Source organism: Bacillus sp. SIMBA_026 (assembly GCF_046535335.1).
GTDB lineage: Bacteria > Bacillota > Bacilli > Bacillales > Bacillaceae > Bacillus > Bacillus velezensis.
This window is the reverse complement of sequence record NZ_JAWRWX010000002.1, coordinates 802,761-1,033,446: the sequence shown is the minus strand read 5'-3', so window position 1 is coordinate 1,033,446 and position 230,686 is coordinate 802,761. Positions and strand designations below refer to the sequence as shown.

Here is a 230,686-nt window from a genome sequence, read left to right as displayed (position 1 = left end):
GTTTTACTAAGGCATCAGAAAATCTGCATTTGTCACAGCCTGCCTTAAGTAAGATGGTTAAAAGTTTGGAAGAGGAATTAAAGGTTGAGCTCATTGATCGATCCGCTAGACAGATCGCATTGACAGATGCGGGCGAAATTGTATTTGAGCAAGGCCAAATGATTATGAAGTCAATAGATGACTTGTCGACGAACTTATACGATCTTTTACATTTAAAAAAAGGAAAAGTGAAAATTGGAATACCGCCGCTTATCGGTGTCTTGTTTTTCCCTAAAATCATTAAAGGATTTAAACAATTGTATCCTGATGTGAACATCAAGCTGATAGAACATGGGGGAAACAAGGTGAAACAGGAGGTTGAAGATGGAGTACTGGATCTTGGAGTGGTTATTGAACCAGTGGACGAAGAGCAGTTTGATATCATTCCATTGCTTAATGAAGAACTGATGCTCTTCGTTCATTCCGCTCACCCGCTTGTTCATAAAGAGATTGTGGAAATGCAAGACTTGAAAAATGAACCTTTCATCCTGTTTAGTGAAGACTTTTCTCTTCACGATCGGATTATTCAAGAGTGTATTAGAGCCGGTTTTCGTCCAAATATTGTTTATGAAAGTTCTCAATGGGATTTTATCAGCGAAATGATTGGAGAAGAACTAGGTATCTCCATTTTCCCTCAGTCTATAGTGAAAAAGACTGATCAAAGTTTAGTTAAGGCAATCTCCATTGTTAATCCATCAATTCCTTGGAAAGTGGCGATTATTTTAAAAAAAGGTAAATACGTTTCACACGCAGTACGCGAATTTATCCGGTATATTTCATTTTTTTGTAAGAGTAATTACGTAAATCAAGATCACTCATGAAAAAAATGAATGGTTTTTATAGTTTTTATGTATTTTACGGTTAGAGAGGGCTGCGATATATTATCTTATGTCAGAAAATAAGTACCTTTCAGGAGGAAATTCAAATGGATCAAAGCCGTTACCAGCAAGGTTTAGACAAATTAATGGAGTACACTTTAACAAGCGATGATAAAATCTCTACGCATTTAAAGATTTCTGAAGACTTGAAAGATATCGCTCCAGATGTAAGTAAGTACATTATAGAATTTGCTTACGGAGATATATATTCACGGCCGGGATTAACCAATCAACAGCGTGCGCTTGTTACCATTTCATCCCTTGTAACGCAAGGAACCGAGCCTCAGCTTGAACTTCATATCAATACAGGGCTTACATCCGGATTAACACCGACTGAGATTGTAGAGAGTATCACCCAATTGGTTCCTTATACAGGCTTCCCGCGTGTACTTAATGCTCTTTCAGTGGCTAAGAAGGTGTTTGCACAACGACATGTAGAAAGCCATTGAGAAATAAAGAGCTTGTATGGAATGCGGGATGAAGTAGTATAAACTCATCAATAGAATATACGCAAAACGACAGCCTATAAGGCTGTTTTTTAACATTAAAATGTCTGACCTCTTTTTTGTTTTTCGGTTGATCATATGTAAAAGCGATTATATTAATCGCTTTTTGATACTTAGAAACATGCTAAGCTTTGACCTCTTTATCAGTAAGCACTTTTAAAGCATCTCTCACTTTTAAGGCGAAGTTGACAGGTTTATCAATCGCTTCGAAATGAATATACATCAGTCTCGGTTTATCAAACAGCCAGTGATTGTGAAGTGACGTTACAATCAGATCATGTTTCCGAAGGACGCTGATAAATGGATTGATTTCTTTTTGCAGAATTACAGTTTCTCCGCTGCAAAGAGCACGGCCGTCTTTTGTCATTGATTCAAATGAAAACATTTGCGGAATGAGCAAAAATGATCTTCCGGGCCGTCCCAGTACAACCGGTTTTATATTTGTTCGTGATCTCATTACTGTACAAATTCCATTTTCAAACGTATGCATGGTTCCGCCTAGAATATCGTTGAATTCGTCACAAAGACCATGCCGTTCAATCATTTCCCCGTCAGTTTTTGGTACCGCACGCACAGTTTTAGTAGTCAGAACCCTCAGGGCCTCTCTCACTTTTCTTGCAAAATTGAGAGGTTTATCAATTGATTCAAAATGCATAAACATCAGACGCGGTTTATCAAACAGCCAATGGTTATGAACGGCCGTTACGATGATACCGAATTTGCGCAGCTCACTCATTAACGGATTCACTTCTTCTTGCAGTAAAACAGTCTCACCTAAACATAAAGCTCTGCCTTCCCGGTCCATGCTTTCAAATGAAAAGGCCTGAGGAATAAAAGGAAATGCCTCAGCTCTTCTTCCGAGTACCACCGGATGAATGTTGCTTCGAAATCTTGTCGCCGTACATACGCCATTTACGACACTGGGCGTTGAATTGAGAATTCTAGCAAATTCTTTGCAGAGCCGTGATGGCTCCATACTCGTTTCTTCCACTTCATATCTCCTCCTGGAATCTATTTATAACGTACTTAGTAGTAAAGATATGTGAAGATAGAAAAAATGTAACGCGTCAGCAGTCCATATTAGAGAGAATCAGCCTTTCTTGCATAATTTGGGGTTTTCTTCCTTTTTTATAATCTCTTTAACTGTTAATTTTTAATAGATTAAAAGCTTTTGATCGGACTATTTAAGAAATGAAAACATTATAAATTGGTGGTTTTATTCCAGCTTTGATTTTTTTGTGGCGGCCATTTGTGACAAGCACCGGCTGCGCACACATACCTTATAGTTGTGACTGAGTTTCAGAATATGAAAAAAAGCCTTTATACAAGGCTTTCGGTAAATAATTCATACAGCCGTTTGGCTGCTCATTAGTGACAGCTCACAGCTCTTTTGTCATTAAGACATGCGGGATGCCGTCTTCCATAAATTCCGGTGAATCTGTCTGATAGCCCAGTTTGTGATAAAAGCCTTCCGCATGTGTTTGTCCATGCAGTTTACATTGGGTGATGCCTTTTTCTTTTACCATGTTTTCTAATTCGCTTATGATTACTTTGCCCAACCCGTATTTGCGGTAAGGCTTCAGGATGCAGATTCGTTCGAGCTTGCCTGTATGGTTTACAATGCGGACGCGTCCTGTGCCGGCAGGCTGACTTTCATGATAAACCAAGACATGCCCGCACTGTTCCCCAAGCGTATCGAACTGATCAAATTCATCGGATTCAGGTACTTGCTGTTCCTCAATGAATACTGCTTTTCTAATCTCAAGCGCTGCTTGCAAATCAATTTCCGTTGTTATTCTTTTTATCCTCATGATCAATCAATCCTTTTCACATATTAGTCTGGACTGCACGGCTTGCTTGTGGTCTTATAGAAGTAACGATAAAACAATTATATTGCATATGCGACAAAAACATGAAGGGTTTGAAAAGATATGACTGATATTTTGCGGGAAATCGGCATGATCGCACGGGCACTGGATTCCATCAGCAATATTGAATTTAAGGAATTAGACTTAACAAAAGGGCAGTATCTCTACCTTGTGCGTATATGTGAAAACCCGGGAGTGATACAGGAAAAAGTGGCGGAAATGATTAAAGTCGACCGAACAACAGCGGCGAGGGCAATCAAAAAACTGGAAATACAAGGGTTTATTGAAAAGCGTCCTGATGATCAAAATAAAAAAATAAAAAAGCTGTTTCCGACTGAAAAAGGGAGAAAGGTTTATCCATTATTGCAAAGAGAAGGAGAGCATTCTGCGGAGGTAGCCCTGTCTGGTTTTACATCTGAGGAAAAAGAAACCATTTTCAGCCTTCTTCAGCGGGTGAGAAAAAATATAGAACATGATTGGGAATATGTGAAGAAGGGGAATAAAAGAGATTATTAATGGTTATTAGTTCCTTTTAGTGAATGATTACGTTGTGAATGATTAAAGTCATAAATGGATACGTTATCTGTGAAATCTCCTTCCTCGGTTCCTGCTTCAACTAGCCGATAGGCTTATTTTTAACGAAAAGTATCAATTATGGTATATTTAAATAAGAAAAAATAATTGAAGCGGGGAATGATATGAGTACAATCGAAAAACAAAGACGTAAGAAAATCAGAGCGAAATCAATCGTACGGGCCATCATGGTCATCATCGGCGGAATTATTGCCGCGTATGGACTGGAAACCGTATTGATTCCGAATAGTGTATCTGACGGCGGTGTAACCGGACTCAGCATTGTCTGTTCACAGCTGTTTCATTTGCCTCTTGGGATCTTAATTGCGGTGATCAATATACCGTTTGTCTGGTTGGGATATAAGCAAATCGGGAAAGGTTTTGCGTTTCTATCCATTATCGGCATTATCTCACTTGCCGCAGGCACGAGTTTTTTCCATCACACTCCTGCTATCATCGAGGGAGACACCCTGCTAATCACCGTTGTCGGGGGGATTATTATCGGCTTTGGAATGGGATTGGCATTGCGCAACGGCGGCGCATTAGATGGAATTGATATGCTGGCTGTGCTTCTGTCACGGAAATTGCCGTTTGGCACGAGCGACCTCATTTTATTTTTAAACATGTTTGTGTTTATTTTTGTTTCTTTTGTATTTGGGCTGCAAGGCGCATTGCTTTCCGTCATTGCTTACTACATTGCATCTAAGGTGATTCATGTGGTTGAGGAAGGCTTAAGCGGTTCTAAAACATTTCAGATTATCACCAATGAGCCTGCATTAATGGTAGAGACCATTCGTGAAGAATTGGGCCGGAGTGCTACTTATAAAGAAGCATACGGCGGTTTTTCTCATGAAAAATTCCAAGAAATCACATGTGTCATCAACCGTTTGGAAGAAACCAAACTGAAAGAAATTATTAATGACATTGATAAACAAGCCTTTGTGACGGTATATGATGTCGCAGAAGTAAAAGGCAGTAATTTCAGAAAAGTCCATAATCATTAAGAAGCGAGCTGCCGTTAATCGGCAGCTTTTTTTAAACAAGGAGAAAATACTTGCAAAATTAGAATGAAGGCTGTATATTGTTGATATATCAAACATTGACTAGTCAATTAATTGCGCAAAAGAAAGTGGGGATGGGTTTTGACAGCATGTTGTTCAGAGGAAGGCGAGATTTTATATCAGCTCCAATCACTGCATAAAGTGATCGGCACGAAGTTTGAAGCGTGCACCGGAATCAGCCAATCCCGCCTTGAGCTTCTCGCCGTGCTTTTTTACGTCGATGAGATCAGCCAAAGCGATCTTCAGAAAAAGGTGAATATTGATGGCGCAGCCGTGACAAGACACTTGAAACAGCTTGAAGCCAAAGAAATGGTCACAAGAAGGCGGAAGCCCGAGGACAACCGAATTATACTTGTCCGGCTTACTGAACAGGGGCGGGAGAGAATTGAGGCTTCCAAAAAGGAGAAGGAGCGTTTCATAAAGGAAATGCTTGCCGGTGTCAGCGAGGAAGAACGCAGTATGTTAAAAAACGTATTGTCACAGATGCAGAATAATATAGAAAATATGAAAGCATAGGAGTGTTTTACACATGAAAACAGAACTGAAAACAAACGACTTTATGGACATTATGAAAGGCCGCCGTTCCATTCGGAATTACGATCCGGCTGTTAAAATCAGCAAAGAAGAAATGACTCAAATCCTGAAAGAAGCAACGACAGCGCCGTCTTCAGTCAACGCGCAGCCGTGGCGTTTTCTCGTCATTGACAGCCCTGAAGGAAAAGAAAAACTCGCGCCGCTTGCCAGCTTTAACCAAACACAAGTCAGCACATCATCTGCGGTGATCGCGGTTTTCGCAGATATGAACAGTGATGACTATTTAGAAGAAATTTATTCAAAAGCGGTCGAACTGGGCTACATGCCGCAGGAAGTAAAAGACAGACAAATCGCTGCGTTGACAGCACACTTTGAAAAACTTCCGGAGCAAGTGAACCGTGAAACGATTCTGATTGACGGAGGACTCGTTTCCATGCAGCTGATGCTTACGGCACGCGCACACGGCTATGACACAAACCCGATCGGCGGCTACGATAAAGAAAAGATTGCCGAAGTTTTCGGAATGGATAAAGAGCGTTATGTACCGGTCATGCTGTTATCAATCGGAAAAGCGGCAGACGAAGGATATGCTTCCTACCGTCTTCCTATCGAAACAATCGCACAATGGAAATAAGGTTGAAGTGAAGCTGAGAGGAGAGGGACAGTGGACATGATTGCGGCTGTTTTCGTTGGAATTGTAGCTTTAGAACATATATTTATCATGATACTTGAAATGTTTTTTATCAATTCGAAGGCAGCCAAGCGGTCCTTCAATTTGCCGAAGCATTTAGAAGGTGATCGGAATGTAGCGGTCATGTTTGCAAATCAAGGTCTGTATAATGGATTTCTGGCTGCCGGCCTCATTTGGGGGCTGATCCTCGGAGCTGATCCGATTGGCCATATGATTCAAATGTTTTTCGTCATCTGCGTGGTCATCGCGGCCATTTTCGGAGGCTTTACTTCAAACAAATCAATTATCGTAAAACAAGGACTTCCGGCTGTTTTAGCGCTTATTTTTCTTTTACTGGCGTAGCAGACGGAGTTTAGGGCTTCCGGAATGGGAGCCCTCTTTTTTTATTCTGTGTTGAAAATTATTCCTGATATGCATCACTATAGATCGGGTGACGTATGGATTGGCATCAGATTCATTATTTTCAGACAGTGGCGCAATATTGCAGTCGCTTGGAATGAGTATGATTCCGGATGTAATCAGCTCGTTTCAACACATATATCTTCATGTCAATTTTCAGTTGACCCAAGCGTCAAATCAGCTGCCGCTCCGACTCCATGTCAATCTGTTTTTTAAAAAAAGCTGATCGGCAAATATGGTATGATTTACATAATCAGGGAGTGAGGTTGCAGAGGATGAATATGAAGAGGGCGTATTATGCTATTTTATACAGCCAGACCGCTATCAACTTGGGGTTCTCACTTTATACGATGGCTGTCATCTTGTTTTTGTTTACAAAAACCGATTCGACGGCGATGGCCTCTCTTATGACGTTCGTCAGCATTGTATGTCGCGTATTGGGCAGCGCCGTTTTGCCGCTGGTCACCGGCCGGTTCACGCTTCGTTCTTTGTTAATCGGTTCTCAATTGATACAGATCACACTGTTAGTCTGTTTGTTTTTTGTCATCCAAACCGGTTCATCCGCATTCTTTTTTCTGCTGTTTTGTCTGATCGGAGGCATTTCTTTTTGCAACGGATGGTTTGCTCCGATAAAAAGCGCGCTGATTGGGGAAATCATTCCTCCTGATCGAAGGGCGAAAGCGAACGGTTTATTATCTGCGGCGGATCAGACCGTTCAGTTTGCGGGGTGGTCTCTCGGCGGCGTCATCATAGCGTTCTTGGGAGAAAGCGATACAATGATCATCACTGTCATGTTATTGGTTTCTTCGGTTTTGGGCATCATTCTGTTTCTTCAAGTACGGATGTGTGCGCCGGCAACAGTCAAGGAACGTTCCCTTTTTGCAGATGCGGCAAGCGGCTGGGTGTATTTATTTCAGCAAAAACAGCTCAGGGTTCTCATTGTGATGGATGTGATCGAATCGTGGGCAGGCATGATATGGATCGGGTCTGTGTCCTTGACTTATGTGCATGACGTCCTTCATAAAGGAGAGGCTTGGTGGGGGTATGTCAACGGAGTCTATTATGCAGGGACGATGATCGGCGGACTGATCATCTATAAGTTATCCGGTAAGTTTCAGCATCATCTCATTCCGCTTATGCTGACGGGAGCCTTGGCATATGGAATGTTCACGTTTATTTATGGGTTGATCACAAGCGCCGTTACGGCCCTTTTTCTGGTGCTGTGTATGGGGCCGGCTTGTGTATTACGAGATCTCACGCAGGAAACATTACTTCAAAACATCACGACCGAAAAGACACGGGTCAATATATTAGCAGCGAGATCAGCTTTAGTTCAGTTCATTTTTATGTTTTCCATTATTGGAACGGGGGTCATCTCGGATGTATTCGGCGTGCGGTTTATTTATATTGGCGCAGGCCTTCTCTTATTAATTTCGGCTTTTTTTGGATTTTCTCAGCTGCGAATGAAGAAGATGGTACAAAGCCGCATGTAGTGTAGTATAATTAGGAACGTACGTTCTATATCGAGAGAGGAGAGGGTAATGTGGGACATCTGGCACTGCAATTGTATGATTATCATCTTTGGGCAAATCAGCAAATATTCACCCGGCTTAAAGAGCTTCCGGAGGATGTGTATCGTAAGGAGATTCAAAGTGTCTTTCCGTCGATAGCCGGTGTATTGACTCATGTGTATCTGTCGGATAAGGGGTGGTTTGATGTGTTCTCCGGAGAGCGTCTGGAGGATACGCTGAAATCAGCTGAACAGCAAAAAGAGGACATCTTGTCTAAAGAGATAGAAGAGCTGGAAGATATGTTCTCGGAATTATCAGACCGGTATCAATTATTTTTGCAAAAGGAAGAAAATATCAGTCTCCCCCTTGAAATAGAGCATCCGTCAGGTGACATCATGAAAACCGCAGCGGCCGATATGATCCTCCATGTTGTGAACCACGGAACGTATCATCGCGGGAATATAACAGCCATGCTCAGACAGATGGGGTATGCTTCTGTGCCGACGGATTACGGTATGTATTTATATATAAACAAAAAGTAAACAAGACAGCCAATGCGGCTGTCTTGTGATATCAGTAAAAAAGCCAAATCATATGAGTGATTTGGCTTTTTCGTTTGCTTATGCCATGTTCTGCAGCCGTTCTAAACTGTTTTTCCAATTTGCTTCAAGCGCTGTAAAAGCAGCGGCGGCATCTTGCTGTTCTAATGCGTGAATGATATCAGAGTGTTCATTATATGATCTGTTTAAAGCGCCGTTTTCACTGAAATAGCGGATTTCCATTCTCTGAATTTTGACTTTCAGGCTTACAAGCAATTTGTGAAGTTCGGCGTTGTCCGCAAGCAGAATGATGCGCTGGTGAAATGCATTGTCCGCTTCCAGGATGGCCGGTTTATCGCCGTCTTTCATTGTTTGAAGAAGATTTTCATTCAGCTGTTTCAATTCCTGAATCACGGCATCGTCCACATGCGGGAGAGCTTGCTGCAATGCGAGTTTTTCAAGCGTCCAGACGATGGAATACAAGTTTTCCGCTTCTTTTAACTCAATCGGAGCGACAAGCGTCCATCTGTTCGCTTTTGTTATCACCAAGCCGTCATCTTCCAGCCGCAATAAGGCTTCCCGTATCGGGGTGCGGCTGATTCCCAATGTTTCCGACAAATCCTTGTCCTTTAACTTTGTTTCCGGTTTGAGCTTGCCCGTTATGATCCAGTTTCTGAGTGTGCGATACACTTCGTCCCGCATGATGGTTCTTTTCAGCACAGGTTCTTTGTTTTGATTATCCAATGGAACACCTCATGAATCGTAGTATACATATTTGCATTTTACCACAGTCCGGGCGCTGGTTAGAAATGAAGAGGGACGTCTAAGAATGAATCGAACCGAGATGCTTCAACTCAATATGCTGAAAGTCAGCGGAGCCGCCTTCAGAAAAGAGCGTGATTCCCTGATCTTCGTGTTTTGGGAACACTTCATTTGTCAGAACGGTTTTTCCGTCGTCTGCAAATACTTCAATACTTGTTTTGTCCACGAGAATTTTCAGGTGGACGCGCCCTTTGTTTCCGTCAAATGGGGCTTTGCTTTCGGCGTATGCGCCGGTTTTATCAGGCTGGTCTGTAAACGATCTGTTCACATAGGCATAGCCGTCTTCTGCTGAAATACCGACATCAATATGCCGGCTTTGGTCTGCGGATTCTCTGAGTCTGACGCCTGCATTTTTGATATCTGACCAAGCGATGTCCATATCAAGCTGATATATATCACCTTTGATCGCCAATGTCTCTGAACCGTTCACCTGTTTGTGTTCTATGCTGTCAGTTGAAGATGTTAATTTGTTCAACGCTTCAACCGGCTCTGACACAAGGCTGTATGTGCCGCCGTCCTGCTGCTGAAGGCGGATTTCACGGACGATAGAATCCGTGCCGTTAAAGCCGTTTTTTAGTGTCGGTGTTTCATTCGGATAATCCCAATTGTTCATCCATGCCAGCGCATAGCGTTTTGTCAGCGGATCTTCGCTATTACCGTCTTCAAATGTGACGCCGCCGTACCAGTCAAAGCCGTAATCGAGCCATTGCGGTTCTTCTTGATCGGCGGTAAATTCCTTCCCGTCAAAGTTTCCGGTCCAATACGCGTACGTATTCGGTTTGCCTGCGGGTTTGCCGTTTGCGCTTACGCCCAGAACCCACTTGGCTGTTCCGTCATCTGCACGCATCATATAAAGGTCGGGGCATTCGACGAGGCCGATCTGCTGAGTGATAAAACCGCCCGTGTATGTCCAATTTTTTAAATCGGGTGATTCATAAAAACCGATTTTTTCGCCTTCGGCCATGGCCATCACCCATTTGTCATCCTGTTCATCCCAGATCACTTTCGGGTCCCGGAAATCCTTAGTTCCCGGATTTTTCATCACGGGCTGATCACTATAGGAAGTAAACGTTTTTCCTTTATCCGTGCTGTACCATAAATATTGTTCCTGGGCTTTTGTTTTGGCTGTCGGCTGCGTTGTGACGGCGACCAGCGCGTTTTTGCCGAAGCCCGCGGTGTTGTGTTTATCAATGACGACAGAACCGGACCAGATATCGCCGTTTTCGTTGGTGTATTTCGGAATAGCCGTGCCTTCGTCCGTCCAGTGCACCAAGTCCTCTGATACGGCGTGCCGCCATTCTGTGCCGTTGCCGTTCGGGTAATCCCGATTATAAAGATAGTAGTAATGATATTTCCCCTCGAAAAAAATGGGCTTTTGAGGGTCGTTTTTCCATTTGTCCGGGGTCGTAAAATGATACGCCGCCCGGTAATCTTTCTTATGCTCCGTGTTTGTGTCAGAGGAATTGTGGCTTTTGTGCGGCAGTAAGCCGACAAACAGGAACGCACCCAAAAAGATCAATATTACAATGGGCCATTTTCGTGCCATGATTGAATTCACCATCTTGTTTAGAAATAAAAGAAAATGCCAATGAAGTATCGGCATTTTCTTTTTGTTGTTATTAGTTGTTAACCGTAAGCTGTCCTTGTTCAAGGATGCTGTTTTTAACAACGGATGTTTTCTTGTTTTTGATGTTCAATAAGAAGCTTGGCGCAAATGTTGCCTTTTTATCCTCAAAGAAGCCTCTGTTTGTCATGTAGCTTGTGATCACGACATTGTTGCCTTTGGCTTGCGGCACTGCGAAGTGAGAGTAAGTGAACGTCACATCGTTAGGATCAAGACCCATTTGCAGTACAAGACCAGTTTTGTTCAGCGGCTTGTAAGGACCTGTTAAAGAGTTTGATACATAACCAAGCATGTAAATATCATTTGAGTTAATACCGTCGATCGTCATTTTTGAACCGCGTGAATCAGTGAACAGGTACCATTTACCGTTCATTTTGAAAACATTCGCGCGCTCGATTTCATCAGTTACCGTGTTTGAAGTGATCAGCGGCTTCATGACTTTTTTCAATGTGTAGTCATTGTTTAATTCTACGATACCGAGGGCGCCGTTCGCTAATTCAGCATCGCGTTTTTTAGCGCTCTGCTGAAGCTTCTGACTTTCTTTACGGAAGAAGTTTGTGCTGCCGCCGTAGTACGCTTTGTTAAATAAAGATTCTTCGCCTTGGTATCCGTTATCTGTTCCCGTGTTGGCTTCGAATACAAGGTATTTATGGCCTTTGTCTTCAACGTAGTGAGGGTCTCTCAGCGTATGGTTGTCGCCGGATGTATAGTTCCCTTCATCGATAAACTGCTGAACGTTTTGGTATGTTTTTCCGTCACCGTCAAAAATCGTTTTATGATCTTCCACTCCGTTGATCTTGAGCGTGTCATCAGATTTTGACACATTTACCTGCGCCGTTGTCAGGCTTTGTTTGCCGTAATGTGTACCGGAAAAGTCAGTGTAGAATAAACGGATTTTTCCATCAGATGTAAAGGTTGCAGAACCGGACCATTCTTGTGTCTGTTCTTTCAGGATTTCATCGTTGGCGTCGAACTTATCGCTGTCTTTAAAGACACGGCCCGCGTTTTTCCAGCTGTCGATCGAGTTGTCGCCGACTTTTTGATAAAACATGTAGATGGATGTGTCATCAGCGTCTTTCGGGCTTCCGGCAAGAGCAAACACGACGTGATAGCCGTTGTATTCAGCTACTGTTCCGTCAGCGTTTTGGAGCGGCCAGCTGTCCCACACATCCAGTCCTTTTGCGGACTCGATATTTTTAATTGTTGATTGGTCGAATTGAGGCACTTGGTATTTTTCACTTTGCTGCTGTTTAGGGATCTGCAGCATATCATGGCGTGTGATGTGAGAGACGCCGTACGTTTCTTTGTAAGGTTTTTGGGTATTTTCTTTCGCGAAGGCTTGAGTCGCTCCTCCTGCCAGAAGTGCAGTCGTAAAAGTTAGAACTGTGGCTCGTTTTGCAAATTTTTTGATGTTCATGTTCATTTCTCCTTTTGTATGTACCTTTTTTTGCGATCTGCCGATTCGATCCTCCTGCATTCATGGATGGCAGGTTTGTTACAGAAAAAAAAGACCTAAAATATGTAAGGGGTGACGCCAAAGAATACACTTTGCCCTTAACACATTTTAGGTCTTGCCTGCTTTATCAGTAACAATCCTGCATGATTTACTTGTCGACATCATTCTATTAGACTCTGATTCTATTGACAACTGGTCTATTTTCCTCTTTTGGATGATAGTAAAATGAAAAAAGGCCTTTTAATATATGGGTAATTGAGACTAAGGGGTGCTCTGGGCCTAGGAAAAAACCTCTCTAAAAATGAGAGGTTATTTTTTCTTGATAGATAATAAAGCGATGGTGGCTAAAATCAGCAAAGTACCCAGCCATTCTGATATTCCGAAGGGAACATGCAGCCAGATAACAGCTAAAAAAGCTGCCGACAGCGGCTCTGCACAGGCGAGCAGGCTGGTTTCAGAGGCACTCAGATATTTCAGGCTTTCCAAGTAGCAATAAAAAGCGATGAGCGTTCCGAAAATGATGATAAACACAATCGCGGCGTATGCCGGCAAGGACCACTCGCCTTCAAATTTCCAGGGCGGGCGGATCAAGCTGAGGGCGGCCCCGCCGATCAGCATGCCCCATCCGACAATAATGGCCGATCCCCATTTCTTCAGCAGACGATGCGGCTGAAGGGTGTAAAACGCCAGTGCAAACGCCGAACTGATGCCCCAAAAGACGGCCAAACCGGATATGGACAGGCTTCCGACATTCCCGTGCGTGACCAAAATGAATGTGCCGGCAACCGCCAATAAGACGGCCAGAAGCTCTTTTGCTGAAGGAATTCTCTTTGCGCGAATCGCTAAAAAGCATGTAATGATCGCTGGCCCTAAATACTGAAGAACGGTAGCAGCGGCCGCGTTGCCGTACTCAATTGCCGCGAAGTAGGTGTATTGAACGCCTAACATTCCGAAAATCCCGAATAAAAGAAGGGGAATTCTGTCCCGTCTGTCTTTCCAAACAGCCCATATCCGTCCTTTTTCTTTGCGGTACGCGATGCCGAGCAGAAGCGCCCCTGATACCAGAAGGCGCACCGAAGTCAGCCATTCTGTATTAAAATGGCGGTGCTGGAACAGATACTGGGCAACCGTTCCCGAGACCCCCCATAAGATAGCTCCTGTCAGCACAAGCCAAATGCCTGTTGTTCGTGAATAAGAAAGAGCAGCGTTTTTTTCCAGGATAGACACCCCCGATTCTGATGTTGCGACATTAACTTACAATAATTAGAAAATGAACGTCTTATATGTGATATATTATATATTGTATATTGAATTCCGTCAAAATGATTTTTGGAGAAAGCGCTTACGAAACGGCCGTCTGATGAATGAGCAATAAAAAAACACCCCGGCGGGTTTCCGGGGTGTGTTGGTTATTCTGCAATCGCGTCTGTTAAAACAGGAACGACTTGTTTCTTTCTGGATACGACGCCTTTTAAAAGAGCCGTGTTGTTTTCTAAAGTCACGTTGAATGCTTTTTCCACTTTTGACGCTTGATCACCGATGGCAAGCGCAAGGGAATCGTTTTCCAGAATATCCGTAATCACGAGAAGGAACAGGTCAAGGTTCTTCTCGGCAATTACTTTTGAAAGAGCCGCTTCTAATTCCGGCTGCCGCTTTTTAACATCTTCAATATCAACTGTGTTGACTTGGGCGATTTCGACTTTTTTGCTGCCGAGCGTGAACTCTTTCGCATCAAGAGAAATCAGTTCGTCCACAGTTTTTTTGCTTAAGTCGGCGCCCGCTTTCAGCATGTTTAAGCCGTACTCTTCCGCATCTACGCCGGCAATTTCAGCAAGCTCTTTTGCCGCTGCGATATCTTGCTCCGTGCAAGTCGGAGATTTAAATAACAGTGAGTCGGAAATGATTGCTGACAGCATGAGGCCTGCAATTTCTTTCTCGATTTTCACGTTATTTTCTTTGTACATTTTGTTTAAGATCGTAGCCGTACAGCCGACCGGCTCAGCACGGTAGTAAAGAGGTTCCGCTGTTTCGAAGTTGGCGATACGGTGGTGGTCGATAACTTCAAGAACCTGAACGTCTTCGATATCCTTGATGCTTTGCTGGCGTTCATTGTGGTCAACAAGGATGACGCCGTTTACTTCGTTTGCGGCTGTTTCCACCAAACGCGGGCTTTCCTGTTTGAAATAATCAAGCGCGTATTGTGTTTCGCCGTTGACTTGTCCAAGGCGGACGGGCTCAGCATTGAAGCCGAGTTTATTTTTTAGATCAGCGTAGGCAATGGCAGAGCAAATGGTATCTGTGTCTGGGTTTTGATGTCCGAAAATAAGAATTTTTTCCATAATAACTCCTTGTCCTTTTTTGTAGTGTAAACAATCTTTTTATAGTTTAACACGTCTTGAGGAGGGTGTAATCTTCAAAACCTTAAAAATTGATGTGAAAAAGAAGCATTTTTGTTGAGAGGTGGGGAGGGTTGCGAGTAAAATACTGGGTAAGTCAGATGCTAATCAGCATATAGTATCAAAAAAGGTACTATGGAGGATGAAAAATGAACATATATCCGAATAAAGAAGGTTGTCCGGTTGAACTGACGCTTTCCGTTATCGGCGGAAAGTGGAAGGGTATTTTGTTTTATCATATGATCGGCGGAAAAAAGCGGTTTAATGAGTTTCGGCGCATTTGCCCCAGCATTACGCAGCGTATGCTGACGCTTCAGCTTCGCGAGCTTGAGGCGGACGGCATCGTGCATCGCGAGGTATATCAGCAGGTGCCTCCAAAGGTGGAGTATTCTCTTACCGAATTCGGCAGGTCGCTGGAACCGATCGTTTTGCAAATGAAGAAATGGGGAGATGCCAACCGGGAGTTTCTCGAGGCATACCGGGAAAAAACGTCTCCTCAAGATCAGTCCGCTCAAAAATAAGAAGCAGCAAAGGATTAAATTCCTTGCTGCTTTTTTTTATTTCATCGCGATGGCCTTTCTGGCGTTGCGCACATCATTCTTCAGCAATTCGCTCAGGTTGTAAGCCGGATATTGACCGCGTTCTTCCATATACTCAAAGACCATTTGATGCCACTTGATGGCCGTGTTTAAGTGCTTGACGAAAACGTGTCTTAATTGAGGTGTGGCCGTCTCTGTAATGGCTCCGGCGTAATTGCGCACAGATGTTTTGGCCAGGATGAGCAGGCCGCCGCTGTAAAAGGAGGAATCAGCGCGCTCTTCTGTTTCATCTTCACGAAAAGCGGGAGCTTCAGGGAAGAAAGGAAGCAGTTCACGCAGATTTTGTTCCAGCGAATGGATGGAAAATCTGTAAAGCTGTTTTAATGTGGCATCGCTTACGTCCCGCTCTGTTCTTTTTAATTTCACAAGTCCGTTTGCCTGGAAAGCCACTAACTCATGCAGTTCTAACGTTTCATGCCATGCTAATGTTCTCCGCTCAGTCATGGTGTAAGAATCTCCTTTATCCTTCATTTTCACTTTCAGCATATGCCCCGGTTCCGATGTTGTTCCTGATGTTTTGAAGTTTCCAGAAAGGGAAACTCAATGTAAAGGAAATACGAAATAGAGGTGAAACTATATGTGGGACATGATAAAGAACTTCTTCCTTTTCAGCAGCGGGGTTTTGCAGGCGACCACTCTCTTACTTATCGTTATCGTCTTGTTATATGTACGAAAAACCAAAAAGAAAAACAGAGATACTTCTGGTTTCATGGATGATCAGGATCACTGATACAACGGGCATTCTTTCACTGGGATGTCCGTTTGTCTGTTTTCATGTTTCACATGGAACATTGCGGATGTCCGCGCTCATTTTACTTGCGATTTCGACTTATGTTAAAATATATACGTGTATTTTGGAGAGTTTATGGAAAATTCAGGTCTTGAAAGAGACATTGCGGCGTCAAAAGAGCAGTCGTCTAAGCTGCTCTTTTCTATTCGTATGTTCGAATGATACAAGGTTTGAGGTGAGTAAGTGAAAAATACAAGGGCTCTAATAGAAGGCGCCATTTTGATCAGTATTTTTGCAATCATTTCCCTTTTGGTCGTGTACCTCCCTTTACTGGGGGCAATTCTTCTCTTTGCTTTGCCGCTGCCGATCATTCTTTACACCATTCGGCACGGTCTGAAGCCCGGGGTATGGATGGGGCTTGCCAGCCTTCCTGTCAGCTTTATTGTAAGTTCGTTTACCGGGCTTACAGGCGCTTTTACGGCGGCCTGTACGGGAATCGTCATGGGATATTATTTTAAAAAGAAACAGCCCGGCTATGCGGTTGCTGCCGGCGCTATTGCGTGTATGCTGTGCGGTGTCGTTATTTTTGTGTTCAGTATCGTGTTTCTTAATATGAATGTGGTTGATACCACCATGTTCCAGCTTCGAGAGTCGCTGTCTTTAGCAGAAACCATGTCAAAACAGCTCGGTTACGGAGATCAGTTCGGGAAGCAGATCAAGCTGATGGAAAGACAGCTGAGCACGCTTCAATATCTTTTTCCGACTGCGCTTATATTGACCAGCATTGTTTCTGCTTTCCTCAGTTATGCTATGGCAAGGCCGTTTTTAAGGCGTTTTTTCCCTGATCTTCCGAAGATGAAGCCTTTTAGAGAGCTCAAACTCCCACAAGTCGTTGTTATTTTGTACTTTGTTGTGACGATATTAGGGTTTCTGCATTTAGAAAAAGGGCATATGATGTATTCGGTTTCATTGAATGGGGGACATATTCTCAGCTTGCTGATTTGTATTCAAGGGTTAGCGTTTATTTTTTTCTATTGCCATGAGATGGAGATGCCGAAAGCCGTGCCTGTATTAGCGATTGTGCTGGGGGTGCTTTTCCCGCTCATCTTGTCCGTGTATCTCCTCTTAGGCATCATTGACATAGGCTTTAACATAAGAAATAAGGTGACGCGAAATTGAGTGTGACTTACAGGTGGGGAGTTGATAGAAATGCCTAGTTTTTATGAAAAACCGTTGTTTCGGTATCCCATCTATGCATTGATTGCATTGTCAATCATCATAATCCTCATCAGCATTTACTTTAACTGGCTGATAGGAGCCATCGGCGTTGTGCTGCTCGCCGTGATCTTGTTTTTCATTAAGCGTGCGGATTCTCTAATCAGAAAAGAAATTGACGATTATATCTCCACGTTATCGTATAGATTGAAAAAAGTAGGCGAAGAGGCATTAATGGAAATGCCTATCGGGATTATGCTGTTTAATGATCAATATTACATTGAGTGGGCGAATCCGTTTTTGTCTTCCTGTTTTAATGAAAGCACGCTTGTCGGACGCTCGCTATATGACACATGCGAGGCCGTCGTGCCGCTGATCAAGCAGGAGGTCGATTCGGAAACGATCACCTTAAATGAGCGGAAGTTTAAAGTAGTGATTAAAAGAGATGAGCGCCTGCTTTATTTCTTTGATGTGACAGAACAGATTCAGATTGAAAAGCAGTACGAAAATGAGAGAACCGTGCTGGCATATATCTTCTTAGATAACTATGATGACGTCACACAGGGGCTGGACGACCAAACGAGAAGCACGATGAACAGCCAGGTCACCTCATTATTAAATGCGTGGGCGCAGGAGTACGGCATTTTTCTGAAACGGACGTCCTCGGAGCGGTTTATCGCGGTGTTAAATGAACACATTTTAACGGAGCTTGAAAACGCGAAATTTTCGATTTTGGATGAAATCCGAGAAAAAACATCCGTTCACACTGTATCTTTGACCCTCAGCATCGGGATCGGCGCATCGGTTTCTTCCTTGAAGGAGCTTGGAGATCTGGCGCAGTCCAGCCTCGATTTGGCTCTCGGCCGCGGAGGCGACCAAGTGGCGATCAAAATGCCGAACGGCAAGGTGAAATTTTACGGCGGCAAAACGAATCCGATGGAGAAGCGCACAAGGGTGCGCGCCCGGGTGATTTCTCACGCGCTCAAGGAAATTGTCTCAGAAAGCAGCAATGTCATTATCATGGGGCACAAATTTCCTGATATGGACGCGGTCGGAGCCGCAATCGGAATATTGAAGGTGGCGCAGGCCAACGGCAAAGAAGGCTACATCGTCATTGATCCGAACCAGATAGGATCAAGCGTTCAGCGCCTGATTGAAGAAATTAAGAAATATGAAGAGCTGTGGTCGCGGTTCATCACGCCGGAAGAGGCGATGGAAATTTCAAATGATGACACGCTGCTTGTCGTCGTTGATACACATAAACCATCCCTTGTGATGGAAGAGCGTCTCGTGAACAAAATCGAGCACATCGTTGTGATTGACCACCACCGCAGAGGCGAGGAATTTATTAAAGACCCGCTGCTCGTTTATATGGAGCCATACGCTTCATCCACCGCAGAACTCGTGACGGAGCTGCTTGAATACCAGCCGAAGCGGCTCAAAATCAATATGATTGAAGCGACGGCCCTGTTAGCTGGTATAATAGTGGATACGAAGAGCTTTTCCCTTCGCACGGGCTCGCGGACGTTCGACGCCGCTTCTTATTTGAGAGCGAAAGGCGCAGATACGGTTCTGGTGCAGAAAGTTCTCAAAGAATCCGTCGGTTCTTATATCAAGCGGGCGAAACTGATCCAGCATACGTCTCTTTATAAAGAACATATCGCGATTGCTTCTCTTCCTGAGAACGAAGAGGAGTACTTTGACCAAGTGCTGATTGCGCAGGCGGCTGATTCCCTCTTATCGATGAGTGAAGTGGAAGCTTCATTTGCGGTAGCCAGACGGGATGAGCATACGGTGTGCATCAGTGCGAGATCGCTGGGCGAGGTCAATGTGCAGATTATTATGGAGGCGCTGGATGGCGGAGGGCATTTAACCAATGCGGCAACCCAGTTATCGGGCATTTCTGTCTCAGAAGCGCTCGTCCGGCTGAAGGAAGCTATTGATGAATATTTTGAGGGAGGCGTTCAGAGATGAAGGTTATTTTCTTACAAGATGTAAAAGGTAAAGGAAAAAAAGGCGAAATGAAAAACGTAGCAGACGGTTATGCACATAACTTTCTCATTAAAAAAGGCCTCGCTGTCGAAGCAAATGCGACAAACATCAGCGCATTGAAAGGACAGAAAGAAAAAGAGAAAAAAGAAGCGATTGCCGAGCTTGAAAGAGCGAAAGATTTGAAAGAAACGCTTGAACAGCTGACTGTTGAGCTGAGTGCCAAATCCGGTGAAGGCGGCCGTCTATTCGGATCTGTCACAAGCAAACAAATTGCAGAAGCGCTGCAAAAAACGCATAAGATTAAAGTGGATAAACGGAAATTGGAGCTCCAAGACGGTATCCGCACACTGGGATATACAAACGTCCCTGTAAAGCTGCACCCTGAAGTTCAGGCTGTGCTGAAGGTTCACGTAAAAGAAGAAGCGTAATACACAATGAAAAACCCGCCGATCCGGCGGGTTTTTTTCATGTCAGCAGACGGTGCAGCGCAAGAAAATGATGAGATTGTTTCATTTCCGATCATCACCAGAGTGCATATTATATTACATCATAACGAAGGATGTGTCGGTATGAAACGATTTTTTTCTGAAACATATTTTAATAATCCGGAGAATAAAAAGGCGCTGGAGCATTATCCGCTGATCGGAGACGGAAAAGACGGGGAAGTCTACCGCTTAACACACGACAAATGCGTAAAATACTTCTTTGAAAAAGGGACATGCAAGAAGGAATTGGCGGCTTTAAAGACCGGACAAGGTTCCCCGGTGATTCCAAGACTGTATGAATACGGAGATCGTTATATTGTGATGGAATATGTCCAAGGCACCTCTCTTGCCCGCCATATCAGAAAAGAAAAATCCCTGTCCGTCAAACTGACTGCTGATATTTTAAATATGCTGGATGAATTAAAAAGAATCGGTTTTACCAGATGGGATGCCGAAATCAGGCACATTCTGATTAACGAACACGGAAATCTTAAAGTCATCGACCATAAAAGAGCTTTTTCCGCCATTACCCGGTTTCCCGTAAAACTATTAAAAGGACTGGACAAATACGGCTTGGCGGATGAGTTTTTGAACACTATAAAAAAATTAAATCCGTCACGTTACCTGGAATGGCAGCCGCACATGTAAGTTTCTGAAAATCCGCATATGTAAGTTTCCTTTTTTTAGGGTCGTCATATGATATTTGTAACATTTGTTTGGTGGAGTGTGGAAAAAATGGCAGAATACATTATGGTTATCGGCGCTCATCCCGATGATGAACTATTGGGAGCAGCGGGCACCATAAAACGGCTGATCAATGAAGGATATAAAGTGATTTCCATTATTACGGCATTAGGAAGAAAAGAAGAAGCTCATCATATTAAACAATTAGGCGAACGCGCGAATCAAGAGCTTGGAATTGAGAAAGTCATCTTTTTGGAGCATACGAATTTAGAGCTGGAATGTATCCCGCTTCATAAGCTTGTCAAAGAATTAGAGCAGCTCATTCGCGTCTATCAGCCTGATAAAATCTTTACACATCATTACGGCGATATCAATATGGACCACCAGAGAACATTCCAAGCAGTTTTAACAGCCGCCAGACCGCTTCCGAATCAAAAGCCTATCGAACTGCTTACGTTTGAAACGCTATCTTCAAGCGAGTGGGAGAGAAATACGGCTGATAAACTCTTCAAGCCCAATTACTTCGTCAATATCACAGACACAATGGATGCCAAACTCGCGGCGCTTCACCACTATGACGTAGAAATGAGGGATTACCCTCATCCCCGTTCATATGAAGGCGTAAAACATTTAGGAAAAGTCAGAGGGATGACGGCGGGTGTGGAATACGCTGAAGCTTTTGAAGTCGTGCGGAGGATCTGGAAATGATCAAGACATTTTCCGTCCCGTATCCGTATATGGTTCAGACGCTTGACCGCTACTACGGGGTCAAAACGCGCCCTCAAAAAAAGGCGGCAGTAAAGACACAGTTGAAACATGAACATCATATTCCGCGGTTATACAGGAAAAAAAAGAAGTTATCCATTTTGATTGCCACGTTTTGGGACTACCCGCACACGGGCGGTTTATCTAACTATATTAAAACGCTTAGTGAAGGCCTGAAAAAGAGAGGTCATAAGGTGGATGTCATATCCCCTAATCTGTTTCCGTCCGCACAGGTAAAAGAACTGCGGGCGGCTGTTGTTCCGAAATTAAAAGATTTCTTTAAAGACAGATATGGGGATTATAACGATCATATTTTGAAAAATAATCGGCTGATGTTTATATACGAGCAAATGCTTCAAAAGATTCATTTGGAAAAATATGATGTGTTTCATGCTCAAGATTTATTTACAGCCAACATATTAGGCAGGTTCAATCAAATCTATAAGAAACCTTTATTTTTCACACCGCATGGCATGTTTACTTTCAACAGACTTAAATTTCACATCTTTAAAAAAGGATCGGTAGAAGAGTTTTATTATAAAAAACTAGAGATGAAAGCCATTGAATACGCAGATCGCCTGATTATTATCAGCGATACGTTCCGCAGCCCGCTCATGAAGCTCGGAGCCGAACAGGAAGACATGGCAACGGTGATCACAGGAATCGATTACGATGCAAAAACAGGCGGGAAAAGAAAAACCCCGATACCGAAAAATAAGATCATCATCGCGTGTATTGCAAGATTAGGCCCGAGAAAAGGTCACAAATATTTACTGGACGCACTTTCGAGAATTCCGTCTGATGTACTCGAACATGTTGAAGTGCTGATCGCTGGCGACGGAGAGATGAGGAGCGCCTTAGAGGAACAGGCTCGAAAGCTGAATCTATCTATGGTTTCCTTTTTAGGAAAAAGAGATGATGTTCCCGCTATTTTGAATATGACGGACATATTCGTACTGCCGACCATTAATGATAGTCTGCCTATTTCGATTATTGAAGCGATGTTCAGCGGCTCGGCTATCATCGCGACCGATTGCGGGGGTATTCCGGATCTGATCCGCCATAACAAAACGGGGCTTATTGTCGAGCCGGGAAATGCAAAGGTTCTTGCCCGGGCTTTAGCGTTTTTTATCACTAACAAATCTGCGCGGAAGATAGCTGCTTCAAACGCAAGGGCCTACGCGGAGAAATATTTAAGCAGTGAGACGATGATAAAAAATATCGAATCGATTTATCAAAATACCATCAAGCTCGGAGGGAGATCATGAAACATGAACATGCAGCCGTTGTACTTGATTTCAGTGCAAACGGGATTGGGATCATTCGCAGCCTGGCCCGAAGAGGAATCGATGTTTACGCGTTTGACACGGAGGGACCTTATCGTATCGGAAAATCAAGATTGGCAGATTGCGGGATATGTCCCAGCCCTTTAACACAAGAGGAAGAACTGCTGACATTTCTGACTGATTTCGGGAAGCGATTCCAAGCAAAGCCGGTTCTGTACGCAGGATCTGATGATTATGCGGGATTTATATCTAAATTCCGCGAGACATTAGCCGGTTTTTTTTTATTTTTGCTCCCGAGCCACTCTCTGTTAGAAACGGTTTTAGATAAAAGCAAAGCATATGAATTAGCGGTCAAGCATAACATCCCCTGCCCGAAAACCTTTTTTCCGAACAACCAGGATGAGCTGGAAGAGGCCATCGCCAATATTGACTTCCCGTGTATTTTAAAACCGGTGGCCGGCCATGAATACAGAAAAAAAGTAAACAAAAAAGCAATTGTAATGAAGGATGCCGCACAATTGCGCAAGGAGTTCAGCTCCTACAGAGAAAATGGAGAACTGCTCGTGCAGGAGATCATCCCTGGAGACAACCAGTGTTTTTATAAAGTCGCCACTTTTTATGATGACCAAATGAAATTAATGGGCTTATTCTCTCTGCAAAAGAACCATCAATTCCCTGCAGATTTTGGCGCGGGGGCCCACGTCGTCAGCAAACGGCTTCCTGATTTGATCGAGAAGACCCTGCCGTTTTTTGAAGCGATTCAGCTGAAGGGAGTAGGCATGGCGGAATTTAAAAAGGATCCCCGGGACAATGTTTACAAGTTTATCGAAATTAATCCGCGCTTTTGGCTCAGCCATAGCCTGACAGAACCGGCAGGCGTTCATTTCGTTTACATGTACTATCTGTATTTGACCGGACAACATGTGAAGCCCCAGCTCGAACAAAAAGACGGAATCAACTGGATTTATGAGGTGCGTTACTTCTTAACGTTTTTGAAGAAACGAAAAAGAGGAGAAATGACGTTCCGGGATTTTTGGAAAGGGTGTAAAGGAAAAAAAGAGTACGCTCTTTTTGCTTGGAATGACCCGATGCCATTTATCAGAAACACTTGGTCTCATCTCAAAAACAGCTGGAAACGGAAGCGGAAGGAAGATCGGCATGTATGAAAAGGATCTTATGTATGGCGCATTTCAAAAACTGAGAATTGACGAAAAACTGTCGTATTCGTTCGGTGAAAGGGCCGCGGTGAATCCGGATGACATCACGTGCCTGAAATCGACGGACAGAAGCGCCATTTATAAACTGTCTGTAAAGAAAAAATCGGGAACTGTTCCGCTGATATTGAAGGTATATAAATCTTCCCGTGAAAAAAACAAGGTCGAGATTAATATATACGGGAAAGCCCGTTCTGTTTTAGGGGATTTGCTGCCGGACATCTATCATATAGAAGAAAGTGACCATGAAACGTGGATATTTATGGAGTTTGTCAGCCAGATCAGGGGACAGCTTACATTTCACCCGAAGCATTTCAAGTATATTATTCCGTCTGTCGCAGAACTGCACAGCCGCACCTTTGAAAACAAGAATATTTCTGACGGTAAATGGCGGTCGTGGCTGCCGGTATACGAATCGGAAACCATGAGAAAAGGGCGTAAAAAGCAGATCAAAAAGACAGCGGAATTATTGGATAGAGCTCTTAAAGATGAGCGCACAAAAGATATCGTGAAGCCTCATTATCGGCAAATCACAAACTTGCTTAAGCAGGAGGAGCCGGATTTTTTCCCTGAATTGATACAAAACGGCTCAGCCATCACACACGGTGATCTTCATATGCAGAATATCTGCACCCACGATGCGTCCGGAGATGAACCGTGGGATATTCAATTCATCGATTGGGAATCCGCAAAATACGCACCGGTTTGGTTTGATATGACGGTGCTGGTCGAAATTCTGCTTGGCTTCAGAAAAGATTGGAGCCGGCACGCAGAAGATATTCGGACGTATTGCGTAAAAGTGTATACGAAAGAAATGAAAAAGCGGGGCATTCATTTTCAGACCCCTCCTATGACGCTTTATAAAATGGCTTATTTGCAGAGAACACTTGAGAAAGGGCTTCATACCCAATTGCGGAGAATCTTCGACAATCGGGGAGGGGAACTGCTGCCGTATCATGTTGACAAAGTGTCAAAATGGGGACGGGAATTAGGATTATAAGTTTGAGAGAGGGGGAGCGGATGTGAAAGAAGAGATCGGCAAGCCGAACGGTCTGGTGCCTCTAGCCTTATTGCGCGTCATGGATCAATTTTACGGGATCGAACATCAAAGTGAGCCAGAGATGCTGTATTCGTTCTGTGCGGAAGGAAAAAGCTCCCCCAAACGAAAAAAGCCATTGCGTATTCTGTACGCAACCTTTCTCCGTTACCCGAATGTCGGAGGGTTGGCGAGTTATATCACGTCAATTAAAACGGGTTTTGAGCGCATCGGTCATCAGGCGGATGTCATCTCGCCGCTCCAAATGCCGCCATCTTTTTTTCAGGAAGATATCCCGCGGGCCGCTGACGAGATCAGAGCGTTTCTTGTTGGCAGATACGGCGCCGCAAACGAAAAGTTTGTGAAGAATCTCAGCTATTTACATGTCTTTCAAAGATTTTTGAAGGAGAAAGACTTAGAACAATATGACCTGTTTCACGCGCAGGATTTATTTGCGGTATTTTTGCTGGGATACCTTAATCAAACGTATCAGCGTCCTCTTTTTTTCACGCCGCACGGACATTTTACGAAAAGCCGGATGAAGTTTCATAAAATCCAAAAGGGTTCAATAGAAGAGGCATATTTCAGTGAAATAGAAAGGCAGGGTATTCGGGCTTCGGATAAAATCATTACAATCAGCGACTCCTTTCACGAGCCCTTGCTGGAGTACGGAGCGAAGGAGACTCAGCTGACGACTGTTCATACCGGTATTCACATTCAGGATGCCCCTGAGCCAAAACGTGCTGAAAAGCTCGTGATTGCGTGCGTTTCCCGTCTGACCGAGCGAAAAGGACATGATGTGCTTCTGGACGCTCTCGCACACATCCGGCACCATTTATCCGGAGTCGATATATGGATCATCGGAGACGGCAACATGAGAGGGTTTCTGGAAGAAAAGAAACGGAAACTGGGCCTCTCGAATGTGTTTTTCCTCGGAAAACGACGTGATGTGCCGGCGCTTTTGGCTGAATCATCTATATTTGTCCTGCCGACATTGAATGATAATTTCCCTATAGCGATCATTGAAGCGATGTTCTCAGGTCAAGCCATTGTCGCAACTGACTGCGGAGGAATCCCTGAGATGATCCGGCATGAGGACACAGGGCTTATTTGTCAGCCCGGCAACAGCCGCGAACTTGCTGATGCTCTCGTAATGCTGATTACGGATCAGTCTCTCAGGGAACGGCTTGGAAAAGAAGCGCGCTCCTATGCGGGCCGGCATCTGCGTCAGGAACTGATGGTTTCAAAAATAGAAAGTATTTATCAATCATTTTTCTGAATGATACCGGCGCCGCATGACAGGTGCTTCAAGAGCAAAATAAAGAGGCCGGTGTTTAACTATCCAGCCCCTTTCCGAGCTATTTTTTCATCTGATACAGAGTCTGCTGACTTTGTCCGCCCGGGCCGCCTGTCATTCCTTGCCGGGCTGAGCTTGTTTTTTCGGTGCTGTATGGGTCAGCTGAGATTTTTGTGCCGTTCTTTTTAATCCATGAGACAAGCTTTGTGTTGCCTGAACTGTTTCCGGATAATAAGAAATATTTCACTTTTCCTTCGTCAACAAGTTTTTTCAGCTGCGAGACGGTTAAAATCGGATCGGTTCCGTTAAAGCCTCCGAGTGCCATAACTGATTCATTCGTATGGATGATATAAGGCGCAGCAGTCACCGTGGTGAGCGTTGCAAACAGATATTCCTCACCTGTCTGATGCTTTTTCAAATAAGACAGCAGGCCTGTATCCACTTCAGAGGTGAACATATTGCCGCCGTTTGAGCTTTTCAGCTGCGGGCCGGATTCGGGTATGACGCTGTTTCCGCCGTAAAGGATCGGCGTGGCTGACCAGTACAGCGGCGTGAGCATCAACACACACATGGTGATCACGGTCAGTTGTCTGCCGAACGGCTTGTGTTTCATCACAATGAGGGCAATGACAGTGCCGAGCCCCAACAGTCCGAGGATGTACATCCAAGCGCTGCCGATCTGGTTTGTATACCCGCTTACGATGAAGACCTGAAAACCGGCGGTGAGAAAGACACCCGCAGGCAGCAGCCAGCCCGTCCAGCCTTTATCATGCTTGTATAAATCATATAAGGCCCGCCAGCCGATTCCGGAAAGGGCTGCGATCGGAGGCGCCAGCATGATTAAGTAGTACGGATGGAAAAAGCTTGCGATGCTGAAGAAACCGGCGGCCGGCACAAGCCATGCTGTCCAAAACATCGTTTCTTTCATTTCCTCCGCTTTTTCCCGGCGGTTTCTGTACCAGCTGATGACGGCGCCGAACAAACCGGTGAGCGCAAAAGGCAGCATCCAGCTGATTTGCCCTGACAATTCAGATTGGAAAAGCCTGAGCGCACCCGGGGTTCCGTTGCCGTACATGTTCATACTCATGCTTTTTCCGCCGCCGGGGCCTTGTGAGCCGCCGTTTTGTGCCGGAGGAGTTCCGCTTCCTTGCGGTAAGGCCGCGTTCTGTCCGGATGGCTGCCGGGGCATTTGAACCTGCCCGTTTTTTCCCTGAGGAGCGCTGCCGCCCATTGCCGGGCTGTTCGTTCCCGGAGGCTGCATGCCCATCCCTTCCTGCATCACGCTTTTTCCGCCGGTCATGCTGCCGTGAGAAAGGCCCGTCGTCTGCCCGAGCAGCCGTTCCGTCCCGTTATATCCGAATGCCAGCTCCAGCACGGAGTTTGTCTGGCTGCTGCCGATATAGGGGCGGCTTGATGCGGAAATGGAATCAACGGCTGCCGCCCATGAGACGGAGAGCGCCAGTAGAACGGCTGAAGAAGCGAGAAGTGAGATCAGTTTTTTCTTAATGGATGTGTGTGATGCAATGAGATAAAAAAGCAGAAAAGCCGGAAGCACGATGTAGGCCTGCATCATTTTCATATTAAAGGCAAGACCGACAAGTGCGAATGCGGATAAGAGCCAAATGATTTTGCCGCGTTTCACCGCGCGCATCAAACACCAGGAACCGAGAAGCAGTGTAAAGACGAGCATGCTGTCGAGATTATTCGTCCGGCTGACGGCCGCCGCAATCGGCGTCAGCGCCATGACAAGAGCGGCGATTCTGGCCGCGCCCGTGCCGAACGAAGGCTTTATCATGAAATACAGCAGCAGAACGGAACCGAGCCCCGCCAAAGCCTGAGGAAGAATCACGCTCCATGTATGTACGCCGAAGACCAAAGCGAAAATCGTTTGAATCCATAAAGCGACAGGCGGTTTGTCTACCGTGACAAAGCCGGACGGGTCAAAGGATGCGTAGAAGAAGTTGTGAAAGCTTTGCGTCATGCTTTTGACGGCAGCCAAATAATACTGGTTGGCGGCATCATCCTGCCAAATGCCGTACATATTCAAAGCCGCCGCTGCTGATAAAATACCGATAAGAACGATGTCCAGTCGTTTTGTTTTCAATGGTTTCACCTCTTTTGTGACCCCATTGTAAAAAATAAATATGAAAAAGTTATGAATAAACGATAACGATTCAAAGAATGTTTTACCAAAATTTTCTCCACGAAAAAAGAGTCGGAAAGCCATCGCTTCCGCCTCCCGCACATATATATGAGAGAGCAGCCTTTATTTGTGATCGTTCTCTTTTTGGACTTCAGCTAATTTGGCAAGCAGAATGTGCTGAGGCATGTGCATGATTCTCTCAAGCGGCACATTCAGTGATTCTGCGAGCTTTTGCGCCGTTTCGGCGGAAATTTGCAGCGGTTTCATGTGATCACTCCTTCCGTTTCTTTATTGTACTAAAATCAGAAATCGATCGTAAGAGGATATGACAAAGGAATGGAGGTTTGAAAAGCGGAGCTTTATAACAGAATGGGGGAGGTTTTTTATGCAATCGCCATTGATGTTATTACAGCTGAAGCTGGCTGATTATCAGAAAAAAGCCGCAGAACTGCGGACAATTGACGAATTTATCATACTGAAACAGACATTGCAGGACATGATGAAAGTATTCGCCGCCTGTGAAGAATGGGAGCTGTATCAAAAAACGGCCGATCTCATGGCGCAGACGGTGCTGCACATCCGTTTCATCGAATAAGAAAAGCCCTCGCTCGGGCGAAGGCTTTTCTTAAAAGGACCGTTCTTCTTCAATGTTTTTATGCTGATCATAAATGACAAGCTTAGACGGGCTGTTCTCTTTAGCCGTCTGCTCCGCTTTCTCGATCGCCGCGTCCTTTGATGTATAAAGAGCCGTCGGCGCCACATTTTCCACCTTCACAAACCATCCGTCCGCATCAACACTGGGTGTTACTGCATATGTTTTCATCCTTCTTACCTCCTGGTTTCGATTTATTTATCAGTTTCCCGGCATTCGGAATGGTGAAACACGCAGCCGCTGTTTGACAAATATAGGGAAAGTGATATTTTTCTATTCTTTTTCATGAGAAATGGTAAAATGGAGTTTGGATATTTTTTAAGGAGAGGACGGTGCTTAGCATGACAGACCTTCTGAATGATCGGCTGCCGCCGCAAAACATAGAAGCTGAGCAGGCCGTGTTAGGTGCTGTTTTTTTACAGCCGTCTGCGTTGACACTGGCTTCTGAAGTGTTGATTCCGGATGATTTCTACAGAATGTCACATCAAAAAATTTACAATGCCATGCTCGTGCTCGGAGACCGCGGTGAACCGGTTGATTTGGTCACGGTAACGTCAGAGCTTGCGAATACCGATTTGTTAGAAGAGGTGGGAGGCGTCTCTTACCTGACGGACATCGCGAATTCCGTTCCGACAGCGGCTAATATAGAATATTACGCGAAAATCGTTGAGGAAAAATCTATTCTCCGCCGTTTAATCAGAACGGCGACCTCGATTGCTCAAGACGGGTATACGCGCGAGGATGAAGTTGAAGATTTATTAAGCGATGCGGAAAAAACGATTATGGAGGTCGCGCAGCGAAAAAATTCGGGCGCCTTCCAAAATATTAAAGACGTGCTTGTGCAAACATACGACAACATTGAGCAGCTTCACAACCGGAAAGGCGATATTACCGGGATTCCGACTGGTTTTATCGAGCTTGACCGGATGACGGCGGGGTTTCAGCGGAATGATTTGATCATTGTCGCGGCCCGTCCGTCTGTGGGGAAAACGGCGTTCGCCTTAAATATTGCGCAAAACGTCGCCACCAAAACGGATGAGAGCGTCGCGATATTCAGTCTTGAGATGGGTGCCGAGCAGCTTGTCATGCGTATGCTCTGCGCCGAAGGGAATATTAACGCCCAAAATCTCAGAACGGGAAATCTGACGGAAGAAGATTGGGGCAAGCTGACGATGGCGATGGGAAGCCTGTCAAACAGCGGTATCTTTATAGATGACACCCCCGGCATCCGCGTCAGCGAAATTCGTTCAAAATGCCGCCGGCTGAAGCAGGAAAACGGATTGGGCATGATTTTAATTGACTACTTGCAGCTCATTCAGGGAAGCGGCCGTTCAAGCGACAACCGCCAGCAAGAGGTATCGGAAATTTCACGGGCGCTAAAAGCGCTGGCGCGGGAGCTTGAAGTCCCGGTCATCGCTCTGTCTCAGCTCTCCCGGGGTGTTGAGCAGCGGCAGGATAAACGTCCGATGATGTCAGATATCCGTGAGTCGGGAAGTATTGAGCAGGATGCCGACATCGTCGCCTTCCTGTATCGTGATGATTACTATGATAAAGAATCCGAAAACAAAAACATCATCGAGATCATTATCGCCAAACAGCGTAACGGCCCGGTGGGCACCGTCTCACTGGCTTTTGTGAAAGAATACAATAAGTTCGTAAACCTGGAAAGGCGCTTTGATGACGGCGGTGTTCCGGCAGGTGCGTAAAGCCTCAAGCAATGTCTTGAGGCTTTTTTTCATCCGAAAGAATGAGAGAATGCCGTCCGTTCGGCAGACGAAAAAAAGAAAGCGCTTTTATATAATGGCATTAAGGGAGGGATGATGATGACAATTGAATTTCCGCAATTTCAAGCGGCGCAAATCCGGATTGCCCGGCCGACCGGACAGCTTAAGGAAATCATCAGATTTTATGAAGAGGGCCTCGGGCTGAAAAGGGTCGGCAGCTTTTCCGGACATGAGGGCTACAGCGGCGTCATGTTCGGCCTGCCCCATACGCAATATCACTTGGAATTCACCGAAGAAACCGGCTCGTCTCAGCCGGCGCCCGTTCCGCACGGCGACAGCCTGCTTGTCTTTTACATCCAGGATCAGCAGGAGGTCATTCGCATCAGCACGAAATTAAAGCAGATGGGATATGAGGAAAAAGCACCCGAAAACCCGTACTGGAAAGAAAAAGGCGTGACCATCGAAGATCCTGACGGCTGGCGGGTCGTCCTGATGAATACAAGCGGCATATAAATGACTGTCTGAAGAACCCTGATTACGGGTTCTTTTTCTTGTTAAAGCATGAAAGTTTCGGGAGTAATAGATAGCAAATGAAAGAGAAAACGCTTTTAATCATGTTTAAGGCGAACAAATATAGATTAATAAGATTTAAACGTTCGGATTTACGATTGACTTTCTGTTTCGGCACTGATACACTTAATTTGTTTGAATGAGATATCGTTTTGAAAGGTTAACGGAGGTGCACGGATATATGTCTTCAGTAGTCGTAGTAGGTACGCAGTGGGGCGATGAAGGAAAAGGTAAAATTACAGATTTCCTATCAGAAAATGCAGAAGTGATCGCACGTTATCAAGGCGGAAACAATGCAGGACATACCATCAAGTTTGATGGCGTCACGTACAAGCTTCATTTAATCCCATCAGGAATTTTTTATAAAGAAAAAGCGTGTGTCATCGGGAACGGAATGGTTGTTGATCCGAAAGCGCTCATAACGGAGCTTGCGTATCTTCATGAACGCAATGTGAGCACGGATAACTTGAGAATCAGCAACAGAGCCCACGTCATTCTTCCATACCATCTGAAACTGGATGAAGTAGAGGAAGAACGCAAAGGGGCCAACAAGATCGGCACAACGAAAAAAGGCATCGGACCTGCTTATATGGACAAAGCGGCGCGGATCGGCATCCGGATCGCAGACCTGCTAGATCGTGACGTGTTTGCAGAAAAGCTTGAACGGAACCTTGAAGAGAAAAACCGTCTGCTTGAAAAAATGTATGAAACGGAAGGCTTCAAAATTGAAGATATTCTGGATGAGTATTATGAATACGGCCAGCAGATTAAAAAGTATGTATGCGATACATCCGTCGTCTTAAATGACGCGCTGGATGAAGGCCGCCGCGTTTTATTTGAAGGCGCTCAAGGGGTTATGCTTGATATTGACCAAGGGACATACCCGTTTGTCACTTCATCCAACCCGGTCGCCGGAGGGGTGACGATCGGTTCAGGCGTAGGCCCGACAAAAATCCAGCACGTCGTCGGTGTATCTAAAGCGTACACAACCCGTGTCGGTGACGGTCCTTTCCCGACTGAGCTGAAAGATGAAATCGGGGATCAAATCCGTGAAGTCGGACGCGAATACGGCACAACGACAGGCCGTCCGCGCCGTGTCGGCTGGTTTGACAGCGTTGTTGTCCGCCACGCCCGCCGCGTCAGCGGAATCACAGATCTTTCTCTGAATTCAATCGATGTGCTGACTGGCATTGAAACATTGAAAATCTGTGTCGCTTACCGCTACAAAGGTGAAGTGATTGAAGAATTCCCGGCAAGTCTGAAAGCTCTCGCAGAGTGTGAACCGGTATATGAAGAAATGCCTGGCTGGACGGAAGATATCACAGGCGCAAAAACATTAAGCGATCTTCCTGAAAATGCGCGCCATTATCTGGAACGCGTGTCTCAGCTGACAGGTATTCCGCTTTCTATTTTCTCTGTCGGTCCCGATCGTTCACAAACGAACGTCATCCGCAGTGTATACCGCGCTAACTAAGAATTTGCAGCAAACAAGCCTCCGGTCACGGAGGCTTGTTTTTTTATGTAGGAAAAAAATAATAGATTTTTTTCAAAAAAGTAGTTGCCACTTTCGAATGTTCTATGATATTATAAATCTCGTTGTTACGGAACAGCTTCAATAGAGTACTGCAAGAAAGCTTTTGTCTGAATGCTCTATGATACATAATCCGACACATCAAGAGCCATTAGCTCAGTTGGTAGAGCATCTGACTTTTAATCAGAGGGTCGAAGGTTCGAGTCCTTCATGGCTCACCACTTTTTATGGCCCGTTGGTCAAGCGGTTAAGACACCGCCCTTTCACGGCGGTAACACGGGTTCGAATCCCGTACGGGTCATTGATTTACTTTAGCGTTATTGCTAACTCCTTATTTGTCCTCGGAGGGCCGCCACGATACGGCTCTCCGGACAAATTACTGTAAGGTCCGGTAGTTCAGTTGGTTAGAATGCCTGCCTGTCACGCAGGAGGTCGCGGGTTCGAGTCCCGTCCGGACCGCCATTTTACTTTACTTTATAGTATAGAAAAGAAACATCTGGCTCGGTAGCTCAGTTGGTAGAGCAACGGACTGAAAATCCGTGTGTCGGCGGTTCGATTCCGTCCCGAGCCACTTACCCAAACGCATCTGCAATAGTAGGTGCGTTTTTTCTTTTGTTATAAAAAAAGGGAGAGCCGGCTTTTCAGCCGGCTCAGAAGAAGACGTCAAACACTAGACGGCGTTTTTTTTCGTGAGGTTTCAAAAAAATATTATTTTTTAAAAGAAAATAAAAAACATGACAAAAGGATGGCAGTTCAATACGTTTTTGCGCTGTTCTCTTTAATTTTTTTATCTTTTGACCTGAAACCGTTATAATAGACGGGGAACGTTTTTCACGATCCGAATTGTGATCATCATGAAACATCAATAGATGAAATGAAGTCATTCTGGCAGGAGGAAAATCAAGATGATGGATAAGAAAATCCTTGTAGTCGATGATGAAAAACCGATTGCAGATATATTAGAGTTTAATTTAAGAAAAGAAGGCTATGACGTGCATTGTGCGTACGACGGAAACGAAGCCGTGGAAATGGTGGAGGAGCTTCAGCCTGATTTAATTCTTTTAGATATTATGCTTCCGAATAAAGACGGAGTTGAAGTGTGCCGGGAAGTCCGGAAAAAATATGATATGCCGATTATTATGCTGACGGCAAAAGACTCGGAGATTGACAAGGTCATCGGGCTTGAAATCGGAGCGGATGACTATGTCACGAAGCCTTTCAGCACTCGTGAGCTTCTGGCCCGCGTCAAAGCGAACCTGCGCCGCCAGCTTACGGTTGCGCCGGCTGAGGAAGAATCAGCATCTAATGACATTCATATCGGTTCTCTCGTCATCTTCCCTGACGCTTATGTCGTATCAAAAAGAGAAGAAACGATCGAGCTGACTCATCGTGAGTTTGAATTGCTTCATTACTTAGCCAAACATATCGGACAGGTCATGACCCGTGAGCATCTGCTGCAGACTGTGTGGGGCTATGACTATTTCGGTGATGTGAGAACGGTGGATGTAACAGTGCGCCGCCTTCGCGAGAAAATCGAGGATAATCCGAGCCATCCGAACTGGATCGTCACAAGACGGGGTGTCGGTTATTACTTGAGAAACCCTGAACAGGACTAACCGGCGATGAATAAGGTTGGTTTTTTTCGGTCGATTCAGTTTAAGATCACGCTGATCTATGTGCTTCTCATTATCATCGCCATGCAGATTATCGGCGTGTACTTTGTGAAACAGGTGGAGAATTCTCTTCTCAAGTCCTATGAATTATCGTTAAATCAGCGGATTGACAATCTATCCTATTATATTGAGCAGGAATATAAAGGAGATAATGACAGCACCGTCATTAAAGATGACGTCAAACGGATTTTGAATGATTTTACGAAAAACAATGAAATACGGGAGATTACATTTGTTGATAAAAGCTATGAGGTCGTCGGTTCTTCGAGGCCTTATGGCGAGGAAATAGCGGGGAAACAGACGACTGACCCGATTTTTAAACGGATTTTCTCAACAAAACAGGCCTATTCAAAAAAATATTATGATCCTAAAAGCAAAAACAGAGTGCTGATTTCAGCGAAACCTGTCGTCACAGAGAATCAGGAAGTTGTCGGCGCGATATATGTCGTGGCCAGTATGGAAGATACCTTTAACCAGATGAAAACCGTCAACTCGATTCTTGCTTCAGGAACAGGCTTAGCCCTTGTTCTGACGGCTCTTCTCGGTATATTTCTCGCCCGAACCATTACCCATCCGCTGTCGGATATGCGTAAGCAGGCGATGGAACTGGCAAAAGGGAATTTCTCCAGAAAAGTGCGGAAATACGGGCATGATGAAATCGGTCAGCTCGCAACGACGTTCAACCATCTGACGAGAGAGCTTGAAGATGCCCAAGCCATGACGGAAGGGGAGAGAAGAAAGCTTTCTTCCGTTATCGCGTATATGACGGACGGTGTCATCGCTACGAATCGCAACGGGGCTATTATTCTTTTAAACAGCCCTGCGCTTGAGCTTCTGAATGTTTCACGTGAAACGGCTTTAGAGATGCCGATCACGTCTTTATTGGGCATAAAAGAGAACTTTACATTTGAGGATTTAGTAGAACAGCAGGATTCAATGCTGCTGGAGATCGAACGTGACGATGAGACGACTGTACTGCGGGTGAATTTTTCCGTTATTCAGAGAGAGCACGGAAAAATCGACGGTTTAATCGCGGTTCTTTATGATGTCACCGAACAGGAAAAACTCGATCGGGAGCGCAGAGAGTTCGTTGCCAATGTGTCTCATGAGCTGCGGACACCGCTGACGACCATGCGAAGCTATTTAGAGGCGCTTGCGGAAGGCGCGTGGGAAAACAAAGATATCGCTCCGCGTTTCTTAATGGTGACCCAAAATGAGACTGAGCGCATGATCAGATTGGTGAACGACCTGCTCCAGCTTTCTAAATTCGACAGCAAAGATTATCAGTTTAATCGGGAGTGGATTCATATGATCCGCTTTATGTCACTGATTATCGATCGTTTTGAAATGACGAAAGAACAGCATGTCGAATTTATCCGCGAGCTGCCGGACAGAAATCTGTACGTGGAGATTGATCAGGATAAAGTGACGCAGGTTCTCGATAATATCATTTCTAACGCACTGAAATACTCACCGGAGGGCGGACATGTCACTTTCTCAGTCGATGTGAATGAGAAAGAAGAGCTGCTTTATATCAGCGTAAAAGATGAAGGTATCGGCATTCCGAAAAAAGATGTGGAAAAAGTCTTTGACCGTTTCTACAGAGTGGATAAAGCGCGCACGAGAAAACTCGGCGGCACCGGGCTCGGCCTTGCGATTGCAAAAGAGATGGTTCAGGCGCACGGCGGAGACATTTGGGCCGACAGTGTAGAAGGCAAAGGAACGAAGATTACATTTACTCTTCCATATAAAGAAGAGCAAGAGGATGATTGGGATGAGGCGTGAAAATATAAAAACAGTCATACTGTCAGTGCTGGTCGTCATTAGTCTTGTTTTAACATGGGGAATTTGGACATTCCAGCCCAATTTTTCAGAAGGCACGGCCTCAACCAAATCGACTGTCCGGGAAAAGCATAAAATTGATAAAACGAGCCAAAAAGTGTCGCAAACGGTAAAACCCCGGGATATGTTTATTCATACAAACGGCTCTCATTACAAAGTGAATGATGAGACGCTCTTTAATGACCTGTGGGCGGATTTGCCGCAATGGGAAGTAAAAGGGATGAAGGATATTTCCGATCAATACGACAAGCTCGGTTTTAAAAATTGGCTTTACGGCAGAAACGGCAACTCGGCAAAGCTCGATCTGCAATTCAATGACACCATTCCGATTGATTTCTTCCAAACGATGTTTAAATGGTCGAATCCGTCAATGGAATACAGTTCCTTTGACCATATTGTCATTCCGTTTAATGAGAATAAGACAAATAAGAAGATTTACATGGTCTCATACAGCAAGCAGCTGATTTTGGAAGTGACTGTGGAATCGGCGAATTACCGCAATCTGATGAATGAGCTGTACAGCAAAAAGTCGAGTATGCCGTTATACCACCTCTATTCGGTCGGAAAAAGCAAAGAATTTCTCATGCCGAATGCGCGGTTTAATATGAAGGAAAAAGAATTTATCACTGAAACCATTAAGACGAACCTGTTTAAGCAGACGCTTTTTAATGATCCGAGCACGGTCAGAGAAGACCCGAATTACAATCGGAATGTGCTGACTGACGGAATCAGCCGTCTGGAAATCAATTCGACACAGCGGCAGATTCAATTCCAGCATCGGAACCTGGCACAAAGCGCTTCTTATCAAACAGGGGAGCTGATTAAGAAAAGCTATAAATATTTAGAGGATACGGGAAGCTGGACGGATCATTATCAATTTTTCAATGTGAGTGATAACCAGCAGCTGAGTTTCTACATGTTTAAAGACCAAATGCCTGTGATCAACAGCACGTCTAAGCCTTTCGGATCCGGACCTGTTTTGACCCTGCAATGGGCCAATGACGAGGTTCTCAGCTACAAGCGGCCGAACTATGTTCTCGGACCGAATCCGATTAAAACAAAAGACGTAAAAATGATGAACGGCAATGAGGTTGTGTCTCTGCTGGAGCAGCAGGATAAATACGACGTGAACAAAATCGACCAGATCTTCCTGTCCTATCAAATGGTCTCTTCATCAACGAATGATCTCGTTGAACTGGAACCCGTCTGGAGTATGAAAATCAACGGGAAGATCGTCCCGATTACGAAAGATCTGCTGGGGAAGGAGGAGGACGATAATGGAGTGGAATAAGACAAAAACGATCTTCATCATTGCCTTCCTCATCCTCGATATTTTTCTCGGCTATCAGTTTTTTGAAAAACGCTCGAGCAGTGAATACGAAGTGATTAAAAATTCAAATGTGGAAAAAGACATGGAGATGGATCATATCACTTTCGGCAACCTGTCTTCTGATTCCGCGACGGGCTACCGGCTGACGGCGGGCCAAAAGGTATTTACCGCTGAAGATATTGATGCTTTGAAAGATCAAAAGCCTTTAATGGAGATGCCGGCGGATGATCACAAGGTTACGACGCTGAAAATGAAATTTACCGATCCGGTCGGTTTATCGAAGCAAAAACCGCAGGAGGATGCGGAATCGCTCGTCAGCTCTAAAATAACCGGCGGTGAAAAATATAAACTGTGGAAAGTCGACAAGGATAAAAAACAGATCACTTTTTACCAGATGTATGACGGCCAGTTTATTTATCAGGATTTTGACTCGTCCACGGATGCGATCGGACAGGTGATTCTGCATCTGAACGATAAAAACGAGGTCGTATCTTACGAGCAGACCATGCTGGAGTCATTCAAGCGAATCCAGACGGAGAGCCTGATTCCTGAGCTGGATGCGGTCGAATTATTGTATTCTCAAAATTACTTAAAAGCGAATTGCGCCGTTAAAAGCGTTAAGTTCGGCTATATTGCCCAATATCCGCTGACAAGTACGCAGGTGCTGGCGCCGGTATGGAGAATTACAATTGAAGATAAGTCAAAAGGGACGAAGAAAAAGACACTGCAAACGTACACTGTGAACGCATTGGAAAGTACAGTCATTGATAACAATCAAAATAAATAATGGAGTGAGACACAATGGGCTTGCAATTTAGCGTGCTTGCGAGCGGGAGTACCGGAAACGCGTTTTATCTGGAGACAGATGAGCACTCTTTTCTGGTGGATGCCGGCCTGAGCGGTAAAGCGATGGACGGGCTGATGGAGAGAATCGGCCGCAAGATAGACGACGTCGACGGCATTTTTGTCACTCACGAGCACAGCGACCATATTAAAGGGCTCGGCGTCATTGCGAGAAAGTACGGACTTCCCGTCTACGCCAATGAAAAGACGTGGAAAGCGATGGAGAATCAGATCGGCAAGCTGGATACCGGACAAAAGTTTTTGTTCCCGATGGAAAGCGTGAAATCCTTCGGCGGGCTTGATGTTGAGTCATTCGGCGTCTCTCATGACGCGGCCGAGCCGATGTTTTATGTTTTCCACTACCAAGGCAGAAAGCTCGCACTGATGACGGACACCGGGTATGTGAGCGACAGAATGAAAGGCATTATCCGTTCGGCCAATGTGTTTGTGTTTGAAAGCAACCATGATGTCGGCATGCTGCAAATGGGCAGATACCCATGGAGCATTAAGCGGCGGATTTTAAGCGATGTCGGCCACGTCTCGAATGAAGACGCGGCGCTCGCCATGACTGATGTCATCGGCGACGGCACATCGCGCATCTATTTGGCGCATCTGAGCCAAGACAACAATATGAAGGAACTGGCGAGAATGTCCGTGCAGCAGACATTGGCTGCGAAAGGATTTGTCGCCGGGGAAACGTTTCAGTTATTTGATACCGATCCGAAAATCCCGACGCCGCTGTGCGCCGTGTAATTTTTCCAAATGAATCATGATTATTAATCCGCGATCTGACCCACACTATAAGCAAATCGAGTACTCTTGAAAGGATTTGAGATAGGGTGGATTATAATCGCGATGATGAACAGTACGCCTCCGAACAGCCCCGCCGCAGCAAGAGAGGGTACTTTCTATCAAGTCTGATCGGCGTCATCGTCGGGGCCGCGCTCATGGCTTTCCTGCTGCCGTACTGGACAGGCGGAGACCATGGGGAAAGCAGCAAAAGCACCAGCCAGCGTCTCGGCAGCGAGCAGGTGAAAACAGTCAACGTAAATGTCAATGACGCTGTCACGAATATGGTCAGCCGTGTATCAGATTCGGTAGTCGGCGTTCTCAATATCCAAAAGACCGATATTTGGGGAGAGGGCGGCGAAGCGGGAAGCGGGTCCGGCGTCATTTACAAAAAGAACGGAAACACTTCTTATATCGTAACCAATCACCATGTCATTGAAGGTGCGACTGAGATTGAGATTAGCCTGAAGGATGGCTCACGCGTGCCTGCTGAGCTGATCGGGAGCGACCGTCTGATGGATCTCGCCGTACTGAAGGTGAAGTCTGATAAGATCAAATCGGCCGCCCAGTTCGGCAATTCCGATCAGGTCAAAGTCGGAGAACCGGTCATTGCGATCGGAAATCCGCTCGGGCTTGAATTTGCGGGATCAGTGACACAGGGGATCATTTCAGGCACGGAAAGGGCGGTGCCCGTTGACTCAAACGGCGACGGACAGCCGGATTGGAATGCGGAAGTGCTGCAGACCGATGCCGCGATTAACCCCGGCAACAGCGGCGGCGCTTTGATGGATATATCGGGCAAGGTGGTCGGCATCAACTCAATGAAGATCGCTGAATCCGCCGTTGAAGGAATCGGCCTGTCCATCCCGTCAAAGCTTGTCATTCCCGTTATTCAGGATTTAGAAAAATACGGAGAAGTCAGACGGCCTTTCCTCGGTATTGAGATGAAATCCTTAACGGATATTGCGAGCTACCATTGGAGCCAGACGCTGAAACTTCCGAAAGGCGTTAAAACCGGGGCAGTCATTATGGGTGTCGATGCGTTTTCACCGGCCGGAAAAGCGGGTTTGAAAAAGCTCGACGTGATTACCGGGTTCGACGGACATAAGGTCAATGACGTTGTGGATCTCCGTGAGCGCCTGTATCGCAAAAAGATCGGCGACCGTGTGAACATCACGTTCTACCGTTCGGGAAAGAAAAAAACAGCGGAAGTCAAACTGACAGAAGCGGATCGATTACAGAAATAAAAAAACAGCCCGGATATCCGGGCTGTTTTTTATTGATTTATTTGTTAATATTATACTATTGTGAGTACGGGAGGTGAAACACATGAAAACGGCTGATGTGATCATCGTATTGAATGAAATTGAAGGTGAATGTGAAGGAAGAATTATTTTAGAATGCAGAATTTAGAACATGAAACATGTCATATCAAACGTCCTTTTTCAGGGCGCTTTTTTTATGCCTTTTTTCAGAAGCCATAAAAAAGAACTGAACGTGGGTCACAACACGTTCAGTTAAAAATGGGTATATTTAGAAAAAGGCAGACATGAACTTAGAACTTTGTGATTGAAACAGACTGGTGCTGCTGAATTGAAGCGGCAGATGAAACTGCCGGCAGCTTATTTTTTGTTATTTACAGATGGCTCCGTTTTGAGCGTTTACTTTCACCGTTTGTTCCGTATGGTTTTGGGCAGTGATTTTCACGATGTACTTGTAGACGCCGTTTTCTTTCTTCATTTCAGACGATTTCACAGCGCCTTTGCAATGGCTGAGCGCGATGGAATGCGCTTTTTTAGAAGCGATCATCACTTGTTTTTTCTGCACTTCTTCTTTCAGGATTTTTCCGCTTTTGCCGTCCATGTGGAGCGTATGAAGCTTGCCGTCCTGGCCGAATATGCTGACAACATAGACTGATACGCCGTTTTCTTTTTTCATTTGAGCGGATTTCACAGCGCCTTTGCAATGGCTGAGTGCGAACGATTCCGCTTTTGCACGGGTCATGTGTTGCTGGTTATTCTTTATATCATGTTTGACGATTTTGCTGTTTTTACAATTGATATGGAATGTGTGAAGCTTCCCGTCTTGTCCTGACACCTGAACCACGTAAACCATAGCGTTATGTTCGGTCTTCAGCTCAGAAGACTTCACTGTTCCTTTGCAATTCTTCACGGCGATTTTTTCAGCGCCGGATTTTGAGATGAATTGCTGTTTCTTTTCAATTTGGTGTTTCACGACTTTTCCGCTGGAGCTGTTGACATTGACGGTGTGCTGCTTTCCTTTTACGTCAAGGACGTTGACAACATATACGTAAGCGCCGTTGACTTTTTTCATTTGCGCTGATTGAACGGCGCCTTTGCAGCTGCAGTTTTTCAATGCGGTCTCTTTCGCTTTAGAGATAGAAACGGAAGCCTGCTGTTTCGTTTCCACTTTCGTCTGCGCTGCGTCATCCTTATGAATGACAGCCGCATGCGCTGAAGTTAAAGAACTGATTGAAAGTATGGTCCCCAGTGCAGCTCCTGATAAAACTTTTGTAATTCCCATCATATATTCCTCCTTAAACATTTCATTGTTGGCTTCCCAACTAAGGCTTATTGTAAAGACCCAAACTGAAAACAACATGAATCTAAGCTGAAAACTTCCTGAATTCAGCGGATTTTCAGCTTAGATTCAGTTTTGTTTCAGATAAAAGCGAATAATAGAAGGGGAAGCGAAAAAAATAAACACAGGCTGATACATCTAAGGAGAGACTGCATCATGGATAAGTTGAAAGGCATCAAGGTGCTGATTGTAGACGACGAGCCCGCCATCATTGATTTTTTAACGATGGGGCTTGTCAATGAAGGGTTTGAAGTGATGTCCGCGGCAGACGGGATGTCGGCGATGAATCTTGTGAAAACATTTCAGCCTCATATTGCCGTTTTGGACGTGATGATGCCGGGAATGGATGGGCTTGAGCTGTCAAGGATGCTTAAGAAAACAAGCAATACCGCCATCATCATGCTGACCGCGAAGGATGAAGTAGAGTTTCGCGTAAAGGCGCTGATTGAAGGCGCTGATGATTACATGATCAAACCGTTCAGCTTTGAGGAGCTGCTTGCCAGAATTTACGCAAGAATCCGCAACCAGTTTCCGCATCTTTTCGATGAGGTGGTGCTCGGCCCCTTCCGAATCGATGACCGGAGCAGAGAGATTTTTTACAATGAACAGCCTTTGAAGCTGTCCGCCACCGAGTATGAACTGCTGAAATGTTTAGTGCTCCACCACGGAACGGTTCTCAGCAAAACGAGGATTCTCGATCAGGTATGGGGCTATGATTTTTACGGGGAAGACAATATCGTCGAGGTGTACATCCGTTCTTTGCGCGAAAAGCTGAAGGACAAAGAACACAAGGTGATTCGCACGGTTCGGGGCGCCGGGTACAGGGTGGATCTGGCATGAAACGGCTGTACAGAACCCTGCGATTCCAGCTCCTGTTCAGGTCACTGGCGATTTTGGCCTTGCTGTTATGTTTCATCGGCGGCACTCAGTACATGTTTATGACACGGACGATGTATGAAAATCAGGCGATCAGCATTCAGAGTTATATCAATTCAATGGATCAAAGCGTATGGAGGTCAATCAAAACCCTTGCCCGTTCCGAAACACCGGCTCATCCGAATTTGATTTACCCCGGGGTGACGGTTGCTTTTATCAATCCATCATACAAGATGTCTGTTTTATCAGAAGACCCGCACGCGGGGGCCCCTCCTTCTTTTCCGAAAAAAGTGTATCAGGATGCGCTGACAGATACAATGGCGCTTCACTATCAGGTGGCTCACAATAAGGCGGGTGAGGAAATCATCGTCGTGTTTCAGGCGATTTCCGTTGACGGAAGGCAGGCGGGAGTTGTGCAGATGAGCACGCTGACCCAGCCTCTGAATGATTCGCTTTTCCGCCAGATCAGCATTTTCGCGGTGCTTTCCTTTGCGGCTTTGGTCATCGGACTGTTTGTTTTCTTGCCGGTGATCCGGCTCACACTCAAGCCGCTGTCCCGCATTGTGCGTATGATGGGTGACATTCATGCCGGAAGTCTCGATAAACGGCTGCCGATCGATAGGAAGCAGGCCGAAATTGAGTCATTGGGCATCTCCATCAATCAGATGCTGGAACGGATTGAAACCTCTTTTCAGGCGGAAAAAGAAGCGAAGGAACGAATCCGGCAGTTTGTATCAGACGCATCACATGAGCTGAGAACGCCGCTTACCTCCATTCACGGCTTTATCGAAATTTTAATCCGCGGAGCGGCGGAGAAGCCGGAGCAGAAAGAAAAAGCGCTTCAAAGCATGTACGCGGAATCCGCCAGGGCGAATAAGCTGATAGAGGATCTTCTGTTTCTCGCGAAGATTGACCGGGTGCCGAGCTTTGAAATGAAAAAAGGCGCATTGGGAGACGTCATTTTGGAAATGGAGGCTCAGCTGAAGCTGCTCGCGAGAAACCGGAAGCTCGAGTTCTTTGTCGATCAAAAGATAGAAGCCGTTTTTGACAAAGACAAAATGAAGCAGGTCATTCTCAATCTATTTTACAATGCGGTGCAGCATACGGATGAAGACACGGGTGTCATCACCGTCTCCCTGCAGAAAGACGGAGGAATCATGCTTATGATTGCGGATAACGGAACGGGAATCGCTCCGGAGCATGTGCCTCATTTGTTTGACCGGTTTTACAGGGCGGAAACCTCCCGATCCCGTCAATCCGGCGGCGCGGGGCTGGGTCTTGCCATTACAAAAACCATTATCGACAGCCATAACGGAACAATTGAAGTGAAAAGTGAGCAGGGAAAAGGCTCCGTGTTCATCATCCGGCTGCCGGGATAAACCGGGAAGCAGGAAGAAATATCACAATTTATATATAAATTCTAAATTTTCAAAAAATAACTTGTCCTTTTCCAATATCGGTGATAATATCTAGTTATTGGTAAAGGGGGTGTGTACTGATGAAGATTGAAGAACTTGATCTTGATACAGAAACAGCAAGCTTGGTGCATCGCTGCTAGTAAAGCCGTGACTCCCCTCATTGGGGAGTTATTATCTTTCAGGGGGTATGTCATGATGTCAACTGACTGTAAGCGCTGGAAGTTTAAAGACAGCGTGCAGGTGCTGACCTACACGGCGCATATTATCATTCAATATCGAAAGGCGATTAAGCTTGCGCATACGAGTGAGATCAAAGAGGCGGTTGAACGGCTGATCACCGGCTGTGAAAAACAAGAGCTTTCTGATCTTCTGGGAGAGGAAGCGGGAAACCAGTTTTTCGATGCGTTAATGAAATTGGATGCTTTAATAGAGCCATGGCAAAACGGCCGTGAAGGCCGCATCACTGAAAAGCAGCTGTACCATTTTGAGAAATACAACCAAAACCCCAATCTGATCCAAAAGAGATTAGACGGCAGCAGGGCAGCGATCGTGGGTCTGGGGGGCGTCGGAACGATCATTCTTCAAAACCTTTTGGCGGCGGGCATGCAGCATTTTATTCTCATTGATTTCGATGCCGTATCAGTACATAACCTGAACAGACAATTCGTCTATAATAAATCTTCTGTAGGCAAATTAAAGATCTCAGAATGCAGAGATTATATTGCGGGTATCAATCCCCATGCGGACGCAGCACTTTACCATAAGGAAATTACACAGCCGCAGGACCTGCGTGTGTTAGATCCGTATGAAATTGATATCGTCATAAATGCCGCTGACAAACCCCATAACATTTCTGAATGGGTTTACCGGTATTGCAAGGAGCGGAATATCGCGTTTATGACCGGGGGTGTCGGCAGCTTCAGCGGCCAATGGGGGCCTCTGCTCACGCCTGAATCCTATCAATCCGGCATCACCTATGAAAAAAACATGCCGGCCGGACTTCTGAACTGTTACCCCGATGAACCGATCAAAGGTTCCTTAGGAGCGACAAACGGTATTATATCCTCGTTTATGTCTCATGACATTATCACATACCTTGCAGGCGGAAGCCCGAAATCCCTGAATACCCGCATCGGCCTGGACTTTGACGGACTTCATATTACAGAAACGAAGCTTTCTCAAAAGGAAAGCGCTTTATGAAGACGATGCATCGTACGGCGAGAAAACCGGGCGACCCTCTGAAAATAGAAATCGACACAAGCCCGATACGCTTGAACCCATTAGATACGCAGGATTACACAAGCAAGATGATTTGCAGCATTATGTATGAAAGCCTGCAGGACGGCTATAACTGCCGGATCATCCGCAAAGATCCCCGCACCTGTCAGGTGGACATTCACCCGGACTATTTAGGTGACGCCGAGGGTGTGGTTCAAACGATCATCTATCATCTGACGAAAGAAAATCAAAGCCCCCATCTCGGCAGTTTCCTGAACATAAAACAGGCCGTTCCGTATGTAAAAGGCCTTGTCTCATCCGATCAGCTCGGGGTGAACGTAACAGGCGATAAACGCTTTGAAGTCACCTTGGACGAGCCGTCTGATGAGATAGAAGCCGTTTTGCAGAGCAGCTTTCTGATTCCGGGGACCGCCGGGGGCGATGTGCCGGAAAACGGCCCGTACCGATTCAAGCGTACGTTTGAGAAGGGGCTGGAATTTGAGCGGAATCCGCAATATAAAATGACGCCCGCGGATCACCGCACGGTTCAGACCATTCAATTTATTTTGAATGATGATCTGGAAAAAAGCATCGGGCTGTACGAAGCGAATCAAACGGACGTGACCTGCCACACCCAGTTTCATCATTCAAACATGAGGTATCGGCAGTATGCTGATTTTAAAGAAAATCATTTGCCGATGTTATTTACCTTCAAGGTAAAGGACGGCATGCTGAGAACTTTCATTCAGCATTATTTTGATAGACAAAAGCTGGCCGGGGATTTGGGGCATATCATCACACCGACTGATTCACTGATCGGTATATGGGAAAGCGGGAGGACACCGCAGAAAGATCCGCCCCTTTTGACAAGAGAAGAGCCGATCCGAATCGTTTATGCCGATTATTATCCCAACGGAGAGATCATTGAAAGGCTGGCTGATCTGTTTCGGCGGGCCGGAGCGGACGTATCCGTCTCACGCGTCAGTCATTTCAATGATTATTATCATATGGATAAAAGCGGGTTTGATATTGAACTCCATTTGTTCCTGCCGGCTTACATGCATGAGCTGAGCTATATCAAATATTTCATCCGCGACATCAGCGATCCGGAGAAGAAAAAAACGATCATTGATGCCATAGGATCTGAAAAAAAGAAGGAACTTTTTGGGTTATTCGAGAATACAACTCATTATTGCCCAATTTGTTTTGGGAAAAGTCTGTATCTGCAAGATCCATGTATAGAGGGTTTTAGTGTAAAGACTGACGGGCTCCTTTCTGTTCATGATGTTAAATGCAGATAGCTGGAAAGGGGTATTCATTTGCGGAATCGAAATTTGCTTTACTTCTCCGGTTTTTTCGGAAACTTCTTTTTCGAACGGGGAATTTGGATTTTATATTTAACAAGCATGAATTATTCATTGTTTCTTGTGGGCATCCTGCAATCGGTCCTGAATTTGGCGATGTTTCTGGCGGAAGTGCCGAGCGGCGTCATCTCGGACAGAATCGGGAGAAAAAAATCGCTCTTGCTCGGCCATTTTATGGTCATTATCTATTTGGTGATGTTCCTGAGCTTCCATAACTTCATCGCCCTCTTCATCGCCCATATTATATACGGTATCGGGCTGACGTTTATATCAGGAACGGATCACGCCTTTTTGTTTGATTCACTGAAAGAACAAGGGAAAGAAAAGTGGTACGGCAAATCCATCGGAAATTATAACGGACTTGTCATCCTCGGTCTTGCGATTGCCATGGGCATCGGCGGCTACTTGCAGGAAATATCATGGTCATATGTGTTTATCGCCGGGATTGTCACTCAGCTGATTGCAATGGCGGTCATTACACAGCTGACGGAAATCAAATTTGAAAACAGTGAACACGAAACGCAGACGGTCGGTGACATCTTAAAAGAAGTCAAAGATTTCTTCAGACTGAACAAAGCCTTTAAATATCTGGTGCTGTCACTCTCCGTTTTCTTTGCGATTACATCGGTTTTTTATATGTACGGACAAGATTTGTTAAGTCAGGAAGGGCTGTCCGTGCGCAATATATCCATTATTTTTGCGGGACTGTCCATCTTGCAGGCGCTGTGCTCCATCTTTTCTTCCAAGCCGGCGGAAAAATTCACGCCGAGGCGCGTGCTTCTGCTGACATTCTGCATCATCGGGGCGGCCTATCTGTTTATACCTTCGGGCAGTCTGTACGTGACGATTGCAGCTTTTGTCGTCATTAACGCGCTCTATGATGTGATAGAACCCGTATCCAGTCAGGTGGTGAATAATGAGATTCCGTCCAGAACGAGAGCCACGCTGCTGTCCATTATCAGTTTGATGACCTCGCTCTTCATGTTCATTGCCTTTCCGTTTATCGGATTCTTAACGGACTATTTTGATTCAGCTTTGCTGCTGACCGCAATCGGGGTATTATCCATCTTATTGTCGCTGTTTATGATGCTCAGCTTTTACAAACTGAAAGCGAGCGTCGCCATCCAGAATAAAGTCGAGCTTTGAACCAGAATGACAAAGGGATGATGTGAGTTGCTGAATATTCATAATCTTACGGTAAATTTAGCGGGAGATACGATTTTCAAACAAGTTTCTTTTTTCATCAATGAAGGCGAGAAAGTGCTTGTGGCCGGGCCGAACGGTTCCGGCAAAAGCACGCTGTTCAGGGTGCTTTCCGGAGAGCTTGAGGCAGATGAAGGAACGATTGCGATCAACAAAGGGGCGAAGGTCGGTTTGCTGAAGCAGATCGCTGATCCCCATGAGGATCTGACGTTGTATCAATATCTGGAAAAATCGTTTGAAGCTCTCGCGGCGATCCAGAAGGAAATGAAGGCCATTGAGCTGAAGCTTTCGGAACCGATGAGTGATGACGAGCTGACTGCTTTATTGGAAAAATACAGTCAATACACGGAAACATTTGAGCGGAACAACGGCTACCAGATGCATGCGATGATTGACGAGGTGTGCAACGGGCTCAGCCTCAGCGAATTAAAGGACCAGCCGTTCTCAAAGCTGAGCGGCGGCGAAAAAACAAAAGCCGGCCTTGCCGAAATTTTAATCCGCAACGACGACGTTATATTGCTGGACGAGCCGACCAACCATTTGGACGTCCATGCGATTGAGTGGCTTGAAGGGTTTATTAAAAAATCGAACAAAACCATTCTGTTTACGACCCACGATAAAACGTTTGCCGACCAAACGGCGATGAAGGTGCTCGAGATTGACGATACCGAGGTGAAGATTTGGCCTTACGGTTTCAGCGAATACTTGAAAAAGCGGGAAGAATTCATCATCGCCCAGTTTGAGAAATATGAAGAACAGCAGAGAAAAATACAGAAGATGAAGGAATCCATCGCCCAGCTGAGAGATTGGGCCAACCGTTCAAATCCGCCGTCTGTCGGCCTGCACAGACGCGCGAATAATATGGAAAAGGCGCTGAAAAGGATTGAGCTGATTAATAAGCCGGTCCGGACGGAGCAAAAATTAAAAAACGCATTTCAGGAAGCGGGCGCCGGTTCAAAAGATATTGTGTTCATTGAAAACGGAAAGGTGACCAACGGATCTTCCCTTTTATATCAAAATGTGAACCTGCGCATAAAGCATAAAGACAGAATCGGCATCGTCGGCAGAAACGGCGTCGGCAAAACAACGCTGATCCGCTGCATCATCGGGGAAAGAGAACTGTCGGACGGCACCATTAAAGTGGGAGAAAATCTTAAAATAGGCTACATTGATCAAAAGAGCCATGTCGGAGATTCGAGTCAGACGATTCTGCAATTCTTTAAAGAAAATCTGCTGACTGAAGAGGGCGTGGCCCGGAATATGCTGGCCAAGTACGGATTTTACGGGTCGTCGGTCTTTAAAAAACTTTCCGTCCTGTCAGGCGGTGAGAGAATCAGGCTGAAGCTGTCCATCTTAATGGAAAAAAAGCTGAATGTCCTGATCCTGGATGAGCCGACCAACCACTTGGATATTGAATCTCAGGAAATTCTCGAAAACAGCCTGATGCAGTTTCAAGGCACCATCATCTGCGTTTCTCACGACAGAAACCTGCTGGAGAAGTTCAACAAGATTTTCTGGCTTGAGAATCAAAACGTCACCATCTTTTCAGGTCCATACAGTTACGCCAAACAAAAAAAACGGCAGATTGCCGAATAAAAGGGGAATGGATATGACCATTGACAGACTGACAATCAATGAGTTATCGTACGATCTTTTTGTAAGCGAGTATGCTGATAAAAAACCTTTTATTTTGACGGGGGCAATGGATCACTGGGAATGCAGGCCGTGGACGCTTGAATACATTGACGAGCACTATGGAGACAGAATGGTCACCATCCGGAAATCAGATATCGAAGGGGTCAAAACGTTTAAACAAGTAAAGCTTTCCAACTATATCGAGTACATTGATCAGAATGATGACAAATGGTACTGTGACTGGAATTTTACGCAGCTGAACCAAAATGACTTAGACCTTGTCTATTCGGCACCCGAGTATTTTACAAAAGACACATTGAGAGCGGATGAAGAAACGGGACGGGACTGGAAATGGTTCTTTCTCGGTTCTAAGCAGACAGGTACACCGCTGCATCAGGATTTTAACAACACGCACGCGTGGAACGGCGTCATTTTCGGGGAGAAGGAATGGATCTTCTATCATCCGGACGACTCTCCGTATTTGTACGAAGGAAATATCAATGTCTTTGATGAAAAAGACATTGAGCAAAAACCGCTGGTGCAAAAGGCGTCTCCGATCCGCTTCAGACAAAAGGCGGGAGAAATCATTTACGCGCCGCGCCATTGGTGGCATCAAGTCGAGAATACGGAACATACATTGGCAGTGAGTGAGAACTTTTGGTTTACCGGAGAGCGGCTTGCCAATCAGATATAAACGAAAGGCTGAGGAGCATCTCAGCCTTTTTTTGTATGGATTCATTTCATCCGGTCCAGACCGAATTTTTTCAGGCGGTATTGCAGGCTCTGTCTGCTGATTCCGAGCTCGTTTGCCGTTTTGGATATGTTATTGCCGTGTTTTCTCAGGGTTTTTTCGATCATGTATTTTTCGAAGTTTTCCATTTTGTCTTTTAAATCGGTGCCGGGCTGGGTGCTTGCGGCGGCTTTGCTTTCCGTGTCAGCGGGTTTGATTTTCATCCGGTATTGGTAAGGCAGGTGGGCCGCCGTAATCGTCGTTTCATCCGTCATAAAGTTCATGGCGCCTTCAATCATATGTTCAAGCTCGCGAATGTTGCCCGGCCAGTCATATTCCAGGAAAAATCGCTGCACATCGTCACTGATCGAATCGACATGCATTTGGAACAGGTGATTGTTTTTCTGGATAAAGACTTCGGCCAGAGGCAGAATATCCTCCTTGCGCTCCCGGAGCGGGGGAATGATCAGCGTGACAACGCTTAAGCGGTAGTATAAATCTTTGCGCAGCCGCTCTTCTGAAATGGCGGTGATCGGGTCTTCATTCATCGTGGCGATGATGCGGACGTCAATCGGTTTGTCCTGAGCTGATCCGATGCGCCTGATTTTCTTTTCCTGAAGGGCGCGGAGCAGTTTTGCCTGCAGGCTGAGATTGAGCGAGTTGATCTCATCAAGGAGCAGGGTGCCTCCCTGCGCCTGCTCAAATAAGCCGGGCTGGTCGATGGCTCCGGTAAAGGCGCCTTTTTTCGTGCCGAATAAAATACTTTCGACCAGGCTGTCCGGCAGGGCGGCGCAGTTTTGTGAGATGAACGGGGCGCCTGAGCGCTGGCTGCCGTTGTGAATGCTTTGGGCGAACAGTTCCTTGCCCGTTCCCGTCTCGCCGGCCAAAAGAACGGACGATGACGTACGGGTTGCCCGTTTCGCGTTTTCGATGACTTCCCGAATAACTGAGCTGTTGCCGAGAATACTGTCAAACGTGTAGCTGTTCTGTTCTTTCCTGTGCATGTTCTCCCTGATCAGCCGTTCGAGCTTGGTGACGTCCTTGGCGATTTCCACGGCGCCCTTGATCTCGCCGTTTTGCACAATCGGGAAGGTGTGGTTGATCGTCGTGATTTCCTGGCCTTTGTTATTGAAATAGCTTTGCTTCACATTTTTAATCGTTTTGCCTTCTTGAAGGGCCTGAACGAGCGTGCTGTCCTGCTGATTGGAAAACATAAATACATCAGTCAGGTTTTTATGCAGGACGTCCCGTTCATCCATATCTTCAATCTGCATCATTTTCTTATTGTAAATGACGGTGCTGCCCTTCTCGTCCACCACATGCAGCCCGACATCAATCTCTTCCAGAATGCTTTGTAACACGAGTGTGTAAAATTCGCTGGTTGTGTGCAGGTCAATTCCCCCTCTCAATCGTCTTAACATTCATTATTTTAAAATAAATCGAACGGGAAACGCAAAAAAATTTTGCGCTTGGCTGAAGTTTGCACGCAAACTGCCGGAAAATTTTGCGGGAAAAGAAAGAATGCTGGCGAAACATCCCGTTTTTTCGGATTGGCACGGAACTTGCTTTATAAAAAGGGAAAGCAAGATCTAATGTTGAATGATTACAAAACAAGGGGGAATCAGATTATGTCAGCTTTCACAAAATCTCAAGAAATTATCAGCCAAACTTCACATTACGGCGCGAACAACTATCATCCTCTGCCGATTGTTATTTCCGAAGCGCAGGGTGTTTGGGTAAAAGACCCTGAAGGTAATCAATATATGGATATGCTGAGTGCTTATTCTGCGGTGAACCAGGGGCACAGACATCCGAAGATCATTCAGGCGCTGAAGGATCAGGCGGATAAAATCACTCTGACGTCACGCGCGTTCCATAATGATCAGCTCGGTCCGTTTTATGAGAAAACAGCCAAGCTGACCGGAAAAGATATGATTCTGCCGATGAATACGGGGGCGGAAGCCGTTGAATCCGCTGTCAAAGCGGCGAGACGCTGGGCATATGAGGTCAAAGGAGTAGCGGATAATCAGGCGGAAATCATTGCGTGTATCGGCAACTTCCACGGCAGAACGATGCTTGCGGTATCCCTTTCTTCAGAAGATGAGTATAAACGCGGTTTCGGACCTATGCTTCCGGGTATAAAATTAATTCCATACGGAGACGCAGAAGCGCTGCGCCGGGCGATCACGCCGAACACAGCCGCTTTCTTATTCGAACCGATTCAGGGAGAAGCGGGCATCGTCATTCCGCCGGAAGGATTTTTACAAGAAGCGGCCGCCATTTGTAAGGAAGAAAATGTACTTCTGATCGCTGATGAAATTCAGACGGGACTCGGCCGCACAGGGAAAACATTCGCGGTTGACTGGGAAAATATCGTACCGGATATGTTCATCTTAGGCAAAGCGCTCGGCGGGGGCGTCTTCCCGATTTCGTGCATCGCGGCGAACCGTGACATTCTCGGCGTGTTTAACCCGGGTTCCCACGGCTCGACATTCGGCGGAAACCCGCTCGCTTGCGCGGTATCGCTCGCATCTCTTGAAGTCCTTGAGGAAGAAGGGCTGGCAGAGCGTTCCCTTCAGCTTGGCCGTTATTTTAAAGAAGAGCTTGAGAAAATTGATAACCCGATCATAAAAGACGTGCGCGGTCGCGGCCTGTTTATCGGCGTTGAACTGACAGAAGCGGCCCGCCCGTACTGTGAAAAGCTGAAAGGCGAAGGGCTTTTATGCAAAGAAACACATGATACCGTGATCCGTTTTGCACCGCCGTTAATGATTTCCAAGGAAGACTTGGACTGGGCGATCCAAAAGATCACAAATGTGCTTCAAAACGCGTAAAACCTTGATGCGGCAATGCTTTCCCTCGGCTTGTATGGAATTTACAAATAAAAAATTCAGCACACTCTATTTGCGCGGCGACAGTATTTTAGTATAATGTATCTTTATGTACGAAAATGAATTTCATATAACATTCATATACAAATAGAGGCTCTTTGGACAGCAAATCGGTTTCAAAGCACCGGCTTGGTTCCAATACAAGTTGCTGAAGGGGTGCAGAATAGTGAATACAAATCAAAAAGAGAATCAGCTTCAGCGCACAATGAAATCACGCCATTTGTTTATGATTTCTTTGGGCGGAGTGATCGGCACCGGGTTTTTCCTGAGTACCGGATTTACAATTAACCAGGCGGGACCGCTGGGCGCGGTTCTGTCTTATCTGGTCGGCGGTTTTATTATGTTTTTGACAATGCTCTGCTTAGGCGAGCTTGCGGTTGCCCTTCCCGTATCAGGGTCGTTTCAGACGTACGCAACCAAATTCATCAGCCCCGCTTTCGGTTTCGCATTCGGCTGGCTGTACTGGCTCGGCTGGGCGGTAACATGCGCCATTGAGTTTTTATCTGCGGGACAATTGATGCTCCGCTGGTTTCCGCATGTTCCCGTATGGGTGTGGTGCCTCGTGTTTGTCGGACTGATGTTTCTTTTGAACGCCATTACCACAAAAGCGTTCGCTGAGTCGGAATTTTGGTTTTCCGGTATTAAAATTTTAGTCATTCTGCTGTTTATTATTTTGGGCGGCGCCGCCATGTTCGGCCTGATTGACATGAAACACGGCGAGCAGGCTCCTTTCTTCTCTCATTTTTATGAGGATGGATTGTTTCCGAACGGCATTAAGGCTATGCTTATTACGATGATTACCGTAAACTTCGCGTTCCAGGGAACGGAGCTGATCGGGGTTGCCGCGGGAGAAAGTGAAAATCCCGAGAAAACGATTCCGCGCTCTATCCGGCAGACGGTATGGAGAACGCTTGTCTTTTTCGTTCTCTCCATCATCGTCATTGCCGGGATGATTCCGTGGAAGCAGGCGGGAGTGGTCGAAAGCCCGTTTGTCGTGGTGTTTGAACAAATCGGTATTCCATATGCGGCCGATATTATGAACTTTGTTATCTTAATTGCGCTGCTCTCAGTGGCCAACTCAGGCCTGTTTGCATCGACGCGTATCCTATATGCCATGGCGAACGAAGGACAAGCCTTTAAATCGCTCGGCAAAATAAATAAACGCGGCGTGCCGATGAACGCTCTGATCGTGACGCTGGCCGTCGCCTGCCTGTCCCTGCTGTCTAAGGTGGCTGCGCCGGAAGTCGTTTATATGTTTCTCTTATCATTAGCCGGACTAAGCGCGCAGGTCGGCTGGATTACGATTTCCCTGTCGCAGCTGATGTTCAGACGGAAATACATCCGCGAAGGCGGCAAAGTGGAAGACCTGAAGTTTAAAACACCGCTGTACCCGGTGCTGCCTATTATCGGGCTGACGTTAAATACGGTTGTTCTGATCAGTCTCGCATTTGATTCAGAACAGCGGCTCGCCCTTTATTGCGGCATCCCGTTCATGGCGGTGTGCGTTATCGTTTATCATCTGTATGTAAAAAAGCATAAGCAGTCAGAAAAACAGATAGAGCTTTAAATCTTTTCGTGTCCAAGTCATCTTTGAGAAACCCGCACAGGACAACATACAACATGTTGAGGTGGAAAAACGGATGAACAAGAATATCTCAGTTATTGGAATGCCGATGGATTTAGGACAAGCACGACGCGGAGTGGACATGGGCCCGAGCGCCATCCGCTACGCGCATCTCATTGAACGGTTATCTGACATGGGGTATGCGGTGGAAGACTTAGGCGACATCCCCGTCAATCGTGAAAAACTCAAAAATGATGAAGAGCTGAAAAATTTGAACTCTGTGCTCTCGGGGAACGAGCAGCTCGCCCAAAAGGTGGACAGCGTCATTGAGAATGAGCGGTTCCCTCTCGTCTTGGGCGGCGATCACAGCATCGCGATCGGAACGCTGACAGGAACGGCAAAGCACTATAAACAGCTCGGCGTCATCTGGTACGACGCGCACGGCGACTTAAACACCCTGGAAACATCGCCTTCAGGCAATATTCACGGAATGCCGCTGGCCGTCAGCCTTGGCGTCGGGCACGACACGCTGGTGAACCTGGGCGGCTATGCCCCGAAAATCAAGCCGGAGAACGTCGTCATCATCGGCGCGAGATCGCTTGATGAAGGCGAGCGTGAATACATTAAGGAAACAGGCATGAAGGTCTATACGATGCATGAGATTGACCGCCTCGGCATGACCAAGGTGATTGAAGAAACCATTGACTACTTGTCAGACTGTGACGGCGTTCACCTCAGCCTTGACCTCGACGGCCTTGATCCGAGCGACGCGCCCGGCGTAGGCACGCCTGTCGTCGGCGGCATCAGCTATCGTGAAAGCCACTTGGCAATGGAAATGCTGTATGATGCCGACATCATCACTTCAGCTGAATTTGTCGAAGTCAACCCGATCCTCGATCACAAAAACAAAACCGGCAAAACAGCGGTCGAGCTGGTGGAATCTTTGTTGGGAAAAAAACTATTATAAAATATACGCCTCCGCACTTGCGGGGGTTTTTTTGTTGCCACGAGGAAACTAGCGGGCTGTCACCCTCTTTTTAGACCTGTAAATATGATATATTTATTACACAAAATGGGAAAGGGAGGTGTCCTGACAGATGGCTGAAGTGATGGCCCACGAAACAGTTGCGAAAAAAATCAGTGACTGGTATGAGGAAATCAAAAAGCACAACACTGAATCGGCTGAGGCGTTAAGAGAACAACTGCTTACGGATCTGCAAAATATGACACAAAATCAAACGGTGCTCCTTTATTTTAATTTAATTGATTCCCGCTATAAGCTTTTGATGGAAGAGTATGAGAAAACAGACGGCATTTTAAAAACGATCCAGCTGAACGCCGATAAAGAAAAAACAGACCAGATGATTCAATACTATTATTATTTCTTTTCCGGAATGCACGAGTTTTACCGTAAACGGTTTATGAACGCCATTAATTTTTACCGGATTGCTGAAAGCAGGCTCCGGCACATACCAAATGAGATTGAAAGAGCCGAGTTTAATTATCAAGTGGCGATTGCCTACTATGAAATCCGCCAAAACTACTTTGCGATGAACCACGCGGAAAAAGCGTTGGAGATCTACAAAGCCAATGAAATGTACGCGGTCAGAGAAGCACAGTGTTTAATGGTGATCGGCTGTAACAGAATGGACTTGTTTCACTATCAGAAAGCCGAAGAGCTCCTGCAGACGGCGGTTCATCAAGCCGCCAAAGCGGGCGATCCGCATATTGAGGCGCTTGCCCACTTTAACGCAGGCATTTGCTATGAAAGACAGGAAAAGCTTGAGGAGGCGCGGATCGAGTTTGAAACGGCTCTCGATCAAAAGGAGCATTTGCAATCAGCATATTCGGTGCGGAGTCTGTACATGCTGGCCAGAGTGTTATTGAAACAGGAACAGACGGATGAGGGCCGGTTTTGGCTGCATAAAGCGCTGAATGTCGCTGAAGAAAAAAACGAGCCCGTATACACCCAAAAGCTGCGCATCTTACAGCATGTCTTTATTGACCAGAGTGAAGAAGCGCTTGAATCAGCTTTCGCCGAGTTAAGAAGGAAAGAGCTGTGGAGTGACGTTTCCGATTTGTCGTATCAGGCCGCGGCGCATTTTAAAAAACAGGAGAATTACAAATTGGCGGCGAAGTATTTTCAAGAATCAATTGATGCCAATGACCAAATTTTGAGATTAACGGAGGGGATTCGTAATGAAAACATGTAAATTCATTGTACTCTCAGCAGCCTTGGCAAGTCTCATTTCGATTGGATTATTTGCGCAAACTGGTTCAACGGCACAAGCCGAACAAATCATAAAACCGGCGGAAAACGGAGCCTTCGGATAATACTTCATGATACCGCTTTCAATCCGTGTTTTGTAAGGAGTGATTCAATGGCTATCACGCTGCAGCCGATGACAGGACAAGAATTTCAGTCCTATCTCGCCCATTCAACCAAGCATTACGCTGAAGAAAAGGTAAAAGCGGGAACGTGGCTGCCTGACGAAGCGCCGGAGTTAGCGAAGCTGGCGTTTGAAGACCTGCTTCCTGACGGCTTGGAGACGGCCGATCACTATTTATGGACGCTGACATTGGACGGAAAGGAAAATGCCGGCTGGCTGTGGCTGCACGCCGATCCGGAACACCCGCAGCAGGACGCATTTATTTATGATTTCGGCCTTCATCCGCCTTTCCGCGGCAAAGGCTATGCAAAAGAGGCGCTCGCAAGGCTGGAGGACAAAGCCAAAGACCTGGGTGTCCGCAAGATTTCTCTCCATGTGTTCGCTCATAACGAAACGGCGCGGAAGCTGTATGAGAAGACGGGATTTCTGGAGACGGATGTCATCATGAGCAAAAAGCTGTCATGAAAAGGGGCCCGCACGCTGGGCCTCTTTTGTTATTCATCTAACAATGTCATCATGTGTTCCGGATAACGCTCGCCGGCCGCGGTGCCGATCGGAAACATCTCATCCAACTGCGCCTTCACATCCTCGGGAAGCACAATGTCGAGAGCGGCGAGGTTTTCTTCCAAGTAGTGTTTCTTTTTTGTGCCCGGGATCGGAATGAGATCATCGCCGTTTGCGAGAACCCATGCGAGCGCAAGCTGTGGCGCGGTGATATTCATTTCCCGGCCAATGGCGGTAAGTTTTTGGACGAGTCCTATATTCACCGCTAAATTGTCTCCCTGGAATCTCGGCGTTCTTCTTCTGTAATCATCGGCATCCAGCTGCTCGGTCGACGTCATCTTTCCGGAAAGAAAACCTCTGCCGAGCGGACTGTAAGGCACAAATGAGATACCGAGCTCACGGCAGGCGGGCAGCACATGCTCCTCCGCTTCCCTGCTCCATAAAGAATATTCCGATTGAAGCGCGGCAATCGGGTGAATGCGGACGGCGCGCCTGATCGTTTCTGCGGAAGCCTCTGACAATCCGATATATCTCACCTTTCCTTCGTCTATCAGCTCCTTCATGGCGCCGACGGTTTCTTCAATCGGCACCCGCGGATCAACCCGGTGCAGATAATAAAGGTCGATATAATCCGTCCCAAGGCGTTTCAGACTGGCGTCACACGCTTTTTTCACATAATCGGGCCGTCCGTTAATTTCGATAAACTCACCCTTTTCGCTTCGGACATAACCGAATTTCGTCGCGAGGCACAGCTCCTTTCTGAATGGGGCGAGCGCTCTGCCGACAAGTTCTTCATTCGCACCCAATCCGTATTGATCAGCCGTATCAAACACATTCACGCCGAGATGAACGGCATGATGCAGTGTGGAAATCGACTCTTCCTCACTCTGGCTGCCATAGTATTCCGACATGCCCATGCATCCTAACCCCATTGCGGAAACCCGCATCGAACCGATCGTTCTGTCCTTCATATGTCCTCCCCCTTTCTTGTATGATAACCGGATTTCCTGATATTTGAAAATGATTTATGCATAAGATTTACATATTGTTATAAAATTTTTAAAAATCTGTAAATTGTATATTTTTTTATCACAATTTCGTCATATAATGAAAATGTGGAAAAATTATACTCGAAGAAAAGAGGCGAAGTCAATGTGTAAAAAGCTGTTCAAAGCCGTCCTCCCGTTTGCCCTGTCATTCACCATGGTTCTGTCGTTCTCCGGTTTGAATGTAAAAGCGAAAGAAACAGAAGCAGCCCGCTACGCAAAAGAAATCGCAGACCTTCAGCAGGGCACGACTCCTCAAGACGTTCTCCAATCCGCCAAAGAGCTTGCCAAACAGAAGCACGTTTCAACAGAAGCAATTCTCAAGCAGTTTCATCAAGAAATCACGGCAGACAAGGTGCAAGGAAATGTAATCGCTTCCAAAGAGGGGCTCTCTACAATGGGCGGATCATCAGGCACAAAAAAACTTCCGAAAAGCACAAAAGGCAATATTTATTACACGAACTCATACACGGCTTATTACAACCACGGGCATGTCGGCATGTATTCATCCGCTGATAAAATTGTTGAATCCGTGCCGGGAGACGGTGTCCGCCAGATTGCTTATAACGGCAGAGAAGTCGAAGACAATTCAATCGTCCAGACCGTGAAAGTCACTGATGCCCAAAAACAAGCCGCCGCTGACTGGGCCGTATCAAGAGTCGGTGATGAATACTCCTTCAACTTCGTCAATAACAGAAATACGGGCCATGAAGGCGCCAAAAACTGCTCAAAACTGCTGTGGTCGGCATTCCTTTTAAAAGCGGGGATTGATATCGACTCTAACGGCGGCTTAGGCGTATATCCGCGCGACATCACAAGCTCGTCCTACACAACCACGATTCTGACCATTCACTAAGGAGAATAACGTGAAAAAAATCATCTGGATACCTTTAGTGATCATCGCCGCCGCAGCGGTCTTATGCTTCTTCTATTTTCGCACGGAAGATCCTGCGGAGGTTGCGAGAGACACATTAAATGACCCTGATTTTCTGAAAGATAAAGAGGCGCTGCTGTATTTCTCCACTGCCGCTGACCAAGACACGTTCGGCGGCGGAAAAAGCTACGCCCTCTTCCCCGATGAAAAAGGGCGGCTCTCTTCTTATCACATGAATGGGCTTGAGCTCGGATCGGCCAAAGTGCATGACGAAAGCGTGCTGCTGGAGGACAAAAAAGGAATCTACACCGTTCAGGGCGGCCTTCACACGTATAAAAGAGCGTACCAGCATACGGGAGACAGCGCGGGATATATCGAGCGGGCGAAAGGCTTTTACACGCTGTATAATTCGGGCTACGACAAGAGCGGCGGCAGCTATCGCTCAGAGCTGTACCGCCAGATTGACGGCATGTGGAAGCAAGACGTCATTCCGCACTACATCCGCGCTTCAGGCTTTTTTAAAGATCATCTTTTCGCGCTCACGCCGACAGATGACGAAAAAGGCTATCACATCCAAGACATTCAGGCCGATAAAGAAAAGCTCCATACAACATCAATTGCGACATGGACGTATAAAGAAGGCACGTCTGTCGAATCCCAGCTCGCCGCGGACGACAGCGCCATCTGCTTTGTCACCAGAGGGGAAAAAGCAGATCACATCTATCAAATGGTGAAAGTCATGAAAAACAGCGGCGCCATCAAAACATATGACATCGCCGCTTATAAAAATGACGAACAGACGATCTATGACTCCATGCCGTTCAGCTTCAAAAAAAGCTTTTTCATGGAGCGGCGCAGCTTCTATTTCGTTGACGGCTTCGGAACCGTCTACCGCATCAACCCTGAGACCGGAAAAAGCAAAAAGGCCTTCAAGCTCCCCGCATCAAGAATGAAAGCCGACTTCAAAGAACTGACGCATCAAAACGGAAAGCTGTATCTGTTCACATACAGCTACAAAAAGCCCGCCAAAATCGAATCCTTCGACCTGAAAACGGGCAAAAAGCTGAACGACCGGACCATCCCAAACCTGAAAAACATCGTCACGCCGAAAAGCCATCTCAAGCTGTACGATGTGCAGGTGATGGGTGGGTTTTGAAGAGTATAAACATTTCGGAAGAGCTTGCCGCTTTTGGTAAGCTTTTTATAATGAAACGTTACTGCAAGAAAGAAGGGGTTCATTTGAAATCATTCAGTATCTTCTTATTGTTGTCCGTCATTTGTATAACCATTGTTTTTGTCATAATGAATATGTTGATTGGATACCCTGATGTGAGTAACGGGGCATTGATTATGATTGTATATATCGTTGTGACCCTCATGATAAGGCTATATAACAAGAGAAAAGCCGACCGAACATAGAGATAGAGGAATTTAGGAGGGAGCCGATGAAGAAAAAGCTTCCCGCGTTTTTAAATGACGGAAAGCCGGAGCTGTACGCTGCTGGCGTGTCTATTAGGAATTCTGTTCGTCCTTCGCTTAGAAAAAAGAGAAAACACGTAAACAGCCGGATGCTGAAAACACCGGCTCTTTTTGCGCGTGATTTGCCGAATTGTGGATAAAACCCAGCCCGAAGCACTACTAACATGTGTATAAATAGGTTATATTGAAAAGAGAACAATTGCCGCGTGCAAAAGAAAACCGGAGGACGTAACTATGAAAACCGCTTATTATTCTTGTGAAGAACATATCGAAACCGTGCTGGACATGTACATAGATGATCATGAGCTTCCGCCCGAAATCAGAAAAATCGAACATACTAACAGTTTATCCACAGCCTGTGAATTATGTGGGGACACTGCAACATATCTAGTAGGGAACGAATGATCCTACACAAAATACAGAAAAGATATCCACAATTGTGGACAATATATATGAATAACTTGTTTCTAAAGTGGGGATGACCTGTGAATATCAATATTGTGACAATCGGAAAACTAAAAGAAAAATACCTCAAGCAAGGCATTGAAGAATACAAAAAACGACTCTCAGCCTACGCAAAAATCGACATCATTGAACTCCCGGACGAAAAAGCGCCGGAAAACCTGAGCGACCAAGACATGAAAATCGTCAAAGACAAAGAAGGCGAACGCATCCTGGCCAAAATCAGCCCGGACACCCACGTCGTCGCTCTCGCCATCAAAGGAAAAATGAAAACATCCGAAGAACTGGCCGATACAATAGATAAGCTGGCGACATATGGAAAAAGCAAAATCACCTTCGTCATCGGCGGCTCACTCGGCCTAAGCGACGCCGTCATGAAACGGGCAGACGACAAACTGTCATTCTCAAAAATGACATTTCCTCATCAGCTCATGCGGCTTATTTTGGTGGAGCAGGTTTATCGGGCGTTTCGGATTAATCGTGGGGAGCCTTATCATAAGTAGATGAGGTTATTTATTAACATTCTAAATAATTTAGTGGTAATAAATAGGTGATTAACTCCCGTGTTTCATTGCATTAGTAATTGTTTTTTAGAAAACTCTCCATAATGGAACCGAAAAACTGTTTGCGAATTAGGCATTTATAGTAAAACAATCTTAATTGGAATATTAAGGTTGTTTTTACAAGTGATATTTAGAATTCTTAAATAAATAATATTTAATACTGCTAATTGAGGTGTTTTAATGAGAAAATGGGAAACATTTGTCATGGAATATATGAATACATATAGAAAGACCTTTGTGAAAACGGTGGATATTGAACAATATCTTAAAACAATACTCAAACAAGAGTATGATGACGATGGTGGATATTTTAGATTTTCTTCTACGTTGAAGAATATGGTAGAAGAAGAGAAAATTCAACCAGTAAAAGCAAGAGGGCATAATCATCAGACCCCACCTGTATTTAATGAATATAGATTAGTAAAACAAGAAAGAAGAACGAATCCCACTCATATTAAAAAGTTAATGACCAACTATCCCTTGTTCAATATGACTGCTTTTTATGATGAAGCAGAATTTGAAAAATGGAAGTTCTATATAGATCGAGTTCATGCATTTCTTACAAACAACAGTGATACCAAAAAGGAGTTGTTTAAAGCAAATGAGCGTTCCTTTGAACTATTCAGAAATGAAAAGTTCCTTTTAGATAAAGAAGGAATAAAATTTTTAACCAATTTAGGACTCACTCTATCGGATTTAAACTGTCGAAGAACTTATGAACCTTTTGTAGAGTACCAACCAGACCCCTCCAGAAAGCCAAAAACCATTTTGATTATTGAAAATAGAGATACCTTCGATTCTGTAAAAGAGTTAATGATGGATGGTATTAACACATGGAGCGGAATTACCTTTGATATGGTGATATACGGGGAAGGGGATAAGATACAAAGAAGCTACTATTTCTTAGAAGAATACCAGCTAGAAGATTACGAAGTCTATTACTTTGGGGATTTAGATGCAAGAGGGATTCATATTTGTTCCGAATTGATCAAAATAGACAACAGAATAAAACCATTTACTCCTTTTTATATCGAACTGTTAAATTGTTACGGCCATGAACCTTTAACGAGAACCATCGAAAGAAAATTGAAACAAACCATTATTGACGATTCATTAAGATTATTTTCAGTTTTTTTTGAATGGGCCTATATAGATGAACTCAAAAAATACACCAAAATTATTCAAAATGTTCAAACATATATTCCGCAAGAAGGGTTGAATTTAGCGATTCTTCGTGGATTAGGGGAAAGGAGGTAGGGTTCTTTTTGAACAGGAACATTGAATCCATGCTAGAAGGTTTTAACGAGCGGATGAAGCATATAGCGATGTTTTCACCCATCCTACGATTGGAACAACCAATGAAGTTTAAAGAATTACCTATTCCTACGGTTGCTCTCTATGTACTTCTTTATATGCTCGAAAACAAACTAGCATTTAATAAAAACACTACAAAAGAAGAATTGCAATATGTCATTTTAGAAGTGGTCCGACGATACTGGAATGAAGACTTTACCAAAGCAGAAGCGGACGAGCTCGAAGATTGGTTGGTTTCTAAAAAACTTCGAAACAGAGGAAAAGCTCACACATTTACGTATTACGATTTCGATAAAAGAGAAGAGAAAACTCATTATTTTCATCTGATTGAATATGGAGAAGGCACGAACGTCTTTAGTGATAGAGAAGATAGCCTAGACGATTTCACACTAACTTCAATGGGGTTGGAGCTGCTATTCAAAACCAAAGAAGTATTTGGAGAGCTTCGAATTACTATTTCTCAATTATTCTTCAAACGACAATTTGAAAAAGGCCTCTTCACCGATGCTTTAAGAAGAATTCACGAAATGCACACTTTGATAGAGGATGAGAAAAAGCGGATTAAAAAGTTACAGTCTACTATCATCAAAGATGCTCTTGGTGTTTCTCAACGTTCTGAACTTGAAGCTATGATAAAAAGAATAGATGAAACCTTAAAAACAGAAAGAGAGCAATTCAAGGATCTGCAAAATTTGGTTGAAGAAAAAATTGATGAATATCATGAAGGCCGATTAACAGAAAAAGAACAAAAAGGAATTCATATCATCCAAGAAATTGAAGGGAAATTACTTCAGGCAATCAGCCTACACGAATCCTTATTTACCGAAAAACAAAAAACCCAAAATATTATGAGCGAATCACTCGAATCTTCCATTATCCATGCGTTTTCGGTTCATTTAGATTTTGAACAAGAAATTCTAAGAGAACTAATAGAAACTCCTGCTACAGAAGAAGTGTTAAATGCAATTTCTAAACCATTTCTTCCATTGAGACATCATAAAATTTTTAACCCATTACTCGCAATATCTCCTCAAAAAAGATACAAACAAAAACAACTAAAAGAGGAAGAAATTGTGGAAGTAGACGAAGAAACAAAGAGAATGCAAGAGCAAGAAGAGGCGAGGAAAAAAGAAGAAATCGAAAACAAAGAATATCGATGTATAACCGCTTTATTGAAACACTTGGTGGAAAAGGACAAGTATTTACTAAGTGATGTATTCCAAATGATTGAAACCCAAGATGTAAGTCTTTATGAGGATATTCTATACAATCCAGATCCACTGTTAGGGTTAATTGCAGAACTACATCAGTCCGAATACAATCGTTTTGAAAAAGTGACTTCAGATGTGTGGAAAAACCTCCCGGATGATAAAAAGATTAATCGAATGCTAATAAGATTATCAAGTGAACTATCAACTTTGCAAGAGATAGGGTCCTTTAGTTTATTAGAAACAGATAAATCCCACTATATCGGAACTATGAAATATAAAGATATGTTAATTATAAGAGGTGACTTTTATGGAGTGGACACAAGATACCGTGAGTAAAGGGTTCGGTTTGTATGTGGCCTTGAGTAAAAAAGGGTTTCTTACAAGCAAAGAAGATGAATATTTTCAGTGGTATGAGGGAAGAGTCGTTCAAGATTTTATACGGAAAGTAATTGAACCTACAGGGAAAGTTATGATTTTTCTGGATGAACAAGATGGCGTTATTCAAATGGTGCCACAGATCGAGAACGAAAACATGTCTTATACGAATGAGGATTTAAAGAAAGAATTAGGCTTTAAGGACAACAAAGAAATTCATCTATTCTACTTTATTCTGTTCATTTTAATATCAGAGTTAGAGCAACCATATGATATGGAGTTTGCTGACCGGATGTATCTCCCAATGGAAGAACTATTGGATAAAATGAATGGATACATCAAGCAGTATGAACGACTAGGCGAAGAGAAATTAGAGGAATTAAGTGATAAATATGATGTAGACGTGGCTGGGATTATAGAAGCTTGGGGCAGAATGGCCGACTTTAAAGAAGGGGCTACAAGCCATATCCGAACAAAAGATAATCGACGGATGTATATTGAAAAGACATTGAGCTTCTTAGAAAAAGAAAAACTTATCAGAATAAGAGAACATATCAATATTTCTGTTACCAATAAAATGAAAAATATTATCAGTCATTATTATCACAATGTCGCGAACAAAAGCAAAATTCATGACCTATTGCTAGTAACAAAAGAAGGCACTGTAGGAGAAGAGGAGGAATGATGAAATGCCACGACTAACGAAAGTAAGAATGACCAATATCCAATTAGATGAAGGGAAGAAAATCATCTCAAACAGCTTGTGGGAACCAAACGCTAAAGATGCTCTATTTATCTTAGAAAACGGTGGAGGAAAAACGAGCTTTATTCAACTAATTACTCAAACCATCCTTCCTAACTCCAATTTAAGTAAACGCTTGTTAAAAGAAGTGGTGTATAAAGGAACAACTGGTTATATTATTACGGAATGGAAATTGGATGGAGAGAATCTTCCATATGAATATTTATGTTTGGGGTTTACCTATATGAATGGGGAAACCAAAGCAGAAGAATTAAACTATTTCACGTATCTGTTCACCTATAACAGAGGAGACACTTTAAACATCAATACCCTTCCTACCACAGAAAACGGGAAGGTAACAAGATTAAATGAGTACCGGAAATTTTTAAGACAACACGATATTCGTATTTTTGACGTAAATCGTGATTATAAAAAGGAATTAAAACGATTCCACCTTCTTGAAGAAGAATGGAAGATGATACAAAAGATTAACGGGGATGAAGGTGGGGTAGATAATTACTTCAAAACTGCATCCAGCACGTATGACCTATTAGTAAAGCTTCTTATCCCAGAAGTGGAAAACACCATCTTTGACAGCGAAGAAAAGAAAAAAGAAATCCAAACGTACTTTAAAGAATACAGTAAGAACTTATTAAGTATTCCGGATATGAAAAGAGACTTAGAGGATTTCCAAAGGATAAAAAATTCTGCAGAAGATATGATAAAAGCAGTGGAAGATTTTCAAGTGAAAAAGAAATCCTTTATGGAAACACAAAAGCATGTAGTTACGCTTAAGAAAAGCATTGAACTTCAAATTTTTTACAAGGAAGAAAAAATCGTTTCCTTAATTGAGGATATTAAGAAAAACCAATCTTTAATGAACGAGGCGGATTGGAAAATTGATAGTTATAAATCTCATACCTTAAAGCAAAAAATCGAAGCAAAAGAAACAGAACTCACTACGGTTGAAAATAAACTCAAAACGAAAACAGCTCAACTAAAACAAGCGGAATCATTATTAAGACAACTGGAAGCAAAGAAAGAATATGCGGATTATCTGGGTATTCATAAGAAGGTACTACAACTAACAGAAGAGTTGTCTGCTTTAGCAGCAAGCGAGCCTGAATTGGAAAAAAGAAGAAATGAATCTAAAAAACTCTTAACAGAAGCGTTAAATTTCCTCATTGAAGAACAACAATTTGCTTTAGTTAAGCAGAACAAAAACATCAAATATAACGAAGAAGAAATTAATCTTAAAGATGACGAACGAAAACAATTAGGAAAGGATAAACAAGATTTATTTAGTGAGTTAAAGGATGCAAACAATCACCTAAATAACTATAAAAAAGATAAAAAAACACTGGTAGATGAATTAGGAGAAGAAGCTGGAAATCATCCATCAATCGTGTTGAAGTCACTAGATGAACAACAAAAACTATCTTCAGCTACCATTATTAAAAAAGAAGAGGAAGGCAAATTAAACGAACAAGAAATGGCGGAAAAAAGGGGGTTTGTAACGAGTCAAAGTGTAATAGTTCAAAGCAAGAAAAACCAAATCTCTTTATTAGAATCTGAACAAGAAACATTCGAAAGGGAGAAAAAAATTTTACTCTCACTTATTTTAGAGGATGGGAAAAGTACGGAAAACATCTTTGAAGATATGGAGGAGTTTCTTCGTTATTATAAGTATTCGAGAGTGGAAGCAGAACAAAAAATAGATAAAATTAAACAGAATATTCATGACTTAACCAAGAAACTTAACCTATGGGAATCACACAATTTCTTTGTTCCGAATGAAACTTTATTAGAGGTTCAACAACATCTGGAACAAAGAGGTGTCATTACCATGTTAGGTAGTGAATGGCTATCGGAAATTTCTAATGAAGAAATGAAAAATCAGTACCTTGATTCCTATCCATTGCTTCCTTATACGTTATTAGTCGAAGAAGCAAACTTATCTGAGCTCAAAAAAGCCTTGAAAAGTTTGAATAACGAACTGTTAAACTTACCCTTACTGTTTTATGTAAAGAGTAAACTTCAACTTCAAACGAAAGCAGTAGTTGCAAATAAAAATGAACTTTTCCCGCTATATAATGAGTTATATCTCTATCATCAGTTAGATGTTCAGTGGTTCGCATCCAGAGCTAAAATCCAAGAAATTATTGAAGGATTAAAAAGAGAGCTTTCTCAATATAAAGAACAATTAACTTTTGCAAAATCCACTCTTGATAATTTCAATAAAATATTAACCAAATTAGAAACATTCCATACTAGTTATCCTAGTACATTCCTAGAATCCAACATGCAAGCTGTTCAGAAATTATTGGGCGATATAAAAGATTCTCATCAACGAATTAAAGATACAAACGAACAAATTAAGATATTAGAAAATGAGAACAAATCAATTAGTGAGTTTATCTTAGATGAAAAAGTAAAACTAACAACAAGAAGGTCTCATATAAAGCATCTTCAAAGCTTTATGGAGCTTTATCCAAATCCCGAAGAGTTAGTTGAAAAAGCAAAAAATCTAAAAGACCAATATGACCAATATAAGACAAAAATAAATCTTTGTGAAGAAGAATTAATACAGCTACGTGATACATTAGATAGACTGAAGGATAAGAAGCGGAACATTGAATCTGTTATGAGTGGATTTGACAAAGAAAGAAAACAACACCAATTGAACGAGAATCTCGAACCTTCTGATTGCTATACCAGTGAAGAAAAAGATGAGTACGTGGCCCGTTTTAATGCAGTTCAAAAAGAATACTCTAATAAAGACCAAGCGAAAAGTCTTCTTGAACAAAATCATTTAGACAAAATTATTGAACTTGGTAAATCCGAAAGACGAATCAATAATATCGGATTTACTCTAGAAGAAGTAAAAGGGTTTTATGCTGAAGAAGTTAACCTAGAAGAATCCATTATTAAACAAAAAGATATAGCAAACACACTATCTATCTCCGTAAAGGAATGTGAGTTTAAACAGAGAGAAGTAAAAGAAAATATTAGACTGAAAACAGAACAATTAGATTCCAATAAGAAAGAAATTGAAGACAAGTATGAAAAAGAAGTATTTCTTTATGATGAGTGGCAGCACAAAGAGGAATTCCAGCGCTACAATCAGTCAAAAGAACAACTGGGGACAATCAATAAGGAACTTGGATATAAGAAGACACTATTAGAGAATTCTGTAATAGATGCTGAAAAAGCTATGGTACACATGCAGAGTGAAAATCTGCCTTTGTATCTTGAAAGATTTGGATTAATATCTGAAGAAGAAATCATTGCTAAGTCAAAAACCTATCAAAAATATGCACAAACCCATTCTAATGAGTACTCAACAAAGTTGGAAAAGTTAGAAGAGAGCAAAAAAGGTGTATATCTATCATTTGAAACTTATGTAAATAAGATTCAAGAATCTAATAACCCGAAGACCGAACAATTTGCAAATGGTTTTTCAAAATTGAAAACAAGCGACCAATTATTTAATTTTGATTTTATTTTAGAATCGTTTAATCGCATCTTTGACACCATTAATGCTTTTGAAGAAGACTTATATCGAAAGATTGCAGAATGTGAAAAGGATAAAGTGAAAATAGTAGAATTATGTTTCCAACGTGTAGAATCCATTTATAAAAATGTAACCGAAATACCTAAGTTTTCAAAAGTAGAAGTATTTGGCCATGAATTGCAATTGATTAAAATGAGATGGGACCGTTTAAATGATGAAACCACTCTAGGTAATTTACATTATCATGTTCAAATAATACTTGAAACTTTACAAAGAATGAAACGAGAGAACAAACCAGAAAATGAAATGAATGGGTACCTAGTAGAAAAACTGGACAACGTGGTACTTTTAGATAAAATTGCTCCTATCAAGAAGTGCTTTGTAAGTATCTATAAACCACGAAAAAAAACTCTTATGACAACCAGTGCAGAAAACTGGAAACCTTGGGATGAAGTTTCTAAATGGTCTGGTGGAGAAGAATTTAGTTCTTATATGTCTATGTTTATGATACTTGTAACGTATTTACGTAAAAAGGTAAACGCCAGTGACGATTCTTGGAAAGTCATTATTGCAGATAATCCCTTTGGTAAAGCTTCATCAGAACACGTAGTAAAACCAATAATGGAACTAGCTAGAAAGAGTAAAATACAACTGTTTTGTTTAACGGCTCATAACAACGAAGACATTCGTTCTCGCTTTGAATGTGTTATGAGCAATCGCTATTACAATACAGCTGGTATTGAACTACTTCAAGTGAAACATAAAGAAAAAGGAGTATCACTCGGATTGTATGCTTATGAGCATGATTAATATTTTATGAGGGCCATATAGGCCTCTTTATATATAGGGTTTAGAGGTTTCAAATATGTCGAAAGTAGCCATTAACATACGAGTAGAACAAGAAATGAAAGAGAAACTAACCGATTAGGAAAGCGACTCGGATTATCATAAGCAGATGTATGGAGAATGACCTTTTCAGAATATATACAAAATCGAATCCATCTGATAAACGAAGATAAAAACAATTAATAAAAGAGTGTTGGTGATGGATACAACTATTCATAAAGAGATAGTGAATTCCCACTCACGGACCTCATGAAGTCCGGCATGTGGTACAGAAATGGTCATTGGGCGAATAAAAATAAACTGAAAGACGGGACAAAAAAAGTTTTAAGTACTATGTTTGTGGGACTTGGGAGAAACAAAAGTTCAACCGTTTGTCGTAGTAGTTAGTAAGGGTGTGGAAAATCGGTCTATTCCATGCAACTGTTGCTAAAGGCTGTATTGATAGGAATTATCTTAAGGATAATATTGAACGACTTAAAGATGAAATTCATCATGAAATAGCAAAATTAAAAGGCGAACAATTTGTATGGCATATATAATCCAAGCCAAGATATGTCTATACATACTTTTAATATCGATAAAGAAGACCCAAAAAAGCTTACTGATTTTTACACAAAATACATTAGTGAGGGCTTAGAATCATTTGTATTTTTCGCATAAACCCAGATAAGGAACATCTTAAGACTCCTGAAAGTCTTGTTAAGATAACAGAATTTAAAAATAGCAAAGTTGTATTCCTTTTTTTAATTTGAAACTGTGCTCGCCTTTTAACTTCTACTTTACGCTATACCAATTGGACTAAATTTTAAACTAAAGGAGTTATAGATATGGTTGTTGATTACAAACTACCTAAGTATGCTGGTAATAAACAAACAGGAAATATTGCAGCGGATATTTTAAAAGCATCTTTGCAAAGATTTGCAATTATTAATCCTCATGAAGAATCTATTGATTTGGGAATCGATATGAGGGGGCAAATAGTTAAAAATGGAGTACCTAAAAATCAGTTCTTTAATATTCAATGTAAAGGGACAGCAAGTTTAGATATCGAGAGTACAGAAGATTATTTTACAAAACAAATAAGCGTCACTACTATTAATTATTGGAATCAACAAAATGATACAACGTTCTTATTCCTAGTGGATAATGCCACTGAAAATTGTTATTGGTGTAATCCAATCATCGATTTGAATGAAAGAATAAGTGAGATTCAAGGGCAAAAGACTGTTAATATTAAAATTCCCAAAACTAATTTGATAAATAAACAAACTACAGAATTACCTAAAGAGTTTATTCAAAGTATTATTTTATACGTAGCGAATCATTTAAATATAGCTAGATCACTAGTAAAGAGATTAAGTAGTGCCTTGGAAAATAACGAAAGTTTAGATTTGGATTTCTCAATTCAATTGTTACAAAATATTATTCCTTCAATAGAGGAAATTCAGGGGTATTACGAGACAATTATTGAGCATTTAATACAAGAAATAAAAGATAGTTGGTCTGAGTCTAAAGAATACTTAATAAAATTATTTCACAATTTACCAGCAAGGAAATGGGTATCTAATTTCCAAACTAATACTGGATTTCTTCTATCAGGAAAAAGTTATAATGATTTGAAGCAAGAAGTTAATAGCATAATAATAGACTTCGAATCAGATAAGTTAACAGTTTCAAGATTAGAAGATTTAAAGGAGAGTTATAAAGAGCTTTTAGAGTACCAAATAAATCTCTTAGCTTTTTTATATGAAATGAGTTGTGAAGATAATCCTTTTGGGAATTATACAGAACTTACAAATGAGTTGGATAAGCTTAGAGATAAAATAAAAAAGTATGATAACTAAACCGCACATATAGATACATCACGAAGAGCCTTATGTGAGTAGGTGTTTACAATCTGTAATGGTGTCCTCAATAAAAAAGTATTTTTGTATCTGGTTTATCAGCTAACATAACTCTTTTACGATTCGAGAGACCAGAAAGAAAGTATTTATACAAATCCAAAATGGGATATTGATATACAAATTGTATTATAAACTATATAATATTAAACGGTGGTAAAATTTCACAATGGAGTGTATGACTTTGTTTAAAACAAATATTACAGAAAACTTTTCATTAATGGTTAACTCATTGAAGCTGGCTCAAAGAGCAGAATTATGGGATGATGAGCAAAATGAAAATATAGTTGAGAAGTTATATGTAGATCCCTTACCAAACGATGGTTTACTTAGTCAAGTTATACAGGATAATACTGTTTTTTTGGTGGGAAGAAAAGGAACAGGAAAGTCCACGATTTTTGCTAGGGCCCAAGAATATTTTCGTAAAAGTAAAAGTGAGATTTCCGCATATGTTGATGTAAAAACAATATACGGTAAGTCCCAAGCCAAAGAACTAAATCAGGATTCAGATTATTATGAAAAAATTCTGCTTTATGAAGGTTTTATTAATGAAGTAATAAGCGACTTATTAAAAGAAGTGAATAAGAACCTTAAACAAAAGAATGCTCTTTTTAGACTTTGGAAAAGAAAGGACTTAGCTATCCTTCTTTCCAAATTAGAGGACATAAAAAAAGAAACCTCAAAACCTACTTATAAAACTACTGATATTTTAAAAACTGTTAACACAACTGAAAAAGTGGCAACATCAAATGAGAATGAAGGAAGTCTCTCAGCTACTGCAACAGCAACAAATTTAAAAGTTAAAGGAAGTTCTAGTGTTCGTAAAAAAAATTCTGGTGCTAATGAAGTCCAAGATGAATATTCCCATACTCTTCTTAGGCATTTCAATCTAACAGATTTCATATCAAATATAACGGAAGCATTAAAGAATTACGGAGTAAAAAAGTTACATATAATACTGGACGATTTTTCAGAAATTGATTATGAGGCTCAACAAATATTTGTTAATACATTACTTGCTCCTTTGAACAATTGGTCAGATAAATTTATCCGTTTTAAGGTAGGTGCTTATCCTAAGAGAATCTTCTATGGCGATATTGATAAAGGAAAAATTGATGAAATACATCTAGATTATTATGAGTTATATAAAGTCAAAGATTTACCTGAACTCGAAAAAAAAGCTACTGAGTTTCTCAATAGGCTGTTAGAGGCAAGATTCAAGTACTATTTAAATGCTGAAATGGTAGAAATATTTCAAATAGATAAGGAGAATACATGGGAAAGCTATCTTGAATTAATGTTTCAAGCTACTATGAATATTCCTCGTATTCTAGGTCATATACTACATTATTGTTACCAAAGTGCAATTATTTACAATAAAAAAATAACAAAATCGCTGATTGAACATGCTGCACAAAAGTATTACGAAAACCAAATAAAGTATTACTTTGAAAAGACTAATTACTTGAAAGAAGCATTTGACGAAAAATTAGATAGATATTCTCAACAAATACTAGTTAATTTATTAACTGAAAAAGCGAAAGATTTGAAAAATCATTTAAGAAATGAAGACACTGAGTTGTTTAATAAGATTCCAACTAATAAGATTCCCTCTAGCCACTTCTTTATAAATAAAGAGTACGAAAAATTCCTACATTCTTTGGAATTAAACTATTTTGTAAGTAAGTATTATGAACAAGCTGACAGAGACGGTATTGTAATAAGTATTTATGCAATAAACTACGGTTTGTGCAGGGAACAAAATATAAACTTTGGTAGACCTAAAGGTCACACAAAATATCGAAAGTACTTTATTTCTCGCCATTTTAACTACGATAAAGTACTACAGCAGTATTTAATTGAACAAAAGCATTTTGTATGTACAGAATGCGGTTATGAATACCAATATTCAGAATATGATACTTTGCATAAAACTGGAATGATGTGTTACTTGGGGTGTAAAAACACTGGTACGATTAAAGAAAGCTTTAAATTTAAGGATGAAAATTTATTTGAAGGTATTAAGAGAGAAAAGCTCCTACCTGAAATTGAACTAGATATCCTTCATGTCCTTAGCCAGAATAAAAAGGCTAATCTTTATGCTTCATTGATAGCTAGGGAATTGGATTGCTCCCATCAACTTGTTTCAAAAAGAAGTGAAAAGCTTCAAAATGCTGAATTGATAAGAAAGGGAAATGAAGTGATAAACGGTGTTCAACGTAGGATATACGAGTTAACTGAAAAGGCAGAGGTTCTCTATTTTTCAAATGAAACTTAAATATTCACATGACTATTATAGTCTATGTATTTTAAAAAGTAGTAGTTCATAGGATACGAGTACACTGATTTTAAATTGAAAGGGGAGGGTTATAGATGAAGTGTAAAATATGTCGGAAAACTATAACTAACTCTTATACTTTTTGTCCTTTTTGCGGCCATGCTCTAGTTCATAATAATACTTTTAATAAGATAACAACAGGAAACAACAGTATAAATGTAGGGGTGGGAAATAACGGCAAACAAGATGTCTATATTGATAATATTAATTATATAAATGATAACAATGAGTTAGTGGTTAGATATAGTGAACATATTGATGGAAAAGTTATTGGTGGATTAAATAGTTTTAAACGCAAATTTGAAATTACAGGTTTTTTATCAATTATATCAGCATTAGTTACTTTAATAGATTATTTTATTACGGAATCTAATTATACATTTTTATTCTTTTTATGTGGTGCCGCCATGCTGATATATGCTGTTGATAATAAACAAAAGTATTTAGATTTAAAAATCAATGGCGTATTTTATAAATCAAAGAATCCTAAATTAATTGATAAAGACGGGGATATTTATAAAATAAAAAAATATGGAATTTGTCCAGTCTGTAATGGAAAAGTTCTCATTTATTATGATAATAAATTCAAGAGAAGTTTAGGTAAATGCGAGAATAATAATGATCATCTATATACATATGACCATACAATTGATGCTGGAGTCCCGTATGTAGTTTTCGACATTTATCAGGCAGAATAGAAACATAAGATTATTGATTTAAATATAATTTAGGAACAAACAATAAAGATATTTGATCGGAAGATAAGTTAATTAGCGAATTTATAAATGTCAAAAGTTTTAACGGGCTAGTTGGTCAACAATATTTGTTAACAGAATCTTCCTATTGATCATAGATATACATTATGAACTTGTTCCTTAGTTGAAAACAAAAAGAATACACAAGGGTGTTACATTTATTATCTTTATGACACAATGAGCTGAGTTTCTATTATATTTATTTTAAGAGTAATATCCTATCCTATTTAACTTGCATAACAAATTAATAAAAATCAACCGCCAATATAGTCTTTCCTAGATATATTGGAACAAACTAAGAGAGAAACGATTAGTGTTCAAATGTTCATTATGAATTTTTAAAATAGAATTCCTTAAGCAGAGATACTTGATTAGTAAGTCGGCTTTGTCAGCATATTCGCTTTACTGTGAATTCTCCTGTTAACTTATAGTGAATAAAACACAAAAAAACCAGATTCCACTACAAATCCGGTTTCCACAGCTAAGAGAAGCAACCTACTGTTGCTTCTCTTTCACCATCTTTATAAAGAGAAAGAAGACAATGAATACAATAAAATAATTCAATGGATTCTTAACGATGTTTATCTCCAGGGAAATCTGTAAGAGTATCCAGAGAATGAAGATGGCTAGTATTGAAGGAATGATGATTTTGTACATGTCGACCACCTTCCATAGTTAGTAAAAGAAAGGGGCGCGGGCCCCTTTTTCTTCATGGTTAAAAGCAAGATGCGGCAGCTCCTGTCATTGCGCCGCCAACAGCGCCGGTAATTGCTCCAACGGCACCCGCTCCTACTGTTCCGATGCCGGGTATTGTAACTGTTCCTACAGCAGCTCCTGCGAGACCGAGTGTGCCGCCTCCAGTTACCGCACCGCCGCCAGTACCTAAAATACATTTCCCGACTGATTGGGTGCTGATTGAACCGCTCGTTTTTCCAGCGTCTTTGTTTACGACTTTGACTAAAACGCCATTTTTGATTTTTTCGTATTTCAGTGTAACAGGTTCACCATTTTTGTCAGTGGAGCTTTTCGGAAGAGCCTGCTCCTCGCCCGTTATGTTGTCTTTTAGGGTTGCCTTGCCTTTAGCGTCAATATGAACATCTGCATGATTGAACGTCATCTTCAGCTCACTGTCGTTGAGGTTTTCAACTTTGTATGTAGCTTGGGATTCTGCGGCAGCCGCAGCATGGGGTAAAACCGGGAGGGCAAAGGCACCTGCTAGGAATACCAAGGCTGCCAGTTTCACTGCGGTTAGCTTCATTTTGCTTTGCATAATTGATCCTCCTCCTTTGGTTGCCATACTAACAAAGGCATTTCTGCTTCTTAAACCCTTACCATATAAAATGATAAAAAATTCACCCAATTTCATCACATTAACTAACAAGGTTTGTATGTTTCCCTTCGAAAGTCATAGGAGAGCAGGGTTCATATCTGATGCGAAGTTATCAAGGAGGGTAGAAACCGTAAAGAAGAGCTCAGAGAAGCACCTTTATTGCAAACAACAGCTTCTTTCACATTTTCCCTACAACAGTATAAATCCCTTTCCGTCACGGAAACCTAGTGGAAAAGGTTCCTGAAAGGAGGGGGAGTATGATGAAGAAAAATAAAAAAATGCAAAACAAATCATCTTTGGTTTGGAAGATGGCGATTGCCTCTGCGGTTTCTTGGGAAGCGGCAAAACTGGCGGGCTCTGATCACCCGTATTTAGCGCCGCTATCTGTTATCTTATGTTTGCAGCCAACGATAGATCAGTCGATTCGCTTTTCTTTTCATCGTATTGCGGGAACTGCGATTGGGATCATGTTAACGTCCTATCTTGTCAGTCACTTGCCAATGAATGGCTGGATGCTGGGGCTGTTCCTGTTAGGCGGTACTTACATTGCGAAGTGGCTACGAATAGATGTAACGGTTTTACATCAGGTAGCGCTCACCATTTTATTGGTCTTTACGTTTGAACGGAACTCTAAAGATTATGCATTCGACCGAATCATCGATACGGTGATCGGCGTCATCATCGCCATTCTGGTTCACATGTTCCTTTTTCCGCCGGACTACACAAAAAAGGCAGCGGACTCTTTTCAAACATTGGCTCGTCAGCTTTCCGGCACACTTTCAGACCTCTCCAAATGGGTTCAATCAGAGTGGGGACAAGGAAAAGGGAACCTTATGGAATATAAAATGAACAATCTTCTGCAGGAGCTGCATACGGCAAAAGAGATGCTGCAAACAGCCTCTGACAGCTTAAAATTCAACCCTGTCAGAAAAAAACATAAACACATCATTTCAAGCTATCAAATAGAGATGCAAAAGTTGAACGCCGGATTTGAGTATCTATCAAATATAGTGAAAACGTTAAAAGAATGGGAAAAAGAAGGAGCTTTATCTTCAAGTGACAAAAGGGAGCTGGGGAATGATTTACAAGTGTTAAGTGAATACTTTGCGGGTTTTAAAGGAATACAGCAGGGTGAAACAGACAATTGGAAACAGAAGGAACAGAGCGTGTTATTGGAATCTCTCCGTTCCGACATGCTGTCGCACCCGCCGCCCGGTCATAAGGTCTATAAAGACTCTTTTTTTTTTAGAAACGAAGAAATTGCTGAAGCGTTTGTAATGTTTTCCGGAAAAAAAGAATACGGATATACAGATGCAGATATGATCAGGTAAAAGCGGGGGACATGAGATGGATGATATACACCGGATTTTGGATGTCATCGCCAATTCTAAGAAAGCTAAGGTACTGGCTACCATCATTAAAACAGAGGGGTCCGCTTATAAGAAAGAAGGGGCCTCCATGCTGATTTTAGGGGATAAAACAAGAGTCGGAATGTTATCCGCCGGTTGTCTGGAAGAAGATCTCGTTGAACGGTCGGAACAGGTCTGGACTGCAGGAGAGCCGTTGATTGTCCGCTTTGATATGAGCGCGGAGGACGATTTATCCTGGGGACAGGGCGTTGGCTGTAATGGTGTTTTGACGGTTTTACTTGAGCCTGTAAAAGGGGAATTGGAACGAAATCTGATGACAGTCAAGACATGCTTAGATGAAAAAAAGTCTGTGACCCGAATGAAACGATTCACTAAAACGTTAGAGCCGAAGGAAGATCTGTATATAGCTGAAGACGGCAGCGTGTTTGGAACCGGGGATGTTATGGAACAAGGCCGTATTCAAAAACTGAGACAGACGGACAAGGGAATCAAGAGGGATGAACATACCTCTGATTTATTTTTTATCCATCAGATGGTGCCAAAACCTTGTTTATATGTCTTCGGAGCAGGGGAAGATGCGAAGCCGTTAGTTTCGTTGGCAGCCGGTACGGGTTTTCATGTGACGGTGATTGACTGGCGCCCCGCTTTATGTCATCACGGCCATTTTCCTGAAGCCGGCCGTTTGATTACAGGAGCGCCGGAAGAAGTCATGGAAGGCCTAAGTATGACAAAAAGGGATTTTGTTGTCATTATGACGCACAGCTTTCAAAAAGATCAGATCATTTTACATACATTAAAAAACGAGATTGTGTTTTATAAAGGCGTATTAGGCCCCAGAAGGCGCACGGAGCGGCTATTAGGCGGGGCAGAGATTCCGGAAGATATACATTCCCCTATCGGACTTCCCATCGGGGCACAAGGCCCTGAGGAAATTGCTGTAAGCATTGTCGGCGAGATGATTCAAAAAATGCGAAAACAAAGGTCTCGCTTATGAAAACAGCGGCCATTTACCTGGCAGCCGGTACAAGCAGACGCATGGGGACGGATAAGCGAAGTTTGTTTCTCAATGGCGTCTCTCTGGGAAGTATGGCTCTTAAAAATGCCTTGTTATCTGAATTAGATCATATTTTTGTTATTACGAGAAAGGGAGATTCACTGCATTGGCTTTCGGATTTTTTCTTTTTAGATCCCATATCAAATAAGTGGAGTCAGGCAGAATGTGAGCAAGCGGGTAAAGGCCAAGGCCATTCTATACAATGCGGTGTGAAAAAAGCGGCAGAGTACGAGGCTGACGCCGTTATCATTCTCCTTGCAGATCAGCCGTTTGTCACCGCAGATATCATCAATACGCTAATTGATTCCTATCAGAAGGAGCGCCGTTATTCATTTATCGCCGCTGAAAATCAACATCTTCCTATGCCCCCCATTTTATTCTCCAATCAATGTTTTCCAGTATTGCATCAGTTAAAGGGAGATCAGGGCGCCCGGCATGTGATCCGTGAAAGTATGATCAAGACGGGAAAAATGATCAGCTTTCAAGACCCTTTGCTTTTTTATGACGTCGATACAGCTGAAGATTATACGCTGCTGCTGCTGAATAAATTCGGGGAGTGAATGAGTTGGAGTATATCGGGAAGAGTGTCATTCGGAAAGAGGCCCTTGAAAAAGTGACGGGTAAAGCGAAATATACGGATGATTTTCAAGAAACAGGGACGTTACACGCAAAAATGCTGACCAGTCCATATGCGCATGCCGATATTGTGTCTATGGACTTTTCAGAAGCTTGGAAGATTCCCGGCGTGAGAGCGATATTGGGGGATGAACCTTTTCCGCTTGCAGGTGAGGAAATTAAAGACAGATCGCCGATTGCTTATAAAAGGGTCAGATACCATGGTGAGCCGGTTGCTGTTGTTGTTGCGGAAAATCCGATTACAGCTAAAAAGGCAGCGGATGCCATCAAAGTATCCTATAAACCTCTTCCCGTCGTCAATTCCCCCCGTGAGGCCTTTCAAAAGGATGCGCCACTCGTCCATGAAAATGCGGACCGCTATGAGAAGACAAAAGGTGTATTCCCGGTTCCGAAGACAAATATCGCAAACCTGGATAAGGTTAGAAAAGGAAATATTGAAGACGGGTTTAGGGAAAGTGATGTGACAGCAGAATTCCAGATTTCCTTTAACCCTTCTGATCACGCTGCGATGGAGACAAGATGCTCGATCGCTGAAATTCGCGCGGATGAGGAGATTATCATTACCACATCCTCTCAAGCTCCTTTTGCCATTAAAAAATTAATGCAGTGGTATTTTGGAATCGAACCCGGAAAGGTTATCGTCAAAACGCCTTTAGTAGGAGGAGCGTACGGGGGAAAAGCAGCCGTTCAGTTAGAGGTGATTGCCTATTTGGCATCAAAAGCAGTCGGAGGCCGGCCCGTCAAATTGTTTAATACGAGAGAAGAGGATCTGATCACATCTCCCGTTCATGTAGGATTGGATGCTATTGTCAAATTAGGGGCCACAAAGGATGGAATTTTAAAGGCGGCAGACATTCAGCTTTTATTTGATGGCGGAGCATACTCTGATAAAGGAGTGGACATCAGCCGGGCTGCGGTGGTTGACTGTACGGGTCCGTACGCTATCGACCATATACGGTGTGATTCATATTGTATGTATACGAATCATCCATATCCAAGTGCATTCAGGGGCTACAGCCATGCTGAAGTGTTATTTGCCTTTGAGCGGACGATGGATGTATTGGCGGAAAAACTGAACATGGACCCATTAGAACTCCGCTATAAAAATGCCATTCGCCCCGGCGACACCACACCGACTCAAGTTCTTCTCAATTCAAGCACGGTCGGAAATGTGCCGAAGTGCATTGAAAGATTGAAGGAATTAATGAATTGGGACGAGGGACAGCGAATTGAAATCGACGGCCGGAAGATACGGGCGAAGGGAATCAGCTGCATTTGGAAAACCTCAACATTTGATACAAATGCAACGTCCGGGGTTCTTTTAACCTTTAATCCCGATGGAAGCATTAATTTGATGTCAGGCGTAGTGGAAATTGGAACAGGGACAAAAACAGTGCTAGCCCAAATCCTGGCGGAACGAATGAAAATGGATATAAGCAAAATTCATGTAAAAATGCTTATAGATACACAAACAACACCCGAGCATTGGAAAACCGTGGGGAGCAGAGGGACGTTAATGGCCGGAAATGCCGTACTGAATGCAGCGGAGGAAGCCATTCGAAAGCTGAAGGACGTGGCATCAAGTGTGTTGCGGGTTCCTGTCGAGGAATTGGAAGTGGCCGACGGAAAGGTTTATTTTATAGATCATCCTTCTGTACATGTTGACATAAAAGACATTGCTTACGGATATACGTTTCCAAATGGAAATACCATTGGCGGCCAAATCATTGCGAGCGGCAATTACACATTAACCCGGATGACGAATTTAGACCGGGAAACGGGAAGAGGAAAGCCGGGACCCGAATGGGCTGTCGGTGCTCAGGGAATTGAAGTTGAGTTGGATAAACGGGATTATACGTACCGAATTACAAAAGCCTATTCTGTTGTGGATATAGGAACTGTACTGAATGAAAAAGCTGCAAGGGGTCAAGTGATGGGAGGGATGAGTATGGGAATCGCATTTGGAGGAAGAGAAACCTTTGTATTTGATCCGTATGGCAGAGTATTAAATCCTCAGCTTAGAACATACCGCCCCCTTCACTATGGAGAGCAGCCTGAATATATCATTGAATTTGTTGAAACCCCGCATGTGATCGCGCCTTATGGAGCGCGCGGCGGCGGGGAACACGGACTGCTGGGGATGCCGGCCGCATTGGGAAATTGCCTTTCCGCCGCTTTAGGTGTCCAATTGAATCAACTTCCTCTCATTCCCGAACAATTATGGAGGACGCAAGAGGGGTGGAAAGATGATACCGTTTGATTTTGATTATTTTAAACCGAAGACCATTCAAGAAACAATCAATCTATTTCACTCTCTTGCGGCCGAAAAGAAAACACCAATGTATTATTCCGGCGGCACGGAAATTATCACGTTAGGAAGGCTGAATATCATCTATACGGATGCGGTGATAGATATGAACGCGCTTCCGGGATTTCAAACCATCCGCTTTTATGAACATGATCTGGTGATCGGAGCAGGCGTGTCATTAACGAAACTGGAGGAAGTAAATCCATTTCCGCTATTAAGTAAAACGGTAAGTGAAATTGCGGATCGGACGACTCGAAATAAGATCAGCCTGGGCGGAAACATTTGCGGGGGCATATACTACCGTGAGGCCGTGCTGCCGTTGCTGATTTCTGATAGTTTGCTAGGGATTGCAGGGAGAGCGGGGATTCATTACCATCCTATAAATAAAGTATTTAACAGGGAAATACAATTGCGAAAAGGAGATTTTTTATTTCATGTCGTTGTCGATCGTGCGTATGTTGACCTGCCATTTGTCAGTATCAAAAGAAGACAGCAGTGGAATGTCGGGTATCCATTGGTGACAGTCTGTGCGCTGAAAAAAGATGATGAGATCAGAATGGCCTTCAGCGGCGTATGTCCATTTCCGTTTCGTTCTGCTGAAATGGAGGCTGTGCTTAACGATAAAAGCCGATCAGCAGAAGAAAGAGTGCGCAGGTCTTTACAGTATGTACCCAAACCTGTTCTTGATGATGCAGAAGGCTCAAGTGAATACCGAATATTTGTCTTGCAAAATACAATTTTAGATGCCTTATGGGAATTAGAAGGAGGTCCAAATGTCTGATCCTATTACGTTGAAAGTAAATGGCGAGGAAAGACAGATTACGGTCAGACCGGCTGATACTTTGTTATTTGCTCTTCGTCTTCGTCTCGGATTAACTGGTGCAAAGCCGGGCTGCTTAAATGGGGATTGCGGCGCCTGTACGGTATTAACGGACGGGGTGCCGATGAAATCTTGCTTAATGCTTGCGGCAGAAGGGGAAGGAAAGGATATTACGACAATTGAAGGACTGATCAATACGCCGATTCAAAAGGCTTTTATTGAAAAATTTGCGTTTCAATGCGGTTATTGCACACCGGGGTTTCTCATGAATTGTCATGCTTTAGTGAATACTGAGCCGAATGCAAGTGATGACACGATAAAAAATTGGCTGGAGTCCAATATTTGCAGATGTACCGGTTATAGGGAGATTGAAGAAGCGGTTAAATCCGTTTTACATACAGGGAAAGGGACTTCTTAGTTCGTAACCGTAAAAAAAGAGCCCAGAGAATCATCCCTGAACTCCATATTCTTCACTTCATATACCGATACTCCCGCAGTTTCTCCAAAATCGCCACTTCTTTCATCAGTTCTTCACCGACGTTTGTTTCTTTCACTTTCTTCCGCTCCAGCTCTTTGTCGACTAATCGTTTCACTGTTAAGACGTCGGTTCCGGTGTTCAGCACTTCGGCCTTGGAGTTAAAGTGTTTATGGGCGACGAGCTGCATGCCGTAGGAGTTGTATAAGAGTGTGTAGCCGGCGATGCCTGTTGTGGATTGGTAGGCTTTGGAGAAGCCGCCGTCGATGACGATCATTTTTCCGTTTGCCTTGATCGGATCTTCGCCTTCGATTTCTTTTACCGGTGTATGGCCGTTGATGATATGGCCGTGATCCGGGTTGAGGCCGAATTCCTTCAGGATGTTTCGGCAGGTTGCTTCGTCTTCACGCAAATAGTAATACGGGTTTTTCTTTTCTTTATGTGTTTCCTTCTCTTTAATGAAATACCGCTCAAAGGTGGTCATGGCGCGTTTTCCGAAGAGGGAGGAGTATTCGCCTGTCCATAAGTACCACGTCATATCTGTCGCCAGATCATCGGTTTCTTCCGGATGGGCAAACGCTTCTCGTAAGAACCGTTCAAATACATCTAGCAGCTCTCGGCCCGCATAAGCTTTATCCTCTATCATCATCGTTTCCATGCTGCCGTTTTCATCGACGGGAATACAGCCGTGAATCAGCAGGTTGCCGTTATATTTCAAATAAAGGCTGCCTTTTTTCATCATAAAATTCATATGGCGGCCCAGCTTTTCGGAGTTCTGAACAGAGAACAGCAGCTTGTCCATGACTTCTGCTTCTTCTTCTAACAGCTCATCAGGCTGTTTGGGATTCACCGTCGCAAAGCAGGTGTTTTCCAGTTGATATGTTTTTCCGTTCAGCGTGATTTCATTGCGGTCATAATCGATCTTTTCCAGTAACAGCCGTTCCTCCATATTAAAGTTCGGCCGTCTCTTAATAATCGGGCTCTCAAGCTTGAATTGGATCATCGCGATCGCCTGATGAATTTTTGTGATTTGTTTAATCTCATCTTCCGGTCTGTTTTCGTCCGCTTTCGGGCGGAAAGACGGGTTATCATCGTAATATTTTTCGGCAAGGTTCAATAGCGGTCTCAGATTGATGCCGTAAACGTCTTCAATAATATCCAGATTGTCATAGCGGGCACAGATGCGGATAATGTTTGCCAGGCATACTTTTGAGCCGGAATAAGCGCCTATCCAGAGAACATCATGATTCCCCCATTGAATATCCACTGAATGATAGTTGATCAGTTCTTCCATGATTTTATCCGGCTGCGGTCCGCGGTCGTAAATATCGCCGACAACATGCAGATGGTCGACCACCAATCGCTGCGTGCTGTAGGCAAGACCGGTGATCAGCTTATCGGCCTGACCGAGCGCAATGATCTGTTCTATGATTTCGGAATAGTATTGTTCTTTGTTGGCGGCTTGTTCTGTTTTGTACAGCAGCTCTTCAGAAATATAAGCAAATTGGGCGGGCAGTGCTTTGCGCAATTTGGAGCGGGTGTACTTGGAAGAACAATAAGAAACGAGCTTAATCATCCGATGAATCGTTTCTTTATACCACTCGTTTAATGCCTCTTTCGTATCAAAGTCATGTTTGATCAGCTTCAGTTTGTCCTCAGGATAATAGACCAAAGCCGCCAGCTCATCAATTTCTCTATCGTAAATGACGCCGCTGAAAATATCGCGGATCTTCTCTTTTACCCTTCCTGAACCGTTCCGCAGCACGTGCTGGAATGCCTGATACTCCCCGTGCAGATCACTGACGAAATGCTCGGTTCCTTTCGGCAGGTTCAGTATCGCTTTCAGATTAATGATTTCCGTGACCACTTTTTCTTCACAATCGTATTTTTGTGCGAGCAGATCTAAATATTTCGTTTCCAATCTCGTCCATCCCCTTTTTATTTACGAGCAATTGTATGGTAAGGTGAATTTAAAGTATGACATAAAGTTTACATCATTAGACCTTATATGATAGTACCGCATAACGCCTTTTTGAGACAATGAAAACGGAAAATACGGCGCTTCAGGCATCGAAAATTGGACCGGGATAACGCCGTGAGCTCATCCCCCTATTGACAATGAATTCAACTTCCATTAAAATAAAAAGTTAGCTGATAGGTATTTCTATCAGAAACTCAATACGTAGCAGGCTATGATTGCTGTGGGTCGCACTACAGCAGGAGCGGCTTCTGGAGAGACCGCGGGTTTTCCGCGGCGCCGAAGGGTTCACAATCTCAGGCAAAAGGACAGAAGAGTACCGAATATGTATTTGTCATGCTGTTGATTGTCAGCGGCGCAGATATAATTTGATATTCTTATGACCATGAGATTGGAGGGCATCCAATCTCTTTTTTTATTGGCTTTTTTTGCTCGTCGTTCACTAGAGAGGTAAGGAGGAGTCAGATGTGGAGCAGCGAGAGCTAAAGAGGGACTTATCGAATCGGCACGTGCAGCTGATCGCCATTGGCGGCACGATCGGCACCGGATTGTTTTTAGGGTCCGGTAAGGCGATTCAGCTGGCGGGTCCTTCTATCATCTTTGCGTATTTTATTGTAGGAATTGCGCTTTTTTTCGTCATGCGGGCGCTGGGAGAACTGCTGTTATCTAAAGCGGGCTACCAATCATTAACGGATATTGCCGAGGCGTACTTAGGGCCGCGTGCAGCGTTTGTCACCGGCTGGACCTACTGGTTTTGCTGGATTATGACGGCTATGGCGGATGTGATCGCCGTCGGTGTGTATGTGAAATATTGGTTTGATATTCCGCAGTGGATTCCGGCACTTATCTGTTTGCTCATTTTATTAGGGCTTAATCTGTTAACGGTTAAGATTTTTGGAGAATTGGAGTTTTGGTTCGCCTTAATTAAGGTAGTCACGATTCTCGCGTTAATTGTCATCGGTGTAGTTCTGCTGGTGATTGGGTTCAAAACGCATACCGGAACGGTTTCAGCGGCGAATCTGTGGGAGCACGGCGGCTTGTTTCCGAACGGATTTTCAGGCTTTTTGCTTTCGTTCCAGATGGTGATCTTCGCCTATGTCGGTGTGGAATTAGTGGGTGTGTCGGCGGCGGAAACGTCAAATCCGAAAAAAAATATTCCGTCCGCTATCAATAAAATTCCGTTACGGATTTTATTTTTCTACGTCGGGGCATTGCTCATTCTTTTATGTATTAACCCGTGGATGCAGCTGAATGCGGCGGAAAGTCCTTTTGTGAAGACCTTCAGTCTGGTCGGCATCCCGTTAGCCGCGGGAATCATTAATTTTGTCGTATTAACGTCTGCCGCTTCTGCTTGTAACAGCGGGATGTTTTCAACAAGCCGGATTTTGTATAACTTAAGCAAAACGAAACAAGCGCCTGCAAGTTTTGCGAAGCTGAATAAAAATCATGTGCCGAGCCGCGCATTATGGATATCGGTTATTGTGCTGTCAGCTGGCGCTCTTTTAAGCAAATTGATACCGGAAGCGGCTTTTGGCATCGTGACAACCATCAGCGCGATTTGTTTCATTTGGGTGTGGGGCGTGATTCTGGTCTGTCATATCAGATACAGGAAAACCCGTCCGGACTTACACGCAAGCTCGTCTTTCAAGGCGCCGTTTGCACCGTTTATCAATTACGCCGTGCTGGCGCTGTTTGCCGTCATTCTGGTGATTATGCTGTTTGCGGATGCAACGCGCCCGGCTTTGCTGCTGACGCCCCTGTGGTTTATTGGATTATTTCTTATCTATCGGGCGAGAGGGAGAAAGACAGATTGAATTGCTTCAGACGGTGTACTGCCATGCAGTACGCCGTTTTAATATAAAAAAGCGCTATCCTGCCTTGTAAGCAGGATAGCGCTTTTTACATTAATTCCGGATCAAATAATCAAATGCGCCTAAAGCGGCAGTTGCACCTGATCCCATGGAGATAATGATTTGGTTGTACGGGCCGTCTGTGCAGTCCCCTGCGGCAAATAGGCCGGGAACGCTTGTCGCGCCGCTCTTATCGACGATGATTTCGCCGATGCGGTTGCGTTCGACAGTTTCGTCTAACCATTCTGTATTAGGCACGAGACCGATTTGGACGAATACACCTTGAAGTTCAACGTGTTTTTCTTCGCCTGTTTCACGGTCAACGAACGTAATGCCGTTTACGTTTTGGTCGCCTGTGATTTCTTTCGTTTGTGCATTTTTGTGCACAGTGACGTTTGGCAGGCTGTAGAGACGTTTTTGCAGGACTTCGTCTGCTTTCAGTTCAGGCGCGAACTCCAGCACAGTCACGTGATTGACGATACCTGCAAGGTCAATCGCCGCTTCGATTCCGGAGTTTCCGCCGCCGATAACCGCTACGTCTTTGCCTTCAAACAATGGTCCGTCACAGTGCGGGCAGTATGCAACACCTTTGTTTTTGAACTCTTGCTCACCAGGTACGTTGACATTGCGCCAGCGGGCACCTGTTGAAAGGATCACTGTTTTACTTTTCAGTACAGCGCCGTTTTCGAGTTCAAGTTCGAAGAGGTCTTTTTTCTCAAGGCGTTTCGCGCGCTGAAGGTTCATGACGTCAATATCATAATCTTTCACGTGCTCTTCAAGGCTTGCAGCGAGCTTCGGTCCTTCAGTCGCTTTGACGCTGATGAAGTTTTCGATGCTCATGGTGTCGAGTACCTGGCCGCCGAAGCGTTCAGCGACGACACCGGTGCGGATGCCTTTACGCGCCGTGTAGATCGCCGCGCTTGCGCCGGCAGGTCCGCCGCCGACAACAAGAACGTCAAAAGGCTCTTTGTCGGCAAACTCAGACGCATCTGCGCCGCTGCCCATTTTCGCGAGAATCTCTTCGATGGTCATACGGCCGCTTCCGAAAGATTCACCGTTTAAGAAAACAGTCGGAACAGCCATAATGTTTTTGCTTTCTACTTCTTCTTTGAATGCCGCGCCGTCAATCATTGTATGAGTGATATTCGGGTTGAGCACGCTCATCATGTTTAATGCTTGTACGACATCAGGGCAGTTGTGGCACGTCAGGCTGATATAAGACTCAAAGCGGTATTCTCCGCTGATGTTCTTAATCTGGTCAATGACCTTTTGATCAGCCTTAGGCGCTCTGCCGCTGACTTGAAGCAATGCCAGCACTAATGATGTAAATTCGTGGCCGAGAGGAACACCGGCGAATGTAACGCCTGTGTCTTCTCCGGTACGATTAACGCTGAAGCTCGGTGTTCTGTTTAATTCAGTTTTTTCAACTGAAATTTTAGATGACATGGAAGCCAGCTCGTCAACGAGAGCCAGCATGTCCTTAGAAGTGTCATCGTCACCGGCGCTTACTTTGAGAACAATGTCGTTCTCAATTAGCTGCATGTATTGATTTAATTGTGCTTTGATATTTGCATCAAGTACCAATGGAATGCACTCCTTAGATTTTACCTACCAAATCAAGGCTAGGTGTAAGTGTTTCGCCGCCTTCTTCCCATTTAGCCGGGCAGACTTCACCTGGGTTTTGACGAACGTATTGAGCCGCTTTTACTTTGTTTACTAGGTTGCTTGCGTCACGGCCGATACCGCCTGCATTGATTTCAACTGTTTGGATCACGCCATCAGGATCGATGATGAATGTTCCGCGGTCAGCAAGACCAGTTTCTTCGTCAAGAACGTCGAAGTTGCGGGAGATCGTTTGAGATGGGTCACCGATCATTGCGTAAGTGATTTTGCCGATTTTTTCAGAGCTGTCATGCCAGCCTTTGTGTACGAAGTGAGTATCTGTAGAAACAGAGTATACTTCAACACCTAATTCTTTCAGTGCAGCGTATTGTCCTTGAAGATCTTCAAGTTCAGTCGGGCAAACGAAAGAGAAATCCGCTGGGTAGAAGCAGAAAACGCTCCATTGACCTTTCAAATCTTCGTTTGTTACATCGATGAATTCACCGTTTTTGAAAGCTTTTGCTTCGAATGGCAGTACTTCTTTTCCGATTAAAGACATAATATCTTCCTCCTGAAATGTGATTTGAAATATATTAAAAAGACAAAGCATTCACTTTATCTTTCAATAATAATTCTAATTATATATAGATTATTAAATAACATTTATTTTTTGTCAAGCTATATGGGGTATTATTTTCTGCTTTTTTTGCTTTAGACATTTAAAAATGCCTGGTATAAGCGGTTTGGCGCTGTTTGTCCTGTTTAGCGCCGGGCGAAAGGGGGATTCTCAATTGGTGAATTGAAACAGTAGGAATCAACCCTTCTATATGGCAGTATAAACCAAAGGGGGTATGATCATGCAAATAAATAACATTACTTTGTACAGTTGTGCGTTGGAGGAGACGAAACACTTCTATGAACGGGTGTTAGGTTTTCCTTTAATTGATGAGTCCGGTGATTCGTTTACAATCAAGGCGGGAGAAAGTGAGTTGGAATTCAGGCGCGCCGATTCTCACTCTCATCCGACGTATCATTTCGCGTTTAACATTCCGAATAATCGTTTTGATGAGGCGAAGGCGTGGATAAAGGATAAAGTCGTTTTTCAAACGGAAGATGGGGAGGATGAGGTGTATTTCTCTCATATTCAGGCGCGTTCCTTTTATTTCAAAGATCCGTCCAACAATCTGGCGGAATTCATCGCGAGAGAAACTTCGCCGCCAAGCGCGGAACGTTTTTCGATTGAGTCTGTTCTGAATATCGGCGAGGTGAATCTGACAGCTGCCGAGGTCGTATCAAGCGGGAGGGAGCTGCAGCGTTTCGGCATTCCGGTGAGAAAGCATGCGCCTCTTAGGGAAGACGGGTTTCATTTTATGGGTGATTACAATGATGGGGCGTTTTTGCTTTTAGGGCCGAGCGGCCGCCGCTGGATTTTTTCTGATCAGCATGCGGAGTTCCATCCGCTGTCTGTCGTTGTGAACGGGACGATCCGCATTGAGGCTGACGGAAAGGGCGGCATTGACATCAGGCGGGCACAGCCGTCATAAAAAAGCCCGGGCTCAAAAGGCCCGGACTTGAGGTCATTATTTATAGACAACACGGGTGCTGCACATGATGTCGTGCAGCGTTTTTTTCTCTCCGAAGGCGCCCATGATGAATCCGATATAAAGAATGAGCTTAGATATGATATATGCGAAAGCGCGTCCGAAGGCCTGGCCGATGGAAATCCGTCCGCCATCCTCATTGACGACTTTAAGGCCGAGCAATGCTTTTCCCAGGGTCCCCTGCATCTTTGAGGCCGTGAGCAGGCTGAAATATAAGATACTGATCACAAAAGAGCTCACAAGAATCGGGATGACGCCGAACACCAGAAAAGAGATGTTAAACTGATTTTCGGTCATGAAGGGGTCAGCCGCCGCAACGCCTGCCGCAAATAAAAAAGAGACCATAAATTGAATGATAAAAATCGGAATTCCTATGATGATTTGATCAATGACGTAAGCCAGAAACCGAATCCAAAATCCTGCCGGTCTTTCCATGTATCTTTTTCTCTCCCTTGCTTTAATCTGGAATATTATACGTAATCATTCCGGATTTTGCAACGGAGCTTAAGCTTCTGCGAGCAGCCTCTTTCCCCATGCCAAGCGTCCCATGATCAATCCGAAAGCCAGAAGGGCAAACATGATGCCGCACCACATCAGCTGATGGATTCCCAAATGTGAAATAAACCAGCCGCCCGCCGCCGTTCCGATGGTGATGCCGAGGTTGGAAAAGGAGACAAACAGGCTGTTGCCGAATTCGGGCGCCTCCTTTGCTTCCGCAGTAAGCCATGTCTGGCTGACAATGAGACCGCCGGAATGAACGGCGCCCCATACGAAGACGAGGACGGCCATCGGCGCGAAAGACGTCCCAAACCCGTATATGAGCAAGTAGGCGGCTGTATAAAGAAGCGGAAACAGGATGACGGTCTTCTTCATATTTTTATATAACAAAGCGCCGAAGACGAAATTCCCGGCTATCATAATCACTCCGAAGCCCATCAGCATGAAGCTGACCCATGTACCATTCATATGGGACACCCGTCCGAGGTAATCCGCAAAATAGCTGTAGACAGAAAACATGGCCGCAAAGAGACAGGTGACGGCAGCGATATTGAGCCACAAAGCCGGTTTGCGAAGGATGCCGAGCTGGCTTCTGAAAGACATTTTTTCTGTGACCGGCATGGATGGCAAAAAGAGAAGAATGCCCGTTAACGCGATGATACTGATGATAGCGCCGAATAAGAAGGCGGCTTCAAGGGAGAGACGATCCGCCAGATAAGACGTGAAAGGCACGCCGAACGCAAAGCCGGCGGTGATGCCTGAAAAGACTTTCGTTACGGCTTTTCCGGATTGGCCGGCGGGGACAAGCCGGGCCGCGGCCGCAAGCGCTACAGAAAAGAACACCGGGTGGCATAAAGCCGGAATGATCCGAAACGCCAGCATGACACTGAAATGCGCCGTATACGCGTAGACCGCATTTGAAACGGCAAACATCAGCACCGCCAAAAGCAGAATGTATTTCCGGTTTATGCCTGAAGCAAGCAAGGTCAAAAACGGTCCCGACACAGCAACGATGAACGCGAAAATACTGACAAGCCACCCCGCTTTTGAAGCAGAAATATGAAATCTGTCCGCCACTTGCGGAAGAACGCCGATAATGCCCATTTCGGTCGTGATAATTCCGAAAACCCCTAATGCCAAAAACAGAATGAAGATGGAACTGCTTTTTTTCATTGTTATGTATGCCTCCTTTTATAACTACATATACAGAAAAATAGATATGCTAGAACAAAAAAAGCCCTCCTTTCATGGTTATAGCTGGTGCTGAACATAGTCAGCAAAGGCTTTAATTTGTTTTTCATTCCTTCTGTAATAGGTCCATTTTCCGATTCGTTCGGATTCCAGCAGGCCGGCTTTTTGCATCGTCAGCAGGTAGCTGGAGATGACGGACTGCGCAAGTCCCGACTTTGCCTGAATATCACCGACGCAAATGCCGGTGCGGAAACTGAGTCCCTGATCAAGATAAGGTCTTTCATCAAAATGGTCTTCCGGGTGTTTAAGCCACGTCATAATATCACTTCGTGTTTTGTTAGATAACGCTTTATGAATCAATATCGGTTCCATAACGTTTATTATATCTATTTTTCTGGATTTGTAAATTCGTTTTTAACAAAACATTCTCAAATTAAGTAAAAATCGTGCTAAAATATAACATATTATCAGATTACCGGTAAAAAAGCCGGGTTATTGTCAGGAGGATATTCACATGAATCAAAAGAAAAAAGGTGCGGTTGCGGTGACCTTGCTTTCCGCTCTGCTGTTTTGTTTATTGCCGGTCCTCGTCTCGCTTTCTCCGCTTGCGGAAACGGGGCCGAACGCGAATCGTTTTAATTCCGCGGGCATGTGGGCCGCCGTCGGCCAGATCCTTGTGATATATGCGGTTCCGCTCATTTTGTATATTCTCGGTATTCGTGTCATGAAAATCATCATGGCCGTTTTTTGCGGAATCGGGCTTATCATTTGCGCGGCTGTCTTGTTGGTGGCGTTATTGACCGCAATTTCCTTAGGGCAGGAGCTGTCTCTTTATTACGGCCTTTTCGTTTGGTCAGGCGCGGCTTTTATTGTCAATGTGGTGTGGTATATTGCCGCGTTTCGATCATCCCCGAAGCATCAGCAGGCTATGTGACATTTGTTCTATAAATCTACCGAAAATACAAATATTTCATAGGTTAATTATGGTATGATCATAGTGATATAGCAGCTTTTAATAGAAACGGGAGGAACTGACATTGAAAAAAAAGACAGCTTCATTGCGAGTGAAAACATTGGCGGCCGGCGCTGCGGTTGCTGCGGCTTTATCTGTGGGAGCGGTTACTGATCTGCCGGGGGCAAAATGGCTGCATCCGGCGGCTGCTCAAGCCGCGGAAACGGTATTTAAACAAAATCATGCGGCATCCGGTTTCTTGGCGGGACGGTATGACGCGCAGGCGATGTCTCCGACGATGTTCAACTGGTCAAGAGAAAGCCGGTTTACAAGCACTGCCGATGGCGCATTAAAATGGGAAAAGAATGTTCCGGCCAATCCTCAAAACGGTGCGGGAGCCGCGGTTGATGGGGACGGCACCGTATTTATTCAATCAAAAGACGGGAAGCTGACGGCGTATCATCCGGACGGTACTGTGAAATGGGTGACGGAAAACCTCGGGACGACCTATACGCTGACTCCGGTGCTCGGAACAAACGGTGTCATTTATCTTCCTTCTCACGATAAAAAACTATATTTCATCGACAAAGAAACCGGAAACATTTTAACATCGGTTCCGCTGAGCGGAGCGCCTAGTTCCGATGCGGCTATCGGCTCTGACGGCACGCTGTATGTGTCGACGCTGGATAACTATATCTATGCGATTAAACCGACGTCGCCTTCGACATGGACGCAAAAGTGGAAATTTAAAACAAACGGCGTGGTCGGCTCCGCTCCCGTGTTAGCATCAAACGGCACTCTGTATACGGCAACGTATAATAATATCTTTTACGCGATCAATTCCGGAACGGGCCAAGTGAAATGGTCAAAAACGACGTCCAACGGGTTTAAAGGCTATCCGGTTATTGATAGAGACGGCACCGTTTACGCCGGAAACCAGGACGGCAACTTATACGCCTATACATCAACGGGTGCTGTAAAGTGGACGTTCCCGTTAAACGGTTTCTCCAGCTCTTCATTAGCGATCGACCATAACGGCAATGTGTATATCGGTTCCGGAAGCGGCGAGCTGTTTTCCATCAGCAAAACCGGCAATATGAACTGGTCTTTCTATACGGACGGGCCTGTGAGAACGGCGCCGCTGATTGATGCGGACGGCAATGTGTACTTCGGTTCTGACGATAAAAATGTCTATGCGGTTGACGCTGACGGTAATGAAAAATGGCGCTATCAAACAGACAGCAATGTCATTTCCTCCCCGGTTCTGGCTGAAGACGGCACGCTTTATGTCGGCACTTATACGAAACTGCTCGCATTCGGGGCAAAATAATATAAAAAAAGAATCCGCGTCATCTGCGCGGATTCTTTTTTTATTTAGAGGCTTGAATAAATACGCCTTTTTCATGAGAGAATTCTTTAAAGCCGTACACACCGTGATATGAACCGATCCCGCTCGTATTGACACCGCCGAACGGAAGGTTGACGTCAGTGAAATGAACGACGACATCATTGACAGAAGCATTGCCGGACGTCGTATGCTGCAGAACATAATCGATCAGCTCCTGATTATGGCTGAATACATACAAGGCAAGGGGCTTGTCCCGTTCAGTGATGTAATCAACGGCTTCACTGATATCTTCGTAATTCATAATCGGCAGAATCGGTGCGAAGATTTCTTCCTGCATGATCTTCATATCAGGCGTGACGTTTGTCAGCACGGTCGGAGAAATCGTGCGGTCATGCGCATCGAATACGCCGCCGAACGCCGTTTCCGCCCCTTTTTCAATGGCATCATCATACAGGGCTTTGACACGGTTAAAGTTGCGGTCGTTGACAATCTGCGTGAATTTATTGCGGTCAACCGTATGATCATCCTCCATAAAACCTGCATTGACAATGGTTTGCAGGAGATCTGTAAAGGTGCTCTGCACTTCTTTCTTCATAAGGAGATAGTCAGGTGCGATACATGTTTGCCCCGCATTGACAAATTTGCCGACGGCGATTTTTTTCGCCGCGTCCATCAAATCATAGCCGCTGTCGATGATCGTCGGGCTTTTTCCGCCAAGCTCAAGCGTGACGGACGACAAGTGCTTCGCCGCTGCCGTCATGACGATTTTACCGACATTCGTGCTTCCGGTGAAGAAAATGTGGTCAAACGGCTGGTCGAGCAGTTCTGTGGCGACATCGACCTCACCTTCAAAAATGGCGACTTCTTCTTCGTGAAATGCCTCGCGAATAACTGTCGCGGCGATATGGCTCGTCTCCATCGTAAAATCGGACAGCTTCACAATCGCGCTGTTGCCGGCCGCAATGGCAGCCGCAAGCGGAGCCATCGTCAGCATAAACGGATAATTCCATGGGCCGAGAATTAAGGTAAGACCTTTTGGCTCGTACATTAATACGCCGTCAGCGTCCGGGCTGACGGATGAGCCGACGCGTTTCGGCGCCATCCAAGTGTCGAGATTGTTCATATTATCTTTAATCGCCTTGATCGTTCCCTGCGTTTCCGCTCTTTTCACCTCATGATAAGGCTTGCGGACGTCCCGTCTGATCGCCTCGATGATTTCTTCTTCATGTGCGGTGACGGCATCTAAAAAGCGCTGAAGCTTTTCTCTGCGCTGCCCGGCTGTTGAAGCACGCAGCGTTTTTTGATTTTTTTTCTGAAGCTCAAAGACGCGTTTGATGTCTGCTTTTATATGCTGATCCATCGGTCTTCCTCCTCTGGTTGCTTTTTTGTTTCTTCAGGGCCTATTATAATGTGATGTGTTTTTGCGGCAAAGACAGCGTAAACACATCTATACGTTACCGTACAAATTGCGGTGATCTGTCTAATGAAAGGAGTGTCTCTTATGCCGGACTCTGTGACAACTGACATCAAACAAGCGCTTTTGGCCATGCTTGGAGAGCGGGATATCCGCCGTGTGACCATGAAGGACATCGCCGGACGGTCGCATGTGAGCCGGGGGACACTGTACCTTTATTACGAGGATAAATATGCGATTTTAGAAGATATAACGGAAGAAATGAAAGACGGGCTGAGCGAAGCGCTTTATGATTCGCTGAAGAATAAAGATGTGCTTCATTTACATGGCGGATGGCAAAAAGTGCATCCGACCCTGTCTTTTGTTGACCGGCATCGGGAGTTTTTTCAAACGATGATGGACCGTCATAAAATGCCGTATTTTCACTTTCATGCTTTTTTAAAAGATGTGTTCCGGCATGATGTGCTGCTGTCACCGGTCAATGCGGATTTCTCACCGACTGAACAGGATATGTACATTCATTACCGCGCGTTATACACGTATGCCATTGTGTTGTACTGGCTGAATGAGGAGCCCGGGGCATCCCCGGAAGCGATCAGCGGACAGGTGTGGGATTTAATTTCTCAAAAACGGTTTTACTGGCTGTTTGGCCGCCGGGTGCCGGAACAAGAAGAAAAAAAGCCCGCCGACCGCCGGGTGACCCGGACGAGGCAGGCCTTGCAAGAAGCCATGATCGGCTTAATGGCGGAAAAAAAAGAGTACGCGGCGATTACGATTTCCGATATTGCCCGTCAAAGCAACCTCCGCCGTGCCACTTTTTATGACCATTACGCCAACAAAGAAGCATTGCTGAAAACGATCATCCATCAATCATGCCGGGATCTGATCGGATTATTGACGGTAAAAGGAGAGCCAGCCGATTGCTCCATGGAAGAAGCGGAAGCCGCGCTCGTCCGTCTCTTTTCGGCACTGTCGGACGGCCTGCCGCTCGTCCATTTTTTGAGAGAGGGGTCCGGAGTGCCTGACGTCATCCCGGAAATGTTCAGAGCGCTGCAATCGTTTTATCTTCATCAGCCCCTGCACATTCAGGCGGGGAAAAAGCTCTATGCATACTATGTCGCGTCCATGCTCGTCGGTTTGATTCAATATCGTCTTCATGAAGGAAAAGACCACGCGCCGGACATGCTGGCCCGGGAGTTTCTGCAGTTTTTGGATGTGAAGAAGTATCGGGTGATTTTGCTGTGAGGATGATGAAAAAGAACTCGGCCGAAAACAGGCCGGGTTCTTTTTTGCTGTTTTCTTTGAGAAGTGCCGATATGAAGTGTCCGGCTTTATCCCTTAAAAAGATACCTTCCATATGCCGCCTGATCAGCATTCTGCCGCCAAACATGACAAATGTCATATTCGGGGCGTGATGGCTGCTACTACAAAAGCGTCCGGCGCCCCGTTATACTTGGGATCATAATGAAAAAGAAGGGACATGACATTTATGATCAATCATGCCGCAACTCAAAAACAAGCGTCTTTAAAAAAGCAGGTTGCCGCATTTTCCGGCGCCGATACAAAGCATAGTGTCATTCAGCTTTTCAACACGTTTGTGCCGTTTTTTGCCCTTTGGTTTCTTGCTTACTTCAGCCTCGATGTCTCCTATATTCTGACCCTCGCCTTTACTGTTATAGCAGCGGGATTTTTGACAAGAATCTTTATTATTTTCCACGACTGCTGCCATCAATCCTTTTTCAAACAAAAGAAGCTGAACCGGCTGTTCGGGTTTATTTCAGGAGTGCTGACACTGTTTCCGTTCCTTCAATGGCAGCGCAGCCACTCCATTCATCATGCGACGAGCAGCAACTTAGATAAACGGGGCACCGGCGATATTTGGATGATGACCGTCAAGGAATACAACGAAGCCTCAGCTTGGACAAAAGTACGCTACAGACTTTATCGCAATCCGTTTATTATGTTTATTCTCGGACCGATTTACGTATTTCTGATTAAAAACCGTTTCAATGTAAAAGGCGCCCGCCGCAAGGAGCGCTGGAACACCTATTTCACGAACGCGGCGATTGTCTTATTAGCTGCTGCGACGTGCCTGCTTTTCGGCTGGGAAAACTTTTTGCTTGTTCAGGGTCCGATTTTCCTTATTTCGGGGTCAATCGGCGTCTGGCTCTTTTATGTTCAGCACACGTTTGAGGATTCTTATTTTGAAGCAGATGAGCATTGGGATTATGTGCAGGCCGCGGTAGAAGGAAGCTCCTTTTACAAGCTTCCGAAGCTTTTGCAATGGCTGACGGGCAATATCGGCTACCATCATGTCCACCACTTAAGCCCGAAAGTGCCGAACTACAAGCTGGAAGCCGCTCATGAGGGGCACGAGCCTTTAAAAAACGTACCGACCATTACGCTTAAAACAAGTCTTGAATCCATGAAATTCCGTTTGTGGGATGAGGACGAAAAGCAATTTGTCACCTTTCGGGAGGCACGGAAAAAACCGGCGCCCCATCCGGTGCCGAAAGAACCTTTAAAGAAAAATGCCTGATATGGCGCGCGGCTCTTTCTCTTATCAGAAAGAGCCTTCTCTTCATGCGTGAGGATGCAATGAAGGCGGTGTTTTGATAAAGTGATGGTAGACACAAGCAGCAGAAGGTGGAACAAAGATGAAGAAGTATTTTAAATTTCAAAAACTGAACGGGATTTCTCCTTATATATGGATGATTTTTTTCATCTTGCCTTTTTATTTTATTTTTAAAAGCTCTTCTACCTTTGTCATCGTGGCCGGCATCATTTTCACACTTGTTTTCTTTGGCGCATACCGCTTCGCATTTGTTGCAAAAGGCTGGCCGCTTTACTTATGGGCGCTTCTTCTGATCGGCATTTCGACCGGCTCAGCCATGCTGTTCAGTTATATTTATTTCGCCTTCTTTATCGCCTACTTCATCGGCCATATCCGAGACAAAGTTCCATTTTACATTTTATATTACATTCATATCATCAGTGCGGCGGTTGCCGTCAACTTCAGCCTTGTTCTGAAAAAAGAGTGGTTTTTGACACAAATACCTTTTATCGTCATTACACTGATCAGTGCCATTCTGCTCCCGCTCAGCATTCGAAGCAGAAAGGCACGGGAGCGCCTTGAAGAGAAATTAGAATATGCAAATGAGCGAATCGCCGATCTTGTGAAGCTGGAAGAAAGGCAGCGCATCGCCCGGGACCTTCACGATACACTTGGACAAAAGCTCTCCTTAATCGGACTGAAAAGCGACCTCGCCCGAAAGCTGATTTACAAGGACCCCGAACAGGCCCGCACTGAGCTGAAAAGCGTGCAGCAGACGGCCCGCACCTCCTTAAATGAGGTCAGAAAAATCGTCTCATCGATGAAAGGCATCCGATTGAAGGATGAGCTCGGCAATGTTCGGCAAATTCTTGAAGCGGCAGGAATTGAATTTGTGTATGAAGAAAAAGAAGCGCCAAAACATATCTCTCTGCTGAACGAAAACATCGTCAGCATGTGCATAAAAGAAGCCGTCACCAATGTCGTGAAACACAGCGGCGCCAAAGTATGCCGCATCACCATTCAGCAGCTTTGGAAAGAGGTTGTCATTACGGTGGAAGATGACGGCAGCTTTCAATGCAAAGAAGACCGCTTTTTTTCAAAGGGGCACGGCCTGCTTGGAATGAGGGAACGTCTTGAATTCGCAAACGGCAGTTTAGCCATCGATACAGCCGCCGGAACAAAGCTGACCATGAGAATCCCGAATGATTCAAAATCAAAAGAAAAGGATGGTAGCAGATGATCAACATCTTCATTGCCGAGGATCAGCAAATGCTGCTCGGCGCACTCGGTTCACTGTTGAATTTAGAAGAGGATATGACGGTTGTCGGCCAAGGCACAAGCGGCCAGGATGCCATCGATTTCGTGGAAAAACATGCGCCCGACATCTGTCTGATGGATATCGAAATGCCCGGGAAATCAGGTCTTGAAGCGGCAGAAGAACTCAAGGACAGCGGTGTGAAAATCATCATTTTGACGACCTTTGCCCGCTCCGGCTATTTTCAGCGGGCGCTAAAAGCAGGCGTCAGCGGGTACATGCTCAAGGACAGCCCGAGCGATGAGCTCGTCAGCGCCATCCGCAGCGTCATGAAAGGAAGACGCGTCTACGCACCTGAATTAATGGAGGACATCTATAGTGAAGAAAACCCGCTGACCGAACGGGAAAAAGAGGTGCTCGAGCTTGTCGCAGACGGAAAAAACACGAAAGAAATCGCAAACGCCCTCAGCATTAAAAGCGGCACAGTCCGCAATTACGTTTCGATGATCCTGGATAAATTAGAAGTGAAAAATCGAATTGAAGCCATTACCCGATCAAAGGAAAAGGGCTGGTTTAAGTAACCCGCCCTCAGCTTGTTCAGCCAGTGTTTTTGCACTGGCTTGTTTCTTTTTCACCGTCACTCCGTCTCTTCCTTCCACTTCTTATCAATCAGCATTTTTCCCGGCCAAGTGTATGCCATGATGCCGCCGTCTGCGGTGATGTCTTCTCCCGTGACGTAAGAGCTGTCGTCTGAAGCGAGGAAGAGCGCGACGGCTGCCATTTCTTCCGGTTTTCCGAGCCGGCCGAGCGGCGTGATCCATTTGTTGGCTTCACGGAACGCTTCGCCCATTTCGTCTTCTGTCGTGCCTGCCAATTTATCAATGAGCGGCGTTTCAATCGTCCCCGGCGATAAGGAATTGACGCGGATTCCGCTTCTGGCGTAATCAATGGCCATCGCTCTCGTCAGGTTCGTGATTCCGCCTTTTGCGGCGTTATAGCCGGAGCGGTCAAGGTCTGCGGCCCGGCCGGACATGGAGGAGGTGTTGATGATGGAGCCTCCTTTTTCGAGCATGAGCGGAATCAGGTATTTGCTGCACAGAAATGTGCCGCGCAGATCGACGGCGATGATCCGGTCAAACAGGTCGACCGGGTATTCATGGACTTTTCCGCCCTCTTGGTCAACACCGGCATTGTTAAACAGAATATCAATTGTTCCGTACTTTTGCTGAATGCCGTCCGCAAAAGACTTTACGTTTTCTTCGTCTGATACATCAAGGTGAAAGGCTTCTGCTTCCCCGCCGTTTTTTCTGATGGCGCTGACGGTTTCATTCAGTTCGCTTTCATTGATGTCACCGCAGATCACGCGGGCGCCTTCATCGGCGAAAACCCGTGCCGTCGCTTGTCCGATGCCTGTCGCGGCCCCTGTGATGATTGCGGTTTTGTCTGTTAATCTTCCCATTTTGCGATTCCTCCTTTTTTTATATCTGTTCCCGCTGAATAGGGGGATAAACATACGGCGGTCTGTTTCTAAATACCTATTAAATATGTTAATATTATGTATATACATCATTGGAGGTTTGCATATTTTGAAGATACAGCATAAGAAGGAGATAGCGTTTTATTGTTATGCCATTGTTCCTATGGGATTTGTGATTTACACCGTTATCTCTATTCTATTTCAGGACATCACATTTCCTCTCACTGTAAGAAATGTTCTGCATGAGTCTTTGCGAAACTTGGGATCTCTTATCTTATTTAGTTTGTTTTTCTACCCGTCATACATATGGATGAAGAAGGAATTCGGCCGCCGGAAAGAAGCAGAGAAGAGAGGATGATCAACATTCTCTCTTTTTTATTAATAAAATGGGTGAAATGAATCCATTAACATGTTAAATTTACAATATATGCATCTGCTAATGCTAGTTGACAATTGTCACTGTATATGATAAATAGATGCTGAAAAGATTTTACATAACATCAAAGCATAATTAAAGGAGAGATCTGAAGTGCGGAAAAAAAAGTTTAAAGCAGAATCCAAGCGATTGCTGGACATGATGATTAACTCCATTTACACGCAGAAGGAAATTTTTCTCCGCGAGTTAATTTCCAACGCGAGCGATGCGATTGACAAAATCTATTACAAGGCGTTAACCGATGATTCATTAACGTTTGATCAAGACAATTACTACATAAAAGTGACGGCGGACAAAGAAGCGAGAACGCTCACCGTCACAGACACCGGTATCGGGATGACAAAAGACGAGCTTGAACAGCATCTCGGCACGATTGCGAAAAGCGGTTCACTCGCTTTCAAGCAAGAAAATGACTCGAAAGACGGCCATGACATTATCGGCCAGTTCGGCGTCGGATTTTATGCGGCGTTTATGGTGGCTGATAAAGTCACGGTGAAAAGTAAGGCGCTCGGCAGTGACGAGGCGTATGTATGGGAGTCGGAAGGGGCTGCCGGCTACACGATCGCGCCGTGTGACAAGGAAACCGTCGGTACGGAAATCACCTTGAAAATAAAAGAAAACACAGAAGATGAAAGCTATGATGAGTTTTTAGAAAACTACCGCATCAAAGCGATCGTGAAAAAGTACTCTGATTTTATCCGCTACCCGATCAAAATGGAAGAGACGGTCAACAAGCCGAAAGAGGGCAGCGAGAACGAATTTGAAGAAGTTCAGGAAGAACAGACGGTCAACAGCATGGTGCCGATCTGGAGAAAAAATAAAAGCGAGCTGACGGATGAGGATTACGAGGCTTTTTACGCCGAGAAGCATTATGGTTTTGATAAACCGCTGACTCATGTGCATATCAGCGTCGATGGAGCGGTGCGCTACAATTCGATTTTGTTTATTCCGGAAAACATGCCGTTTGACTATTATACGAAGGAATTCGAAAAAGGATTGGAGCTGTATTCCAACGGCGTGCTGATCATGAACAAATGCGCCGACCTGCTTCCGGACCATTTCAGCTTTGTAAAAGGCATGGTGGATTCTGAGGATCTGTCGCTGAACATTTCCAGAGAGATGCTGCAGCATGACCGCCAGCTGAAGCTGATTGCGAAAAACATCAATAAAAAAATCAAAGCCGAGCTGAAGAGCCTGCTGAAGAACAAAAGAGAAAAATACGAATCTTTCTATGAATCTTTCGGCAGACAGCTGAAATTCGGCGTCTATAATGATTTCGGCGCGAATAAAGACGTATTAAAAGATCTGCTTCTCTTCTATTCATCTAAGGAGAAAAAGCTCGTCACTCTGGACGAATATGTGTCCAGAATGCCTGAGGATCAAAAATATATCTATTACGCGTCCGGCGATTCATATGAGCGGATTGAAAAGCTGCCGCAAACTGAAATGGTGGCGGACAAAGGCTACGAGATTTTATATTTCACGGAGGATATTGATGAATTCGCGATCAAAATGCTGACAAGCTATGAGGAAAAAGAGTTCAAATCCGTATCCAGCGCCGATTTAGGCATCGACAGTGACGAAGATGAAAAGCAGACTGAAGCCGAAGAGAACGAATATAAAGACCTGTTTGAAAGCATGAAAGAGATTCTTGCGGATAAAGTCAAGAACGTCAGAGCATCGAAACGTTTAAAATCTCATCCTGTATGCTTTGCGACAGACGGCGAAGTGACGATCGAAATGGAGAAAGTGTTAAACGCCATGCCTGAAAGCCAGCAGGTCAAAGCGGAAAAAGTGCTGGAAATCAACCCGAATCACGAAGTGTTTGAGACGTTAAAGAACGCGCACGGACAAGATCGGGAAAAGCTTGCATTATACACAAACCTGCTGTACAATCAGGCGCTTCTGATTGAAGGGCTGCCGATCCATGATCCGGTCGAATTTACGAATGACATCTGCAAAGTCATGGTTTGACGCTAAAAAGGAATCGCCCAGCGGGGGCGATTCCTTTTTTTATTATAATGTGCGCTGTTTAAGAATTTGATTTTGTTTGCTGCGCTTCTTTAAGGAGAACCGGTTTTTCAAGTGCGTTTCGATTTCTTCTAAACTTCTGCCCTTCGTTTCGGGAACGATGTAAGCGGCGAAGAAGAAGGATGAGAGGCAAATGACTGAGAATATTCCGAATACCCAGCCGATACCCATGGCGCTCAGCATAAGCGGGAATACCAGTGAAACGATCAGGTTGGTTGCCGACAGAATCAATGTCGTAAATCCGGTTGCGGCCCCGCGTGCGTTTGACGGGAACAGCTCCGGCATCAGAACCCATACGACGGGACCCCATGTCGCCTGGTAGAAAACGATATAGATGCCGAGAAACAGCACGGTCAGCCATGCCGTTGAAGCTGACAGGCCGGCCAGAAGGAGAATGGCTGATAGGGACGCCAGGCTCAAGGTAATGCCGACACTTCCCCACATCAGCAGTTTTTTCCGGCCGATCCGGTCAATTAAGATCATGGCGGTGATACACATGATGACGTTTAAGACACCGATGCCCATCGTGCCGAGAACGGACGCCGAAGTGCCGAGTCCGGCCTTTGTAAAGATGGTCGGCGCATAGTAAATCACCGTGTTGATACCGACCGCCTGCTGGAAGATGGCGAGGCCGATCCCGATCAGCAGCATAGGACGGATCCATTTGGCTTTCAGCAAGCCGAGCGTAGATTCTTTTTTCTCGGCTTCACCTTGTTTCATTTCCGCCAATTCAACGGCGATATCCTCTTTGTCGTGAGTCATTTCCATGACTCGTCTGGCTTCCTTCTCACGGCCGCGTTTGACGAGCCATCTCGGAGATTCCGGCATAAACGTGATTCCGATTAATAAAAGCGCCGCCGGTACTGCGGCGAGACCGACCATCCAGCGCCAAGCTTCAAACGGGGTGAATATGTAATTCACAATATATGCGAGTAAAATTCCGGTTACAATCATTAAGTTATTCAATGTGCCGAGCGTTCCGCGTATTTTTGTCGGCGCCATCTCAGATAGATAAACGGGAACCAGTGCCGTTGAGCCGCCGACGGCTAACCCGAGTATGACACGGGAGATAATCAGCATAGTGACGGTTTGCGAAGCCGCACAGGCAAGCGCGCCGATAATAAAAATGAGTGAAAGGACGAAAACCACTTTTCTCCGGCCCCATCGGTCAGAGCATGTCCCGCTTAAGGCGGACCCGAAAATCGCACCGAGCAGCAGCATGCTGACGACCAATCCTTCGGTCAGCGTGTTTAAAGGAATATCATTGTTAATAAATAACAAAGCCCCTGAAATCACACCGGTGTCATAGCCATAAAGCAGCCCGCCTAATGCTCCGAAAAAGTAAATCAGGTATTTTTTGGTGTTTTTCTTCACAGATGATCCTCCTCATCTTTTGGAACGCATAATAGTTTATTTAGATAACTATTTCATTCCCCGAAGAGAAAAATATAAACATAAAAAAAACACGCCCCTTTTAAAAGGCGTGTTTTTTTTCTTTCTTAGGAAAACAGCTTGTCGATAAACGCGATTTCTTCAGCAGATAGCGTAATGGAGGCTGCTTTCATGTTGTCTTTTAATTGATCCGCGCGTTTGGCGCCCGGAATCAGGATATCGATTTCAGGTCTCGCCAAGTACCAGGCAAGCACGATATGCGCCGTATCGGCATTGTGCTTTTCGGCAATCGGTTTGAGCTGGTTGACTTTTTTGATGTTTTCTTTAAACTGCTCCCCTTGGAAATGCGCCTGGTCATTGCGCAGGTCGCCTTCAGGGAAGGTTGTGTTCTCGTCGTATTTGCCGGCCAGCAGTCCGGATACGAGCGGGAAGTACGGAATGAATGAGATGCCGTGTTCTGTCGTATAAGGGAAGAAAGCCTTTTCCGCCTCACGGTTCAGCAGGTTGTATTCTCCTTGAATCACGTCGACTAAGCCGTCTTTATTGGCTTCTTTCAGCTGCTCCAAAGAGAAATTGGATACGCCGATTGAACGGATTTTTCCTTCTTTTTTCAGCTCATTCAACGCTTGAACGGCTTCGTCCTTCGGCGTGTGCTCATCCGGGAAATGGATGTAGAATAAATCGATGTAATCGGTCTGCAGGCGTTTCAGGCTGTCTTCGACCGATTGTTTCAAAAAGGCCGGTGAGTTGTCGAAAACAAAGTCATCGCCTTCTTTTCTGTGAGCGGCTTTTGTGGCGATGAAGACATCCTTGCGGTTATAGTCTTTCAGCACCTCGCCGATTAATTCTTCAGAACGGCCCACACCGTAAATATAGGCGGTATCTAACATGGTAACGCCGCTTTTAATCGCTTCCCGGACCAATTCTTTTCCTGTTTCTTCATTCAGATTCGGATAGAGATTGTGTCCGCCGACCGCATTTGTTCCCAAACCGATCGGAAATACCTTTAGGTCAGTTTTGCCGATTGTTACTTTGCTCATGTTTTCGCCCCCTGAAAAAATTGGATATCATAGCGACTGCCGGAAAAATACGGCAGCGTTCTCTATTAACTATAACGCTATGCCAAGTGAATGTCGATTTGATGCTCTTGGCAATACTTCGTATATTCCTCATCGAGCTGCTGAGAAGTGACAATGCTGTGAAGCCGGTCGAAAGGCGCGTATGTCAAAAGCGTGGATTTGCCGAATTTGGAATGATCCGCGAGCAGATACACTTCGTTCGCCTTTTCGGAAATTCTCTTTTTCACCTCGTATTCCAGTAAGTCGGAATTCGTCAGGCCGTGGGTGATCGTTGTCCCGGTAGCGGACATGAACGCCTTGTTAATGTTGTATTTATTGAGTGTGCTCGGATCATCAATGCCGACAAACGACCTTGTCTTCCGTTTGTAGTTATTGCCGATGATGATCAGGTCGATATTTTTCATGGATGAAGCCGCGTTAATAATATCAAGGCTGTTCGTCAAAACCGTTACATTCTTATCGGGATCAAGCGTCTCCAGCATCGATTTGGTCGTCGTGCCGGAATCAATAAACACAAGATCGTGATCCTCGATAAATCGTGACGCATAGCGGGCGATTTTGATTTTTTCATCCTGATGCTGAATGGTGCGGTTTTCAAAAGGGACGAGCACAGATTTTTCAGCTGACGTCACGCCGCCGTACACCTTTTTGATAACTCCTTTTTCCGCAAGCTTATTAATATCGCGTCTGACCGTGTTTTTAGAGACGTTGAATACCTCGCACAGCTCATCCAGCGAAGTGGCTCCGTGTTTGAGAATGTATTCTTCCATCTCCTGAATCCGCATCAGTTTCATAAAAAAACTCCTTCTAGAATTCTTAAAGTAATTAAAATATATAATAAACACCAGAAGTTAATCAATAGTTACTTAACAAATGATAAAAAAGAGGGTTCACACCGTACGATTCGACACGGTTCTCCAAGTTCCTGTTTTCCCGTTCAAAAAAAGTATGATAAAAATAATGAAAAAATTTTGATTTTTTAGATTGACTTGAAGAGGTGTTGGGCTTACAATGTAACCAAGAAATGACCAAAATATAACCTGTAAAATCAAAATTTAAAGATGTAACCGTTTGCTTTTTTCCGTCACATGATCAACTTTTACATGGAAAGATTGGGAGTCACCATTATTTTAGCATTTGTAAGCGTTTAATTCATGTCTTTTATATGCAAAAGATGAATATATTCATCCATTATTACCCAGCTGAACAGGATGTTTACTATTTAAGGAGGCAATGAGAATGGCAGAGATCAGAAAACTGAAAAACTACATCAATGGTGAATGGGTTGAAAGTAAGACAGATCAATATGAAGACGTTGTCAATCCGGCTACAAAAGAAGTGATGTGCCAGGTTCCGATTTCTACGCGGGAGGATGTGGAATACGCCGTCCGCTCAGCGTCAGAGGCGTTTCAAACATGGTCAAAGACGGCAGTGCCGCGCCGTGCGAGAATTCTATTTAACTATCAGCAGCTTCTCCAGCAGAACAAAGAAGAGCTTGCCCGTCTGATCACTTTGGAAAACGGTAAAAACACGACAGAAGCACTCGGTGAAGTGGGACGCGGAATTGAAAACGTCGAATTCGCAGCGGGCGCGCCGTCACTCATGATGGGCGATTCACTCGCCTCCATCGCGACGGATGTAGAGGCAGCGAACTACCGCTATCCGATCGGGGTGGTCGGCGGTATCGCACCGTTCAACTTCCCGATGATGGTTCCCTGCTGGATGTTCCCGATGGCGATTTCACTAGGAAACACTTTCATTCTGAAGCCGTCTGAGCGTACGCCGCTGTTAACGGAAAAACTGGCAGAGCTGTTTGAACAGGCCGGTCTGCCGAAGGGCGTCTTCAATGTCGTGCACGGCGCGCATGACGTCGTAAACGGCGTTCTTGAACATCCGGAGATTAAAGCCATCTCATTCGTCGGTTCAAAACCTGTCGGCGAGTATGTTTTCAAAAAAGGCAGCGAACATTTGAAACGCGTGCAGGCGTTAACGGGCGCGAAAAACCATACGATCGTGTTAAATGACGCCCACCTTGAAGATACGGTGACAAACATTATCGGCGCGGCATTCGGTTCGGCAGGAGAGCGCTGCATGGCATGCGCGGTTGTGACGGTTGAAGAGGGAATCGCCGATGAGTTTATGGCGAAATTACAGGAAAAGGTCGCAGACATCAAGATCGGAAACGGACTGGATGACGGCGTGTTCTTAGGCCCGGTCATCCGCGAGGACAACAAAAAACGGACGCACAGCTATATTGAAAAAGGCATCGAAGAAGGAGCGAGACTTCTTTGTGACGGGCGTGAAAACGCAACGGAAGACGGCTATTTCGTCGGACCGACAATTTTTGACAACGTGACGACGGATATGACGATCTGGAAAGATGAAATCTTTGCGCCCGTTCTGTCGGTCATCCGCGTGAAAAACTTAAAAGAAGCGGTGGACATCGCCAACCAGTCTGAATTTGCGAACGGTGCGTGTCTGTTCACTTCAAATGCGAACGCGATCCGCTACTTCCGTGAGAATATTGACGCGGGAATGCTCGGCATCAACCTTGGCGTCCCGGCGCCGATGGCATTCTTCCCGTTCTCTGGCTGGAAGTCTTCTTTCTTCGGCACATTGCACGCAAACGGAAAAGACAGCGTCGACTTCTATACACGTAAAAAAGTCGTGACGGCACGATACCCGTCTCCTGACTTCAATTGATCTGACAGCCGGCCCGGACGGCTTTGTGATTCCGTCCGGGTTTTCTTTTACCATCAATTAAGGAGGAATAAACATGAGTCATTTGCTGCGCAAACCGCAGGCCGATGAGATTTCTCAAGGCGTGAACATCATACATGACGTCACTTCAGCCAATTCAGACCTCAAATACGTCGGATTTAAAGTCGTTGACCTCACTCCCGGTTCCACATATACAGAAGATTTGAAAAAGACGGAGTGCTGTATCGTTGCGGTAACGGGAAAAATCACCGTCACTGATTATGATCAGACATTTGAAAGCATCGGCACCCGTGAAAGCGTATTTGAAAGAAAACCGACGGACAGCGTTTATGTGTCCAATGACCGCTCTTTTGAAATCACAGCGGTCAGCGGGGCGAGGGTCGCGCTGTGCTATTCTCCGTCCGAACACCAGCTTCCGACAAAGCTGATTAAAGCGGAAGACAACGGTGTGGAGCATCGCGGCAAGCTGGCAAACAAACGAACCGTTCATAATATTCTCCCCGATTCAGATCCATCGGCAAACAGCCTTCTCGTTGTTGAAGTTTACACGGACAGCGGCAACTGGTCGAGCTACCCGCCTCATAAACATGACCAAGACAATCTGCCGGCTGAATCCTTTTTAGAAGAAACCTATTACCATGAAACGGACCCGCCGCAGGGGTTTGTCTTCCAGCGTGTGTACACGGACGACCGCTCGATTGACGAGACGATGACCGCAGAAAATGAAAACGTTGTCATCGTGCCGGCGGGCTATCACCCGGTTGGTGTTCCGGACGGGTATACCTCTTACTACCTGAATGTAATGGCGGGACCGACACGAAAATGGAAGTTTCATAATGATCCGGCCCATGAATGGATCTTGGAACGCTAACAAGTGAGGAGTGGCAGATAACGATGAAATATACGTTTAATGAAGAAAAAGAGTTTGATATTGTCGCGATCGGACGCGCGTGTATTGATTTGAACGCGGCGGAATACAACCGGCCGATGGAAGAAACGATGACGTTTTCTAAATATGTCGGCGGTTCCCCGGCAAATATTGCGATCGGCAGCGCCAAGCTCGGATTAAAAGCCGGTTTCATCGGCAAAATTCCGGATGACCAGCACGGCAGATTCATCGTTTCCTATATGCAGGAAAAGGGCGTTGATACGTCACAAATGACCGTTGACAAAGAAGGGCGCAAAGCCGGGCTCGCTTTTACGGAAATTCTCAGTCCCGAAGAGTGCAGCATTCTGATGTACCGGGATGACGTGGCGGATTTGTATCTTGAGCCGTCCGAAGTCAATGAAGGCTACATCGCAAATGCGAAAATGCTGCTCGTATCAGGTACGGCGCTTGCGAAAAGCCCGTCGCGCGAAGCCGTCTTAAAAGCGGTGCATATCGCAAAAAAACATGACGTAAAAGTCGTGTTTGAGCTCGACTACCGTCCGTATACATGGCAATCGGCAGAAGAAACAGCCGTGTACTACACGCTGGCGGCGGAACAATCCGATATCGTCATCGGTACGCGTGACGAATTTGACGTAATGGAAAACCGCAGCGGCGGAGATAACGATGAAACCGTCCGCCATTTGTTTGCGCACTCCGCTGACCTTGTCGTCATTAAGCACGGCGTTGACGGATCATACGCATACAGCAGATCGGGAGAAGTTTTCCGGGCGCATGCCTATAAAACAAAGGTGCTGAAGACCTTCGGAGCGGGTGATTCCTATGCGTCAGCCTTCATCTACGGACTTGTCAGCGGCCGGGATATTGAAACGGCTTTAAAATACGGGAGCGCTTCCGCTTCCATCGTCGTCAGCAAACACAGCTCCTCAGAAGCAATGCCGGCTGCCGGTGAAATCATCGAACTGATTGAAGCGCAGCACAGTCTTAACGGTAAATAGAACGTATAAAAGGTGGGATCGTTTGTGGGTAATACAATTCGCTTAACGACAGCACAAGCGCTGATAAAATTCTTGAACCGGCAGTACATTCATGTTGACGGAAAAGAAGAGCCGTTCGTTGAGGGCATCTTCACGATTTTCGGCCATGGAAATGTGTTGGGGATCGGGCAGGCGCTTGAGCAGGACGCCGGGCACCTGAAAGTCTATCAAGGCAAAAACGAACAAGGCATGGCGCATGCCGCGATGGCATACAGCAAGCAGATGCTGAGAAGAAAAATTTACGCGGTATCTACATCAGTCGGTCCGGGTGCCGCTAACTTGACGGCTGCCGCGGGCACGGCGCTGGCTAACAATATTCCGGTGCTGCTGCTTCCGGCCGATACCTTTGCGACGAGGCAGCCTGACCCGGTGCTTCAGCAGGTGGAGCAGGAATACAGTGCCGCCGTCACGACAAACGATGCGTTAAAGCCCGTGTCCCGCTATTGGGACCGCATCACCCGCCCCGAGCAGCTGATGAGCAGCTTAATCCGGGCATTTGAAGTGATGACAGATCCGGCAAAAGCGGGTCCGGCGACAATCTGCATATCTCAGGATGTAGAGGGAGAAGCATTTGATTTTGATGAAAGCTTCTTTGAAAAACGCGTTCATTACATTGACCGGATGCAGCCGAGCGAGCGTGAGCTGAAAGGCGCCGCGGAGAGAATTAAGGAGAGCAGCCGTCCCGTCATTTTAGTGGGCGGAGGCGCGAAGTACTCCGGCGCGCGTGAGGAATTAATCGCGCTTTCTGAAACATACGGCATTCCGCTTGTCGAAACGCAGGCCGGCAAGTCAACGGTTGAAGCCGATTTCGCCAACAATCTGGGCGGCATGGGCATCACGGGCACACTCGCCGCAAACAAAGCCGCCCGCCAGGCTGATCTGATCATCGGTGTCGGCACACGGTACACGGACTTTGCGACATCCTCGAAAACGGCGTTTGATTTTGACAAAGCAAAATTTTTGAATATCAATGTCAGCCGCATGCAGGCATACAAACTTGACGCGTTTCAGGTCGTAGCCGATGCGAAAGTGACGCTCGGCAGGCTGCACGGCTTATTAGACGGATATAAAAGTGCATTCGGCACGGCGATTAAAGACTGGAAAGATGAATGGCTGGCTGAACGGGACCGGCTCGGCAAGGTCACTTTTACACGTGACGCGTTCAAGCCGGAAATTAAAAACCATTTCTCACAGGACGTGTTAAACGAGTATGCCGACGCGCTCGAGACTGAGCTGCCGCAAACAACGGCGCTGTTGACCATCAATGACACGATTCCTGAAGACAGCGTCGTCATCAGTTCGGCGGGATCTCTTCCGGGAGATTTGCAGCGGCTGTGGCATTCCAATGTCCCGAATACGTACCATCTGGAGTACGGCTATTCCTGCATGGGATATGAAGTATCGGGCACGCTCGGCCTCAAGCTGGCTCATCCCGACAAAGAAGTCTATTCACTCGTCGGCGACGGAAGCTTTCTGATGCTGCACTCAGAGCTGATTACCGCCCTTCAATATAACAAAAAAATCAATGTCCTGCTTTTTGACAACTCGGGATTCGGCTGTATCAACAACCTGCAGATGGATCACGGGAGCGGCAGTTATTTCTGCGAGTTCCGCACAGAGGACAATCAGATTTTAAACGTTGATTACGCGAAGGTGGCAGAGGGCTACGGCGCTAAAACATACAGAGCCAATACGGTTGAAGAACTGAAAGCGGCGCTTGAAGATGCGAAAACGCAAGACGTATCCACTTTAATTGAAATGAAGGTTCTGCCGAAAACGATGACGGACGGCTATGACAGCTGGTGGCATGTCGGCGTGGCGGAAGTGTCGGAGCAGGAAAGCGTTCAGCGGGCATACGAAGCGAAAGAGATGAAGCTGAAGTCTGCGAAGCAGTATTAGAGGGGAGGCATCACGATGGGCAAACAAAATATTCTGTGGGGCATCGCTCCCATTGGGTGGCGCAATGACGATATGCCGGAGATCGGAGCCGGGAATACGCTGCAGCATTTGTTAAGCGATATTGTTGTCGCCGGTTTTCAAGGTACGGAAGCGGGAGGGTTTTTCCCTGAACCCTCCGTCCTCAATAAGGAGCTGGCTCTCCGGAACTTGCGGATTGCGGGGAAATGGTTCAGCAGCTTTATCATTCAAGACGGTATTGAAAAAACGGCTGAACAATTTACAGAACACTGTGATTATTTGCAGAAAGTCGGAGCGGATGCCGCCATCGTTTCTGAACAGACGTACAGTGTCCAAGGCTTGGACATTGATGTATTTAAGAAAAAACCGCACTTCTCAGATGAAGAATGGGATACACTGTGCCAAGGCTTGAACCGTCTCGGGAAAATCGCTGACGAATACGGGCTGGAGCTCACGTTTCATCATCATCTCGGCACAGGCGTCCAGACGGCGGAAGAAGTTGACCGGCTGATGGATGGAACGGACCCGCGGTATGTTCATTTACTATATGATACCGGCCATGCCTATATCTCGGACGGAGACTATATGACGATTCTCAACAAGCATATGGATCGGATCAGACACGTTCATTTCAAGGACGCGCGGTTTGACATTATGGAGCGGTGCAGACAGGAAGGCAAGTCATTCAGGCAGTCGTTTTTACAAGGCATTTTTACGGTTCCCGGAGACGGATGCATCGATTTTACCGAAGTGTACCGAGCGCTCGTCCGTCATGATTATTCAGGCTGGATCGTCATCGAAGCCGAACAAGACCCGGCAGTCGCCAATCCGCTTGAGTACGCGCTGATTGCGAGAAAGTACATCGACAGTGAACTGCTTGATCCTGCAAATTAGAGGGGGACTTATATGAATAGTGCCAAGGCGGAATCAGCTTTCAGCAAAAGGACCATCGCCGCAGCATTAGCAAATTACATTGATGCAGGTTCCATTGTGGCAGGATCAGCGGGTTTATCTATGTGGGTCAGCTACTTGAAGCTGTCCGACAGTCAGATCGGATTGCTCGGCGCCTTCAGCGCAAATGCGATATCAGCGGCCGTCGGAGCGCTGCTCGGCGGGTATTTGGCTGATAAGGTCGGCCGAAAAGCTGTATACACAAACAGTATGCTCGTCTACGCCTTAGGAATTTGTTTGGTTTTGTTTGGATTCAACTTTCCCATGCTGTTATGCGGATACATGATTATCGGGATTTCTGTAGGCGCGGATATTACGGCTTCATGGACCATTATCGCGGAAAACGCCCCCGAGAAAAACCGGGCGAGGCATTGCGGAGTGGCGCAGGTGGCGTGGGCCGCCGGAGCCGTTGTGGTTCTGCTGTTATCCGTTTTGGTCGGTGACCTCGGGCTTTTAGGAAATAAAATTGTCTTTGCGCATCTATTGGTGATCGCCCTGATCACATATGTGATAAGAAAGCGTTTACCTGAGTCGGATGCCTGGAAAAACAGTGAAGAGCGGCCTGCCGCCGTGAAAAAAACATCTTATTTTGACCTGCTTCAGCCGAAATTTTTCAAGAACATTTTGTTTTTAATGGGTGTGTTTCTCGTATGGAATCTCGCAGCGGGCGTCATGGGATTCTTCATGCCGTACATCTACCAGCAGGTCGGCGGCGTATCCGCAAATACGGCCAACATTCTGCAGATGGCCCTGTTTATATTCACCGGGCTCGGCGTCGCCTGTATCTTCATGCCTTTTGCAGATCAATATCGGAAAACGGTGTTCGGTATCTGCGCATGTATGGCCGTTGTCGGCTGGTCGCTGTTTTTACTGCCCTTTCAGGGACTCCCGATGCTGCTTTTGTTTGTTTTAGCGATCGGCATCAATAACGGAGCCGGCCAGCAGGCGAACTACCAGCTGTGGGCAAGCGAGCTATTCCCGACAGAACACAGAGCGTCAGCACAAGGGCTCATGTTCTTTCTCGTCCGTATTTCAATCGGCATTTGGAGTTTATTTGTGCCGGTCATCATGTCACAATTCGGCATCGGTTTTATGGCCGGTATTCTGCTCATATGTGTGACGGCCAGTATGATCATCGGGCTTGTCTTCGCACCGAATACGTCCGGCAAGTCGCTTGAACAGATACAGAAGGAACTGTACGGCGCTCCTCAGGACGGCAGTGAGAAAAGAAAGACGAGAACCATTATTTGATTATCAGAAGGAGTGGCGATCAATGAATTTACGTATAGGTGTTATCGGAACCGGTGCTATCGGAAAAGAACACATCAACCGCATCACAAATAAGCTGTCGGGTGCGGAAATTACCGCTGTCACAGATGTGAATCAGGAGGCCGCGCAGCAGACCGTTCAGGATTTCAATTTGAACGCCTCCGTTTATCCTGATGACGACAGCCTCCTCGCTGCTGAAAATGTGGATGCCGTCTTAGTGACAAGCTGGGGCCCGGCTCACGAGTCCAGCGTTTTGAAAGCGATTCAGCACGGCAAGCACGTGTTTTGTGAAAAGCCGCTTGCGACAACGGCAGAAGGCTGTATGCGCATTGTCGAGGAAGAAATGAAGACGGGAAAACGATTGGTGCAGGTAGGTTTCATGCGCAGGTATGACAGCGGTTACGTTCAGCTGAAAGAAGCGATTGACAACCGCGTGGTCGGCGAGCCGCTGATGATTCACTGTGCGCACCGCAACCCGACAGTCGCATCGAATTATTCAACGGACATGGCCGTCGTCGATACGCTCGTTCATGAAATTGATGTCCTCCACTGGCTCGTCAATGACGACTATGAATCCGTACAGGTCATCTATCCGAAGAAATCAAAAAATGCGCTGCCGCATCTGAAAGATCCGCAGATGGTCATCATCGAAACAAAAGGCGGCATCGTCATCAATGCCGAAATCTACGTGAACTGTAAATACGGCTATGACATTCAATGTGAGATCGTCGGGGAAGACGGCGTTATCAAGCTTCCGGAACCGTCAAGCATCAGCTTGAGAAAAGAAGGGACATTCAGCACCGATATCCTGATGGACTGGCAGCGCCGATTTGTGGCTGCGTATGATGTGGAAATTCAAGACTTCATTGATTCGATCCGGAATAAAGGCGAAGTCAGCGGTCCGACGGCATGGGACGGTTATATTGCCGCGGTGACAACTGACGCGTGCGTAAAAGCTCAGGAATCCGGCCAGAAAGAGCCAGTGGCGCTTCAAGAGAAACCGGCATTCTACCAATCATTTACGACTGTGAACAAATAATAGATCGGGAGTGAAAGAAATGAAACTGGCCTTAGATCCATCCATGTATCGCGATGATTTAACTTTGGAGGAAACGGTCTATAAAACGGCGGAACTCGGATACGAATATATCGAACTGTCCCCGCGCGAGGATTTTTGTCCTTTCTATAAATATCCGAAAGTCGATTCAGCAAAAATCAAACAATTGAAGCGCCTTTTAAAGGATACAGGTGTGAAGCTGTCTTCTCTTCTTCCGCTTTACCACTGGGCGGGTCCTGATGAAGACCGCCGACAGGCCGCCGTGCGCAACTGGAAACGGGCGATCGAAATTGCGGTTGAACTTGAAGTGGATTTGATGAACAGTGAATTCAGCGGTTCAAAATATGATCCGTTGACAAGTGAAGAAAAATTCATCAAATCCATGGATGAACTGCTGCCCGTCTTTGAAAAAGAAGGCGTTAAACTCAATCTGCAGGCTCATCCATACGATTTTATCGAAACGCACAAAGGCGCGATGGATATGATCCGCGCGCTCGACAAGGATTGGATCAATCTTGTCTACTCGACTGCGCATACGTTCTTCTATGATGACGGAAAAGGCGATATTGCGACCATGTTTGATGAAGCCGGCGACCGCCTCACACATGTTTTATTTGCAGATACTTTTAATCATAAAGCGGCGCACGGCCTGCGCTACATCGTCAACCCGCCTGACGCGAAAGTAACGGTTCACCAGCATTTGGACATCGGGCAAGGCGAGGTCGATTTTGAGACGATTTTCAGAAAGATGAGAGAGATGAAATTCGACGGAATCGCGACGAACGCCGTTTTTGCTTGGGTCGGCGAAAGAGCGGATGAATCAAGCCGGACCACGCTTAAGAAATTAAAGGAAGAACTGGGTATGGCATAAGCTGAGTATGGAGTTCGGCGGAGCGGGGCAAACAAGCCCTCCAGCCGGACTCCCTTCATATCGAAAACGCGGATGGGAGAGGCTGACATGAAACTTTGCTTTAATGAAGCGACTACGCTGGAGAATTCAAACCTGAAACAGGATTTAGAACTGTGCGAAAAGCACGGCTATGATTATATTGAAATCCGCACAATGGATAAGCTGCCGGAATACTTAAAAGACCATTCACTGGCCGATCTGGCGGAATATTTTCAAACACACCACATTAAACCGCTTGCCCTGAACGCACTGGTTTTCTTTAACAACCGTGATGAGAAGGGCTATAGGGAGATCATTTCGGAATTCAAAAGCATGATGGAAACCTGCAGGACGCTCGGCGTGAAATATGTGGTGGCCGTGCCGCTTGTGACAGAGCAGAAGATTGTAAAAGAAGAGATCAAAAAGAGCAGTGTAGAGGTGCTGACTGAGCTTTCAGATATCGCGGAGCCGTACGGCGTAAAAATCGCGCTTGAATTTGTCGGCCACCCGCAATGTACGGTCAATACATTTGAACAGGCGTATGACATCGTGAACGCTGTCGGCCGCGATAATGTCGGACTGGTGTTTGACAGCTTCCATTTCCACGCGATGGGCTCCAATATTGAGAGCTTGAAGCAGGCGGACGGAAAGAAAATTTTCATCTATCATATCGACGATACAGAAGACTTCCCGATCGGCTTTTTAACGGATGAAGACCGCGTCTGGCCTGGACAGGGTGCGATTGACTTAGACGCCCATCTGTCAGCGTTAAAAGAAATCGGATTCAATGATGTTGTCTCCGTAGAGCTGTTCAGACCTGAATATTATAAGCTGACTGCGGAGGAAACAATCAAAACGGCAAAGGAAACAACGAAAGCCGTCGTATCAAAATACTTCATGAAGGAGGCGTGAACATGGCTTTTGTCACCATGAAACATCTTCTTGCAGAAGCGAAACGGGAGCATTATGCAGTCGGCCAATTTAATATCAACGGCCTCCAATGGACGAAGGCGATTCTGCAGGCGGCGCAAAAGGAGCAATCGCCGGTCATCGCCGCGGCTTCCGATCGTCTGGTCGACTATTTAGGCGGATTTAAAACGATTTCCGCCATGGTCGGCGCGTTAATGGAAGAAATGGCGATTACCGTTCCCGTCGTGCTCCATCTTGATCACGGAAGCAGGGCGGAACGCTGCAGACAGGCCATTGACGCCGGATTCAGCTCAGTGATGATTGACGGCTCCCATCATCCGATTGATGAGAACATCGCGATGACAAAAGAAGTCGCCGATTATGCCGCAAAACACGGCGTGTCAGTAGAAGCAGAAGTCGGCACGGTCGGCGGCATGGAAGACGGGCTGGTCGGCGGGGTCCGCTATGCCGATATCACTGAATGTGAGCGGATCGTCAAAGAAACCAATATCGATGCGCTGGCCGCCGCCCTCGGCTCCGTCCACGGCAAATATCAAGGTGAACCGAATCTCGGGTTTAAAGAAATGGAGGCTATCTCCCGCATGACTGATATTCCTCTCGTTCTTCACGGAGCATCCGGGATTCCTCAGGATCAGATCAAAAAAGCCATCACCCTCGGCCACGCGAAGATCAATATCAATACGGAATGTATGGCAGCCTGGACAGACGAAACACGCCGCATGTTTCAGAAAAACAGCGATCTGTACGAACCGCGCGGCTACATGACACCCGGCATTGAAGCCGTGGAAGAGACGGTGCGAAGCAAAATGAGAGAGTTCGGATCAGCCGGTAAAGCCGTAAAGGAGCAGGTCGGCTGATGAAAAAGCACTCACAACATCGTGAGTGCTTTCGTCTTTCCGTTTATTTCCTTCTCGCGTTTCACCAAAGTATCACAATCAAATCAACCTGTTCATCTTTACAGGCCCTTTCAATCCAAGCGAATTGTATACAGCTTGCCCCCTCGTTTACTATAGTTATGAAAACTAGAATTCGTTATTATCCTTTTCTTTATCGATGACGTCGGTAACTTTCTTTTTTGTTAAAATAATCTATAAGTCATGTATCTTTGTCTTTCGCAGTGATTTCATTATTACCTTGTCTCGAATTCTCATAAGTTTATACCGCATATACCCTACGTAAGGTCTCGTTTAGTAAAATTTCTTATTCCGTAAACCAGGAGACCGAGACATGTTATTACCATAATTGAGTAAAATAGGAAGTTTGATTGAATCGGTGATTCATCTTCGGGTGACATTGCTAACATAGGCTGTGTCCATGGATATACTTGACCTAATGGTGTACTGGCAATAATAATGGCCGGTAATGTAAAAACAATGCTAACAGCGAGTGGTATGCCAAATGTTTTAGACCTGATTGAAACAATAAGCTGCAATAAAATTAATGGTAAACAAGCTAAGATCCCTCTAATTCCATAACCTAGAATTGTAAGTAAAGGAAGAGTCCCGCTTATGCCTAACATATAACCGAATCCAATAAATAAGAGGATTAAAATGAACATACTAATGAATATCATGCGGACCACTGTCAGAAACTTTCCCAGAAAGATATCTGAGTGTTTGACTGGTAAGGCTAGAAGCTGTTTCCAACCGCCTCCTACATGTTCCCCCCTGCAAACAAGGGCGGCGAAAATTCCCACTACGATAGGCAATACAAAAGGGCCCATAAATAAGGCAACTTGTGTCCAAGCCTCTACCCAGGGATTGTCTCCAGGATTCATAAAAAGGTTATAGTTTTTAATAAAGTTAGTGTATGCCAGGGATACACCTAACAAAGGCCCTAATAAATAGATGATCCATAACTTTGATCGCTTAAGCTTTAAACGTTCTACAAATAAAATGTTTTTCAAGTATTTCGCCTCCTTTTTACAAAGCATCCCGTTTAGCAAAATGAATAGAGCCTAGAAATAATATAATTATCCCTAAGAAAAGGCTAATGCAAAGGTAAGATGAAAGATCTGGGTTATATCCTATCCCTTCATACTGCAGAATGACTGTCGAAGATTGACTAGGATAAGCAAGCGGAAACCATCTCGTTGATTGAGCAGCTGCCAAAAACAAACCCATTATAGATGATACTGATCCTACAAGAATTGAGAATGCCTGGTTGCTAAACACCATAGATAACCATATCTGGAATGCCATTATAGGCAGTACTGTAACTAACATGCTGTAACTATCTCCAAACAAAAGTCCCCAAGGTACACTACCTTCGAATCCTACCAGTTTGCCCAGCAGTACCATGCCGAGCAAGAAGATTGTTGACGAAATAAATAAACTGACTACTAAGCAAATAAATTTGCTTACATAAATTCGCATTCTAGATACGGGAAAAGAAAGGGTTTGCTTCCATCCGTTTGCTTGATGCTCTATATTTGCTATTATTGACGCAGAAAGTGTGGCGGCTAATGGAAAACCCAGACCAAATAACAAACTGTTATCATACAGTAAATACATCCACATTGATCCAGCATGGAACATTTCAGCTTGTTTTTCCACGTATTCAGATCGATAAGTAAGATTTACCAACTCATATGCTATAATGAGTAAGGGAACCAATAAGACTACAATCAATAACGACGAACGTTTCAGTTTTAATTGATCTGCCCATAATAACTTTTTCATAGACTTCCCTCTGTACCAGTTAATTCTAAAAAAATATCCTCAAGCGATCGTGTCTTTTCTTCAAGTCGAAATACAGACAGCCCTGAATGAAGAAGTATGGAATTGATTTCTGAAACAAATTCCGGTTCTGTTTGAGACAGCCACAAATAATTTTTTTGTAAATCAACCTTTAATCCTTTCCTGTTTAATATTGTTTTTGCTTCGATTACGTCACTAACACCGACTTTTAATAGTGGTTTTCGTTTTTGATGTAAACTTGCAATCGAGTCCTGAAAAATCATCCTTCCATTGTTGATAATTCCCACTTGAGTAGCCATTTGATCTATTTCACTCAATAAGTGGCTGGATACAATAACACTCATTCCCGATTTAGGCAATTCTTTAATTAGCTCTCTTATTTCTTGGATACCGGATGGATCTAAACCGTTTGTCGGTTCATCCAGAATTAATAAATCAGGACTGCTTAACAGGGCAACTGCAATTCCCAAACGTTGTTTCATTCCAAGGGAATACTCCTTAGTCAGTCGATTTGCTACTTTAGATAACCTTACAGTTTCCAATACTTCATTGACCCGTTGTTCCGGAAGTCCTCGTAACCTCCTAACAGCTTCTAAGTTTTCGTAACCTGTTAAATTTCCATAATAAGTTGGAGATTCTACCAGTGACCCGATTCTTTGCAATATCTGCAAACGATTCTTGTTTAGGTTTTGGCCAAAGATTTCAATGTTTCCTTTTGTTGGTTTAATTAAACCTAATAACATTCGGATGGTTGTTGTTTTACCAGCACCATTCGGTCCAAGAAAACCATAAATTTCGCCGCGCCTCATCCTTAAGTTTAATCCATCAACTGAAGTATGCTTTTTATACTTTTTAGTTAGATCGTGTGTTACCACTATTTGATCATTCATTTGTCTCTCACCTCACTTTTATCATAAGCGATGTTCTTTAAACACAAACGAAACTCTTCCTAAACATTCACTTAACGACATCCATGGTTTATTGACTGCATATAGTAAAATTGATTATTTGATAAGAATATTCTGAAATCTAAACAAAAGCTAAATTCTTTCCTTTTCCAACTCTTATGTATTCGATTTCATTTAAAATGAGAAAAAAAGGAGGGTAACTTATGACGTTAGAAGAGAACAAAATCCTCATGGTGGATGATGACGAACATATCTTAAACTTATTAATAACTTGCTTTGAAAAGGAAGGTTTCAGCAATATTTCCACAGCTATGACAGGGAGCGAAACCCTTCTGAAAATCGATCAGGAACTTCCAAATATTATTTTGTTAGATGTCATGCTTCCGGACACTGATGGCTTCACCTTATGCAGCAAAATACGCTCCCATACAAATGTGCCGATACTCTTCTTAACAGCAAAAACAACAGATTTAGATAAATTGCAAGGGTTTAGTTTTGGGGGAGATGACTATATTACTAAACCATTTAATCCACTGGAAATTGTAGCTCGTGTAAAAGCCCAATTAAAGAGAACGACTCAGATCTCTTCTTCTTACCATCTAAAACAGGTATACGATTATGAACATTTTAAAATAGATCCCAATACCGGAAGACTTGTTGTTAACGGGACAAGAATCGATTGCCCTGCTCAGGAAATGAAACTTCTGATTTATTTCTGTGAACATCCCAATCAAATTTTAAGTAAACACCAAATTTATAAAGATGTGTGGGGGGAGTTTTACGGCGGAGATAGTACTGTAATGGTACATGTAAGACGATTACGTGAAAAATTAGAAGAAGACCCGAGCAGACCAAGATGGATTAAAACGGTTCGAGGACAGGGCTATATATTTGAAGCAGAGCCTATAGATGAGGATTTATTTTGAAGCTGAGAAATAGGATAGCATTTTACTTCGTATCGAGACTTTTTTTACTCATGTTTATTTGGGGGCTGCTCATTGTGGGCAGTATCATATTTTTCAGCCTCGTCTTGGGTCAGAATAAAATGGAAACGCCGCACTTATCCTTAAAAAAAATTGTTGGCCAAACAGTTGTTGCAGATAAACAATTTTCAATAAATACGAAAGCAAAAGAAGATTTATTAGAGAACCGAATGTGGATTCAAATTTTAGATGAACAAGGAGATGAGGTTTTTTCTTTTAATAAACCTAAAAATATACCTAAGCATTATATTCTTGGAGAGTTAATATCAGATTACATGTATCCTGCCAAAAAAGGTTATCAATTATCTACGTGGTACGAAACGAAAAACAATCAGGATTTAACATGGGTATTGGGAAAGCCGATGGAAAAAAATAACCCTTTTTTCTATTGGGTGAATAACTTGTGGATAGTTTCTATTATTATGGCAGGGATTGTAATTGCAATATTTTACGGAAAAAAACTAGGTGCTCCCCTGCTGTTTATTGTATCTTGGATTGAGAATTTGTCTAAAGAAAAATATGAAGAACCTTATGATTGGAAGTTTCATTCAAGCAAATATAGACATAATAAATCTGGATATAAGACCTATCAAGAATTAATGCAGGCTCTGTCTGAACTTACCTCAACGCTTCAAAGGAATAAGGCTGAGCGAGAATTATTGGAAAAGACACGAGAAGAGTGGATGGCCGGTGTCTCACATGATTTGAAAACCCCTCTTTCGGTTATTAAGGGATATACGGTTCTTTTATCTTCAAATGAATATGAGTGGGAAAATCAGCAAGTGCGTGATTTTTCCTTAATAATGGAAGAACGTGTCGAATATATGGAAAAGCTGATTGAAGATTTCAACTTAACTTTTCAATTGAAAAATGAGTCGCTTCCAATCGATCTTGAAGAAAAAAACGTAGTGAAAGTAATTCATGACACTTTAGAAAAAATGAAGTTGCTACCGGAGTCAGAAAATAAGAGATTCGCTATAGAATCCAGTCACAATAAGATACTTTTTAATATAGATGAAAGGTACCTAAAGCGCGCAGTTGAAAACTTGATTGCTAATTGTATTAAACATAATCCTCCGGGCACTAAAATAAAGGTCATATTATATCAGGACGTGTTACATGACAATGAAATACAAATTATAATAGAAGACGATGGGATAGGAATGGACGAAGAGACGGTTGAATGTTTATTTGATCGGTATTTCAGAGGGACAAGCGCTTCGTCAAATAACTCAGGGACTGGATTAGGAATGGCTATTGCTCAACAAATTATCAAGGCACATGGGGGAAATATTGATATATATAGTCAGCCGGGAATTGGCACAAGATTTAAAATTACCTTTCCGAGTCCGCCATCTAAGTATAACAATGTCAATTAGAAATAATCGATCTTACATTGAGAAAGGGAGAAGCGGGTCTTTTATAAAGGCCCGCTTTCTCATGTTGCAGAGAACCGATGAAAGCATTATGATGGGGGCATCAAATAATGAGGGCTCCGAAAAGCCGTATCCTTTTGGAGGATGGTTGCATGAATAAAATCATGATTGTGGAAGACAGTGAAGACATTCGCGGACTATTGCAGAATTACCTTGAAAAATACGGATATCAAACCGTGGCCGCCGCGGATTTCACGGCTGTTCTTGATGTTTTTTTGCGGGAAAAGCCTGATGTGGTGCTGCTTGATATCAATCTGCCGTCTTATGACGGCTATTATTGGTGCCGCCAGATCCGCCAGCATTCTACAAGCCCGATCATTTTCATCTCAGCCAGAAGCGGGGAAATGGATCAGGTGATGGCGATTGAAAACGGCGGAGATGATTATATCGAAAAACCGTTTTCTTATGATATTGTGCTGGCGAAAATCAAAAGCCAGATCCGCAGGGCATACGGAGAGTACGCAGCCAAGCAGGGAGAGAAAGTGGTTGAATATGCCGGTGTGCAGCTCTTTGTGGAACGGTTTGAACTGCGTTTTCAGGACGAAAAAAGCGAGCTTTCTAAAAAAGAAAGTAAGCTCTTGGAAGTGCTGCTTGAGCGGGGAGAAAAGGTGACGAGTCGGGACCGTCTCATGGAAAAGACGTGGGACACCGACATATTCATCGATGATAATACACTTAACGTGTATATCACGCGGCTCAGAAAAAAACTGCGGGAGCTGAATGCGCCTGTTTCTATTGAAGCGGTGCGGGGCGAAGGCTACCAGCTGAGGGCGCTGTCATGAAGCTGTTTCTCCGGTCTCATGCCGTTCTGATTCTGCTTTTTCTCCTTCAAGGGCTGTTTGTCTTCTTTTATTACTGGTTTGCGGGTCTTCATTCTTTTTCTCACCTGTTTTACATATTGGGCGTGCAGCTTCTTATTTTAGCGGGGTATCTTGCCTATCGCTGGTACAAAGACCGCGGCGTGTATCATTGGCTCAGCTCGGAGCAGGAAGGGACGGACATCCCGTATCTCGGTTCTTCAGTGTTTTGTTCAGAGCTTTATGAAAAGCAGATGGAGCTGACCCGGCTGCAGCACCAGAAGCTCCATGAGACTGAAGCCAAACTCGACGCGCGGGTGACGTATATGAATCAATGGGTGCACCAAGTAAAGACGCCGCTGTCGGTCATTAATTTAATCATTCAAGAAGAGGATGAGCCCGTTTTTGAACAAATCAAAAAAGAAGTCCGGCAGATTGAATTCGGGCTGGAGACGCTCCTTTATTCATCCAGGCTTGACCTGTTTGAGCGGGATTTTAAAGTCGAAGCGGTTTCCTTATCAGAGCTTCTCCAATCAGTCATTCAAAGCTATAAACGATTTTTTATTCAATACCGCGTCTATCCGAAAATGGACATTCGCGATGATCATCAGATTTACACCGATGCAAAATGGCTCAAATTTGCGATCGGCCAAGTGGTCACAAATGCGGTCAAGTATTCGGCAGGCAAGAGTGACAGACTGGAGCTGTATGTCTTCCGCGATGAAGACAGGACGGTGCTTGAAGTCAAAGATTACGGTGTCGGGATTCCCTCGCAGGACATCAAGCGGGTGTTTGACCCTTATTACACCGGCGAAAACGGGCGGCGTTTCCAAGAATCTACGGGAATCGGCCTCCATCTCGTCAAAGAAATTACGGGCAAGCTCAATCATACGGTGGACATCACTTCGTCCGCCGGTGAAGGGACATCGGTCCGATTTTCATTTCTTACAAAAATGTAAGACTGCGTTAAGAAAACAACATAGCTCGTTTTGTTTCCCCTTGATAACATGGATTTACGTCAAGGGGATTTTTATGTTAAATGCCCCGGCACTACATGAAAGCAGCCCAGACCAACAAGAATAAAACCATAAGGAGGATTTTCATGGCGAATATGCTTGAAGTCAAACATATAAATAAAACCTATAAAGGACAAGTATCTTATCAAGCCTTAAAGCAAATTTCATTTTCAATAGAAGAAGGCGGGTTCACGGCGGTGATGGGGCCGTCCGGGTCCGGAAAAACAACGCTTTTGAATATCATTTCAACGATTGACCGTCCAGATTCAGGCGATATCCTGATTCACGGAGAAAACCCGCATCGCCTGAAGCGGACAAAGCTCGCTCATTTCCGCCGCAAGCAGCTCGGATTTGTGTTTCAGGATTTCAACCTTCTGGACACGCTGACAATCGGTGAAAATATCATGCTGCCGTTAACGCTTGAAAAAGAAGCGCCGTCTGTCATGGAAGAAAAACTGCACGCCATCGCGGCAAAGCTTGGTATCGAAAACCTGCTTAACAAACGGACGTTTGAAGTATCCGGAGGCCAGCGCCAGCGGGCCGCCATCGCAAGAGCGGTCATTCATAAGCCGTCACTCATTCTGGCCGATGAACCGACGGGAAACCTTGATTCCAAAGCGTCAAAAGACGTCATGGAAACGATGCAGAGCCTGAATCAGGATGATCATGTCACGGCTTTGATGGTGACCCACGATCCGGTTGCGGCAAGCTACTGCCGCCGCGTCATCTTTATAAAAGACGGCGAACTGTTTAATGAGATTTACCGCGGGGAAAACCGCCAAGTATTTTATGAACAAATTCTCGATGTGCTGTCTATGCTGGGGGGAAACGCAAATGACCTTTCTTCAGTTCGCTTATAAAAACGTCACGAGAAACAAAAGGGCCTATCTTGCATTCTTCTTGAGCAGCGCTTTTTCCGTTTTGATTTTCTTTACCTTTGCGATGTTCCTGTTTCATCCGGCATTAAAGGAAGGCTACCTGAATAACATCGCCAGAAAAGGCTTAACCGCCGCGGAATGGATGATCTTTGTTTTTTCTTTCTTATTTGTTCTGTATTCGGTTAACGCATTTTTGAAATCGAGAAATAAAGAATTCGGTATTCTGCTGATGCAGGGCATCACGCCGGTGCAGCTGAGAAAGCTCATTACGGCGGAAAACATGATCATCGGCGTCATGTCGATCGCAGCCGGGATTATCGGAGGCTTCATTTTTTCGAAAACGTTCTTTACGGTCGGCGCTTATATTTTAGAAATGGACGCGCTGCCTCTGTACATGCCTTGGAAAGCGCTCGGCATTACGGCCGGCGGATTTCTGCTTTTATTTTTCCTTTTATCGCAGTTCACGATCCTTTTTGTCAGATCAAATACGGTGATCAAATTAATAAAGGGCACTGACAAGATTAAGCCGGAGCCGAAGCCGTCCGTGCTTCTGTCCTTATTCGGCATCGCCTGTCTTTGCGGCGGGTACGGCATGGTTCTGAAAGGCAATGTCCACGGGACTGAACCGTTCATCATTTTACTGCTTACCGTTATCGGCACGTATTTCTTTTTTAGCCAAAGCAGCATCTGGATTCTGCGCGCGCTGAAGAAGTGGAAAACCTTTTATCTGCGCGGGAAAAATGTCATTTGGGTTTCTGATCTTGTTTATCGTTTAAAAGACAATGCCCGCCTGTTCTTTATCGTCAGCATTATTTCCGCGGTTGCGTTTACGGCGACGGGCGTGCTCGCGATGTACAAATCGACCGTCGGGGCGGAAGAGTCCGCTTATGAGATGGAGTATGTATCTTTCAGCAATAATCCAAAAGAACAGACTCATTTGAAAGATATTGACCATGAACTGAAAACACACGGCTTTACGTATAAGAAAGACAAAATAGATGTTTCCTATGTCCGCTATCAGGAAGGGGATACTGTTCCGCCTGTTTACATGATCAGCGAATCGGAGGCGGCGAAGTACTTCCATGTTAAGCTGAACGGCCTGAAACATGATGAGGCCGTCTATTTCCCGGGCACGTATGACCGCAATTTCAAAAACGAAGCGCCGGATCAGCTGAAGCTGCTGAACCAAAAAGGCAAGCCGTCTGACCAAAAACTGACGGTAAAAGAAGTCAAAAAACCGCTGATCTCATTGAATGCCATCATCGCGGTGAACGATCAAACCTTTGATCAGCTGAAATCACTCGGTGAGAAAGCGTCATTATACGGCTACAGCTATGATCATTGGAAAGACAGTCTTGGGATCAGCCAATCCTTGAAAAATGAGATTTACGGCAACTATATCGACGTCCATTCTGATTTTATGGCAAAAGCTGGGACGTACTATGATACGGTGCAGCTGCCGAGCCTGAGTTTATTCATCGGCCTGTTTATCGCAATCGTCTTCTTTGTCGCGGCAGCAAGTTTCTTATATTTCAGGCTGTTCACTGATTTAGATGAAGACCGGGAGCGCTACCGTTCATTGGCCAAGATCGGTCTGAGTGAGCGCGAAATGGCACAAAGCGTAACGATACAATTGGCGATTTTGTTCTTCTTCCCATTTGTCATTGCCGTCATGCATACGCTGTTTGCTTTGAGAACATTGGCCGTGGAAGGCTATTCCGATGTAGCGGGGCCGCTCAGTCTGACCATCGGAGGATTTTTCATCTTTCAGCTTCTGTTCTTCCTCGCGGTGCGGACAAGCTATTTGAAAAAAATGAACAAGTAAGGGGAGTGCACTGATGAAAAAAGCATTGGCAATCCTGGCCGTCTTGGCGGCCGCTGCCGTCATATACGGACTTCTCTTTTTTCATAATGATGTTACAGACAGATTTAATCCGTTTATTCACCAGCAAGATGTCTATGTGCAGATTGATCGAGATGGCAAACATCTTAGCCCGGGCGGTACTGAGTATACATTAGACGGATACAACGCATCCGGGAAAAAAGAAGAAGTGACCTTTTTCGCCGGGAAAGACCTTCGGAAGAACGCGTATTTGAAGGTGAAGGCGAAAGGAAAGTATGTCGAGACCTGGGAAGAAGTCAGATTTGAAGAAATGCCGGGCTCCGTACAGTCAAAATTAAAGTGAACATGAAAAACGGCACAGTGTCATGACTGTGCCGCTTTTTTTATTTTTTATTTTCTTCAGCCCGTTTGATCAGCATGTCGGTGATAATATCCATCTGTTTGCTGACGGCAATCGGGTCATACGGATAGAAGGTGTTGAAATCGTTGATAAAGACACGATTGTGTTTTACGGCATCGAGATTTTTCCAAACGGATGAATCTTTCAGACGCTCAAATGTTTTGCTTTCTCCATTCGGATTGTAATCGGTAATGAACATATAATCAGCCGCATATTGAGGGATGACCTCTTGGGAAACCTGTTTCATGGCGCCCGTTTTCATGATGTTTTTTTCAATTTTGGCCGGCGCTTTCAATCCGAGCGCGTTATAAACGGCTTGGCCGCCGCGGCCTGAATTGTCATTGAAAACCCAGATCTCGCCTTTATCCGTCGTTTCATAAAGGCCGACTGTCTCGTCTTTGCCGATCACGTTTTTGAGGCGCTTTTGATTCGCTTCGGCTTTTTTGTTGAAGTCTGCCATAAAGCTTTTGGCTTTATCCTTCGCCCCGGCAATGTCGCCGAATAGGCTGACCGTATCTTTCGTATTCTTTGCGGTGTTAAAAGGAATGACAATCGTCGGCGCGATTTTTGATAGTTTCTCGTATTGGTCTTCCTTCATCAGCACGATTAAATCAGGCTTCAGCTGCATCACTTTCTCCACATTGACGGGATTGCCGATGTCAGTAATGTTTTTCAGCTGTTTTTTGATAAACGGATTTTTGAAAGTCCATGAGCCCGCCCCGACGACATTTGCGTCAACGGACAGCAGCTCACCTGCATAAAAGTCAGTGACGATCCGTTTCGGATGTGCGGGTATGTCAATATTTCCTTTTGTTGATTCATATGTACGCATGTCTGTCTTTCCTTTGCCTGATGCCGATCCGTTGTTTTCCTTCGCGCCACTGCAAGCGCTTAATGCGAAAACAAGCAGAAGTGCCAGGCCGATCAGCCATGATTGTTTCTTCATAATGATCCCCCTATTTCGGTGATAATGATTATCATTATTAATATAGCAGGAAGACGTCATTCCGTCTATGTTTTTTATAGAAAACCTTCCTTGATTATCCATGTTATAGTAGTAAAGGAGGAATGAATGTTGATTACGAAAAGAGGGACTTGGTGGGAAGTGCTGCACAGCTGGCTGCTGCTGACTTTTGCGCCGTTTGCGCTGACCGCTTTCTTGGCCTTTTTCTATATCGGCTACCGGGCCAAGAACAAAAAATGGCTGAAATACGGACTTATCTATTTTATTATTTTAGCAATTGCTTTTGTGCTGCCGAGCACGCCGGGCGTGTATATCGTGCTGCCTTTATGGATCATCTCCATTATCCACGGGCTGAAAGTGCGGGCGGCTTATTTAATACAGCTTGATGTGTTTAAACAAAACGTCGAAGCAAGAGCGTTTGAAGCGGTAAGGCATGAGGCTGAAGCAAAATTCGGCGGAAAACCCGCTCATCGCATTGATCTGACAAAACAGAGATAAAAACAAATGACAAAGCCGGTATCTCGTGCTTTGTCATTTGCATGACCGGCCTATTGCTGGTATGAATGCTGCTGAAACGGTGTGTGATGCTGGGTTTGCGGGAATGAAGAAACATTAGCGTTTGCCATCGGTGCAGGCATGTGTCCGCTTACTTCCTGCTGAAGCTGATTGCACACATTCACGATTTGCTGGCATTTCTGAATGGCCAGTTCATGCCCCTGCAGCGCTTGCTGAATGGTATGAACGGCATGCTGTTCATGGTTAAGCATCTGCTGAAGCATTTGAATGTTTTGCTGTTCCTGCTGGAGCATTTGCTTGTACTGCTGACTGCTTTGCTGTGTCTGCTGAATGAGCTGCTGTGCTGTTTGGCGGCATTGCTGCAGCTGATTTCCGCTGTATTGGTTTTGATACATCATGAAGACCTCCTGAAGTGATTGATTTTACACATTTATCATGTGAAAGAATAGGAGAGGCATTCATGCAAGAATGGGATTCAATTATTTACCTGTTATGTACAGAGCGGAATACAAGGCTCGGGATGGCCTGTCGAGCTTTGTATTCCGGCCCTTTTTCTCAGAAGCCGCCTTCTGTAGCGTGAAAAGGAATATTGAGTCTGTTTTCGACTGCGCGCAGGCGCTGATTCAAACGGTTTAAGCGGCGGGTATGGATTTCAATGGACTGGCTCAGCCGTCTGATCTGCTCATTCATACGCGTGATTTCCCGGTTTTGGCGCTGGTCTTCTTGTGAGAGGCGGGTGAGCTCTCTCGTTTGCTCGGCGTTTTGTCTTTCAAGCTGGGCAACTCTCCGTTCTAAACCTGTCGGCTGCCGCTCTTCGGACTGAGGGGGCGCATAATAATAGCTTTCCTGCTGCTGATACGGCTCATACTCAACGCGGCTCACTTCGTATTCCTGCTGCTGAGGGAAATAGGCAGTCGGGGTATAGTACTGATATGGGTTCATTCATCATTCTCCTTATCTAGTGAAGTCTTTATACACTATGTAGTCAATTGCACAGTGCCACGGCATCCGCCTAACTTACAGACGTAAAAAAAGCTTCAAAGGAAGGTGATCATGTTGCGGAACATACGGATTTTCATCATGACGGTTCTTGTTTTCGGATGCGTCATGATAACAGGCTGCTCGCAAAAGAAAGCAGACGAACCTCCTTTTTATTACGGGACATGGGATGCGGGGCTGAAACCGGGCCCGATGGACGGGGTCAGATCTGAAACCGTCACGTTTACGAAAGACAGCGTGCTGACCAAGCAGGTCATTAAAGGCCGCGGCGAGGTTCCCATGCCCTCGGATGTGTACAAGGTGATCTCACAAAACACGGACGGAACGATCGAGATTGAATACCTCGGACATCCGCACCCCGTCAAAAGCACGTTGAAAAGAGGAAAAAACGGTACGCTCATTTGGAAGATATACGGAGAAACAAAAACAATGACAAGAATAAAAACCGGCGGGGAGGATGCACATGAGAAATAAGGCTGCCGACAGACTCGTTTTGACGGGTGTCATCGTACATATCATTCAATGGTTTTCACTGTTATGGTTATTTTTTATGCTTTTTGATCAGTTCGGGCGTTTTACCATTTACAATCCCAATGTCGTCAACGGCAGCATGCAGTCTTTTTCATTCTTTGATATGATGCGCGCTCTTCTGTTTTCCGGCACGCTGCGGAATACGCTCCTGCTGTTTTTGTTTGCGGCGATGCTCATTTACTTGTGGGTGAACGCTCTGTTTATCCTGCTGGAAATCGTTTCTTATATCATGATCAGGCGGAACAGCCGTTCATTATGGGCATACTTTCCCGCAGCGATGGGAATAAAGCTTGCCCTTCTGGACATAGCGGCCGTCCCATTCTTTGCGGCGGGGCTGATGCTCTTGAAGCAGAAAAGAGATGACAGCGGCGAACAAGCTGACAAGAGGAAAAGACGGCCCCGCATCCGGAGGCAGACCCGGTATACGAAGAGAAGGCGGAGAAACTTGTCCGTTTGATTTTTCATTGAAACGAAAAAACGATATGATGAAAGCATAAGAAGAAAAGGATATAAAGGAGATGCAGGATGTACAAGTTAATCGCAATAGATATGGACGGAACACTACTAAACGATCATCATGAAGTGACGGCTGAAGTCCGCGGGGCGCTTGATGCCGCCAAAGCGGAAGGGGTCAATATCGTCCTGTGCACGGGCCGGCCGATCGGCGGTGTGCGTCGGTATTTGGAAGAGCTGAACTTACAGGAAGAAGGCGACTTTGTGATTGCCTATAACGGCGCACTCGTCCAAAATACGTATACAAACGGTGTCGTGGCCGAGCAGTCATTAGGTTATGAGGATTTGAAGTCGCTTTACGAGCTGAGCTTACAGCTGGATACTCCGATGCATTACTTTGACACAGCCAATCTGTACACGCCGAACCGGGATATCAGTGAATACACGGTATACGAATCATACATTACGAAAGTGCCGCTTCATTTCCGCACGATCGATGAAGTGCCGAAGGATATTCTGATTCCGAAAGTCATGTTCATTGACGATCCGGACAAGCTGGAGAAAGCGATCGCTTCCATTCCGGAATCATTCAAGGAAACATACACAATGGTCAAAAGCGCGCCATTCTTCCATGAGATTCTTCACCCGAAAGTCAGTAAAGGAAACGCAGTCAAGCTGCTGGCCGAAAAACTCGGCATTGAACAGAAAGACGTCATGGCAATCGGCGATAACGGCAACGACATGTCCATGATTCAGTGGGCCGGCTGCGGTGTGGCAATGGCCAATGCCATCCCGGAAGTAAGGGAGATTGCTGATTTTGAAACGAAATCAAATAACGAACACGGCGTGGCGCATGCGATTCAGGAGCTTGTGCTGAAAAAATAGGCACCCCATCAGAGGGTGCTTTTTTACCGCGTGTTTTGGTGATATGATAAGCGGAGAGGGGAGGCGCGACATGGATCGTGAAAAACAGCAGCTCAGCATAGAAGCGGCAAAACTATATTATCAATCAGATTACAGCCAGCAGCAGATCGCCGAACGGCTTAATCTGTCACGCCCCACCGTTTCAAGGCTGCTTCAGTACGCAAAGGAAAAAGGGTATGTGCAAATTCGCGTCATGGACCCGTTTGAGGATCTGGACGAACTCGGCGCGAAGCTGGAAGAAAAATACGGGCTGCTTGAGGCGCACGTCGTCTTTTCTCCAAGTGACGATTACCAGGCCATTACACATTACTTAAGCCGCTATGGCGCAGACTATATGCATAAAACCGTAAAGGACGGCGATATACTCGGCGTAAGCTGGGGGACGACGATGTACCAGATCGCAAGCCGCATGGAGCCGAAGCAGGTAAAGAGCGTTGAAGTCGTGCAGCTGAAAGGCGGCATCAGTCATTCCAATGTCAATACGTATTCGTCAGAAACGATTCAGCTGTTCGCCGAAGCATTTCAGACCATGCCGAGGTATTTGCCGCTTCCGGTTATATTTGACAGCGCCGATGTGAAACAGATGGTCGAGCGGGACAGACATATTAAGCGGATCATTGAAATGGGCAGACAAGCCAATATCGCCCTGTTTACGGTCGGAACCGTCCGGGATGAGGCGCTGCTTTTCAGACTCGGTTATTTCCGGGAAGAAGAGAAACAATTGCTGAAAGCGCACGGGGTCGGCGATATTTGTTCGCGCTTTTTTGACGAGGAAGGCAGGATTTGCAGCAGCAGCATTAACGGCAGGACGATCGGAGTCGAGCTCAGCGACTTGAAAATGAAAGAGCGTTCGATTCTGGTGGCGGGCGGCAGCAGAAAATGCAAGGCCATTCACGGCGCCCTGAAAGGAAAGTACGCCAACGTTTTGATTACCGATCAGCATACGGCTAAAAAACTCATTTAAGAATTGTGACAATTCATGAACATAATTTCAATTACCAATTTACATATGTTCAAAATTCGGTTATTCTAAACGTATCCTAGGAAAAAGGAAGTGCATACAATGTCAATTGCAAGTCAAATAGACCATACTGCTTTGAAACCGCATACACAAAAAGCGGATATTTTACAACTGATAAAAGAAGCAAAAGAATATAAATTCGCTTCCGTTTGTGTAAACCCGACTTGGGTCAAACTCGCAGCGGAGGAACTGAAGGGTACGGGAGTTGACGTTTGCACCGTTATCGGATTTCCTCTCGGCGCAACGACATCGGAAACAAAAGCATTTGAAACGAAGGATGCCATCTCAAAAGGAGCCACTGAGGTTGATATGGTCATCAATATCGGCGCATTAAAAGACGGCGATGATGAAGCGGTTGAAGCTGATATCCGCGCGGTAGTTGAAGCAGCTGATAAAAAAGCGCTCGTCAAAGTGATCATCGAAACATGCCTTTTGACAGATGAAGAAAAAGAGCGCGCGTGCCGCTTAGCGGTATCAGCAGGCGCCGATTTCGTCAAAACGTCTACCGGTTTTTCTACAGGCGGGGCAACGGCTGAAGACATTGCTCTCATGAGAAAAACAGTCGGACCGGACATCGGGGTCAAAGCATCAGGCGGCATCAGAACAAAAGCTGATGTTGACAGCATGATCGCTGCGGGCGCGAGCCGGATCGGCGCAAGTGCGGGCGTCTCTATCGTGAGCGGCGGAGACAGCGGCAGCAGCGACTATTAATCAGCAGTGCGGAAGCTGAAAGCTTCCGCCATCCTCTTTCTTTGTTGATGCATAAAAAATTGTAAGCGAATACAAATAAAAGGAGAACACATATGAAGTATCTCATCGGAATTATCGGAATCATTGTGTTTTTAGGTCTTGCCTGGCTTGCCAGCAACGGCAAAAAAAGAATCAGAATCCGGCCGATCGCCGTCATGCTCGTGCTGCAGCTGATTCTCGGTTATATTCTCCTCAACACCGGTATCGGGAATTTTCTTGTCGGCGGTTTTGCAAAAGGATTTAACTACTTGCTGGAATATGCATCAGAAGGGATTAACTTTGTATTCGGCGGGCTTGTGAATGCGAAACAGACGACGTTCTTCATGAGCGTGCTTCTGCCGATCGTCTTTATATCCGCTTTAATCGGAATTCTGCAGCACTGGAAGGTCCTCCCCTTCATCACGAAGTATATCGGTCTTGCGTTAAGCAAGGTGAACGGAATGGGGAAAATCGAATCTTACAACGCTGTCGCATCCGCGATTTTAGGGCAATCAGAAGTCTTTATCAGTTTGAAAAAACAGCTCGGTTATCTTACTGAACAGCGCTTATATACGCTTTGCGCGTCCGCAATGTCGACGGTCTCAATGTCGATCGTCGGTTCTTACATGATGATGCTGAAGCCTGAATACGTCGTGACGGCGCTTGTGCTGAACTTATTCGGCGGATTTATCATCGCTTCTATCATCAACCCGTACACCGTCAGCAAAGAAGAGGATTTGATCGTCGTTCCTGAAGAAGAAAAGCAATCCTTTTTTGAAGTGCTCGGTGAGTATATAATGGATGGATTCAGAGTCGCCGTCGTCGTAGCGGCGATGCTGATCGGATTTGTTGCACTCATTGCCCTGGTCAACGGCGTTTTTAACGCGGTCTTCGGCATTACATTCCAGGCGCTGCTCGGATATGTATTCGCGCCGTTTGCGTTTTTAACCGGTATTCCGTGGAATGAAGCGGTGAGCGCCGGAAGCATTATGGCGACGAAAATGGTATCGAATGAATTTGTGGCGATGCAGACACTCTCATCCGGCGATTTCCATTTCAGTGCGCATACACAGGCAGTGGTATCTGTATTCCTTGTCTCATTCGCGAATTTCTCCTCTATCGGGATCATTACCGGTGCGGTGAAAGGGCTGCATGAAAAACAAGGAAACGTCGTCGCGCGGTTCGGGCTGAAGCTGCTGTACGGCGCAACGCTCGTCAGCTTCCTGACAGCGGCGATCGTCGGATTGATTCACTGAACATAAATGAAGGACAGGTGATAGATCATGAGAATGGTAGATCTTATTGTAAAAAAACAAAATGGAAAAGAACTGACAACAGAAGAAATTCAATTTTTCGTAAAAGGATACACGGACGGAAGCATCCCTGATTATCAGGCAAGCGCGCTGGCTATGGCGATTTACTTTCAGGATATGACGGATCAGGAGCGCGCCGATCTGACAATGGCGATGGTGAATTCAGGGGAAACGATTGATCTTTCCGCCATTGAAGGCATTAAGGTCGACAAGCACTCTACGGGCGGGGTCGGCGACACGACAACTCTCGTACTCGCACCGCTCGTCGCGGCGCTCGGCGTTCCCGTTGCTAAAATGTCCGGCCGCGGTCTTGGCCATACGGGGGGAACCATTGATAAGCTGGAAGCGATCGAAGGCTTCCACGTGGAATTGTCAAAAGATGAATTCATCAAGCTTGTGAACCGCGACAAAGTAGCCGTCATCGGACAAAGCGGCAATTTGACGCCTGCCGATAAAAAGCTGTATGCGCTGCGTGATGTAACAGGTACGGTGAACTCCATCCCGCTGATCGCAAGCTCAATTATGAGTAAAAAAATCGCCGCCGGAGCAGATGCCATCGTGCTTGACGTCAAAACGGGAGCCGGCGCGTTTATGAAAACGGATGAAGACGCCGTGAACCTCGCCAAAGCAATGGTCCGCATCGGAAACAACGTCGGCCGCCAGACGATGGCCGTGATTTCTGACATGTCGCAGCCGCTCGGTTTTGCGATCGGGAATGCTCTGGAAGTACAAGAAGCCATTGATACGTTAAGAGGGGAAGGGCCTGAAGACTTAAACGAACTCGTCCTCACGCTCGGCAGCCAAATGGTCGTATTGGCGAAAAAAGCTGAGACATTGGAAGAAGCGAGAACAAAGCTTCAGGAAGTCATGAAAAACGGCAAAGCGCTTGAAAAGTTCAAAGAGTTCCTGAGCAATCAGGGAGGAGACGCTTCCGTTGTTGACGATCCGTCCAAACTTCCGCAGGCGGCGTACAAAATTGACGTTCCGGCGAAAGAAGCGGGTGTCGTTTCAGAAATCGTCGCCGACGAAATCGGCGTCGCAGCGATGCTGTTAGGCGCGGGACGTGCGACAAAAGAGGACGAAATCGATCTTGCCGTCGGCATTATGCTCCGCAAAAAAGTCGGTGACAACGTCGAAAAAGGCGAGCCGCTCGTCACCCTTTACGCCAACCGCGAAAACGTTGACGACGTGACTGCCAAAGTCTATGACAACATCCGCATCTCAGAAAAAGCGGAAGCGCCGAAACTGATTCATACGCTGATTACGGAATAAGGGAAGTAAGGCACATACCTCATCAGTATGTGCCTTTTTTTATGGCATGGTTTTATCCAAATGAATGTCACGGACGGATTGTTTCGGCTGTTTCTTTCTCAAAAAACGAATGAGATAGCACAGGATCATACAAGGAATTCCGCAGAAGAGGGCGATTCTTTGATTGGGATCAAATGCAAGGCCTACGCATGAAGCGAAACATAAGATCACAGCGGCGATCGGAACGAGAGGGTATAACGGTGTTCGGAAGGTCAGATCCGAGACGCGTCCGCCGTTTTTCATATAATGTTTTCGAAATAACAGCTGAGAAAGGGCGATGCTCATCCACACCACGACGCCGGCAAATCCGGCTATTGCCACGAGCACCACGTAGACCGTGCCCGGGGCGGCGATGCTTGAGATCAAGGATATGCAGGAAACGGCCATGCTGGCGAGCAGGGCATTCAGCGGAATGCCTTTCGGCGTGACTTTTTTGAACCGGGCGCTGATCATGTTTTCATTCGCCAGAGACCACAGCATCCGGGTGGAAGCATACAGTCCGGAGTTGGCGACCGAAAGCAAAGCCGTTAAAATCACGAAGTTCATGATATCTGCGGCGTATGGGATACCGATTTGGGAAAAGACCGCGACAAACGGACTTTCAATCACACCGGCTTCCTTCCAGGAGATCAGTCCGGACAGCACAAAAATGGCGCCGATAAAAAAGATAACCGTTCTCCAGGCGACATTTCGGATCGAACGCGGAATATCTTTTGCCGGATTGGCGGTTTCACCCGCCGTAATTCCGATCAGCTCTGTCCCTGAAAAGGCGAAGCTTACGGAAATCATTGCGATGAAAACCGCAAGAAAGCCGTTCGGAAACAGTCCGCCGTGTGAGGTGAAATTCGACAGCATTGGAGCTTCACCCGAACCGTGCAATGAAATCAAACCGAACATCGCGGCGCCGCCTAAGATGATAAATAAAAGGATGGTAACGATTTTGACGCTGGAAAACCAAAACTCTGTTTCTGCAAACAATTTAACGGAGAATGCATTGGCGGCAAAAAGGAGAGCCGCGAAAATCGCGCTCCACATCCAGACGCTGCTGTGGGGAAACCAGCGCTGCATGAGGATACCGGAAGCTGTAAACTCCGATCCTACCGTCACCACCCAATTCACCCAATACATGATACCGACCATAAAACCTGTGGACGGCCCGATAAACGTTGTCGCATACGTTTGAAATGAACCGGTCACAGGCATGGCTACTGACAATTCTCCGAGACACTGCATGACAAGATACATCATCAAGCCGCCGATCAGGTAAGCGGCGATCGTCCCGCCCGGCCCCGCCTGGCTCAATGTATACCCTGTGCTCAAAAACAGCCCCGTGCCGATGACTCCTCCCAATGAAATCATAAATAAGTGCCTGCTTTTCATCGTGCGCTTTAGTTGATTGCCGCCTTGATCAACATCCATCGTGATCTCCCCCTTTTTGCGTGGCGTGAGAATCTTCCGGCAGCAGAGAGCACGCGTGCCGGATTTGACTTTAACGTGACAATTTAAATCCCTTTAATGCATGTAAAATGACGTGTGCGGCTGCCCGGCTTGTCATATCGCGAAAATCAAGTGTCGGATCAACCTCAACGATCTCAATACCCGAGATGTCAGCCTCCTGGGCTAAAAACCTGACCGCCTGAAGCAGTTCTTCGGTATACAGACCTCCGGGGCCGATCGCAGGACAGCCGGGCGCATGAGCTTGATCCAGCACATCCATATCAACCGAAATAAAAATGGCGTCGGCTCTTTTTTGAACGGCCGGCAAGACCTCTTGTATCGTTCGGAGGAGCCCTTTCTCCCGGATCATCTCCATTGTATGCACGTCTGCCTGCCGTTCTTTTACATATTGTTCATATGCCAAGCTGTTGCTGAACTCCCGGATTCCAAGCTGAATCAGGTTTTGTCCGCTTATGATATTTTCATCTAACAGCCGGCGGAATGGCGTGCCGTTTGTCGGCCCTCCGTCTTCTGTGTTGCGGACGTCGTGGTGGGCGTCGAATTGAAAGACGGCCGTTGTTCCTTTCGTTTCCGCAATGGCTTTAATGGTGGAATAACTGATGGAGTTGTCGCCGCCGAGAATGACGGGCACCCAGTCAGGCTGGTCCGTCAGAATGTCATGAATGGTCCGATAAATGTGTTCGTGAGATTTAACGACATCCGTGACGTGAATCTGAATATCACCTATATCGTACAGATGGTCAATGACATGCTCCCGCAGCTCCGCGGAATATGCGGAAATCCCGCCGAGCGCCCGGCGGATCGCACCGGGGGCAAAGCAGGCGCCGGAATGGCTGATTGACGACTTAGAAAGCGGAACGCCGATCAAAGCCGGCCCTTTGATCGTTTGTCCCGCCCACGCTTCCGTCACATCGCCGACCCTTGTCACATGGCGGTCGTTGAAGAGGGAGCCGGCTTTTTGCAGAAACGGATACTTATCCAAGAGCGGCTCCCTCCCTTGAAACGACCGTCTTTCCGTTCTTGATGACACGGCGGACATGATTGACGCCGTAATGATACGGGATATACATGTAATTCGGCGCTTCCCAAATGACAATGTCAGCCGCCCGTCCGGCTTTAATTTGTCCGGCCTCTTCGCCTTTTCCGATCGCATACGCGGCATTAACGGTGACAGCGTGCCAGATTTCTTCTGCGGTCATTTTTAAATGAAGTGCGGCAATCGACATAATGAGCTGGAGATTTTCCGTCGGTGAGCTGCCCGGGTTGAAGTCAGTCGCCAAACTGACCCGTACGCCCGCATCAATCATCTCCCGGGCTCTCGCATAAGTGTGTTTGCCGAGATAGAAAGTCGTGCCCGGCAGCAGGACGGCGATCGTTCCGGACTCCGCTAGCTTTTCGATGCCTTCGTCAGACGCCCCCACCAAATGATCGGCAGAAACAGCATGCAGCTCTGCCGCCAATTCCGCGCCGCCGAGCGGGTCAATCTCATCAGCATGGATTTTCAGGCCGAAACCAGCTTCAGACGCCTTTTTCAGGTAGTCCCGTGACTGGCTGACGGTAAAGACGCCTGTTTCTGTGAAAATATCGGCAAATTGCGCGAGGCCTTTTTCTTTTATTTCAGGCAAAAGCTGCAGCATGCGATTCAGAAATTCGTCCGGGCTGTTCCGGTACTCAGGCGGAATGGCGTGTGCCCCCATAAATGTTGTGACAAGGTCGACCGGCTGGCGCCCGCCCAGTTTTTTCGCCGCGGTCAGCTGTTTCAGCTCCGTGTCTTTGTCGAGTCCGTACCCGCTTTTTACTTCCGCGGTCGTGATGCCGTATGACAGCATGCGTCCGAGGTGAAAAAGCCCTTTTTCAATCAGTTCTTCTTCGGAGGCGGCTTTCGTGTCTTTGACCGTTGACAAAATGCCGCCGCCTTGTGCCAGAATATCCAAATAGGACTTGCCCTGAATTTTTAAATTCAGTTCTTTTTCCCGGGACCCTCCGAATACAAGATGGGTATGGGGATCGACGAGGCCTGGGGTGACGAGCCGACCCCCGCAGTCGATGATGTCTCGTGCCTCGTATCCTTCCTCCGCTCCTTGATGTCCGGCAAAAACAATGCGCCCGTCGTGAATGCCGATGACGGCATCTTCCGTGACACGAAGATCCTGCATGCTTCCGCCTGATCGGGGGCCGCCGGATTCCATCGTCAGCAGCTGGCCGATGTTGGTGAGTATGGTATCTATTTGTTTCGGCATGTTACCGCTCCTTTTTCATCGGTATCATAATGTCTTGTTCCTCGGCGACTTGAGCCGCTTTTTCATAACCTGCGTCCGCATGGCGGATGATGCCCATTCCCGGATCGCTTGTCAGAACGCGGGAAAGCCGTTGTTCCGCAAGGATGCTGCCGTCAGCGACCGCGACCATTCCCGCATGAAGGGAATATCCCATGCCGACGCCCCCGCCGTGGTGAAAAGAAACCCAGCTTGCGCCTGAGGCGGTGTTGATCAGCGCGTTCAGCACCGCCCAATCGCCGACCGCGTCGCTTCCGTCTTTCATCGCTTCTGTTTCCCGATTCGGAGAGGCGACAGATCCGCAGTCTAAATGGTCTCTTCCGATGACGATCGGGGCTTTCAGCTCGCCGTTTCTGACCAATTCATTGATGGCGAGTCCCATCTTTTCCCGTTCACCGTAGCCGAGCCAGCAAATACGGGACGGCAGGCCTTGGAATGTGACTTTTTTCTGTGCCATGTCAATCCAGCGGTGAAGGGCTTGATTTTCTGGAAACAGCTCTTTTAATAAAGCGTCCGTGCGGTATATATCTTCAGGATCGCCCGACAGCGCGGCCCAGCGGAACGGCCCTTTTCCTTCACAAAATAACGGTCGGATGTAGGCGGGAACGAATCCCGGGAAATCAAAAGCATCGGCGAGACCCTCATCTTTGGCAACCTGGCGGATATTGTTGCCGTAATCAAAGACGATAGCCCCTTTTTTCTTGAAGGCAAGCATGGCTTCCACATGCTTTTTCATACTTTGCTTGGATAGCCTTACGTATAAATCGGGCTGATCCCGGCGCAGGCAGTCGGCCTCTTCAAGTGAGTATCCTGCCGGAATATAGCCGATCAGCGGGTCGTGAGCGGAAGTCTGATCGGTCACGATGTCAATATGGACGCCGCGGTTCAAAAGCTCATGATGCACCTCAGCCGCATTGCCGAGAAGACCGATCGATAAAGGTTCTCCGGCTTGTCTGGCTGCTTCGGCCCAGCGCAGCGCTTCGTCAATTGATGCGGTTTTACGGTCGCAATAGTTTGTTTCCATCCGTTTATCAATCCGTGTTTCATCCGCTTCAACGGCGATGACCACGCCATCGTTCATCGTGACGGACAGCGGCTGGGCGCCTCCCATTCCGCCAAGACCGGCCGTCAGCGTAAGGGTTCCTTTCAGACTGCCGCCGAAATGCTGTCTCGCAAGCTCTGCAAAGGTTTCATAGGTGCCTTGCAAAATACCTTGTGAGCCGATATAAATCCAGCTGCCGGCCGTCATCTGCCCGTACATCATCAGCCCTTTTTTCTCAAGGTCATGGAAATGCTCCCAATCCGCCCATTTCGGCACGAGAACCGAATTAGCCAGCAGGACGCGGGGCGCGCGGCTGTGCGTGCGGAACAGTCCGACCGGTTTTCCGGATTGAATCAGCAGTGTTTCATCATCTTTTAACGTTTTGAGGGAGCGCTCAATCGCGTGAAAAGCATCCCAGTTTCGAGCGGCCTTGCCTATGCCGCCGTATACGATCAGATCCTCCGGCTTTTCGGCAACCTCCGGGTCAAGGTTGTTTCGGAGCATGCGGAGCACGGCTTCCTGCTCCCATCCTAAGCATTCAAGTTCGGTGCCGCGGCCGGCGCGGATTGATTTCTTTACATCAGTCATCTTGTCATTCCCCCTTCATTGGTCATCAGTTTTTGGTGATGTTCATTCGGCAGAAAAGACTCCTTCTTCAGCCAGTCACTCAGATGCTCGATGTCATAAGAAAACACGCGGTCTTCTTGTATGGACGGCACGATGTTTCTCATTTCGAGATAGAGCTGTTTTGTGTACGAAGCGCAATGTTCCGCACCCCGGTATTCCACGGCCTGCAGCGCGCAAATGGCTTCAACGGCAAGCACCCGTCTCGTATTCGCAATGATCTGGTAGGCGTGCCTTGAGGCGATGGTTCCCATGCTGACGTGATCCTCCTGGTTTGCCGATGAAGGAATTGAATCGACACTGGCGGGATGGGCCAGGGTTTTATTTTCTGACACGAGGGAGGCCGCCGCATATTGCATGATCATCGCTCCGGATTGTAAGCCGGGCTGAGGGCTCAGAAAGGGCGGCAGGTCATTCAGCTGCGGATTCACAAGCCGTTCGATACGGCGTTCAGAAATATTCGCAAGTTCGGCCGCCGCCACTTTGAGAAAATCCATGGCAAAGGCGATCGGCTGTCCGTGAAAGTTTCCGCCTGAGATGATTTTGGCGCCGTCTTCGAAAATGAGCGGGTTATCTGTCGCGGCATTCATCTCAATTTCTAATTTTTCTTTTACATACGCTAATGTCTGCCATGATGCGCCGTGGACTTGAGGAATACAGCGGATCGAATAGGCGTCCTGGACACGCAGCTCCCCTTGGACGGTCGTCAGCTTGCTGTCTGACAAGTAATAGCGGATTCGCTCTGCGACATCCATCTGTTCCTGATATCCGCGGGCGGCATGAATGTCCTCGTCGAACGCATCGATAATGCCCTGAAGGCCTTCGATCGTTAAGCTCGCGATCCGTTCCGACTGATAGGCCAGCTTTTCGGCCTCGAGGTAAGCGATCAGACCCATCGCGGTCATGGCCTGCGTTCCGTTGATCAGCGCGAGCCCTTCCTTAGAGGTCAGGACGGCCGGCTGAAGGTTTGTCTTTTCTAAAGCATGAGCTGTCGGCATCCGGGCCCCTTCGTAAAAGACTTCGCCTTGCCCGATAAGCGCCAGTGCGAGATGAGAAAGCGGCGCCAAATCTCCGCTCGCCCCCAGTGACCCTTGCTGCGGGATGACCGGGTGAATGCGATGATTGAGGTACGCGAGCAGTTGATCAATCAGCTCAGTCCGCACGCCGGAAAAGCCTTTCAGCAGGGCATTGGCTCGCAAAAGCAGCATGGCCCGCGATACAGATTCCGGAAACGGATCACCGACGCCGCACGCGTGAGAAAGAATCAGATTCAGCTGCAAATCCGCGGAGTCTTCTTTTTGAATCAGCACATCGCTGAACTTGCCGAATCCCGTCGTAATCCCGTAAATGGTCTTCTCTTCTTGAACGATCCTTTCAACCGCCGCCCTGCTTTTTTTCACACGTTCCATGCTTTCGGCAGATGCCTGAACCTCTTCAAAATCAAACAGCACACGCTGGGCATCTGCGGTTGTCAGTGAGGAACCGTCTAACGTCACCATCATTTCAACCCCTTTTCCTTTACTTTGGTAAAGCGCCCATACAAAAAGGAGCTATGCCATGAAAATGATATTTCACGCATAGCCCCCTATCATCTGAAATCTATGGGCTGATTCATATGTGATTAATTCCGACTCCGAATGTTTCGTGCTCAAGCCCCTTAATCGGAGCTCCGATCGTGCCGTAAAGTGAAACGGCGATCCAATCGCCTTCCGCCTCGCTTTCATACGGATTTCCCCGCAAGACGGCAAACTTCAGGCCCACGGTACGAAGCAGCGAGCCAAGCAGCATTTCGCCCCGCGTCACTCCGTGCAAAGCTTCCATTGTAGCGTGATACAGCGCATGTGATTCGCGATAACCCTCAGATTGAATGACGCCGCTCTTTTTGGAAGCGGTTTCAATTGCGGCTACCACCTTATGCGCATCCATTGAACCCACCCTGCCGAGACAGACTTTCCAGCCGTCCCGTTCCAGCCGTCTGATCTGCTGGTTTTCTTCAGTCTCATGAAGCAGAAGAAGGACGGACAGTCGCCCGATGCGGCGGTCTTTGTGTAAGGTCATATATGCTTCACTCAATTCTTAAATATTCTGATAACTAGTAACTGTTTTTTATATTAAGTGTTTGCGAATCAGAAGTCAAAACTTTTTTTCCAGTCTTTCACAAATCAGATTGCTATCGAAGTAAAGCGGTACATCGTGAAGCCGGCGCTGTTGATCACATATTTCCGCCAGCCGCATCATAAAATGGAGCGTTGTCTTGAAAGCGTTTTAAGAAAAGAAGAGAGCGAGGAGATTTCAGAAAATGAAAACCAGTTTCTTTCGTGTGTGCCTGGTATCAGCAGCGGTCATCGGGTTCACCCTGCCGCAGGCAAAAGCCCAGCATCCGGTTTTTTCAGAGGTCAGCGTGCATGATCCGTCCGTCATTAAAACAGGAGATACATATTATGTATTCGGCTCGCATTTGGCTTCCGCCAAGTCGAAAAACCTGATGCAGTGGCAGCAGATATCTTCAAGCGTCAATCCCAATAATCCCCTGATCCCGAACGTCTACACCGAATTAAAAGAGACATTCGACTGGGCCCAGTCTGATACGCTGTGGGCGCCGGACGTCGCCCAGCTGTCTGACGGGAAATATTACATGTACTATAACGCCTGTAAAGGAGACTCGCCGAGGTCCGCTCTCGGTGTCGCCGTGAGTGACAAAATTGCAGGGCCCTACAAAAACAAAGGCATCTTTTTGAAATCGGGCATGGAAGGAAAAAGCGAAGACGGCACGACGTATAATGCAAACGTTCACCCGAACGTCGTAGATCCGCAAACGTTTTTTGACCATAAAGGCAAGCTCTGGATGGTGTACGGCTCTTACTCCGGGGGGATTTTTATACTAGAAATGAATCCGAAAACCGGTTTCCCGCTCCCGAACCAAGGATACGGAAAAAAACTGCTCGGCGGAAATCACAGCAGAATCGAAGGCCCGTACATCAGCTACAATCCGGAAACGAAATATTACTATCTGTATCTGTCATTCGGCGGACTTGACACAGCCGGCGGCTATCATATGCGTGTGGCGCGCTCTAAAAACCCGGACGGTCCGTACTATGACGCCGCAGGCCATAACATGCTTGATGCCAAAGGAAAAGACGGCAGCTTCTTCGACGACAAAGCAATTGAACCGTACGGGGTCAAACTCATGGGCGGCTACAGCTTCGCCTCACAATCTGAAAAAGGCACAGGCTACATATCACCGGGACACAACTCCGTGTTTTACGACGGGAAAACGAAACGATCTTACCTCATTTTCCACACCCGTTTCCCGAACAGAGGCGAAGAGCACGAAGTCAGAGTGCATCGGCTGTACATGAACAAAGACGGATGGCCCGTTGCAGCGCCATACCGCTATGCGGGAGAACCGGATACACACATATCGGCGGCCGCCGCATCCGGAACCTACAAACTCATCCAGCACGGAAAAGACATCACAGCTACGATCAAAACCCCAAAAAACATCCGGCTTAACAACGACGGCACCATTTCCGGGGAAATGACCGGAACCTGGACAATAACGGACAGCAGCAAAGCCCGACTCAACCTGAACGGCACAAATTATGACGGCGTCTTCCTGAAAGAATGGGACTCGGCGAGAGAGAAAGAAGTTGTGACGTTTAGTGTGCTGAGCGGTGATGGGGAGGCTGTTTGGGGAGTGAAGTGAAAAAGCACCTACTCCAGTTTGGAGGGTGCTTTTTTCTTGCTAATTAGGAGAATGACCTTCTATTGCTTTTAATAAACTAATTGAATTATGATGGACTCAACCTCTATCATTTGTAGTGAATAGTATAAAATTGAAAACAAAAATTTGAATACATACCTATGAAAAAACGAAAGGAAGTTTAATTTTGAAAAAAACAATAAAAGTAGCCGCCGCAGTCATACAAAATGAAAACAATGAAATTCTATGTGCTCTACGTTCTCCAACAATGTCTCTTCCTAATCTGTGGGAGTTTCCTGGTGGAAAGCTTGAAGAAGGAGAGAATGCACGAGAAGCACTTGTAAGAGAAATTGAAGAGGAACTTGACTGTAAAATTGTTGCGGGCGATGTGATAGCCGATATTCATCATGAATATGAGAAGGTCATCGTCAATTTAATTTCAATAAAAGCGAAGATTGCATCAGGAAAGCCGGTAGCAAAAGAGCATGCGGAATTCAGATGGGTGCCTATACGTGAGCTAGAATCACTAGAGTGGGCACCCGCTGATCTTCCGACCGTATCTGCTTTAATTCGTTAAATCCACATACAAGTTTTCTGGGACAGGCTGATGGAGCTTCCATTTGACATTCATTGGCTTGTCTCCGTGGCTTGATACATAATCCGCTTCTCCTACATAAATAAATGGTAAAGTGATGTTGTGCATTTCGGTGAATTTCCTCACAAATAAATGAATATGGTATCCTTTTTCCTTATGGTGAATAAAGTTTTGCCCTACGCTTGATGTATGTGAGGTTTGATTTTGACTTTGCCAGTGAAAATGGCTAGGATCAATAAAATAATCTTTATATAGCAAATGATCTTCTACTTTTTCTGACTTATTCAAATTGATAAAGATTAAATAGTGATTTTTAACTCTACGTACACCCTCTCGCCAAGTCCCTTCCTGATCAGTTGACTGAAAAAGATAAATGAGCTCATTTCTTGTATAGGTCTGATACAATGTTAGCTTAATCTCTTTTGAAGCAAGGGCTTCTATATTGTTCATACGTCTAAATTCAATCAGTCCATAGTGGACGCGCTCCTTAATATACGGTCCGAATAATGGATCGTTTAATATCTCGCTCACTTCTGTATCTAACTTGAATGTATCACCTTGTAATGTACCAAAGCGCCAATTCTGTTTTTGATCTGATTTCGTTAAACGCTCCATTGCTCGCTGAATGAGGTCATCATGTGTATCTGTTGTGATTTGAATATGAAACTGTTTTTCTAACGATTCTTTTACATCTTCTATTGTGATGATATTTTTGTGAAAACCGCTCTGTAAAATTAACCATTCATAAGGCCATTTAATAGGTAATTGCTGTTCTAATTTTGCTACTATCCCTACAACCAAGGGGTTATTGAGAATTCCTTCATCTGTAACATTCAAATCGTCCATTTTCTTTTTGGTCTGTACCCACGATTTGTATTTCTTTATAAAAAAAGTAAGCCCAGGTGCCTGTTCAGAGTATAGAAAATCAATTAATTCTGGAGAGCGTCCTAGCTCTTGTTTAAATTGCTTATATAACGTTTTCAGCATGGCATCTGAATTTAGTTTAATATGATCGATCTTATTTAAAATTTCTTTCTTCGTTACGGCTGAAAGGTCAACATAAGATCCTCCAGGTAAATCTGAAAACTCATGCGTCACGGCCACTCGGAGGGAATCTCTATCAAACGATTTTTGGCTTGTTTGTCCAGATAGTGCGAGTGGAATAACGAATGACTTTTGGTAGTTTCCGATAAAATCCAGTATCGTTACAAACTCTTTGTCGTCAGTTTTTCTAAGTCCCCGTCCTAATTGCTGAATGAAAATCGTTGGTGATTCTGTTGGTCTAAGGAACAATAGTAGATTGAGCTTTGGAATATCTATTCCTTCGTTGAAAATATCTACTGTAAATATAATTTCTAAACTGTGGTGAGGGTCCTCTAGTTGACGAATGACCTCTTGTCTTTTTGCAGGAGAATCATTTCCTGTTAAGTAAGTTGTGTAAAATCCCAATTTATTAAATTCATCACTCATGTATATTGCGTGTTCGACGTTTGTACAGAAACCTAAGCCAACCATTTTCTCGCCGTGGAATCCATACATGTTGATCATTTTGATGATATATTCTACTCGTTTATGAGTTTTTAAATGATCTACTAGCGATTTCTCTTCATACATTCCATTTTTCACTTTTACTTTTTCGTAATCTACAGTATGATCTGAAATTCCAAAATAGTGAAATGGTGCAAGTAGCTCTGCCTTTAGAGCATCGCGGAGTCTAATTTCGTAAACAACATTATGATCACAAATCTGAAGAACGTCTTTACCGTCAAGGCGCTCTGGAGTTGCAGTTAAACCTAATAAAAACTTTGGTGTAAAGTAGTTTAATACAGCTTGATAGGTAGATGCTTCTGCATGATGGAATTCATCAATCACAATGTAGTCAAATTCATCTGTTGAAAAGGATTCCAACGTTTCTTTTTTATGTAGCGTTTGTACTGTGCTAAATAGAAAACGTTTATCTCTTTCTTTTTTGGTTCCAGTCAATAAACCAAAATCTTCATGATTATTGGTGACTTTCTGAAATGTTTCGATTGCTTTTGTAAGTAACTCTTCCCGGTGGGCAAGAAAAAGATATTTATTTGGTTTAAATTGTTCAAAATCAAATGCTGCTAAAAATGTTTTTCCGGTTCCAGTGGCGGCGATGATGACTGCTTTTGTTTCCCCTTCATTTCTTGTTTTTTTAAGCTTTTGCAACGCTTCTTTTTGCATAGCATTCGGGGACATTTTCGTTTTGTAAAGAGAGTTTTGAGCAGAAAAGGAAGCACTTACCTTTTGGCTTCCTGCTTGGAATTCCTCATAGGCTTGTAAAAATTGTTCGTCAACAGGCTGTGTCTTTTCATTCCAAATAGTGTCAAACAAATCTTTTGTTTGTTGATAAACGGGGAGATATCTGGTTTCAGGTAGTCTAACATTTAACTCATACCCGGTCGTAAGTGCAGCTTGTGATAGATTTGAAGATCCTACAATGACACTATGCTGTCCAGAACAGCGTTCAAATAAATATGCTTTCGTATGGAAAGATTTTTTATATTCATTTACAATTCTCAACTCAACATTTTCAAATTGAAGAAGATGTCTTAACGCTTTCGGTTCTGTAATACCCATATAGGTAGATGTAATGATGCGTACAGGGACATGTCTTTTCGCAAGCTCCTGAAGCGGAGGGATCAAAAGTTGAACACCAGACCACCTTGTAAAACTAACCATAAAGTCTACCCGATCCGCCGTTAACATCTCGTGTTTTAATGCTTTGAAAAAGTTATCATGAGTTTGATGATTTCCTAGCAGTTTCAGACGATGTAGAGAAAATTCCTCTGAAATAGGAAGTTCCATTTCATTTAAACTATAAAGCACTGTGGAAAGTGGTAATGAAAAATTCGTATGTTGTCCAAGCTGAGAAGCAACCTTCTCGCTCAGCTGAATCGCTTGTTCATATTGATCTTGATCCACAAGTGTTTGAAATGTCTCGCTCAGTTGCTTTGCCGTATGTAAAGTCAAAACCTCTGCATATTCTTTTGGGCTAACCGGTTGAATGCGATGTGATGTTGGATAAAGTTTTTGTTGTTGCTGAATTTCCTCATGGAAGCCTCTATGATTTCTCATCATAATCTCCTTTTTTATATCAATAATTCCATTTTATCACTACTCTTGCCAATAGGTAATACTAAAAAAGAAGAGAATAAAGTCCTATTTATTAAGCGCTAAAAAAATAACGCTGAGGTAGTTTGGTGGAGTATGGAGTATTCTTACATTGGAAATGAGGTTACTGTTGAGGTAATGGGCATGAATTGACTGCATGATCTAGTGTCTGCTCTTATCAACTGAAAACAGGTACCAGTTTAACCGTTGTGGACAAACTAGAGAAGAGGAATTAGGGCGAAATTTAACTTAAAGCTACTTTACCAGAGGTACTTAACATGAGGGGTCTTTTAGTTAATATAGTAGTTTATATATTTAAATTAGTACATCTTTTGAAATGTAAGCGTTAACAACCCATAAATCCAGTGCTAAGTATACATATCAGCCCAATATCATTCACCCAGGATTGTTACTGCAAACCGTAGGCAAAACCTAAATTGCGTCAGACAGGGAAACCCCGTGTTCTGTGCAGTTTAGGTTTTTTTATACCCTTTTTTCGGAGGTGATGCTGATTTCATAACAAAAAAAGCCGGAGAAAGGCGGCCGCCTTTCGTCCGGCAGTTCCCCCATTTTAAGGAGGCAGACTCATGGACGATCATAAAATATCAAAAGAGATTTTACAACTTGTCGGCGCGGTTGATCAGCCCGAGGAGGACGGAACCATTCAGGATGACTGCCGCATCAATTATCTGCGTGATCATTTAATAGAGGCAAGAGAGGCGATTGAAGACGGCGTCGACCTGATCGGCTGCACGTCGTGGGGGCCGATTGACCTCGTCAGCGCCTCAACGGCAGAAATGAAAAAACGCTACGGCTATCTATGTCGATTGGTATAAAGACGTCATCGCTACAAACGGATAAAGTCTGTAAACGCAATGTTCCAAAGCAAGCCGGCAAAATTGACATTCAGCAAAGAGAGGAGGACAATAAAAGCAGAAAGGCGGGATTCATATGTTTAAAAAAATTCTTGCAGCAGTAGACGGTTCAGACATGAGCGGCAAAGCTTTGGAAGCAGCGATCCATCTGGCGAAAGAACAGGAGGCTGAACTCACCATTCTCTACGCGGGACGTGAAGCCGTTGTCTCCACATCAGCCTTAACAGGGATTGTCTATGTTCCGGAAAACTTCATTGAAGACATCAAACATGAAGTCGAGCAAAAAGGAGCGGCCATTCTGGAAGAGGCCAAGCAGAAAGCGGCTGAAAGCGGGGTAAACGCGGAAAGCCTGTACGTCCAAGGCGAACCTGCGCATCAAATTTTAAACATAGCGAAAGAACAGCATTTCAATCTGATTGTCGTCGGAAGCCGCGGAATCAGCGGATTTAAAGAAATGATGCTCGGAAGCGTGAGCCATAAGGTCTCACAATTGTCTCCTTGTCCTGTACTGATCGTTCATTAAACAGAAGGCCCTGCTGATGCGGGGTTTTTTTAATGAGAAAAGACCGCCGTCTTTCGAAAAATAGGATGAAATCTTCCTCTGAATCAAGTAAAATGGCTGTTAGTATTTGTCTGAATAAACAGTCAATGATATGGAGGAAGCAAATCAATGCAAGCTGAACAAACATCAAATGCCGTCATCAAAATGGTCATTTCCATGGTCATTTTCGGATCAATCGGCTTTTTCTCGGAACATACGAATGTGCCTTCAATTGAACTGGTCTTTGTGAGATGTCTGTGCGCCTCATTGTTTCTGGGCGTTTGCTGGTTTGGTTCCGGACGGTACCGCACCGAACAATGGAACCGGCGTGAGGTGCTGCAGACACTGGCCTGCGGATTTTTTCTCGTGCTGAACTGGGTGTTTTTATTTAAATCATTTGAGGAGACATCAGTGACGATAGCGATTTCCGTTTATCATCTGGCTCCGGTTCTCGTCCTTCTCCTAGGGAGCCTTATATACCGGGAGAAACTGCATATTGTGTCCGTCACTTCCATCGTGATTTGTTTTCTGGGCACCGCCCTGATTTCCGGCATTAACGGAAATACATCTTTTTCTCAGCTGATGGGATCGGGTATTATTTGGGCCGTGCTGGCCGCCCTTTTTTACGCCTTTACGACACTGGCCGGGAAAGGCATCAACAGTCTCAGTCCATATGCGGTCACCTGTTTGCAGACCGGATTGGGCGTTATCATTCTTCTTCCGTTCGTCCGTTTCGGCGCTTTTTCTGATTTGTCGCATGTGAATTGGATCATGATTGTGTCAACCGGTATCATTCATACGGGAATTGTGTATTTGCTCTTTTTTGACAGCTTGCGGTTTTTATCCACCCGGTTTATTTCAATCATCGTATTTCTTGATCCGGCGGTGGCGATTGTGCTTGACACCGTATTTACGGGATTTCGCCCCGACCTTTATCAATCTTTGGGGATTGTATTGATTTTTGCGGGAATGGCGCTGTCCCTGATTCGAAAGCAAAAAGCCGTGCCGGCGGAAACTCAGGCAGACAGCACCCGTATATAGGCGGCCGTACCGGCTGCTTTTTTTGTTTTGGGTCTTTTCAGCCATAACGAAAAAGCAGACAAACAGATCATGGAAAAAGAGGATAGTAATTGTATAATACTTCATGTGTTTACAATTTAAGAGATTAAAGGAGTGAAGGGCATGAAAAAGAAGACGCGTCATCTCGCTTTCTTGGCTGCACTCGGCTTTGCGCTTTGTCTGGCCATCGTATGTTCCGCATCAAAGCAGGCAGAAGCGGCAGCGGCTTATCCGGATGTGATGCAGGGACTTACCGGATTCGCGGGAAATGCGAAGGATCATAACGGAAAAGCAAAATCCGCCGTATCGGGAGGCCAGGGCGGCCCCGTCGTCTACGTCAGCAATCTTAATGATCTGAAAAACAATGCGGGAGGAACGGACCGCAAAACCATCGTCATCACAAGTGATATTTCTTCCCCGGGTAAAGCCGTTGTGACAGTCGGCGCCAATAAAACCATCGTCGGCTCTTATACCAGCCACAGGCTGACCAACATCTATCTGACCACCGGCTCCGGCTCAAACAATGTGATTTTCAAAAATCTCATTATCAGCCATAGTGCCGCCATTACGGGCAACAACGACATTCCGATGTACATAGCGAACGGACAGAATTACTGGATTGATCACGTGTGGTTTGAAGGACACAGCTACAATCCGAACAGCCACAGCGATTTGGGAAAGCTTCTGTATGTCGGCGCCAAAGCGGATTTTGTGACGCTGTCTAACTCTAAATTCACAGACCATCTGTACGGCCTGATTCTCGGTTATCCGAATGATGATAACGAAGGACGCAATTATATCGGCTATCCGCATATGACGATCACAAACAACTATTTTAATAACGTCTATGTCCGTTCACCGGGCCTGATGAGATACGGCTATTTTCACGCGAAAAACAACTATGTGACCAATTTCAATTTAGGATTCACCATTCATACAAACGCGACTGTCTTCTCAGAAGCCAACTATTTCGGTAACGGAAATGAAAAAGGCGGAATGATAGACGACTACGGGACTGCCCAATTCACCGACATCGGTTCATTCCCGTCGCTCAAAGCCCCGAAATCACCGCGCACCGGCTGGAATCCGAGATCAAATTACAGCTACGGCACGCTTTCAGCCCAGGATGCTAAAAACTTCGCCCAATCCTACGCGGGAGCGCAAAATACAAATCTCCGCTATCCATAATACGAAAAACCGCCGGCAGCCGGCGGTTTTTTTTTTATGAATAAAAGGTTCAAAATACCTATAATCCTTAAAATAACCTTAAATACCTAGGAAAATATTGATAAACAATTTCAATAATATTACTATTGTTAAAACTGTTTTGCACAAGAAGTGGAACTTAACTCGCCCTAACTCATTAACTGGCTATGGAAAGAGGATACGGCCAGAATACTAAGGAGTAATATGAAAAAAATCAACCTGAATTCTATTACACAGAAAGAAATCTTACAAATAGAAAAACAATTTGAACGAATCGCATTAAACAAAATAAGAAACAATCAAGAAAAGTTTAGAAAAATGGGGTTGAAAATTGAAGCTGCTTTTGGGAGAGTCGGAGACGAAAAAGAGATCGGAAAAGAGGTACAGCCCTCAGATTGTTTTGAGAATAGTTATAACTCATTAATATTTTTTTCTGTAGCTTATTTGGATGGTACCGACTTTCATGATAATGAAGATGGCTATTGTATAGACCATTTAGATATATGGATTTGTGAAAAAAAGTTGTTTTCAGGTAAAGCGGGATATTTATCAGATCTAGAAAGTGATGAAAAAATAGCTAAAGAAATCCAAAATAAGATAAATCAATTGTTTTTAGAAGCTACAGATATAATAAAAATGTTAAAAGATTGATTTATAGACTTTGGTTATTTTTGGATAATGGATGGAGAGGTTAACAATCGATACCGCTACGCAGGCTACCAATACGACGAAGAAACCGGCTTATTCTATCTCATGGCGGTTTACAGTGTATAAAAGATAGAAGGAGAGAATTAAATGTACTATTTTTATGAAATATCAACTCTCAATGACTATGATTGGGTTGAAAAAGAGTATAAAACAATAGAGGATTTAATATTTGTTATATTAAAAAATATGGAAAATAAACAATATGCAATGTATTCTTACTCTCTTTCAAATAAAGATACTAATGATTGTATTTTCTCAGCGAGCTTAAAAACAAATACTTTGTTTAATAAAAAAATCTCTTTTATGAAAACCTCAGCAGAAGAGTACAAAAATACAATAGTTGCGCATGAAAATATAATCTTATTGGAAAAAGATGTTGAGTTAAAAGATATATTAAATGGTGCTCCTTTAGCAGAGAAAACAATTATTAAAGATTTACTGGATTATGTTCTTTATCATATAGAAATAACAGATTCCGAGACAATCAGAATAGGATCTAGTTATAGAGAAAATATTATAAACATTATTAAATAATGGCATTAAATAAAAAATAGATGAGCCTGCGGATTCTTTTTTTAAAAAAAATATAAGCGGGTTGGTGATTAGAATCGAGACAGTAAAAGGTGAACAATCGATTGAAACTTAGCTTGACTTTCAGAGCGTCATTCAAATCATTTACTACTAAATTAAAGCTATTAAGTAGAGAACGAGGAGACAGCATGGCCAGAATTGGAGACGGCTGTCTGGAACTTGAAATAACAGAGAAGGTATTACGAAGCGGAGGATGATCCTTTTATCTCAACAATGTTTGAACTGTTGGAACCTAATAAAGTAATCGCCCGCGATTACTCCGCCGCTTTACTAGAAAGTGAATATAAAATGCTGATATCAGGGATTGAAGCATTATTAGCGGGGAAACAAGACAGGATACGTTTAGAAACAATTGAACCATTTTTTATTTTGAGTATAGATAAAGAAAACGAATATTCGTAATGAAGAGAAGCTAGAACTTTTCGTGTAGACTTTAAAATCAGATCTCAAAGACTCCAAAACTTCATTAGGGAGATAAACGGTGTACAAGACAATTAATGAATGGGTAGATTATATAGACCGAGGGTGCGCTGTCCTTCATTTTGACTTTCATGTGTTTAGAAAAGAGCTTTCACTTAAGATTCAGGTCGTTGAAAATAAATCCGAATATACGCATAACATTCTTTTTCAAAATGCAGCATCTGTTTATTTTAGTGCAGATATTGGTGATATGAGATTAGAAAAAATAGATCCTGAAGAATACAATTGGCAAGTATTTGAGATGAGTTACCACCCGGAAGGAATCGGAAATCTATCAAATGCTGTAATTCCGGAGTATCAATCAAATGCTAATTTTCTCATTGACATGAACAGAATGCTGATTGCTGTAGAAGCTGAAACAGTTCGCTTTGATGATCAATCATTTTATGCGTATCATTCGAAATTATAAATAAACAAATAAGAGAGGTTCCCAGCCCTCTCTTTTCTTACATAACGAAATCGTTCGCGGAGGTAAACATGAGCAGCCCTTTAAATATACAAAAAGAATCATTGAAGGCTATAGGGAATCTGGATGTGATTAATCCGCTGAAATACAACTCGATATATTCATGTGATCTAGTGAGTAAAGATATTCTTTCTCATGGATTTTATAGATTTTGAAGGCCGGCTGCTTTCTAACAGCTTTATTTTAGTTGAGCCGTCCTTCTCATTTGCTATCTGTTTATTTCACACAGAATACGGCTGTGAGCTTGTGTATAAACCGCTGAAAAGAGGTTCAAAATGCATCCCTTTTTTATAAAAAACACAAAGGAATCGGCGGTTTTTCAATCCCAAATATATTCCTTATTTCATGAAAACAAAACGTTGCCCGAACAAGTATTTAAACAACGAAAACATTATTATCTATTCGAAGAATTCCACTGGGTCTTGTCTGAAGAAGGCTGGGAGATGCTCAAAAGTTTGGCGCATCATCATCACGATGATTTTATCTTAATGGCTGTTCTGGCACAACTGGATGATATGAATCGGTTTTACGAGGAATTCGGTTATTTTAACTGGTTAAAGATTCCTTTATATATAACCAAAGATGAATATCTTTCAATCTTAACTGATTATCCAAAGTACAGTAAAAATGACAGCATAATGAATATTGCATCCCGCGTCGTATGGGCTTCACCGACTTTCAAGTGGGCGATTTACGGAGAGAGAGAATTTGAAATTTGTATTTTAGGCATTGATCAGGAGATTGCGGGAAAAACGTTAGAATCATGGAGGCTGTTAGATGATCATGTTTTAGACTGGATATCAGTTGTATTCCCGGATCAGACTGTTTCGGATGAATTTCAAAAAAAGCTCACCACGCATTATAAATACAAGGGGCAATGACATGAAAATAAAAATGAACAAGATACACGATGAATCAGTAAAAGGATGTGTTTGTCACTTTGACAACTGCGGACGTCAGTATCTTGGTCAGCATCAGAATGGCAGTCTTTCATTTACGATCACGGAGGAATCCGGCGATACCCGAGAGGTTCATATCGATGAACAAATTCCGTGTGAGGATATTATGCTGTTTCAACAGAGTTCGGCTGCCAGGTATGTGTTGATTTTCTTTGAATCGCATGAGTATAAAGTGAAAGTATTTTCAGCAGAAGGAACAGAACAAAGTGCATTTTCTCTGCCTTCAGGGGTTTCATGCAGTCTTTTGGATGAAAAACAAAACCTGTGGATCGGTTTAAGTGATGAAGGTATTTATAGTGATGAAAATCCTGAAGGGCACAGTGTGCTGTGCTTCACTTTAGACGGGCAGCTAAAGAAAACTCACATTGATCAGCAGCTTTCAGAAATGTATGCGCCCGCGGCAGATGACTGCTATGCACTTGCAGAAAAAAACGGACTGATCTACATGCTGTATTATTCATATACAGTCATTGCTGCGTTTGATGAAACCGACGTGAAACGAGTGTGGATTATTTCTGATAAAGCATGTTCAGGAGTTTACGACCAGCTTGCGATTTCAGGTGACGGGTTTTGGATATGCAAAGATGATCATTCACTGTCCCTCATTCCGGCTGATGTCAGTCTGCCGGTGCAAGAGATAACGTGCTGTGATGCGGATGGTGATGAGCTTTCCGGGCATCAGCTGAAGCTGACTGGCAATGCCATTTACGCGGTCTCGAATTCGGGGATTTATAAGCGGGATATCAGTAATTGGAAAGCGTCAAAATGAGATGATGAAATCCAACAGATATTCTTTAAATGATGACGTCATCCGAAACCTGAAATTATACAAAAAAGAATTAGAGGGTCCGCTGCCCGCAGATGCAGGGAGTTTTGAAGAAGCCTTTGAGGGGGTTGCCTGCGCGGGAGATTTTTATGAATATTTCGCGCTTATCTGCGGCAGCTTAGATTTTGTTTTGGCGAATAAACAAATGCCTGCGAGGCAGCGTAAAGCCTTATATAAATCCTTTTTTGAGCTTTATCCGCAATATGCGCAGCTGAAAAATGCTTTAACGGATTATCCGGAGCTCAGCCGGGAAATCGGGCGGCACGAACGGGCCCGGAGGCTGTTGGTAAGCATTTTAAACAAGAAATGAAAGGCAGGATTCTGACGTGACAGAACCCACAAGAGCAGAATGTGAAGAAGGCTGGTCTGATCCTGAACGGTCAAGCGGCGAGGGAAGAAGTGTCGGATTGGGCGTGCGAGTACGTGGCTGCAGATGATCCGGCGGTTGAGGACGAAACCGTTTGGGAGATGCTCGTATATTTGAGCGGGTTTGATCTGAAAGATTCGCCTGATTCGTATCTGCATACGTTAGAAGAATTAAAAGATTGGATGCAGACATATATGAAAATGCATGAAGAAAGGGTGCGTTCATGTCGGAATTAGTCTTTACAAGAATTCATACAAAAATCAACTCAAGCGGCCCAATCATCCTGTCCATGAATGCAACGGAGCTCATCGTACTGGCTCAGGAAAAGCGGCAAGATGAATATATCAACCGTATTTTCATATTCCGGAACAGGGATGGATACTTACGTCATCGCTATCAAATTGAAACATCTAAGAAAATCATCGGCGTTCAAAAATCAAGAGATTTATTTTTGTTTCTTATCCATAAGGACTATGAGGATGGGATGGTTTATGAAGAACCGAATATTTATGTATGGCACCCGATTAAAGGATTTTACCATTCGTTTTACGGGGGCCGTTACATCCGGTCAATGACCGTCGATTCTGCGAGTAATTTGTGGCTGGGTTACGATGAATCGGGAATATTTTCTTGTCTGGACGACGATATCAGTTCAAAAGGCGTGACCCTCTTTCCTTTTGCAGACGGAATTTGGAAATCTCGTTGTGATTCTTTCTGTACGTCTCCGCACCTTATTGATCATTTTTATGGGGCGTATGCAGAAAAGGATGCTCTTTATCTTCATTACTGTACGCTTGGTGAAGATTATATCCGGAAGGTCGATTTGCAAGGCGAAACGTTAAGCTTTCATAAGGCAGACTTTGACTTTAGTGTACAATTCAAGATTGGTTCATCATATTACTTTTTGATTCGGAATGAAGCTTCGTGCCGAATTGACAAGGCAGTAAAATTTCATAACATGGCGAAACAGGCTGGGGAATATCAGCTCACTGATAAAGTCTCAAGAAAACCTCTTCGTTTTACACAAGTGGCTGCATATCAAGATAAAGCTGCGGGGGTTGATGAGAGCAACCGGCTTTACTTACTAAGCTGACAGGCAGCTTTTGAAAAGGGACGGGCAGAGGTGAAACGTTTGAAGCTGCGGGAGGAGTAATACATGAATTGGCACTGTTTGAGTGAATAGGAGACAGAGCGCTTGTGGCGCAGGGTAAATCGCGCAGTGAAATGGAAACCGGGCAGTATATTTGCTTCTATAAAACCTCCAAATCCGTTTCAGATCTTTGATGTATCTCAAGGATTCAATGATGAAAAAGGGCGTATCGGCTTTCTGGAAGATGCAGAGGTGCAGTTGCTAAAGGCATTTCAATCTTGTACGTTAAAGCAAGAGTTTATATATGCGCTGGACTGGCAGCATGAATGTTATCTATTTAATCCTCATGCGCCAATTGATAAAGATGAATTCGGTGAATGGCTGGTCCCCGTTATTCCAAACGGAGACTATTGTTTCTTTATTCATCAGGACTTCCAGTGGGGGCTGCTAGGGGATCCGCGGCAGCAAACCATTACGGTTTTTGGCTCACCGCTAATAAGGGCGATAGAAAGAAACGCTCCTGTCTTATTTCAAAAGTGAAGACCCCTTGCGAATGAATCTCATGCTTTTACGGGAGGAGGAATAACAGGATGACAGAAGAAGAGTTCAGAGCTGCGGAAAAAAGCTTGGGAGCAACTTTTCCGAAAGCATATAAACGGCTGATTCATAAAAAGAACCCTGCGGAAATCGGAGAGTGGATTTTTTTTCCTATCCGTGAACAAAGCCGCTTACAGAAAACCTGGGATGATGTGATCAGGCAAAACAGTGTATGCAGAGAAGAAAGCATGCCCGACGATTTGATCGTAATTGCCGACAACGGAACCGGGGATAAGCTGTGCTTGAAAAAGACGGACAGCGTAATGGAGGAGACTGTTTATCTGTGGGATCATGAGACTGCCGATGTTGAGTTGTATGCCGCTTCTATAGGAGAATTTATAGAAAATGAAAAAGAATAAGTGGCTGATTCAGGAGCTTTTAGAATTCCGTCTCCTCCGGGAAGGGGAGATTTCTGCAATTGAGTTGGCACTTTCCTCCGAGTATGAACATCATCTCATTCGTGTAAGGCTCACATGCAAAGACGTTTCTTCCGTTCAAATAAAAGAAATGGAGAGTCAAACGGCTGGCTCAGGCATTGTAACAATTGATCCTGCTGACGGCGATGATGGACAGCATTTTCTCGTGGAGGAGTGGGAGAACCAAACGTTCCGCTTTTACTGCCGTCAATATGAAGCAGCAGAGAAGAAGGTGTTAAGTAAGGAGGCACAAAATGGAGTGGCACAAACATGAGAAAGCAGTTCTGCTGGGGCCGGATTCGCCGGGTTGTTTTGAATTGACGGAGTTTACGTTCTATAACGGGTATAACGAGTATTATGATAAAATCCCGGTGTTTGAGCTGAAGCTGACTGATGGACAGTATGATGCCGTGCTGCGTTTTGAGGATGTGAGGGCTGCCCGGCTGGATGATCTTGAAAGCATCACCGACATCCATCTGGATATCAGCCCGGTCGACGGCGGCTGGGAATCGATCCGCTACTATGTCGATGACGGGGAAGGAAGCATGAGCTTTTATTGCGCCAAATGGGTCGTGCTTGACATGAAGAAAAAGCAGTCCCCCGAATGGCCCGGCAAAACGTCAGGGTAAAGCGGCGGCATTTCGCGTATAATGAGGGGAGCCGGACAGAGAAGGAGTTTAGTCATGAATGAGTTTAATGAATATGCGATCAGCCCCGAGATCCGACGGGCGCTGAATGGCTTGCAATACACCGAGCCGACTGAAGTGCAGCGGCGCGTCATCCCCGCCGCGCTGCAAAAAAAAGACCTCGTCGTCAAATCGCAGACGGGCAGCGGCAAAACCGCGGCTTTCGGCATTCCGATCTGCGAGCTTGCGGAGTGGGAGGAAAACAAACCGCAGGCGCTGATTTTAACGCCGACCCGCGAGCTTGCGGCGCAGATTAAAGAAGATATCACGAATATCGGCCGTTTCAAACGGATAAAAGCCACGGCGGTTTTCGGAAAAGCTTCTTTTGACAAACAGAAAACCGAACTGAAGCAAAAAAGCCACGTCGTTGCCGGAACGCCGGGGCGTGTGCTTGATCATATAGAGAAAGGGACGCTGCCGCTTGAACGGCTGGCGTATGTAGTGATTGACGAAGCGGATGAAATGCTGAATATGGGATTTATTGAACAGGTGGAAGCCATCATTCAGCATCTGCCGAAAAACAGAGTCACTATGCTGTTTTCAGCGACGCTGCCGGATGACGTCGAGAAGCTGAGCCGCACATATATGAAAGACCCTGAATTGATTGAAGTAAAAGCGGAAGGCCTGACGACAAAAGACATTGAGCATTTTGTCACCAGAACAGAAGAAGAGGACAAAACATCTTTGCTGCGTGATGTCCTGATCACCGAAAACCCGGACAGCTGCATCATATTCTGCCGGACAAAAGAAAGAGTCATCCAGTTAACCGATGAGCTGGACAGGCTGGGCTACCCTTGCGATAAAATTCACGGCGGCATGGTGCAGGAAGACCGCTTTGACGTTATGAATGAATTCAAGCGCGGCGAGTTCCGCTATCTCATTGCGACCGACGTTGCCGCCAGAGGAATTGATATTGAAAACATCAGCCTCGTCATCAATTATGATATTCCGCTTGAAAAAGAAAGCTATGTACACCGCACCGGCAGAACGGGCCGCGCCGGACACCGCGGACTGGCCGTTACGTTTGTGACGCCGTCTGAATCGCGGTTTCTGAATGACATTGAGACATATATCGGTTTCCGCATCCAAAAGCGTGAGGCGCCGTCTGAGAAAGAAACAGCGGAACGGAAAGCGGCTTTTGCGGAAAAATTGAACGCCCGCCCCGATGTCAAAACAGACAAAAGCGAACAGTTAAACAAAGACATCATGAAGCTGTACTTTAACGGCGGGAAAAAGAAAAAACTCAGAGCGGTCGATTTTGTCGGAACGATTGCGAAAATCGACGGCGTTTCAGCCGATGATATCGGGATTATCACGATTCTGGACAACGCATCGTACGTCGAGATTCTGAACGGCAAAGGCCCGCACGTTCTTGACATCATGAAAAATACGACGGTCAAAGGCAAAAAACTGAAAGTCCATAAAGCCAAGAAATAAAAAAGAAAGCCTGCCGCGCGCAGGCTTTTTTTACGCCGTCTCCTCGGGGACGAACGCAAGGATGGCAATGCCGATCAAAAATAACAAAATCAGGCTGAACACGGCGGCTGACGAATTTCCGGTCAGCTGGGCGGTCACGGCAATCAAAAGAGGGCCGATAATCGAAGCGAACTTGCCGAAGATATTATAAAAGCCGAAAAACTCATTGGCGTTCTGTTTGGGGACAAGCTTGGCAAAGTAAGAGCGGCTCAGCGCCTGAATACCTCCTTGGGAAGTGGCGACAAGCATAGCCAAAACCCAGAAATCAAAAGCGGAATCCATAAAATAAGCATACGTGCAGACAATCATATACACGCCGATTCCGGCATAAAGCATGGTTTTTCCTTTAAACCGTTCGGCCAGCCGCCCGTACAAAATCGAAAAAGGCGCGGCGACGACCTGAGTGACAAATAAAACAATCAGCAGATTGGCCGCGCTGATGCCGAGGTCAGCCCCGTATGACGTGGACATCGTAATGATGGTGCCGACCCCGTCGATGTAAAAGAAATAGGCGAGCAGAAACAAAAACAGCGCCCGGTGCTTCCTGATCTGCTTCAGCGTGCCGGCCAGCCGTATAAAACTGCTGAGTACAAGCCGCGGCTCCCTCTCGATATAATAGCGCTGGCGGACGCGGAGAAGGAGCGGGATCGAAAACAGCCCCCACCATGCCGCCGTAATTAAAAAGGCAATGCGGCCGGCAGCCTGGGCGGACAGCGGAATAACCTCCGCTTGGGCTGAAAGAATGACGGCAATGCTGAGGAGAAAAGGGATCGTGCTGCCGATATAGCCCAGTCCAAATCCCCTGGCGGACACCATATTCATCCGCTCCTTTGCGGCCACATCAACGAGAAACGCATCATAAAACACATTAGACCCGGCAAAGCCGATCGTGGAAATCGTATAACAAATTAATAACAGCATCCAAGATTCGCCGGGAATCAAAGCCAGCGCGGCTGTGCCCGCCACACCGATCAGAAGAAAGAAGGCAAAAAACCGTTTCTTGCATCCTTTGTAGTCGGCAATCGTTCCTAAGACGGGACCGAGCATCGCCAAAATAAAAGTCGCGGCGGCAATCGTATAGCCCAAATAAGCGGTAGAATCAGCCGCGCTGACACCGTTTTCCGCCGCCGCGGCTTTAAAAAACAAGGGGAAAACAGCCGTCATAATAATGACCGAATAAGCTGAATTGGCCCAATCATACAGCATCCAGCTGCTTTCTTCTTTCGAAAACCGTTTCATCACACACGCTCCTTCCCAAAAACCGGTTCTCTGCATTATATGCGCCTCATCCGCATCGTTGGACAAAGATTTCTGAACGGCGTTTTCTGATTGACCTGGAGATATTGAACTAGTTCAAAGGTGTAGCAGGTAAATGGTCAGGCGGGAGGTAGACAGAATTGAAGATTGCGAAAGTCATTAATAATAATGTTGTCAGTCTGCTCAAAGAAGGCAATCAGGAATTGGTCATCATGGGCTGGGGCATTCCATTTTAGTTTCCTTGTATTTATTTTGTCTTACATTCACATATGACTTGGTTAAGGCAGGCAAAACCTAAATTACAATGAGCGCGGATTATCTCTGTTTGTGCTGATGGTAATTTAGGTCTTTTTAAGTTTCGTTTTTATCATTATTCTGACTGATGTTCCCTTTTACAGAATCATGTATGATCGATAAAGAAATCGCTTTCAAAGAAAGGGGAATGCCAACATGTTTTATCGTATGAAACGAGTGCTGCTGCTTCTTGTCACTGGATTATTTTTGAGTTTGTGTGCGATCACTTCTACTGCATCAGCTCAAACAGGCGGATCGTTTTTTGAACCTTTTAACAGCTATAACTCCGGATTATGGCAAAAAGCAAATGGTTACTCCAATGGAGATATGTTCAACTGCACGTGGCGTGCAAATAATGTGTCCGTGACGTCATCAGGTGAAATGCGTTTGGCGCTGACAAGCCCGTCTTATAACAAGTTTGATTGCGGGGAGAACCGCTCCGCTCAAACATATGGCTATGGACTTTATGAAGTCAGAATGAAACCGGCTAAAAACACAGGGATCGTTTCATCGTTCTTCACTTATACAGGTCCAACGGATGGTACCCCTTGGGATGAGATTGATATCGAATTTTTAGGAAAAGACACGACAAAGGTTCAATTTAATTATTATACAAATGGAAAGGGAAATCATGAGAAGGTTGCGGATCTCGGATTTGATGCGGCCAATGCCTATCATACGTATGCGTTCGATTGGCAGCCAAACTCTATTAAATGGTATGTCGATGGGCAATTAAAACATACTGCGACAAGCCAAATCCCGACAACACCGGGAAAAATCATGATGAACTTATGGAATGGGATAGGTGTCGATGACTGGCTCGGTTCCTACAATGGTGTAAATCCGCTATACGCTCATTATGACTGGGTGCGCTATACAAAAAAATAATGTACAGAAAAGGATTTCCGCCAGCGGAAATCCTTTTTTAATTAAAACGAAATAATCCCAATCATAAGCGCCGCAATCGTCATCACAATCGTTGTCCCCACGGCCCATTTAATAGTGAATTTTTGATGATCGCCAAAGCTGACGCCTGCCATTCCGACCAATAGATAGGTGGATGGCACAAGCGGGCTGAGCAGATGCACAGGCTGCCCCAGCAAGGAGGCTCTTCCGATTTCAGCGGCGTCTATTCCGTAAGCGGAAGCGGCTTCAGCGATGATGGGAAGCACACCGAAGTAAAAGGCGTCATTCGACATGAAAAAGGTGAAAGGCATGCTGGCAATCGCAGTGATCAACGGCAGATGCGGGCCCATGGCATCAGGGATGAGGGAAACGAGAGAATGCGCCATCGCATCGACCATTTTTGTGCCTGAGAGAATACCTGTAAATATGCCTGCCGCAAACACCATTGAGACAACGTTTAACGCATTACCCGCATGTGCCGAAATCCGTTTCTGCTGCTCTTTGACATTTGGATAGTTGATCATCAAGGCGATGGCGAACGCAATCATAAAAAGAACAGGGAGCGGCAGCAGGCTGGTGATCAGCGCGGCCATCAGAGCGACAGTCAGCAGCAGGTTGAACCATTGGAGAGCGGGACGCTTCAGCGGCGCTGCCTCCGGATCAGAAGACGGCGCGTGTTCAATCGAAATGATGCCGAGCCGCTTCCGTTCTTTTTTTCCGAGGAGATAAGCAACGGCGATCACCCAGAGAATGCCGGCGATCATAGCGGGAATCAGCGGCGTAAAAACTTCTGACGTGTCCAATTTCAAGGAAGCCAAAACCCTCGCCGTCGGCCCGCCCCACGGAATAATATTCATGACCCCCGAACCGAGCATCGCAATTCCGGCCAGCACCAAACGGTTCATGCCGAGCCGTTTGTAAAGGGGCAGCATTGCCGCAATCGTAATCATATACGTTGTTGTCCCATCTCCGTCCAGCGAAATGGTCATCGTCAGAACCGCTGTGCCGATGGCGATTTTTAACGGATCCCCTTTGACAAGCGATAGGATTTTGGCAATGAGGGGATCAAACAGACCTGAGTCAATCATAATGCCGAAATACAGGATGGCGAATAACAGCATGATCCCGGTAGGAGCGAGGTCTGTAACGCCCTGAATCATCATCCCGCCGAGATCTTTGCCAAATCCGCTGATCAGGGCAAACACAACAGGAACGACAATCAAAGCAATAAGAGCGGAAAGCCGGTTAGACATAATAAGATACATAAAGACAATCATCATCACAAAACCGAGTATGGCAAGCACGATATGACCTCCCCTGTTCAACAGTTGTATTAGTAAGCGCTTTCACGATTTATTTCTGTGAAAATGGCTTATTTCAAAATGTGTATGACCGCATATGTAAATACAGACCTAAAATCCTAATGAGCAGATCAGCAGTTTATATGAAGAACGCCGCGGGTAAATGTGCTGTAGAATGTTTCGTTTTAAAAGGGGGAACTGACATGAGTGATGATCAAAACAAACGAGTAAATGAACACTCAAAGGACGAACAGCTGGAGCAGTACCGGTCTGATAACAGCGGCAAAAAAATGACGACCAATCAGGGGCTTCGCGTGTCTGAGGATGAGCATTCTTTAAAAGCGGGCGTCCGCGGCCCCACGCTGATGGAGGATTTTCATTTTCGTGAAAAAATGACGCACTTTGACCACGAGCGGATTCCGGAACGGGTCGTTCATGCGCGCGGGTACGGCGTTCATGGGCATTTTCAGGTGTACGAACCGATGACGGAATACACGAGGGCGAAATTTTTACAGGATCCGTCTGTCAAAACGCCTGTTTTCGTCCGTTTCTCAACAGTGGCGGGCTCCAAGGGGTCAGCCGACACCGTCCGTGACGCCAGGGGATTTGCGACGAAGTTTTATACTGAAGAAGGGAACTATGACCTCGTCGGAAACAATATTCCGGTGTTCTTCATTCAGGACGCGATCAAATTCCCGGATCTCGTTCACGCCATAAAACCGGAACCGCACAATGAAATGCCGCAGGCTGCGACGGCTCATGATACGTTCTGGGATTTTGTCGCAAACAATCCTGAATCCGCGCACATGGTCATGTGGACGATGTCTGACCGCGGCATCCCGCGAAGCTATCGGATGATGGAGGGCTTCGGCGTGCATACGTTCCGTTTCGTCAACGAGAAAGGAAAAGCGCGCTTTGTAAAATTCCACTGGAAACCCGTGCTCGGCGTTCATTCCCTCGTATGGGATGAAGCGCAGAAAATTGCCGGGAAAGATCCCGATTTCAATCGCCGCGACCTGTGGGAAACGATTGAAAACGGCGGCAAAGTCGAGTATGAGCTCGGTGTTCAGATGATAGACGAAGAAGACGAGTTCAAATTTGATTTTGATATCCTTGATCCGACAAAACTGTGGCCGGAAGAATTGGTTCCCGTCAAGCTGATCGGAAAAATGACCCTTGACCGCAATCAGGACAATGTCTTTGCGGAAACGGAACAGGTCGCCTTTCACCCGGGAAATGTCGTGCCGGGCATTGATTTCACCAATGATCCGCTTCTTCAAGGCCGGCTTTTCTCTTATACAGATACACAGCTCATCCGTCTTGGCGGGCCGAATTTTCACGAGATTCCGATCAACCGGCCGGTCTGCCCGTTCCATAACAACCAATACGACGGCTACCACCGGATGACGATTAATAAGGGCCCTGTCGCCTATCATAAAAATTCTCTGCAGAACAATGATCCGTCGCCGGCCTCAGAAGAAGAAGGCGGATACGTTCATTACCAGGAAAAAGTAGAAGGCAGAAAAATCCGCCAGCGCAGTGAGAGCTTCAATGACTATTTTTCTCAGGCCAAGATGTTCTGGAACAGCATGTCTCCCGCCGAGAAAGAACATATCATCTCCGCGTTCTGTTTTGAGGTCGGAAAAGTGAACAGCAAGGATGTGCAGCAGCAGGTGGTTGATGTCTTCAGTCATGTCGACGCCGGGCTTGCCGAGCGTGTTGCGAAAGGAATCGGCGTGAACCCGCCGCCGAAGGACCGTGAATCTGATGAAACGTTCACTTCCCCGGCCTTAAGCCAGGAAAACACGGTGAAGATGGCAGCGACAAGGCAGGTCGCGGTTTTAACCGACAACGGGTTTTCTGATGAGAAAGTCAAACAAGTGCTTGACGCATGCAAACAGGCGGGAGTCAGAGCCGATATCATCAGCCCCGCGCTGGGAACTATCAAGGGAGAAAACGGTACAGAGCTGGAAGCGTCAGCCACTTTCCTGACAGCGGATTCCGTCCTGTACGACGCTGTTTTCATTCCGGGCGGAAAACAAAGCACAGACAGCCTCAAAGCCCAAAAATCGGCCAGAGACTTCGTCAGCGAAGCTTTCAGCCATTACAAAGCGATCGGCGCCTCCGGTGAAGGAAAAGAACTTCTCGCCCTCGCCGCCGGAACCGAAAGCGGCCCCGGTCTTGTTCCGGACGGAAACTGCGAACAATTTCTGAAAGCCGTGGCTGAGCATCGGCATTGGGACAGAAACATATAAGAATGAAAAAGCGCCTTTTATGAAGGGGGCGCTTTTTTCTTGTGAAAGTGAAATATCTGAGGAGAAAACGAAAATTGCTTCCGTGCAAATCCGTACCTTCCGCTGTCCGGGACATTCAGACAACAGTTTTAGAGAGTCAGGGCATGCGCCATTTAAAGCAGGCGGGTTGATGAAATAATATGTTTCACCCTCTTTGGTTTACTTCCGCTCTGTGTTTGTGTATCTTAGGGGTAGATTTTCTGGAGGAGCGAATGATAGTGAAGCCGTTTACCGAAAAACAACTTGAAGAATATTACCGGCGTGACGAAAACATGATGATTTTGGTGTTTGCCCAATGGTGCGTCAATCATGACCTTGATCCGATGGCCATTTACAGCAAGGCTTATCCCGGACAGCCTTTAAACGAAGAGCTGCGAAAAACGGCTGAAGAGCTTGTCGTGCCCAAGGAGGAATCAGAACCGATTCCTGATCAAACCGTCATCGGCGTTTTGGAGATGTTCGGCAACTCCGATTTGGCGGAAGCCGTTTATGAAGCCATTGCGCAAAGACCTTCACGGTAAAAGAGGCGTGGATTTTCCATGTCTCTTTTTTTCATGGAGAAAATGTGAAAGAAGGCCCAGAAACAATTTGCTGATCCGCGCTGTCTATAGAGTGTAACCCGTTTTCAAAAAGGGAACGGTATTGAAAAGGAGGAGTTGTGATGAAAAAGGCATTCAAAATGATGGCGGCCGTGCTCTTAACCGTGCTGACAGCCGCGCCGTTCGGAGGTTTCGCGCCTTCAGCCGAGGCCGCGCAAACCGCAAAGCCCGTTGTCAAAAGCCATACGTATAAGCATGTAAAACAGCTGACATACCCCGAGGTCACAAATACGGGAAACGCATCTTTTGAAAAGAAAATCAATCAGGACTTCAAGCGCTATATTGAACAATCGTACCAAGAATATGTAAAAAACAAAAAAGCCGGTGAGAAACAAGGCTACAAAGCGGAATACCAGGCAGATTTCAAGGTGAAGTATAATCAAGACGGCAAGCTCAGCATTCAGACGGAAGACTACAGTTACACAGGCGGCGCACACGGGCTGACATCCGTTCAGACCTTTAATTACGACTTGGCCGCAAAAAAACGGGTCACACTCAATGATGTGCTGAATACAAAAACGAAAGCTAACAAGACGAGAGACTATCTTTACGGCTACATCAAGAAACATGATGATCTGTTCGATCAGGACGTTAAAAAACAGGAGATCATCCTGAATAATGAAAGATCTTTCTTCTTTACGAAAAACGGCATTGCCGTTGTGTTCGGACAATATGATCTCGGACCGTACGCAGCAGGAATCCGGGACGTTTTCGTACCTGCATCCGTCTATCAATAAAAAAAAGCGATATCACTCCAAAACGGAGCGGTATCGCTTTTTTTCTTTTACCAGACAAACAATCCGACAATTGCCGCGCTCAATAAGGAAACGGCAATTCCGCTGACAAGCAGCTTCCAGACGTTTTTTCCGATGATGGCTGATTTTTCACCATCAAGCAGAGATTGATAAGATCCGTAGATCATACCGATGGTGCTGAAGTTTGCGAATGATGTCAGAAATGTCGTAGCCACGGCAATCGTGTGCGGCGGAAGTGAATTCAGCTGCCCTTTCAGATCGGCCATTGCCACAAATTCATTCGTCGCGAGCTTGATGCCCATCAGCTGTGCGACATACATCGCGTCATGTCCGCCTAATCCGAGAAGGAAGGCAAACGGACTGAAGATGTATGAGAAAATCTTTTGAATGGTCAAACCGTGCACGAACAGTCCGAGTACGCCGTTTAACGCGGCCGTTAACGCCACATAGCCGATTACCATCGCTAAAATGACAATGACCATGTTCATGCCGACAAGCATACTGTTAGAAATCGTGGAGAAGAAGTCTTTTTTCTCCGCTTTTGAAGGAACGTAAATAATATCATCCTCTTTAGAAACGTCCACGGGATTCAGCATATTGGCGATTAAAAGGGCGTTTAAGCAATTCAGCGGGATGGCTGTAAACACATAAGTGGACGGAACCATCGTCAAGTACGATCCGATGATCGAGCCGCTGATGCTGCTCATGCTCATCAGCCCGAATGTCAGAAGCCGGTTGTTGCTGACGGCGGCAAGCTGCTGGCGGATGACGGCTAAAGCTTCCGTATTTCCTAAAAACATCATCTGGATGGAGAAAAAGCTCTCCAGTTTCGGCAGACGGGATATTTTAGAAATCAGCCAGCCGATTTTATCAATGAGCCACGGCAGAATACCGAAATACGACAGCATATCAAAGAAGGTCACGACGAAGATTATCGGCAGCAATGCGCTGAAGAAAAAATCAACCGTCGGGTTCGCCATGACAGACGGAAAAGCGAACGCAATCCCTTGACTGGCGCAGGAAATCAGCCATGTAAAGAACGCGCCGATCTTCCCGATGACAAAGCCGCCGATTTTTGTCCCTAACATAAACCAAGTAATCAGAAACTCAAAGACGAGGAGCATGACAATCGGACGCCATTTAATCTTCTTCTTGTTGGGAGAGCATAAGAAAACAACAGCCATGACAACAATGAGACCGACAATGTTCAATAAAAAGTACATGTGAGCAACTCCTATAAGGGTATTATGGAAATAAAAAAAGCTCTTATTCGTCACAAATTCCTGAAAGCCAGAAAGTGTGATAAATAAGAGCCAAAAGAAAAGAATAGACAGCGTCATATGCTTTTCACTCGTTCAAATTTATGCAAACTTTCTTGTAGTCTAGTCTTTTACGGCACTAGGTAGAAACAATCAGACCATATTACTGATCATATACAAGAATAACGATATTACATGAGATAGCAGTATTTTATCGTTTCAATTTTTGAAAATCAACCTTTTTAGATATTTTCAAAATAATAAATTTATATTATAAATAAAGAAAATAAAGGATGTCTATAAGTAATTGGATAATAAAGGTATAAAATACCCCCAAAACCGTTCCGGTTCATTGTAAAGACGGGATGCAGCTGATAAAATGGATCTGAGGGCACAGCCTTCAAAAGACGGCAGAAAAGGGGGCATTTTCGTGATCATCCAATTCATTCGTTACAGATAATGAGAGGTATAGATAAACAGGTTAAACCTTCCAATTTGGCAAGGTTTATTTGTCTATGCCTTTTTCATTTCATCGGAATAACGAATGAATGAGGTGTTTTTTTTGACGTCTATAAAAAGAAAACGCGCGGAATTACTGCAATCATGCCAATCCGTGTTCAGGTGTCCGCTATGCCGGTCGGCCATGGCGGTCTCACAATACAAAAGCTTGATTTGCGGACACGGGCATACATTTGATATATCAAAACAAGGATATGTGAATTTCCTCAATAAATCGGTCAAAACCCGCTATGACAGGCAGCTGTTCGAAGCGAGACGCGAGCTTTTTGACAGCCGGGAATTTTTTGGGCCGGTTCAAAAGGAGATCGCCGCCATCATCACCCATATTCAATCTCCGCAAACATCGGCGGCGGTATTGGATGCGGGATGCGGAGAAGGCTCTCATTTAGCCGCCGTATGCAAATTGCTTCAGCCCGCTTTTTCCGTGACGGGAATCGGCATTGATCTCTCGAAAGAAGGTGTGCTGCATGCCGCAAAGGCCTTCGGGAATCATTTGGTTTTTGCCGTCGCTGATGTGGCGGATGCGCCGTTTGCCGACAGCTGTTTTGATGTCGTGATGTCTGTTTTATCACCTTGGAATTACAAGGAATGCAGCAGGCTTTTACGAAAGGGCGGCACAGTCATTAAAGCGGTGCCGCGGCGTGATTATTTGAAGGAAGTAAGGGAATTCTTCTTCGGAGACAGCCCTCGGCGGAATGACACCGCCGATTCTGCGGCCGGACGATTCCAAGCGGGCTTTCAAACCTTTGAGCGCAAACGGCTGTGTTACACGAAGACCTTAGCGCAGCCTGACCTCGAGCGGCTTGTGAAAATGACGCCCTTAACATGGAAATGTACTGATGACAGCATCCGGCGGTTCATCAGCCGGAAAGAGGCTGCTGTCACGATAGATATCGATATTTTAATCGGGACCGATCCGCTGTAAAACGGAAAAGACACGCTGATCGCGTGTCTTTTTTTTATTTCCAGACTTCACCGGCAATGTTGACGACATGGCGCAGTTTCGCCCATTGCTGTTCTTCTGTGATCAGGTTTCCTTCCTCAGTGGAGGCGAATCCGCATTGCGGGCTGAGGCAAAGCTGGTCCAGGCTGACATATTGTGAAGCTTCTTCAATCCGGCGTTTAATCGCGTCCTTGTCTTCAAGTTCGCCATGTTTCGACGTAATCAAGCCAAGCACAAGCTGAAGATCAGAGCGTTTGACATAACGGAGCGGTTCAAAGCCGCCGGAGCGGGAATCATCATATTCCAAGAACAATCCGTCAAGGTCAAGCCCGTCAAAAATCGTTTCAGCCGCTGCATCATAGCCGCCTTCAGCCGTCCATGTGGATTGGAAGTTGCCGCGGCAGATATGCATCGTAACCTTCAGATCGTCAGGGCGGTCCTTGATGGCGTCATTAATGGAAGCGGCAAACAGCTTGCGCAGTTCATCCGGCGTCGTGCCGAAAGCTTCAATCTGACGAAGCCCCGCTTCTGATAAGAAAACGGCCCATGCGGTGTCATCGAGCTGAAGATAGCGGCACCCGGCGTCATAGAAAGCTTGAATCGCTTTTTTATACGCTTTTGACACATCATGCTGAAATTGTTTGTAATCATTCTGGTAGGACGCTTTTTCCAATTTTCCGCGGAAAAACAGCATATTCGGACTGGGAATGGTCATTTTCGGAACAGCATCGCCGGCAATGCTGTGCAGGAATTTATAATCTTCGAGCATCGGATGCTGAGAAAAATCGATATCTCCCGTTACTTTAATGCCGCGCGCTTTCGTCTGTACGTTGTGAAACTGAATGCCGCTTTCAGGCGTAAACGCTTCAACGCCGTCTAAATTTTCGAGAAAGTCAAAATGCCACCAGGCCCGGCGGAATTCGCCGTCAGTCACGACATTGAGGCCGGTTTCTTTCTGCTTTTTCACACTGCGGATGATTTCTTTGTTTTCGATTTCGCGCAGCTGTTCTGCCGAAATCTCACCCGCCGCTCTTTGCAGGCGGGCTTGCTTCACAGCCGACGGCCGCAGCAGGCTTCCGACCTGATCCGCGCGAAACGGCGGGTTTTTTCTTAGAAGCGTATGCAATGGTTGTTCTGTGTTTTGCTGTGACATGAACGATTCCTTCTTTCCTGATGAAATATAAAAAAACTCTTCCCTCGGATAGGGAAGAGCTTGCGTCCGCAAATCTCAACCTTATCTTCAGGATTTAGCACCATTCTGCTGAACAGCGGTTGCCGGGTATCATAGGGCCAGTCCCTCCACCTCTCTTGATAAGGAAATATGCTATTTTTCAGAATAAACTGTAATACTCTTAATCTTAGTATGTTTTCTCATATTGTCAATATATTTCGATAAATATTTTTATTTATCACCCTCAAATAGAATCATATCTATCACAATGGCGATCGCGAGACAAAGAACGATATCCTCTTCCTTTTCAATCTGCAAATGATAGGAATCGCCCCAGCTCATCCATGATTTGGTGACGGTCATCCGGTTTGATTTTCCGTCTGTCACTTGAAAATTCCGGCCCCACACATCGCCGGTAAGATTCCAGCCGAGTCCGGAAATTTCAAATTTCGGTTTGAAAAACGTGACTTTCTTGATGACTTGGCAGACGGGTTTGCCGCTGACGGAAATCTCGTAACGGGGAACGAGCGACATCAGTTTCTGATTGACGCTGGCTAGCGTGCGGCCGTCCAAATCAGTCAGCTTCAGTTCATCACCGAATGAAAACAGCTTTCCTTCAACATTGTAGACTTCTTTTCCGCCTTCAAGAAACACTTGAAAACGATTCTTAAATGTAAACATTCGCTCTTTGATGTAAAAATGGTACATAAAAAAACTCCTTTTTTATGTTGTACGAAAAAAGGAGGCGGTTGGTTTCATATCGGCCGGGTGCATAAAAAAAGGCTGCCGATTTTGCGGCAGCTGTCGTTTTTATGATAGCGGCATCCGGCGTTTTTGACGGATCGCATTTAAATCAATGATGTTATTCGTGTCGGCAGCTGTCACCAGCGGGCTTGTCTTTGGCGTTTTCCGGCGGTTGTCCTTACTGAAAGAGAAAACAAGATACCCTGTCAAAGCAGCAAAAATAAGTAGCATCATTTTACATACCTCCCAAAAAAAGTTTTGGTATTATTATTGTACGAAAAAACAAACGAAAAGTATTCAAACAATTGTCACTTTTTTAAAAAATAACGTCATTTTCCGTAAAAATAACTATGGGTTGAAGAAATTTTGCTCTTGTTGTGGTTCTATAGATTGTATCGGCTGATGAATGATGATCGTTTATATAACTTTTTCACTATTTTTTGTAAGTGTCTAAATGACTATTTCGGTGTTTTCGTTTGCCTTGTGTTATTCAGTACCCTAAAAAACCTTATAATATGCAAAATAACTGCTTCTAACAGATGACTGCTAGTTGACAGCGCTTTCTTTATTTTTTTAAAGAAAACGAGATGTTATCTTAAAAAAATCGTTTGAACATTTTCCGCAGTTTTTTAAAAGGGTTTGATTTCGTCTCCAGAACACGCGGGTCTTTTAAGGTTTTTTTCAATTCTTTCGCTACAGTCCCTCTTGCCATAGTCTTCACTCCTTCTTTCCATTTCATACCTTATATACGGAAAGAAAGAAGGAAAGGTTTCATGTGAAAGAAAAAAACCAAAGCAGGGGGCTTTGGTTTTAAGCGCGCTCTTCAAAGAGCCTGGCGATTTCAACAATGACGTTTACCGCCTTTTCCATATGATCGACGGAAATGTATTCATATTTTCCGTGGAAGTTTTGGCCGCCCGTAAAAATGTTCGGTGTCGGCAGTCCCATGTAAGAGAGCTGTGATCCGTCGGTTCCGCCCCGGATCGGTTCGATAATCGGTTCGATGTCGAGGTTTTTCATGGCTTGATAGGCGACATCGACTATCTCTTTGACCGGTTCGATTTTTTCTCTCATGTTGTAATATTGATCACGCAGTTCAAGCTTGATGCTTTCGTTGCCGTATTTGGCCGCCAGCGCATCAGCGGTTTTCTGCATATATTCTTTTCGTTCTGCAAAGCGGTCTCTGTCAAAGTCTCTGATGATGTACGACAGGGCGGCTTCAGAAACGTCTCCGTTCATGGAAAGTAAATGATAGAAGCCTTCATACCCTTCCGTATATTCCGGCGCTTCTTCTTTCGGCAGCGCGTGATGAAATTCCATCGCGATTTTTGAAGCGTTGACCATTTTGTTTTTCGCCGTTCCCGGGTGGACGCTTTTTCCGTAACAAGTAAGCTTTGCGGCTGCTGCGTTAAAGCTTTCATATTGCAGTTCGCCGAGGGGGCCTCCGTCTATCGTGTAGGCGAATGCGGCGTTGAAGCGGCCGACATCGAATTTGTGAGGGCCTCTGCCGATTTCTTCATCAGGCGTGAACGCGACCCGGATCGTTCCGTGTTTGATGTCCGGATGTTTGATCAAGTACGCCATTGCCGTCATGATTTCAGCAATGCCCGCTTTGTTGTCGGCTCCGAGCAGCGTCGTGCCGTCTGTTGTGATCAGCGTCTGGCCTTTATAGCGGGAGAGCTCCGGGAATTGCTCAGGCGACAGGACGACATTGAGTTTGTCATTCAGAACAATATCATGTCCGTCGTAGCTCTCAATAATCTGAGGATTCACATTTTTTCCGGTAAAATCGGTCGCGGTGTCCACGTGAGCCAGAAAACCGACAGTCGGCACGTCTTTATCCGTATTCGCCGGCAGAGTCGCCATGACGTACCCATTGTCATCGACTGTGATGTCTGTCATGCCGATCGACTTTAATTCATCTGCCAGCATGTTGGCCAATGTCAGTTGGCCGGGGGTTGAAGGGCAGTTTTCATTGTTTTCGTCAGACTGTGTATCGACTTTTACATAAGAGGTAAAGCGTTCAATGATTTCATTTTTCATACCGTCATCTCCTTTGTCTTATCTTACCATGCGCGGGGGAGGGATTTCTATTTCGTAACCGTTTTGAATCGAGGGCTCTGTTTTTTACGCGAATGAAAATAAATTATGAAGAAACGATGACTAAACGATTAAACTTTTTGGAAATGGATGATTGAGGAAGAAAAAACCGATATAATATGGTCAATTCATTCAATAGGGGAGGCTTTCTTCATGGCGATTTTAGTGACAGGCGGAGCGGGTTATATCGGAAGCCACACATGTGTCGAGCTGTTAAACGGCGGCTATGACATCGTGGTTTTGGATAATCTGTCAAATAGTTCACCGGAAGCATTGGAGCGTGTGAAAGACATTACCGGAAAAGGGCTTGTATTTTATGAAGCGGATCTCCTTGACCGTGACGCCGTTCACCGGGTGTTTGCTGAAAATGAGATTGAAGCCGTCATTCATTTTGCGGGATTAAAAGCCGTCGGTGAGTCTGTGGCTGTTCCGCTCCGTTATTATCATAATAATCTGACGGGGACGTTTATTTTATGTGAAGCCATGCAGGCACACGGTGTGAAAAAGATCGTCTTCAGTTCTTCAGCGACGGTTTACGGCGTTCCGGAAACAACGCCGATCACTGAGAATTTTCCATTAAGCGCGACCAATCCTTACGGGCAGACAAAGCTGATGCTGGAACAGATTTTACGCGATCTGCATAAAGCGGACTCTGAATGGAGCATTGCGCTGCTCCGTTACTTTAATCCGTTCGGCGCGCACCCGAGCGGGCGGATCGGAGAAGACCCGAACGGCATCCCGAATAATTTAATGCCGTACGTCGCACAAGTCGCTGTCGGCAAGCTTGAGCAATTGCAGGTGTTCGGCAATGATTATCCGACAAAGGACGGCACCGGTGTGCGGGATTACATCCATGTCGTTGACCTTGCCGAGGGCCACGTCAAAGCGCTTGAGAAGGTGCTGAACACAACAGGCGCGGATGCCTATAATCTCGGCACGGGAAGAGGCTACAGTGTTATTGAGATGGTCAAGGCGTTTGAAAAAGTATCAGGAAAAGAAGTGCCGTACCGTTTTGCCGCCCGGCGCCCGGGAGACATCGCCGCATGCTTCGCAGACCCGGCAAAAGCGAAGGCTGAATTAGGCTGGGAAGCAAAGCGCGGGCTTGAAGAAATGTGCGCCGACTCTTGGAAGTGGCAGTCCTCCAATGTGAACGGGTACCAAAAGGTGTAAAAAGAAAGAGACCTTCAAATGGCGAAGGTCTCTTTTATTACGGTCATTATTTAATTTTCACTTCAACATCGTTGCTGAACTTTAATTTCCAAGTGCCTTTAGAGTATGCGTTTTTATCAACTTCAAAAGCTTTTACGTCAGTAACTTTAATGTTCGGGTTCAAGTCACTTAAAATTTTACTGTTGTCTACTTTTGTTTCTGTTGCATAGCTTGAAGAAGCATCAATATCTGAATCATAGGATGTTCCTTTAGAATCTACTAATTTCGCTCTTGGAATGGAGAAAGAGCTTAACGGCTTGTTTGAAACATTTTTAACTGTGTATTGAACAGCTACGATAACGCCGCCGTCAGACGCTTTTTTCTCGACAAATTGAGAGCCTACTGAATCTCTTTTTTCCACTTTGGTAACAGTAACTTCAGTTTTCTCAGTCTTAACAGTGTCACCGATGTTATACAGTTTTTCCTTGGATTCCGCAGCTTTTGAAGACGCGGTTTTAGATGATGAAGATCCGCCTCCGCCGCCGATGTTTACGAGAATGATAATAACCACTACTGCCAGAAGCAATGTGATAATTTTATGTCTCATAAAAAAGTTTCTCTGATCTTTACCGCAGTTTGGGCATTTTTTAACGCCTTTAGCGATTTCTTTGCCGCATGCCTTACAAGACACTAGGTTGCCTGCCATAATATTTCCTCCTATGTAAACTATTTCTTGAAAACTACATACTATAATGCCTGTAAAATAACCTATAGTCAATGATATTTTGAGAAAAAAAGTATTTTAATGATTTTTTAGTCATGTATTTTGAGGAGCTTTTTTAGTATCGGCAGATCGTTCGAATTTTTTATAGGTTTATTGAAAAAAGAGTGGTTGAACATGTTCGTGATTTCCCGTATAATCTTGAAAGATATACAAAAACTGAACATAAAAAACAGTGGTTTTCTAGGGTTCCGCAATGCTGAATTGGTCTGGACCGAGAGAAAACACACAGCAGGTTCCTGCTGTGACACGTTGGGATAAAAGCCCGGGAGTTTCTGCTCTTTTAATGAAGAGTGCTCTCCCGGGTTTTTTTGATTTTATATAAAGGGAGTGTCTGGGATGAAAAAGAGATTGCTGGATGTGCTGATGCTGATTATTGGGGCTTTTATCTTTGCTTTGGCCGTTAATTTATTTGCCATTCCGAATGATCTTGGAGAGGGCGGGGTAACGGGAATCACCCTGATTTTATACTATGTGTTTGAATGGTCGCCCGGGGTGACGAATATCATTTTGAACGGGATCTTATTGATTATCGGATATAAATTTTTAGACGGAAAAACAACGCTTTATACGATCATTACCGTTGTCGCCAATTCACTGTTTCTGCATCTGACGCATGATTGGCACTCGCCTTCACATGAACTCATTATTAATACTATTTTTGCGGGTGTGTTTGCCGGTGTCGGAATCGGGATCATTATTCGAGTCGGAGGCACGACTGCGGGTTCTGCTATTTTGGCGAGGATTGCTAACAAATATCTCGATTGGAATATCAGCTATGCGCTTTTGTTCTTTGATCTGATTGTCGTCTTCAGTTCTTATTTCATCATCGGTGCGGAAAAAATGATGTTTACCATTGTCATGCTGTACATCGGAACGAAGGTGATGGACTTTATCATTGAAGGCCTGAATACGAAAAAAGCGGTGACGATTATATCTGAGCATAAGCACGAAATCGCTGAACAGGTCAACACGCTTATGGACAGAGGGGTTACGCTGCTGTCGGGTAAAGGAAATTACACGGGGCAGTCGAAGGAAATTTTATATATCGTCATCCAGAAACAAGAGCTTTCCATGCTCAAAAAAATTATTAAAAGCTGTGATACAAAAGCGTTTGTCATTGTTCATGATGTGCGTGACGTCTTTGGTGAAGGCTTCGTCGATATCTCTAAATAAAAAGGATCCCTCTGCCGGCGCGGAGGGTTTTTTCTTATGCCGGCAGAAGCTGTTATGATCCGTTTCCCGGGAAATAGCCTGAAAGTTGTTTCTTAAAACGAAGTGGATACAATCGGCCGGACGTTTTATACTGAAAATATGATAGAGCGATAGAGAGGAGCGCATATGAACCCGTTATTGGCAATTTACCCGAGGGCTGTGTTGTCTGATACGTGCTGTACGGCGGAGGATGTCTTTTGCTTTTATGATGAGAAAAGGCGGCTCTATGTCACCATTCCGAAGGAGGATATTACCCCGAAGGAGAAACTGCTTCTGGAATCATTTTTGACGCCCGCTGAAGAAAAAGGCGTTTTTTTTCCGGAGACGGCGGCAGCAAAGAGGTGGCGGCGGTTTCTGCTGGAAGAGGGTTCGGTGCCTGATGTCAAGGAGCCTCGTGTCCGTTTTATCCATTATGACTTATTGAGAGAACGGGACTGGGGGGCATTTACGGAAGCGCTGCGCCATTTCTGGCCGGTTTCATATACAGTTGTCCGGACGGGAAGGGATCAAGGCGTGATTGTGGAGGAAGAAAAGCTGGAAGCGCCAGATTCGGATGACATCGCATCTTTTGTGAAGATTCTCGAAGGCGATTTTTATTTCAGTGTCCGTTTTTTCATCGGAAGGTATTACGGCGCGGGAGAACGTCTGCGCCTTCATTATCGGAGAGAACAGCAATATTGTCAGATCGGCCGGCGTCATCTCCCGCAGCTGAGCACGCTGACCGCGGAAACGGTATTTCCGGCCATGCTCATGGAAGAAAGCAGAGAAAAGCTCTCAGCCTTGCTTCACGAAGAAGCGGCGCTGCTGTTTCAGAAAGAACCGGGGCTGAAGCATACGATTCAGACTTTTATTGAACATAACTCGAACATGTCGCTCACATCGAAAAAACTGCATTTGCACCGCAACAGTCTTCAATATCGGATTGATAAATTTGCGGAACGCTCAGGTATTGATATTAAGACATATCGGGGCGCCCTGCTGGCTTATTTCATTTGTCTGCAGTATGAAAAATCACATTAAATGGGAAATGTGCACGAAGGCAGCGGACTTTTTTTATGAACATTGCCTATATCCGCCGCCGCCTGACGCTGTTACAATCCTATTTAAGAAAGCGTTTACAAAAAAGGGGAGATGACATGGCGGAACTTCGGCTGGAGCATATTTATAAGTATTATGATCAAAAAGAAGCGGCTGTCGATGATTTTAACCTTCATATTAAAGATAAAGAGTTTATCGTGTTTGTCGGTCCGTCGGGGTGCGGCAAGTCGACAACTTTGCGGATGGTTGCCGGGCTGGAGGATATTACGAAGGGTGATTTCTATATCGGTGACACGAGAGTGAATGACATCGCTCCTAAAGACAGGGATATCGCCATGGTGTTTCAAAACTATGCGTTATATCCGCACATGACGGTCTATGATAATATCGCTTTCGGTCTGAAGCTGAGGAAGATGCCGAAACCTGAGATTAAAAAACGGGTCGAAGAAGCGGCGAAAATGCTGGGGCTCACAGAGTATCTGCACCGCAAACCGAAAGCGCTCTCCGGCGGGCAGCGGCAGCGGGTTGCATTAGGACGGGCGATTGTCAGGGATGCCAAAGTGTTCTTAATGGATGAGCCGCTGTCAAATCTGGACGCAAAGCTTCGGGTGCAGATGCGGGCAGAAATTATTAAGCTGCATCAAAGGCTGCAAACAACCACAATCTATGTGACGCACGACCAAACAGAAGCACTGACGATGGCGACACGCATCGTAGTCATGAAGGACGGAAAAATTCAGCAGATCGGCACCCCGAAAGACGTGTATGAACATCCGGAAAACGTATTTGTCGGCGGGTTCATCGGCTCCCCGGCGATGAACTTTTTCAAAGGAAAGCTGACGGACGGCGCCATTCAGATCGGTTCAGCCGCTCTCAGCGTGCCGGAAGGGAAAATGAAAATGCTACGGGAAAAAGGGTATGCCGGCAAAGATGTTATCTTCGGCATCCGCCCGGAAGACATACATGACGAGCTGATTGTGGTGGAATCCTATAAGAATTCATCCATCACAGCTAAAATCAATGTCGCGGAATTGCTCGGGTCAGAAATTATGGTCTATTCCCGGATCGGGGATCAGGATTTTATCGCCCGGATTGACGCCCGCCATGACATACGTGCCGGTGAAGAATTGACCGTCGCTTTCGACATGAATAAGGCTCACTTTTTTGACAGTGAAACAGAAATCAGAATCCGCTCATAACGCAAAGCCGGACAGCTGGATGTCCGGCTTTTTGATGTAACAATTTATGACGCATAACCGATATAAAAAGTAAATAGAAGACAGAAAGCAGGAAAACGATGAAACGCATGATCATGTGCATGTGCCTTTTGGCTGCCGTGTTTACGCTTGCCGCTTGCTCGGGCCATGAGGCAAGCGCCGAACAAAGCATTCCGAAGGCAGAAGCGCACCACGATAAAAAATCTGTAAAGCGCCAAATCAAAAAAGAGCCGGATACGTCCGCCTGGGTTAAAACGAAAGGAACGGCAAGACTGCCGATTCTGATGTACCACAGCATTTCTGAGGGAAACAGCCTGCGTGTGCCGAAGGAAGAATTCCGGCAGCATATGAAGTGGCTTCATGATCACGGCTATTATACGATGACTCCTGAAGAGGCCTATCTGATGCTGACGGAGGATAAGGAGCCGCGTGAAAAATGTGTTCTGATCACATTTGATGACGGCTATACCGACAATGTGAAAGCGGCTTATCCCATTTTAAAGAAATACAAGATGAAAGCGACAATCTTTATGATCGGAAACTTTATCGGGCATAAGAATCATCTGACTGAGAAGCAGATGAAGGAGATGGCCGCCCACGGCATTTCCATTCAGAGCCATACGATGAACCATCTCGAATTGAACGGGCTCACACCGCAGCAGCAGCGACGTGAAATGAAGGACTCTAAGCGTTTATTTGATCAAATGTTCGGGCAGCGGACGTCTATGATCAGCTACCCTGTCGGACGATATAATAAGGAAACATTAAAAGCCGCCGCCGCGTCAGGCTACCGTATGGCGGTCACGACGGAGCCGGGAGCGGCGTCAAGAGATCAGGGGCTTTACGGGCTTCACCGCGTCCGTGTGTCGCCGGGCATGTCCGGCGCGGCATTCGGCTCTTATATTCAAAATGTGATGAAATAACAGAGCCTCCGCATATGCGGAGGCTTTTTTCAGTTTAATAGAATTGATGAAGCAGCAGAAGGGTGACACTCACGGTAATCGCTCCGCCGATCCTGGTCGACACTTGGGCGAACGGCATAAGCTCAAGCCGTTCAGCGGCGCTCAAGATCGCGACGTCGCCGGTGCCGCCCTGGCCGGAATGGCAGGCATTAATAATCGCCGTCTCAATCGGGTACAGATTCAGCCATTTTCCGGTCAGAAAACCGACGGCCATCATCGTGACGACAATTGATAAAATGGTAATGATGTTGCTGATCGTAAACGCCGCAATCAGCTTGTCCCACGGTGTCATTGAAACGCCGATCGCAAATAAGAGCGGATAGGTCACGGCTGTCGAGAAAAAGCGCGAGACGCCGAAGGCTCCGTTTTCAATCGAAGCCGGCGCCAGCCTGAACAGCTTAATGAGAACGGCAAGGACGAGCATCACGACAGGAGCCGGAAGCTGAAAGAAATCATGCGCCAGCATGCCGACCAAATAGAGGGAAACCGCTAAAATACCGCCCGAAGCGAAAAATGACAAATCAAACGTTTTATCATTGGTCGGCTGTTCCAATGCGGGAGCGGAATGATCAGACTTATCAACCTTCCCGTTGCCCGTCCATTCCGGTTTGCGTTTCCCGATGACATTCAGCAAACCCGATAACATAATGGCGCACAGGCTGCCGAGCATGATGGACGGCAGCACAAGCGCAAAGGCGTCTCCCTGGGACATCGGCATAATATCGGAGTAGCCGATGGATAAAGGAATCGCGCCTTCACCGACACCCCCCGCCATAATCGGAACGACAATATAAAGCAGCGTGTGCTGAAAGCCGAGCCCGAGCAGCGTCCCGACGCATAAGCCGACGATGGCGGCCGCGATCGAGCCGGCGATCAGCGGAATAAAAATCTTGACGAAAGCTTTGACGAGCGTCTCTCTTTTCATCCCGAGAATACTGCCGACGACGATACCGGCAATAAATAGATAGAGAAAGTTGGAGCTTTCCGTGAATTTTGTTGTTGAAGTAATAATGTCTTTCGGAAGCAGGTGGTAGTAGACGACAGCGGATGGAATAAAGGTTGCGAGAATCGCAGGGCCGCCGATGGACCGCACGATCGGAATGGATTTTCCGATCTGGCCGAAGGTAAATCCGAAAAAACTCATGACGGCAATTGATGTCAGAATGTCGCTTTTTACATCATGGCTCATGACAAACACCGTAATAAGCAAGAAAAGCAGGATATAGATAGGAAGAGGAATAATGCCGATTCTTATATTCATTGCTCTGGCAAACCAGTTATCAGTCCGTTCCTGTTTTTGGATTGAATCCGTTTGCAATTTTGGTTGAAGTTCTCCCATGCTTGTTCCCCCAGTCGTTATGTAGTGAAAAAATATCCCCATTTAAAGTATACTAAAAAATTTAAATTGTTCATATATTATGAATTTACTAGAGGGCATGCTTTCTTCACATTTTCTTTCTCAAAATGGCGATTTGGCGGGCTTTTTCACCGAGAAAAGCATTTTGTTCGCCACACGAATAAAAAAGAGGTACGATATCAAAGGGACAAATATCCTAGGTGCTGACATAAAATCTCTACAAATCCGACAATAATCGGTCACAATTTCAGCCTTATTTTAGGTATATTGATCTTTTTTTTTAGGCTGAATCGTTGTAAAGTAATGATATTGAATCATTTCTATGACAGCCGCTGTCCCCCGGGGTGTACAGGCTGATATTTCAATAGTTTTGACGAATTTGTGAAACATTGAGCAAATATATCATTTTTTGTGAAATACCGAGCAATGATCTCGTTATGTTTGTGAAATGTTGAGCAATTTACCAGATTGGAGGAAAAACATCATGAGTGAGTTGGTATTAGCCCGCATTCAATTTGCATCTACAACATTGTTTCACTTCTTGTTTGTGCCTTTGTCTATCGGGCTTGTGTTTATGGTTGCTTTGATGGAGACGCTTTATGTTGTCAAAAAACAAGAGACCTATCTCAAAATGGCTAAATTTTGGGGGCATCTCTTTTTAATTAACTTCGCTGTCGGCGTCGTCACAGGGATTCTTCAGGAATTCCAGTTCGGATTGAACTGGTCTGATTATTCCCGTTTTGTCGGAGACGTATTTGGAGCTCCGCTTGCGGTTGAAGCGCTTTTGGCGTTTTTTATGGAGTCTATTTTTATCGGATTATGGATTTTCGGCTGGGACCGTTTATCTAAAAAAGTGCATTTGCTTTGCATTTGGCTTGTGTCCTTCGGAACGATTATGTCATCTTTCTGGATTTTGACGGCAAACTCATTCATGCAGGAGCCGGTCGGCTTTGCGATTAAAAACGGCCGCGCGGAAATGAATGATTTCGGGGCGCTTCTGACAAACCCTCAGCTTTGGGTTGAATTCCCTCACGTCATTTTCGGGGCGCTTGCGACGGGTGCTTTCTTTATCGCCGGTGTCAGCGCATTTAAATTATTGAAGAAAAAAGAAGTGCCTTTCTTCCATAAATCTTTCAAGCTTTCGATGATTGTCGGTCTGATCGCCGGTATCGGCGTTGCGTTCAGCGGACATATGCAGGCTGAGCATTTAATGGAATCTCAGCCGATGAAAATGGCTGCCAGTGAAGCGCTTTGGGATGACAGCGGTGATCCTGCCGCGTGGACGGCTTTTGCAAATATTGATACGAATAAAGAAAAAAACACATCAGAAATTTCAATTCCTTACGCACTCAGCTACTTGGCTTACCAGAAGTTCAGCGGCAGTGTGAAAGGGATGAAAACACTTCAAAAAGAATACGAAAAAACGTATGGAAAAGGCGACTATATCCCGCCTGTTAAAACGACGTTCTGGAGTTTCCGCATTATGGCGGGAGCGGGTGCGCTTATGATTTTTGCCGCGATTGCCGGTTTTATTCTGAACCGCCGCAAAAAGCTTCATACGAGCAAGTGGTATTTACGGGGCATGATCGCACTGATCGCATTCCCATTCATTGCGAACTCTGCCGGTTGGATTATGACTGAAATCGGCCGCCAGCCGTGGACGGTCATGGGGCAATTGACGACCGCACAATCCGTTTCTCCTAACGTAACGACGGGATCTCTGCTGTTTTCAATTATCAGCTTCGGCGTCATGTACTTGATTTTAGGCGCGCTGCTTGTTTTCCTATTCGTTCGTGAAATTAAAAAAGGTGCGGACCATGATGATCATAAGGATGTTCCTGTATCAACGGATCCGTTCAGTCAGGAGGTCTACCATGGGGTCACTTCATGATCTTTGGTTTATACTCGTTTCAGTTTTGTTTGTCGGATTTTTCTTTTTAGAGGGTTTTGATTTCGGTGTCGGCATTTCGACCCGATTTCTTGGCCATAATGAATTAGAACGCAGAGTGCTGGTTAACACCATCGGCCCATTCTGGGATGCGAATGAGGTGTGGCTTATCACAGGTACGGGAGCGATCTTCGCGGCATTCCCGAACTGGTATGCGACGATGCTGAGCGGATATTACATTCCGTTTATCATCATTCTTCTTGCCTTGATGGGGCGCGGCGTGGCATTTGAATTCCGCGGCCAAGTGAATAATCTGAAATGGGTCAAAACATGGGACTGGGTGATTTTCTTCGGCAGCCTTATCCCGCCATTTGTATTCGGACTTATTTTCACAAGCTTGTTCCGCGGTGTGCCGATTGACGGACATATGAACATTCACGCAGGTTTTTCAGATATTGTGAACGTGTATTCCGTTCTCGGCGGAGCGGCCGTCACCCTTCTTTCATTCCTGCACGGTTTAATGTTTATCACCCTGCGCACGATCGGTGATTTACAAGAGCGTGCGAGAAAAATGGCAAAACGCGTAATCGGTGTTATCTTTCTTGTTGTACTTGCTTTCTTTGCGATGTCTGCATACGATACGGATATGTTTACACGCCGGGCAAACATCACGATTCCGGTATTCGTGCTGATTGTCATCTGCAACGTTCTTGCCGTTGTGTTCATGAGCAAGAAAAAAGACGGCTGGGCATTCGGTATGACCGGCGCGGGTCTTGCTTTGACAGTTGCGATGATTTTTATCTCTCTGTTCCCGCGCGTCATGGTCAGCTCGCTGAAAAGCGCGTATGACTTAACAGTAGCTAACGCGTCTTCCGGTGATTATTCACTTAAGGTCATGACAATTGTCGCACTGACTCTGCTGCCGTTTGTTATCGGCAGTCAGATCTGGAGCTATTATGTCTTCCGGAAACGCGTCAGCCATAAGGAGCCTATGACTTATTAATGGGAAAAGACCTGTTTCTTTATAAAGGAATGAAGCGGATTCTTGCGATCATTACGGGATTAACGATTATACAAACGGCCGCCATCATCTTGCAGGCGGAATGGCTGAGCCAGGCGGTAACCGGATTATTTAACGGGAAGCGGATTGCTTCTCTTTATCCGGTTATCGGCTTTTTCCTGCTTGCGTTTTTGGTCCGGCATGCGGTGACAACGGTCCGGCAGAAAATCGTGTACCAATATGCCGCGCAAACCGGCGCAGACTTAAGAAAAAGATTTCTTGAGCAATTGTTCCGTCTCGGCCCCCGCTTTGCGAAAAAAGAGGGGACAGGCCGGATGGTGACGCTGGCGATGGAAGGCATCAGCCAGTTCCGCCGTTATTTAGAGCTGTTTCTGCCGAAAATGGTCAGCATGGCGATTGTGCCGGCGGCCGTTGTTATTTACGTGTTTTTTCAGGATAAAACATCGGCATTGATTCTGATTCTTGCGCTTCCGATTTTGATTGTATTTATGATTCTGCTCGGACTTGTGGCACAGAAAAAAGCCGATCGCCAATGGAAGTCCTATCAGACGCTTTCCAATCATTTCGTGGATTCGCTCCGCGGACTGGAGACATTGCGGTTTTTAGGATTAAGCAAATCACACAGTGAAAACATCTTTCATGTCAGTGAGAGATACCGCAAGGCGACGATGAGCACGCTCCGGGTCGCGTTTTTATCATCATTCGCCCTGGATTTCTTTACGATGCTGTCGGTGGCGACAGTGGCGGTGTTTCTCGGCTTGCGGCTGATAGACGGACAAATTCTGCTCGGGCCGGCATTGACCGCGCTCATTCTCGCGCCTGAATATTTTCTCCCGGTCCGCGAAGTGGGGAATGATTACCACGCGACGTTAAACGGGCAGGAGGCGGGGAAAACCATTCAAGCGATTTTGGCGCAGCCCGGTTTTAAAGAAGAAAAGCCGCTCGAACTTGATACGTGGACTGACGGGGATGAATTACAGCTTACGCGTTTGTCCGTCCGAGAATCGATGTCTGAATTTCATCTGTCCTTTAAAGGGAAGAAGAAAATCGGGATTATCGGGGAAAGCGGTGCGGGAAAATCGACACTCATTGATGTGCTGGGCGGCTTTTTAGAGCCTGCGTCCGGTGAGATCAAGGTAAACGGTGAATCCCGCTCGCATCTGCAGTCGGACGGCTGGCAGAAGCAGCTGCTTTATATTCCGCAGCACCCGTACATTTTTGATGACACGCTTTTGAATAATATCCGGTTTTATCATCCTGATGCTTCCCGTGAGGAAACGGCGCAGGCCGCTGCTTCGGCGGGTCTTGCCGAACTGATCCGTGATCTGCCCGGCGGTCTTGACGGCCGGATCGGCGAGGGCGGACGGGCGCTCAGCGGAGGGCAGGCTCAGCGTGTCGCGCTGGCCAGAGCCTTTTTAGGAAACCGGCCGATTCTCCTTTTGGATGAGCCGACCGCTCACCTTGATATTGAAACAGAATATGAAATAAAAGAAACGATGAAAGACCTGTTTGAAAATAAGCTTGTTTTTCTGGCCACTCACCGTCTTCACTGGATGCTTGAGATGGACGAAATTATCGTGCTTGATGACGGCGCGGTGGCGGAAATCGGCACCCACGACGAATTGATGGCGAAACAAGGCGTATACGCCAAACTTGTAAAGGCGCAACTGGGGGAAAGAACATGAGAAAAGAAGAATGGATTCTGCCGTATATGAAGCAAAATGCCCGTTTGTTTGTTCTTGTGATTTTTTTAGGCGCGGTGACGATTTTTTCGGCGGCCTTTCTCATGTTCACTTCCGGTTTTTTGATCTCTAAGTCGGCGACCAGGCCTGAGAATATCCTGCTGGTGTACGTTCCGATTGTGGCCGTGCGCACCTTCGGGATTGCCCGTTCAGTCTCACGGTACGCCGAGCGTCTGACGGGGCACCATATCATTTTGAAAATCGTGTCCGACATGCGGGTGCGGCTTTACAATATGCTGGAGCCGGCCTCGCTCATGCTTTCATCCCGTTTTCGGACGGGCGACATGCTCGGCATTTTGGCTGAGGATATTGAGCATTTGCAGGATGCGTTTTTAAAAACGATTTTCCCGGCGGTTTCCGCTTTGCTGCTGTATGCGGCCTCCGTTATCGGACTCGGCTTTTTTTCCTGGCCGTTTGCCGCTTTTGCGGCGATTTACCTGTTTATATTGGTTGTATTGTTTCCGGTTGTGTCGCTTCTTGTGACGAGAGCGAAAAACATGAGGCTGAAAAGCGGCCGGAATACGCTCTACAGCCGGCTGACAGATGCCGTGCTCGGCGTGAGCGACTGGATGTTCTCGGGACGCCAAGCGGCCTTTATTTCCTCTTATGAAGAGAAAGAGAAGGCGTGGTTTGACCTTGAAAGCAAACGTCAGCGGTTTACGAGATGGCGTGATCTCGCCGCGCAATGTCTTGTCGGCGGCTTCATATTGATTATGCTGTTCTGGACGGCGGGTCAGTATGCGGACGGCAGCATCGCTAACACGATGATTGCGGCCTTTGTGCTTGTCGTATTTCCATTGACGGAGGCGTTTCTGCCCCTTTCGGATGCGCTGACGGAAGTGCCTTCTTATCAGGATTCCATCAAAAGAATGAGTAAGGCGGCTCCGGAGCTGCGAAGTGGTGAGGTGAAGCAGACGGATGAGAAACTGGATGTATCGGATGTGACACTTACATTTGATAACGTGACGTTTTCTTATGATCAGCACAGTCATGTGCTTGACCGTTTTTCCTTCACTCTCCGCCAAGGTGAAAAAATGGCGCTGCTCGGCAGGAGCGGCTCTGGTAAGTCGACCTCTCTCGCTTTAATTGAAGGCGCCTTAGTTCCCGATTCGGGCAAAGTGATGCTGAACGGGCTGGAAACTGCGGCCGTGCAGGAGCAGATTTCCTCAGCGGTGGCCGTTTTGAATCAGAAACCTCATCTCTTTAACACGAGCATTATGAACAATATCCGGCTCGGAAACGGCAAGGCGAGTGATGAAGATGTTAAGCGTGCGGCGCGGCAAGTGAAGCTGCATGATTATATTGAATCATTGCCTGACGGATATGAAACGTCTGTGCAGGAGACGGGGATTCGTTTCTCAGGCGGGGAACGGCAGCGGATCGCGCTTGCCCGTATTCTTCTCCAAGACACGCCGGTCATTATCCTTGATGAACCGACGGTCGGCCTTGATGCGGTCACTGAACGCGAATTGCTTGATACGATTTTTGATGTCTTTAAAGAGAAAACGATCCTCTGGATTACACACCATTTAGCTGGTGTGGAAACAGCTGATAAAATCGTCTTTTTAGAAAATGGAAAAGCAGAAATGGAAGGAACCCATCAAGAGCTGCTTGCAGAAAACGAACGGTACCGGAAGCTTTACCGTCTTGATGTTCCGATCAGAACATAAACAGCCGCAAACGAGCGGCTGTTTTTTTGTGCGGTTTAAAATCTCTTCTTGTTTGGAATATAAATAGGAGACAGAAGAGGAGGTACAGAGATGAATATAATGGATTGGACGGAACAGGATGTGAAAGATACGCTGCCGAAGCGGGAGGCAGACAGCCATAAAGGAACGTTCGGGACGGCGTTATTGCTGGCCGGGAGCGATGACATGCCGGGAGCCGCCCTTCTGGCCGGATTGGGCGCGATGAGAAGCGGTGTCGGCAAGCTCGTCATCGGTACATCGGCAGGCGTCATCCCGCTTATCGTCCCGGTGCTGCCGGAAGCGACGTACTGGCGTGACGGCTGGAAAAAAGCCGCGGCGGGCCAGCCCGGGGAAACCATCCGGGCCGCTGCCATCGGGCCGGGCCTTCCTCAAACAGACGAAGTGCAGCAGGCGGCTGATCAGCTGCTTTCTGCCGATTATCCCGTCATACTGGACGCGGGCGCCATTACGAAAAGAACCTATCCAAAGAGGAAAGCCCCCGTGATCTTGACGCCTCATCCCGGCGAATTTTCCAGAATGACAGGCCTTCCGATTCAAGAGATTCAGCAGAACAGAGCGGGATATGCCGCGGAATGGGCGGAGCGGCTTCACGCCACGATTGTCCTGAAAGGAAACGAAACCATTATCGCTTTTCCCGACGGGGAATGCCGCAGAAATACAACCGGAAACGGCGCGCTTGCAAAAGGGGGGACCGGCGACACGCTGACGGGAATGATTCTCGGCATGCTGTGCTGTCATCAAGACCCGAAGCATGCCGTATTGAACGCCGTCCGCCTTCACGGCGAATGTGCGGAATTATGGACGAAAGAGCGCTCCGCCCATACCTTATTGGCGCAAGAACTTTCTGAACTGCTGCCGCGTGTATGGAAGGAATATGAATAAAGAAAAGGCGTCTTCATAGGGAAGGCGCCTCTTGTTGTTTTACCCTTGATTTCATCAGGACATAATACAGCAGCGACGGAACGGCCAGGCCGATGACCCAGGCAATGTCGCCTCCGCCGAATATTTCAGCGAGCGGCCCGATGTAAAAGGATGTATTGATGAACGGGATTTCTAATATAATCGACAAAACGAAGGCGGCCGCTGTAATCCAATTGACCCTGCCATATTGTCCGTTGACGTCAAACATCGATTTGACGTGGTATTTTCCGCGTCGGATAAAATAGTAATCCACGAGGTTGATCGCCGTCCATGGAATTAAGAAATAACTGATGAAAAAGATGAAATTTAAAAACAGTTCCATGAAATTGCTTTGGCCCAGTAGACTTAATACAGTACCCGCTGCCGTCACACAAAGGATCATTACCACTCTCGTTTTCGGCGTCACCTTCAGTTTTAAAAACGGCTCCAAAGTAGTCGTCGTTGACATAAAGGCTCCGTATAAATTAAAGACGTTGATCGCCATTTGTCCGAACAGGACAATGATCAGCATAATAAAGGAAAACGGACCGAACAATCGGACAATCTCATTTCCCGCATTAGCGGTAAATTCCGGGAGCGCCGTCGTCAAAATGGCGCCGAGAAGCATCATCCAGATGGAACTGACTGACGTACCTGCGTAGCTGTACCAAAAGGTATGCGATGCCGGTGTTTTGACCGGCAGATAACGGGAATAATCTGCGACATATGGTGCATATGCCAGCTGCCATGTGGCCACCGCGCTGACCGCCACTAGAAAAACAGGCAAGTCTAATGAGCCGGGCACCCAGCTTCCTGAAGGAATCGGCAGTTGAAAAATAAGAATCGTTGCAGCAAAAAAAACGGCAAAGGAGGTCCAAGAGAGGATTTTCTGCATTTTGTGAATCAGATCATGACCGTAGATCGTGAGTAAAAAACAGATGGCGCTTAAGCCGATAATACACCATGAAGCCGGAATCGGTACAAAGCTGCTCAGTGTACCGGCTGCGAGAATCGTACTGCTCGCAAAGAAGCCCAGGTAGATAAACATGACCAAAAAGAGGGGCAGAATCGCTCCGATCACGCCGAATTGCGCGCGGCTTTGAATCATTTGCGGAATTCCGAGCTGAGGTCCTTGTGCGGAATGAGACGCCATAAAGATTGCGCCGATAAAGGTTCCGATAATAATGGCGGCGATACTCCAAAAGAGATCGAGTCCCATTGTAACAGGCAGTGTGCCTGTGACTAACGTCGTAATATGCATATTAGCCCCGAACCAGACGGGGAATAAATCTTTAGCCTTTCCGTGTCTTTCGTCATGCGGAATATGTTCAATCGTTCGCCTTTCTACTTTCAATAGATAATCTCCTCCGTATGTTCTTCTTTAACATAAAGACATAGCTTAACAGATTGACCTGCCGTTTACAAATTCCAGCATGCAGGAAAAACATTGTAAAGCCTCGCTGACAGCCGTTCAAAGGTTTTTTTGAAAAACGGTACAAACACTGCCGCCAAAACGATTTGCCAAGGTTTAAAAGGCATGGATATGCTTACGGACTAATATGTATTAAGGAGAAATGTGTCAATCTTTTGACGAATGGAGCCATTATTCGTTAAGCTGAAAGAATAGTTTACTTTGTGTAAATTTCATTAATGAAAAGGGGATTGATGATATGTGTACAAGTCTTACATTGAAAACGACAGACGGTAATCACCTATTGGCGCGAACGATGGATTTTGCATTTCAGCTCGGTACGGACGTCGTGCTTTACCCTCGTCAGTACAGCTGGAAAAGCGAAGCTGACGGCAGGATGCATAAGACGAAATACGCATTTATCGGCATGGGGAGAAATCTCGGCAATGTTCTGTTTGCCGATGGCGTAAATGAAAAAGGGCTGTCGTGTGCGACGCTGTATTTTCCGGGTTTTGCGGGATACGAGAAAGCGGAACGGGAGGGCACCTGTCACATCGCTCCTCATGAGTTTGTCACCTGGGCCTTATCAAACTGTGAATCTCTTGAAGACATAAAGGAAAAGCTCTCAATGCTGACGATTGTAGAGAAGAAGTTAATGTTATTGGATACGGTGCTGCCTCTTCATTGGATTTTATCAGACCGCACGGGCGGCTGCATTGTCATCGAGCCGACACCGGAGGGAATGAAAGTATATGACAACCAACCCGGAGTGATGACCAACAGTCCGGAATTTCCTTGGCATGTGACCAATCTGCGCCATTATATCGGAATCAGGCCGCAGCAGTCAGAAAGCAAAACATTGGGCGGAATGACATTAACCGCTTTCGGCCAAGGATCTGGAACGATCGGGCTTCCCGGTGATTACACGCCGCCATCCCGATTCATCAGAGCCGCTTATCTGAAAGAGCATTTAGAGCCTGCCGCTCATGAAACGGATGGCGTTACGGCCGCTTTTCACGTGCTGTCCAATGTGAATATTCCAAAAGGCGCGGTGATCACAGAGGAGAATGAAATTGATTATACGCAGTATACGTCGGTCATGTGCTGTGACACCGGGAACTACTACTTTCATCTGTACGACAACCGGCAGATTCACAAAGTAAGTTTATTCCATGAAGATCTTGACCGTCCGGAGCCGAAAGTATTTGCGGCCGCGGCGGAGCAGAATATACAGGAGCTGAATTAGCTCAAAAAAAACAGGACGCGATTGTCCTGTTTTTTTATTTAATACGGATCAGACGGATGGCTTTCCTGTTCAGCCTGTTTTGCGGCTTGTGCCGTATCTGTAGTGCCGATCGGCCCGCCGCTGTTGCTTTCGGAGGCTTTTTTCAGCCCTTCCGCAACACGTTTTCCGTAGTCCGGATCTGCTTTTGTGAAATTCTCAATCATTTGATCCTGAATGTCTTTCCGGCAGGAAGAAAGCGTATTGACCAAGTTTGTGATCAATTCGTTCCGTTCAAATTCCGAAAATCTGCGGTATGTTTCTCCGGCCTGGCCGAAGTTATTCGACCGGTCGATCGCTTCCCGCTTCACATCGCCTTCGACATGAGGTGTATGGTCTTTCCCATCCTGCTTTGCTTCGTTGAGTCCTCCCATAATGGACGGCTCATAGTTGACGTGCGGGTTTTGTCCTTCTGCCCGATCGACCCGATACTGCATTTGCCCGCCTTCCTGGTTGGTGGCGACATGCTTTTTCGGCGAGTTGATCGGAAGCTGCAGGTAATTTGCGCCGACCCGGTACCGCTGGGTATCTGAATAGGCGAATGTCCGCCCCTGAAGTAATTTGTCATCTGAAAAATCAAGGCCGTCCACAAGCACGCCCGTTCCGAATGAGGCCTGTTCCACCTCGGCATGGTAGTTTTCCGGGTTTTTATTCAGAACCAATTTACCGATCGGCTTCCAAGGGAAATCGTCTTTATACCACAGCTTGGTCGGATCAAGCGGATCAAAATCCAGCTCGGGGTGTTCATCATCAGTCATGATTTGCGCATACACTTCCCATTCAGGGTAATCGCCTTTTTCAATCGCTTCATACAAATCCTGTGTCGCATGGTTAAAGTTTTTCCCCTGAATCTCTTCCGCTTCCTTCTGTGTCAGGTTGCGGATGCCCTGTTTCGGTTCAAAGTGATATTTGACGAGCACGGCTTTACCTTCTTCATTGACCCATTTGTAGGCATGGACGCCTGAGCCCTGCATCTGCCGGTAGTTGGCCGGGATGCCCCACGGCGAAAACAAGAAAGTGATCATATGAGTCGCTTCCGGTGATTGGGAAATGAAGTCGAAAATACGCTCGCCGTCCTGAATGTTCGTAACGGGATCAGGCTGAAATGCGTGCACAAGATCCGGGAACTTCAGCGGATCACGGATAAAAAAGATTTTCAGGTTGTTGCCGACCAGATCCCAGTTGCCGTCTTCGGTATAAAGCTTAACGGCAAAACCCCGGGGATCACGCAATGTTTCCGGGGAATGCTTTCCGTGGTTGACGGTAGAAAACCGCACAAACGCCGGAGTTTTCATTCCTTTCTTTTGAAACACTTTCGCTCTTGTGTATGTAGAAATCTCCTCGTCTCCAAAACTTCCGTACGCCTCAAAGTATCCGTGTGCCCCGGCGCCGCGCGCGTGAACGACGCGCTCGGGAATCCGTTCGCGGTCAAAGTGGCTGATTTTCTCCAAAAAATCATAATTCTCCAATGTCGTCGGTCCTCTATTGCCGACTGTCCTGACATTCTGGTTGTCAGTGACCGGATGGCCCTGCCGGTTTGTCAGCGTGTCTTCTGACTCGCCTTTACCGGTCGTCTTACTGGAAAGCGTTTCTTCGCTGTTTTTGTTATTTTCCATTGTTGAACCCTCCTTTTTGAACGGTAACAATATGCCCAGCAGAGCCGTTTCTTAAAACCGATTTTTAAAAGAAGCAGTTATTCCGCAATCGGCGTCAAGGACCCGCCGTTCCATATTTCGCCCTTGTTCAGCGTCCAGCTGTTTTGATAAAGGCTTTGCGCGCCTTGATTGGCCGCCGGACTTAATTGTTCATCCCATGTCAAAAAGTACGTGGTCTCGGGATACTTTTGCCTGATCGCATTGATAAAAGCAGCATAATCAAAGCTTTCGATATTGCCGGACGGACCGGTTTCGGCAAAGGCAAACGGTTTTTTCAGAGACAGCATTTCATCATAGCCTGATATCGCATACGGATCAGTGAAGTAAGCGTCCAGACCGGTAATATCCACATAAGATGAGCCTGGGTAGAAGTCTGTTTTAAAGTCTCTGTTGGCATCCGGCGAATACACCCACAAAAGGTTATCCAATCCTCTTGTCTCTGTCATATAGCGGTATATCTTCTTGTAAAGCTCTTTGTACAGCGAGATTCTTTCCGTGTCTTTTTGGTTGTAGCCTGTCAGCCCCCACCAGAACCACTCGCCGTTCATTTCATGCAGCGGTCTGAACAGAACGGTGACGCCTTGATTTTTCAGCTGAGTAAGGCCGTCGGCGATTTTGCTGAGCAGCGCCTCAAGGCGTTTTCCTTCAACAGTTGAAGGGTCCAGGATGTTTTTGTACTGGCTGTTTGAGATGGCCGTTTTATAGTTTCCGGATGGAAAAGCCGGATTTGCGAGATGCAGGCTGACCTGAGGGAGGCCGCCGCTTTTCCAGTATGAGATTAAGCTGCTGTTGCAGCTGTAATCGATAGTATCGGTGATATCCGCTGTTTCAAGCCATCCTCTCCCATAGTCACAGCCGTAGATGGCGGGAGACTGTCCCGTCGCGTTTTTCAAGCGGTTTTCCTCTGTCATTGAAAAAGTGACATCGCTGTACCCGCCGAACGCCCCGGACATGACCCTGTTTTCTGAACGGTTGGGCAGGTGCGCCAGCCAGTTCATGATATCTTTTGTCGTCTGCTGGGCATTTGGGTTGACGGGATAAACGGTGTGAGCCGATATCGGACTGGCGGCTCCTGAGAGTAATAAAACGATAGACAGGCAGACGGCTAACTTTTTGAGCATATAAAAGACCTCCTGATTTTTAGGGTGATGAAGGATGTGAAACGATAACCTCACAATCTCCTTCTATAACAAAATCTCCGGAATCCGCCGGCACGATAAAGTGATCGCCTTTGTGAACGGGGCATCCATCCAGTTCTCCGCGTCCTTTAATGACGCTTGCGAGTAAATACCGGCCGGGGGCGGGGAATGATGCTTTCCCGCTCACATTCCATTGATAAACTGAAAAGAACGGTGTCTCTGCGAGTATTGTAATGAGAGCATCTCCGATCCGATGCTTTGTGCTTTTTACTTTTTCATCGGTATGAGGAATCTCTGTTACGTCAATTGCTTTCTGAAGATGAAGCTCGCGTTTATTCCCGTTCCCATCCGTCCGGTCATAGTCGTAAAGCCGGTAGGTGGCATCAGAGCTTTGCTGGATTTCAAGAACGAGCGTACCTTCACATAAAGCGTGCAGTGTGCCGCTCGGGACATAGAAAAAGTCGCCGGGTTTAATGGGGATGCGGCGGAGCAGGTGATCCCACTTGTTTCGTTCAATGAGCCGAACGAAGTCTTCTCTCGTTTGGGCGCGATGCCCTAAAATGAGCTCCGCGTCTTTTTTGCAGTCCAACACGTACCAGCATTCCGTTTTTCCGAGTTCGCCGTTTTCATGCCGATGTGCATATGCGTCATCCGGATGCACCTGTACGGATAAGTCCATATTTGCGTCAAGAATTTTTGTGAGCAGGGGAAAAGCGTCTTCTTTCGGATGTCCGAACAGTTCAGGGTGTTCATTCCAGAGACGGTGTAATGATGATCCGGAAAAAGGCCCGTTCCGCACGATGGATGTGCCGTGCGGATGAGCTGAAATCGCCCAGCACTCGCCCGTCCGCTCAGAAGGAGTCTCATACCCGAATGTATCGCGCAGCTTCGTCCCGCCCCATAATCTTTCTTTAAAAACCGGTTCCAAAAATAAGAGCTTCGTCATTTTCCCGCCTCCCGGTTTGCCGCTTCTAAGGCCTGCTTCGCCAATACGAGCGAACCGGCCGCACCGGAGTGAATCCCTAATTGAGGGGGAACGATGTATTTTTCAATATCGGGCAGATCAATATATTGATTCAGCCGCTTTTTCACGTGCTGACGGATAGAAGAGAACAGCTGCCGCTGCTTCATGACGCCCCCGCCGAGAATGATCTTTTCCGGCGAAAGTATGAGAATATACTGCACAAGCGCTTCGGCAATATAATAGGCCTCAAGCTCCCACACTTCCTGCTGATCCGTGAGCAGAACTGCTTTTTTCCCCCAGCGTTTCTCAATGGCGGGGCCTGCCGCGAGGCCTTCCAGACAATCTGTATGGTATGGGCAATTGCCCTTGTAGCCGTCGTCCGGATGTCTTCTGACATAAATGTGGCCCATTTCAGGATGAGACAGCCCTTGAACAAATCTGCCGTTCATGATGGCGCCCGCGCCGATGCCTGTGCCGACCGTCAAATAGAGGCAGCTGTCCGCGTTTTTGGCCGCGCCGAAAGAAGCTTCTCCAAGCGCCGCCGCATTAACGTCGGTGGTGAAGCCTGCGGGAATATCCAGAGCGCTTTTGATCGTTTGAAGAATAGGGCAGTTCCGCCAGGCTGTCTTCGGCGTCGCGGTGATGCACCCGTATGTTTGACTGTCGGGACGGATATCAATCGGCCCGAATGACCCGATGCCGATGGCGTCTATCGGGAAATCTTTAAAGTAACGGATCACCTGTCTGAGTGTGTCATCCGGTTCTCCCGTCGGAAACTCTGCTCTGTCCAGAATGGTGCCGTCTCTTTGTCCGGCGGCACAGACAAATTTCGTGCCGCCGGCTTCAATACCTCCAAGCATGGCCGTCCCTCCTCATCTGTTAAAATCCGTTTTGATCGGAAACGGATTTGAACCAGCGGCCGCTTTTTTTGACAGTCCGTTCGCCCCCGTTTTCCAGATTGACAGATACAAAGCCGTAGCGGTTTTTATAAGCGTTTGTCCAAGACCAGTTGTCCATGAAAGTCCACAGGTGATAGCCTTTTACATTTGAACCTTCTCCGATGGCCCGATGCACCCATTTCAGATGTTCCTGGATAAATTCAATCCTGTAATCATCCTGAATGATGCCGTTTTCATCGCGGAAGCGTTCCTCGCCTTCTACTCCCATGCCGTTCTCAGAAATAAAACACTCGATATTTCCGTAATGTTCTCTGAGATTGGTGAGAATGTCATAGATTCCTTTTTCGTAAATTTCCCACCCGCGGTGAGGGTTCATTTTCCGGCCGGGCATGACATACGGATCGAAGAAACGCTCAGGCAGGAAAGGGGCATGCGGATTCGGAACATGTTCTTTTGCCTTGACGCGCCTCGGCTGATAGTAGTTCACGCCTAACAGGTCGACCGTATGCTCCTGAATGAGGCGGAGATCTTCTTTCTCATAATGCGGCAGAAAGCCTTCCGCCTTGAGAATCTCGACAAGCTCCTCAGGAAATTCGCCCTTTACGGCGGGATCTAAAAATGAGCGGTTGAAAAAGGCGTCGGCAATCCGGGACGCTTTGACATCTTCAGGATGTGAGCTTCTCGGATAAGAAGGCGTCAGATTCAGAATGATTCCGATTTGTCCGTCCTGTTTCAATTCTCTGTAGGCTTTGACAGCCCTTGCATTCGACAGCAGGGTATGGAAGCCGGCCTGCACCGCTTCTTGAAAATTAACATGATTCGGGTAGTGAAAGTCGTATAAGTAGCCGCCTTCAATCGGCACAATCGGCTCGTTGTGAGTGAACCATTTTTTCACTTTGTCACCGAATAGCGAAAAGCAGGTTTTGGCGTAATGTTCAAACGCGTCAACGGTGTCCCGGCTGACCCAGCCTCCCTTACGCTGAAGGGCAAGCGGCATGTCAAAGTGAAACAAATTGACAAACGGCTCAATATGATGGGCAAGCATTTCATCGATGACGTCCTGATAAAACGCGACCGCTTTCTGATTGACCTCGCCAGTTCCGTCCGGAATCAATCTTGACCAGGAAATAGACAGCCGGAAGGAGTTGTGGCCGATTTCTTTCATCAGCCGGATATCCTCCTTGTATTGATCGTAAAAACGTGACGTGTCGCCGGGACCGACGCCGTTAAAAAAACGGCTCGGCTCTTTTTCATACCAGTAATCCCATATGTTTTGGCTTTTTCCGTCTCTGTCGGCGGCGCCTTCTGTTTGGGTGGCGGAGGCGGAAGACCCCCACCAGAATCCTTCCGGAAAACGATATTGAATATTTGATTCAGTCAATTGATTTCTCTCCCTTACTGCGATTTTGATTACATACTCATGCTGTCATCCCGGGCATGCTGCTCGGTCTCAGCTTCTTTTTCCTTTGCCATGTTTAATTTGTCCAGCGCTTTAAGAAACGGGAACCAGATGACAAACACAATACAGAGGTTGACCAGCTGCATGATGCCGCCCATGACGGAATTGGTCGCCATAATCCCGTTAATGAATAGGGGGACGGTCCAAGGCACGGTCACGCCGGTAGGAGGGGGCACGATCCCCGCCGACATGGCCAGGTAGGTAACAAGTGTGACAACCATCGGCGCGATCACCCACGGAATGATAATGATCGGGTTCATCACGATCGGCAAACCGAAAATAACCGGCTCATTGACGTTGAAAATGCCCGGCGCGAGACCGAGTTTGGATATCTGTTTCATCTGTTTGCTTTTCATAAAAAGCAAGATGGCGATCACTATGGCCAATGTCATTCCGGTTCCGCCCATTCCGACGGTGTAAATCTCCATAAACGGCTTAGAAATAATATGGGGAATCTCTTTTCCCGCTGTATAAGCTGCCAAATTTTCGACCTGTAATGTATTCCAGATCGGGTCCATCACGGAGTTGATAATGATTTGTCCGTGAAGTCCGAAAAACCATAAAATCTGAATAAAGAAAACAGCGATTAATGTAGGAATGATGCCGCTTCCAAGTCCGACAAGCGGGGCTTGAACCGTATGATAAATGACATCATGCAGATTGGTGTGAAAGATCTGGGTGACAGCCGCATTGATCAAGAGGAAGACGGTAAGTGTGATAAAAGCCGGAATCAATGCGGCGAACGATTTAGCAACAGCCGGAGGAACACCGGCAGGCATCTTAATCGTTAAGTTTCTCTGGACGATTCTTCTGTAGATTTCACCTGACAAAAACGCGGTAATCATGCCGAGAAACATCCCTTTTGCTCCAAGCCGGTCAACCGGAATGACGCCTGCGATCGCTTTGCCCGTTTCCGGCTCTAAGACGAACGGGGTGAGCAGCAGAAAAGAAACCAATGCGATCGCTCCGCCGAATACGGCCTCCACTTCGTAGCTTTTGGAAAGGTAATAGCCGATCCCGAAGACGACAAAAATGGACATAATCCCCATCGTCGCCGTCGAAGCGCCGCCAAATCCGGATTGAAAGACAGACAGTGCGGAGCTGCTCATGATTTTGTTTAAAAACGGCAGGTTCGTCAGCACGACGAACACCGAACCGAAAATGGTCAGCGGAAACGCCAGCATAAAAGCATCCCGTAAGACTTGCAAGTAGCGGTTATTGTTTAATTTGCCCGCGATCGGAATAAGGAATTGGCTGATTTTCTCAAACACGTCTTCACCCCCGGCTTTCTATAAATTTTTTGATTGAAATAAGTCGAGCATTTCTTTAACGAGCTCTTTCATTGAAAGCGCTGACATTAAGTGGTCTTCAGCATGCATAAAAAGCAGAGAGACATCCGTCTTGGCGCCGCCGGCTTCTTTTTGAATCATCTGAAAATGGATGTCATGCGCTTTCCCCAGTTCTTCTTCAGCCTTTGTCAGAAAGGTGCCTGACTCATCTGGCCGGCCGTCTTTATATGCGCGTATCGATTGAATAATATTGCTGCGGGCATTGCCGCTGTGAAGAATCAGCTGAAAACTGATCTGTTCATCCGTGTACGTTTCCATGCTTATCGCCTCCTTTATTTGTTCTCTATCAAGGCAACGGCCTGTTCGTAAGCTTTTTTGCCGTCCCCCATGCCGTATGCCATCATATCAATCACATCAACGGTGATGTGAAGCGGGTCCGCCTCTTTCTGAAGCTCACCTTTTAAAAAACTCATCTGCGGGCCGATCAGTACGACGTCTGCATCTTTCATCGCTTCTTTTGCTTTATCCTGTCCGACTGCCCAAATCTCGGCTTCCTCACCGATGGAGCGGGCGTAATTCTGCATTTTCGTGACAAGAAGGCTGGTGGACATGCCTGAGCTGCAGGCTAATAAAATTCTTTTCATGAGGAATCCCTTCTTTCATAAAGTTAAAACGTTTTCATGAATATTATAATCTTTTCAAATTAAATGTCTATACTTTTAAAATATAAAAGTTTTACTTTTCGGATTTTTGACACAAAAAAACCTTTTAAGATTCAACTTAAAAGGTTTTTCATCTCAAGCGAGCCATAACAGCCATAAATAGAGTCCGATCAGGGTGATAAATAACGTCGGAATGGTTAATATCAGACCTGTCTTGAAATACATTCCCCAGGAAATTTTCACGTTTTTCCGGCTCAGCACGTGGAGCCATAACAATGTCGCCAGCGATCCGATCGGCGTAATTTTCGGCCCGAGGTCCGAACCGATAACATTCGCGTAAATCAATGCTTCTCTCATCAGCCCGTGAGTGCCCGTTCCGCTGATGGCTATGGCGTCAATCATCACCGTCGGCAGGTTATTCATAACGGAGGAGAGGATCGCAGCGATAAACCCCATTCCGAGTGTGCCCGCAAACAAACCGTGATCCGCCGCTTTCTGAATAAGCTGAGAAAGAAGATCCGTCAGTCCGGCATTCCGCAAGCTGTACACGACAACATACATGCCGACAGAAAAAAACACGATGGCCCACGGGGCGTCCTTGATGACTTGTTTCGCAGGGACGGCGGGGCTTCGCTGCGCCAGAATGAGAAAAATGACCGCGATGGAGCCGGCAACGAAGGAAACGGGTATCGACAGCAGTTCGCTGACGAAATATCCGATCAATAAAACGGCCAGCACAGCCCACGATAACCGGAAAAGGCGTTCATCCTTAATCGCGGATGCCGGATGTTTCACAAGACCGGTGTCATACCGTTTCGGAATGTTTTTTCTGAAATAGAGATACAGCACCAAAATGCTTGCCGCCAGAGAAAAAAGGTTGGGCACCAGCATGCGTGATGCATATTCAATGTACCCGATATGAAAGTAATCGGCGGATACAATATTGACCAAATTGCTTACAACGAGCGGAAGCGAGGTGGTGTCGGCGATGAATCCTCCGGCGATAATAAACGGAAAAACCAGCTTTTCAGGTAAATTCAAAGCCCGCACCATCGCCAGTACGATCGGCGTCAAAATGAGCGCCGCTCCGTCATTGGCAAACAGGGCGGAGACAACAGCCCCTAAGACCGACACATAGAGAAACATCCGCAGCCCGCTGCCTTTGGCCGCCATGGCCATATGCAGCGCGGCCCACTCAAAAAAACCGATACTGTCAAGAATCAATGAAATGATAATAATGGCGATAAAGGCAAGTGTCGCATTCCAGACGATTCCCGTCACTTCCGCGATATCGTGCAGGCTGACTGCTCCGGCGATCAAAGCGAGGACCGCTCCGCCGCAGGCAGACCAGCCGATTGATACATGTTTCGGCTGCCATATGACAAACACAAGTGTCAGCACAAAAATCAGCGCTGATAAAACCGCAACTCCCAAGAATATATCCCCCTTACCGGCATGTAACAGTGACTTCTTTTTGCCGCAATGTCTGTAAAACTTCGTCCTTTTCATCTATCTGCTGCAGAATCGAGCAAACCAGCGCGTATTCCGGACCGGACGGATGAATGGCATAGTACCGCCACTGGCCCTCGCGTCTTTCCCGCACAAGGCCGGCGTTCTTTAATTTCCGCAAGTGCTGGCTGATGCCGGGTTGACTTATATCAAAAATAGCCGTCAGCTCGCAGACACAATATTCCTTATCCTCCAGAAGCTTCAGCATCAAAAGCCTCGTCCGGTCGCTTAGAAGCTTGAGGCACTGGCTGATCCCTTCGGAACTTAAAGCATGATGCCGCCGTTCCATGCGCTCACTCCTTTTTCACACTATTATATAAGCAGATGTTTATATAAGTAAACGACAATATAAAAAAAGCCGGTCTTGCACTTTTTGCAAAACCGGCTCATGTTTATTTTTGGAACAGTTTTTTCGCTTCATCCATTGCTAATTTATTTCCCAGTGCTGAATAATCAAGCCAAGGCTGATCGGCAATTTTATAGACGTGGTTTGCTTTCACGGCCTTCAGCCCTTTCCATACAGCGCTTTTTTGCAATTCTTTATAGGCTTGCTGTGACTTGTCGTCTCTGTTAACGACGACGAAAATCGCATCTGCGTTGTAATCAGGCAGCACTTCTTGAGAAATGACTTCATAAGGGCGGGAGGTGTTCATTTCTTTAATGCCGTCAGCCGGTTTCAGCTTCAGATCGTCAAACAGAATCGGTCCCATCGGACGGCGTGTGCTGAAGACGCGAAGCTCTTTTGCGTTCACGCGGATCGCCATGACTTTGGCGTTTTTCCCCAATTCCTTATTCATCATGGATCTGACTTGTTTTGTTTCATCTTCGTAATCTTGAATAAATGTTTTCGCTTCTTTTTCACGGTTGACGATTTTTCCGATGTCTTTTAAATGATCGCGCCAAGTGCCGTTATCAAGGTCGAAAACGTGTGTGTTTCCGATTTTCTTGTATTTTGACACATCTTTTCCCGCAAATTCTTTATCAAGATAAATGTTGTCTGGATTCAGCTCAAGTAAAGCTTCCATATCCGGGTCTGAGGCAGGTCCGAGTTTTTTCGTGTCTTTCAGCTGATTTTTCACATGAGGGAGAAAATCTTTTAATTCTCCGCCCACGACGGAACCGGCCGGTGTAACGCCGAGAGCCAGCAGATCATTTGTCAGGTGAATGGACATCGAAGCGATTTTATGATCGCCGGATTTCTTTTTTGACTCCGGCTGTGTTGAATCGGATTGGCAGGCAGCCAATAAGAAAATACACATGAAACTGATGAGCGCAATTATTTTTTTCATGGGAATACTCCTTGTTTTATGATTTGATTTTCATGACGAGATAGAGAAAATACGGCGCGCCGATGGCTGCCGCAACCACGCCGGCCGGAATGGCGTTCGGCTGAAACAAAGACCGGCCGATGGTGTCTGCCGCGACAAGAATGACAAGTCCGATTAATCCCGCAATCGGAATAATATGCTGATGCATGGTGCCGACGAGCCGTCTTGCCAAGTGAGGGGCGGCAAAGCCGATAAAGCCGATTCCCCCGGCCATCGCGACGCTCGCGCAGGACAAGCCGACCGCTATGGCGATCAGCATGATCCTTTTTCTCTGCACGTGTGCGCCGAGCCCCGCGGCTGCCTGGTCACCGAGCATTAAAATATTCAAAGACCGGGCGTTCAGCCATGCAAGCGGTGCGAGAATGCCGATCCAGGGCAATAGCGACCACACGTGAATCCAATCCCTGCCCCAGACGTTTCCCACCAGCCAGCGGGAAGCGAATGTATAGGTTTCTTCATTCAGGCGCAGCGACATAAACAATGTAACGGCGCTGAAGCCCGCGGAAACGGCGATCCCGACTAACAGCATGCGGATCGTTAAAAAACCGTTCAGCCTGTCGTACGTAAGCACTACGATCAGCAGGGCGGCGAGTGTTCCGCCCGCAAACGTAAACAGCGGGATGAACATCGATGCCTGCGCCTCCAAGGAATGAAAGAATGTGATATACATCATCAAACCGAAGGAAGCGCCGGCATGCAGTCCGAGAATGCCCGGATCGGCAAGCGGATTTCGGGATACACCCTGCAAAATAGCGCCCGACACTCCTAAACCGATGCCGGCCAGCATCGTCACCAGAATCCGGGGAAGCCGGTAATCGAATAAAACGGTTGTGCTTTGAAACGTGCCGTATCCGAACAGCGTTTTTCCCACGGTGAGAGGAGAAAGCCGGAATGAGCCCGTATGCAGCCCGATCAGAATCATGCAAACGGCGATGACCAGCAGAATGAGTCCTGCCGCCGCCGCTTTTTTTGTTTCTTTCTGCACTTTCATTTATAAGTCTCTCCCTTCCTTGCGGGCAATATAAAGAAAGAAAGGGACACCGACAAGTGCGACCATAATGCCTATCGCCAATTCCCTCGGGGGACTGACCGTGCGTGAGGCCAGGTCAGCCAAAATCAATAGAATCGCGCCGAGTAACGCGGACATCGGAATAATCAGCCTGTACGTAACGCCGACGATCTTTCGCGCGATATGGGGAATAACCAGCCCAACAAAGCCGATCGCGCCGGCAGCGGAAACAGACACACCGGCAAGAACGACGGCGATCATTAATCCGGCGGCACGCGTCAGAGCCGTGTTCACCCCTAAATTCGCCGCCACGTCATTTCCCATTGAGAGAAGGGTGACGGACCGGCCCATGAATGTCGCGAGAATGATGAAGACCGCAATCACGGGAACAAGGACTTGTAAATGAGCCCACTTGATCCCTGACACCCCGCCGGCGTACCAGAAGGCCAAATCCTGGCTTAAATCGTAATAAATCGCCACACCGGTACTGAGTGAATGTAAAAGAGCGGCCACGACCGCTCCGGCAAGCGTCACCTTTAAAGGTGTCATGCTGCCTTTTCCCGCCGCACTGATAAAGAAAATCAAGCCGGTGCTTGCCAGTGCTCCCAAAAATGACATCACCATCAGCAGGGCGTATGACAAATGAGGGAAAAAAGCAAAGCTGAGTGCAACAACAAACATGGCGCCCGCGTTTACGCCTAAGACACCCGAATCGGCAAGCGGGTTTCTCGTGACACCCTGCATGAGGGCGCCGGCTGCGGCAAAAGCGGCTCCTGTAACGGCCGCCCCGAGCACCCTCGGAAGACGCAATTCATGAATGATCTGCTGGCCCGTTATGTTCGGATTGTAATCAGCAACAGCCGACCAAACCGTATGTAAAGTAATGTCTTTCGCGCCGAATGAGACGGCGAAAAAAATAGATACAAGCAGCCCGATCACCGCGATCAGGAAGAAAACCCCGTTTTTTAAGATGCTGATCAGACGGTTTGCGGACGTGACAGAATCGCTCAAAAATCAATTCACCTACTTTTATGATCATTGTCCGGTATTTATTGAATATGAGAATCATTTTCATTTGAACCATCATATTATACCGAGCTGATTTTCAAAACGCAATAGAGCGTTCAACAATGATGTCCTTTTTTCTCTCATGTTTATATTGTAAAAAAGAAGTGAAAAACGTGAAAGAGGAAATCGCTATATTCAGAAAGGAGGGAGGCAAATGGCGGGAGAACGAAAGCCTTTGCCGATTGAATTTTACCAGAGACCGTCAGTGGAGCTTGCCCCTTTATTGCTCGGCTGTCTCTTGGTGAAGGAGACGGACGAGGGAACGGCTTCAGGTTTTATCGTGGAAACGGAAGCTTATATGGGAGCGGATGACCGGGCGGCGCACAGCTTCGGCAACCGGCGCACGAAACGGACGGAAATTATGTTCCATGAGGCGGGCCGCATTTATACATACGTCATGCACACTCATACATTAATGAACGTCGTCGCCGCGGACATCGGCATTCCGCAGGCCGTGTTAATCAGGGCGGCGGAGCCTCATGAAGGACAGTTCCTGATGGAGAGCAGGAGACCGGGCAGACCCCCGAGAGAGTGGACAAACGGCCCGGGAAAACTGACGAAGGCGATGGGCATTTCAATGAACGACTACGGCGGCATGATCACGGAACCGCCGCTGTATATTACCGAGGGCTTTACGCCTGAACATATATCAACAGGCCCGAGAATCGGGATTGACAACAGCGGAGAAGCCCGGGATTATCCGTGGCGCTATTGGGTGACGGGGAACCGGTATGTCTCACGCTGACCATGTTTATAACCGCTGATAACAGGGGAAAGACAAGGTAAAAGAAAGGGGATTCAGACATTGAAAAAATTTTTCAAAACGATTATCAAATGGGCGCCCGTCATCTATCCGATCATCAGAAAAATCATAAAAGAACGGAAGGCATCTAAGCGGAACCGCATGTCCGCATCCCGAACAGCCGGCTGATCCGGCTGTTTTTTTACGGGCTTGGCATCGGATTGCCGCATTGACTTGAAATCCTTCCCATTATAGAATTTACATACATTTACCCCTTCCTCATTCTTTTTGCCCATTTTTCACGTCTGCATCTGATCTGATAGGAGGTTTTTCTCATGCTTCATGGGCGGCTTCGTGAACTTCTGCGCTTGCTTTTAGCTGCTGAAACACCGGTTACAAGCTCAGTCATCGCTGCAAATGTAAAGGTAACGACACGGACGGTCCGCAATGACATAAAGGAACTGCAAACCATTGTAGAAAAACACGGCGCATCCATTCAATCTGTCAGAGGGAGCGGCTATAAGCTGCTGATCCGGAATGAACAGCCGTTTAAAAACTGGCTTCAGGACAATTTCCAGCAGAACAGCACCGTGCCGATTTTTCCCGATGAACGGATAGATTACCTTATGAAAAGAATGCTTCTGACCGACGGCTATCTCAAGCTGGATGACTTGGCGGAAGAACTGTTCATCAGTAAATCCACACTTCAATCTGATTTAAAAGAAGTCAAAAAGCGGCTCCGCCCCTATGACATCATTTTGGAAACAAGGCCGAACTACGGCTTTAAGCTGCGCGGCGAAGAGCTCCGCCTCCGTTATTGTATGGCGGAATACTTAGTGGACGACCGCGAGCCTGAGCCTGATCTCCTGAGTGAAAAGGCTGGTATTCTGCCGAAAGACGACATTCATGTGATCCGCACAGCCATTATGAAGCAGGTTCGAAACCATAAGATCCCGCTTTCTTTCTTCGGCCTGAACAATCTCATCATCCATATCGCCATTGCCTGCAAACGAATCCGGACAGAAAACTATGTATCTCTCATTCCGGAAGATCTTCATGATATTAAGCTTGAAACAGAATATCAGTCAGCGGAAGCCATCGTAAAAGAGCTTGAATCTGCGCTTTCGGTCACCTTTCCCGAACAGGAAACCGCCTATATCGCCATTCACCTGCTCGGGACAAAGCGCATGACCCAGTCACAACTGGAAGGAAAAGAGCTTACAAGGCTGATAGACGGAGAAACCAGCCGTTTGACGGAGGCCATGATCGAAGCCATTGAGCGGGAGCTGAAGCTCGGAATCACGGACGACAATGAGCTGAAAGCGGGTCTTGCGCTCCACATCAAGCCGGCGATTAACCGGAACCGGTACGGAATGAACCTGAGAAATCCCATGCTCGCCGCCATAAAGGAAAATTATCCGCTCGCATTTGAAGCGGGAGTGATTGCGGGAATCGTGATCAAGGAGCAAACCGGCATTGATATTCATGAAAATGAGATCGGATATTTGGCGCTTCATTTCGGAGCCGCCATCGAAAGGAGAAAGACGGAACGGCCGCCTAAGCGCTGTCTGATTGTCTGTGCGTCCGGCGCCGGCAGCGCGCAGCTTTTAAGAGAAAAGCTCCGTTCCCGGTTCGCAAAGCGTCTTGAAATCGTCGGAACGGCTGATTACTGCAGCCTTGACCAGCTTTCCTTTGAGTCGATTGATTTTGTGGTCAGCACAGTGCCGATCAAAAAAGACCTGCCCGTTCCCGTATTAAAGGTTCAGACGCTGTTGGGCGGCGGGGATTTTACAAAAATCGACGCCATGCTGGAAGAAAAGCGGGAACAATTGAACTTTCTGAAACCGGAACTGGTATTTTTGCAGCAGGATCTGGAGACGAAGGAGGACGTCATCCGTTTTCTCGGACAGCAGGTTGCAGAAGCCGGCCTCGCTTCTGATTCTCTGACCGATTCTATTTTTGAAAGGGAAGCGATTTCTCCTACGAGTTTCGGCAATCTTACGGCGATTCCGCACCCGCTCGTTCCGCAGACAGACACGACGTTTTGGGCGGTATGCACGCTGAAGAAACCGATTGACTGGGCGGATAAGCGTGTCCAATTTGTCTGCCTGCTCTGCGTCGAGAAGGAAGGAAAAGCCGACCTCCAGCATATGTACAAATGGCTCGGCGGGATGTTAGATGATCCGGCCGCGGTAAGCCGTCTCTTAAAATGCACAACCTATCAGGAGGTTTTACGAGTATTCAGAGACAAACGATCAGAGAAAGACCGGGATACACCTTTTTTCCGTTAGCAGCGGAAAAAGCCTGAGTAGTTATGAAAGCGATTTCATAATATGATGGTACTAACATCGAGACATACAAAATATCAAACTTTCAGGAGGTCTTTTACATGAATATATTACTCGTTTGTGCAGCAGGGATGTCAACAAGCTTACTCGTCACCAAGATGGAAAAAAGCGCGCAGGAACAAGGAAAAGAATATAAAATCTGGGCGGTGTCAGGCGATTCAGTCAACCAGCATATTGATAAAGCGGACGTATTGCTGCTTGGGCCTCAAGTCCGTTATTTGCTTCCGCAGCTGAAAAAATTGGGTGAATCAAAAGGAGTGCCGGTTGAAGTCATCAATACCGTCCATTACGGCACGTGCAACGGAGCGGAGGTTCTGAAATCAGCGGAACAGCTCGGAAACGCATCGTAGAAAGGGGCGGGCCGTGTGAATAAGGTGAACCAGTTTTTAGAAGAGAAAGTCATGCCCATTGCCGGAAAAATTGCCTCCCAGCGGCATCTGCAAGCATTGCGTGACGGGATCATCCTCACCATGCCGCTTATCATCATCGGTTCGTTTTTTCTGATCATCGGCAACCTGCCGATTCCGGGATATGCGGATTTCATGGCAAAGACGTTCGGAAGCGCCTGGTCTCAAAAACTGCAATATCCGGTTGATGCGACCTTTGAAATCATGGGTCTTGTCGCCGCTTTCGGAATCGCCTACCGCCTGGCCGAAAAATACGGGGTGGACGCTTTATCGGCCGGTGCGATATCTTTGGCGGCGTTTCTCTTGGCAACGCCGTACAAAGTTCCGTTTCTGCCTTCCGGCGCCAAAGAGGAAATCATGGTGGGCGGCGGCATCCCGCTGTCTCTCATGGGAAGCAAAGGGCTGTTTGTCGCGATGATCATCGCCATGCTGTCGACGGAAATTTACCGCCTGATCATCCAGCGGAATTTCGTCTTCAAAATGCCGGACGGCGTGCCTCCGGCGGTCAGCAAATCATTTGTCGCTTTAATTCCCGGCTTTGCCGTCATCTTTCTGATCTGGGGCGCGCGTTTAATTGTCGAAGCGACGCCGTTTGAAAGCCTTCATAACATTGTAAGCGTTGTACTGGGGACGCCGCTCTCGATTCTTGGGGGAAGTCTCGGCGGAAGCCTGATAGCCGAAGCGGTTCAAATGCTCTTGTGGGCGTGCGGATTACACGGGGCAAACATAGTCGGCGGCGTCATGGCGCCGATCTGGTTCGGAGCGATGGATGCCAACCGGATTGCGTTTCAGGCGGGCGATGCGCTTCCGAATATTTTCACCCAGCAGTTTTTTGAAATCTGGATCAACATCGGCGGAAGCGGCGCGACACTGGCGCTCGTGGTCACCATGTTTCTCCGTTCGCGAAGCAAGCAGATGAAGCAGCTTGGGAAACTCGCCATCGGGCCGGCCGTCTTTAATATTAATGAGCCGATTATTTTCGGAATGCCGATCGTCATGAACCCGATGCTTCTCATTCCGTTCATTATCACACCGCTTGTCACACTGGTCTTTACCTATATCGGCATGAGCACTGGCCTCGTCGCTAAACCTGCCGGCATTGCCGTCCCATGGACGATGCCGCCGATTTTCTCCGGCTATCTTGCCACGGGCGGAAAAATATCAGGGGCTGTCATGCAGGCGATTAATATCATCACAGCCTTTATCGTGTACTATCCGTTCTTCAGAATGTGGGATTCGCAAAAGCTGAAAGAAGAAAACGAACTTGAACAATCGCAGGCGCCAGCCGTACAGGGAGACGAAAAAGCCGTGCTGTAGAGAAAGGGAGTGAAACACATGAATGAAAAAATGGAACAGACCATTTTTCAGATCATCCTGCATGGCGGCAACGGCAGAAGCGCATCAATGGAAGCCATTGCCGCCGCAAAGCGGGGGGACAGAGCCATGGCGGAAGAAAAGCTTCAGGAAGCCGCAAGGGAACTGACCGAAGCCCATCATTATCAGACAGAACTGATCCAAAATGAAGCCGGCGGAGAAAAAACAGACATGACGCTTTTGATGGTGCATGCGCAAGATCATTTAATGAATGCCATGACCGTGAAAGACTTGGCCGCTGAGTTAGTCGAGATTTACGAAAAAGTGAGTCTGCAAGGGGGAGCAAAAATATGACAAAAGGAATTAAAATTGTAACGATCGGCGGAGGTTCAAGCTATACACCGGAGCTTGTGGAAGGCATCATTAAGCGCTATGAGGAACTGCCTGTCAGAGAATTATGGCTCGTCGACATTCCTGAAGGCGAGAAAAAACTCAATATCGTCGGCACGCTTGCAAAACGCATGGTCGAAAAAGCGGGTGTTCCGATAGAGATTCACCTGACGCTTGACCGGAGAGAAGCTTTGAAGGATGCGGATTTCGTAACGACTCAATTCCGCGTCGGCCTTCTTGAGGCCCGCGCCAAAGATGAACGGATTCCGTTAAAATACGGCGTAATCGGCCAGGAGACAAACGGTCCGGGCGGTTTATTCAAAGGGCTGCGCACCATCCCGGTTATTCTGGAAATCGCGAAAGACATCGAAGAGCTTTGTCCGAATGCATGGCTCGTGAATTTCACAAACCCTGCCGGCATGGTTACCGAGGCCTTGCTCCGCTACTCGAATCTCACAAAAGTCGTCGGCCTCTGCAATGTGCCGATCGGCATTAAAATGGGCGTCGCAAAAGCATTGGATGTGGATGTCAGCCGGATCGAAGTGCAATTTGCCGGGCTGAATCACATGGTCTTCGGATTAGATGTTTTCTTAGACGGCGTCAGCGTGAAAGATCAAGTCATTGAAGCCATGGGAGACCCGGAAAACGCCATGACGATGAAAAATATTTCAGGCGCGGAATGGGAGCCTGAATTCCTGAAGGCGCTCGATCTGATTCCTTGCGGCTACCACCGCTATTATTTCAAAACGAAAGAAATGCTCGAGCATGAAATAGAAGCGTCACAGACGGAGGGCACACGCGCCGAGGTTGTACAGAAGGTTGAGAAAGAACTGTTCGAACTGTACAAAGATCCGAATCTCGCCATCAAACCGCCGCAGCTTGAAAAACGGGGCGGAGCGTACTACAGTGACGCGGCCTGCAACCTGATCAGCTCCATCTATAACGACAAACATGATATCCAGCCCGTCAATACGATAAACAATGGCGCGATCGCCAGCATTCCGAATGACTCAGCGGTCGAAGTGAACTGTGTCATGACGAAAGACGGTCCGAAACCGATCGCCGTCGGTGATCTGCCGGTGTCTGTCCGCGGACTCGTCCAGCAAATCAAATCATTTGAGCGCGTCGCCGCTGAAGCAGCCGTCACGGGAGATTATCAAACGGCGCTACTTGCGATGACGATCAACCCTCTCGTCCCGTCAGACTCCGTGGCAAAGGCCATTCTGGATGAAATGCTTGAGGCTCACAAAGAACATCTGCCTCATTTCTTTAAGTCGATTGAAGCATAAGAGCAGTAAAAAAACCCGGATTCGCTTCCGGGTTTTTTGCTTATTTTGATTCGCTTAGTGAGGCGACTTCTGTCGTCCAGCCGAACACGTCGGCTTCCGCGCCTTTTTGAATGCCTGTAATGGTATCGTACAATTTCTTCGAGATCTCTCCGGTTTCACCGCTGCCGATGACAAGACTTTCATCATTCCAGATCAGTTCGCCGACCGGAGAAATGACCGCCGCCGTACCGGTTCCGAATGTTTCTTCCAATCGGCCGTCACGATGCGCCTGAATGATTTCATCGATCGAAATCTTTCGCTCAGACACAGTCAGTCCCCAATGTTTGAGAAGGGTGATGACGGAATTTCTCGTAATTCCTTCAAGAATACTTCCGTTCAGCTCCGGCGTCACGATCTCGCCGCTGATTTTGAAGAAGATGTTCATGCTGCCGACTTCTTCGATGTATTTTTTCTCAATGCCGTCAAGCCATAAAACCTGGGAAAATCCCTTCTCTTCCGCAACCTGCTGCGCTTTCAGGCTTGATGCGTAGTTGCCGGCGGTTTTCGCGTTTCCGGTGCCGCCTTTGACGGCGCGCACGAATTCGTTTTCCACGGCGATTTTTACCGGTTTAATGCCTTCTTTGTAATAAGAGCCGACCGGGGAAAGAATGATAAACAGCTTGTACGTATGGGATGCCGCTACACCGAGGAAAGGCTCAGTCGCAATAATAAACGGACGGATATAAAGGGAAGTGCCTTCCGCTTTCGGAATCCAGTCTTTGTCGATGGCTACGAGCTGTTTCAGGCCTTCAAGAACAAGCTCTTCATCAATGAGCGGGATGCAAAGGCGGTCATTTGACTGGTTCAGGCGCTCCATATTTTTCTCCGGTCTGAACAGAAGCACTTCCTGATCCTTCGTTACATACGCTTTAAGCCCTTCAAAAACGGTTTGGCCGTAATGATAAACCATAGCCGCAGGATCCATTGAGATGGACTGATAAGGGATAATTCTCGGATCGTACCAGCCTTGATCAGCATCGTAATCCATAACAAACATATGGTCGGTGAAAATTCTGCCGAACGCAAGGTCATGGGGGTCCGGTTTCGGTTTTTTGGCTGAAGTCAATTCAACACGAATATCTTGTTTCATAATGTTCTGTCTCCCTATTGGTGTTATTGTCAAACTTATTTGAAAATAATTTATATTCTATTGTATACTTTCAACAAATATTCGCAATAGTTTTCCTCAAATTTGTGAAAAAATCAAATCACATAAAAAGCAGGGGAGAGAATGCCCCCTGCGTGTTCGTTTTTACGTATTCTGTCATCACCGTGCTCAGTGAACCGTCACCTTGCCGGTTTTGTAAAACTGCTCCATTGCTTTATCGACGTACACCCAGCCCTTCCAGGCGATATGGATGGTGTCTTTCATAAAGTACGGATCATATTCGTGCCCGGATAAGTCGGCAACCTGAAAGCCCTTCGCTTTAATTTGCTTAGTGACTTTTTTGTAGTAATCAGTCCGGCCTTTTTTCGGGAATTCGGTGTAGTCGTAAAACTTCCCATTTACGGGAATGACGACGAACATCGGCTTAGCCCCGGCATCCTTCAGAATAGTAAGCATATCTTCAAAATCTCTGAACTCCAGTGACTTTTTATAGGCGTATGTTCTGCCTTTGTTTGAACCTTTGGCTTTAGGCACTTTATTCTTGATCGTTTTATAAACAGAATCGTCTATAAAAAACGGATTAGAACGCGTGTGATCTTTACCATATTGAGCAGCCAGTTTTTCAAGCTGGGACCAGGACTTTCCCTTTAGGTTATTATTAACGAAACGTTTTGGTCCTTGCGGCTCTTCTATCGAATAATAAAGGTCCTTCTTTTCTAAGATATTATAATAAAGCTTCGCAGCCGGTGTTAATGCGTTTACTTTCCAAGTCTGACCTTTTACAGACGCTTTATACAGTTCAGACAGGACTGCATCATTCTGTACAACTTTGTAGTGCAGCATACGCTTCATCATTTGTTTTTTCAGTTTTGGCTCAATGTTGTGATTAAAAGCCAAGTCAAGAGCTTGCAATGATGAGAAATTAGGAGCAAAATGCTGCTCATTTGAACCATGTTTTGTAAACCATTGCGGTGATACAATAAATACCATCTTTCTGCCTTTAAGCTGATCAGCATGAGCGGCAAAATTTATGGCATGAATTAAAGATTGCGAACCGCCTTTTCCGACAAGATAAGGCGTAAAGCCTTGGTTGTTCACTTGGAAATAGTTGGACGGGTGAAACTCATCCAGTCTTGAAAGCTCGGAAGAACCGAAAATCGGCATATACTTCGAGTCTTCGAACATTTTATTTTGCAGATAGAGCCCCTGGAACATATTCGGATTTAAGGCTGCCGCCGACTCTTCGACACGTTTTTCAGGAATGAAGCGCGTAAGCCATGAAGCCGGAACTGCGATAGCTCCGACAAACAGGACGAACGCTAAAATAATTGGTCCAAAGAAACGCTTTTTCATTTACTTCAACTCAGTCAGTTTGTTTACAATGTTGTTTGGCGTATTCCACTCGTCACGGTCAAATTCAGTGATCGGCACTGTAATGCCGAAGCGGTTTTCGATGGCGACCAGCAGTTCTACAGTTCCGAAAGAATCAAGCAGTCCTTCTTCAAAGATTTCAATATCAGGATTTTCTTTCACAGCGTCCTCCTGACAAACTTCAGCTAATACGTCTAATACTTCCTGTTTAAATTCCATGTGTTTTCAATCTCCTTTAGTGATGAAATGGTTTTCCTGAGAAAATATAAAATCCGAAACATACGAAATGGAATGTGATGACGATGGCTAAAAAGGCCGTAAAACGATTGGCGGGCAGCCATTTGTATTTCTTATTCCATTTCTCAAAAAAGTTATACCCGGTCATTAATACGGCGTGGTACAGGCCGTATACAATATATTGCAGGGCGAGTCCGTGCCAGACGCCCATCAGCATGAACAGCAGGAAATACCCGATGTTCGAGACGGCCATCCGGTTCTTTATCCATTTTTTCTTTGTCATCCAGAAAACAAAGCGCATAAATACGTAGTCTCTGAACCAGAAGGATAAGGACATGTGCCAGCGGTTCCAGAAGTCTTTAATGTTTTTGCTGATAAACGGTTTATTAAAGTTTTCCGGAGATTTGATACCCATGATATAGCTTACACCGACGGCAAACATTGTGTAACCCGCAAAATCAAAAAACAGGTACAAGCTGTATCCGTACATGTACAGCACATTACCCCACAGTTTGCTGTGGGTGATATGAGACAGATTCATAATGAAATACGTGTTAATCGCATATCCGATAATGAATTTGTATAAGAAACCGATAAAAATTTTATGAATGCCGGTATACAGTAAATCAGCGTATTCTCCCTTTGTCCATACTTTCTGTTCGTCCTTGGCAAATCTGCGGTATCTGTCGATCGGACCGGAAGAAATGGTCGGGAAAAACATAATAAAGTACAAAAGGCGGTGAAGCGGCATTTTTTCTTTAATCAGTCCGTCTCTCGTTTCCATGATCAGCTGGACGCCTTTAAATGTCAAATAAGAAATTCCTAAGAAACTGATCAGGTTATGAACCGGGTGATGAGGCGCCGGCGGAAAGAAAAACGGCCATAATTTAGATAAAAACAGGGGTAAAATGGACGCGATTACGGCCATACTGAAGACAAAGCCGCTGTTGGCTTTCAGTCTGTAAGCGAGATAACCCCTGATTAAAAGCACCTGCCACAGCGTAAAGATACATAGTGCGATCACGCCGTGCAGATCATGCGCGAAAATCAAAGCCAATACGATGATGGATATAAACATGTTGTATCCTTGGAATCTCTTGCCGTTCAGCCCTAAAATAATCGTCGGCAAAAGAAGGATTCCAAGTAAGATAAAGAAGAAAAACGAGCTGTAAGGCGTCATACAAGAACCTCTTCGCCAATGCGTTTACGGTCGATTTTTCCGTTCGCAGTCATTTGAATGTGATCCTGATAAATGAATTTTCTCGGAATCATGTAGGCCGGAAGCGAAGCGGCCAGTTCTTTCTTAATGGCGCTTGTCAGCTGGAATTCTTTTTCAAAATCGTGTTTTTCAGGCACGATGGCGGCAATTAAATATTCGACAGGTCCGTTAGGCTGATACGGGATGACAACCGCCGTGCGCACATATTGAGACTGCCTTACATGTACTTCGATTTCCTCGAGCTCCATGCGGTAGCCGTGAAGCTTAATCTGGAAATCAAGACGTCCTTGGCAGAAAATCTGACCATCCTGAACATAACCGGCATCACCCGTGTGATATGCCCACTGGCCGTCGATCGGGAAAAACGCTTTTTCCGTCAGAGAAGGCTCTCCGAGATAGCCTTTGCTCACGCTCGGGCCCGCGATGATGATTTCCCCTTTTTCTCCGTCCGGAAGCTTATTCCCGTTTTCATCCATGATGAAGATATCCATATCGGGTTTTGCAAAACCGACAGGCAGAGATTCATGTTCATCGATGATCTGCTGTGTAATTTCAACGGAGGTGACGGCAACCGTTGTTTCAGTCGGGCCGTATGTATTGAATACACGGGCCTTCGGAAAACGGTTTAACAGCTCCTGTGCCACGGCAGCCGGAAGCGCTTCTCCGCAAAACATAAATACTTCTGCCTCAGGCAGGAGCTCCTGCGTAAAGCCGGGGTCCATCAGACACATTTGGACGAAAGACGGCGTCGATGTCCAGACGTTCAGTTTGGATTTCTCCAGTTCTTCAAATAGTACTTTCGGTTTATTGATTTTGTCTTTCGTTACGCAATGCAGCGTACCTCCCGTTTGAAGCGACGGGAAAATGTCCATGACAGATAAATCAAAAGAAAACGGAGCTTGGTTTAAGAAAGTCTTACCCTCGCCCACAGGAAAATCCCTGCAGATCCAGTCAGTGAAGCTTTGCAGGTTATCAGCCGATATCTGCACGCCCTTCGGATTTCCCGTGCTGCCGGACGTGTAAATAATGTAAAACGTATCCAGATCTTTTACCCAGTTCTCACGGCTGAGGTCTGCATCTCCGTCAGCTGCAAGCTCTTCGGGCGTAACGGTTTTAATCAGATTGCTTCCCGTATCGACTGCATCGCCTGATACGCTGATAAGCAGCTCTGCGCCTGAGCTTTCAATGATTTTGACGATCCGCTCCGCCGGAATGGAAACATCGACAGGGATGTAAGGGCGGCCCGCTTTGACGCTTCCTAAGAAAGAAACGATCATATTCGGCTCCATATGTCCGTAAACCAGGACAGGCGCTTTCGAACCGTCAGCTGTATGTTTTTGAATGCCGGACGCAACCCGCTCCGACAAATCCCATAATTCCCCGTAAGTGAGGGAATGATCTAAGGAACGAAACGCTTCGGCCTGCGGCTTGGCGTCTGCGTATGTTTTTATAGCATCAAGTAGTTTCATAGTTATCCTCCCCGATTAGAAATCGTTGTAAATATAAGTGCCGGTATTCGCTGTATGAAATCCATACATCCAAAAAAGCAATACTAATATCAGAAAATAAAAGCCCGTATGAAACGTCCATTTGATCAATGTATTTTCATAAGCACGTTTTAATTTTTGCATCATATTCAAAATTCCTTCCCCGCGTATTCAATAATTACACCAGTATATGACGATTAGATTAACAAAAAGTTTCAAAATATGTCTAATATCCTAAGCTTAAAATTTCCTTAAAAATGAATGAGAAACAAAAGGATGGAAAACACGCATGTATAAATTGGCAAATGATCATACTAAAAAGGCGCTGTTCAGGCGGGATTTTTAACTTATCGTAAATATAAACGAGGTAAAAAAATTTTGGCGGCTTTTTCTTAAGCAGGCTTGTGCCGAACCCCAATGGAGAAGGGCGAAAAGCCGTTTCCGGCAGGATAGCCGATAAAGCGCCGCATCTTGTGAAATGAGGAAGAAATTATTATGATAGATAAGGTAGCAGAAACGTGAAAACCCCAATTCAACACTACTGTTATCGGCTGACTGTGAAAGCCTTTTAATAGAAAGGAAGAGGAAAATGAATCAAAACAATATGGGGGGCAGCCAAAAGACGCCCGAGAAAGAAAGCATGGGCCGCATTTTGTGGCAGCTAACCCGCCCTCATACATTGACGGCATCGTTTGTGCCCGTACTTCTCGGCACCGTACTGGCGATGTTTTACGTAAAGGTTGATTTCCTGCTGTTTTTGGCCATGCTGTTTTCCTGCCTTTGGATCCAGATCGCCACGAACTTATTCAATGAATATTACGATTTTAAACGCGGTTTAGATACGGAGGATTCCGTCGGTATCGGCGGAGCGATCGTCCGCCACGGCATGAAGCCGAAAACAATTCTGCAGCTGGCGCTCGGCTCTTATGCGATTGCCCTCGTGCTCGGTGTTTATATCTGCATGAGCAGCAGCTGGTGGCTTGCGGCTATCGGCCTTGCCGGCATGCTGATCGGCTATCTGTATACGGGCGGCCCGCTGCCGATTGCGTATACACCGTTCGGGGAACTGTTCTCCGGCATTTGCATGGGCTCTGTATTTGTCCTTATTTCTTTCTTCATTCAGACAGGCAGAATTAATGAACAGAGCATTTTGATTTCTATCCCGATCGCCATCTTGGTCGGAGCGATTAACCTGTCCAACAATATCCGTGATATTGAGGAAGATAAAAAGGGCGGACGTAAAACGCTGGCCATTTTGATGGGGCATAGAGGGGCCGTCATGATACTGGCCGCATCATTTGCCATCGCTTACATCTGGATCGTCGGTCTTGTCATCATGGGTTACACAAGCCCGTGGCTGTTCCTGGTCTTCCTGAGCGTGCCGAAACCCGTTCAGGCCGTGAAAGGCTTTGTGAAAAACGAAATGCCGATGAACATGATTATTGCGATGAAATCAACGGCGCAAACCAATACATTCTTCGGATTCCTGCTTTCAATCGGACTCCTGATCAGTTATTTCCGCTGATCAAATGAAAGGCAAATGTCATAACCGGCATTTGCTTTTTTTTATGACATAATCTTCACGATTTTGTAAAGAACCTGACTGAGGACTGACACGTCTTATATACGGACAGCAAAGCAAGGAGATGAAAAAAATGGACTTGTCAACAGCCCATATGGATGATTTGAAAACGGTCATGGAAGATTGGAAAAATGAATTATTAGTTTATAAATTCGCTTTAGATGAGCTGGATACGAAGTTTTCTATCATCAGCCAGGAATATAATCTGATTCACGGGCATAACCCGATCGAGCATACAAAATCACGCGTAAAAAGTTTCGAGAGTATCGTCAATAAACTGATGCGCAAAGGCTGCGATGTGACGACGCAGGAAATGAAAGAGCATATTCATGATATTGCGGGTGTCAGGATTATCTGTTCCTTTATTTCCGATATTTATAATGTCGCTGAGGTTTTGAAGCAGCATAAGGACCTGAAGATCGTAAAGGTGAAGGATTATATCAAACATCCGAAGCCGAACGGCTACCGCAGCCTGCATTTGATTATTGAAATTCCCGTTTATTTGACGAATCGTGTGGAATATGTGAAGGCGGAAATTCAAATCCGCACCATTGCCATGGATTTTTGGGCGAGCCTTGAACATAAAATTTATTACAAATTAAATAACGAAGTCCCAAAGCATCTGACCGACGAGCTGAAGGAAGCGGCGGACATCGCCCATTATTTAGACGAAAAGATGCTTGGGATTAAGAAAGAAGTCGATTAAACGATTGACGCATCACAAACAGCCGGACCGCTTTTATGTGCAGTCCGGCTGTTTATTTATCCAATGACGCTCACCGTTTTTCGCTGTCGACCTTGATCGTCTTGCCTCCGTTCACATAGACCTCGCAGCTAAGATCATTTTCTTTCCTCACCCCAAACAAAGAAGAAAGATATCAAATCGCAAACAGCACATTCCCGCAGAAAAAATGTGTAAGATTGAGGTTTACTTTTAAAAAAAAGGGAAAGACATTTGTACAACAAAAAGGGAGATGAATATCAGTGGGAAAGAATGAAACAATGCATATCGTATCATGTGCCGATGATCATTATGCTCGTCATTTGGGTGGGATGTTCGCTTCTTTATTGATGAATATGGATAAAACAAGGGATGCCAAATTATATGTGATCGACGGCGGAATTACTGCCGAAAACAAGGACAAGCTTGAACAGACCGCGATGTCATTCGGGACGCCGCTTGAATTTTTAGAAGTAGACGCTGATCAATACAAGCATGCAGTCGAAAGCAGCCACATTACAAAAGCGGCTTATTACCGCATTTCCATCCCTGATTTAATTAAGGATGAGTCCGTCAAGCGGATGATTTACATTGATTGCGATGCAATTGTGATGGAAGATATTTCGGTTTTATGGGATTTGGATATTTCCCCGGCAATAGTTGCGGCGGTAGAAGACGCAGGACAGCATGAAAGACTGAAAAAAATGAATATCAGCGACACTGCCAAGTATTTTAATTCCGGCATTATGATTATAGATTTCGAACCTTGGAGAAAACAAAATATTTCCGAAAAGGTGATTGATTTTATCAACGAAAACAGCTCGGAGGATTTTCTCGTGTTCCATGATCAGGACGCGCTTAACGCGATCTTATATGATCAATGGCATGAACTGCATCCGCGCTGGAACGCGCAGACGCATATTATCATGAATGAGAAAACGCCTCCTGAACTGATCGACCGTATACGTTACAGAGAAACACGTGCCGAACCGGCCATCGTCCATTTCTGCGGCAGCGACAAGCCTTGGAATACAGGCACCTCGCACCCGTATCGTGATCATTATTTCCGATATATGTCCTTTACGAAATGGAACACGATCGACCGCCCGGCCATGAACCAATAGGCAGGTGTGATGAAAACGCTTGTGAAGCCGTTATCCGGCTCATAAGCGTTTTTTTTATTATTTCACCCGAATCGCACGCACGCGTTTTTGCAGGCCGGTCTTTTCGGCAGACGGCTTCAATCGGCTGACTGCTGTTTGCGCCGCTGATTTTGCTTTTTTCGTCTTGGTTTTTTCCGCCGCTTTTACTTTGTCTCCAGCCTGCTGCCGGTTGAGTTTATCTTTTATCCGGCCAAGCCGTTTTTCCAGAGCGGTTTTTTCTTTTCCCGGCTGGATTTCGCTGACTGCTTTTTGAGCTTTTGCGGTGTTGGCCTCAGAGGTCTTTTTTTCCGCCTGCTTGACGCTGGCCTCAGCTGTTTTCAAAAGGCTTGAGTTGACAGCGTTAAGCCGCTTTTGCAGTCCTTTTTTCTCTGAACCGGCCGGTAATTTGCGAATGGCGCTTTGTGCGGCATTGACGGCGGTTTTTTTCTTTTGTTTTTCGGCAGTCCGGACTTTGTCTCTTGCGTCCGTCACATTTCTTGCCGTCTGAACTTTATTGATCCGGGACTCGAGAGCGGTTTTTCCCTTTGACTTGGACAGCTTGCTGACGGCCGTTTTTGCTTGATTGATATCTGCCTGTTTTTTGGTCTTTTCCGCTTTTATTACGGCCCGTTCGGCAAAGCTCTTTTGCTTTACGTGATATTGCACCAGGCCGTACCCAAATCGGCTGTCACGTCCGGGAGCGCCCAGATCCTTGACGTTTTGCTGCATCTGCTGCCGGAGCTGTGTATTTGTTTCCTCCGGATATTTCTGCCTGAGCAGCGCGAACATGCCGGTGACGTGTGGTGCGGCTTGAGATGTGCCGTCAGCCGTGGCGTACATTTGATTCAGATACGTGCTCGTAATATTGGTGCCGGGTGCGGCAAATTCAATTTGTTTTCCGGTCGTGGAAAAAGCCGCGAGCCCGTTTTTTTCAGTTGACGCTGAGACTGCCGTTACGCTGCTGTAGGCGCCCGGATAATTGACGGGTTTTTTGTTGCCGTCGTTTCCTGCGGCGGCTACGATCACGATTCCTTTTTTGTATGCTTTGTCTACGGCGTCGTGAAGAATTTTGCTGTCTGCGTTAGTTCCGAGACTCATATTGATGATGTCCATTTTGTTGGCGATCGACCAGTCGATCGCTTTAAGCAGGCTTTTAAGATCCCCTGCACCCTTTCTGTCTAATGCTTTAACCGCATATAACCGGACATCCGGCGCGATGCCGTCAATGCCGTATCCGTCATGTTTGGCCGCAATGATTCCGGCGACATGCGTCCCGTGTCCGTTGTCATCTTTGTATGAGGAAGTATAGCTGACTGCGGAATAGCCTCCGGCAATGGAAAGGTCATCATGAGGGTAAATGCCGCTGTCAATGACAGCCACTTTCACCTTTTTCCCCGTCAAGCCTTCTTTCCACGCCTGCTTGACCTGAGTCGGTTCTATATCCCATTGCGGCAGCGCGTAACTGCTGCTTTGGACCGCTGATAACGGGCGGATATCAGAACCGCCTGCTGCCTGAAAGGATACATTGTCTTCTACATATAAGATGTCAGGGTCCTGTTTCAGGTCTTTCACCGTTTGTGAATCGGCTGACACGGCGACTGCCGGGAGATGCTGATAGGTCTGTTCCACATCCGCTCCGCTGTCTATGGCGGATTCCTTGCCGTTTTGATTTTTGTACACCACGATAACGTCCCGGTCGTGCGTCTCGGCGTGCGCGGGCGCCGCGGCGGAGAACAGGCTGACGCACAAGGCCGCGGCCATTATCGGTTTCAGGGTGTGATACATTGCAATTCCCCCTTTTTCTTTATATATCGGCAGTGCGGAATTCTTTTTTTCCTGAGGGATAAGGAAAATTTCTGTATGCAAATGTAAGCGTTTCCAAAATATGATGGAGAAAATGCTTTAAGACATCTGCGCAATGAACTCAAAAAGGGGGTTTTTGATAAATGAGTACGTTCAATCGGGTCATGGAAGAAAAAATCATGCCTGTCGCCGGAAAAGTCGCCGGTCAAAGGCACTTAAGAGCTTTGCGGGACGGCATTATTTTGACTATGCCGCTTATCATCATCGGATCGGTTTTTCTGATTCTGACGAGTCTTCCGATTCCCGGTTATGCCGATTTTATGGCTGGTCTTTTCGGTGAAAATTGGGTTGAAAAGCTCGGGTATCCCGTGAATGCGTCCTTTGACATTATGGCGCTTGTCGCCGCCTTTGGGATTGCTTACCGGCTTGCGGAAAGCTATGAGGTGGATGCCCTGTCGTCGGGAGCCATTGCCCTTGCCGCCTTTTTATTGGCGACGCCGTATCAGATTCCGTTTATTCCTGACGGCTCGGCAACAGAGATTATGGTGGGAGGCGGCATTCCGATTTCGCTGCTCGGAAGCAAAGGTCTGTTTGTCGCGATGATCATTGCAATGCTGTCTACGGAAGTGTACCGGTTTATCATACAAAGAAATATCGTTATTAAGATGCCTGACGGAGTGCCGCCTGCGGTCAGCAAATCGTTCGTTGCGCTCATCCCCGGTTTCATTGTTATTACGCTTGTATGGCTGGCCCGTCTGTTTATTGAAATAACTCCTTTTAAAAGCCTCCACAATGTCGTAGGCGATCTGCTGGGCACCCCGCTGTCTATTCTGGGCGGGAGTCTCGGCGGAAGTCTTATCGCCGAATTCGTGCAAATGCTGCTTTGGTCGTGCGGCATACACGGCGCGTCCATTATCGGCGGCGTCATGTCGCCGATCTGGTACGGGGCGATGGACGCCAACCGTTTGGCTTTTCAGGCGGGAGAGGCGCTGCCGAGCATTTTTACGACACAGTTCTTTCAAATATGGATTAATGTCGGCGGAAGCGGAGCGACGCTTGCCCTTGTGCTGACCATGCTTGTGCGCTCCAGAAGCAAACAGATGAAACAGCTCGGCCGTCTCGGCATCGGGCCCGCGATTTTTAACATTAACGAACCGATTATTTTCGGGATGCCGCTCGTCATGAATCCGCTGTTAATCGTGCCCTTTATCATTGCGCCGCTCTTGACCATTACGGCGACGTACATCGGGATGATCACGGGGATGGTGGCAAAACCGGCGGGAATCGCCGTGCCGTGGACGATGCCGCCGCTGATTTCCGGTTATTTGGCGACGGGCGGGAAAATCTCCGGTTCGGTCATGCAGCTGATCAATCTCCTGATTACATTTATCATCTATTATCCGTTTTTCCGAATTTGGGATCTTCAAAAATGGAGAGAGGAGCGGGCGGCGGAACAGAACGCCACTGAAGAAACATAAAAAAAACGGGCGCTTTCGCCCGTTTTTTTTTAACGCTGGAAAAATTCGATCCATTCGCCGTCAGGTCCTTCAATGTAAAAGTAGCGGTACCCGTTCGGAAGCGTCGTGATTTCTTCATCGATAAATACGGCGCCCTGACGCTTCGCATGCGTGAACTCCGCCGCGATATCTTCAGTTAATAAAGCGACATGATGCACTTTTCCTTCTGCGGGAAGCTCGCTGCTGTAGCCCTGGATCAGCTCAATTTCTGTCTCCGGCCCTTCCTGAAAGCCGAGAAAGGCAAGTTCAATAATGCCGTTCGTATGAGTGATACGATCCTTTAACTGCATACCGAGAACGTCTTGATAAAAGGCGATGGATGTTTCAATATCTTTGACCATAATGCCTGTATGGTCGATTCTTTTGGCTGTCATGGTTTTCCCCCTGTTTTGAATTTTTCGGGACAATGCGGTGTTGATCATGTTTTATGGTACGATAAGAGAAAGCAAAACGAAAGAGGAATGCACAATGAAGCTACTTACAGTGAAAGATACATTTGCCGGAAAGCTGAAAAAAGGATTCCCCCTGATTGAAAAAGACGCTCTGTCCGGAAGCTCGGCTCACTTAACAGAGGGCGATCTTTTTGATGTGACATCCGAGAAGGGTGAGTTTATCGGAAAAGGCTATTACGGCTTGCAGAATAAAGGAGTCGGCTGGGTGCTGTCCCGCGCGAGAGATGAACGGATCGACGGACGTTTCTTTCTGGACAAGCTGAAAAAAGCGGCTGAAGCGAGAGCCCATCTGTTTAAGGCGCCCGATACGACGGCGTTCCGGCTTTTCAACGGTGAGGGCGACGGCATCGGCGGCGTCACGATTGACTTTTATGACGGTTATCTGCTGATTCAATGGTACAGTAAAGGCATTTACGCTTATAAGGACAGCATGATTGAGGCGATTGACGGACTGGAGCTTTCTTATAAAGCGATCTATGAAAAGAAACGATTCGATACGGCCGGGCAATACGTGGAAGACGACGATTTTGTCAAAGGCGAAAGAGGAGATTTTCCGGTCATTGTTCAAGAAAACGGCATACAGTACGCGGTGGATTTAAACGACGGGGCGATGACGGGCATTTTCTTAGACCAGCGTCATGTGCGCAAAGCGATTCGGGATAAGTATGCAAACGGCAGACGGGTGCTGAATACGTTCTCTTATACGGGGGCATTTTCCGTTGCGGCGGCGCTTGGAGGAGCTGAGAAAACGACCAGCGTCGATGTCGCCAACCGCAGTCTCGCAAAAACGATTGAACAGTTCAGCGCCAACGGAATTGATTATGAGGCGCATGACATTAAAGTCATGGATGTTTTCAAATACTTCGGCTATGCGGAGAAAAAAGGGCTGGAGTTTGACCTCATCATCCTTGATCCGCCTTCTTTCGCCCGCACAAAAAAACGGACGTTCAGCGCGGCGAAAGATTATAAAAACCTGCTGAAGGAAACGATCGCCATCACTGCAAAAAACGGCATCATCGTCGCTTCGACAAACAGCAGCGCCTTCAATATGAAGAAATTTAAAGGTTTTATAGAGACCGCCTTTAAAGAAACAAATGAGCGTTACGACATTTTGGAAGAATATACGCTTCCGGAAGATTTCAAAACGATTCCCGCGTTTAAAGAAGGGAATTATTTGAAGGTTGTTTTCTTGCGGAAAAAATAGGATGATCATTTATAGCGTGGAAAGAGGGGAAAAGAAAACCCTCTTCCATCGCTTTAATACGGGATAAAATAATCTTCATTCTTAAAGAAACAACCCGCTATTACTTAGTATCTCATCTGTGCCAAGTAAAGTGGCCTCACTAATCCCCACATTGTTGGCTTTCATGAAGGATTGCACCGCTTGGTAGCCAACCGCATAACCGGCAAACGGTGATAAGCCGACAGGCTGATAACCTTGTTCGGCTGCAAAGGTGTCACCAAACATGTAACTGCTGACCTCAGCAAACCCTTTCACATTTAATGAGTCTTTGATAATTTCTTTTGAGTATTCTAAGTCTTCTTTTTCAAAAGAAGTAACCCAGGGACCTAATAGAGCTTCTCCGTAAAGTTCTTTGGCAAACGATTCTGCCAGCCCCTCTATAATTAAGTAATCACCAACCGTTACGTTCCCATAGTCCCAATTGAAATACGAAAAACGAATATTATGATGAAATTCATGTGCAATTACAGCAGGCAGTCTCGGTATGTTATATGAATTGGGGAATATTGAAACTTGAATAAATCCCGGAATTCCTCCGAATCCACAATACCCTCTATGTAATTCAAGCTTTTTTTGATTGGCCAGATACATCCCAAACCTTATTTCATCAGCATTTATTTTTAAGCGGTTTTGTTTGATAAATTCTACACAATGAGTTAAAGTGCCATATGCAATTTGAAGAGCTTGAATTTCTTTTAGATTCTCTAATGCTTTTCTTCCGGTTTCCGTATCAAATATGCTCAGATAGCCCAGCATATTTGCAGCCATGATTACATCATATCCGTTAGGCTGCTTTGCCTTTAAGGGAACATTAATCTTTTTCCACATATCTTCAAAAGGTTTCATCATTGAATACCGATAATAATCTTCTCTATTTTCAATCATTGAAAATAATGTTTCGTATTGCCCAATTGTATCCTCGATAATGATTTTAATGGGTACCACCCTTTTTTTGATGATCTATATAAATTGTAATGGCATCACTCATGAGCTTCGCCAGCCCTTCACCATACCGGTCGATGTTCTTAGTGAAGCGTTTATCTTCAATATAGAGTTGACCTAATCCGTAAAAGGCATCAAAAGAATATTCACCAAAATTTTCATTGAGAAAATCAAACCACTCTTTGATAGCTGTTTGTACGTCTGGGGACTTGGGAGATTGGTTAATAAGGAGTGCAAATTTATTGAACATTGCAGTCCACTTATCAGATAAATCTTTTTGCTCACCATCAGTCATGCTTTTCAATCTAATATTTACCTTATCGACAGGTTGATCACCCCACCGTTTGCGAGCTTCTTGCTCATAAAGATTATGATTGAAGTTCATTCCCTCAAACCGCTCTTTGTTCGTCATGCAAATCTCTCCCATCATATGTTTGATTGATTTATCGATGGTTTCAATCATCTTATCGACTCTATTCCGTTTATCAATCAACATTTTCTTTTGTAAAATTAATGCCTCCCTTCGATTAAATGAAGGACTATTAATGATGTCTTTAATCTCTTTTAAGGAGAAATCGAGCTCCTTGAAAAATAGTATCTGCTGCAGCTGTTCAAGATTTTCTTCAGAATAAAGCCGATAACCGGAATCGGTCGTTTCCTGAGGAGTCAATAATCCAATTTGATCGTAATGATGGAGAGTACGTATGCTTACTCCAATCAGTTCAGCTACTTCTTTTACTTTCATACCCATCACGGTTGCCGCCTCCTTAATGGCTACTCTAAAGTATTACGCAGCGTAAGAGTCAATAGTTGGTTAAAGATTTTTTGTATATAAAGGGGAACATATGAGGATTTCATTGCTGAAATTAAAGAAAAAAAGCCGGGCGTGAAGCTCCGGCTTTTTTCTATTCAATAATGTGCTGCACCCGGCCGATTCGCCCGTCTTCAAGGCGGACCTTAATGCCGCGCGGGTGGAAGCTTGAGTTCGTCAAAATATCCTTCACGATTCCTCTTGTCAGCTTTCCTGAACGCTGATCGGCTTTCAGGACGATATCGACTTCAAGTCCTTTTCTGATGCTGCTTCGCTGCTGGCCGTTCATATGACACATCCGTTCTTCAGTCTTTTCACTTCATATCTTATCATATCGTGTTTTCGTCTTTTTATGAAGGACAGACGAATCAATCCTTCATAGCAAATAAAAAAAGACCGCTCTGTAAGGAGCAGTCTTTTATGACATAAACGAAAGCAAAATCGGGGCCGCGCACAGCGTCATAATTGCGGCGAGAATCATGGACACGCTTGAGATCGTTCCTGATACGGAGCTGAGCTCAAATGCTTTAGATGTTCCCGCTCCGTGCGCGCTGGTTCCGAGCAGCACGCCCCGGGCAATTTCGTTATCAATGCGGAAATAGCGGATGACCATCGGCCCGATGATCGTTCCCAATAAAGCCGTTAAAATGACGAAAACCGCTGTAACGGCCGGCATCCCGCCGATCATTTCTGAAACGTTCATGGCAATCGGCGTCGTCACGGATCGCGGCACGAGACTGTCGACTAAGCTGCTGCCGAGATGGAACCATTTGGCGATAAAGGCCGTTGACAGAATGGCGATACATGAACCGACCGCTACGTTCAAAATAATTTCCACGGCGTATTTCTTTAAAATCGGGAAATATTTATAAAGCGGGATAGCGAACGCCACTGTTGCCGGCTGAAGCATATCGGTCAGCAGTCCGCCGCCGAGATTGTATGTCTGATACGGGACATTGACAAGAAGCAGCAGTACGACCAAAACAGCGGGCGTAATCAGAAGCGGCGACGTATACACCCGCGGAAAACGAATGTAGAGTTTTTTCGCGCCCAAATATACTAAGACAGTTAAGAATAAACTTATGATTCCGATGAACACGTTTGTTTTTTCTCCTTTCTTTTTGCTATCAGCTGTGTAAGCGTACCTGTTGAAACCATCACGACAAATGTGCTGATGACGACGACAAGTAAAATGCTTACGCCGAATTTAGACATAATATCTCCGTATTCAATCACTCCGACGGCAGACGGGATGAAAAACAGCAGCAGCTCACCGAGGAGCCATGCTGCGCCAAGCTCAATCCATTCAAGTTTGATAATCTTGAAATGCAATAATGTGAAAAGGATCACAATCCCGATTATACTGCCGGGAATATTTATATGAAGAGCCGCCGTGACCCAATTG

218 protein-coding genes, 4 tRNA genes, 5 pseudogenes and 4 riboswitches (2 of these 231 only partly in view) are annotated in these 230,686 nt (G+C 45.6%); of the genes and pseudogenes, 151 read left to right on the top strand and 76 right to left on the bottom strand.

The features are described from left to right. Positions 1–860, top strand: partial view of a LysR family transcriptional regulator gene (locus tag SB847_RS16000; protein ID WP_044802304.1) — the 3' portion only. 49 nt of this gene lie to the left of the window's left edge; the window shows 860 of its 909 coding nt (coding positions 50–909); its start codon lies off the left edge, out of view; it ends in the stop codon at positions 858–860. 104 nt (positions 861–964) lie between these two features. Further along, positions 965–1,366 carry a carboxymuconolactone decarboxylase family protein gene (locus SB847_RS15995; protein ID WP_007615035.1) on the top strand — a complete coding sequence of 134 codons (402 nt, stop codon included), beginning with the start codon at positions 965–967 and terminating at the stop codon, positions 1,364–1,366. A 181-nt stretch (positions 1,367–1,547) separates the two neighbouring features. Here SB847_RS15995 and SB847_RS15990 read toward each other — a convergent pair whose 3' ends face one another. After that, the gene (locus SB847_RS15990; RefSeq protein ID WP_012118923.1) at positions 1,548–2,414 is read right to left on the bottom strand and encodes a DUF1259 domain-containing protein; all 867 of its coding nucleotides are present in this window, start codon (positions 2,412–2,414) and stop codon (positions 1,548–1,550) included. A 388-nt stretch (positions 2,415–2,802) separates the two neighbouring features. Next, a complete protein-coding gene (locus SB847_RS15985; protein WP_032875371.1) occupies positions 2,803–3,234 on the bottom strand; it encodes a GNAT family N-acetyltransferase in 432 nt (143 codons plus the stop codon). A 120-nt stretch (positions 3,235–3,354) separates the two neighbouring features. Here SB847_RS15985 and SB847_RS15980 point away from each other — a divergent pair, with 120 nt between their 5' ends. The 7 genes from SB847_RS15980 to SB847_RS15950 all read left to right on the top strand — a co-directional run bounded on the left by SB847_RS15980 (position 3,355) and on the right by SB847_RS15950 (position 8,602). Then, on the top strand, positions 3,355–3,807 hold the full coding sequence (locus SB847_RS15980; RefSeq protein WP_007615031.1) for a MarR family winged helix-turn-helix transcriptional regulator: 453 nt from the start codon (positions 3,355–3,357) through the stop codon (positions 3,805–3,807). Between the two features lie 182 nt (positions 3,808–3,989). Continuing rightward, complete coding sequence (locus SB847_RS15975) at positions 3,990–4,868, top strand: YitT family protein (RefSeq protein WP_044802306.1); 879 nt, start codon at positions 3,990–3,992, stop codon at positions 4,866–4,868. Positions 4,869–4,979: 111 nt separating this feature from the next. Beyond that, entirely contained in the window at positions 4,980–5,441 is a 462-nt protein-coding gene (locus tag SB847_RS15970) for a MarR family winged helix-turn-helix transcriptional regulator (protein WP_169510223.1), read from the top strand. A 13-nt stretch (positions 5,442–5,454) separates the two neighbouring features. Then, on the top strand, positions 5,455–6,093 hold the full coding sequence (locus SB847_RS15965) for a nitroreductase family protein (protein ID WP_044802307.1): 639 nt from the start codon (positions 5,455–5,457) through the stop codon (positions 6,091–6,093). A gap of 30 nt (positions 6,094–6,123) precedes the next feature. Further along, the gene (locus SB847_RS15960; protein WP_082998133.1) at positions 6,124–6,492 is read left to right on the top strand and encodes a DUF1304 domain-containing protein; all 369 of its coding nucleotides are present in this window, start codon (positions 6,124–6,126) and stop codon (positions 6,490–6,492) included. Between the two features lie 332 nt (positions 6,493–6,824). Next, positions 6,825–8,042: an MFS transporter gene (locus SB847_RS15955; protein WP_410564356.1), complete on the top strand. Its 1,218-nt coding sequence runs from the start codon at positions 6,825–6,827 to the stop codon at positions 8,040–8,042. 50 nt (positions 8,043–8,092) lie between these two features. Beyond that, positions 8,093–8,602, top strand: a complete 510-nt coding sequence (locus SB847_RS15950; RefSeq protein ID WP_007409866.1) for a DinB family protein — start codon at positions 8,093–8,095, stop codon at positions 8,600–8,602. A gap of 78 nt (positions 8,603–8,680) precedes the next feature. Here the strand turns inward: SB847_RS15950 and SB847_RS15945 are convergent, their stop codons facing one another. The 5 genes from SB847_RS15945 to SB847_RS15925 form a co-directional block, all read right to left on the bottom strand. Continuing rightward, on the bottom strand, positions 8,681–9,343 hold the full coding sequence (locus SB847_RS15945; protein ID WP_335495591.1) for a GntR family transcriptional regulator: 663 nt from the start codon (positions 9,341–9,343) through the stop codon (positions 8,681–8,683). A 79-nt stretch (positions 9,344–9,422) separates the two neighbouring features. After that, positions 9,423–10,967, bottom strand: coding sequence for a glycoside hydrolase family 32 protein (locus tag SB847_RS15940; protein WP_410564353.1), 1,545 nt, complete (start codon positions 10,965–10,967; stop codon positions 9,423–9,425). Positions 10,968–11,040: 73 nt separating this feature from the next. Beyond that, the gene (locus SB847_RS15935) at positions 11,041–12,462 is read right to left on the bottom strand and encodes a glycoside hydrolase family 68 protein (protein ID WP_032875393.1); all 1,422 of its coding nucleotides are present in this window, start codon (positions 12,460–12,462) and stop codon (positions 11,041–11,043) included. A gap of 348 nt (positions 12,463–12,810) precedes the next feature. Further along, on the bottom strand, positions 12,811–13,728 hold the full coding sequence (locus SB847_RS15930) for a DMT family transporter (protein ID WP_326150851.1): 918 nt from the start codon (positions 13,726–13,728) through the stop codon (positions 12,811–12,813). Between the two features lie 182 nt (positions 13,729–13,910). Further along, positions 13,911–14,840 carry a manganese-dependent inorganic pyrophosphatase gene (locus SB847_RS15925; protein ID WP_224223942.1) on the bottom strand — a complete coding sequence of 310 codons (930 nt, stop codon included), beginning with the start codon at positions 14,838–14,840 and terminating at the stop codon, positions 13,911–13,913. A gap of 206 nt (positions 14,841–15,046) precedes the next feature. Here SB847_RS15925 and SB847_RS15920 point away from each other — a divergent pair, with 206 nt between their 5' ends. Further along, positions 15,047–15,418, top strand: a complete 372-nt coding sequence (locus SB847_RS15920; RefSeq protein ID WP_007615010.1) for a winged helix-turn-helix transcriptional regulator — start codon at positions 15,047–15,049, stop codon at positions 15,416–15,418. A 36-nt stretch (positions 15,419–15,454) separates the two neighbouring features. Here SB847_RS15920 and SB847_RS15915 read toward each other — a convergent pair whose 3' ends face one another. Further along, positions 15,455–15,940 (bottom strand): spore coat protein, encoded by a 486-nt coding sequence (locus SB847_RS15915; RefSeq protein ID WP_410564438.1) that lies wholly within the window; start codon positions 15,938–15,940, stop codon positions 15,455–15,457. 133 nt (positions 15,941–16,073) lie between these two features. Between SB847_RS15915 and SB847_RS15910 the strand changes: the two genes are divergently transcribed. The 10 genes from SB847_RS15910 to SB847_RS15865 all read left to right on the top strand — a co-directional run bounded on the left by SB847_RS15910 (position 16,074) and on the right by SB847_RS15865 (position 26,182). Then, positions 16,074–16,226 carry a hypothetical protein gene (locus SB847_RS15910; RefSeq protein ID WP_004393059.1) on the top strand — a complete coding sequence of 51 codons (153 nt, stop codon included), beginning with the start codon at positions 16,074–16,076 and terminating at the stop codon, positions 16,224–16,226. Between the two features lie 243 nt (positions 16,227–16,469). Beyond that, on the top strand, positions 16,470–17,405 hold the full coding sequence (locus SB847_RS15905) for a YybS family protein (protein ID WP_045209464.1): 936 nt from the start codon (positions 16,470–16,472) through the stop codon (positions 17,403–17,405). A 30-nt stretch (positions 17,406–17,435) separates the two neighbouring features. After that, positions 17,436–19,415, top strand: a complete 1,980-nt coding sequence (locus SB847_RS15900; protein WP_007407911.1) for a DHH family phosphoesterase — start codon at positions 17,436–17,438, stop codon at positions 19,413–19,415. Continuing rightward, a complete protein-coding gene (rplI, locus tag SB847_RS15895) occupies positions 19,412–19,861 on the top strand; it encodes a 50S ribosomal protein L9 (RefSeq protein WP_004393063.1) in 450 nt (149 codons plus the stop codon). The genes SB847_RS15900 and rplI overlap by 4 nt, the downstream gene beginning before the upstream one ends. A 6-nt stretch (positions 19,862–19,867) precedes the next feature. Continuing rightward, complete coding sequence (locus tag SB847_RS15890) at positions 19,868–20,566, top strand: kinase (protein WP_079891823.1); 699 nt, start codon at positions 19,868–19,870, stop codon at positions 20,564–20,566. A gap of 87 nt (positions 20,567–20,653) precedes the next feature. Beyond that, complete coding sequence (locus SB847_RS15885; RefSeq protein ID WP_077723106.1) at positions 20,654–21,310, top strand: PIG-L deacetylase family protein; 657 nt, start codon at positions 20,654–20,656, stop codon at positions 21,308–21,310. Continuing rightward, positions 21,307–22,635, top strand: a complete 1,329-nt coding sequence (locus SB847_RS15880) for a glycosyltransferase family 4 protein (protein ID WP_410564346.1) — start codon at positions 21,307–21,309, stop codon at positions 22,633–22,635. Before SB847_RS15885 ends, SB847_RS15880 begins: the two co-directional genes overlap by 4 nt. Further along, positions 22,632–23,819 carry a carboxylate--amine ligase gene (locus SB847_RS15875; protein WP_007614989.1) on the top strand — a complete coding sequence of 396 codons (1,188 nt, stop codon included), beginning with the start codon at positions 22,632–22,634 and terminating at the stop codon, positions 23,817–23,819. The genes SB847_RS15880 and SB847_RS15875 overlap by 4 nt, the downstream gene beginning before the upstream one ends. Further along, the gene (locus SB847_RS15870) at positions 23,812–24,867 is read left to right on the top strand and encodes a phosphotransferase (protein WP_410564343.1); all 1,056 of its coding nucleotides are present in this window, start codon (positions 23,812–23,814) and stop codon (positions 24,865–24,867) included. Before SB847_RS15875 ends, SB847_RS15870 begins: the two co-directional genes overlap by 8 nt. A 22-nt stretch (positions 24,868–24,889) precedes the next feature. Next, the gene (locus tag SB847_RS15865) at positions 24,890–26,182 is read left to right on the top strand and encodes a glycosyltransferase family 4 protein (protein ID WP_410564341.1); all 1,293 of its coding nucleotides are present in this window, start codon (positions 24,890–24,892) and stop codon (positions 26,180–26,182) included. A 79-nt stretch (positions 26,183–26,261) separates the two neighbouring features. Here the strand turns inward: SB847_RS15865 and SB847_RS15860 are convergent, their stop codons facing one another. Beyond that, entirely contained in the window at positions 26,262–28,304 is a 2,043-nt protein-coding gene (locus SB847_RS15860; protein ID WP_410564339.1) for an ArnT family glycosyltransferase, read from the bottom strand. 162 nt (positions 28,305–28,466) lie between these two features. Continuing rightward, a complete protein-coding gene (locus SB847_RS15855; RefSeq protein WP_083061893.1) occupies positions 28,467–28,610 on the bottom strand; it encodes a YycC family protein in 144 nt (47 codons plus the stop codon). A 118-nt stretch (positions 28,611–28,728) separates the two neighbouring features. Here SB847_RS15855 and SB847_RS15850 point away from each other — a divergent pair, with 118 nt between their 5' ends. Then, positions 28,729–28,938, top strand: coding sequence for a hypothetical protein (locus SB847_RS15850; protein WP_015418617.1), 210 nt, complete (start codon positions 28,729–28,731; stop codon positions 28,936–28,938). 30 nt (positions 28,939–28,968) lie between these two features. Here the strand turns inward: SB847_RS15850 and SB847_RS15845 are convergent, their stop codons facing one another. Beyond that, a complete protein-coding gene (locus SB847_RS15845) occupies positions 28,969–29,166 on the bottom strand; it encodes a DUF2188 domain-containing protein (protein WP_007407900.1) in 198 nt (65 codons plus the stop codon). A 170-nt stretch (positions 29,167–29,336) separates the two neighbouring features. On the opposite strand from SB847_RS15845, the gene dnaB reads away from it, so the two are divergent. The 13 genes from dnaB (at position 29,337) to SB847_RS15780 (ending at position 40,544) form a co-directional block, all read left to right on the top strand. Continuing rightward, positions 29,337–30,701: a replicative DNA helicase gene (gene dnaB, locus SB847_RS15840; protein ID WP_004393100.1), complete on the top strand. Its 1,365-nt coding sequence runs from the start codon at positions 29,337–29,339 to the stop codon at positions 30,699–30,701. Positions 30,702–30,818: 117 nt separating this feature from the next. Beyond that, complete coding sequence (locus tag SB847_RS15835) at positions 30,819–31,232, top strand: VOC family protein (protein ID WP_319465608.1); 414 nt, start codon at positions 30,819–30,821, stop codon at positions 31,230–31,232. Between the two features lie 238 nt (positions 31,233–31,470). Further along, entirely contained in the window at positions 31,471–32,763 is a 1,293-nt protein-coding gene (gene purA, locus SB847_RS15830; protein ID WP_012118894.1) for an adenylosuccinate synthase, read from the top strand. A 202-nt stretch (positions 32,764–32,965) separates the two neighbouring features. Next, positions 32,966–33,041: transfer RNA gene (locus tag SB847_RS15825), tRNA-Lys, on the top strand. An 8-nt stretch (positions 33,042–33,049) separates the two neighbouring features. Continuing rightward, positions 33,050–33,121, top strand: a tRNA-Glu gene (locus tag SB847_RS15820). 84 nt (positions 33,122–33,205) lie between these two features. After that, positions 33,206–33,282, top strand: a tRNA-Asp gene (locus SB847_RS15815). Positions 33,283–33,318: 36 nt separating this feature from the next. Beyond that, a tRNA-Phe gene (locus SB847_RS15810) sits at positions 33,319–33,391 on the top strand. 337 nt (positions 33,392–33,728) lie between these two features. Further along, positions 33,729–34,436: a cell wall metabolism DNA-binding response regulator WalR gene (gene walR, locus SB847_RS15805; RefSeq protein WP_004393104.1), complete on the top strand. Its 708-nt coding sequence runs from the start codon at positions 33,729–33,731 to the stop codon at positions 34,434–34,436. A gap of 6 nt (positions 34,437–34,442) precedes the next feature. Continuing rightward, entirely contained in the window at positions 34,443–36,278 is a 1,836-nt protein-coding gene (gene walK / locus SB847_RS15800; RefSeq protein ID WP_004393106.1) for a cell wall metabolism sensor histidine kinase WalK, read from the top strand. Then, the gene (gene yycH / locus SB847_RS15795; protein ID WP_014419341.1) at positions 36,268–37,626 is read left to right on the top strand and encodes a two-component system activity regulator YycH; all 1,359 of its coding nucleotides are present in this window, start codon (positions 36,268–36,270) and stop codon (positions 37,624–37,626) included. Before walK ends, yycH begins: the two co-directional genes overlap by 11 nt. Then, positions 37,613–38,452, top strand: a complete 840-nt coding sequence (locus SB847_RS15790) for a two-component system regulatory protein YycI (protein WP_072176785.1) — start codon at positions 37,613–37,615, stop codon at positions 38,450–38,452. Before yycH ends, SB847_RS15790 begins: the two co-directional genes overlap by 14 nt. Positions 38,453–38,466: 14 nt before the next feature. Next, positions 38,467–39,261 carry an MBL fold metallo-hydrolase gene (locus tag SB847_RS15785; protein ID WP_007614969.1) on the top strand — a complete coding sequence of 265 codons (795 nt, stop codon included), beginning with the start codon at positions 38,467–38,469 and terminating at the stop codon, positions 39,259–39,261. Between the two features lie 86 nt (positions 39,262–39,347). Next, positions 39,348–40,544 (top strand): S1C family serine protease, encoded by a 1,197-nt coding sequence (locus SB847_RS15780; RefSeq protein ID WP_007614967.1) that lies wholly within the window; start codon positions 39,348–39,350, stop codon positions 40,542–40,544. 385 nt (positions 40,545–40,929) lie between these two features. Here the strand turns inward: SB847_RS15780 and SB847_RS15775 are convergent, their stop codons facing one another. Beyond that, a complete protein-coding gene (locus SB847_RS15775) occupies positions 40,930–41,841 on the bottom strand; it encodes a PepSY domain-containing protein (protein ID WP_017418499.1) in 912 nt (303 codons plus the stop codon). Between the two features lie 213 nt (positions 41,842–42,054). On the opposite strand from SB847_RS15775, the gene SB847_RS15770 reads away from it, so the two are divergent. The 7 genes from SB847_RS15770 (at position 42,055) to SB847_RS15740 (ending at position 50,306) form a co-directional block, all read left to right on the top strand. Continuing rightward, positions 42,055–42,738, top strand: coding sequence for a response regulator transcription factor (locus SB847_RS15770; RefSeq protein ID WP_014419337.1), 684 nt, complete (start codon positions 42,055–42,057; stop codon positions 42,736–42,738). Beyond that, entirely contained in the window at positions 42,735–44,153 is a 1,419-nt protein-coding gene (locus tag SB847_RS15765; RefSeq protein ID WP_410578012.1) for a sensor histidine kinase, read from the top strand. Before SB847_RS15770 ends, SB847_RS15765 begins: the two co-directional genes overlap by 4 nt. Positions 44,154–44,384: 231 nt before the next feature. Continuing rightward, entirely contained in the window at positions 44,385–45,392 is a 1,008-nt protein-coding gene (locus SB847_RS15760) for a ThiF family adenylyltransferase (RefSeq protein WP_410564331.1), read from the top strand. Then, positions 45,389–46,711, top strand: coding sequence for a periplasmic substrate-binding domain-containing protein (locus SB847_RS15755; protein WP_032875431.1), 1,323 nt, complete (start codon positions 45,389–45,391; stop codon positions 46,709–46,711). The genes SB847_RS15760 and SB847_RS15755 overlap by 4 nt, the downstream gene beginning before the upstream one ends. Before the next feature lie 18 nt (positions 46,712–46,729). Further along, positions 46,730–47,920, top strand: a complete 1,191-nt coding sequence (locus SB847_RS15750) for an MFS transporter (RefSeq protein WP_012118887.1) — start codon at positions 46,730–46,732, stop codon at positions 47,918–47,920. Positions 47,921–47,947: 27 nt separating this feature from the next. After that, the gene (locus SB847_RS15745) at positions 47,948–49,573 is read left to right on the top strand and encodes an ABC-F family ATP-binding cassette domain-containing protein (RefSeq protein ID WP_410564328.1); all 1,626 of its coding nucleotides are present in this window, start codon (positions 47,948–47,950) and stop codon (positions 49,571–49,573) included. Between the two features lie 13 nt (positions 49,574–49,586). Next, entirely contained in the window at positions 49,587–50,306 is a 720-nt protein-coding gene (locus SB847_RS15740) for a cupin-like domain-containing protein (RefSeq protein ID WP_007407887.1), read from the top strand. 41 nt (positions 50,307–50,347) lie between these two features. Here SB847_RS15740 and SB847_RS15735 read toward each other — a convergent pair whose 3' ends face one another. After that, positions 50,348–51,763 (bottom strand): sigma-54 interaction domain-containing protein, encoded by a 1,416-nt coding sequence (locus SB847_RS15735; protein WP_007614954.1) that lies wholly within the window; start codon positions 51,761–51,763, stop codon positions 50,348–50,350. Positions 51,764–51,970: 207 nt separating this feature from the next. Between SB847_RS15735 and SB847_RS15730 the strand changes: the two genes are divergently transcribed. From SB847_RS15730 to SB847_RS15705, 6 genes are all read left to right on the top strand, one after another. Beyond that, complete coding sequence (locus tag SB847_RS15730) at positions 51,971–53,176, top strand: ornithine--oxo-acid transaminase (RefSeq protein WP_004393130.1); 1,206 nt, start codon at positions 51,971–51,973, stop codon at positions 53,174–53,176. 223 nt (positions 53,177–53,399) lie between these two features. Further along, positions 53,400–54,800 (top strand): amino acid permease, encoded by a 1,401-nt coding sequence (locus SB847_RS15725; RefSeq protein ID WP_012118885.1) that lies wholly within the window; start codon positions 53,400–53,402, stop codon positions 54,798–54,800. A gap of 73 nt (positions 54,801–54,873) precedes the next feature. Beyond that, positions 54,874–55,764, top strand: a complete 891-nt coding sequence (gene rocF / locus SB847_RS15720; RefSeq protein ID WP_007407883.1) for an arginase — start codon at positions 54,874–54,876, stop codon at positions 55,762–55,764. Positions 55,765–55,894: 130 nt separating this feature from the next. Beyond that, on the top strand, positions 55,895–57,010 hold the full coding sequence (locus SB847_RS15715) for a response regulator aspartate phosphatase (protein ID WP_410564323.1): 1,116 nt from the start codon (positions 55,895–55,897) through the stop codon (positions 57,008–57,010). Then, positions 56,997–57,131 (top strand): hypothetical protein, encoded by a 135-nt coding sequence (locus SB847_RS15710; protein WP_007407881.1) that lies wholly within the window; start codon positions 56,997–56,999, stop codon positions 57,129–57,131. The genes SB847_RS15715 and SB847_RS15710 overlap by 14 nt, the downstream gene beginning before the upstream one ends. 47 nt (positions 57,132–57,178) lie before the next feature. Further along, positions 57,179–57,652: a GNAT family N-acetyltransferase gene (locus tag SB847_RS15705; RefSeq protein WP_410564321.1), complete on the top strand. Its 474-nt coding sequence runs from the start codon at positions 57,179–57,181 to the stop codon at positions 57,650–57,652. A 29-nt stretch (positions 57,653–57,681) separates the two neighbouring features. Here the strand turns inward: SB847_RS15705 and SB847_RS15700 are convergent, their stop codons facing one another. Next, positions 57,682–58,662, bottom strand: coding sequence for an aldo/keto reductase (locus SB847_RS15700; protein WP_410564319.1), 981 nt, complete (start codon positions 58,660–58,662; stop codon positions 57,682–57,684). 181 nt (positions 58,663–58,843) lie between these two features. Here SB847_RS15700 and SB847_RS15695 point away from each other — a divergent pair, with 181 nt between their 5' ends. From SB847_RS15695 to SB847_RS15640, 12 genes are all read left to right on the top strand, one after another. Further along, a complete protein-coding gene (locus tag SB847_RS15695) occupies positions 58,844–59,593 on the top strand; it encodes a hypothetical protein (RefSeq protein WP_342019230.1) in 750 nt (249 codons plus the stop codon). 10 nt (positions 59,594–59,603) lie between these two features. Continuing rightward, positions 59,604–60,767, top strand: coding sequence for a hypothetical protein (locus SB847_RS15690; RefSeq protein ID WP_410564316.1), 1,164 nt, complete (start codon positions 59,604–59,606; stop codon positions 60,765–60,767). Between the two features lie 289 nt (positions 60,768–61,056). Further along, positions 61,057–61,230 carry a hypothetical protein gene (locus tag SB847_RS15685; protein WP_194249657.1) on the top strand — a complete coding sequence of 58 codons (174 nt, stop codon included), beginning with the start codon at positions 61,057–61,059 and terminating at the stop codon, positions 61,228–61,230. Between the two features lie 94 nt (positions 61,231–61,324). Next, a complete protein-coding gene (locus SB847_RS15680) occupies positions 61,325–61,495 on the top strand; it encodes a CxxH/CxxC protein (RefSeq protein WP_004393147.1) in 171 nt (56 codons plus the stop codon). An 80-nt stretch (positions 61,496–61,575) separates the two neighbouring features. Next, positions 61,576–62,055: a 23S rRNA (pseudouridine(1915)-N(3))-methyltransferase RlmH gene (rlmH, locus tag SB847_RS15675; RefSeq protein WP_410564313.1), complete on the top strand. Its 480-nt coding sequence runs from the start codon at positions 61,576–61,578 to the stop codon at positions 62,053–62,055. Positions 62,056–62,295: 240 nt separating this feature from the next. Next, the gene (locus SB847_RS15670; RefSeq protein WP_410564311.1) at positions 62,296–63,372 is read left to right on the top strand and encodes a Wadjet anti-phage system protein JetD domain-containing protein; all 1,077 of its coding nucleotides are present in this window, start codon (positions 62,296–62,298) and stop codon (positions 63,370–63,372) included. 8 nt (positions 63,373–63,380) lie between these two features. Then, on the top strand, positions 63,381–64,976 hold the full coding sequence (locus tag SB847_RS15665; RefSeq protein WP_410564309.1) for a hypothetical protein: 1,596 nt from the start codon (positions 63,381–63,383) through the stop codon (positions 64,974–64,976). Continuing rightward, the gene (locus SB847_RS15660) at positions 64,948–65,700 is read left to right on the top strand and encodes a DUF6063 family protein (protein ID WP_410564307.1); all 753 of its coding nucleotides are present in this window, start codon (positions 64,948–64,950) and stop codon (positions 65,698–65,700) included. Before SB847_RS15665 ends, SB847_RS15660 begins: the two co-directional genes overlap by 29 nt. A gap of 4 nt (positions 65,701–65,704) precedes the next feature. Then, the gene (locus SB847_RS15655; RefSeq protein WP_410564305.1) at positions 65,705–70,081 is read left to right on the top strand and encodes a coiled-coil domain-containing protein; all 4,377 of its coding nucleotides are present in this window, start codon (positions 65,705–65,707) and stop codon (positions 70,079–70,081) included. 863 nt (positions 70,082–70,944) lie between these two features. After that, positions 70,945–71,961 (top strand): DUF4365 domain-containing protein, encoded by a 1,017-nt coding sequence (locus tag SB847_RS15650; RefSeq protein WP_410564303.1) that lies wholly within the window; start codon positions 70,945–70,947, stop codon positions 71,959–71,961. 241 nt (positions 71,962–72,202) lie between these two features. After that, positions 72,203–74,296: a hypothetical protein gene (locus tag SB847_RS15645; protein WP_410564301.1), complete on the top strand. Its 2,094-nt coding sequence runs from the start codon at positions 72,203–72,205 to the stop codon at positions 74,294–74,296. Between the two features lie 95 nt (positions 74,297–74,391). Continuing rightward, positions 74,392–75,054 (top strand): hypothetical protein, encoded by a 663-nt coding sequence (locus SB847_RS15640; RefSeq protein ID WP_088461919.1) that lies wholly within the window; start codon positions 74,392–74,394, stop codon positions 75,052–75,054. A 552-nt stretch (positions 75,055–75,606) separates the two neighbouring features. Here SB847_RS15640 and SB847_RS15635 read toward each other — a convergent pair. Further along, a complete protein-coding gene (locus SB847_RS15635; RefSeq protein WP_017418518.1) occupies positions 75,607–75,768 on the bottom strand; it encodes a hypothetical protein in 162 nt (53 codons plus the stop codon). 58 nt (positions 75,769–75,826) lie between these two features. After that, on the bottom strand, positions 75,827–76,381 hold the full coding sequence (locus tag SB847_RS15630) for a hypothetical protein (RefSeq protein ID WP_059367470.1): 555 nt from the start codon (positions 76,379–76,381) through the stop codon (positions 75,827–75,829). Positions 76,382–76,701: 320 nt separating this feature from the next. On the opposite strand from SB847_RS15630, the pseudogene SB847_RS15625 reads away from it, so the two are divergent. From SB847_RS15625 to SB847_RS15600, 6 genes and pseudogenes are all read left to right on the top strand, one after another. Continuing rightward, positions 76,702–77,719, top strand: a pseudogene (locus tag SB847_RS15625) (FUSC family protein). 69 nt (positions 77,720–77,788) lie between these two features. Beyond that, a complete protein-coding gene (locus tag SB847_RS15620) occupies positions 77,789–78,805 on the top strand; it encodes an XdhC family protein (RefSeq protein ID WP_285980120.1) in 1,017 nt (338 codons plus the stop codon). After that, entirely contained in the window at positions 78,802–79,425 is a 624-nt protein-coding gene (locus SB847_RS15615) for an NTP transferase domain-containing protein (protein WP_410578010.1), read from the top strand. Before SB847_RS15620 ends, SB847_RS15615 begins: the two co-directional genes overlap by 4 nt. Positions 79,426–79,430: 5 nt before the next feature. After that, entirely contained in the window at positions 79,431–81,761 is a 2,331-nt protein-coding gene (locus SB847_RS15610; protein ID WP_410578008.1) for a xanthine dehydrogenase family protein molybdopterin-binding subunit, read from the top strand. Then, positions 81,748–82,590 carry an FAD binding domain-containing protein gene (locus SB847_RS15605; protein ID WP_410564293.1) on the top strand — a complete coding sequence of 281 codons (843 nt, stop codon included), beginning with the start codon at positions 81,748–81,750 and terminating at the stop codon, positions 82,588–82,590. Before SB847_RS15610 ends, SB847_RS15605 begins: the two co-directional genes overlap by 14 nt. After that, positions 82,583–83,047: a (2Fe-2S)-binding protein gene (locus SB847_RS15600; RefSeq protein WP_014419315.1), complete on the top strand. Its 465-nt coding sequence runs from the start codon at positions 82,583–82,585 to the stop codon at positions 83,045–83,047. The genes SB847_RS15605 and SB847_RS15600 overlap by 8 nt, the downstream gene beginning before the upstream one ends. Positions 83,048–83,099: 52 nt before the next feature. Here the strand turns inward: SB847_RS15600 and fbp are convergent, their stop codons facing one another. Next, positions 83,100–85,025: a fructose-1,6-bisphosphatase gene (fbp, locus tag SB847_RS15595; protein WP_007614905.1), complete on the bottom strand. Its 1,926-nt coding sequence runs from the start codon at positions 85,023–85,025 to the stop codon at positions 83,100–83,102. Between the two features lie 298 nt (positions 85,026–85,323). Beyond that, positions 85,324–85,404: riboswitch (glycine riboswitch) on the top strand. Between the two features lie 145 nt (positions 85,405–85,549). Here fbp and SB847_RS15590 point away from each other — a divergent pair. Then, positions 85,550–86,896, top strand: coding sequence for an amino acid permease (locus tag SB847_RS15590; RefSeq protein ID WP_007614904.1), 1,347 nt, complete (start codon positions 85,550–85,552; stop codon positions 86,894–86,896). Positions 86,897–86,986: 90 nt separating this feature from the next. Here SB847_RS15590 and ahpF read toward each other — a convergent pair whose 3' ends face one another. Both ahpF and ahpC read right to left on the bottom strand, forming a co-directional pair. Beyond that, positions 86,987–88,516 carry an alkyl hydroperoxide reductase subunit F gene (gene ahpF, locus SB847_RS15585; RefSeq protein WP_007614902.1) on the bottom strand — a complete coding sequence of 510 codons (1,530 nt, stop codon included), beginning with the start codon at positions 88,514–88,516 and terminating at the stop codon, positions 86,987–86,989. Positions 88,517–88,529: 13 nt separating this feature from the next. After that, a complete protein-coding gene (ahpC, locus tag SB847_RS15580) occupies positions 88,530–89,093 on the bottom strand; it encodes an alkyl hydroperoxide reductase subunit C (protein WP_004393188.1) in 564 nt (187 codons plus the stop codon). A gap of 298 nt (positions 89,094–89,391) precedes the next feature. Between ahpC and SB847_RS15575 the strand changes: the two genes are divergently transcribed. After that, positions 89,392–90,078 carry a VOC family protein gene (locus SB847_RS15575; protein WP_410564288.1) on the top strand — a complete coding sequence of 229 codons (687 nt, stop codon included), beginning with the start codon at positions 89,392–89,394 and terminating at the stop codon, positions 90,076–90,078. 36 nt (positions 90,079–90,114) lie between these two features. Here SB847_RS15575 and SB847_RS15570 read toward each other — a convergent pair whose 3' ends face one another. The 3 genes from SB847_RS15570 to SB847_RS15560 all read right to left on the bottom strand — a co-directional run bounded on the left by SB847_RS15570 (position 90,115) and on the right by SB847_RS15560 (position 92,196). Continuing rightward, positions 90,115–90,570 carry an RDD family protein gene (locus tag SB847_RS15570; protein WP_004393190.1) on the bottom strand — a complete coding sequence of 152 codons (456 nt, stop codon included), beginning with the start codon at positions 90,568–90,570 and terminating at the stop codon, positions 90,115–90,117. 69 nt (positions 90,571–90,639) lie between these two features. Next, complete coding sequence (locus tag SB847_RS15565) at positions 90,640–91,806, bottom strand: MFS transporter (protein ID WP_410564285.1); 1,167 nt, start codon at positions 91,804–91,806, stop codon at positions 90,640–90,642. Positions 91,807–91,884: 78 nt separating this feature from the next. Beyond that, positions 91,885–92,196 carry an ArsR/SmtB family transcription factor gene (locus tag SB847_RS15560; protein WP_007407855.1) on the bottom strand — a complete coding sequence of 104 codons (312 nt, stop codon included), beginning with the start codon at positions 92,194–92,196 and terminating at the stop codon, positions 91,885–91,887. A gap of 142 nt (positions 92,197–92,338) precedes the next feature. Here SB847_RS15560 and SB847_RS15555 point away from each other — a divergent pair, with 142 nt between their 5' ends. Next, positions 92,339–92,758: a DUF5391 family protein gene (locus SB847_RS15555; protein ID WP_192452767.1), complete on the top strand. Its 420-nt coding sequence runs from the start codon at positions 92,339–92,341 to the stop codon at positions 92,756–92,758. Between the two features lie 103 nt (positions 92,759–92,861). Next, entirely contained in the window at positions 92,862–94,106 is a 1,245-nt protein-coding gene (locus tag SB847_RS15550) for an outer membrane protein assembly factor BamB family protein (RefSeq protein ID WP_088461907.1), read from the top strand. Between the two features lie 40 nt (positions 94,107–94,146). Here SB847_RS15550 and SB847_RS15545 read toward each other — a convergent pair whose 3' ends face one another. Then, the gene (locus SB847_RS15545) at positions 94,147–95,484 is read right to left on the bottom strand and encodes an aldehyde dehydrogenase family protein (protein WP_410564282.1); all 1,338 of its coding nucleotides are present in this window, start codon (positions 95,482–95,484) and stop codon (positions 94,147–94,149) included. A 141-nt stretch (positions 95,485–95,625) separates the two neighbouring features. On the opposite strand from SB847_RS15545, the gene SB847_RS15540 reads away from it, so the two are divergent. The 4 genes from SB847_RS15540 (at position 95,626) to SB847_RS15525 (ending at position 99,928) form a co-directional block, all read left to right on the top strand. Then, complete coding sequence (locus SB847_RS15540; protein ID WP_410564280.1) at positions 95,626–96,783, top strand: TetR/AcrR family transcriptional regulator; 1,158 nt, start codon at positions 95,626–95,628, stop codon at positions 96,781–96,783. Positions 96,784–97,027: 244 nt separating this feature from the next. Beyond that, a complete protein-coding gene (gene desA / locus SB847_RS15535; RefSeq protein WP_410564278.1) occupies positions 97,028–98,077 on the top strand; it encodes a Delta(5) desaturase DesA in 1,050 nt (349 codons plus the stop codon). Between the two features lie 118 nt (positions 98,078–98,195). Next, positions 98,196–99,332: a sensor histidine kinase gene (locus SB847_RS15530; RefSeq protein WP_038460478.1), complete on the top strand. Its 1,137-nt coding sequence runs from the start codon at positions 98,196–98,198 to the stop codon at positions 99,330–99,332. Further along, complete coding sequence (locus SB847_RS15525) at positions 99,329–99,928, top strand: response regulator transcription factor (RefSeq protein ID WP_007614886.1); 600 nt, start codon at positions 99,329–99,331, stop codon at positions 99,926–99,928. The genes SB847_RS15530 and SB847_RS15525 overlap by 4 nt, the downstream gene beginning before the upstream one ends. A 56-nt stretch (positions 99,929–99,984) precedes the next feature. On the opposite strand, the gene SB847_RS15520 is transcribed toward SB847_RS15525, so the two are convergent. Then, complete coding sequence (locus SB847_RS15520) at positions 99,985–100,806, bottom strand: SDR family oxidoreductase (protein ID WP_007407847.1); 822 nt, start codon at positions 100,804–100,806, stop codon at positions 99,985–99,987. 127 nt (positions 100,807–100,933) lie between these two features. On the opposite strand from SB847_RS15520, the gene SB847_RS15515 reads away from it, so the two are divergent. Then, positions 100,934–101,182: a hypothetical protein gene (locus SB847_RS15515; RefSeq protein WP_032875510.1), complete on the top strand. Its 249-nt coding sequence runs from the start codon at positions 100,934–100,936 to the stop codon at positions 101,180–101,182. Positions 101,183–101,353: 171 nt separating this feature from the next. Continuing rightward, a complete protein-coding gene (gene htpG / locus SB847_RS15510; protein WP_410564274.1) occupies positions 101,354–103,234 on the top strand; it encodes a molecular chaperone HtpG in 1,881 nt (626 codons plus the stop codon). Between the two features lie 42 nt (positions 103,235–103,276). On the opposite strand, the gene SB847_RS15505 is transcribed toward htpG, so the two are convergent. From SB847_RS15505 to SB847_RS15495, 3 genes are all read right to left on the bottom strand, one after another. Beyond that, on the bottom strand, positions 103,277–104,665 hold the full coding sequence (locus SB847_RS15505) for a sugar porter family MFS transporter (protein ID WP_410564272.1): 1,389 nt from the start codon (positions 104,663–104,665) through the stop codon (positions 103,277–103,279). Between the two features lie 125 nt (positions 104,666–104,790). Next, on the bottom strand, positions 104,791–105,723 hold the full coding sequence (locus tag SB847_RS15500) for an aldo/keto reductase (RefSeq protein ID WP_410564270.1): 933 nt from the start codon (positions 105,721–105,723) through the stop codon (positions 104,791–104,793). 77 nt (positions 105,724–105,800) lie between these two features. Next, a complete protein-coding gene (locus SB847_RS15495; protein WP_007614879.1) occupies positions 105,801–106,556 on the bottom strand; it encodes a DeoR/GlpR family DNA-binding transcription regulator in 756 nt (251 codons plus the stop codon). 445 nt (positions 106,557–107,001) lie between these two features. On the opposite strand from SB847_RS15495, the gene iolA reads away from it, so the two are divergent. The 10 genes from iolA to iolJ all read left to right on the top strand — a co-directional run bounded on the left by iolA (position 107,002) and on the right by iolJ (position 118,279). Beyond that, positions 107,002–108,465, top strand: a complete 1,464-nt coding sequence (gene iolA / locus SB847_RS15490; RefSeq protein WP_032875519.1) for a methylmalonate-semialdehyde dehydrogenase — start codon at positions 107,002–107,004, stop codon at positions 108,463–108,465. A 73-nt stretch (positions 108,466–108,538) separates the two neighbouring features. After that, positions 108,539–109,354 (top strand): 5-deoxy-glucuronate isomerase, encoded by an 816-nt coding sequence (gene iolB / locus SB847_RS15485; RefSeq protein WP_015240909.1) that lies wholly within the window; start codon positions 108,539–108,541, stop codon positions 109,352–109,354. Between the two features lie 23 nt (positions 109,355–109,377). Continuing rightward, positions 109,378–110,370, top strand: coding sequence for a 5-dehydro-2-deoxygluconokinase (iolC, locus tag SB847_RS15480; protein ID WP_410564267.1), 993 nt, complete (start codon positions 109,378–109,380; stop codon positions 110,368–110,370). 24 nt (positions 110,371–110,394) lie between these two features. Then, positions 110,395–112,308, top strand: coding sequence for a 3D-(3,5/4)-trihydroxycyclohexane-1,2-dione acylhydrolase (decyclizing) (gene iolD, locus SB847_RS15475; RefSeq protein WP_410564265.1), 1,914 nt, complete (start codon positions 110,395–110,397; stop codon positions 112,306–112,308). Positions 112,309–112,323: 15 nt separating this feature from the next. After that, complete coding sequence (gene iolE, locus SB847_RS15470; RefSeq protein ID WP_410564263.1) at positions 112,324–113,220, top strand: myo-inosose-2 dehydratase; 897 nt, start codon at positions 112,324–112,326, stop codon at positions 113,218–113,220. A 12-nt stretch (positions 113,221–113,232) separates the two neighbouring features. Further along, the gene (locus SB847_RS15465; protein ID WP_410564261.1) at positions 113,233–114,528 is read left to right on the top strand and encodes an MFS transporter; all 1,296 of its coding nucleotides are present in this window, start codon (positions 113,233–113,235) and stop codon (positions 114,526–114,528) included. A gap of 22 nt (positions 114,529–114,550) precedes the next feature. Next, the gene (gene iolG / locus SB847_RS15460) at positions 114,551–115,585 is read left to right on the top strand and encodes a bifunctional inositol 2-dehydrogenase/D-chiro-inositol 1-dehydrogenase (RefSeq protein ID WP_032875537.1); all 1,035 of its coding nucleotides are present in this window, start codon (positions 114,551–114,553) and stop codon (positions 115,583–115,585) included. Between the two features lie 19 nt (positions 115,586–115,604). Next, the gene (locus tag SB847_RS15455) at positions 115,605–116,474 is read left to right on the top strand and encodes a sugar phosphate isomerase/epimerase family protein (protein WP_032875540.1); all 870 of its coding nucleotides are present in this window, start codon (positions 115,605–115,607) and stop codon (positions 116,472–116,474) included. A gap of 87 nt (positions 116,475–116,561) precedes the next feature. Beyond that, positions 116,562–117,404, top strand: coding sequence for a 2-keto-myo-inositol isomerase (gene iolI / locus SB847_RS15450; protein ID WP_410564258.1), 843 nt, complete (start codon positions 116,562–116,564; stop codon positions 117,402–117,404). Positions 117,405–117,406: 2 nt separating this feature from the next. Continuing rightward, positions 117,407–118,279, top strand: coding sequence for a 6-phospho-5-dehydro-2-deoxy-D-gluconate aldolase (iolJ, locus tag SB847_RS15445; RefSeq protein ID WP_410564256.1), 873 nt, complete (start codon positions 117,407–117,409; stop codon positions 118,277–118,279). Positions 118,280–118,593: 314 nt separating this feature from the next. Here the strand turns inward: iolJ and SB847_RS15440 are convergent, their stop codons facing one another. From SB847_RS15440 to SB847_RS15430, 3 genes are read right to left on the bottom strand one after another with little or no spacing between them, the layout of a single operon-like run. Beyond that, a complete protein-coding gene (locus tag SB847_RS15440; protein ID WP_410564254.1) occupies positions 118,594–119,328 on the bottom strand; it encodes an ABC transporter permease in 735 nt (244 codons plus the stop codon). 16 nt (positions 119,329–119,344) lie between these two features. After that, positions 119,345–120,103 carry an ABC transporter permease gene (locus SB847_RS15435; protein WP_007614844.1) on the bottom strand — a complete coding sequence of 253 codons (759 nt, stop codon included), beginning with the start codon at positions 120,101–120,103 and terminating at the stop codon, positions 119,345–119,347. Beyond that, the gene (locus SB847_RS15430) at positions 120,100–121,011 is read right to left on the bottom strand and encodes an ABC transporter ATP-binding protein (protein WP_007614842.1); all 912 of its coding nucleotides are present in this window, start codon (positions 121,009–121,011) and stop codon (positions 120,100–120,102) included. The genes SB847_RS15435 and SB847_RS15430 overlap by 4 nt, the downstream gene beginning before the upstream one ends. A gap of 221 nt (positions 121,012–121,232) precedes the next feature. Between SB847_RS15430 and SB847_RS15425 the strand changes: the two genes are divergently transcribed. From SB847_RS15425 to SB847_RS15395, 7 genes are all read left to right on the top strand, one after another. Beyond that, the gene (locus SB847_RS15425; protein WP_007614840.1) at positions 121,233–121,955 is read left to right on the top strand and encodes a response regulator transcription factor; all 723 of its coding nucleotides are present in this window, start codon (positions 121,233–121,235) and stop codon (positions 121,953–121,955) included. Further along, the gene (locus SB847_RS15420; protein ID WP_410564249.1) at positions 121,952–123,391 is read left to right on the top strand and encodes a sensor histidine kinase; all 1,440 of its coding nucleotides are present in this window, start codon (positions 121,952–121,954) and stop codon (positions 123,389–123,391) included. Before SB847_RS15425 ends, SB847_RS15420 begins: the two co-directional genes overlap by 4 nt. A gap of 149 nt (positions 123,392–123,540) precedes the next feature. After that, on the top strand, positions 123,541–124,230 hold the full coding sequence (gene yxdJ, locus SB847_RS15415; RefSeq protein WP_224181354.1) for a two-component system response regulator YxdJ: 690 nt from the start codon (positions 123,541–123,543) through the stop codon (positions 124,228–124,230). After that, on the top strand, positions 124,227–125,204 hold the full coding sequence (gene yxdK / locus SB847_RS15410) for a two-component system sensor histidine kinase YxdK (RefSeq protein WP_410564247.1): 978 nt from the start codon (positions 124,227–124,229) through the stop codon (positions 125,202–125,204). The genes yxdJ and yxdK overlap by 4 nt, the downstream gene beginning before the upstream one ends. A gap of 143 nt (positions 125,205–125,347) precedes the next feature. Next, complete coding sequence (yxdL, locus tag SB847_RS15405) at positions 125,348–126,121, top strand: ABC transporter ATP-binding protein YxdL (protein WP_065522943.1); 774 nt, start codon at positions 125,348–125,350, stop codon at positions 126,119–126,121. After that, on the top strand, positions 126,096–127,964 hold the full coding sequence (gene yxdM, locus SB847_RS15400; protein ID WP_410564244.1) for an ABC transporter permease YxdM: 1,869 nt from the start codon (positions 126,096–126,098) through the stop codon (positions 127,962–127,964). The genes yxdL and yxdM overlap by 26 nt, the downstream gene beginning before the upstream one ends. A gap of 13 nt (positions 127,965–127,977) precedes the next feature. Continuing rightward, complete coding sequence (locus SB847_RS15395) at positions 127,978–128,325, top strand: YxeA family protein (RefSeq protein WP_410564242.1); 348 nt, start codon at positions 127,978–127,980, stop codon at positions 128,323–128,325. A gap of 40 nt (positions 128,326–128,365) precedes the next feature. On the opposite strand, the gene SB847_RS15390 is transcribed toward SB847_RS15395, so the two are convergent. After that, positions 128,366–129,328 carry an iron-hydroxamate ABC transporter substrate-binding protein gene (locus SB847_RS15390; RefSeq protein ID WP_007407825.1) on the bottom strand — a complete coding sequence of 321 codons (963 nt, stop codon included), beginning with the start codon at positions 129,326–129,328 and terminating at the stop codon, positions 128,366–128,368. Positions 129,329–129,454: 126 nt separating this feature from the next. Between SB847_RS15390 and SB847_RS15385 the strand changes: the two genes are divergently transcribed. Beyond that, a complete protein-coding gene (locus SB847_RS15385; RefSeq protein ID WP_410564240.1) occupies positions 129,455–129,844 on the top strand; it encodes a hypothetical protein in 390 nt (129 codons plus the stop codon). A gap of 50 nt (positions 129,845–129,894) precedes the next feature. Here the strand turns inward: SB847_RS15385 and SB847_RS15380 are convergent, their stop codons facing one another. Both SB847_RS15380 and SB847_RS15375 read right to left on the bottom strand, forming a co-directional pair. Further along, complete coding sequence (locus tag SB847_RS15380) at positions 129,895–130,257, bottom strand: hypothetical protein (protein ID WP_004393264.1); 363 nt, start codon at positions 130,255–130,257, stop codon at positions 129,895–129,897. Positions 130,258–130,417: 160 nt separating this feature from the next. Further along, a complete protein-coding gene (locus SB847_RS15375) occupies positions 130,418–130,804 on the bottom strand; it encodes a hypothetical protein (protein ID WP_007614817.1) in 387 nt (128 codons plus the stop codon). A 111-nt stretch (positions 130,805–130,915) separates the two neighbouring features. Here SB847_RS15375 and SB847_RS15370 point away from each other — a divergent pair, with 111 nt between their 5' ends. From SB847_RS15370 to SB847_RS15340, 7 genes are all read left to right on the top strand, one after another. Further along, positions 130,916–131,335 (top strand): lipocalin family protein, encoded by a 420-nt coding sequence (locus SB847_RS15370; protein WP_038464446.1) that lies wholly within the window; start codon positions 130,916–130,918, stop codon positions 131,333–131,335. Then, on the top strand, positions 131,325–131,849 hold the full coding sequence (locus SB847_RS15365; RefSeq protein WP_325084525.1) for a hypothetical protein: 525 nt from the start codon (positions 131,325–131,327) through the stop codon (positions 131,847–131,849). Before SB847_RS15370 ends, SB847_RS15365 begins: the two co-directional genes overlap by 11 nt. Positions 131,850–131,917: 68 nt before the next feature. Continuing rightward, positions 131,918–132,730 (top strand): sugar-phosphatase, encoded by an 813-nt coding sequence (gene yidA / locus SB847_RS15360; protein ID WP_015240895.1) that lies wholly within the window; start codon positions 131,918–131,920, stop codon positions 132,728–132,730. Between the two features lie 70 nt (positions 132,731–132,800). After that, positions 132,801–133,733 carry a DNA-binding transcriptional repressor DeoR gene (gene deoR / locus SB847_RS15355; protein ID WP_410564236.1) on the top strand — a complete coding sequence of 311 codons (933 nt, stop codon included), beginning with the start codon at positions 132,801–132,803 and terminating at the stop codon, positions 133,731–133,733. Positions 133,734–133,832: 99 nt separating this feature from the next. Next, the gene (deoC, locus tag SB847_RS15350; RefSeq protein WP_004393277.1) at positions 133,833–134,501 is read left to right on the top strand and encodes a deoxyribose-phosphate aldolase; all 669 of its coding nucleotides are present in this window, start codon (positions 133,833–133,835) and stop codon (positions 134,499–134,501) included. A gap of 92 nt (positions 134,502–134,593) precedes the next feature. Next, entirely contained in the window at positions 134,594–135,775 is a 1,182-nt protein-coding gene (locus tag SB847_RS15345; RefSeq protein ID WP_004393280.1) for a NupC/NupG family nucleoside CNT transporter, read from the top strand. A 27-nt stretch (positions 135,776–135,802) separates the two neighbouring features. Beyond that, positions 135,803–137,104: a pyrimidine-nucleoside phosphorylase gene (locus SB847_RS15340; protein WP_007614811.1), complete on the top strand. Its 1,302-nt coding sequence runs from the start codon at positions 135,803–135,805 to the stop codon at positions 137,102–137,104. A gap of 39 nt (positions 137,105–137,143) precedes the next feature. Here the strand turns inward: SB847_RS15340 and SB847_RS15335 are convergent, their stop codons facing one another. The 6 genes from SB847_RS15335 to hutP form a co-directional block, all read right to left on the bottom strand. Then, entirely contained in the window at positions 137,144–138,562 is a 1,419-nt protein-coding gene (locus SB847_RS15335) for an amino acid permease (protein WP_410564233.1), read from the bottom strand. Positions 138,563–138,632: 70 nt separating this feature from the next. Continuing rightward, positions 138,633–139,583: a formimidoylglutamase gene (hutG, locus tag SB847_RS15330; RefSeq protein ID WP_224181348.1), complete on the bottom strand. Its 951-nt coding sequence runs from the start codon at positions 139,581–139,583 to the stop codon at positions 138,633–138,635. After that, on the bottom strand, positions 139,576–140,841 hold the full coding sequence (gene hutI, locus SB847_RS15325; RefSeq protein ID WP_410564231.1) for an imidazolonepropionase: 1,266 nt from the start codon (positions 140,839–140,841) through the stop codon (positions 139,576–139,578). Before hutI ends, hutG begins: the two co-directional genes overlap by 8 nt. 1 nt (position 140,842) lies before the next feature. After that, a complete protein-coding gene (gene hutU / locus SB847_RS15320; RefSeq protein ID WP_082998184.1) occupies positions 140,843–142,507 on the bottom strand; it encodes a urocanate hydratase in 1,665 nt (554 codons plus the stop codon). Then, positions 142,504–144,042 (bottom strand): histidine ammonia-lyase, encoded by a 1,539-nt coding sequence (hutH, locus tag SB847_RS15315; protein ID WP_410564229.1) that lies wholly within the window; start codon positions 144,040–144,042, stop codon positions 142,504–142,506. The genes hutU and hutH overlap by 4 nt, the downstream gene beginning before the upstream one ends. A 112-nt stretch (positions 144,043–144,154) precedes the next feature. Then, a complete protein-coding gene (gene hutP, locus SB847_RS15310; protein ID WP_007407810.1) occupies positions 144,155–144,601 on the bottom strand; it encodes a histidine utilization transcription antiterminator HutP in 447 nt (148 codons plus the stop codon). Positions 144,602–144,842: 241 nt separating this feature from the next. On the opposite strand from hutP, the gene abnB reads away from it, so the two are divergent. Together abnB and SB847_RS15300 are read left to right on the top strand one after the other, a co-directional pair. After that, entirely contained in the window at positions 144,843–146,249 is a 1,407-nt protein-coding gene (gene abnB, locus SB847_RS15305) for an arabinan endo-1,5-alpha-L-arabinosidase AbnB (protein ID WP_410564226.1), read from the top strand. A gap of 184 nt (positions 146,250–146,433) precedes the next feature. Beyond that, positions 146,434–146,823, top strand: coding sequence for a (deoxy)nucleoside triphosphate pyrophosphohydrolase (locus SB847_RS15300; RefSeq protein WP_410564224.1), 390 nt, complete (start codon positions 146,434–146,436; stop codon positions 146,821–146,823). Here the strand turns inward: SB847_RS15300 and SB847_RS15295 are convergent. After that, positions 146,812–149,943, bottom strand: coding sequence for a DUF3427 domain-containing protein (locus SB847_RS15295; protein ID WP_410564222.1), 3,132 nt, complete (start codon positions 149,941–149,943; stop codon positions 146,812–146,814). The two genes, SB847_RS15300 and SB847_RS15295, sit on opposite strands and share 12 nt — an antisense overlap. Before the next feature lie 662 nt (positions 149,944–150,605). Between SB847_RS15295 and SB847_RS15290 the strand changes: the two are divergent. From SB847_RS15290 to SB847_RS15200, 20 genes and pseudogenes are all read left to right on the top strand, one after another. Then, positions 150,606–150,840: pseudogene (locus SB847_RS15290) on the top strand (family 1 glycosylhydrolase); the annotation flags it as partial. Positions 150,841–150,930: 90 nt separating this feature from the next. Next, complete coding sequence (locus SB847_RS15285) at positions 150,931–151,377, top strand: universal stress protein (RefSeq protein WP_406529026.1); 447 nt, start codon at positions 150,931–150,933, stop codon at positions 151,375–151,377. A 147-nt stretch (positions 151,378–151,524) separates the two neighbouring features. Then, complete coding sequence (locus SB847_RS15280) at positions 151,525–152,436, top strand: DMT family transporter (RefSeq protein WP_007614787.1); 912 nt, start codon at positions 151,525–151,527, stop codon at positions 152,434–152,436. A gap of 141 nt (positions 152,437–152,577) precedes the next feature. Continuing rightward, the gene (locus SB847_RS15275) at positions 152,578–153,642 is read left to right on the top strand and encodes a polysaccharide lyase family 1 protein (RefSeq protein WP_039063834.1); all 1,065 of its coding nucleotides are present in this window, start codon (positions 152,578–152,580) and stop codon (positions 153,640–153,642) included. Between the two features lie 222 nt (positions 153,643–153,864). After that, the gene (locus tag SB847_RS15270; RefSeq protein ID WP_044802375.1) at positions 153,865–154,311 is read left to right on the top strand and encodes a hypothetical protein; all 447 of its coding nucleotides are present in this window, start codon (positions 153,865–153,867) and stop codon (positions 154,309–154,311) included. A 42-nt stretch (positions 154,312–154,353) separates the two neighbouring features. Next, positions 154,354–154,425 (top strand): annotated as a pseudogene (locus tag SB847_RS15265) (hypothetical protein); the annotation flags it as partial. 30 nt (positions 154,426–154,455) lie between these two features. Beyond that, positions 154,456–154,902, top strand: coding sequence for a hypothetical protein (locus tag SB847_RS15260; protein ID WP_410564219.1), 447 nt, complete (start codon positions 154,456–154,458; stop codon positions 154,900–154,902). A gap of 185 nt (positions 154,903–155,087) precedes the next feature. After that, positions 155,088–155,389, top strand: a pseudogene (locus tag SB847_RS15255) (WapI family immunity protein). 51 nt (positions 155,390–155,440) lie between these two features. Beyond that, on the top strand, positions 155,441–155,848 hold the full coding sequence (locus SB847_RS15250) for a YxiG family protein (protein WP_410564217.1): 408 nt from the start codon (positions 155,441–155,443) through the stop codon (positions 155,846–155,848). A gap of 192 nt (positions 155,849–156,040) precedes the next feature. Continuing rightward, on the top strand, positions 156,041–156,199 hold the full coding sequence (locus SB847_RS22595) for a YxiF family protein (RefSeq protein ID WP_486304249.1): 159 nt from the start codon (positions 156,041–156,043) through the stop codon (positions 156,197–156,199). Beyond that, entirely contained in the window at positions 156,181–156,786 is a 606-nt protein-coding gene (locus SB847_RS15245; protein WP_410564215.1) for a hypothetical protein, read from the top strand. The genes SB847_RS22595 and SB847_RS15245 overlap by 19 nt, the downstream gene beginning before the upstream one ends. Position 156,787: 1 nt before the next feature. Continuing rightward, entirely contained in the window at positions 156,788–157,633 is an 846-nt protein-coding gene (locus tag SB847_RS15240; protein WP_140957708.1) for a DNA-binding protein, read from the top strand. A 1-nt stretch (position 157,634) separates the two neighbouring features. Beyond that, entirely contained in the window at positions 157,635–158,000 is a 366-nt protein-coding gene (locus SB847_RS15235) for a YxiJ family protein (protein ID WP_410564212.1), read from the top strand. 41 nt (positions 158,001–158,041) lie between these two features. Beyond that, complete coding sequence (locus tag SB847_RS15230; protein WP_217483742.1) at positions 158,042–158,293, top strand: DNA-binding protein; 252 nt, start codon at positions 158,042–158,044, stop codon at positions 158,291–158,293. Beyond that, positions 158,281–159,150, top strand: coding sequence for a hypothetical protein (locus SB847_RS15225; protein WP_410564210.1), 870 nt, complete (start codon positions 158,281–158,283; stop codon positions 159,148–159,150). The genes SB847_RS15230 and SB847_RS15225 overlap by 13 nt, the downstream gene beginning before the upstream one ends. A gap of 102 nt (positions 159,151–159,252) precedes the next feature. Continuing rightward, a complete protein-coding gene (locus SB847_RS15220; RefSeq protein ID WP_285980082.1) occupies positions 159,253–159,687 on the top strand; it encodes a DUF2716 domain-containing protein in 435 nt (144 codons plus the stop codon). A 50-nt stretch (positions 159,688–159,737) separates the two neighbouring features. Next, positions 159,738–160,103 (top strand): SMI1/KNR4 family protein, encoded by a 366-nt coding sequence (locus tag SB847_RS15215; RefSeq protein WP_072589723.1) that lies wholly within the window; start codon positions 159,738–159,740, stop codon positions 160,101–160,103. Continuing rightward, a complete protein-coding gene (locus SB847_RS15210; RefSeq protein ID WP_072589722.1) occupies positions 160,090–160,434 on the top strand; it encodes a hypothetical protein in 345 nt (114 codons plus the stop codon). The genes SB847_RS15215 and SB847_RS15210 overlap by 14 nt, the downstream gene beginning before the upstream one ends. After that, complete coding sequence (locus tag SB847_RS15205; RefSeq protein WP_101670252.1) at positions 160,415–160,789, top strand: hypothetical protein; 375 nt, start codon at positions 160,415–160,417, stop codon at positions 160,787–160,789. Before SB847_RS15210 ends, SB847_RS15205 begins: the two co-directional genes overlap by 20 nt. Positions 160,790–160,843: 54 nt before the next feature. Further along, a complete protein-coding gene (locus SB847_RS15200; protein ID WP_015418533.1) occupies positions 160,844–162,283 on the top strand; it encodes a DEAD/DEAH box helicase in 1,440 nt (479 codons plus the stop codon). A gap of 30 nt (positions 162,284–162,313) precedes the next feature. On the opposite strand, the gene SB847_RS15195 is transcribed toward SB847_RS15200, so the two are convergent. Further along, positions 162,314–163,564 carry an MFS transporter gene (locus SB847_RS15195; protein WP_326150879.1) on the bottom strand — a complete coding sequence of 417 codons (1,251 nt, stop codon included), beginning with the start codon at positions 163,562–163,564 and terminating at the stop codon, positions 162,314–162,316. 155 nt (positions 163,565–163,719) lie between these two features. Between SB847_RS15195 and SB847_RS15190 the strand changes: the two are divergent. Then, positions 163,720–163,812 (top strand): annotated as a pseudogene (locus tag SB847_RS15190) (CAT RNA binding domain-containing protein); the annotation flags it as partial. A gap of 217 nt (positions 163,813–164,029) precedes the next feature. Further along, on the top strand, positions 164,030–164,761 hold the full coding sequence (gene bglS / locus SB847_RS15185) for a beta-glucanase (protein WP_032875626.1): 732 nt from the start codon (positions 164,030–164,032) through the stop codon (positions 164,759–164,761). Positions 164,762–164,802: 41 nt separating this feature from the next. On the opposite strand, the gene citH is transcribed toward bglS, so the two are convergent. After that, positions 164,803–166,083: a citrate transporter CitH gene (gene citH, locus SB847_RS15180; RefSeq protein ID WP_410564204.1), complete on the bottom strand. Its 1,281-nt coding sequence runs from the start codon at positions 166,081–166,083 to the stop codon at positions 164,803–164,805. Between the two features lie 200 nt (positions 166,084–166,283). Between citH and SB847_RS15175 the strand changes: the two genes are divergently transcribed. From SB847_RS15175 to SB847_RS15165, 3 genes are all read left to right on the top strand, one after another. After that, positions 166,284–168,335: a catalase gene (locus SB847_RS15175; RefSeq protein WP_410564202.1), complete on the top strand. Its 2,052-nt coding sequence runs from the start codon at positions 166,284–166,286 to the stop codon at positions 168,333–168,335. 251 nt (positions 168,336–168,586) lie between these two features. Beyond that, entirely contained in the window at positions 168,587–168,895 is a 309-nt protein-coding gene (locus SB847_RS15170) for a hypothetical protein (RefSeq protein WP_015418528.1), read from the top strand. A gap of 140 nt (positions 168,896–169,035) precedes the next feature. Beyond that, complete coding sequence (locus tag SB847_RS15165) at positions 169,036–169,710, top strand: DUF3298 and DUF4163 domain-containing protein (RefSeq protein ID WP_101670249.1); 675 nt, start codon at positions 169,036–169,038, stop codon at positions 169,708–169,710. 47 nt (positions 169,711–169,757) lie between these two features. Here SB847_RS15165 and SB847_RS15160 read toward each other — a convergent pair whose 3' ends face one another. Next, complete coding sequence (locus SB847_RS15160; protein WP_101670248.1) at positions 169,758–170,951, bottom strand: NupC/NupG family nucleoside CNT transporter; 1,194 nt, start codon at positions 170,949–170,951, stop codon at positions 169,758–169,760. A gap of 135 nt (positions 170,952–171,086) precedes the next feature. Further along, positions 171,087–171,187: riboswitch (purine riboswitch) on the bottom strand. Between the two features lie 362 nt (positions 171,188–171,549). Here SB847_RS15160 and SB847_RS15155 point away from each other — a divergent pair. Beyond that, complete coding sequence (locus tag SB847_RS15155) at positions 171,550–172,431, top strand: methyltransferase domain-containing protein (RefSeq protein WP_101670247.1); 882 nt, start codon at positions 171,550–171,552, stop codon at positions 172,429–172,431. A gap of 34 nt (positions 172,432–172,465) precedes the next feature. On the opposite strand, the gene SB847_RS15150 is transcribed toward SB847_RS15155, so the two are convergent. The 4 genes from SB847_RS15150 to pepT all read right to left on the bottom strand — a co-directional run bounded on the left by SB847_RS15150 (position 172,466) and on the right by pepT (position 176,407). After that, entirely contained in the window at positions 172,466–173,602 is a 1,137-nt protein-coding gene (locus tag SB847_RS15150) for a 5-methyltetrahydropteroyltriglutamate--homocysteine S-methyltransferase (RefSeq protein WP_045209309.1), read from the bottom strand. A gap of 78 nt (positions 173,603–173,680) precedes the next feature. Further along, positions 173,681–173,767: riboswitch (SAM riboswitch) on the bottom strand. Positions 173,768–173,851: 84 nt separating this feature from the next. Continuing rightward, positions 173,852–174,328 (bottom strand): LURP-one-related/scramblase family protein, encoded by a 477-nt coding sequence (locus SB847_RS15145; RefSeq protein WP_045209308.1) that lies wholly within the window; start codon positions 174,326–174,328, stop codon positions 173,852–173,854. Between the two features lie 102 nt (positions 174,329–174,430). Further along, positions 174,431–174,598, bottom strand: a complete 168-nt coding sequence (locus SB847_RS15140) for a hypothetical protein (protein WP_003150808.1) — start codon at positions 174,596–174,598, stop codon at positions 174,431–174,433. A gap of 576 nt (positions 174,599–175,174) precedes the next feature. Next, a complete protein-coding gene (gene pepT, locus SB847_RS15135; protein WP_025285494.1) occupies positions 175,175–176,407 on the bottom strand; it encodes a peptidase T in 1,233 nt (410 codons plus the stop codon). 210 nt (positions 176,408–176,617) lie between these two features. On the opposite strand from pepT, the gene galE reads away from it, so the two are divergent. Continuing rightward, positions 176,618–177,634: a UDP-glucose 4-epimerase GalE gene (gene galE / locus SB847_RS15130; protein ID WP_410564195.1), complete on the top strand. Its 1,017-nt coding sequence runs from the start codon at positions 176,618–176,620 to the stop codon at positions 177,632–177,634. A 46-nt stretch (positions 177,635–177,680) separates the two neighbouring features. Here the strand turns inward: galE and SB847_RS15125 are convergent, their stop codons facing one another. Beyond that, positions 177,681–178,220, bottom strand: coding sequence for a DUF4352 domain-containing protein (locus SB847_RS15125; RefSeq protein ID WP_119834765.1), 540 nt, complete (start codon positions 178,218–178,220; stop codon positions 177,681–177,683). Between the two features lie 346 nt (positions 178,221–178,566). Continuing rightward, positions 178,567–178,668: riboswitch (guanidine-I (ykkC/yxkD leader) on the top strand. 65 nt (positions 178,669–178,733) lie between these two features. Here SB847_RS15125 and SB847_RS15120 point away from each other — a divergent pair. The 4 genes from SB847_RS15120 (at position 178,734) to SB847_RS15105 (ending at position 182,787) form a co-directional block, all read left to right on the top strand. Beyond that, entirely contained in the window at positions 178,734–179,570 is an 837-nt protein-coding gene (locus SB847_RS15120) for a YitT family protein (protein WP_003150818.1), read from the top strand. Positions 179,571–179,735: 165 nt separating this feature from the next. Continuing rightward, positions 179,736–180,629 carry a PucR family transcriptional regulator gene (locus tag SB847_RS15115; RefSeq protein WP_410578004.1) on the top strand — a complete coding sequence of 298 codons (894 nt, stop codon included), beginning with the start codon at positions 179,736–179,738 and terminating at the stop codon, positions 180,627–180,629. 116 nt (positions 180,630–180,745) lie between these two features. Then, the gene (locus SB847_RS15110) at positions 180,746–181,846 is read left to right on the top strand and encodes an ABC transporter ATP-binding protein (RefSeq protein WP_029325758.1); all 1,101 of its coding nucleotides are present in this window, start codon (positions 180,746–180,748) and stop codon (positions 181,844–181,846) included. Positions 181,847–181,944: 98 nt separating this feature from the next. After that, positions 181,945–182,787 (top strand): polysaccharide deacetylase family protein, encoded by an 843-nt coding sequence (locus tag SB847_RS15105; RefSeq protein WP_061861669.1) that lies wholly within the window; start codon positions 181,945–181,947, stop codon positions 182,785–182,787. Between the two features lie 34 nt (positions 182,788–182,821). On the opposite strand, the gene cimH is transcribed toward SB847_RS15105, so the two are convergent. Beyond that, positions 182,822–184,165 (bottom strand): citrate/malate transporter CimH, encoded by a 1,344-nt coding sequence (cimH, locus tag SB847_RS15100; protein ID WP_410578002.1) that lies wholly within the window; start codon positions 184,163–184,165, stop codon positions 182,822–182,824. A 502-nt stretch (positions 184,166–184,667) separates the two neighbouring features. Here cimH and SB847_RS15095 point away from each other — a divergent pair. The 5 genes from SB847_RS15095 to SB847_RS15075 all read left to right on the top strand — a co-directional run bounded on the left by SB847_RS15095 (position 184,668) and on the right by SB847_RS15075 (position 191,425). After that, a complete protein-coding gene (locus tag SB847_RS15095) occupies positions 184,668–186,074 on the top strand; it encodes a cytochrome ubiquinol oxidase subunit I (protein WP_007614697.1) in 1,407 nt (468 codons plus the stop codon). Continuing rightward, the gene (cydB, locus tag SB847_RS15090; protein ID WP_014722010.1) at positions 186,058–187,074 is read left to right on the top strand and encodes a cytochrome d ubiquinol oxidase subunit II; all 1,017 of its coding nucleotides are present in this window, start codon (positions 186,058–186,060) and stop codon (positions 187,072–187,074) included. Before SB847_RS15095 ends, cydB begins: the two co-directional genes overlap by 17 nt. Continuing rightward, positions 187,074–188,777, top strand: coding sequence for a thiol reductant ABC exporter subunit CydD (gene cydD, locus SB847_RS15085; RefSeq protein WP_326150799.1), 1,704 nt, complete (start codon positions 187,074–187,076; stop codon positions 188,775–188,777). Before cydB ends, cydD begins: the two co-directional genes overlap by 1 nt. Then, positions 188,774–190,504, top strand: coding sequence for a thiol reductant ABC exporter subunit CydC (gene cydC / locus SB847_RS15080; protein WP_410578000.1), 1,731 nt, complete (start codon positions 188,774–188,776; stop codon positions 190,502–190,504). The genes cydD and cydC overlap by 4 nt, the downstream gene beginning before the upstream one ends. Before the next feature lie 90 nt (positions 190,505–190,594). Continuing rightward, a complete protein-coding gene (locus SB847_RS15075) occupies positions 190,595–191,425 on the top strand; it encodes an NAD(P)H-hydrate dehydratase (RefSeq protein WP_410577998.1) in 831 nt (276 codons plus the stop codon). A 13-nt stretch (positions 191,426–191,438) separates the two neighbouring features. On the opposite strand, the gene SB847_RS15070 is transcribed toward SB847_RS15075, so the two are convergent. Continuing rightward, a complete protein-coding gene (locus SB847_RS15070; protein WP_015240847.1) occupies positions 191,439–192,797 on the bottom strand; it encodes a purine-cytosine permease family protein in 1,359 nt (452 codons plus the stop codon). A gap of 316 nt (positions 192,798–193,113) precedes the next feature. On the opposite strand from SB847_RS15070, the gene SB847_RS15065 reads away from it, so the two are divergent. Beyond that, a complete protein-coding gene (locus SB847_RS15065; protein WP_007614685.1) occupies positions 193,114–194,100 on the top strand; it encodes a choloylglycine hydrolase family protein in 987 nt (328 codons plus the stop codon). A gap of 38 nt (positions 194,101–194,138) precedes the next feature. Here the strand turns inward: SB847_RS15065 and katX are convergent, their stop codons facing one another. From katX to SB847_RS15000, 13 genes are all read right to left on the bottom strand, one after another. Then, positions 194,139–195,752, bottom strand: coding sequence for a catalase KatX (gene katX / locus SB847_RS15060; protein WP_038460354.1), 1,614 nt, complete (start codon positions 195,750–195,752; stop codon positions 194,139–194,141). A 77-nt stretch (positions 195,753–195,829) separates the two neighbouring features. Further along, on the bottom strand, positions 195,830–196,912 hold the full coding sequence (locus tag SB847_RS15055; protein WP_410577996.1) for a glycosyl hydrolase: 1,083 nt from the start codon (positions 196,910–196,912) through the stop codon (positions 195,830–195,832). Positions 196,913–196,931: 19 nt separating this feature from the next. Further along, positions 196,932–197,876, bottom strand: a complete 945-nt coding sequence (gene manA, locus SB847_RS15050) for a mannose-6-phosphate isomerase, class I (RefSeq protein WP_410577994.1) — start codon at positions 197,874–197,876, stop codon at positions 196,932–196,934. Beyond that, the gene (locus tag SB847_RS15045) at positions 197,873–198,754 is read right to left on the bottom strand and encodes an ROK family protein (protein WP_410577992.1); all 882 of its coding nucleotides are present in this window, start codon (positions 198,752–198,754) and stop codon (positions 197,873–197,875) included. The genes manA and SB847_RS15045 overlap by 4 nt, the downstream gene beginning before the upstream one ends. A 19-nt stretch (positions 198,755–198,773) precedes the next feature. Beyond that, positions 198,774–200,174 carry a glycoside hydrolase family 1 protein gene (locus SB847_RS15040; RefSeq protein ID WP_410577990.1) on the bottom strand — a complete coding sequence of 467 codons (1,401 nt, stop codon included), beginning with the start codon at positions 200,172–200,174 and terminating at the stop codon, positions 198,774–198,776. A 29-nt stretch (positions 200,175–200,203) separates the two neighbouring features. Further along, positions 200,204–201,523: a PTS cellobiose transporter subunit IIC gene (celB, locus tag SB847_RS15035; RefSeq protein ID WP_410577989.1), complete on the bottom strand. Its 1,320-nt coding sequence runs from the start codon at positions 201,521–201,523 to the stop codon at positions 200,204–200,206. A gap of 18 nt (positions 201,524–201,541) precedes the next feature. Beyond that, positions 201,542–201,859: a PTS lactose/cellobiose transporter subunit IIA gene (locus tag SB847_RS15030; RefSeq protein ID WP_044802409.1), complete on the bottom strand. Its 318-nt coding sequence runs from the start codon at positions 201,857–201,859 to the stop codon at positions 201,542–201,544. Between the two features lie 14 nt (positions 201,860–201,873). Then, complete coding sequence (locus tag SB847_RS15025) at positions 201,874–202,185, bottom strand: PTS sugar transporter subunit IIB (RefSeq protein WP_007614670.1); 312 nt, start codon at positions 202,183–202,185, stop codon at positions 201,874–201,876. Between the two features lie 153 nt (positions 202,186–202,338). Beyond that, positions 202,339–203,637 carry an arsenical efflux pump membrane protein ArsB gene (locus SB847_RS15020; RefSeq protein WP_032875696.1) on the bottom strand — a complete coding sequence of 433 codons (1,299 nt, stop codon included), beginning with the start codon at positions 203,635–203,637 and terminating at the stop codon, positions 202,339–202,341. Positions 203,638–203,650: 13 nt separating this feature from the next. Next, positions 203,651–204,001, bottom strand: a complete 351-nt coding sequence (locus SB847_RS15015) for an ArsR/SmtB family transcription factor (protein WP_410577987.1) — start codon at positions 203,999–204,001, stop codon at positions 203,651–203,653. Positions 204,002–204,104: 103 nt separating this feature from the next. After that, positions 204,105–205,001 (bottom strand): ABC transporter substrate-binding protein, encoded by an 897-nt coding sequence (locus SB847_RS15010; RefSeq protein ID WP_410577985.1) that lies wholly within the window; start codon positions 204,999–205,001, stop codon positions 204,105–204,107. Positions 205,002–205,017: 16 nt separating this feature from the next. Then, the gene (locus SB847_RS15005; RefSeq protein ID WP_021494727.1) at positions 205,018–206,031 is read right to left on the bottom strand and encodes a FecCD family ABC transporter permease; all 1,014 of its coding nucleotides are present in this window, start codon (positions 206,029–206,031) and stop codon (positions 205,018–205,020) included. Then, complete coding sequence (locus SB847_RS15000; RefSeq protein ID WP_042635747.1) at positions 206,032–207,030, bottom strand: FecCD family ABC transporter permease; 999 nt, start codon at positions 207,028–207,030, stop codon at positions 206,032–206,034. Positions 207,031–207,271: 241 nt separating this feature from the next. On the opposite strand from SB847_RS15000, the gene SB847_RS14995 reads away from it, so the two are divergent. The 7 genes from SB847_RS14995 (at position 207,272) to licH (ending at position 213,607) form a co-directional block, all read left to right on the top strand. After that, positions 207,272–207,862: a DNA-3-methyladenine glycosylase gene (locus tag SB847_RS14995; RefSeq protein ID WP_032875710.1), complete on the top strand. Its 591-nt coding sequence runs from the start codon at positions 207,272–207,274 to the stop codon at positions 207,860–207,862. 51 nt (positions 207,863–207,913) lie between these two features. Then, entirely contained in the window at positions 207,914–208,048 is a 135-nt protein-coding gene (locus tag SB847_RS14990; protein ID WP_369719122.1) for a hypothetical protein, read from the top strand. A 146-nt stretch (positions 208,049–208,194) separates the two neighbouring features. After that, entirely contained in the window at positions 208,195–210,150 is a 1,956-nt protein-coding gene (licR, locus tag SB847_RS14985) for a transcriptional regulator LicR (RefSeq protein ID WP_325084553.1), read from the top strand. A 98-nt stretch (positions 210,151–210,248) separates the two neighbouring features. Then, the gene (gene licB, locus SB847_RS14980; protein WP_003150863.1) at positions 210,249–210,557 is read left to right on the top strand and encodes a PTS lichenan transporter subunit IIB; all 309 of its coding nucleotides are present in this window, start codon (positions 210,249–210,251) and stop codon (positions 210,555–210,557) included. Positions 210,558–210,572: 15 nt separating this feature from the next. Then, on the top strand, positions 210,573–211,931 hold the full coding sequence (gene celB / locus SB847_RS14975) for a PTS cellobiose transporter subunit IIC (RefSeq protein WP_032875716.1): 1,359 nt from the start codon (positions 210,573–210,575) through the stop codon (positions 211,929–211,931). Positions 211,932–211,949: 18 nt separating this feature from the next. Beyond that, positions 211,950–212,282 (top strand): PTS lichenan transporter subunit IIA, encoded by a 333-nt coding sequence (gene licA / locus SB847_RS14970; protein ID WP_003150867.1) that lies wholly within the window; start codon positions 211,950–211,952, stop codon positions 212,280–212,282. Next, on the top strand, positions 212,279–213,607 hold the full coding sequence (licH, locus tag SB847_RS14965; RefSeq protein WP_003150870.1) for a 6-phospho-beta-glucosidase LicH: 1,329 nt from the start codon (positions 212,279–212,281) through the stop codon (positions 213,605–213,607). Before licA ends, licH begins: the two co-directional genes overlap by 4 nt. Positions 213,608–213,647: 40 nt before the next feature. Here licH and SB847_RS14960 read toward each other — a convergent pair whose 3' ends face one another. The 6 genes from SB847_RS14960 to SB847_RS14935 form a co-directional block, all read right to left on the bottom strand. After that, on the bottom strand, positions 213,648–214,739 hold the full coding sequence (locus SB847_RS14960) for a branched-chain amino acid aminotransferase (protein WP_025650062.1): 1,092 nt from the start codon (positions 214,737–214,739) through the stop codon (positions 213,648–213,650). Positions 214,740–214,922: 183 nt separating this feature from the next. Beyond that, a complete protein-coding gene (gene dltD, locus SB847_RS14955; protein WP_122504262.1) occupies positions 214,923–216,107 on the bottom strand; it encodes a D-alanyl-lipoteichoic acid biosynthesis protein DltD in 1,185 nt (394 codons plus the stop codon). Beyond that, positions 216,108–216,344 carry a D-alanine--poly(phosphoribitol) ligase subunit 2 gene (gene dltC, locus SB847_RS14950; RefSeq protein ID WP_003150875.1) on the bottom strand — a complete coding sequence of 79 codons (237 nt, stop codon included), beginning with the start codon at positions 216,342–216,344 and terminating at the stop codon, positions 216,108–216,110. Between the two features lie 16 nt (positions 216,345–216,360). Further along, positions 216,361–217,542 (bottom strand): D-alanyl-lipoteichoic acid biosynthesis protein DltB, encoded by a 1,182-nt coding sequence (dltB, locus tag SB847_RS14945; protein ID WP_012118762.1) that lies wholly within the window; start codon positions 217,540–217,542, stop codon positions 216,361–216,363. Then, the gene (gene dltA, locus SB847_RS14940; RefSeq protein WP_410564158.1) at positions 217,539–219,050 is read right to left on the bottom strand and encodes a D-alanine--poly(phosphoribitol) ligase subunit DltA; all 1,512 of its coding nucleotides are present in this window, start codon (positions 219,048–219,050) and stop codon (positions 217,539–217,541) included. The genes dltB and dltA overlap by 4 nt, the downstream gene beginning before the upstream one ends. Before the next feature lie 15 nt (positions 219,051–219,065). Next, complete coding sequence (locus tag SB847_RS14935) at positions 219,066–219,215, bottom strand: teichoic acid D-Ala incorporation-associated protein DltX (RefSeq protein ID WP_003150882.1); 150 nt, start codon at positions 219,213–219,215, stop codon at positions 219,066–219,068. Positions 219,216–219,657: 442 nt separating this feature from the next. Here SB847_RS14935 and SB847_RS14930 point away from each other — a divergent pair, with 442 nt between their 5' ends. From SB847_RS14930 to SB847_RS14920, 3 genes are all read left to right on the top strand, one after another. After that, positions 219,658–220,593 carry a 1,4-dihydroxy-2-naphthoate polyprenyltransferase gene (locus SB847_RS14930; protein ID WP_003150884.1) on the top strand — a complete coding sequence of 312 codons (936 nt, stop codon included), beginning with the start codon at positions 219,658–219,660 and terminating at the stop codon, positions 220,591–220,593. A 130-nt stretch (positions 220,594–220,723) separates the two neighbouring features. After that, positions 220,724–221,356, top strand: a complete 633-nt coding sequence (gene ywaC, locus SB847_RS14925) for a GTP pyrophosphokinase YwaC (RefSeq protein WP_007407732.1) — start codon at positions 220,724–220,726, stop codon at positions 221,354–221,356. Between the two features lie 278 nt (positions 221,357–221,634). Beyond that, positions 221,635–222,495 (top strand): glycosyltransferase family 8 protein, encoded by an 861-nt coding sequence (locus tag SB847_RS14920; RefSeq protein WP_007407730.1) that lies wholly within the window; start codon positions 221,635–221,637, stop codon positions 222,493–222,495. 57 nt (positions 222,496–222,552) lie between these two features. Here SB847_RS14920 and SB847_RS14915 read toward each other — a convergent pair whose 3' ends face one another. Next, complete coding sequence (locus SB847_RS14915; protein WP_410577982.1) at positions 222,553–224,298, bottom strand: S8 family peptidase; 1,746 nt, start codon at positions 224,296–224,298, stop codon at positions 222,553–222,555. A 161-nt stretch (positions 224,299–224,459) separates the two neighbouring features. Here SB847_RS14915 and celB (SB847_RS14910) point away from each other — a divergent pair, with 161 nt between their 5' ends. Then, a complete protein-coding gene (gene celB, locus SB847_RS14910) occupies positions 224,460–225,794 on the top strand; it encodes a PTS cellobiose transporter subunit IIC (RefSeq protein WP_410577980.1) in 1,335 nt (444 codons plus the stop codon). 29 nt (positions 225,795–225,823) lie between these two features. On the opposite strand, the gene glxA is transcribed toward celB (SB847_RS14910), so the two are convergent. After that, on the bottom strand, positions 225,824–226,207 hold the full coding sequence (gene glxA / locus SB847_RS14905) for a glyoxalase GlxA (RefSeq protein WP_003150894.1): 384 nt from the start codon (positions 226,205–226,207) through the stop codon (positions 225,824–225,826). Positions 226,208–226,301: 94 nt separating this feature from the next. Between glxA and SB847_RS14900 the strand changes: the two genes are divergently transcribed. Next, positions 226,302–227,489, top strand: a complete 1,188-nt coding sequence (locus tag SB847_RS14900) for a class I SAM-dependent rRNA methyltransferase (protein ID WP_025650065.1) — start codon at positions 226,302–226,304, stop codon at positions 227,487–227,489. 81 nt (positions 227,490–227,570) lie between these two features. Here SB847_RS14900 and SB847_RS14895 read toward each other — a convergent pair whose 3' ends face one another. The 5 genes from SB847_RS14895 to SB847_RS14875 all read right to left on the bottom strand — a co-directional run. Further along, the gene (locus SB847_RS14895; protein ID WP_410577977.1) at positions 227,571–228,413 is read right to left on the bottom strand and encodes a DUF2268 domain-containing putative Zn-dependent protease; all 843 of its coding nucleotides are present in this window, start codon (positions 228,411–228,413) and stop codon (positions 227,571–227,573) included. 46 nt (positions 228,414–228,459) lie between these two features. Continuing rightward, entirely contained in the window at positions 228,460–229,221 is a 762-nt protein-coding gene (locus tag SB847_RS14890) for a MerR family transcriptional regulator (RefSeq protein WP_410578030.1), read from the bottom strand. A 154-nt stretch (positions 229,222–229,375) separates the two neighbouring features. Beyond that, a complete protein-coding gene (locus tag SB847_RS14885) occupies positions 229,376–229,570 on the bottom strand; it encodes a YwbE family protein (RefSeq protein WP_003150901.1) in 195 nt (64 codons plus the stop codon). A gap of 129 nt (positions 229,571–229,699) precedes the next feature. After that, the gene (locus SB847_RS14880; protein WP_012118753.1) at positions 229,700–230,380 is read right to left on the bottom strand and encodes a CidB/LrgB family autolysis modulator; all 681 of its coding nucleotides are present in this window, start codon (positions 230,378–230,380) and stop codon (positions 229,700–229,702) included. After that, a protein-coding gene (locus SB847_RS14875) for a CidA/LrgA family holin-like protein (RefSeq protein WP_007407725.1) crosses the window boundary here: on the bottom strand, positions 230,362–230,686 show its 3' portion. Its footprint extends 62 nt past the window's final position; only the last 325 of its 387 coding nucleotides appear in the window; its start codon lies off the right edge, out of view — the gene reads right to left on this strand; it ends in the stop codon at positions 230,362–230,364. The genes SB847_RS14880 and SB847_RS14875 overlap by 19 nt, the downstream gene beginning before the upstream one ends.

Excerpts from the sequence above, each read along its gene's own strand:
- SB847_RS15045 (WP_410577992.1), bottom strand. The coding sequence starts at position 198,754 with ATGCTTGGAGGTATTGAAGCCGGCGGCACGAAATTTGTCTGTGCCGCC.
- SB847_RS15850 (WP_015418617.1), top strand. The coding sequence starts at position 28,729 with ATGCAATCGCCATTGATGTTATTACAGCTGAAGCTGGCTGATTATCAG.
- SB847_RS15925 (WP_224223942.1), bottom strand. The coding sequence starts at position 14,840 with ATGGAAAAAATTCTTATTTTCGGACATCAAAACCCAGACACAGATACC.
- SB847_RS15600 (WP_014419315.1), top strand. The coding sequence starts at position 82,583 with ATGTCTGATCCTATTACGTTGAAAGTAAATGGCGAGGAAAGACAGATT.
- walR (WP_004393104.1), top strand. The coding sequence starts at position 33,729 with ATGGATAAGAAAATCCTTGTAGTCGATGATGAAAAACCGATTGCAGAT.
- SB847_RS15395 (WP_410564242.1), top strand. The coding sequence starts at position 127,978 with ATGAAAAAAGCATTGGCAATCCTGGCCGTCTTGGCGGCCGCTGCCGTC.
- SB847_RS15010 (WP_410577985.1), bottom strand. The coding sequence starts at position 205,001 with ATGAAAAAAATAATTGCGCTCATCAGTTTCATGTGTATTTTCTTATTG.
- hutP (WP_007407810.1), bottom strand. The coding sequence starts at position 144,601 with ATGACCTTACACAAAGACCGCCGCATCGGGCGACTGTCCGTCCTTCTT.
- SB847_RS15025 (WP_007614670.1), bottom strand. The coding sequence starts at position 202,185 with ATGAAAAGAATTTTATTAGCCTGCAGCTCAGGCATGTCCACCAGCCTT.
- SB847_RS15520 (WP_007407847.1), bottom strand. The coding sequence starts at position 100,806 with ATGGGAAGATTAACAGACAAAACCGCAATCATCACAGGGGCCGCGACA.
- SB847_RS15335 (WP_410564233.1), bottom strand. The coding sequence starts at position 138,562 with ATGGATGTTGATCAAGGCGGCAATCAACTAAAGCGCACGATGAAAAGC.
- SB847_RS15495 (WP_007614879.1), bottom strand. The coding sequence starts at position 106,556 with ATGAAACTGATGCGGATTCAGGAGATGGAAGAATACATTCTCAAACAC.
- ahpC (WP_004393188.1), bottom strand. The coding sequence starts at position 89,093 with ATGTCTTTAATCGGAAAAGAAGTACTGCCATTCGAAGCAAAAGCTTTC.
- SB847_RS15765 (WP_410578012.1), top strand. The coding sequence starts at position 42,735 with ATGAAACGGCTGTACAGAACCCTGCGATTCCAGCTCCTGTTCAGGTCA.
- SB847_RS15235 (WP_410564212.1), top strand. The coding sequence starts at position 157,635 with ATGATGAAATCCAACAGATATTCTTTAAATGATGACGTCATCCGAAAC.
- SB847_RS15055 (WP_410577996.1), bottom strand. The coding sequence starts at position 196,912 with ATGCTCAAAAAGTTAGCCGTCTGCCTGTCTATCGTTTTATTACTCTCA.
- SB847_RS15245 (WP_410564215.1), top strand. The coding sequence starts at position 156,181 with ATGCATCCCTTTTTTATAAAAAACACAAAGGAATCGGCGGTTTTTCAA.
- iolA (WP_032875519.1), top strand. The coding sequence starts at position 107,002 with ATGGCAGAGATCAGAAAACTGAAAAACTACATCAATGGTGAATGGGTT.
- SB847_RS15465 (WP_410564261.1), top strand. The coding sequence starts at position 113,233 with ATGAATAGTGCCAAGGCGGAATCAGCTTTCAGCAAAAGGACCATCGCC.
- SB847_RS15555 (WP_192452767.1), top strand. The coding sequence starts at position 92,339 with ATGAATCAAAAGAAAAAAGGTGCGGTTGCGGTGACCTTGCTTTCCGCT.
- walK (WP_004393106.1), top strand. The coding sequence starts at position 34,443 with ATGAATAAGGTTGGTTTTTTTCGGTCGATTCAGTTTAAGATCACGCTG.
- celB (WP_410577980.1), top strand. The coding sequence starts at position 224,460 with ATGAGTACGTTCAATCGGGTCATGGAAGAAAAAATCATGCCTGTCGCC.
- SB847_RS15940 (WP_410564353.1), bottom strand. The coding sequence starts at position 10,967 with ATGGCACGAAAATGGCCCATTGTAATATTGATCTTTTTGGGTGCGTTC.
- SB847_RS15200 (WP_015418533.1), top strand. The coding sequence starts at position 160,844 with ATGAATGAGTTTAATGAATATGCGATCAGCCCCGAGATCCGACGGGCG.
- deoR (WP_410564236.1), top strand. The coding sequence starts at position 132,801 with ATGGATCGTGAAAAACAGCAGCTCAGCATAGAAGCGGCAAAACTATAT.
- SB847_RS15425 (WP_007614840.1), top strand. The coding sequence starts at position 121,233 with ATGACGTTAGAAGAGAACAAAATCCTCATGGTGGATGATGACGAACAT.
- SB847_RS15170 (WP_015418528.1), top strand. The coding sequence starts at position 168,587 with ATGATAGTGAAGCCGTTTACCGAAAAACAACTTGAAGAATATTACCGG.
- SB847_RS15845 (WP_007407900.1), bottom strand. The coding sequence starts at position 29,166 with ATGAAAACATATGCAGTAACACCCAGTGTTGATGCGGACGGATGGTTT.
- hutU (WP_082998184.1), bottom strand. The coding sequence starts at position 142,507 with ATGACTGATGTAAAGAAATCAATCCGCGCCGGCCGCGGCACCGAACTT.
- SB847_RS15935 (WP_032875393.1), bottom strand. The coding sequence starts at position 12,462 with ATGAACATCAAAAAATTTGCAAAACGAGCCACAGTTCTAACTTTTACG.
- SB847_RS15615 (WP_410578010.1), top strand. The coding sequence starts at position 78,802 with ATGAAAACAGCGGCCATTTACCTGGCAGCCGGTACAAGCAGACGCATG.
- cimH (WP_410578002.1), bottom strand. The coding sequence starts at position 184,165 with ATGGGAGAACTTCAACCAAAATTGCAAACGGATTCAATCCAAAAACAG.
- deoC (WP_004393277.1), top strand. The coding sequence starts at position 133,833 with ATGTCAATTGCAAGTCAAATAGACCATACTGCTTTGAAACCGCATACA.
- SB847_RS15435 (WP_007614844.1), bottom strand. The coding sequence starts at position 120,103 with ATGAAAAAGTTATTATGGGCAGATCAATTAAAACTGAAACGTTCGTCG.
- SB847_RS15280 (WP_007614787.1), top strand. The coding sequence starts at position 151,525 with ATGCAAGCTGAACAAACATCAAATGCCGTCATCAAAATGGTCATTTCC.
- SB847_RS15640 (WP_088461919.1), top strand. The coding sequence starts at position 74,392 with ATGAAGTGTAAAATATGTCGGAAAACTATAACTAACTCTTATACTTTT.
- SB847_RS15340 (WP_007614811.1), top strand. The coding sequence starts at position 135,803 with ATGAGAATGGTAGATCTTATTGTAAAAAAACAAAATGGAAAAGAACTG.
- SB847_RS15980 (WP_007615031.1), top strand. The coding sequence starts at position 3,355 with ATGACTGATATTTTGCGGGAAATCGGCATGATCGCACGGGCACTGGAT.
- SB847_RS15705 (WP_410564321.1), top strand. The coding sequence starts at position 57,179 with ATGGCTATCACGCTGCAGCCGATGACAGGACAAGAATTTCAGTCCTAT.
- SB847_RS15095 (WP_007614697.1), top strand. The coding sequence starts at position 184,668 with ATGAGTGAGTTGGTATTAGCCCGCATTCAATTTGCATCTACAACATTG.
- SB847_RS15650 (WP_410564303.1), top strand. The coding sequence starts at position 70,945 with ATGGTTGTTGATTACAAACTACCTAAGTATGCTGGTAATAAACAAACA.
- SB847_RS15260 (WP_410564219.1), top strand. The coding sequence starts at position 154,456 with ATGTACTATTTTTATGAAATATCAACTCTCAATGACTATGATTGGGTT.
- SB847_RS15855 (WP_083061893.1), bottom strand. The coding sequence starts at position 28,610 with ATGAAACCGCTGCAAATTTCCGCCGAAACGGCGCAAAAGCTCGCAGAA.
- desA (WP_410564278.1), top strand. The coding sequence starts at position 97,028 with ATGATCAATCATGCCGCAACTCAAAAACAAGCGTCTTTAAAAAAGCAG.
- SB847_RS15145 (WP_045209308.1), bottom strand. The coding sequence starts at position 174,328 with ATGTACCATTTTTACATCAAAGAGCGAATGTTTACATTTAAGAATCGT.
- SB847_RS15730 (WP_004393130.1), top strand. The coding sequence starts at position 51,971 with ATGTCAGCTTTCACAAAATCTCAAGAAATTATCAGCCAAACTTCACAT.
- SB847_RS15530 (WP_038460478.1), top strand. The coding sequence starts at position 98,196 with ATGAAGAAGTATTTTAAATTTCAAAAACTGAACGGGATTTCTCCTTAT.
- SB847_RS15890 (WP_079891823.1), top strand. The coding sequence starts at position 19,868 with ATGAAAAACCCGCCGATCCGGCGGGTTTTTTTCATGTCAGCAGACGGT.
- cydD (WP_326150799.1), top strand. The coding sequence starts at position 187,074 with ATGGGAAAAGACCTGTTTCTTTATAAAGGAATGAAGCGGATTCTTGCG.
- SB847_RS15955 (WP_410564356.1), top strand. The coding sequence starts at position 6,825 with ATGAATATGAAGAGGGCGTATTATGCTATTTTATACAGCCAGACCGCT.
- SB847_RS14935 (WP_003150882.1), bottom strand. The coding sequence starts at position 219,215 with ATGATGCAAAAATTAAAACGTGCTTATGAAAATACATTGATCAAATGG.
- yycH (WP_014419341.1), top strand. The coding sequence starts at position 36,268 with ATGAGGCGTGAAAATATAAAAACAGTCATACTGTCAGTGCTGGTCGTC.
- SB847_RS15790 (WP_072176785.1), top strand. The coding sequence starts at position 37,613 with ATGGAGTGGAATAAGACAAAAACGATCTTCATCATTGCCTTCCTCATC.
- SB847_RS15150 (WP_045209309.1), bottom strand. The coding sequence starts at position 173,602 with ATGTCACAGCAAAACACAGAACAACCATTGCATACGCTTCTAAGAAAA.
- SB847_RS15375 (WP_007614817.1), bottom strand. The coding sequence starts at position 130,804 with ATGAACCCATATCAGTACTATACCCCGACTGCCTATTTCCCTCAGCAG.
- SB847_RS15760 (WP_410564331.1), top strand. The coding sequence starts at position 44,385 with ATGATGTCAACTGACTGTAAGCGCTGGAAGTTTAAAGACAGCGTGCAG.
- SB847_RS15370 (WP_038464446.1), top strand. The coding sequence starts at position 130,916 with ATGTTGCGGAACATACGGATTTTCATCATGACGGTTCTTGTTTTCGGA.
- SB847_RS15735 (WP_007614954.1), bottom strand. The coding sequence starts at position 51,763 with ATGTTAAGACGATTGAGAGGGGGAATTGACCTGCACACAACCAGCGAA.
- SB847_RS15540 (WP_410564280.1), top strand. The coding sequence starts at position 95,626 with ATGCCGGACTCTGTGACAACTGACATCAAACAAGCGCTTTTGGCCATG.
- katX (WP_038460354.1), bottom strand. The coding sequence starts at position 195,752 with ATGGAAAATAACAAAAACAGCGAAGAAACGCTTTCCAGTAAGACGACC.
- SB847_RS15680 (WP_004393147.1), top strand. The coding sequence starts at position 61,325 with ATGAAAACCGCTTATTATTCTTGTGAAGAACATATCGAAACCGTGCTG.
- hutI (WP_410564231.1), bottom strand. The coding sequence starts at position 140,841 with ATGCCGAAACAAATAGATACCATACTCACCAACATCGGCCAGCTGCTG.
- SB847_RS15125 (WP_119834765.1), bottom strand. The coding sequence starts at position 178,220 with ATGAGACATAAAATTATCACATTGCTTCTGGCAGTAGTGGTTATTATC.
- SB847_RS15030 (WP_044802409.1), bottom strand. The coding sequence starts at position 201,859 with ATGGAAACGTACACGGATGAACAGATCAGTTTTCAGCTGATTCTTCAC.
- SB847_RS15630 (WP_059367470.1), bottom strand. The coding sequence starts at position 76,381 with ATGCAAAGCAAAATGAAGCTAACCGCAGTGAAACTGGCAGCCTTGGTA.
- SB847_RS15900 (WP_007407911.1), top strand. The coding sequence starts at position 17,436 with ATGCCTAGTTTTTATGAAAAACCGTTGTTTCGGTATCCCATCTATGCA.
- iolG (WP_032875537.1), top strand. The coding sequence starts at position 114,551 with ATGAATTTACGTATAGGTGTTATCGGAACCGGTGCTATCGGAAAAGAA.
- SB847_RS14890 (WP_410578030.1), bottom strand. The coding sequence starts at position 229,221 with ATGGGTATGAAAGTAAAAGAAGTAGCTGAACTGATTGGAGTAAGCATA.
- SB847_RS15770 (WP_014419337.1), top strand. The coding sequence starts at position 42,055 with ATGGATAAGTTGAAAGGCATCAAGGTGCTGATTGTAGACGACGAGCCC.
- SB847_RS15670 (WP_410564311.1), top strand. The coding sequence starts at position 62,296 with ATGAGAAAATGGGAAACATTTGTCATGGAATATATGAATACATATAGA.
- iolB (WP_015240909.1), top strand. The coding sequence starts at position 108,539 with ATGAGTCATTTGCTGCGCAAACCGCAGGCCGATGAGATTTCTCAAGGC.
- SB847_RS15755 (WP_032875431.1), top strand. The coding sequence starts at position 45,389 with ATGAAGACGATGCATCGTACGGCGAGAAAACCGGGCGACCCTCTGAAA.
- SB847_RS15120 (WP_003150818.1), top strand. The coding sequence starts at position 178,734 with ATGAAAAAGAGATTGCTGGATGTGCTGATGCTGATTATTGGGGCTTTT.
- dnaB (WP_004393100.1), top strand. The coding sequence starts at position 29,337 with ATGACAGACCTTCTGAATGATCGGCTGCCGCCGCAAAACATAGAAGCT.
- SB847_RS15165 (WP_101670249.1), top strand. The coding sequence starts at position 169,036 with ATGAAAAAGGCATTCAAAATGATGGCGGCCGTGCTCTTAACCGTGCTG.
- SB847_RS15390 (WP_007407825.1), bottom strand. The coding sequence starts at position 129,328 with ATGAAGAAACAATCATGGCTGATCGGCCTGGCACTTCTGCTTGTTTTC.
- SB847_RS15215 (WP_072589723.1), top strand. The coding sequence starts at position 159,738 with ATGACAGAAGAAGAGTTCAGAGCTGCGGAAAAAAGCTTGGGAGCAACT.
- yidA (WP_015240895.1), top strand. The coding sequence starts at position 131,918 with ATGTACAAGTTAATCGCAATAGATATGGACGGAACACTACTAAACGAT.
- hutH (WP_410564229.1), bottom strand. The coding sequence starts at position 144,042 with ATGGTGACGTTAGACGGTTCCTCACTGACAACCGCAGATGCCCAGCGT.
- SB847_RS14895 (WP_410577977.1), bottom strand. The coding sequence starts at position 228,413 with ATGATTGAAAATAGAGAAGATTATTATCGGTATTCAATGATGAAACCT.
- SB847_RS15885 (WP_077723106.1), top strand. The coding sequence starts at position 20,654 with ATGGCAGAATACATTATGGTTATCGGCGCTCATCCCGATGATGAACTA.
- iolI (WP_410564258.1), top strand. The coding sequence starts at position 116,562 with ATGAAACTTTGCTTTAATGAAGCGACTACGCTGGAGAATTCAAACCTG.
- SB847_RS15005 (WP_021494727.1), bottom strand. The coding sequence starts at position 206,031 with ATGAAAGTGCAGAAAGAAACAAAAAAAGCGGCGGCGGCAGGACTCATT.
- yxdJ (WP_224181354.1), top strand. The coding sequence starts at position 123,541 with ATGAATAAAATCATGATTGTGGAAGACAGTGAAGACATTCGCGGACTA.
- SB847_RS15105 (WP_061861669.1), top strand. The coding sequence starts at position 181,945 with ATGAAACGCATGATCATGTGCATGTGCCTTTTGGCTGCCGTGTTTACG.
- SB847_RS15380 (WP_004393264.1), bottom strand. The coding sequence starts at position 130,257 with ATGTATCAAAACCAATACAGCGGAAATCAGCTGCAGCAATGCCGCCAA.
- SB847_RS14995 (WP_032875710.1), top strand. The coding sequence starts at position 207,272 with ATGGCGGGAGAACGAAAGCCTTTGCCGATTGAATTTTACCAGAGACCG.
- SB847_RS15560 (WP_007407855.1), bottom strand. The coding sequence starts at position 92,196 with ATGGAACCGATATTGATTCATAAAGCGTTATCTAACAAAACACGAAGT.
- SB847_RS15115 (WP_410578004.1), top strand. The coding sequence starts at position 179,736 with ATGAACCCGTTATTGGCAATTTACCCGAGGGCTGTGTTGTCTGATACG.
- SB847_RS14900 (WP_025650065.1), top strand. The coding sequence starts at position 226,302 with ATGAAGCTACTTACAGTGAAAGATACATTTGCCGGAAAGCTGAAAAAA.
- SB847_RS15455 (WP_032875540.1), top strand. The coding sequence starts at position 115,605 with ATGAAACTGGCCTTAGATCCATCCATGTATCGCGATGATTTAACTTTG.
- abnB (WP_410564226.1), top strand. The coding sequence starts at position 144,843 with ATGAAAACCAGTTTCTTTCGTGTGTGCCTGGTATCAGCAGCGGTCATC.
- SB847_RS15605 (WP_410564293.1), top strand. The coding sequence starts at position 81,748 with ATGATACCGTTTGATTTTGATTATTTTAAACCGAAGACCATTCAAGAA.
- SB847_RS14930 (WP_003150884.1), top strand. The coding sequence starts at position 219,658 with ATGAATCAAAACAATATGGGGGGCAGCCAAAAGACGCCCGAGAAAGAA.
- SB847_RS15570 (WP_004393190.1), bottom strand. The coding sequence starts at position 90,570 with ATGGAAAGACCGGCAGGATTTTGGATTCGGTTTCTGGCTTACGTCATT.
- SB847_RS15500 (WP_410564270.1), bottom strand. The coding sequence starts at position 105,723 with ATGAGCAAAGTAACAATCGGCAAAACTGACCTAAAGGTATTTCCGATC.
- yxdL (WP_065522943.1), top strand. The coding sequence starts at position 125,348 with ATGGCGAATATGCTTGAAGTCAAACATATAAATAAAACCTATAAAGGA.
- SB847_RS15700 (WP_410564319.1), bottom strand. The coding sequence starts at position 58,662 with ATGAAGGACAGAACGATCGGTTCGATGCGGGTTTCCGCAATGGGGTTA.
- dltB (WP_012118762.1), bottom strand. The coding sequence starts at position 217,542 with ATGACGCCTTACAGCTCGTTTTTCTTCTTTATCTTACTTGGAATCCTT.
- pepT (WP_025285494.1), bottom strand. The coding sequence starts at position 176,407 with ATGAAAAATGAAATCATTGAACGCTTTACCTCTTATGTAAAAGTCGAT.
- dltD (WP_122504262.1), bottom strand. The coding sequence starts at position 216,107 with ATGAAAAAGCGTTTCTTTGGACCAATTATTTTAGCGTTCGTCCTGTTT.
- SB847_RS15785 (WP_007614969.1), top strand. The coding sequence starts at position 38,467 with ATGGGCTTGCAATTTAGCGTGCTTGCGAGCGGGAGTACCGGAAACGCG.
- SB847_RS15995 (WP_007615035.1), top strand. The coding sequence starts at position 965 with ATGGATCAAAGCCGTTACCAGCAAGGTTTAGACAAATTAATGGAGTAC.
- licB (WP_003150863.1), top strand. The coding sequence starts at position 210,249 with ATGAATATATTACTCGTTTGTGCAGCAGGGATGTCAACAAGCTTACTC.
- SB847_RS15715 (WP_410564323.1), top strand. The coding sequence starts at position 55,895 with ATGGCTGAAGTGATGGCCCACGAAACAGTTGCGAAAAAAATCAGTGAC.
- SB847_RS15920 (WP_007615010.1), top strand. The coding sequence starts at position 15,047 with ATGAACATATATCCGAATAAAGAAGGTTGTCCGGTTGAACTGACGCTT.
- yxdM (WP_410564244.1), top strand. The coding sequence starts at position 126,096 with ATGACCTTTCTTCAGTTCGCTTATAAAAACGTCACGAGAAACAAAAGG.
- SB847_RS15685 (WP_194249657.1), top strand. The coding sequence starts at position 61,057 with ATGAAGAAAAAGCTTCCCGCGTTTTTAAATGACGGAAAGCCGGAGCTG.
- SB847_RS15295 (WP_410564222.1), bottom strand. The coding sequence starts at position 149,943 with ATGAGAAATCATAGAGGCTTCCATGAGGAAATTCAGCAACAACAAAAA.
- SB847_RS15525 (WP_007614886.1), top strand. The coding sequence starts at position 99,329 with ATGATCAACATCTTCATTGCCGAGGATCAGCAAATGCTGCTCGGCGCA.
- SB847_RS15775 (WP_017418499.1), bottom strand. The coding sequence starts at position 41,841 with ATGGGAATTACAAAAGTTTTATCAGGAGCTGCACTGGGGACCATACTT.
- SB847_RS15345 (WP_004393280.1), top strand. The coding sequence starts at position 134,594 with ATGAAGTATCTCATCGGAATTATCGGAATCATTGTGTTTTTAGGTCTT.
- rocF (WP_007407883.1), top strand. The coding sequence starts at position 54,874 with ATGAACAAGAATATCTCAGTTATTGGAATGCCGATGGATTTAGGACAA.
- SB847_RS15545 (WP_410564282.1), bottom strand. The coding sequence starts at position 95,484 with ATGGATCAGCATATAAAAGCAGACATCAAACGCGTCTTTGAGCTTCAG.
- SB847_RS15875 (WP_007614989.1), top strand. The coding sequence starts at position 22,632 with ATGAAACATGAACATGCAGCCGTTGTACTTGATTTCAGTGCAAACGGG.
- SB847_RS22595 (WP_486304249.1), top strand. The coding sequence starts at position 156,041 with ATGGATTTTATAGATTTTGAAGGCCGGCTGCTTTCTAACAGCTTTATT.
- SB847_RS15160 (WP_101670248.1), bottom strand. The coding sequence starts at position 170,951 with ATGTACTTTTTATTGAACATTGTCGGTCTCATTGTTGTCATGGCTGTT.
- SB847_RS14915 (WP_410577982.1), bottom strand. The coding sequence starts at position 224,298 with ATGTATCACACCCTGAAACCGATAATGGCCGCGGCCTTGTGCGTCAGC.
- SB847_RS15965 (WP_044802307.1), top strand. The coding sequence starts at position 5,455 with ATGAAAACAGAACTGAAAACAAACGACTTTATGGACATTATGAAAGGC.
- SB847_RS15285 (WP_406529026.1), top strand. The coding sequence starts at position 150,931 with ATGTTTAAAAAAATTCTTGCAGCAGTAGACGGTTCAGACATGAGCGGC.
- SB847_RS15430 (WP_007614842.1), bottom strand. The coding sequence starts at position 121,011 with ATGAATGATCAAATAGTGGTAACACACGATCTAACTAAAAAGTATAAA.
- SB847_RS15210 (WP_072589722.1), top strand. The coding sequence starts at position 160,090 with ATGAAAAAGAATAAGTGGCTGATTCAGGAGCTTTTAGAATTCCGTCTC.
- SB847_RS15655 (WP_410564305.1), top strand. The coding sequence starts at position 65,705 with ATGCCACGACTAACGAAAGTAAGAATGACCAATATCCAATTAGATGAA.
- SB847_RS15620 (WP_285980120.1), top strand. The coding sequence starts at position 77,789 with ATGGATGATATACACCGGATTTTGGATGTCATCGCCAATTCTAAGAAA.
- SB847_RS15710 (WP_007407881.1), top strand. The coding sequence starts at position 56,997 with ATGAAAACATGTAAATTCATTGTACTCTCAGCAGCCTTGGCAAGTCTC.
- SB847_RS14885 (WP_003150901.1), bottom strand. The coding sequence starts at position 229,570 with ATGAACGGCCAGCAGCGAAGCAGCATCAGAAAAGGACTTGAAGTCGAT.
- SB847_RS15205 (WP_101670252.1), top strand. The coding sequence starts at position 160,415 with ATGGAGTGGCACAAACATGAGAAAGCAGTTCTGCTGGGGCCGGATTCG.
- glxA (WP_003150894.1), bottom strand. The coding sequence starts at position 226,207 with ATGACAGCCAAAAGAATCGACCATACAGGCATTATGGTCAAAGATATT.
- manA (WP_410577994.1), bottom strand. The coding sequence starts at position 197,876 with ATGACGAAGCTCTTATTTTTGGAACCGGTTTTTAAAGAAAGATTATGG.
- SB847_RS15175 (WP_410564202.1), top strand. The coding sequence starts at position 166,284 with ATGAGTGATGATCAAAACAAACGAGTAAATGAACACTCAAAGGACGAA.
- SB847_RS15565 (WP_410564285.1), bottom strand. The coding sequence starts at position 91,806 with ATGAAAAAAAGCAGTTCCATCTTCATTCTGTTTTTGGCATTAGGGGTT.
- SB847_RS15660 (WP_410564307.1), top strand. The coding sequence starts at position 64,948 with ATGGAGTGGACACAAGATACCGTGAGTAAAGGGTTCGGTTTGTATGTG.
- SB847_RS15075 (WP_410577998.1), top strand. The coding sequence starts at position 190,595 with ATGAATATAATGGATTGGACGGAACAGGATGTGAAAGATACGCTGCCG.
- SB847_RS15385 (WP_410564240.1), top strand. The coding sequence starts at position 129,455 with ATGTTGATTACGAAAAGAGGGACTTGGTGGGAAGTGCTGCACAGCTGG.
- iolE (WP_410564263.1), top strand. The coding sequence starts at position 112,324 with ATGGGCAAACAAAATATTCTGTGGGGCATCGCTCCCATTGGGTGGCGC.
- SB847_RS15065 (WP_007614685.1), top strand. The coding sequence starts at position 193,114 with ATGTGTACAAGTCTTACATTGAAAACGACAGACGGTAATCACCTATTG.
- SB847_RS15870 (WP_410564343.1), top strand. The coding sequence starts at position 23,812 with ATGTATGAAAAGGATCTTATGTATGGCGCATTTCAAAAACTGAGAATT.
- SB847_RS15140 (WP_003150808.1), bottom strand. The coding sequence starts at position 174,598 with ATGATGCTACTTATTTTTGCTGCTTTGACAGGGTATCTTGTTTTCTCT.
- SB847_RS15880 (WP_410564346.1), top strand. The coding sequence starts at position 21,307 with ATGATCAAGACATTTTCCGTCCCGTATCCGTATATGGTTCAGACGCTT.
- SB847_RS15270 (WP_044802375.1), top strand. The coding sequence starts at position 153,865 with ATGAAAAAAATCAACCTGAATTCTATTACACAGAAAGAAATCTTACAA.
- licA (WP_003150867.1), top strand. The coding sequence starts at position 211,950 with ATGAATGAAAAAATGGAACAGACCATTTTTCAGATCATCCTGCATGGC.
- bglS (WP_032875626.1), top strand. The coding sequence starts at position 164,030 with ATGTTTTATCGTATGAAACGAGTGCTGCTGCTTCTTGTCACTGGATTA.
- licR (WP_325084553.1), top strand. The coding sequence starts at position 208,195 with ATGCTTCATGGGCGGCTTCGTGAACTTCTGCGCTTGCTTTTAGCTGCT.
- iolJ (WP_410564256.1), top strand. The coding sequence starts at position 117,407 with ATGGCTTTTGTCACCATGAAACATCTTCTTGCAGAAGCGAAACGGGAG.
- dltC (WP_003150875.1), bottom strand. The coding sequence starts at position 216,344 with ATGGAATTTAAACAGGAAGTATTAGACGTATTAGCTGAAGTTTGTCAG.
- SB847_RS15365 (WP_325084525.1), top strand. The coding sequence starts at position 131,325 with ATGAGAAATAAGGCTGCCGACAGACTCGTTTTGACGGGTGTCATCGTA.
- purA (WP_012118894.1), top strand. The coding sequence starts at position 31,471 with ATGTCTTCAGTAGTCGTAGTAGGTACGCAGTGGGGCGATGAAGGAAAA.
- SB847_RS15910 (WP_004393059.1), top strand. The coding sequence starts at position 16,074 with ATGTGGGACATGATAAAGAACTTCTTCCTTTTCAGCAGCGGGGTTTTG.
- SB847_RS15835 (WP_319465608.1), top strand. The coding sequence starts at position 30,819 with ATGACAATTGAATTTCCGCAATTTCAAGCGGCGCAAATCCGGATTGCC.
- cydB (WP_014722010.1), top strand. The coding sequence starts at position 186,058 with ATGGGGTCACTTCATGATCTTTGGTTTATACTCGTTTCAGTTTTGTTT.
- galE (WP_410564195.1), top strand. The coding sequence starts at position 176,618 with ATGGCGATTTTAGTGACAGGCGGAGCGGGTTATATCGGAAGCCACACA.
- iolC (WP_410564267.1), top strand. The coding sequence starts at position 109,378 with ATGAAATATACGTTTAATGAAGAAAAAGAGTTTGATATTGTCGCGATC.
- SB847_RS15240 (WP_140957708.1), top strand. The coding sequence starts at position 156,788 with ATGAAAATAAAAATGAACAAGATACACGATGAATCAGTAAAAGGATGT.
- SB847_RS15575 (WP_410564288.1), top strand. The coding sequence starts at position 89,392 with ATGCAAATAAATAACATTACTTTGTACAGTTGTGCGTTGGAGGAGACG.
- SB847_RS15635 (WP_017418518.1), bottom strand. The coding sequence starts at position 75,768 with ATGTACAAAATCATCATTCCTTCAATACTAGCCATCTTCATTCTCTGG.
- SB847_RS15915 (WP_410564438.1), bottom strand. The coding sequence starts at position 15,940 with ATGACTGAGCGGAGAACATTAGCATGGCATGAAACGTTAGAACTGCAT.
- ywaC (WP_007407732.1), top strand. The coding sequence starts at position 220,724 with ATGGACTTGTCAACAGCCCATATGGATGATTTGAAAACGGTCATGGAA.
- SB847_RS15985 (WP_032875371.1), bottom strand. The coding sequence starts at position 3,234 with ATGAGGATAAAAAGAATAACAACGGAAATTGATTTGCAAGCAGCGCTT.
- SB847_RS15975 (WP_044802306.1), top strand. The coding sequence starts at position 3,990 with ATGAGTACAATCGAAAAACAAAGACGTAAGAAAATCAGAGCGAAATCA.
- SB847_RS15275 (WP_039063834.1), top strand. The coding sequence starts at position 152,578 with ATGAAAAAGAAGACGCGTCATCTCGCTTTCTTGGCTGCACTCGGCTTT.
- SB847_RS15225 (WP_410564210.1), top strand. The coding sequence starts at position 158,281 with ATGTCGGAATTAGTCTTTACAAGAATTCATACAAAAATCAACTCAAGC.
- SB847_RS15110 (WP_029325758.1), top strand. The coding sequence starts at position 180,746 with ATGGCGGAACTTCGGCTGGAGCATATTTATAAGTATTATGATCAAAAA.
- SB847_RS15695 (WP_342019230.1), top strand. The coding sequence starts at position 58,844 with ATGTGTAAAAAGCTGTTCAAAGCCGTCCTCCCGTTTGCCCTGTCATTC.
- rplI (WP_004393063.1), top strand. The coding sequence starts at position 19,412 with ATGAAGGTTATTTTCTTACAAGATGTAAAAGGTAAAGGAAAAAAAGGC.
- SB847_RS15740 (WP_007407887.1), top strand. The coding sequence starts at position 49,587 with ATGACCATTGACAGACTGACAATCAATGAGTTATCGTACGATCTTTTT.
- licH (WP_003150870.1), top strand. The coding sequence starts at position 212,279 with ATGACAAAAGGAATTAAAATTGTAACGATCGGCGGAGGTTCAAGCTAT.
- yxdK (WP_410564247.1), top strand. The coding sequence starts at position 124,227 with ATGAAGCTGTTTCTCCGGTCTCATGCCGTTCTGATTCTGCTTTTTCTC.
- cydC (WP_410578000.1), top strand. The coding sequence starts at position 188,774 with ATGAGAAAAGAAGAATGGATTCTGCCGTATATGAAGCAAAATGCCCGT.
- SB847_RS15015 (WP_410577987.1), bottom strand. The coding sequence starts at position 204,001 with ATGGAACGGCGGCATCATGCTTTAAGTTCCGAAGGGATCAGCCAGTGC.
- dltA (WP_410564158.1), bottom strand. The coding sequence starts at position 219,050 with ATGAAACTACTTGATGCTATAAAAACATACGCAGACGCCAAGCCGCAG.